This is a genomic window from Micromonospora sp. NPDC023737 (assembly GCF_040639715.1).
Taxonomy (GTDB): domain Bacteria; phylum Actinomycetota; class Actinomycetes; order Mycobacteriales; family Micromonosporaceae; genus Micromonospora.
The window spans coordinates 924938-1154176 of record NZ_JBFAAL010000001.1; the positions used below are offsets into that span (position 1 = coordinate 924938).

206 protein-coding genes, 5 tRNA genes, 1 other RNA gene and 4 pseudogenes (1 of these 216 running past the window's edge) are annotated in these 229239 nt (G+C 71.1%); 86 read left to right on the forward strand and 130 right to left on the reverse strand.

What is annotated here, in order from left to right:
* The 5 genes from amcB to AB0F98_RS04085 form a co-directional block, all read right to left on the reverse strand.
* Nucleotides 1–539: the 5' portion of a cyclophane-forming radical SAM peptide maturase AmcB gene (amcB, locus tag AB0F98_RS04065; protein WP_357728258.1), read on the reverse strand. The gene continues 604 nt to the left of window position 1, outside the view; only the first 539 of its 1143 coding nucleotides appear in the window; it begins with the start codon at nt 537–539; its stop codon lies beyond the left edge, outside the window.
* Complete coding sequence (locus tag AB0F98_RS04070) at nt 536–853, reverse strand: hypothetical protein (RefSeq protein WP_357728261.1); 318 nt, start codon at nt 851–853, stop codon at nt 536–538. Before AB0F98_RS04070 ends, amcB begins: the two co-directional genes overlap by 4 nt.
* Before the next feature lie 11 nt (nt 854–864).
* On the reverse strand, nt 865–1029 hold the full coding sequence (gene amcA, locus AB0F98_RS04075; RefSeq protein WP_357728264.1) for a multiple cyclophane-containing RiPP AmcA: 165 nt from the start codon (nt 1027–1029) through the stop codon (nt 865–867).
* A gap of 447 nt (nt 1030–1476) precedes the next feature.
* Nucleotides 1477–2361, reverse strand: coding sequence for a phosphotransferase (locus tag AB0F98_RS04080; protein ID WP_357728267.1), 885 nt, complete (start codon nt 2359–2361; stop codon nt 1477–1479).
* Between the two features lie 7 nt (nt 2362–2368).
* Complete coding sequence (locus tag AB0F98_RS04085) at nt 2369–3751, reverse strand: hypothetical protein (protein WP_357728270.1); 1383 nt, start codon at nt 3749–3751, stop codon at nt 2369–2371.
* Between the two features lie 768 nt (nt 3752–4519).
* Here AB0F98_RS04085 and AB0F98_RS04090 point away from each other — a divergent pair.
* Nucleotides 4520–5062, forward strand: a complete 543-nt coding sequence (locus AB0F98_RS04090; RefSeq protein WP_255511060.1) for a hypothetical protein — start codon at nt 4520–4522, stop codon at nt 5060–5062.
* Nucleotides 5063–5276: 214 nt separating this feature from the next.
* On the opposite strand, the gene AB0F98_RS04095 is transcribed toward AB0F98_RS04090, so the two are convergent.
* Nucleotides 5277–5352 (reverse strand) — tRNA-Lys (locus tag AB0F98_RS04095).
* 61 nt (nt 5353–5413) lie between these two features.
* Nucleotides 5414–5824: an alcohol dehydrogenase catalytic domain-containing protein gene (locus tag AB0F98_RS04100; protein ID WP_357728274.1), complete on the reverse strand. Its 411-nt coding sequence runs from the start codon at nt 5822–5824 to the stop codon at nt 5414–5416.
* Nucleotides 5825–5993: 169 nt separating this feature from the next.
* Between AB0F98_RS04100 and AB0F98_RS04105 the strand changes: the two genes are divergently transcribed.
* Nucleotides 5994–6704: a hypothetical protein gene (locus tag AB0F98_RS04105; RefSeq protein ID WP_357728277.1), complete on the forward strand. Its 711-nt coding sequence runs from the start codon at nt 5994–5996 to the stop codon at nt 6702–6704.
* A 157-nt stretch (nt 6705–6861) separates the two neighbouring features.
* Here the strand turns inward: AB0F98_RS04105 and AB0F98_RS04110 are convergent.
* Nucleotides 6862–6937, reverse strand: a tRNA-Lys gene (locus AB0F98_RS04110).
* Nucleotides 6938–7123: 186 nt separating this feature from the next.
* Between AB0F98_RS04110 and AB0F98_RS04115 the strand changes: the two genes are divergently transcribed.
* Nucleotides 7124–8386 (forward strand): Ig-like domain-containing protein, encoded by a 1263-nt coding sequence (locus AB0F98_RS04115; protein WP_357728280.1) that lies wholly within the window; start codon nt 7124–7126, stop codon nt 8384–8386.
* 242 nt (nt 8387–8628) lie between these two features.
* Nucleotides 8629–9924 (forward strand): Ig-like domain-containing protein, encoded by a 1296-nt coding sequence (locus AB0F98_RS04120; RefSeq protein ID WP_357728283.1) that lies wholly within the window; start codon nt 8629–8631, stop codon nt 9922–9924.
* A 253-nt stretch (nt 9925–10177) separates the two neighbouring features.
* Here the strand turns inward: AB0F98_RS04120 and AB0F98_RS04125 are convergent.
* Nucleotides 10178–10253: transfer RNA gene (locus tag AB0F98_RS04125), tRNA-His, on the reverse strand.
* 125 nt (nt 10254–10378) lie between these two features.
* Complete coding sequence (gene orn / locus AB0F98_RS04130; RefSeq protein ID WP_357728286.1) at nt 10379–10975, reverse strand: oligoribonuclease; 597 nt, start codon at nt 10973–10975, stop codon at nt 10379–10381.
* A 66-nt stretch (nt 10976–11041) separates the two neighbouring features.
* Between orn and AB0F98_RS04135 the strand changes: the two genes are divergently transcribed.
* Entirely contained in the window at nt 11042–12397 is a 1356-nt protein-coding gene (locus tag AB0F98_RS04135; RefSeq protein ID WP_357728289.1) for a glycosyltransferase family 87 protein, read from the forward strand.
* A 158-nt stretch (nt 12398–12555) separates the two neighbouring features.
* Here the strand turns inward: AB0F98_RS04135 and AB0F98_RS04140 are convergent.
* From AB0F98_RS04140 to AB0F98_RS04150, 3 genes and pseudogenes are all read right to left on the reverse strand, one after another.
* Nucleotides 12556–13107 (reverse strand): annotated as a pseudogene (locus tag AB0F98_RS04140) (hypothetical protein); the annotation flags it as partial.
* 670 nt (nt 13108–13777) lie between these two features.
* The gene (locus AB0F98_RS04145) at nt 13778–14521 is read right to left on the reverse strand and encodes a YcnI family protein (RefSeq protein WP_357728292.1); all 744 of its coding nucleotides are present in this window, start codon (nt 14519–14521) and stop codon (nt 13778–13780) included.
* A 15-nt stretch (nt 14522–14536) separates the two neighbouring features.
* Nucleotides 14537–16198 carry a copper resistance protein CopC gene (locus AB0F98_RS04150; protein ID WP_357728295.1) on the reverse strand — a complete coding sequence of 554 codons (1662 nt, stop codon included), beginning with the start codon at nt 16196–16198 and terminating at the stop codon, nt 14537–14539.
* 247 nt (nt 16199–16445) lie between these two features.
* Here AB0F98_RS04150 and AB0F98_RS04155 point away from each other — a divergent pair, with 247 nt between their 5' ends.
* Genes AB0F98_RS04155 through AB0F98_RS04170 form a run of 4 tightly spaced genes read left to right on the forward strand, consistent with a single transcriptional unit; the run spans nt 16446 to nt 19251 of the window.
* On the forward strand, nt 16446–16769 hold the full coding sequence (locus AB0F98_RS04155) for a sigma factor-like helix-turn-helix DNA-binding protein (protein ID WP_357728298.1): 324 nt from the start codon (nt 16446–16448) through the stop codon (nt 16767–16769).
* A gap of 34 nt (nt 16770–16803) precedes the next feature.
* Nucleotides 16804–17328 (forward strand): MauE/DoxX family redox-associated membrane protein, encoded by a 525-nt coding sequence (locus AB0F98_RS04160; protein WP_357728301.1) that lies wholly within the window; start codon nt 16804–16806, stop codon nt 17326–17328.
* Nucleotides 17321–18037, forward strand: a complete 717-nt coding sequence (locus tag AB0F98_RS04165; RefSeq protein ID WP_357728304.1) for a thioredoxin domain-containing protein — start codon at nt 17321–17323, stop codon at nt 18035–18037. The genes AB0F98_RS04160 and AB0F98_RS04165 overlap by 8 nt, the downstream gene beginning before the upstream one ends.
* Nucleotides 18034–19251 (forward strand): hypothetical protein, encoded by a 1218-nt coding sequence (locus tag AB0F98_RS04170; RefSeq protein ID WP_357728306.1) that lies wholly within the window; start codon nt 18034–18036, stop codon nt 19249–19251. Before AB0F98_RS04165 ends, AB0F98_RS04170 begins: the two co-directional genes overlap by 4 nt.
* Here the strand turns inward: AB0F98_RS04170 and AB0F98_RS04175 are convergent.
* Genes AB0F98_RS04175 through AB0F98_RS04190 form a run of 4 tightly spaced genes read right to left on the reverse strand, consistent with a single transcriptional unit; the run spans nt 19215 to nt 21908 of the window.
* Nucleotides 19215–19988: an ABC transporter ATP-binding protein gene (locus AB0F98_RS04175; RefSeq protein ID WP_357728309.1), complete on the reverse strand. Its 774-nt coding sequence runs from the start codon at nt 19986–19988 to the stop codon at nt 19215–19217. The genes AB0F98_RS04170 and AB0F98_RS04175 overlap by 37 nt on opposite strands.
* Nucleotides 19985–20755, reverse strand: a complete 771-nt coding sequence (cbiQ, locus tag AB0F98_RS04180; RefSeq protein ID WP_357728312.1) for a cobalt ECF transporter T component CbiQ — start codon at nt 20753–20755, stop codon at nt 19985–19987. Before cbiQ ends, AB0F98_RS04175 begins: the two co-directional genes overlap by 4 nt.
* Nucleotides 20756–20760: 5 nt before the next feature.
* Complete coding sequence (locus AB0F98_RS04185; RefSeq protein ID WP_357728315.1) at nt 20761–21195, reverse strand: PDGLE domain-containing protein; 435 nt, start codon at nt 21193–21195, stop codon at nt 20761–20763.
* Nucleotides 21192–21908, reverse strand: a complete 717-nt coding sequence (locus AB0F98_RS04190) for an energy-coupling factor ABC transporter permease (RefSeq protein WP_357728318.1) — start codon at nt 21906–21908, stop codon at nt 21192–21194. Before AB0F98_RS04190 ends, AB0F98_RS04185 begins: the two co-directional genes overlap by 4 nt.
* A 161-nt stretch (nt 21909–22069) precedes the next feature.
* Between AB0F98_RS04190 and bcp the strand changes: the two genes are divergently transcribed.
* The 5 genes from bcp (at nt 22070) to AB0F98_RS04215 (ending at nt 24337) form a co-directional block, all read left to right on the forward strand.
* On the forward strand, nt 22070–22543 hold the full coding sequence (bcp, locus tag AB0F98_RS04195) for a thioredoxin-dependent thiol peroxidase (RefSeq protein ID WP_357728321.1): 474 nt from the start codon (nt 22070–22072) through the stop codon (nt 22541–22543).
* A 30-nt stretch (nt 22544–22573) separates the two neighbouring features.
* On the forward strand, nt 22574–23170 hold the full coding sequence (locus AB0F98_RS04200; RefSeq protein ID WP_357728324.1) for an HNH endonuclease: 597 nt from the start codon (nt 22574–22576) through the stop codon (nt 23168–23170).
* A tRNA-Leu gene (locus AB0F98_RS04205) sits at nt 23161–23235 on the forward strand. Before AB0F98_RS04200 ends, AB0F98_RS04205 begins: the two co-directional genes overlap by 10 nt.
* A 98-nt stretch (nt 23236–23333) precedes the next feature.
* Nucleotides 23334–23879, forward strand: coding sequence for a GNAT family N-acetyltransferase (locus AB0F98_RS04210; RefSeq protein ID WP_357728327.1), 546 nt, complete (start codon nt 23334–23336; stop codon nt 23877–23879).
* A gap of 80 nt (nt 23880–23959) precedes the next feature.
* Entirely contained in the window at nt 23960–24337 is a 378-nt protein-coding gene (locus tag AB0F98_RS04215) for a nuclear transport factor 2 family protein (protein ID WP_357728330.1), read from the forward strand.
* Nucleotides 24338–24390: 53 nt separating this feature from the next.
* On the opposite strand, the gene AB0F98_RS04220 is transcribed toward AB0F98_RS04215, so the two are convergent.
* Entirely contained in the window at nt 24391–25209 is an 819-nt protein-coding gene (locus AB0F98_RS04220) for an MOSC N-terminal beta barrel domain-containing protein (RefSeq protein ID WP_357728333.1), read from the reverse strand.
* A 4-nt stretch (nt 25210–25213) separates the two neighbouring features.
* The gene (locus AB0F98_RS04225; protein WP_357728335.1) at nt 25214–26047 is read right to left on the reverse strand and encodes a class I SAM-dependent methyltransferase; all 834 of its coding nucleotides are present in this window, start codon (nt 26045–26047) and stop codon (nt 25214–25216) included.
* Nucleotides 26048–26256: 209 nt separating this feature from the next.
* Here AB0F98_RS04225 and AB0F98_RS04230 point away from each other — a divergent pair, with 209 nt between their 5' ends.
* Entirely contained in the window at nt 26257–27321 is a 1065-nt protein-coding gene (locus AB0F98_RS04230) for an LCP family protein (protein WP_357728338.1), read from the forward strand.
* A gap of 91 nt (nt 27322–27412) precedes the next feature.
* Here the strand turns inward: AB0F98_RS04230 and AB0F98_RS04235 are convergent, their stop codons facing one another.
* From AB0F98_RS04235 to AB0F98_RS04250, 4 genes are all read right to left on the reverse strand, one after another.
* Entirely contained in the window at nt 27413–28870 is a 1458-nt protein-coding gene (locus tag AB0F98_RS04235; protein WP_357729075.1) for a sugar transferase, read from the reverse strand.
* A gap of 203 nt (nt 28871–29073) precedes the next feature.
* Nucleotides 29074–30225, reverse strand: coding sequence for an endo-1,4-beta-xylanase (locus tag AB0F98_RS04240; protein ID WP_357728341.1), 1152 nt, complete (start codon nt 30223–30225; stop codon nt 29074–29076).
* A 180-nt stretch (nt 30226–30405) separates the two neighbouring features.
* Nucleotides 30406–31245 carry a glycosyltransferase gene (locus AB0F98_RS04245; protein ID WP_357729078.1) on the reverse strand — a complete coding sequence of 280 codons (840 nt, stop codon included), beginning with the start codon at nt 31243–31245 and terminating at the stop codon, nt 30406–30408.
* A 653-nt stretch (nt 31246–31898) separates the two neighbouring features.
* Nucleotides 31899–33833, reverse strand: a complete 1935-nt coding sequence (locus tag AB0F98_RS04250; protein ID WP_357728344.1) for a hypothetical protein — start codon at nt 33831–33833, stop codon at nt 31899–31901.
* A gap of 151 nt (nt 33834–33984) precedes the next feature.
* Here AB0F98_RS04250 and AB0F98_RS04255 point away from each other — a divergent pair, with 151 nt between their 5' ends.
* The 6 genes from AB0F98_RS04255 to hutH all read left to right on the forward strand — a co-directional run bounded on the left by AB0F98_RS04255 (nt 33985) and on the right by hutH (nt 41987).
* A complete protein-coding gene (locus tag AB0F98_RS04255; RefSeq protein ID WP_357728347.1) occupies nt 33985–34836 on the forward strand; it encodes a MurR/RpiR family transcriptional regulator in 852 nt (283 codons plus the stop codon).
* Between the two features lie 13 nt (nt 34837–34849).
* Nucleotides 34850–36505, forward strand: coding sequence for a urocanate hydratase (gene hutU, locus AB0F98_RS04260; protein WP_357728350.1), 1656 nt, complete (start codon nt 34850–34852; stop codon nt 36503–36505).
* On the forward strand, nt 36502–37698 hold the full coding sequence (locus tag AB0F98_RS04265) for an allantoate amidohydrolase (protein WP_357728352.1): 1197 nt from the start codon (nt 36502–36504) through the stop codon (nt 37696–37698). The genes hutU and AB0F98_RS04265 overlap by 4 nt, the downstream gene beginning before the upstream one ends.
* A 127-nt stretch (nt 37699–37825) precedes the next feature.
* Nucleotides 37826–39184 (forward strand): formimidoylglutamate deiminase, encoded by a 1359-nt coding sequence (locus AB0F98_RS04270; protein ID WP_357728355.1) that lies wholly within the window; start codon nt 37826–37828, stop codon nt 39182–39184.
* Nucleotides 39185–39240: 56 nt separating this feature from the next.
* Nucleotides 39241–40455 (forward strand): imidazolonepropionase, encoded by a 1215-nt coding sequence (hutI, locus tag AB0F98_RS04275; RefSeq protein ID WP_357729081.1) that lies wholly within the window; start codon nt 39241–39243, stop codon nt 40453–40455.
* Nucleotides 40452–41987, forward strand: coding sequence for a histidine ammonia-lyase (gene hutH / locus AB0F98_RS04280; protein ID WP_357728358.1), 1536 nt, complete (start codon nt 40452–40454; stop codon nt 41985–41987). The genes hutI and hutH overlap by 4 nt, the downstream gene beginning before the upstream one ends.
* A 62-nt stretch (nt 41988–42049) precedes the next feature.
* Here hutH and AB0F98_RS04285 read toward each other — a convergent pair whose 3' ends face one another.
* The 13 genes from AB0F98_RS04285 to AB0F98_RS04345 form a co-directional block, all read right to left on the reverse strand.
* The gene (locus tag AB0F98_RS04285) at nt 42050–43411 is read right to left on the reverse strand and encodes a polysaccharide biosynthesis C-terminal domain-containing protein (RefSeq protein ID WP_357728361.1); all 1362 of its coding nucleotides are present in this window, start codon (nt 43409–43411) and stop codon (nt 42050–42052) included.
* The gene (locus AB0F98_RS04290; protein WP_357728364.1) at nt 43408–44364 is read right to left on the reverse strand and encodes a glycosyltransferase; all 957 of its coding nucleotides are present in this window, start codon (nt 44362–44364) and stop codon (nt 43408–43410) included. The genes AB0F98_RS04285 and AB0F98_RS04290 overlap by 4 nt, the downstream gene beginning before the upstream one ends.
* A complete protein-coding gene (locus tag AB0F98_RS04295; RefSeq protein WP_357728367.1) occupies nt 44361–45833 on the reverse strand; it encodes a hypothetical protein in 1473 nt (490 codons plus the stop codon). Before AB0F98_RS04295 ends, AB0F98_RS04290 begins: the two co-directional genes overlap by 4 nt.
* A 376-nt stretch (nt 45834–46209) precedes the next feature.
* Nucleotides 46210–48270: an acyltransferase family protein gene (locus AB0F98_RS04300; RefSeq protein WP_357728370.1), complete on the reverse strand. Its 2061-nt coding sequence runs from the start codon at nt 48268–48270 to the stop codon at nt 46210–46212.
* Nucleotides 48271–48479: 209 nt separating this feature from the next.
* Nucleotides 48480–49100 carry an RdgB/HAM1 family non-canonical purine NTP pyrophosphatase gene (rdgB, locus tag AB0F98_RS04305; RefSeq protein WP_357728373.1) on the reverse strand — a complete coding sequence of 207 codons (621 nt, stop codon included), beginning with the start codon at nt 49098–49100 and terminating at the stop codon, nt 48480–48482.
* 52 nt (nt 49101–49152) lie between these two features.
* Nucleotides 49153–49878 (reverse strand): ribonuclease PH, encoded by a 726-nt coding sequence (rph, locus tag AB0F98_RS04310; protein ID WP_357728376.1) that lies wholly within the window; start codon nt 49876–49878, stop codon nt 49153–49155.
* A 156-nt stretch (nt 49879–50034) separates the two neighbouring features.
* Entirely contained in the window at nt 50035–50778 is a 744-nt protein-coding gene (locus AB0F98_RS04315; protein WP_357728379.1) for an MBL fold metallo-hydrolase, read from the reverse strand.
* Nucleotides 50779–51020: 242 nt separating this feature from the next.
* The gene (locus tag AB0F98_RS04320; protein ID WP_357728382.1) at nt 51021–51986 is read right to left on the reverse strand and encodes a cysteine synthase; all 966 of its coding nucleotides are present in this window, start codon (nt 51984–51986) and stop codon (nt 51021–51023) included.
* Between the two features lie 10 nt (nt 51987–51996).
* Nucleotides 51997–52362: a MoaD family protein gene (locus AB0F98_RS04325; RefSeq protein ID WP_357728385.1), complete on the reverse strand. Its 366-nt coding sequence runs from the start codon at nt 52360–52362 to the stop codon at nt 51997–51999.
* 66 nt (nt 52363–52428) lie between these two features.
* Nucleotides 52429–52917, reverse strand: coding sequence for a M67 family metallopeptidase (locus AB0F98_RS04330; protein WP_357728388.1), 489 nt, complete (start codon nt 52915–52917; stop codon nt 52429–52431).
* 49 nt (nt 52918–52966) lie between these two features.
* A complete protein-coding gene (locus tag AB0F98_RS04335) occupies nt 52967–53467 on the reverse strand; it encodes a DUF2017 domain-containing protein (protein ID WP_175649191.1) in 501 nt (166 codons plus the stop codon).
* 61 nt (nt 53468–53528) lie between these two features.
* A complete protein-coding gene (clpS, locus tag AB0F98_RS04340) occupies nt 53529–53819 on the reverse strand; it encodes an ATP-dependent Clp protease adapter ClpS (RefSeq protein WP_355146448.1) in 291 nt (96 codons plus the stop codon).
* A gap of 148 nt (nt 53820–53967) precedes the next feature.
* Nucleotides 53968–55494, reverse strand: coding sequence for a hypothetical protein (locus tag AB0F98_RS04345; RefSeq protein ID WP_357728391.1), 1527 nt, complete (start codon nt 55492–55494; stop codon nt 53968–53970).
* A gap of 234 nt (nt 55495–55728) precedes the next feature.
* Here AB0F98_RS04345 and AB0F98_RS04350 point away from each other — a divergent pair, with 234 nt between their 5' ends.
* Genes AB0F98_RS04350 through AB0F98_RS04365 form a run of 4 tightly spaced genes read left to right on the forward strand, consistent with a single transcriptional unit; the run spans nt 55729 to nt 61615 of the window.
* Nucleotides 55729–58407: a LuxR C-terminal-related transcriptional regulator gene (locus AB0F98_RS04350; protein WP_357728394.1), complete on the forward strand. Its 2679-nt coding sequence runs from the start codon at nt 55729–55731 to the stop codon at nt 58405–58407.
* Between the two features lie 18 nt (nt 58408–58425).
* The gene (locus tag AB0F98_RS04355) at nt 58426–59712 is read left to right on the forward strand and encodes a nicotinate phosphoribosyltransferase (RefSeq protein ID WP_357728397.1); all 1287 of its coding nucleotides are present in this window, start codon (nt 58426–58428) and stop codon (nt 59710–59712) included.
* Between the two features lie 43 nt (nt 59713–59755).
* Nucleotides 59756–60337: a nicotinamidase gene (locus AB0F98_RS04360; protein WP_357728399.1), complete on the forward strand. Its 582-nt coding sequence runs from the start codon at nt 59756–59758 to the stop codon at nt 60335–60337.
* Between the two features lie 39 nt (nt 60338–60376).
* Complete coding sequence (locus tag AB0F98_RS04365) at nt 60377–61615, forward strand: MFS transporter (RefSeq protein WP_357728402.1); 1239 nt, start codon at nt 60377–60379, stop codon at nt 61613–61615.
* A 1004-nt stretch (nt 61616–62619) separates the two neighbouring features.
* On the opposite strand, the gene ctaD is transcribed toward AB0F98_RS04365, so the two are convergent.
* The 5 genes from ctaD to AB0F98_RS04390 form a co-directional block, all read right to left on the reverse strand.
* Complete coding sequence (gene ctaD, locus AB0F98_RS04370; protein ID WP_357728405.1) at nt 62620–64380, reverse strand: cytochrome c oxidase subunit I; 1761 nt, start codon at nt 64378–64380, stop codon at nt 62620–62622.
* Nucleotides 64381–64517: 137 nt separating this feature from the next.
* Nucleotides 64518–65624, reverse strand: coding sequence for an FAD-dependent monooxygenase (locus AB0F98_RS04375; RefSeq protein WP_357728408.1), 1107 nt, complete (start codon nt 65622–65624; stop codon nt 64518–64520).
* Between the two features lie 254 nt (nt 65625–65878).
* A complete protein-coding gene (locus AB0F98_RS04380) occupies nt 65879–66841 on the reverse strand; it encodes an N-acetylmuramoyl-L-alanine amidase (protein WP_357728411.1) in 963 nt (320 codons plus the stop codon).
* Complete coding sequence (locus AB0F98_RS04385) at nt 66841–67026, reverse strand: hypothetical protein (RefSeq protein ID WP_357728414.1); 186 nt, start codon at nt 67024–67026, stop codon at nt 66841–66843. The genes AB0F98_RS04380 and AB0F98_RS04385 overlap by 1 nt, the downstream gene beginning before the upstream one ends.
* 140 nt (nt 67027–67166) lie before the next feature.
* Complete coding sequence (locus AB0F98_RS04390) at nt 67167–67955, reverse strand: aldo/keto reductase (RefSeq protein WP_357729086.1); 789 nt, start codon at nt 67953–67955, stop codon at nt 67167–67169.
* Between the two features lie 95 nt (nt 67956–68050).
* Here AB0F98_RS04390 and AB0F98_RS04395 point away from each other — a divergent pair, with 95 nt between their 5' ends.
* On the forward strand, nt 68051–69112 hold the full coding sequence (locus tag AB0F98_RS04395) for a DNA polymerase ligase N-terminal domain-containing protein (protein WP_357728417.1): 1062 nt from the start codon (nt 68051–68053) through the stop codon (nt 69110–69112).
* A 14-nt stretch (nt 69113–69126) separates the two neighbouring features.
* Nucleotides 69127–70317, forward strand: a complete 1191-nt coding sequence (locus AB0F98_RS04400; RefSeq protein WP_357728420.1) for a threonine synthase — start codon at nt 69127–69129, stop codon at nt 70315–70317.
* Between the two features lie 24 nt (nt 70318–70341).
* Here the strand turns inward: AB0F98_RS04400 and AB0F98_RS04405 are convergent, their stop codons facing one another.
* The 3 genes and pseudogenes from AB0F98_RS04405 to AB0F98_RS04415 form a co-directional block, all read right to left on the reverse strand.
* Nucleotides 70342–72138, reverse strand: a complete 1797-nt coding sequence (locus tag AB0F98_RS04405; RefSeq protein WP_357728423.1) for a glycoside hydrolase family 15 protein — start codon at nt 72136–72138, stop codon at nt 70342–70344.
* 52 nt (nt 72139–72190) lie between these two features.
* Nucleotides 72191–72566 (reverse strand): annotated as a pseudogene (locus AB0F98_RS04410) (cupin domain-containing protein).
* A gap of 268 nt (nt 72567–72834) precedes the next feature.
* Nucleotides 72835–73290, reverse strand: coding sequence for a septum formation initiator (locus tag AB0F98_RS04415; RefSeq protein ID WP_357728426.1), 456 nt, complete (start codon nt 73288–73290; stop codon nt 72835–72837).
* A 102-nt stretch (nt 73291–73392) separates the two neighbouring features.
* Between AB0F98_RS04415 and AB0F98_RS04420 the strand changes: the two genes are divergently transcribed.
* The 3 genes from AB0F98_RS04420 to AB0F98_RS04430 all read left to right on the forward strand — a co-directional run bounded on the left by AB0F98_RS04420 (nt 73393) and on the right by AB0F98_RS04430 (nt 75932).
* Nucleotides 73393–74085, forward strand: a complete 693-nt coding sequence (locus AB0F98_RS04420) for a response regulator transcription factor (protein ID WP_357728429.1) — start codon at nt 73393–73395, stop codon at nt 74083–74085.
* A complete protein-coding gene (locus tag AB0F98_RS04425) occupies nt 74082–75359 on the forward strand; it encodes a HAMP domain-containing sensor histidine kinase (RefSeq protein ID WP_357728432.1) in 1278 nt (425 codons plus the stop codon). The genes AB0F98_RS04420 and AB0F98_RS04425 overlap by 4 nt, the downstream gene beginning before the upstream one ends.
* An 81-nt stretch (nt 75360–75440) precedes the next feature.
* Nucleotides 75441–75932 (forward strand): PepSY domain-containing protein, encoded by a 492-nt coding sequence (locus AB0F98_RS04430; protein WP_357728435.1) that lies wholly within the window; start codon nt 75441–75443, stop codon nt 75930–75932.
* A 139-nt stretch (nt 75933–76071) separates the two neighbouring features.
* Here the strand turns inward: AB0F98_RS04430 and AB0F98_RS04435 are convergent, their stop codons facing one another.
* Both AB0F98_RS04435 and AB0F98_RS04440 read right to left on the reverse strand, forming a co-directional pair.
* Complete coding sequence (locus AB0F98_RS04435) at nt 76072–76353, reverse strand: adhesin (protein ID WP_076470326.1); 282 nt, start codon at nt 76351–76353, stop codon at nt 76072–76074.
* Between the two features lie 188 nt (nt 76354–76541).
* The gene (locus AB0F98_RS04440) at nt 76542–77615 is read right to left on the reverse strand and encodes an NAD(P)-binding domain-containing protein (RefSeq protein ID WP_357728438.1); all 1074 of its coding nucleotides are present in this window, start codon (nt 77613–77615) and stop codon (nt 76542–76544) included.
* 123 nt (nt 77616–77738) lie between these two features.
* On the opposite strand from AB0F98_RS04440, the gene AB0F98_RS04445 reads away from it, so the two are divergent.
* Nucleotides 77739–78455: an aquaporin gene (locus tag AB0F98_RS04445; RefSeq protein WP_357728441.1), complete on the forward strand. Its 717-nt coding sequence runs from the start codon at nt 77739–77741 to the stop codon at nt 78453–78455.
* A gap of 122 nt (nt 78456–78577) precedes the next feature.
* On the forward strand, nt 78578–80161 hold the full coding sequence (dacB, locus tag AB0F98_RS04450) for a D-alanyl-D-alanine carboxypeptidase/D-alanyl-D-alanine-endopeptidase (RefSeq protein WP_357728444.1): 1584 nt from the start codon (nt 78578–78580) through the stop codon (nt 80159–80161).
* Nucleotides 80162–80238: 77 nt separating this feature from the next.
* Here the strand turns inward: dacB and AB0F98_RS04455 are convergent, their stop codons facing one another.
* From AB0F98_RS04455 to AB0F98_RS04465, 3 genes are all read right to left on the reverse strand, one after another.
* Complete coding sequence (locus AB0F98_RS04455) at nt 80239–80565, reverse strand: hypothetical protein (RefSeq protein ID WP_357728447.1); 327 nt, start codon at nt 80563–80565, stop codon at nt 80239–80241.
* Between the two features lie 174 nt (nt 80566–80739).
* Nucleotides 80740–81177: a nitroreductase family deazaflavin-dependent oxidoreductase gene (locus tag AB0F98_RS04460; RefSeq protein ID WP_076470321.1), complete on the reverse strand. Its 438-nt coding sequence runs from the start codon at nt 81175–81177 to the stop codon at nt 80740–80742.
* Nucleotides 81178–81383: 206 nt separating this feature from the next.
* Nucleotides 81384–81977: a pentapeptide repeat-containing protein gene (locus AB0F98_RS04465; RefSeq protein WP_357728450.1), complete on the reverse strand. Its 594-nt coding sequence runs from the start codon at nt 81975–81977 to the stop codon at nt 81384–81386.
* Between the two features lie 81 nt (nt 81978–82058).
* On the opposite strand from AB0F98_RS04465, the gene AB0F98_RS04470 reads away from it, so the two are divergent.
* Together AB0F98_RS04470 and AB0F98_RS04475 are read left to right on the forward strand one after the other, a co-directional pair.
* Nucleotides 82059–83291 carry a serine hydrolase domain-containing protein gene (locus tag AB0F98_RS04470; RefSeq protein ID WP_357728453.1) on the forward strand — a complete coding sequence of 411 codons (1233 nt, stop codon included), beginning with the start codon at nt 82059–82061 and terminating at the stop codon, nt 83289–83291.
* Nucleotides 83292–83380: 89 nt separating this feature from the next.
* A complete protein-coding gene (locus tag AB0F98_RS04475; protein WP_357728456.1) occupies nt 83381–84022 on the forward strand; it encodes an NAD(P)H-binding protein in 642 nt (213 codons plus the stop codon).
* 696 nt (nt 84023–84718) lie between these two features.
* Here AB0F98_RS04475 and AB0F98_RS04480 read toward each other — a convergent pair.
* Both AB0F98_RS04480 and AB0F98_RS04485 read right to left on the reverse strand, forming a co-directional pair.
* Nucleotides 84719–85183, reverse strand: coding sequence for a PPOX class F420-dependent oxidoreductase (locus AB0F98_RS04480; protein ID WP_357728459.1), 465 nt, complete (start codon nt 85181–85183; stop codon nt 84719–84721).
* Nucleotides 85184–85230: 47 nt separating this feature from the next.
* The gene (locus tag AB0F98_RS04485) at nt 85231–85872 is read right to left on the reverse strand and encodes a hypothetical protein (RefSeq protein WP_357728461.1); all 642 of its coding nucleotides are present in this window, start codon (nt 85870–85872) and stop codon (nt 85231–85233) included.
* A gap of 307 nt (nt 85873–86179) precedes the next feature.
* On the opposite strand from AB0F98_RS04485, the gene AB0F98_RS04490 reads away from it, so the two are divergent.
* Nucleotides 86180–86962 (forward strand): M15 family metallopeptidase, encoded by a 783-nt coding sequence (locus tag AB0F98_RS04490; RefSeq protein WP_357728464.1) that lies wholly within the window; start codon nt 86180–86182, stop codon nt 86960–86962.
* A 284-nt stretch (nt 86963–87246) separates the two neighbouring features.
* Here the strand turns inward: AB0F98_RS04490 and AB0F98_RS04495 are convergent, their stop codons facing one another.
* From AB0F98_RS04495 to AB0F98_RS04505, 3 genes are read right to left on the reverse strand one after another with little or no spacing between them, the layout of a single operon-like run.
* Nucleotides 87247–87477 carry a hypothetical protein gene (locus AB0F98_RS04495; RefSeq protein ID WP_357728467.1) on the reverse strand — a complete coding sequence of 77 codons (231 nt, stop codon included), beginning with the start codon at nt 87475–87477 and terminating at the stop codon, nt 87247–87249.
* A gap of 2 nt (nt 87478–87479) precedes the next feature.
* Nucleotides 87480–88193: a response regulator transcription factor gene (locus AB0F98_RS04500; protein ID WP_357729089.1), complete on the reverse strand. Its 714-nt coding sequence runs from the start codon at nt 88191–88193 to the stop codon at nt 87480–87482.
* 44 nt (nt 88194–88237) lie between these two features.
* The gene (locus tag AB0F98_RS04505; protein WP_357728470.1) at nt 88238–89488 is read right to left on the reverse strand and encodes a histidine kinase; all 1251 of its coding nucleotides are present in this window, start codon (nt 89486–89488) and stop codon (nt 88238–88240) included.
* A 132-nt stretch (nt 89489–89620) separates the two neighbouring features.
* Here AB0F98_RS04505 and AB0F98_RS04510 point away from each other — a divergent pair, with 132 nt between their 5' ends.
* From AB0F98_RS04510 to AB0F98_RS04520, 3 genes are read left to right on the forward strand one after another with little or no spacing between them, the layout of a single operon-like run.
* Nucleotides 89621–90511 (forward strand): ATP-binding cassette domain-containing protein, encoded by an 891-nt coding sequence (locus tag AB0F98_RS04510; RefSeq protein ID WP_357728473.1) that lies wholly within the window; start codon nt 89621–89623, stop codon nt 90509–90511.
* A 38-nt stretch (nt 90512–90549) separates the two neighbouring features.
* Nucleotides 90550–91302 carry an ABC transporter permease gene (locus AB0F98_RS04515; RefSeq protein WP_357729092.1) on the forward strand — a complete coding sequence of 251 codons (753 nt, stop codon included), beginning with the start codon at nt 90550–90552 and terminating at the stop codon, nt 91300–91302.
* Nucleotides 91303–91304: 2 nt separating this feature from the next.
* Complete coding sequence (locus tag AB0F98_RS04520; RefSeq protein WP_357728476.1) at nt 91305–92039, forward strand: hypothetical protein; 735 nt, start codon at nt 91305–91307, stop codon at nt 92037–92039.
* A 54-nt stretch (nt 92040–92093) separates the two neighbouring features.
* Here AB0F98_RS04520 and AB0F98_RS04525 read toward each other — a convergent pair whose 3' ends face one another.
* The 3 genes from AB0F98_RS04525 to AB0F98_RS04535 form a co-directional block, all read right to left on the reverse strand.
* Nucleotides 92094–93113, reverse strand: coding sequence for a hypothetical protein (locus AB0F98_RS04525; protein WP_357728479.1), 1020 nt, complete (start codon nt 93111–93113; stop codon nt 92094–92096).
* A gap of 71 nt (nt 93114–93184) precedes the next feature.
* On the reverse strand, nt 93185–95611 hold the full coding sequence (locus AB0F98_RS04530; RefSeq protein ID WP_357728482.1) for an ABC transporter permease: 2427 nt from the start codon (nt 95609–95611) through the stop codon (nt 93185–93187).
* A complete protein-coding gene (locus AB0F98_RS04535) occupies nt 95605–96351 on the reverse strand; it encodes an ABC transporter ATP-binding protein (protein WP_357728485.1) in 747 nt (248 codons plus the stop codon). The genes AB0F98_RS04530 and AB0F98_RS04535 overlap by 7 nt, the downstream gene beginning before the upstream one ends.
* Before the next feature lie 168 nt (nt 96352–96519).
* Between AB0F98_RS04535 and AB0F98_RS04540 the strand changes: the two genes are divergently transcribed.
* The gene (locus tag AB0F98_RS04540) at nt 96520–97680 is read left to right on the forward strand and encodes a sensor histidine kinase (protein ID WP_357728489.1); all 1161 of its coding nucleotides are present in this window, start codon (nt 96520–96522) and stop codon (nt 97678–97680) included.
* Nucleotides 97677–98384 (forward strand): response regulator transcription factor, encoded by a 708-nt coding sequence (locus AB0F98_RS04545; protein WP_357728492.1) that lies wholly within the window; start codon nt 97677–97679, stop codon nt 98382–98384. The genes AB0F98_RS04540 and AB0F98_RS04545 overlap by 4 nt, the downstream gene beginning before the upstream one ends.
* Before the next feature lie 13 nt (nt 98385–98397).
* On the opposite strand, the gene AB0F98_RS04550 is transcribed toward AB0F98_RS04545, so the two are convergent.
* From AB0F98_RS04550 to AB0F98_RS04565, 4 genes are all read right to left on the reverse strand, one after another.
* Nucleotides 98398–98922 carry a hypothetical protein gene (locus AB0F98_RS04550; RefSeq protein ID WP_357728495.1) on the reverse strand — a complete coding sequence of 175 codons (525 nt, stop codon included), beginning with the start codon at nt 98920–98922 and terminating at the stop codon, nt 98398–98400.
* A gap of 89 nt (nt 98923–99011) precedes the next feature.
* Nucleotides 99012–99632 (reverse strand): hypothetical protein, encoded by a 621-nt coding sequence (locus AB0F98_RS04555; protein ID WP_357728498.1) that lies wholly within the window; start codon nt 99630–99632, stop codon nt 99012–99014.
* A 163-nt stretch (nt 99633–99795) separates the two neighbouring features.
* Entirely contained in the window at nt 99796–101292 is a 1497-nt protein-coding gene (locus tag AB0F98_RS04560; protein ID WP_357728501.1) for a serine hydrolase domain-containing protein, read from the reverse strand.
* Between the two features lie 64 nt (nt 101293–101356).
* Nucleotides 101357–101863 (reverse strand): helix-turn-helix domain-containing protein, encoded by a 507-nt coding sequence (locus AB0F98_RS04565; protein ID WP_357728504.1) that lies wholly within the window; start codon nt 101861–101863, stop codon nt 101357–101359.
* A 115-nt stretch (nt 101864–101978) separates the two neighbouring features.
* Here AB0F98_RS04565 and AB0F98_RS04570 point away from each other — a divergent pair, with 115 nt between their 5' ends.
* Nucleotides 101979–102521 carry a DUF1697 domain-containing protein gene (locus tag AB0F98_RS04570; RefSeq protein WP_357728507.1) on the forward strand — a complete coding sequence of 181 codons (543 nt, stop codon included), beginning with the start codon at nt 101979–101981 and terminating at the stop codon, nt 102519–102521.
* A gap of 44 nt (nt 102522–102565) precedes the next feature.
* Here the strand turns inward: AB0F98_RS04570 and AB0F98_RS04575 are convergent, their stop codons facing one another.
* Nucleotides 102566–103540 carry an MBL fold metallo-hydrolase gene (locus tag AB0F98_RS04575; RefSeq protein ID WP_357728510.1) on the reverse strand — a complete coding sequence of 325 codons (975 nt, stop codon included), beginning with the start codon at nt 103538–103540 and terminating at the stop codon, nt 102566–102568.
* Between the two features lie 156 nt (nt 103541–103696).
* Entirely contained in the window at nt 103697–104602 is a 906-nt protein-coding gene (locus AB0F98_RS04580; RefSeq protein ID WP_357728513.1) for a serine hydrolase, read from the reverse strand.
* An 87-nt stretch (nt 104603–104689) separates the two neighbouring features.
* Here AB0F98_RS04580 and AB0F98_RS04585 point away from each other — a divergent pair, with 87 nt between their 5' ends.
* On the forward strand, nt 104690–105649 hold the full coding sequence (locus AB0F98_RS04585; RefSeq protein ID WP_357728516.1) for a LysR family transcriptional regulator: 960 nt from the start codon (nt 104690–104692) through the stop codon (nt 105647–105649).
* Nucleotides 105650–105666: 17 nt separating this feature from the next.
* Here AB0F98_RS04585 and AB0F98_RS04590 read toward each other — a convergent pair whose 3' ends face one another.
* Nucleotides 105667–106554, reverse strand: a complete 888-nt coding sequence (locus AB0F98_RS04590) for an aldo/keto reductase (RefSeq protein ID WP_357728519.1) — start codon at nt 106552–106554, stop codon at nt 105667–105669.
* Nucleotides 106555–106871: 317 nt separating this feature from the next.
* Here AB0F98_RS04590 and AB0F98_RS04595 point away from each other — a divergent pair, with 317 nt between their 5' ends.
* A complete protein-coding gene (locus AB0F98_RS04595) occupies nt 106872–107723 on the forward strand; it encodes an aldo/keto reductase (RefSeq protein WP_357728522.1) in 852 nt (283 codons plus the stop codon).
* Nucleotides 107724–107807: 84 nt separating this feature from the next.
* Entirely contained in the window at nt 107808–108497 is a 690-nt protein-coding gene (locus tag AB0F98_RS04600) for a hypothetical protein (protein WP_357728525.1), read from the forward strand.
* A 55-nt stretch (nt 108498–108552) separates the two neighbouring features.
* Here AB0F98_RS04600 and AB0F98_RS04605 read toward each other — a convergent pair whose 3' ends face one another.
* On the reverse strand, nt 108553–109395 hold the full coding sequence (locus tag AB0F98_RS04605) for a helix-turn-helix transcriptional regulator (RefSeq protein ID WP_357728528.1): 843 nt from the start codon (nt 109393–109395) through the stop codon (nt 108553–108555).
* A gap of 103 nt (nt 109396–109498) precedes the next feature.
* On the opposite strand from AB0F98_RS04605, the gene AB0F98_RS04610 reads away from it, so the two are divergent.
* Nucleotides 109499–110251 carry an SDR family oxidoreductase gene (locus tag AB0F98_RS04610; RefSeq protein ID WP_357728531.1) on the forward strand — a complete coding sequence of 251 codons (753 nt, stop codon included), beginning with the start codon at nt 109499–109501 and terminating at the stop codon, nt 110249–110251.
* A gap of 115 nt (nt 110252–110366) precedes the next feature.
* Here the strand turns inward: AB0F98_RS04610 and AB0F98_RS04615 are convergent, their stop codons facing one another.
* The 4 genes from AB0F98_RS04615 to AB0F98_RS04630 all read right to left on the reverse strand — a co-directional run bounded on the left by AB0F98_RS04615 (nt 110367) and on the right by AB0F98_RS04630 (nt 114311).
* Complete coding sequence (locus tag AB0F98_RS04615) at nt 110367–111848, reverse strand: DUF6297 family protein (RefSeq protein WP_357729095.1); 1482 nt, start codon at nt 111846–111848, stop codon at nt 110367–110369.
* A gap of 102 nt (nt 111849–111950) precedes the next feature.
* Complete coding sequence (locus tag AB0F98_RS04620; RefSeq protein WP_357729098.1) at nt 111951–112601, reverse strand: ABC transporter ATP-binding protein; 651 nt, start codon at nt 112599–112601, stop codon at nt 111951–111953.
* A 327-nt stretch (nt 112602–112928) separates the two neighbouring features.
* Nucleotides 112929–113696, reverse strand: a complete 768-nt coding sequence (locus AB0F98_RS04625; RefSeq protein WP_357728534.1) for a hypothetical protein — start codon at nt 113694–113696, stop codon at nt 112929–112931.
* Nucleotides 113697–113777: 81 nt separating this feature from the next.
* Complete coding sequence (locus AB0F98_RS04630; protein WP_357728537.1) at nt 113778–114311, reverse strand: GNAT family N-acetyltransferase; 534 nt, start codon at nt 114309–114311, stop codon at nt 113778–113780.
* Between the two features lie 233 nt (nt 114312–114544).
* On the opposite strand from AB0F98_RS04630, the pseudogene AB0F98_RS04635 reads away from it, so the two are divergent.
* The 3 genes and pseudogenes from AB0F98_RS04635 to AB0F98_RS04645 all read left to right on the forward strand — a co-directional run.
* Nucleotides 114545–114655, forward strand: a pseudogene (locus AB0F98_RS04635) (NAD(P)H-dependent oxidoreductase); the annotation flags it as partial.
* Nucleotides 114656–114703: 48 nt separating this feature from the next.
* On the forward strand, nt 114704–115717 hold the full coding sequence (locus AB0F98_RS04640) for an ATP-binding cassette domain-containing protein (RefSeq protein ID WP_357728540.1): 1014 nt from the start codon (nt 114704–114706) through the stop codon (nt 115715–115717).
* Nucleotides 115714–116568: an ABC transporter permease gene (locus tag AB0F98_RS04645; protein WP_357728543.1), complete on the forward strand. Its 855-nt coding sequence runs from the start codon at nt 115714–115716 to the stop codon at nt 116566–116568. Before AB0F98_RS04640 ends, AB0F98_RS04645 begins: the two co-directional genes overlap by 4 nt.
* Nucleotides 116569–116667: 99 nt before the next feature.
* Here the strand turns inward: AB0F98_RS04645 and AB0F98_RS04650 are convergent, their stop codons facing one another.
* Both AB0F98_RS04650 and AB0F98_RS04655 read right to left on the reverse strand, forming a co-directional pair.
* Nucleotides 116668–117711, reverse strand: a complete 1044-nt coding sequence (locus AB0F98_RS04650; protein ID WP_357728547.1) for an acyl-CoA desaturase — start codon at nt 117709–117711, stop codon at nt 116668–116670.
* Between the two features lie 80 nt (nt 117712–117791).
* Nucleotides 117792–117965, reverse strand: a complete 174-nt coding sequence (locus AB0F98_RS04655; protein ID WP_357728550.1) for a hypothetical protein — start codon at nt 117963–117965, stop codon at nt 117792–117794.
* A 288-nt stretch (nt 117966–118253) separates the two neighbouring features.
* On the opposite strand from AB0F98_RS04655, the gene AB0F98_RS04660 reads away from it, so the two are divergent.
* Nucleotides 118254–119435 carry a low temperature requirement protein A gene (locus AB0F98_RS04660; protein ID WP_357728553.1) on the forward strand — a complete coding sequence of 394 codons (1182 nt, stop codon included), beginning with the start codon at nt 118254–118256 and terminating at the stop codon, nt 119433–119435.
* A 30-nt stretch (nt 119436–119465) separates the two neighbouring features.
* Here the strand turns inward: AB0F98_RS04660 and AB0F98_RS04665 are convergent, their stop codons facing one another.
* Nucleotides 119466–120188 carry a MerR family transcriptional regulator gene (locus AB0F98_RS04665; protein WP_357728557.1) on the reverse strand — a complete coding sequence of 241 codons (723 nt, stop codon included), beginning with the start codon at nt 120186–120188 and terminating at the stop codon, nt 119466–119468.
* A gap of 62 nt (nt 120189–120250) precedes the next feature.
* On the opposite strand from AB0F98_RS04665, the gene AB0F98_RS04670 reads away from it, so the two are divergent.
* Nucleotides 120251–120748 (forward strand): DUF6194 family protein, encoded by a 498-nt coding sequence (locus AB0F98_RS04670; protein ID WP_357728560.1) that lies wholly within the window; start codon nt 120251–120253, stop codon nt 120746–120748.
* Nucleotides 120749–120759: 11 nt separating this feature from the next.
* On the opposite strand, the gene AB0F98_RS04675 is transcribed toward AB0F98_RS04670, so the two are convergent.
* Nucleotides 120760–120906: a hypothetical protein gene (locus tag AB0F98_RS04675; RefSeq protein ID WP_357728563.1), complete on the reverse strand. Its 147-nt coding sequence runs from the start codon at nt 120904–120906 to the stop codon at nt 120760–120762.
* 118 nt (nt 120907–121024) lie between these two features.
* Here AB0F98_RS04675 and AB0F98_RS04680 point away from each other — a divergent pair, with 118 nt between their 5' ends.
* Together AB0F98_RS04680 and AB0F98_RS04685 are read left to right on the forward strand one after the other, a co-directional pair.
* Complete coding sequence (locus AB0F98_RS04680; RefSeq protein WP_357728566.1) at nt 121025–122116, forward strand: phosphodiester glycosidase family protein; 1092 nt, start codon at nt 121025–121027, stop codon at nt 122114–122116.
* Entirely contained in the window at nt 122116–122283 is a 168-nt protein-coding gene (locus AB0F98_RS04685; RefSeq protein ID WP_357728569.1) for a phosphodiester glycosidase family protein, read from the forward strand. Before AB0F98_RS04680 ends, AB0F98_RS04685 begins: the two co-directional genes overlap by 1 nt.
* Before the next feature lie 196 nt (nt 122284–122479).
* Here AB0F98_RS04685 and AB0F98_RS04690 read toward each other — a convergent pair whose 3' ends face one another.
* A complete protein-coding gene (locus AB0F98_RS04690; protein ID WP_357728572.1) occupies nt 122480–123307 on the reverse strand; it encodes a helix-turn-helix transcriptional regulator in 828 nt (275 codons plus the stop codon).
* A gap of 163 nt (nt 123308–123470) precedes the next feature.
* Between AB0F98_RS04690 and AB0F98_RS04695 the strand changes: the two genes are divergently transcribed.
* On the forward strand, nt 123471–124205 hold the full coding sequence (locus AB0F98_RS04695) for an SDR family oxidoreductase (RefSeq protein WP_357728575.1): 735 nt from the start codon (nt 123471–123473) through the stop codon (nt 124203–124205).
* A gap of 22 nt (nt 124206–124227) precedes the next feature.
* Complete coding sequence (locus tag AB0F98_RS04700; protein WP_357728578.1) at nt 124228–124530, forward strand: hypothetical protein; 303 nt, start codon at nt 124228–124230, stop codon at nt 124528–124530.
* Nucleotides 124531–124584: 54 nt separating this feature from the next.
* On the opposite strand, the gene AB0F98_RS04705 is transcribed toward AB0F98_RS04700, so the two are convergent.
* Nucleotides 124585–125910: an AAA domain-containing protein gene (locus tag AB0F98_RS04705; RefSeq protein ID WP_357728581.1), complete on the reverse strand. Its 1326-nt coding sequence runs from the start codon at nt 125908–125910 to the stop codon at nt 124585–124587.
* A 541-nt stretch (nt 125911–126451) separates the two neighbouring features.
* Between AB0F98_RS04705 and AB0F98_RS04710 the strand changes: the two genes are divergently transcribed.
* From AB0F98_RS04710 to AB0F98_RS04735, 6 genes are all read left to right on the forward strand, one after another.
* Nucleotides 126452–126772, forward strand: a complete 321-nt coding sequence (locus AB0F98_RS04710) for a GYD domain-containing protein (RefSeq protein ID WP_357728584.1) — start codon at nt 126452–126454, stop codon at nt 126770–126772.
* A gap of 217 nt (nt 126773–126989) precedes the next feature.
* A complete protein-coding gene (locus AB0F98_RS04715; protein WP_357728587.1) occupies nt 126990–127529 on the forward strand; it encodes a SigE family RNA polymerase sigma factor in 540 nt (179 codons plus the stop codon).
* Entirely contained in the window at nt 127516–128691 is a 1176-nt protein-coding gene (locus AB0F98_RS04720) for a hypothetical protein (protein ID WP_357728590.1), read from the forward strand. Before AB0F98_RS04715 ends, AB0F98_RS04720 begins: the two co-directional genes overlap by 14 nt.
* 216 nt (nt 128692–128907) lie before the next feature.
* Complete coding sequence (locus AB0F98_RS04725) at nt 128908–131127, forward strand: peptidase M6 immune inhibitor A (RefSeq protein ID WP_357728593.1); 2220 nt, start codon at nt 128908–128910, stop codon at nt 131125–131127.
* Nucleotides 131128–131205: 78 nt separating this feature from the next.
* Nucleotides 131206–131571: a VOC family protein gene (locus AB0F98_RS04730; RefSeq protein WP_357728596.1), complete on the forward strand. Its 366-nt coding sequence runs from the start codon at nt 131206–131208 to the stop codon at nt 131569–131571.
* An 85-nt stretch (nt 131572–131656) separates the two neighbouring features.
* Entirely contained in the window at nt 131657–132487 is an 831-nt protein-coding gene (locus tag AB0F98_RS04735; RefSeq protein ID WP_357728599.1) for an SDR family NAD(P)-dependent oxidoreductase, read from the forward strand.
* Between the two features lie 147 nt (nt 132488–132634).
* Here the strand turns inward: AB0F98_RS04735 and AB0F98_RS04740 are convergent, their stop codons facing one another.
* Complete coding sequence (locus tag AB0F98_RS04740; RefSeq protein WP_357728602.1) at nt 132635–133030, reverse strand: hypothetical protein; 396 nt, start codon at nt 133028–133030, stop codon at nt 132635–132637.
* Between the two features lie 186 nt (nt 133031–133216).
* Here AB0F98_RS04740 and AB0F98_RS04745 point away from each other — a divergent pair, with 186 nt between their 5' ends.
* The gene (locus tag AB0F98_RS04745; RefSeq protein ID WP_357728605.1) at nt 133217–135220 is read left to right on the forward strand and encodes an FG-GAP-like repeat-containing protein; all 2004 of its coding nucleotides are present in this window, start codon (nt 133217–133219) and stop codon (nt 135218–135220) included.
* A gap of 9 nt (nt 135221–135229) precedes the next feature.
* On the opposite strand, the gene AB0F98_RS04750 is transcribed toward AB0F98_RS04745, so the two are convergent.
* The gene (locus AB0F98_RS04750; protein ID WP_357728608.1) at nt 135230–135535 is read right to left on the reverse strand and encodes a hypothetical protein; all 306 of its coding nucleotides are present in this window, start codon (nt 135533–135535) and stop codon (nt 135230–135232) included.
* Nucleotides 135536–135984: 449 nt separating this feature from the next.
* Between AB0F98_RS04750 and AB0F98_RS04755 the strand changes: the two genes are divergently transcribed.
* Nucleotides 135985–136221: a winged helix-turn-helix domain-containing protein gene (locus tag AB0F98_RS04755; protein WP_357728611.1), complete on the forward strand. Its 237-nt coding sequence runs from the start codon at nt 135985–135987 to the stop codon at nt 136219–136221.
* A gap of 814 nt (nt 136222–137035) precedes the next feature.
* Here the strand turns inward: AB0F98_RS04755 and AB0F98_RS04760 are convergent.
* A pseudogene (locus tag AB0F98_RS04760) lies at nt 137036–137277 on the reverse strand (hypothetical protein); the annotation flags it as partial.
* Between the two features lie 56 nt (nt 137278–137333).
* Between AB0F98_RS04760 and AB0F98_RS04765 the strand changes: the two are divergent.
* Complete coding sequence (locus AB0F98_RS04765; RefSeq protein WP_357728614.1) at nt 137334–137762, forward strand: hypothetical protein; 429 nt, start codon at nt 137334–137336, stop codon at nt 137760–137762.
* Nucleotides 137763–137820: 58 nt separating this feature from the next.
* Here the strand turns inward: AB0F98_RS04765 and AB0F98_RS04770 are convergent, their stop codons facing one another.
* From AB0F98_RS04770 to AB0F98_RS04795, 6 genes are all read right to left on the reverse strand, one after another.
* Complete coding sequence (locus tag AB0F98_RS04770; protein WP_357728616.1) at nt 137821–138723, reverse strand: DUF3883 domain-containing protein; 903 nt, start codon at nt 138721–138723, stop codon at nt 137821–137823.
* Complete coding sequence (locus tag AB0F98_RS04775) at nt 138713–140599, reverse strand: SNF2-related protein (RefSeq protein WP_357728619.1); 1887 nt, start codon at nt 140597–140599, stop codon at nt 138713–138715. The genes AB0F98_RS04770 and AB0F98_RS04775 overlap by 11 nt, the downstream gene beginning before the upstream one ends.
* Nucleotides 140596–141924: a ParB N-terminal domain-containing protein gene (locus tag AB0F98_RS04780; protein WP_357728622.1), complete on the reverse strand. Its 1329-nt coding sequence runs from the start codon at nt 141922–141924 to the stop codon at nt 140596–140598. The genes AB0F98_RS04775 and AB0F98_RS04780 overlap by 4 nt, the downstream gene beginning before the upstream one ends.
* A complete protein-coding gene (locus AB0F98_RS04785; RefSeq protein WP_357728625.1) occupies nt 141921–142709 on the reverse strand; it encodes a hypothetical protein in 789 nt (262 codons plus the stop codon). The genes AB0F98_RS04780 and AB0F98_RS04785 overlap by 4 nt, the downstream gene beginning before the upstream one ends.
* Before the next feature lie 87 nt (nt 142710–142796).
* A complete protein-coding gene (locus AB0F98_RS04790; protein ID WP_357728628.1) occupies nt 142797–148217 on the reverse strand; it encodes a DEAD/DEAH box helicase in 5421 nt (1806 codons plus the stop codon).
* A 73-nt stretch (nt 148218–148290) separates the two neighbouring features.
* Entirely contained in the window at nt 148291–151338 is a 3048-nt protein-coding gene (locus tag AB0F98_RS04795; protein ID WP_357728631.1) for a hypothetical protein, read from the reverse strand.
* Nucleotides 151339–151675: 337 nt separating this feature from the next.
* Here AB0F98_RS04795 and AB0F98_RS04800 point away from each other — a divergent pair, with 337 nt between their 5' ends.
* On the forward strand, nt 151676–152806 hold the full coding sequence (locus AB0F98_RS04800; RefSeq protein ID WP_357728634.1) for a DNA cytosine methyltransferase: 1131 nt from the start codon (nt 151676–151678) through the stop codon (nt 152804–152806).
* Nucleotides 152807–152813: 7 nt separating this feature from the next.
* Nucleotides 152814–153248 carry a very short patch repair endonuclease gene (locus AB0F98_RS04805; RefSeq protein ID WP_357728637.1) on the forward strand — a complete coding sequence of 145 codons (435 nt, stop codon included), beginning with the start codon at nt 152814–152816 and terminating at the stop codon, nt 153246–153248.
* Nucleotides 153249–153537: 289 nt separating this feature from the next.
* Here AB0F98_RS04805 and AB0F98_RS04810 read toward each other — a convergent pair whose 3' ends face one another.
* The 3 genes from AB0F98_RS04810 to AB0F98_RS04820 form a co-directional block, all read right to left on the reverse strand.
* Nucleotides 153538–154686: a hypothetical protein gene (locus tag AB0F98_RS04810; RefSeq protein ID WP_357728640.1), complete on the reverse strand. Its 1149-nt coding sequence runs from the start codon at nt 154684–154686 to the stop codon at nt 153538–153540.
* The gene (locus AB0F98_RS04815; RefSeq protein WP_357728643.1) at nt 154683–155195 is read right to left on the reverse strand and encodes a DUF4365 domain-containing protein; all 513 of its coding nucleotides are present in this window, start codon (nt 155193–155195) and stop codon (nt 154683–154685) included. The genes AB0F98_RS04810 and AB0F98_RS04815 overlap by 4 nt, the downstream gene beginning before the upstream one ends.
* Nucleotides 155196–155608: 413 nt before the next feature.
* On the reverse strand, nt 155609–156418 hold the full coding sequence (locus tag AB0F98_RS04820) for an SAM-dependent methyltransferase (RefSeq protein WP_357728646.1): 810 nt from the start codon (nt 156416–156418) through the stop codon (nt 155609–155611).
* Between the two features lie 181 nt (nt 156419–156599).
* Between AB0F98_RS04820 and AB0F98_RS04825 the strand changes: the two genes are divergently transcribed.
* The gene (locus tag AB0F98_RS04825; RefSeq protein WP_357728649.1) at nt 156600–157052 is read left to right on the forward strand and encodes a macro domain-containing protein; all 453 of its coding nucleotides are present in this window, start codon (nt 156600–156602) and stop codon (nt 157050–157052) included.
* 201 nt (nt 157053–157253) lie between these two features.
* Here AB0F98_RS04825 and AB0F98_RS04830 read toward each other — a convergent pair whose 3' ends face one another.
* The 10 genes from AB0F98_RS04830 to AB0F98_RS04875 all read right to left on the reverse strand — a co-directional run bounded on the left by AB0F98_RS04830 (nt 157254) and on the right by AB0F98_RS04875 (nt 169537).
* A complete protein-coding gene (locus AB0F98_RS04830) occupies nt 157254–157553 on the reverse strand; it encodes a helix-turn-helix transcriptional regulator (protein ID WP_357728652.1) in 300 nt (99 codons plus the stop codon).
* Nucleotides 157550–157858 (reverse strand): type II toxin-antitoxin system RelE/ParE family toxin, encoded by a 309-nt coding sequence (locus tag AB0F98_RS04835; RefSeq protein WP_357728655.1) that lies wholly within the window; start codon nt 157856–157858, stop codon nt 157550–157552. Before AB0F98_RS04835 ends, AB0F98_RS04830 begins: the two co-directional genes overlap by 4 nt.
* A gap of 207 nt (nt 157859–158065) precedes the next feature.
* Nucleotides 158066–162274: a LamG-like jellyroll fold domain-containing protein gene (locus AB0F98_RS04840; RefSeq protein ID WP_357728658.1), complete on the reverse strand. Its 4209-nt coding sequence runs from the start codon at nt 162272–162274 to the stop codon at nt 158066–158068.
* Nucleotides 162271–163071, reverse strand: a complete 801-nt coding sequence (locus AB0F98_RS04845; RefSeq protein WP_357728661.1) for a hypothetical protein — start codon at nt 163069–163071, stop codon at nt 162271–162273. Before AB0F98_RS04845 ends, AB0F98_RS04840 begins: the two co-directional genes overlap by 4 nt.
* Nucleotides 163072–163295: 224 nt before the next feature.
* Entirely contained in the window at nt 163296–165494 is a 2199-nt protein-coding gene (locus tag AB0F98_RS04850) for an FtsX-like permease family protein (protein WP_357728664.1), read from the reverse strand.
* Nucleotides 165491–166162, reverse strand: a complete 672-nt coding sequence (locus AB0F98_RS04855) for an ABC transporter ATP-binding protein (protein ID WP_357728667.1) — start codon at nt 166160–166162, stop codon at nt 165491–165493. Before AB0F98_RS04855 ends, AB0F98_RS04850 begins: the two co-directional genes overlap by 4 nt.
* A complete protein-coding gene (locus AB0F98_RS04860) occupies nt 166159–166686 on the reverse strand; it encodes a PadR family transcriptional regulator (protein ID WP_357728670.1) in 528 nt (175 codons plus the stop codon). Before AB0F98_RS04860 ends, AB0F98_RS04855 begins: the two co-directional genes overlap by 4 nt.
* Nucleotides 166687–166801: 115 nt before the next feature.
* Nucleotides 166802–167170 carry a YciI family protein gene (locus AB0F98_RS04865; protein ID WP_357728673.1) on the reverse strand — a complete coding sequence of 123 codons (369 nt, stop codon included), beginning with the start codon at nt 167168–167170 and terminating at the stop codon, nt 166802–166804.
* A 106-nt stretch (nt 167171–167276) separates the two neighbouring features.
* Nucleotides 167277–168554: an RNA polymerase sigma factor gene (locus AB0F98_RS04870; RefSeq protein ID WP_357728676.1), complete on the reverse strand. Its 1278-nt coding sequence runs from the start codon at nt 168552–168554 to the stop codon at nt 167277–167279.
* Between the two features lie 74 nt (nt 168555–168628).
* Nucleotides 168629–169537 (reverse strand): hypothetical protein, encoded by a 909-nt coding sequence (locus AB0F98_RS04875; RefSeq protein ID WP_357728679.1) that lies wholly within the window; start codon nt 169535–169537, stop codon nt 168629–168631.
* A 157-nt stretch (nt 169538–169694) separates the two neighbouring features.
* On the opposite strand from AB0F98_RS04875, the gene AB0F98_RS04880 reads away from it, so the two are divergent.
* On the forward strand, nt 169695–170132 hold the full coding sequence (locus AB0F98_RS04880) for a VOC family protein (protein WP_357728682.1): 438 nt from the start codon (nt 169695–169697) through the stop codon (nt 170130–170132).
* Between the two features lie 83 nt (nt 170133–170215).
* Here the strand turns inward: AB0F98_RS04880 and AB0F98_RS04885 are convergent, their stop codons facing one another.
* Nucleotides 170216–171529: a hypothetical protein gene (locus tag AB0F98_RS04885; protein WP_357728685.1), complete on the reverse strand. Its 1314-nt coding sequence runs from the start codon at nt 171527–171529 to the stop codon at nt 170216–170218.
* A gap of 99 nt (nt 171530–171628) precedes the next feature.
* Nucleotides 171629–172114, reverse strand: a complete 486-nt coding sequence (locus AB0F98_RS04890; RefSeq protein WP_357728688.1) for a hypothetical protein — start codon at nt 172112–172114, stop codon at nt 171629–171631.
* Between the two features lie 177 nt (nt 172115–172291).
* Between AB0F98_RS04890 and AB0F98_RS04895 the strand changes: the two genes are divergently transcribed.
* Complete coding sequence (locus AB0F98_RS04895; RefSeq protein WP_357728691.1) at nt 172292–172885, forward strand: hypothetical protein; 594 nt, start codon at nt 172292–172294, stop codon at nt 172883–172885.
* A 196-nt stretch (nt 172886–173081) separates the two neighbouring features.
* On the opposite strand, the gene AB0F98_RS04900 is transcribed toward AB0F98_RS04895, so the two are convergent.
* Both AB0F98_RS04900 and AB0F98_RS04905 read right to left on the reverse strand, forming a co-directional pair.
* Nucleotides 173082–174245, reverse strand: coding sequence for a hypothetical protein (locus AB0F98_RS04900; RefSeq protein WP_357728694.1), 1164 nt, complete (start codon nt 174243–174245; stop codon nt 173082–173084).
* A 234-nt stretch (nt 174246–174479) separates the two neighbouring features.
* Nucleotides 174480–176858, reverse strand: coding sequence for an acylase (locus AB0F98_RS04905; protein ID WP_357728697.1), 2379 nt, complete (start codon nt 176856–176858; stop codon nt 174480–174482).
* A 221-nt stretch (nt 176859–177079) separates the two neighbouring features.
* Here AB0F98_RS04905 and AB0F98_RS04910 point away from each other — a divergent pair, with 221 nt between their 5' ends.
* Together AB0F98_RS04910 and AB0F98_RS04915 are read left to right on the forward strand one after the other, a co-directional pair.
* A complete protein-coding gene (locus tag AB0F98_RS04910) occupies nt 177080–178633 on the forward strand; it encodes a gluconokinase (protein WP_357728700.1) in 1554 nt (517 codons plus the stop codon).
* A gap of 104 nt (nt 178634–178737) precedes the next feature.
* Nucleotides 178738–180030, forward strand: coding sequence for a serine hydrolase (locus tag AB0F98_RS04915; RefSeq protein ID WP_357728703.1), 1293 nt, complete (start codon nt 178738–178740; stop codon nt 180028–180030).
* 61 nt (nt 180031–180091) lie between these two features.
* Here the strand turns inward: AB0F98_RS04915 and AB0F98_RS04920 are convergent, their stop codons facing one another.
* The 4 genes from AB0F98_RS04920 to AB0F98_RS04935 form a co-directional block, all read right to left on the reverse strand.
* Nucleotides 180092–180850: a MerR family transcriptional regulator gene (locus tag AB0F98_RS04920; protein ID WP_357728706.1), complete on the reverse strand. Its 759-nt coding sequence runs from the start codon at nt 180848–180850 to the stop codon at nt 180092–180094.
* Nucleotides 180851–180888: 38 nt separating this feature from the next.
* A complete protein-coding gene (locus tag AB0F98_RS04925) occupies nt 180889–183249 on the reverse strand; it encodes an EAL domain-containing protein (protein WP_357728709.1) in 2361 nt (786 codons plus the stop codon).
* Between the two features lie 482 nt (nt 183250–183731).
* On the reverse strand, nt 183732–185282 hold the full coding sequence (locus tag AB0F98_RS04930; protein ID WP_357728713.1) for a hypothetical protein: 1551 nt from the start codon (nt 185280–185282) through the stop codon (nt 183732–183734).
* Complete coding sequence (locus AB0F98_RS04935) at nt 185279–186379, reverse strand: hypothetical protein (RefSeq protein WP_357728716.1); 1101 nt, start codon at nt 186377–186379, stop codon at nt 185279–185281. The genes AB0F98_RS04930 and AB0F98_RS04935 overlap by 4 nt, the downstream gene beginning before the upstream one ends.
* Before the next feature lie 303 nt (nt 186380–186682).
* Between AB0F98_RS04935 and AB0F98_RS04940 the strand changes: the two genes are divergently transcribed.
* Together AB0F98_RS04940 and AB0F98_RS04945 are read left to right on the forward strand one after the other, a co-directional pair.
* On the forward strand, nt 186683–187129 hold the full coding sequence (locus AB0F98_RS04940; RefSeq protein WP_357728718.1) for a hypothetical protein: 447 nt from the start codon (nt 186683–186685) through the stop codon (nt 187127–187129).
* Nucleotides 187130–187234: 105 nt separating this feature from the next.
* Nucleotides 187235–189838: a hypothetical protein gene (locus tag AB0F98_RS04945; RefSeq protein ID WP_357728721.1), complete on the forward strand. Its 2604-nt coding sequence runs from the start codon at nt 187235–187237 to the stop codon at nt 189836–189838.
* 61 nt (nt 189839–189899) lie between these two features.
* Here AB0F98_RS04945 and AB0F98_RS04950 read toward each other — a convergent pair whose 3' ends face one another.
* The 4 genes from AB0F98_RS04950 to AB0F98_RS04965 all read right to left on the reverse strand — a co-directional run bounded on the left by AB0F98_RS04950 (nt 189900) and on the right by AB0F98_RS04965 (nt 194158).
* Nucleotides 189900–190772: an SRPBCC family protein gene (locus AB0F98_RS04950; protein ID WP_357728723.1), complete on the reverse strand. Its 873-nt coding sequence runs from the start codon at nt 190770–190772 to the stop codon at nt 189900–189902.
* A complete protein-coding gene (locus tag AB0F98_RS04955) occupies nt 190765–191322 on the reverse strand; it encodes a helix-turn-helix domain-containing protein (RefSeq protein ID WP_357728726.1) in 558 nt (185 codons plus the stop codon). The genes AB0F98_RS04950 and AB0F98_RS04955 overlap by 8 nt, the downstream gene beginning before the upstream one ends.
* Before the next feature lie 95 nt (nt 191323–191417).
* A complete protein-coding gene (locus tag AB0F98_RS04960; protein WP_357728729.1) occupies nt 191418–192761 on the reverse strand; it encodes a class I SAM-dependent methyltransferase in 1344 nt (447 codons plus the stop codon).
* Nucleotides 192758–194158 (reverse strand): FAD-binding oxidoreductase, encoded by a 1401-nt coding sequence (locus AB0F98_RS04965; protein WP_357728732.1) that lies wholly within the window; start codon nt 194156–194158, stop codon nt 192758–192760. The genes AB0F98_RS04960 and AB0F98_RS04965 overlap by 4 nt, the downstream gene beginning before the upstream one ends.
* Before the next feature lie 96 nt (nt 194159–194254).
* Between AB0F98_RS04965 and AB0F98_RS04970 the strand changes: the two genes are divergently transcribed.
* Complete coding sequence (locus tag AB0F98_RS04970) at nt 194255–194725, forward strand: YbaK/EbsC family protein (protein ID WP_357728735.1); 471 nt, start codon at nt 194255–194257, stop codon at nt 194723–194725.
* Nucleotides 194726–194813: 88 nt separating this feature from the next.
* Entirely contained in the window at nt 194814–195098 is a 285-nt protein-coding gene (locus tag AB0F98_RS04975; protein WP_357728737.1) for a DUF427 domain-containing protein, read from the forward strand.
* 74 nt (nt 195099–195172) lie between these two features.
* Here the strand turns inward: AB0F98_RS04975 and AB0F98_RS04980 are convergent, their stop codons facing one another.
* On the reverse strand, nt 195173–196480 hold the full coding sequence (locus tag AB0F98_RS04980; RefSeq protein ID WP_357728739.1) for an MFS transporter: 1308 nt from the start codon (nt 196478–196480) through the stop codon (nt 195173–195175).
* A gap of 52 nt (nt 196481–196532) precedes the next feature.
* Between AB0F98_RS04980 and AB0F98_RS04985 the strand changes: the two genes are divergently transcribed.
* Nucleotides 196533–197546: a DJ-1/PfpI family protein gene (locus AB0F98_RS04985; protein WP_357728742.1), complete on the forward strand. Its 1014-nt coding sequence runs from the start codon at nt 196533–196535 to the stop codon at nt 197544–197546.
* Nucleotides 197547–197569: 23 nt separating this feature from the next.
* On the opposite strand, the gene AB0F98_RS04990 is transcribed toward AB0F98_RS04985, so the two are convergent.
* The 7 genes from AB0F98_RS04990 to AB0F98_RS05020 all read right to left on the reverse strand — a co-directional run bounded on the left by AB0F98_RS04990 (nt 197570) and on the right by AB0F98_RS05020 (nt 205252).
* On the reverse strand, nt 197570–198034 hold the full coding sequence (locus AB0F98_RS04990) for a hypothetical protein (protein ID WP_357728745.1): 465 nt from the start codon (nt 198032–198034) through the stop codon (nt 197570–197572).
* Between the two features lie 108 nt (nt 198035–198142).
* Nucleotides 198143–200095 carry a VWA domain-containing protein gene (locus AB0F98_RS04995; RefSeq protein ID WP_357728748.1) on the reverse strand — a complete coding sequence of 651 codons (1953 nt, stop codon included), beginning with the start codon at nt 200093–200095 and terminating at the stop codon, nt 198143–198145.
* A gap of 2 nt (nt 200096–200097) precedes the next feature.
* Nucleotides 200098–201561, reverse strand: a complete 1464-nt coding sequence (locus AB0F98_RS05000; RefSeq protein WP_357728751.1) for a sigma 54-interacting transcriptional regulator — start codon at nt 201559–201561, stop codon at nt 200098–200100.
* Between the two features lie 61 nt (nt 201562–201622).
* Nucleotides 201623–202693 carry a hypothetical protein gene (locus tag AB0F98_RS05005; RefSeq protein ID WP_357728754.1) on the reverse strand — a complete coding sequence of 357 codons (1071 nt, stop codon included), beginning with the start codon at nt 202691–202693 and terminating at the stop codon, nt 201623–201625.
* Between the two features lie 121 nt (nt 202694–202814).
* Nucleotides 202815–203465 (reverse strand): response regulator transcription factor, encoded by a 651-nt coding sequence (locus AB0F98_RS05010; RefSeq protein ID WP_357728757.1) that lies wholly within the window; start codon nt 203463–203465, stop codon nt 202815–202817.
* Nucleotides 203462–204700, reverse strand: a complete 1239-nt coding sequence (locus AB0F98_RS05015) for a histidine kinase (protein ID WP_357728760.1) — start codon at nt 204698–204700, stop codon at nt 203462–203464. The genes AB0F98_RS05010 and AB0F98_RS05015 overlap by 4 nt, the downstream gene beginning before the upstream one ends.
* 54 nt (nt 204701–204754) lie before the next feature.
* Nucleotides 204755–205252: a hemerythrin domain-containing protein gene (locus AB0F98_RS05020; protein ID WP_357728763.1), complete on the reverse strand. Its 498-nt coding sequence runs from the start codon at nt 205250–205252 to the stop codon at nt 204755–204757.
* A gap of 119 nt (nt 205253–205371) precedes the next feature.
* Between AB0F98_RS05020 and mgrA the strand changes: the two genes are divergently transcribed.
* Together mgrA and AB0F98_RS05030 are read left to right on the forward strand one after the other, a co-directional pair.
* Nucleotides 205372–206367 (forward strand): L-glyceraldehyde 3-phosphate reductase, encoded by a 996-nt coding sequence (gene mgrA / locus AB0F98_RS05025; protein WP_357728766.1) that lies wholly within the window; start codon nt 205372–205374, stop codon nt 206365–206367.
* Between the two features lie 98 nt (nt 206368–206465).
* Nucleotides 206466–206588, forward strand: coding sequence for a 50S ribosomal protein L36 (locus tag AB0F98_RS05030; RefSeq protein WP_132346848.1), 123 nt, complete (start codon nt 206466–206468; stop codon nt 206586–206588).
* A gap of 271 nt (nt 206589–206859) precedes the next feature.
* Here the strand turns inward: AB0F98_RS05030 and AB0F98_RS05035 are convergent, their stop codons facing one another.
* Both AB0F98_RS05035 and AB0F98_RS05040 read right to left on the reverse strand, forming a co-directional pair.
* The gene (locus AB0F98_RS05035; RefSeq protein ID WP_357728769.1) at nt 206860–207621 is read right to left on the reverse strand and encodes an SDR family oxidoreductase; all 762 of its coding nucleotides are present in this window, start codon (nt 207619–207621) and stop codon (nt 206860–206862) included.
* 210 nt (nt 207622–207831) lie between these two features.
* Nucleotides 207832–208413, reverse strand: coding sequence for a TetR/AcrR family transcriptional regulator (locus tag AB0F98_RS05040; protein WP_357728771.1), 582 nt, complete (start codon nt 208411–208413; stop codon nt 207832–207834).
* A gap of 723 nt (nt 208414–209136) precedes the next feature.
* On the opposite strand from AB0F98_RS05040, the gene AB0F98_RS05045 reads away from it, so the two are divergent.
* The 3 genes from AB0F98_RS05045 (at nt 209137) to AB0F98_RS05055 (ending at nt 213016) form a co-directional block, all read left to right on the forward strand.
* The gene (locus tag AB0F98_RS05045) at nt 209137–210444 is read left to right on the forward strand and encodes an MFS transporter (RefSeq protein WP_357728774.1); all 1308 of its coding nucleotides are present in this window, start codon (nt 209137–209139) and stop codon (nt 210442–210444) included.
* Nucleotides 210445–210844: 400 nt separating this feature from the next.
* A complete protein-coding gene (locus AB0F98_RS05050) occupies nt 210845–212053 on the forward strand; it encodes a low temperature requirement protein A (RefSeq protein ID WP_357728777.1) in 1209 nt (402 codons plus the stop codon).
* 210 nt (nt 212054–212263) lie between these two features.
* A complete protein-coding gene (locus AB0F98_RS05055; protein ID WP_357728780.1) occupies nt 212264–213016 on the forward strand; it encodes a DinB family protein in 753 nt (250 codons plus the stop codon).
* Nucleotides 213017–213401: 385 nt separating this feature from the next.
* Here the strand turns inward: AB0F98_RS05055 and AB0F98_RS05060 are convergent, their stop codons facing one another.
* Nucleotides 213402–214253, reverse strand: coding sequence for a hypothetical protein (locus AB0F98_RS05060; protein WP_357728783.1), 852 nt, complete (start codon nt 214251–214253; stop codon nt 213402–213404).
* 229 nt (nt 214254–214482) lie between these two features.
* Here AB0F98_RS05060 and AB0F98_RS05065 point away from each other — a divergent pair, with 229 nt between their 5' ends.
* Genes AB0F98_RS05065 through AB0F98_RS05075 form a run of 3 tightly spaced genes read left to right on the forward strand, consistent with a single transcriptional unit; the run spans nt 214483 to nt 216515 of the window.
* Nucleotides 214483–215655, forward strand: coding sequence for a histidine kinase (locus AB0F98_RS05065; protein ID WP_357728786.1), 1173 nt, complete (start codon nt 214483–214485; stop codon nt 215653–215655).
* Complete coding sequence (locus AB0F98_RS05070; protein WP_357728789.1) at nt 215652–216320, forward strand: response regulator transcription factor; 669 nt, start codon at nt 215652–215654, stop codon at nt 216318–216320. The genes AB0F98_RS05065 and AB0F98_RS05070 overlap by 4 nt, the downstream gene beginning before the upstream one ends.
* A 15-nt stretch (nt 216321–216335) precedes the next feature.
* A complete protein-coding gene (locus tag AB0F98_RS05075) occupies nt 216336–216515 on the forward strand; it encodes a tyrosine-type recombinase/integrase (RefSeq protein WP_357728793.1) in 180 nt (59 codons plus the stop codon).
* An 86-nt stretch (nt 216516–216601) separates the two neighbouring features.
* On the opposite strand, the gene AB0F98_RS05080 is transcribed toward AB0F98_RS05075, so the two are convergent.
* A tRNA-Ala gene (locus AB0F98_RS05080) sits at nt 216602–216674 on the reverse strand.
* Nucleotides 216675–216823: 149 nt separating this feature from the next.
* On the reverse strand, nt 216824–217414 hold the full coding sequence (locus AB0F98_RS05085; RefSeq protein ID WP_350789453.1) for a YqgE/AlgH family protein: 591 nt from the start codon (nt 217412–217414) through the stop codon (nt 216824–216826).
* Nucleotides 217415–217574: 160 nt separating this feature from the next.
* On the opposite strand from AB0F98_RS05085, the gene AB0F98_RS05090 reads away from it, so the two are divergent.
* Together AB0F98_RS05090 and mdlC are read left to right on the forward strand one after the other, a co-directional pair.
* Nucleotides 217575–218378 carry an S-methyl-5'-thioadenosine phosphorylase gene (locus tag AB0F98_RS05090; protein ID WP_357728795.1) on the forward strand — a complete coding sequence of 268 codons (804 nt, stop codon included), beginning with the start codon at nt 217575–217577 and terminating at the stop codon, nt 218376–218378.
* Nucleotides 218379–218604: 226 nt separating this feature from the next.
* Nucleotides 218605–220200, forward strand: coding sequence for a benzoylformate decarboxylase (gene mdlC, locus AB0F98_RS05095; protein WP_357728798.1), 1596 nt, complete (start codon nt 218605–218607; stop codon nt 220198–220200).
* 35 nt (nt 220201–220235) lie between these two features.
* On the opposite strand, the gene AB0F98_RS05100 is transcribed toward mdlC, so the two are convergent.
* The 8 genes from AB0F98_RS05100 to pruA form a co-directional block, all read right to left on the reverse strand.
* Complete coding sequence (locus AB0F98_RS05100) at nt 220236–221192, reverse strand: hypothetical protein (protein WP_357728801.1); 957 nt, start codon at nt 221190–221192, stop codon at nt 220236–220238.
* 90 nt (nt 221193–221282) lie between these two features.
* Nucleotides 221283–221658, reverse strand: a transfer-messenger RNA (tmRNA) gene (gene ssrA / locus AB0F98_RS05105).
* A 107-nt stretch (nt 221659–221765) separates the two neighbouring features.
* The gene (gene smpB / locus AB0F98_RS05110; protein WP_357728804.1) at nt 221766–222245 is read right to left on the reverse strand and encodes an SsrA-binding protein SmpB; all 480 of its coding nucleotides are present in this window, start codon (nt 222243–222245) and stop codon (nt 221766–221768) included.
* Nucleotides 222246–222395: 150 nt separating this feature from the next.
* Nucleotides 222396–223271 (reverse strand): permease-like cell division protein FtsX, encoded by an 876-nt coding sequence (gene ftsX, locus AB0F98_RS05115; protein ID WP_357728807.1) that lies wholly within the window; start codon nt 223269–223271, stop codon nt 222396–222398.
* A 70-nt stretch (nt 223272–223341) separates the two neighbouring features.
* Nucleotides 223342–224022, reverse strand: coding sequence for a cell division ATP-binding protein FtsE (ftsE, locus tag AB0F98_RS05120; protein ID WP_073832794.1), 681 nt, complete (start codon nt 224020–224022; stop codon nt 223342–223344).
* A gap of 119 nt (nt 224023–224141) precedes the next feature.
* Nucleotides 224142–225263, reverse strand: coding sequence for a peptide chain release factor 2 (gene prfB / locus AB0F98_RS05125; RefSeq protein ID WP_357728809.1), 1122 nt, complete (start codon nt 225261–225263; stop codon nt 224142–224144).
* A gap of 119 nt (nt 225264–225382) precedes the next feature.
* Nucleotides 225383–225898: a PadR family transcriptional regulator gene (locus AB0F98_RS05130; RefSeq protein ID WP_357728812.1), complete on the reverse strand. Its 516-nt coding sequence runs from the start codon at nt 225896–225898 to the stop codon at nt 225383–225385.
* A gap of 148 nt (nt 225899–226046) precedes the next feature.
* Nucleotides 226047–227675, reverse strand: coding sequence for an L-glutamate gamma-semialdehyde dehydrogenase (pruA, locus tag AB0F98_RS05135; protein WP_357728815.1), 1629 nt, complete (start codon nt 227673–227675; stop codon nt 226047–226049).
* 352 nt (nt 227676–228027) lie between these two features.
* Between pruA and AB0F98_RS05140 the strand changes: the two genes are divergently transcribed.
* Nucleotides 228028–229188: a hypothetical protein gene (locus AB0F98_RS05140; RefSeq protein ID WP_357728818.1), complete on the forward strand. Its 1161-nt coding sequence runs from the start codon at nt 228028–228030 to the stop codon at nt 229186–229188.
* Nucleotides 229189–229239 lie beyond the last annotated feature (51 nt).

Consider the following 229239-nt stretch of genomic DNA (forward strand, 5'->3'; position numbering starts at 1 on the left):
GTTTCAGGTGTGACGACGCAGATCACCGAGTACGGCAAGCCGGCCTCGGCCAGTGCACGCGCGCCGCGGATCGTGCGGGCCGTCGTCGCATGTCCGGCCCGGTCGATCCGGTTCCGGTTGAGCATGCCGGGTCCGTCGATGCTGACGCCGATCTCAAAGTCGTAGGCGGCGAACAGATCGCACCATCGCTCGTCGATGAGCGTCGCGTTGGTCTGGATCTCGTGGCGCACCCTTCCAGCCCGCCGTAGCTGCTCGAAGGGAGCGAGCAGCTCATTGAATGTGTCGATCGGCGTGGCGGTGGGCTCGCCGCCGTGCCACACCACGCTCACCGGATGAGCGCTGTCCTGGTGCTCGATTGAACGGGCGCAGGCGGTCGCGACAGTAACGGACATGAGCTGACGCGAGCGCCGATCGGGCAGGTAGCAGTAGCTGCAGTCCAGGTTGCAGAAGCTGGTGGGCTGCAGGACCAGGGTGTGGAAGGTCCCGGCGATGGCCGGCTGCCCTGTAGTGGCGATGATCCCGATCTCCCGGACGGTCATGTCTCCTCCGCTTCCTGCGATTCGGCGGTGGACGGGTGGCGGCGGTGCCGGACCGCCCAGCCGAGGAAGCGGTCGAACAGCTTCCTGACGTCGCCGGTGGTGCTCGGGTTGAGTCGGTGCAGGTCGTCGATGGCCTCGTGCAGGCAGCCGGCCAGGTAGAGCAGCAGGTTGAGCCGGCTGCCCTGGTAGCTGGTCAACAGGGCGAGCTTGGCCCGTCCACAGGGCCAGGGCTGCCCACAGACCCGGCACAGCCAGAGCGGACGCAGCGGCAGATGCTCCGACGGCGGTTTCGGGTCGACCTCAGCGGCAGACACTCCGTCGCCGCTCACCGGCGGTCGCTTTCCCGCGTCTGCCGCTCGAACACGATCCGCCAGACGTGTGTCAGCAGTGGCGGATCGGTCGAGCCCCGCCGCGCCGACGCCGCAGCCGCGGCTGCGCGGTCTGTCGTCAGCTCGCCGGTCGCCGCGTACCGCGACACGTACACCGTCATAGCCGACTCGCAGTCGGCGCCGGCGCGTTTGTGCGGTGGGCTTGCCGGCGTACCGGCAAGCCCACCGCCGTCGGCCAGCGGCTGGGAGCAAACCGCCGGTCACCCGCCCACGCAGCCCTGCTGGCGGTACGCGAACGGGGAGTCACCCGTGCGGTCGACGGAGTGCCCGACGCGAGCACTTGCCGGTGCGTCGGGTCGCATTCCGACCTGTCGCGGATCGGCACGTCCATCTGGATCTCCCTGCCGTGACATTGCCGCTGGCCCGTCGGCGCGCCATGGAGGTCAGGATGGTCCTGGACCGTTGCGCCGACGTGTTCCTGACGTCCACGATCGCTGGCGGCACTGGCCGGGAGGCAGACCCAGCGTGGTGGGGCACGGTGGGCCTCACCGTGTCCCACCTGGGCCAATTCGGAGAGAACAGGCGGTGCGCGCCCTACAAGACTCGGCTCAGAGGATGTGCCAGCGGCGGAGTTCCGACGCGTCGTCGACGAGGCCCCGGATCCGGTGGTGCACCTCGTCGGCGGCCTCGGTTCCGGGCCGCGACTTGCGAGCGTTGGTGGCGATCATTTGCAGCTCACGGAGCTGGCACAGCTCTTCGAATCTCGGCCAGGATGTGGCATCCCAGCCGTAGGCGGCGGTGAAGCCGGCGAAGGCATCGGGACCGGGCGGGTCGAACCGGCGGCAGTGGACAGCGACCGTGGCGATGTCCCACTCCCGGGGCCCGAGGGCGGCGCCGTCCCAGTCGGCCAGTACGGGCGTGCCGTCGAAGCGCCGGAGCGCGTTGCGGATCTGCGGATCGGACTGGATCATGCTCGTGCCGCAGGGAAACTGCATCGCCTCCCAGCCGGCGGCCAGCGTCTCGAGCCGGCCCATAAGCAGATCCTGTTCCTTGCCGTTCAGGATCTCCGAACGGGTGACGGCCCGCTCGATGCCGTGGATCGGTCGCAGTGAAGGCAGCGGCACCGGCGGAGCGGGCAAGGCGTGCAGGTCCCGGAGGAGGCTTCCGAGCTCGGAGACGGTGATGGGGTCGTCGTGTGCCGGGTCCAGACGCTGCCAGACCGTAACGGCGTACCCGCCCACCCGCATCGGCTGGGACACGCCCGGATGAAGGCCCACCGTGGGGAAACCTCGGGCCACCAGCCAGTCGACCACGGCCACCATCCCGCGCACCCGTTCCAGGTCGTGGTCGCCCGGGGCGATCTTGACGACCACGTCACCGACTGCGTAAACGGCGTTGGTGTGGTGCCGCAGCAGGATCGCGTTCGAGTCGGGGTAGCCGAGGAGACGACACACCTCGGCGAGCACCGGCCGGGTGCGCGCCTCGACGAACATGGGGCTCCTAGGGACCGAGTGCGGCTGTGGTCCCAAGACTACGGGCGCGCTCGCGGCACGCCCGTAGGTAATCCGTCAAGCTGGCGACCTCGCCGCGCCCGTTTTTCTCGGGGATCGCCGTGGCCACGTCGGTGGCCCTGGTCAGGATGATCTCCGTACGCTGCGTCTCTGGCAGGCCCGCGACGGCATCACGCGCCGTCAGGGCCGCTTCGGTCGCCCGCCGGGCCTGCGCGAGGCACATCGACCGGTCCAGGGCGATGAGCGCCGCGTCGATCGGTACCGCCGGAGCCGCGCCGTAGAGCCGCAATGCCTCGTCCTGGACCCGGTACGCCTCCACCGTGTCACCGAGCCAGGTGTATGCCCCGGAGAGGTAGAACAGCAGCCGCTTCGCCGGAAACCTGAACGCCACGTCGGTGTCCTCGTCGCCAGCCTGATCGAACAGCCGCCGTGCCTGATCGATGGCCGACCGTGCCTGCTCGACGGCGCCGATCCGGGCCAGAGCACGCGCCCGGCCCGCCGCTGCCAGGGCACCCGGCGACGATGCGTTCGACGTCACCGCCAGAGCCGCATCTGCCAGCCCGACGGTTTGGGTGGGGTCCCCGAAGTAGTACGGCAGCATCGCCGCCTGGGCCCGCACGAGCACCCTGAAACGAGCATCCCCGCTGTCGTCCGCCGCGTGGATCGCCGTGCCGTACCACCGTCGAGCCTCGGACACGTCTCCGAGCCTCATCAACGCATCGGCGCACATCGTCGCCAGCAACGCCGCCACCCCGGACAGCCGGGACTGGACTGCCGCCGGCTGCCGCCGAAGCGAAAGCGCCTGGACCTCTCGGCAGTCGGCAGCCAGCAGCGACAGCATGATGTGCGGCGAAGCCGAAGGGTAGACCCTCATATGCTCGCCCGCAGCTTGTTCAATCAGCTCAAGCTGCCGAGGAGCGGCACTCGCCGCCGCCAGAGCCTCGTCCAGTCCCAGTCGGAGTCTGACCAGATTGCTGACCTCGACACGGGCGTCGACACCGGCCGGCGAGCGGTCCGCTCCAACCTCCACGGCCAGGCGGTCGGGGTCGCGAGGCACAACGATGTCCTCGTCGCGCCCGAGTCCCATAGCCGGACGCGGAATGTTCAGACCGGCTGCGATCCGTTCCAAAACCTCGTAGGCCGTGACCTGCCGGACGCCTTTGGCGATTTCAGCAGCACGGTTGGGCGAGACGCCAACGAGAGCCGCGATCCTGCCGTATGACACACCCCGGGCATGAAGGAAGCGGAAGACCGCGGTGATGTCGCGCCGCCGCAGAAACTCAGTGATCGGTCGACCGTTCCAAAGCCCCGAACTCCACCACTCGGGATCCACCTGCGCGGCCACGAGCACCTCCGAACGGACGACGACCATCTGCCAGCACAGCGCATCCGCGCCGTCACATCAAGTCAATGACGGCCGAGTCGACAGCCCATCCAGAGTCGACGCGCGGGGGAAGCATCCGGAAGACCCACGATGAGCCCTCACGGTGTCCTCGTGGGAATCAAGTGCGGGCTCCGGAGTGTCGCCACCTGTCCGGCCTGAGCCTTGGTCGCCGGTCGGGGATCAGAGCAAGTCGAAGTGACTGCAGATGAGCGAAGAGGTGTCTATCAACCATCTGCCATAGCCGAGCAGAAGAAGTAATCTCTGGCTCTCACCAGGCAGAACACCTGAAGAAGCTCGATGCCGAACGTCGAGCCGCCCCGGGGCCCACCGAACGCCCATTGGCATCCATCACTGCCCAACGTAGGGTCACCACCCAGTCACGTTAAGCGCAACGGACCGGGCGGCGGCTTGCGGATGATGACCAACACACACAGAGCCAACTGCGCAAACGCCCAGAGGCCGGGCTGCACATGCTCCGGTTGCGGGGGTTCACAACACGGGTGGAAAGGATGGGCAAGTCTGGCCGCAGACCGGCCAGAGAAGCGCGACGACCGGCGGCGTGAGCTCAAGCAGAGGGTAGAAGGGGACGGGCGATCCGGACGCCAAAAGTTCAACACCCACAACCGGCAAATCTACTTCGACCTCGCACGCCTGGACATCGCCGACTACCTGTGGGCCGCTGACGGCCGAGCCAAGATCAACGGCCGTTTGCCACGCGGTGTCGAACCAACATCGACGTCATCAGACCTTGGTCGAATGGACACCCTGGCCCACCAGGTCATGGAGAACACGTGGCCCGAGATCTCAGCCGGCATAGACAGCCTCGTCCGGAATGAGTCTGACGCCAGGGAGGTCAAGAAGCGCCTGGCCGATCACACGTGGTGCGGTCTGCTGGTGGCGCTGATCCAGTTGATCGAGAGGGTCAACAAGGCCGTCGACTTGCTCACGGGTACCGCCAAGCAGTTCATCACCGGCGCGTTGTCGCGGCTGTTCGATTCGGGACTGCCCCGGCTGGTGACCGACGCCGTCATCAGCCTTGTCGTGGACAAGGTGTGTTCAGCTCTAGCGAGGCTGCTGGAAGCTCACTTTCCCCTTCTGGGAACAGACACCCTGCGCGCCCTCCGGATGCTGGCCATCTTCACCTGCCCCTCGATCGAACACCACCCAGAGGTCTACAAGCACGCCGTCAGGCCGCTCCTGGGCGACGCGAACGAGATCATCACGGACGAGATCAAGACGCAGGTAGTGGCCCTCTTCAGCGCGTGGTGGCGGCGGCGCGCCCCGGAAGCTCTCGCCTGACAGCGACCGGATGCGGACCACACGTCGCCCCATCGAGCCCATACCGGGCAAGAACCAGTGGTGCGCCCTCGCGCGTCCACGAGGCCTGCGCCCAGTCCCGGCAACACCCACCGGTCCAACGGCTCCCGAGCACCCGCCGAGCGACCACTCACCACACGCGTACGCGAAAAAGGCCCCGGCCCGGTGTGAAACACCAGGTCAGGGCCTTGATCGTTGGTGCGCCGCCAGGGACTCGAACCCCGAACCCGCGGATTAAGAGTCCGCTGCTCTGCCAGTTGAGCTAGCGGCGCTCGCTGACAACGGGGAGAGACATTAACAGGGCCGCCGGCGCGGCCGAGCGGGAGGGCCCGGCTACGGGTGGATCACCACCCGCCGGCCGCGCAGCTCACCCTCTTCCAGCATGCGGTGCGCGTCGGCCACGGCCGACAACGGCAGCGGCACGACCGGCACCACGGCCTGCTCGGCGGCGCTGCCCTGCCTCCCGTCGTACCCCAGGCTGTTGCACCAGACCAGGTCTCCGGCGTGGAAGCCGGCAGCGCCCGGTCCCACCTCGGCCACCCGGCCGACGAGGTCGCGGCCGACCACGAGCGGCAGCGGCAGCGGCGTGCGGTAGGCACCGGAGCGTACGAAGGTGTCGACCGGGTTGACGGTGGTGGCGATCACGTCGACGAGGACGTCGGTCGGGCCCGGGTGGGGTGCCGGCAGGTCGCCGAACCGGATGTCGGCGGCCGGTCCGGGACGCTCGATGTACGCGGCTCGCATCGCCTCATTCTGCTCGGCGTTCCCGGCAGGCCGCCCGACGGGGAACTCCGGGTACCGGAGGGCGACCTCGACCACGAGAAGCTGCTGCCCCCGAAGCGGTCAGCCGGTTCATCCGTCGCCTACCGGACAACCTGGTGACTGCCCGCAGGCGGCCGTCCAACATGCACTGATGGCCGAACCCAACCTGCCCCCGACGCCTGACTCCTCCTGGAAGCGCCGGCCAGGTGGCCTCTACGTTCCCCGCGAGAGCCACGTCCCACCAGCCGTCGCGTCCGCAGAGCGGGGCCACAAGCTCACCGACTGGCTACAAGGCATCGGAACGATGGTCGCCGCCGTCATCGCCGCCCTGGCCCTACTCGTCGGAGCACTGACCCTGCAGGACCAGCAGCAGATCAACGAGGTGACACGCGAAAGAGCAGAGCGACGGTACGTGGAACGAGTCGCCTGGTGGATCGAGGAAACCGGCAAGTCGCACGTGATCCACATTCAGAACCGATCACCAGTGCGGCTGCTGGACGTCGAGGCCCTCTACCGCCCGATCGACACGGCGGATGACCGGCTGGGGGTGGCGCAGTTCGAGCAGATGATCTTGCCGTGCACGATGGTCGGTTACGAGCTGGTCCTGCTGGACGGCGATCACCGGGACGAAAAGATCTGGCCAGTCGTGAGTGAGGGTGCCGACGCACGGTTCCTGGTCAATGATCCGCCGTCCGGCTGGACCCTGCGGCTACACGACTCCTACGGGGGGTGGGACTTCCCGTTCGACGGCTCACCCCGGCCCATATCCGGCAACAGGACCCCCTTCCAGATCTACCGGTCGGCCTTGTTGAAGAAACCGAAGTACCAACGCGAGATCGCAGACTGCAGTGAAGGCGGATAGCGCAACGGACACCCGCAGTTGCCCGGGCCGGTACACCGACACAACGCCCGGGCAGCGGGTCGCCCGGCATCCGCGGTCGCTCACCGAGCGACCACCACCGCCGGACCCGAAAAAGGCCCCGACCCGGCGAGAAACGCCAGGTCAGGGCCTTGATTGCTGGTGCGCCGCCAGGGACTCGAACCCCGAACCCGCGGATTAAGAGTCCGCTGCTCTGCCAGTTGAGCTAGCGGCGCTCGCTGGCAACGGGGAGAAGATTAGCACGGGCGCTGAGCGGGGTTCCAATCCGATACCCGGCTCCCCCCTTCGGGCGAGCTTTACGGGCAAATGCATCGAAGACCCCAACTTGATCCCGCAGGGGGCCTGCCGGCGACGCGAGATGCGGCACTATGTCCGCCAGGCACGCGAGAACAGAGGTGGGGATGGTCAGGTTCACGCGGGCCGGGGCGTTGGTGGGCGCCCTGGCTCTGGCGGCTTCGCTGGTACTGACAGGTTGCGGCGACGAGCAGCGGAAACCGTCGTTCGTCGTTGGATCGGCACCGGGCACCGCCCCCGATGCCGCGATCGGCGACTCATCAGCGCCGGCCACTCCCGCCGGCCCGCCGCTGCCGGTCAGCCCGGGGGACGGAGCGAAGAACAAGCCGGTCAGCACCGAGATCAGCGCGGACCTGCCGGACGGCGCCAAGATCAAAGAGGTCACGCTGACCAACGCCGCCGGCGATCGGGTGCCGGGCAAGCTGCGCACCGACGGCTCGTCGTGGGTGCCGAACGCACCGCTGAAGTACGGAACCAGCTACACGGCGACCGTCACCGCGGCCGGCTCCGACGGGGCCACACATCAGGGGACCAGCACCTTCACCACGATGAAGAAGCCGAAGTCGACCATCGGCTCCGGGCTGTACCTCTTCGACGACAAGACGTACGGCGTGGCCATGCCGGTGGTGGCCGAGTTCCATCCGGGGATCCCGAAGAAGGACCGCGCGGCCGTGCAGAAGCGGTTGTTCGTCCGCACCGACCCGCCGCAGCCGGGGGCCTGGCACTGGGTGGACAACGGCACCCAGGCCTACTACCGCGCGCCGGAGTACTGGAAGCCGGGCACGACGCTCGACGTCCGGATCGCGTTGGCCGGCATCCCGTTGAGCAACGGCCGCTACGGCGACGTGGACCGGAAGGCGACCGCCAAGATCGGTCGCTCCTTCGTGATGAAGGTGGACAACACCACCAAGAAGATGACGGTGTACGAGGACGGCAAGGTGACCCGGACCATGCCGGTGAGCCTGGGCAAGAAGAGCACCCCCTCCTCCAGCGGCACGATGGTCGTGATGGAGAAGAAGGAGAAGACCGTCTTCGACACCCGGGACGACCCCGATCCCGCCAACCGCTACGTCACGGACATCGAGTACGCCCAGCGGCTGACCTGGGGCGGTGAGTACATCCACGCCGCACCCTGGTCGGTAGGCGATCAGGGCCGGCGCAACGTGTCGCACGGCTGCGTGAACGTCTCCACCGCCAATGCCCGCTGGCTGTTCGAGAAGACGAGGATCGGCGACCCGATCACCGTCAAGGGCACCGAGCGCAAGCTGGCCGCCGGTAACGGCTGGACCGCCTGGAGTCTGAGCTGGTCGCAGTTCATCAAGGGCAGCGCCCTGCCGGTGCCCGACGGCGGGGCCGGCCCGGCGCTCTGACGTCGCCGTGCGCGCCGGCTCGCGACGTCGAGCCGGCGCGGCGGTACGCGTACGCTGTTGCGTCGATGGGCGGGATCGACACCCGACTCGGATAACCGAACTTCGCTCGTGAACCGCGAATTCTAGCAACAACCGGGCATAAGTTCTCCGGGTGTTTCGTTTCACCCCCTGCAACGGGTACCCGTTCTGACGCGTCTGTAAGAGACGATGGGTTGTGCGGGGATCACGACTGTGAGGGAATCATGCGAGCTGACCAGGACCAGTTGAACAAAGGTCGCGGCGGCCGACCGGTCGGGCGACGCCGCGCTCTCGCCGCGGGGCTGATCGTTGCCGCACTGGCACTGACCTCTGCCTGCACCGGTGGCGGCGACGGGAAACCGTCGTCGTGGCAGGGCGGCACGGAAACCCCCGCGCCGAAGGCGGCCGCCACCATCAGCGAGCCCAAGGCCGACGCCAAGGACGTGCCGGCCGCCACGGCCATCGCCTTCAGCACCACGGAGGCGGTGGAGACGGCGGTCGAGCTCAAGGACTCCGCCGGCGAGACGGTGAAGGGCAAGCTCGCCGCGGACGGCAAGTCCTGGCTCCCGTCCGGCGCGCTCAAGTACGGCGAGACCTACACGGCGACGGTGACCGCGACCGGTGACGACGGTCGGCCCGCCACGGCGACCAGCACCTTCACCACGATGGCCAAGCCCAGTAAGCAGATCCGGGTGAGCAGCTTCCTCGGCGACGGCCAGACGGTCGGTGTCGGTATGCCGCTGATCGTCAAGTTCAGCCGGGCGATTCCCGAGAGCTACCGCGACGACGTGCAGCGCCGGATGACGGTGACCTCGGTGCCGGCGCAGGAGGGCATCTGGCACTGGGTGAGCCCCACCGAGATCCGCTACCGGCCGAAGCAGTTCTGGAAGGCCAACAGCAAGGTCTCGTACCGGGTCCAGGCCGGCGGCCTGCCGATGGGCAGCGGCTGGTACGGGCGCGCCGACCTGACCGTCGACATCAACATCGGCCCCGCGCTGATCATGACGGTGGACAACAAGACCAAGAAGATGACCGTGACCCGCGACGGCAAGACGGTCAAGACGATCCTGGTCAGCCTCGGCAAGAAGAGCACCCCGTCGTCGAGCGGCACCATGGTGGTCATCGAGAAGCTGCGCAAGACGGTCTTCGACACGTTCGAGGAGCTCGGGCCCGAGGAGGGCTACCGCACGAAGATCGACTACGCCCAGCGGCTCACCTGGGGTGGCGAGTTCATCCACGCCGCCCCGTGGTCGGAGGGGCAGCAGGGCAGTGTGAACGTATCCCACGGGTGCGTGAACGTGTCGATGGCCGACGGTGCCTGGCTGTTCACCAACACCCGTATCGGCGATCCGATCACGGTGAAGGGCACCGAGCGCAAGCTCCAGAACGGCAACGGCTGGACCGACTGGAACATGAGCTGGAACGACTACGTCAAGGGCAGCGCCCTGCCGTACGAGCCGCCGACGGAGCCGTCGACCGACGCGACGCCGGACCCGGACGTCACCCCGACCACCGACTGACGTCCCCGAGAGACGACGAAACGCCCCCTCCACGGAGGGGGCGTTTCGCGTCCAAGAACTCCCCCCGACCCCACCCCCGGGGCCCACCCCGCTGATCATGAAGTTGTTGCCGAGCACAACGGCGTGTCGAGGCAATAACTTCATGATCAGCGGCAGCTGCGGCCAGCTGGGGGGCCTGAGGGGTCCCGGGGGGTGGGTGGGGGGGGGTCAGACAGGTCAGGCCCCCTCCGGGGAGGGGGCCTGACCTGTCTGCTGGGGTGACTGATGGGAATTGAACCCACGACAACCGGGACCACAACCCGGTGCTCTGCCAACTGAGCTACAGCCACCATGTCGCCCTGCCCGGTCGAACGCTCCGGGCGGCGCGGAACAATAATAGCCCCCCACCCGGCGACCCCGTCCAGCGGGTTGCACCGGACGTTCGAGCGCCACCGGCGGAGCGCCGGAGCAGAGCTCAGAGCTGCGCAGCGACCGCCTTGGCGCTCTCCACATCGGGGCCGGGCAGCGGCACGAAGATCGTCCGCCGGTAGTACTCCAGTTCCCGGATGCTCTCCCGGATGTCCGCGAGCGCCCGGTGCTCCAGCCCCTTGGCCGGCTGACCGAAGTACACCCGGGGGTACCACCGGCGGCAGAGCTCCTTGATCGACGAGACGTCGATCATCCGGTAGTGCAGGTGGTTGTCGAGCCGGGTCATGTCCCGGGCGATGAAGCCGCGGTCGGTGGCGATCGAGTTGCCGCAGAGCGGGGCGGTACGCGGATCCTTCACGTACGTCGTGACGTAGTCGAGCACCATGTCCTCCGCCTCGGCCATGGTGACCGTCGACCGGCGGACCTCCTCGGTCAGCCCGGACTTCGCGTGCATCGTCCGGACGATCTCCGGCATCGCGTCCAGCGCCGCGTCGTCCGCGTGGATCACGACGTCGACGCCGTCACCCAGGACGTTGAGATCGCGGTCCGTCACCAGCGCCGCCACCTCGATCAGCTTGTCGCTGCGAAGGTCCAGCCCGGTCATCTCACAGTCGATCCAGACGAGGAGATCAGCCACCGGCACAGACTACGCGCAGCCCACGGGCCGCGGATGCGGGCTCCACGGGGACCAGCCCGCTAGGGTTTCCCCGTGCCACCCGAATCCGTCGCACCGCCTGCCGTCACCGATGACGACCCCGGTGGCCGTACGGTCCGCCGTCTCGTCACTGTCGTGGCGCTGGCCGCGGTGCTGCCGGCGCTCTACCTGCCCGGACGGGTACACGACTTCTTCGACCTGAAGATCTACATGCGGGCGATGCGGTGGTGGGCGGCCGGGAACCCGCTCTACGACTACGCCCAGCCGGACCGGGTCCAGGGCGAGCTCTACTTCACCTATCCGCCGTTCAGCGCGCTGCTGCTGCGGCCGTTCGCGCTGATCCCGCTCGGGGCCACGATCGCGATCTTCACGATCCTCACCGTGCTGGGCGTGGTGGTGACCACCCGCTGGCTGGTCCGCCCGGTCATCGCGCGACACAACCTGCCCCGGGCGTTCGTCCTCACGGTGGCGGTGCTGCTGGTGCTGGCCGTGGAGAGTACCCGCGAGACCATCACCTTCGGCCAGATCAACATGCTGCTGGTCGTGCTGATCCTCGCCGACCTGCTCTTCGCCGTACCCCAGGGACGGCGGTGGGCCGGCGTCGGCGTGGGGCTGGCGACGGCGCTCAAGCTCTTTCCCGGCATCTTCATCGTCTACCTGCTCGTCTGCCGCCGCTGGTGGGCGGCGGCGGTGGCCAGCGCGACCGCCGCGGCGGCGACTCTGCTGGCGGCGGCCGTCGCGCCGAACGACTCGTGGCGGTTCTGGACGCATGAACTGTGGGCCACCGACCGGGTGGGGCGCACCGACTACACCGGCAACCAGTCGCTGTTCGGGCTGCTCAGCCGGTTCACCGCACCGGACAAGCCGGACCGGCTGATCTGGCTGCTGCTGGTGGCGGTGGTGACCGCGTACGGGCTGTGGCGTGCGGCCCGGGCCGCACGGGTGGGTGACCACCTCGCCGGCCTGACCCTGACCGGGCTCGTCGGCGGGCTGGTCAGCCCGATCACCTGGACCCACCACCTCTACTGGTTCATCCCGGCCGTGGTGGTGTTCGCCGACGCGGCGCTGCGCACCCGCCCGTCGAGCGCAGCCGCGCCGTCGACCGTCGGCGCTCTGTCCGCCGCCGGTCCGACCGGCGACGACGACCTGGGCCGGCGCCGCAGGCTGGCGGTGCTGGCCGTCGCCACCGCCGCCGTGAGCATCTATGGCGTCGTCACCTTCTACGACTGGGGCGTCGCGCCGGTCAACACCGACAACCCGTGGCAGTTCCTGGTCCGCAACACGTACGTGCTGCTCAGCCTGCTGCTGCTGGTCACCCTGCCGGCCCGGCCGCCCGTGCCGCGACCCGAGTCGTCCCGCCCGACCGCCGAGCCCGAGAAATTGCATCAAATGGACAGAGGGCCCGAGTAGCCATCATCGGCGCTAATCTAGCCTCAACTACCTCAAGGACAACTCGGGTAGCGGCACCGATCCCCCGGTGAGGGTGGCCCTCCACGTCGGCAGCGCGGAGGGCCACTCGCCGTTCGACGGCCCCCTTACCAGCGAACGAACCGGCCCCGCGTGATCGCTCAGGGACGCTGATCGCTGTCGTCCGCCGGCACCCCCGGCCGGCTCCGACCGTCCGCCGGCACCGGTCGAACCGTCTGCTCCGGCTGAACAGGCGGCCAGGCGAGCGTGAGCGTCACCTCCGGCGGGTGCTCCGCGGTCGCCGTCGAGGTCCGGGCCGCCGGGCGGGCGCCGACGTCCGTACCGGAGGGAAGGTCGGTCTCCGCGAGGTCCGCGAGGCTGGCCGGGCGGCGAGCGGGCAGCGCGCCTATCGCGGACCGCTCGGCAGCGCCGGAACCGACCGCCACGAGTTGCCGCTGAACCCTGGTCATCCGGTTGTCGCCGGCGGTCGGCTGAGCGCCCAGACCGCTGAGCGAGGTGACCCCGAGCCGGCCGGCGAGGACCGGCACCTGGTCCGGCTCGACCACGAAGACGACTTCCCGGGGGCGCACCGGGCGGAAGAGCAGGAGCACGGCGAACGTCACCAGCAGCACGCCGCCGGCCAGGAAACCCCACATCGCAGGAGCCGCCCACCCGACGTTCAGCTCGGCGCGCAGGTTCAGGGTCAGGTCCGCGCGGCCGTCCGGGCGCATCACCACCAGGCTCAGCGGGCGGCCCGCGAGATCTTCCGGAGTCCACTCCAGCTCGCCGATGCCCTCACGAATCCAGCCGGGACGGCCCACGGGCGCGGATCCGGCCGGACCGCCGGTGGCCGGCGACGCGCCGGCCGGATCGAGCCGGACCGGCAGCGGGCCGCGGGCCAGCGCCACGCGCCGCACCGTGGCGTGCGGTACGGGTTCCAGCCAGCGCCGGACCTCGTCGGTCGGGGCCAGACCGAGCAACGCGGGACCGTCCGGCGTACTGGCCTCGAGGCGTAGCCGCGCCTGCCCGAACCGGGTGAACGGCGCCTCCTGCCGCAGCAGCCGGTCCAGGTCCGGCACGACCACCGCGTGTCCGGACGTCTGCACGGTCTCGAAGCGGGCCGTGAACGCGCCACTCGGGTCGGCGTGCCGGCCGACCTGCCAGAGCACTCCGCCGGCGAGCAGCGCCGAGAAACCGACGATCAGCAGCACCATTCCGGCGAACGCGCGCACGAACCGCATCCGTTCCGTCCCCCTCCGTAGCCAGACACCCGGTCGACCTTACCGACGCCGACCCGCCGATCAGGGGATATCCACGGCACGCGATCGGGGAAAACGCGCGGGCCCGCCGGATCTCCGGCGGGCCCGCGTGACGGGGTACGGGTCAGGCCTTCGCGGCCGGCTCCCGGCGGCTGCGGCTGAACGCGAGCCCACCGAGCACCAGGCCGGCGAGCCCGGCGACCAGCCCGGCGATGCCGAGCCCGGTGGCGAGACCGTTCCCCTCGGCTTCGTCTCCGTCACCGCCGGCGGCCGAGGCGTTGTTCGCGACCGGAGCCGCCGACGCGGAGGGCGACTCGGCCGCGGCGGCCAGGGTGAGCACCGGCGCCGGGTCCTCCGGCTCCTCCGCGCCCGCCGTCGGCTCCTCGATCCACCGCGAGACGTTGCCGTCCGAGTACGTCTGCAGCGTCTTGAAGACCATCTTGTCGACCTGCGGGAGCGGCCCGAGGGAGACCGGGAACTCCTGGAACTGCCCCGGCTTGATTCCGGCGTCGCCGCTCGCCGTCCAGGTCAGCTTCGACACCGCCTCGCTGATCTGGCTGCCGTGCACCTCGAGCGGCGGGTTCAGCTTCCGCTTCTCCATCGCCACCGTCCAACCCGGCACCGGCATCGTCGAGACCGACCCGACCGGCGCGTTCTCCGGCAGCACCACCTCCAGCTTCACCGTGGAGGCGGTGTCGCTCTCGTTCGGCACCCGGAACGCGATCCGGCCGTAACCGCCCTGGGTCGCCTCCTTCGGGTTCACCGTGACGTGGGCCGACGCGGGCGCGGCGAAGCCGAGCACGGCGGTGGCGACGACACCGACGGCCAGGGCCGCGGCGCCGGCCAGAGAACGGCGGGTACGGGTCATGGGATCGGAACCTCTCTAACGGATCGGCACGGTGGCGGTCACCGTGGCCTGGTCGATGTCGGACGTACGGGCGGTCAGCTTCAGCTGCCAGTCCCCGGACGCGGGCAGGTTGATCTCGCCGGTGGCGTGACTGTCGCTCAACGGCAGCAGCGGGATGTCGATCGGCTCGATCCCGGCCGACGGCAGGGCGGCTGTCGCCTTCCACTCCACCACCGGCTGCGGCCGGCTGTTCTTGTCATACGCGTACAGGTGCACGCTGTTGTTGCCCGGCGCGGCCGGATCCAGCTCGACCTGGATGTCGAGCAGGGAACTGGTGAGCGTGCTGCTGAAGTAGCCGGCTTCGACGCCGGCCGTTTCAGCGGCGGTACGGGCCGGCGGGGTCTGCACCAGCACCGTGGTCACGCCGAGCACCACCACCGTGATCGCGAGCTCCACCCAGACGGCCCGGCGAACCGACCCCGGCCGCTGCTCGGCGATCCGCCGGCGCACCATCTGCCGCGAGTACGCGGCCACCCCCATGACCAGCGCGAACAGCCCGATCTTGACCAGCAGCAGCTGGCCGTAGGTGGTGTTGACCAGGGCGCTCGGCGTGGCCACCTCGATCAGGCCCTGCACCACGCCGGCGAGCAGCAGCGCGGACACGGCCAGTGCCGCCCAACGGGACCAGATCGGCATGATCGCGCCGAGTTCCCGCTCGTCGCCCCGGCGCAGCAGGAAGACGGCGAGCATCAGCAAGCCGCCGAGCCAGACCGCCATGCTGCCCAGGTGCACGGTGTCGACCACCACGGAGACCGCCGGGGCCGGCGAGGCGGCGGGGTGCCCGGCCAGCGGCCAGGTCAGCAGACCGGCCACCCCGAGCACCGCCAGGATGATCCCGTCGGCTCGCCCGGCGGGCCCCGCGAGCAGCGGCCGGAGCAGGAAGGCGGCCGCGGCCAGCAGACCGAGTCGGACCAGGTGCACCGCGCCGAAGGTGCTGCCCAGCACGGTGCCGAGGCCCTCACCGGTGACTTCGAAGAGCCCACCGCCGGCCGTGTACGGCACCTGCAACCACAGGTCGGCGAGGGTGGAGAGGGCGACCAGGCCGAGGCCGACCCAGGCGAGCCGGGCCGGACCACGCCGGCTGAGCCGCCGCGGCCACAGCGCGGCCAGCACCAGCGCCGGCCCGATCAGCAGCACGAGGCCGGCGTAGCCGAGGAACTTGGCGACCTTCACCGCGTTCTCGACGACCGGATTCGCCCGGCTGTTGTCGCCGGTGTCCTGCGGGGGAGGCGACGGAGCCCCGACCGAGTAGGTGAACGCGCCGGAGACCGGGTGGCTGTCGGCTGAGATCACCCGGTAGCTGACGAGGTACGTGCCGCGCTCGCCCGCCGGGTCGACCGGGATCTTCACCACCGCGCCTTGGAAGTCCGGATCGCCACGGTCGGCACGGGAGCCGTCCGGCGCGATGACACGGATCTTGTCGGGCACCTTCTGGACCGACTCGCTGAAGGTGAGCACCACCTCCGACGGCCCGGTCGGCACGACGGCCGACGCGGCAGGGCTGGAGCTGGAGAGCACCGCGTGCGCGCTCGCGGGCGTGGCCGGGGCGATGAGGAGAGCGACGACGGCGACGAGGAGTCCGGCGGCCGCGACGAGCCGACCGAACCAGCGGCGAGGGGAAGAGATCATGCCGGCCATGCTCGCCGACTGCGGCGGTCGACGGCCACCCCGCCTCACCCGCGCCCCGAAGCCAACACGTCCGGCACCGTCGGCTCCGCCCGCGGATCCGCTCCGTCCGGCCGTGCCGACAGCGCCGCCCGTACGTGGTCGCATGTCATGACGAGGTAGTCGGCGGGAACCCGGAGAAAGTTCCCGGCGTGGTGCAGACCATGGATGAGTCCAAGCCTCCCCGCCGCCCGTCACGTGCCGCGTAACCTGGTTTGTCGTGATCCCCGCCCCGCGCGACGCCACCGCCGGCCCTGCCGGACCGGTCGGGGCTGCCCGGGACCCGGTCACCGAGTGGGCGCGGGCGGCGGGCGAGAGCGACCCGGCCGCGCAGGTGGGGGTGTGGCGCTTCGCCGCGGCCCTGGTGGATCCGGACAGCACCGACGATCTGACCCGCGACGCGTTCGTGCTCAGCCAGCTGCTCGGCCTCTCCTACGCCGAGGCCGCCGCCGTGGCGGGGGTGCCCGTGGGCACCATCCGCTCCCGGGTGGCAAGGGCCCGTGACGATCTGGTCGAGGCGGTCGGCGACGCCATGGCCGGTTGACCGGGCGGAACTTCCGGTGGAGGCGGCACGACTAATGACCGTGACAGCACCGAGCACCCGGGCCCTGCGTTGGCCCGCCGTCCGGCTCTGGCTCGGCACGGCCGCCCGCCTCGGCCTGGCCGCCGTGTGGCTGCTCGCCGGCGCGTCCAAGGTCGACGACCTCGCCGCGTCCGGCCGGGCGGTGAACGCCTACCAGGTCCTGCCGTACGACGTGTCGACCGTGGTCGGCGCGGCGCTGCCCTTCGTCGAGCTGGCCCTGGGCGTGCTCCTGCTGCTGGGGCTGGCGACCCGGCTCACCGCGGGAATCTCCGCCGCCCTACTGGTGATCTTCATCACGGGCATCGCGTCGGCCTGGGCCCGTGGGCTCGCCATCGACTGCGGCTGTTTCGGCAGCGGCGGGCAGCTCGCCGAGGGGCAGGCGCCGAGTTACCTCCCGGAGATCCTTCGGGACCTGGGTTTCCTGGTGATGGCGGGATTCCTGCTGATCTGGCCGCGTACGCCCGTCTCGGTGGACGGCTGGCTGACGGGAGAACCCGTCGTGGAGGACGAGGATGAGTAGTCGCAGAGGACAGCAGGGCGCGGCCAAGGTCGTCCGGCAGCAGCTCGCCCGCGAACGTCGACGCCGCCGAACGATCTGGGTCTCGGTGACCGCCGTGGCGGTCGTGCTCATCGCCGGGCTGATCGGCTGGGGTGTCTGGTCCAGCCAGAAGTCGGACGAGTTCACCGCCCCGAAGAACACCGCCGAGGGTGGCACCGGCGTGGTGGTCGGCTCCGGCCCGGTGACCGTGGACATCTACGAGGACTTCCTCTGCCCGGTCTGCAAGCAGTTCCAGGACACCAGCGGCGCCACCGTCGACCAGCTGATCAGCGAGGGCAGGATCAGAGCCGTGTACCACCCGGTCGCGTACCTCAACCGCTTCTCCACCACCGAGTACTCCACCCGTTCCTCCGCCGCCTCAGGGTGCGCGGCCGACGAGGGCAAGTTCGCCGAGTACGCCAAGGCGCTCTACCAACGACAGCCGCCGGAGGGCAGCGCCGGGCTGACCGACGACGAACTGATCGACATCGGCGCGGGCGTGGGCCTGAACCGCGACGACTTCGGCTCCTGCGTCCGCGACAACACCTTCAAGTCCTGGACCGAACACGTCACCGACACGGCGAGCCGCAACAACGTCACCGGCACACCCACCGTGATCATCGACGGTCAGCAGGTCACCGACCGCAGCCCGGACGGAATCCGGGCGGCCGTGGAGGCGGCCGGCAAGTGATCCGTAACCTACTGACGCGGGCCGGGCTGGTCGCTGCCGCCGCGCTCACCGCGACCCTCGCCACCGCCGCACCGGCCGCCGCGCACGGCGCCGACGCCCCCGACGGCACCGACTACCGGACCACCGTGACCGGGATCGCCCCGGCCCGCGACGGGCTGGAGGTCCGAGCGGTCGAAGCGGGCGCCCGGCTCGAACTGACCAACCACACCGGCCGTCCCGTCGAGGTGACCGGCTACTCCGGCGAGCCGTACCTGCGGGTCGGCCCGGACGGCGTGTACGAGAACATCCACTCCCCCGCGACCTACCTCAACCGCACCATCTCCGGGGACACCACGCTGCCGCCGGAGGCCGACCCGGCCGCCGAGCCGTCCTGGCGTCGGGTGGCCGACGGGCCGAGCGTGCGCTGGCACGACCAGCGGGCCCTGTACCAGGAGGCCGCGCCGCCGCCGGCCGCCCTGGCCGCCCCGGATCGGGAACACCGGGTCCGGGACTGGTCGGTGCCGTTGCGCGCCGGATCCGAGCCGATGGAGATCCGCGGCACGCTCGACTGGGTGCCCCCACCCGACTCGTACAGCTGGTGGGCCGTGACGATCGTCGGCCTGCTCGCCGTCGGCGCGCTCGGGCTGCTGCCGGCGGGCTCCGTGCCCGGCGGGCGCGCGCTGGCCGGTGTGGGTGCGCTGCTGGCCGCCGGCGGCGCGGCAGCCGTGGCGTACACCGTCGGACGCGCGCTGGACGCCGGCGCACAGGGGCTGGGCGGAGTACTGCTCGGGCTGCTCACCGGGCAACTCTGGGCGCTGCTCACCGGCCTCGGCGCGATCGCGGCCGGCGTGTACGCCCTGGCCCGCCGTCCCGCCGCCGACTTCACCGTGGCGCTCGCCGGCGCCTGCCTGGCGCTCTTCGCCGGCGTGGCGAACGCCACCGTCTTCACCCGCGCGGTCGCCCCCGCGCCCTGGTCGGCGACGTGGGCCCGGGTGCTCCTCGCGGCCATCCTGATCACCGGCGTGGGAGCCACCGCCGCCGGCGCGCTGCGCCTGCACGCCGCAAGGAACTCCACGCGCCGGCCCACGTCGGCGGCGGGCGCCGGCGCGGAGGCGAAGAACGCCACCGCCGCTGAGCGGGACGACACCGCCGGCCCGGGGCCGGGAGCCGCGACCGAGCCGGCAGCGAACGGCGCCGGTCAGGAGCGGGCAGCCGCGCGGGGATCGAAACCGTAGGGCAGCTCGAGACGGTGCCGCGCCAGCAGGTCGGCGTCGGCGAGCAGGTCGGCGGTGGGGGCGTCGGCCACGATCCGCCCACCGTCGAGGATCACCGAGCGGTCGCAGAGCTCGGCGGCGTACGGCAGGTCGTGGGTCACCATGAGCATCGTCACCGACAGCGTACGGAGAATCTCGGCCAGCTCGCGCCGGGCCGCCGGATCGAGGTTCGACGACGGCTCGTCGAGCACCAGGATCTCCGGACGCATGGCCAGTACGGTGGCCACCGCCACCCGGCGGCGCTGCCCGAACGAGAGGTGGTGCGGCGCGCGGTCCCGATGCTCGGACATGCCCACCGCGGCGAGCGCCTCGTCGACCCGCTCGGCCAACTCCGCCCCCCGCAGCCCCAGGTTGGCCGGGCCGAACGCCACGTCCTCCGCGACGGTGGGCAGGAAGAGCTGATCGTCCGGATCCTGGAAGACGATGCCCACCCGACGCCGTACCTCGGCGAGGGTGGCCCGGTCCGGCGTCACCGTCAGCCCGCCGACGCTCACGCTGCCCTCGGTCGGGGTGAGGATGCCGTTCAGGTGCAGCACCAACGTGGTCTTGCCGGCGCCGTTCGGGCCGAGCAGCGCCACCCGCTCACCGCGCGGCACGGTGAGGTCGACCCCGTGCAGGGCCACATGCCCGTCCGGGTACGCGAAACGGACCCCACGGGCGTCCAGGCTGGGTGTCGTCGGCTGCACGGTGCCGATCATCCCAGCACCAGGGCGGTGGCCGCGATCGAGGCCGCCAGCACCGGCACGGTGGCCGCGACGAGCCACTGCCCGGCGGTGGCCGCGCCCGCACCCTGCCAGACCGCCGGCATCCGCCCCGCGTAGCCGCGGGACAACATCGCCAGGTACACCCGCTCGCCCCGCTCGAACGCGCGCAGGAAGAGCGCGCCGATGCCCGCGGCGAAGCCGCGCAACTGCCAGAGGAACCGCGGATCGTCACCCCGGGAGATCCGGGCCACCCGCATCCGCCGCGCCTCGCCGACCAGCACGTCGAGGTAGCGCAGCATGAAACTGGCGATCTGGGTGAGCAGATGTGGGCAGCGCAGCCGGTCCAGGCCGAGGATCAGGTCCCGAGTGGTGGTGGTCGCGGCGAGCAGCAGCGACGCGAGGACGCCGAGCGTGCCCTTCGCCACGATGTTCCAGCTGCCGTAGAGACCGTCCACGGACAGGTGCAGCCCGGCGACGGCGATCCGCTCGCCCGCGCCGAGGAACGGCAGCGCCACCGCGAAGAGCACGAACGGCAGCTCGATCAGCGCCCGGCTGAGCAGCCAGCGGGGCCCCACCCGGGCCAGTGCCGCGACCGCCGCCACCAGGAGGGCGTACCCGCCGAAGGCCCAGAACGCCTCACGCGGGGTGGCCACCACCGCGACGGTGAAGACCACCATCGCCACGATCTTGACCTCGGGCGGAAGCCGGTGCACCGGCGAAGAGCTCTCGCGGTACAGCACGTGCCCGTGACCGGCCCCCACCGCCATCAGCTCCGGCCGGCCGGGGCCGACGCGGTGCCCTCGGAAGTCGCGTCACCGCCGGTGCCGGGGACGACGGCCGACGTCACGCCGTCGACCGCCGCGCCGGACGAGCGGCGGCGCAGCAGCCAGAAGGCCCCACCCCCGACCGCGAACGTCAGCAGTACGCCGAGCACCCCGGAAAGGCCGGTGGAGAGGAAGCCGTTCTCGATGCCGCGTACCCCGTAGTCGGCCAGCGGGCTGTCGGCCAGTTCGTGATCCTTGGCCTGCTGGGCCGGGCAACTGCCGCCGACGATGTTGTCGTCGGCGTCGACGGTGCAGCCCTTGAGCAGCGAGGAGTCCAGCCCGTCCGGGTGCGACGAGGCGTAGTTGCTGACCACGCCGGCCAGCACCAGGGCGACCAGCAGGCCGCCGACGATGAAAGCCCAGGGACGCTTGTTCACCGGACACCTCCGACGGCCGGGACGGTGGACGCCGCGGCGGGGCGCAGCCCACGCAGCGCGTAGACGAGATCGGGACGCACCTTGGCGACGGTGACCACCGTGGTCGCGGTGATCAGGCCCTCCCCGATGCCGATCAGCAGGTGGGCACCGGCCATCGTGCCGGCCAGACCGGCCAGGTTGCTGCCGAGGTCGGTGGTGCCACCCAGCCAGTACTGCACGACGAAGCCCTGCGACGCGACCACCACGCTGAGCATCGCCGAGACGAAGGCGGTGACCGCCAGGCCGGCCGGCGTGCGGGGCAGCACCCGCAGCAGCAGGGCGATGAGCAGGTACGCCGCGGCGGTGCCGACGAGCGCCATGTTCGTGATGTTCAAACCGAGCATCGCCACCCCGCCGTCACCGAACACCAGTGCCTGCACCACCAGCACGACCGAGACGCAGAGCGCGCCGACCCAGGGGCCGACCAGCATCGCGGCGAGCGCGCCGCCGAGCAGGTGGCCGCTCACACCGGCGGTGAAGATCGGAAAGTTGAGCATCTGCACGGCGAAGATGAACGCGGCGACCAGCCCGGCCATCGGCGCGAGACGGTCATCGAGATCCCGCCGCCCGCGCAGCACGCAGACGGTCAGGGTCGCCAGTGCGAGGGCAGCGAAGATCGCGGCCACCGGGCCGTTGATGATCCCGTTCGAAATGTGCATCGCCAGGGTTTCCACGCGACCTCCCACGCGTCGGCGGGCCCGTCCTCGCCGGCCGGATCAGACTATTTGCCGAACCTTTCTCTTGCAAAGAGATGGCATTAAGCCCCGGTGTTGATCAACAAACGGGCGCGTGCCGGCACCGGCCCGACGCTCACCACCGGCGGTAGGGTCGGGCCATGACCGCTACCCGCCTCTCCCCCGGTGACCCGGCGCCCGAGTTCACCCTGCCCACCGACACCGGCGACACGCTCACCCTGGCCGACCTGCGCGGTCGCCGGGTGATCCTCTACGCCTACCCGGCAGCGATGACCCCCGGCTGCACCAAGCAGGCCTGTGACTTCCGCGACTCGCTCGCCTCCCTGCAGGCCGCCGGCTACGAGGTGGTCGGCATCTCACCGGACAAGCCGGAGAAGCTGGCGAAGTTCCGCGAGCGGGACGCGATCACCTTCCCGCTCGTGTCCGACACCGACAAGAGCGTGCTGACCGCCTACGGCGCGTACGGCGAGAAGCAGCTCTACGGGAAGACCGTGACCGGCGTGATCCGCTCGACCTTCGTCATCGACCCCGACGGCAAGATCGAGCGGGCGCTCTACAACGTCAAGGCCACCGGGCACGTCGCCAAGCTCCGCCGCGACCTCGGCCTCGACTGAAGTGTCGTATCGGACCACTACCGTTCGTGAGTGGTCCGATACAAATACCCGCCGGAAGCGCTCGCCGAGGCCGCAGCCGCCGCGCGCAGCGTCACCGAGGTGCTGCGACTGCTCGGCGTACGGGTCAGTGGAGGCTCGCACGCGCACATCAGCCGGCAGCTCAAACGCTTCGGCATCGACACGTCGCACTTCACTGGGCACGCACACAACAAGGGGCAGCGCGGCCGGCGAAGGCCGGCAACGGAGCTCCTGACGAAGCTGCCCGACGGATCCCGTCGCGTTCCTGGCACCCGGCTCAAGCGAGCGCTGGCGACGATCGGCCTGCCGGAGGAGTGCGAAGCCTGCGGGATCGGGCCGACGTGGCAGGGGGCCAAGCTCACCCTGCATGTGGACCACATCAACGGCGACTTCCTCGACAACCGGCCGCAGAACCTCCGGCTGCTCTGCCCCAACTGCCACAGCCAGACCGCCACGTACGCCGGCCAGCGCCGCCCAGCCCTCGTCGCACCCGACGTGGTCTACGATCCTGAAGCTGTCACTCCAACAGGCTTCCCAATAGGCAGGCGGCTGCCTCGTCGGCCAGAATGGCCATGGACCATGGTGGAGTACCGCATGAAGGGGCCGTAGCCCAACTGGCAGGAGGCACACGGTTTAGGTCCGTGACAGTGCGGGTTCGAATCCCGCCGGCCCTACCCAACGGCCTGGTCGTGTAGCCCACCGCACGACCAGGCACTGTCGTCCGCGTCACGATCCCAGTCGGTCGGGGCAACGGCAGGTGAGGATTGCAGGTGTGAGTCTGCGCTTCGTCCTCGACCCCGAGCTGACCCCTGAGCTGCGCGAACAGATCGTGACGCTGTGGGCGGACGTCAGCAACGCCGGAGGCGCTGTCGGTTTCGTGCCGCCGGTGACCGCCGCCGACGTACGCGCCCTCGCCGAACCGACGTTCGCCGGGATCACCGACGGGCCGGACCGGCTGCTGCTCGGGTACGAGGGCGACCGGCCGGTCGCCGCGCTGATCTTCGCCGACAACCGGTTCGCCCTCAAGGCGCACTGGTGCGTGCTGAAGCGGGTGATGGTCCACCCCGACACCCAGGGCAAGGGGTACGGGTCGGAGCTGATGCGGGAGGCCGAGCGGATCGGCCGGACGCTGGGCTTCGAGGCGCTGCACGTGACCCTGCGGGACGGGCTCGGACTCGACCGCTTCTACGGGCGGCTCGGCTACCGGGAGATCGGCCGGTTGCCCCGCGCGCTGCGGGTGGCGCCCGGCGACGACCGGGACGAGGTCCTCATGTGGCTCGACCTCGTGCCCGTCGCCGCACCGGACGCCGGACGGTAGATCCGCCCCGCCGGGCGCCCGCCTCCTGCCACAATCAGACCCGCCGGACGTCGGCGGATGGCAGGTCAGGAGGCGACACGGTGCCGGACAGCGAACTCGAGGCGGCCCTGCTGGGCGCGGAACGCCGCCTTCAGACCGCCCAGCGGGCCGGGGATGTCGCCGCGCTCGACGAACTGCTCGCCGATCAACTGATCGCCGTCGGCCCTGACGGCGGTAGGTACGGCAAGCAGGACGATCTCGTCGCGTACCACAGCGGGACGTCGGTGATCGACGAGCTCGTCGAGGAGCAGGTGGACCTGCTCGTCGAGGGCACCACCGGTGTGACGTTCTTCGTCGGGCGGGTGGCCGGCACGTTCAACGGCTCACCTTTCGCCGCCCGGCTGCGGTACACGCGGACATGGGCCTACGACGCCGACGACGGCTGGCGGGTGCTCGCGGCTCTCATCACCCCGGCCTGAGTCGCGGCGGCGCCGGCTCGGCCGGGCAGGGCTCGTGGGCACGACGTGCGCGGTCAGGCACCGGGGATGAGCGGGTCGCCGACGTTCAGCGCGCCGGTCCCGGTCGGCACGAGGTGCAGTCCGAAGAGGAGCTTCTGCCGTACGTTCCGGTAGCGGCCGAGCGTGCGCAGCGGCTCCTGGTCGCGTACCCCGGTCTCCTGGTCGATGGTCGTCACCACGCAGCGGTCGCACGGCCCGGCGGCGCGGAACGTCACCTCGCCGATGCGCAGCGGGCGTCCCGCCCAGTCGTCCTCGGCCCAGGCGGGTGCGCCCTCGACGACCAGGTTGGGCCGGAACCGGCTCATCGGTACCGGTTGCTTGCCGGCCTCGGCGAGCCAGTCGTTCAGAGCGGTCAGCGAGGCGGCGTTGGCCAGCAGCAGCGGGTAGGCGTCGGCGAAGCTGACCTGGTCGCCGGTGTCGTGCTCACGCTCGTCGGTGGCGAGGTGCCGGGCGGGCCGGGCCAGGAAGACCAGCCGAACGGGCCGGTCGAGCAGCGCGCTGAGCCAGTCGTCCGCGGCCGGCCCCGCGGGCAGCGCCGGCACGGGCACTTTCCGGCTGCGGAACGTACGCACCGGGACGGGCTCGCCCCCGGCCGGCTCGGGCACGTCCAGGTCGGGTCGCCCGTCCGCCCGTAACAGCAGGCCGCTGTCGCGGGGCGTGGCGTGCAGCCCGACCAGCCGGCGGGTCTCCCGCTGTGTGACGCCGACGCCGTCGGCGTCCACCACCATCCAGCGTCGGTCACCGGCCAGGCCCCACGGCAGTACCTGCGTGCCGTCGTGGTCGAGACGGTGGCAGCCCTTGACGGGGTACGTGTGGATGGTGCTCAGGCGCATCGGCTCACCATGCCACGCCGATACCGTCGCCGGGGTACCAGTGCTCGGCGGGCGTCTCCCGGTAGGCGAGGAAGCGACGGCCGGTGCGTTCGGCGTGTTCGGCGAGGACGTTGGTGGTGGTGACGTTGTCGGTGAGCAGGATGGCGCCGGGGGCGAGCTTGCCTTCCACCGTCTCGAACTCGCGCTTCTCGTGGGTCCGGCTGTGGTCGCTGTCGTGCAGGAAGAGGTCGACGGGCCGGTCCAGCGCGGTGATCGAGGCTATCGAGTCGCCGATCACCAGGTCGACCACTTGGGACCAGGGGTCGGTACAGGCCAGGTAACCGGCTTCGGGGTTGATGTCGAGCGAGGTCAGCCGCCCCGGGTGCCCTTCGTCGGCGTTGAGCAGCAGGGCCGAGGCCAGGACGCAGCTGCCGAGCCCCTTGTCCACCCCGGTCTCGACGACGTGCGCCGGGCGGGTGGCCCGGACGATGGCGTACCAGCCGATGCGCCGGGCGTAGCGGACGTGCTTGTCGGCGAGGCCGCGTCGGGCGGCGCCGGCGGTGGCCTGCTCGATGTGCCGACGCAACACGTCGTCGGACTCGATCTCGGCGAAGTGGCGGCGCACCTGCTCGACGGGGCGGTCGCAGACGACGCTGACGAACCAGGACAGGTGGTGGCGGCTGAGTTCGGTCAGCTCGTACGTGTAGTTGTGGTGCTCTCGTGAGGTGACGAGCCAGCGGGCCGAGGTGCGCAGCACCTTGGCGTCGTGCCGGGCGACCCGGGCCAGCCGCTTGGGAAAGGCGGCGACCGGGGCGAGTGGGGTGCGGGCGATCGCCCGGCGGAGCCTCGTTGCGTCCACGGGAGCGTTCTACCAGGTGATGGTGATCAATTGGCTGGGATGGTCTTCCGGTTGAGCCGATTCACCCGCCGGGGCCGAGCGCGAGCGCGCTCGCCGTGCGGTGACGGGTGGGGACGGGCTCATCGAGTGGGCGGCATCCGACCGGCCGGTGGACCGGATTGGCCGGATGAGGGTGCACGGCTCATTGCCTGAATCAGTAGCATCGCGCCATGCCTCGACATGAACAGACCCCAGATCTCGACGCGGAGCCTTCGGTGGTGACCCCGTCTCCGGAGCCGACCGACGGCTCGGAGCGGCCGCGCCGGCGCCGCCGCTGGCGGCGGGTCGTCCTGATCAGTCTGGCGGTGGTCCTCCTGCTCGGTGGCGGTGCGGTGGTCGCCGGCGGCCTCTACCTGCGCTCCGTGGAGTCCGGCATCGACCGGGTCGACGCGTTCGAGGACGTGCCTGCGGAGTCCCGCCCGGAGCCGGTGGTCGAGGGCGCCATGAACATCATGATTCTGGGCAGCGACTCCCGCGACCCGGAGAGCACCGGCGGCTCCCGCACCGACACCATCATCCTGGCCCACCTGCCGAAGGACCGGTCGAGCGCACAACTCGTCTCGATTCCGCGGGACACCTGGGTATCCGTGCCGAAGTCCAAGGACGGCCACGGCGGCCGCGACGCGAAGATCAACGCGGCGTACGCCTGGGGCGGCGTCCCGCTGATGGTCCAGACGGTGGAGGAGTTCACGAACGTCCGCGTCGACCACGTCGCGATCATCGACTTCGCCGGATTCAAGGAAATCATCGACGCCCTGGGCGGCATCGAGGTCGATGTGGAGAAGAACTTCACCTCGATCCACCCGCCGTTCCGCAGCTTCCACAAGGGGATGCAGGAGATGGACGGGGAGGCGGCGCTGGACTACTCGCGCCAGCGCAAGCAGTTCGCCGACGGTGACTTCGCCCGAATCCGGCATCAGCAGCAGGTCATCAAGGCGATCCTGGACAAGGCGGCCTCCGGTGGTCTGCTCACGAGCCCCGGCAAGCTGAACTCGTTCATCCAGGCCACCTCCAGCTCCGTCTCCGTCGACAAGAACATGTCTCTGCTGGACATGGCGAACCAGATGCGTGGTGTACGCGGCAACAACCTGACCTTCGTCACGAGTCCGACCAAGGGAACCGGCAGGGTCGGTTCGGAGAGCGTGGTCTTCGCCGACACGAAGCGGGTGACGCCGTTCTACGACGCGGTGCGTCGCGACGCGGTGCCGGACATCATCGCGCAGGGCAAGAAGTAGCTGACCGGGCCGCCCGAAGGGCGGGCGGCACAGACACGTGAACGGGCGGTGGCCGTGGCCACCGCCCGTTCGCGTCGCTCGTACGGCTCGATCAGTAGGCGCCGCGGCGGGCCAGCACCACGCTGACCGTCCGCCAGAGGATGCCCAGGTCGTAGACGAGCGACCAGTTGTCCACGTAGTGCAGGTCCAGCCGGACCGCGTCGTCCCAGGTCAGGTCGGAGCGGCCGGAGATCTGCCAGAGGCCGGTGATGCCGGGGCGTACCAGCAGCCGCCGCCGCACGTCGCCTTTGTAGTCGTCGTCCTCGGTGGGCAGCGGGCGCGGACCGACGAGCGACATCTGCCCGAAGAGCACGTTGATCAGCTGGGGCAGCTCGTCCAGCGAGAGCGCCCGCAGGTGCCGGCCGATCGGGGTGACCCGTGGATCATCCTTGATCTTGAAGAGCAGCCCGTCGCTCTCGTTCTGCCCCCGCAACGCCTCCAGCCGCTGCTCGGCGTCGGTGTACATGGTCCGGAACTTCCACACCTTGAACGCGCGGCCCTCGTAGCCGATCCGGGTCTGCCGGAACATCACCGGGCCGGGGTCGGTGACCTTGATGGCGACCGCGATCGCGACCAGGACCGGGCTGAGCAGCAGCATTCCGAACAGCGCGGCGGCCCGGTCGAGCACGCTCTTGGTCAGCAGCGAGAGGCCGGAGATGGTCGGCTCCTCGACGTTGAGCAGCGGCAGCCCCTCGATCGGCCGGACGTGGATACGGGGACCGGTGACGTCGGTGACCTGCGGCACCACCACCAGGTTCAGCCCGGTGCCCTCCATCTGCCAGGCCAGCTTGCGCAGCTCGTAGGACTCCAGGCTGGCCGGGCCGCAGACGGCGATGGTGTCGGCGCCGAGCTGCTGCACCAGCGGGACGAGGTCCCAGCCCACGTAGACCGGCAGCGGAGCGGTCACCCGCTCGCCCGGCCGGGGGTGATTCGGTAGGTGGATGCCGATCGGGTGGAACCCGGCGCCCGGGTTACGGGTCAACACCTCGTGCAGTGCGAGCGCGTCGGAGAGCCGGCCCACCAGCAGCACCTTCTGCGAGGCCCGCCCGCTGCGCCGGATGCGACGCAGCACCACCCGGGCCGCGAACCGGGCCGCCAGGGCGTAGAGGAGCAGGCAGAGGATGATCGCGGCGACGGTCGCCCGGGAGAGGTCCTTCTTGAAGCCGAGGGCCAGGAACGACACGGCAGCGGCCATCGCCACGTTGGCCCGCACCACCCGCTTGAGCTCCTCGGTGCCCCGCCCGAGCGCCCGCCGGTCGTACGCGCCGAGGGCGGCGAGCATGACCAGCCAACCCAACGGCACACCGATGTTCGCCACCAGTGAGAACGAGCTGATGTCGCCGAGGACCCGCTGGTCCCAGAAGCCCGCGTCAGCCTCGTCGAGCGCGACCACGACCGTCCGGCTGGCCGCCAGCGCGGCGAGGGCGTCCAGCAGGACCAGCCAGGCCACGTAGCGTCGACGCCAGACCGCTCGCGGGGCCACCGGACGACCGAACGCCGACCGGGGCATGCCGTTGGATGGTGGTGTGATGACCCCGAAATCCGGGTCGAAGCTCGGCGTCGCCTGCGACGCGACAGCCGTGAGGAACTGGGTGTGCGCGGACACGACCTTCCTTTCCCACATCGCCCCCGACGGGAGATCGCGACGAGCACCCTATGCGCCGGTACGGCGCCCTGCCTAGTGGCGGTTCGGTCGTACCTGACTTGGTCTGATCAGTTCGTCGGTGATCGATGGCGCGACCGAAGTTCCTGCATCAGCGCGTCGTGGGCCGGTTTCGGCCTGAAGTCCCGGTCGTACACGCAGGCGGCCCCGTAGCCCGGGAAGTGGGCGCCGATCCAGCTGCTGCCGTCGGAGAACCCCCAGAGCGTGAACGACTCGCAGGTCGGCACGGCCAGACAAGTCGCGAGCATGTGCTGGTAGAGCAGCGCCTGCGCGACGAGCTTCTCCGGCGTCGCCGGCAGCTTGACCCGGACGTCGAGTTCGGTGATGGCGACCGAGACGCCCAGATCCGCGAAGCGCTGAAGGTTTCCCGCGATGCCGGTGGGCGCCTGATCGGCACGCAGGTGGCTCTGGAAGCCGACACCGTGCACCGGCACGCCGCGCGCCCGAAGCTCACGGACCAGGCTCAGCAGGGCGTCGGCCTTCTTGGACCGGCCCTCCGCCCCGTAGTCGTTGATGAAGAGCCGGGCGTCGGGGTCGGCCTCGTACGCCCAGCGGAACGCGTCGGCGATGTAGCCGGGCCCGAGTTTGCGCAGAAAGATGTTGTCCCGCAGAGTTCCGTCCTCGTTCAGCGCCTCGTTCACCACGTCCCAGGCCCACACCTTGCCCCGGTAGCGGCTGACGACGGTGACGATGTGCTCCCGCATCAGCGCGCGAAGTCGCGCGGCTGACCAGTCGTCGGTCACCCAGGACGGAACGCTGGCGTGCCAGACCAGGGTATGGCCGTAGACGGCCTGACCGTGCGTGTGGGCGAACTCCACGAGCTGGTCGGCGGCGGTCCAGTCGTACTCTCCCTGTCGCGGCTCCAGGCTCGCCCACTTCATCGCGTTCTCGGCGGTCACCGCGTTGAAGTTGGCGGCGAGCGTCTCGCGGTAGCGCTGGTCGGCGTCGAGCCGTCGCCCGTCGACCGCGGAGCCGATCCGCACGGTCGGCGACGCGAGGCTTCGCAGCCCGGACCAGGACGGCGAGGGTGACGGTGATGTGGAAGCAGGCGGCAGCGTCTGCGTTTCGCCCCGCTGTGACTGGGCGATGAGCACCCCGCCGACCACGACGACGGCCACCACGGTCAGGGCGGCCAGCCGGATCAGGCCGTGCTGTCGTCTCCGACGTCGCCGAGCAGCTGCGGGGTCCGCCGCGTCGTCCACCGTCCGTGCCGATTGCCGGCCGACATCCCTGGGATCGGCCGCACGGACGACAGATCCGGCGGGGACAACTCCAGTCATCACGATCCCCAAGCAGCGAGGCCAGCACGAACGAGCCCGACAGTCGCGGTTGGACGGCCTACTCGGCTAGTCACTCCGCCGCCCGGCCGGCTGGCCGACGGATCACCGCCCGACGGCGGTGACCAACCACTTGCCGACTTCGCTAGCCGTGCGCACCGCCACGATACACAGGGCGAGACCCGGAATGCGTGGGCGACTGTACCTCTTGATCATCTTGCGCCAGGCGGCGACGCCGGCGAGGCGCCGTCGGCTGATGTTGCCGCTGTGTCGGTGGAACCGGACGACCGGCTGGTCGAGTCGTTGCAGATGTACGCCATTGCTCAGGGCACGCAGCACCAGCTCGACATCTACTTTGATCGACATCTGCTCGTCGTATCCGCCGAGTTGAATCAGTAGCTGGCGGTCGATCGACATGCCGGAGTGTTTGAAGGGCAGCCGCGGCCGGGTCAGTACGGACCAGAGCATCCGACGTGAGTCGGGATAGGAGGGCAACTTGATCACCCTTGCCGAGTCGCCGACGAACTCCTCGTAGTCGGTGTAGACCCACTGCGCGCCGGTGCGAGACAGGAAGTCGTGAATCCGGGCCAGACCATCGGGGGCCAGTTCGTCGTCCGAGTCGAGCACGGTGACGGTCCTGCCCCGGGCCACCCGCAGGGCCGCGTTGCGTGCGGCACTGATGCCCGTCGGCTCCTGCCGGACGACGAGGATTCGCTGGTCTGCCAGCAGGCCCGCCTCGGCCAGCCCGTCCCGGGCGGGTACGGCCGAGCCGTCGTCCACCACGACGATCTCGAAGTCGCCGAAGCTGTTGGCGAGCACGCTCTGGATGGATTTCACCAGCAGTTGGGGTCGGTCCCGGACGGCGATGCAGACAGATATCGCCGGGGTGACCCGTTCGGCTGACCGCACCATCGGCTCGGTCGACGCGTCGACGGCCGGCATCATCAGCACCGCGGGCTCGTCGATCCCTGACAGCTGAGGCTCCTGTTCGGACGGGAGCGTACTGCCGGCGGAGTCGCGCAGCGAAGGCGTCGAGTATGCGGGGTGGCTCGTCACGGACGGAGGCCGTTTCGCAGCCCGCCTGGGCTACCCGAGCCGCGCGGCAGGGCGGCTCCGCCGGTCGACACGGCTCCGCGATCCAACACGTCCATACCTTCCGCCACCCCCATGAAAGCCACCATTTGCAGCGACATTTTCAGCGACGCGTTCTTAGGAGCGTTCCCTTGATCGGCGACAATGAAGATCCATCACGCAACAACACGGAGTATAACCATCGCTACACCCGCGCACCATCACCTATCAGTCACCACCACGAGGGCTGGAAATCGCTGATGTCGGCGGGGATTCGCTGGTCAGGGTCCTATCGCGACGCCGGTCGGACGCTCCACCCAAGCGGTCGGCGGAACTGGCACCGTCCGGTGGAATCAACATTGACCAAAAATACGATCTTGACGGCGGTACAGGTTGTTCGTGGTGCGCGAAACACGGGTGGAGGCGAACAACCCCGCGGCATCTCGACGCTTACTTTCCCATGTGTCCGATCAGGTGTAATCGTCCGATCACGGGCCGGGGCCCGGCCACTGCGGAGCAACCGGCGATCAGCCGATCGTCGATCGCCGTCGGACGAGTAGCACGGCCATGATGACAAGCCCGATGAGCAGCACGCCGGATCCGACGAGCAGGGGAAGGACCAGCCCCGATCGATCCCCCTGCGCGCTGTCCAACCGCTCGCGCTCGGCAGCGTTCTGCCGGTACGCCTGCGCGAGCACGTTGGCGGGCGCCGCGGTGGCGGCCTTCTCCAGTTGCGTGACGGCGACGGAGAGGTCGCCACCGAAGTAGGCGTCCAGCCCGCTGCGGTAGAGCTTGTCGGTGTCGCCGAGCGTGTTGCCGACCCCGGCCTCGTCGAGAAGCGCGCCGATCGTCGACGCCGGCACCACCGCCCGGTTCGCCTTGTCCGGCAGCGCCTGATCCTGGGCGATCACGCCTGCTACCCGGCCGCTGGGATCGAGGGCGATCCCACCGTGCGACACGGTCCCGAGGTCCCCGTTGATCCGGTGCATCGAGACCGAGCCGAGCCGGCTCGTGCCGGTGACCGTCACCTTCTTCGACTGGGGACGGTACACAGCGTTCCGGAAGACGGTGTCGGTGGTCCGGAAACCGAGGATGAACAGCGAGGCGTCCTGGTCGAGGCTGGCCGACCGGTTGAGTTCCACCGCCGGCAGATTGTCCTGGGCGAGCTTGATCAACGTGGTGCCGCCATCCTCGGCGGGCATGCTCCGGACGACCTCGGCCGGGATGGCCGGCGCCTTCGACACGTTGCCCTTGGCGTTGTTGAGCTGCCCGTACACCTCACTGAGCGGCTCGGTGCCCGGTTCGGCCCCGGTGAACCGCACCTTGGGCAGGGTGGTCCGAATGTAGTTGTCGACCCCACCGCTGGGAAGCTTCTTCTCCTGCACGAGCGACCGGGCGAGCGTGTCGAGAGCGATCCACCGGGCGTGATCCTCGGCCGGCGCGACGCAGGACCCGCTGGTGACGGCATGACCGCTCGAACTCACCAGGAAGCCACTGCAGCGACGGATGAAGGTGACGGGGGTGGGGTGCACCAGAGCGTTCGTGGCGGCGTCGCGAACGTAACCGGTGAAGACCGCCTCGATGAAGACCAGCGAGGGCGCGGCGACCGCGAGGGCGTGCTCCTCCGGGCTGTAGAGGGGAGCCTGCGCCCACGGCTTCAGCCCCGGCTCGACCGGTTCGGCGCTGGGGGCCGCCGTGGCGGCGACCGTCGGCAGGGGGTCCGGATCGGCCTGGTCGTTGCCGCCGATGGCCCAGACGGCGACGCCGCTGCCCACCGCCGCCACCAGCACGAGCGCGGCCACCCCCGCCCAGAGTCCGGTACGCCGCCGGGGCGGCTCCGACGGCTTGATCCGCCGGACCGGGGCGCTGAACGGGTCGTATTGCGGCGGATCCGCCGGCGCGGGTGAGTGAGGCGCGTCGACACCGGGCTGCGGAGTCGGCGCGGGCTGCACGGGCAGCGGGCCCCCGTGCGGCGCCCAGGGCGCGAACGAGGCGCCGGAGGTCGGGGCACCGGAGACGGGCTGCGGCGGCGCGGAAACCTGCTGCGGGGCGCCGGAGACCGGCTGCGGCGGACCGGAAACCTGCCGCGGCACCCCCGACACCGACTGCGGCGGACCGGAAACCTGCTGCGGCGGGCTGTCCTCCTCCGTCGGCACCGGCTGGTATTCCTGGCCGAGCGCGCGGAACAGCTTCTCGGCACCCGGGCCGACCTCCGCCGGGTACGCCACCCACGGCTCCGCGGCAGAGAAGTCGGCGTACGCGAAGGCCTGGCCGTTCGGCGCCTGCGACATGGCGTTGGCGGTTCCGGCGAAGGCTTCCCGCCAGCCCGGCGTGCTCGCGGCCGCGGTGTCCAGCACCGCCACCGTCACTAACCGGCCCTGCCCGTCGATCGCCCCCCAGGCCTTGCCCACGGGGCAGGTGCCCAACAAGTGGGTGAACCGGTACGGGCCAACCGACTGCATGCGCGCACTCCTCTGCTCGACCGCCGTGCGCATCCTACAGAGGGGACCCTCACTCGGTCGTCCGCCGGTCGGCCCGCCGACAGCCCGTGGGCGGACGGTGGCGGACGCGCACGGGTTGCCCCCTGAAAGTTTTCATGCATAGAGTCACGGCGTGAATGAAGGAGCCGTCGCCGTGCCCACGCAGCGCGTGCTCGACCTGTTCCACGGCGTCCGGCTCACCCCCACCCAACGCCGGATCGCACACTGCCTGGTGCAGCACGCCCCGGCCATGGCGTACCTCTCCGCCGCCGAAGTGGCCGAGCTGGCCGGGGTCAGCCAGCCGTCGGTCACCCGGTTCGCCGTCGCGCTCGGGCACGACGGTTACCCCGCGCTGCGCCGCCGGCTGCGCGAGCTGACCGCCGGCACGCCGGACGGCCGAGCCGACGCCGGCAACGAACTCCAGCAGGCCGTACGCGCCGAGATCGGCAACCTGGACCGGCTCGCCGGCGAGCTCGCCGATCGCGACCGCATCGCCGACACCGGAAAGCTGCTCGCCGCCAGCCGGCCGCTTCCGGTCCTGGGCCTGCGAGCCGCCGCGCCGCTGGCCGCGTACTTCGCGTACTTCGCCGCGAAGGTGCACCCGGACGTACGGGTGCTCGACGACGGCGGCAGTCTGCTCACCGACCGCCTGGAGCAGGCCGCCGCAGCCGGGGCGAGCGCCCTGCTCGCCTTCGTGCTCCCCCGGTATCCACGGGAGACACTGGACGCGCTGCGCGAGGCCCGCGAAGCCGGGCTGACCGTCGTGGCCATCACCGACTCGCCGGTCAGCCCGGCCACCGACCACGCCGACGTGCTGCTGCCCGCCGCCGTCGGCGCCGACCTCGTCTTCGACCTGCACACCGCTCCAATGGCCCTGGCCATGGTGCTGCTCCAGGCAATCTGCGACGCCGCCCCGGCCGACACCCAGCGCCGGCTGGAGGCGTTCGAGGCGTCCGCCGCCCGCCGACAGTTGTTCCTCGACTGAGAGGGGATCCGAGATGTCCCACCCCGTCCGCGCCGCCCGTGGCGCCGAGCGCACCGCCCGCGGCTGGCCGCAGGAGGCCGCGCTGCGGATGCTGATGAACAACCTGGACCCGGAGGTCGCCGAGCGCCCCGAGGACCTGGTGGTCTACGGCGGCACCGGCAAGGCCGCCCGGGACTGGCCGTCGTACCACGCGCTGGTGCGTACGCTCACCGACCTGCGCGACGACGAGACGATGCTGGTGCAGTCCGGACGCCCGGTGGGCGTGCTGCGTACGCACGAGTGGGCGCCGCGGGTGCTGCTGGCCAACTCCAACCTCGTCGGTGACTGGGCGAACTGGCCGGAGTTCCGCCGGCTGGAGCAGCTCGGTCTCACCATGTACGGGCAGATGACGGCCGGCTCGTGGATCTACATCGGCACGCAGGGCATCCTGCAGGGCACGTACGAGACGTTCGCGGCGGTCGCGGCCAAGCGGTTCGGCGGCTCGCTCGCCGGCACCTTGACGCTCACCGCCGGCTGCGGCGGGATGGGTGGGGCGCAGCCGCTCGCGGTCACCATGAACGGCGGCGTCTGCCTGATCGTGGACGTGGACCGGTCCCGCCTGGAGCGGCGGGCGCACGACCGCTACCTGGACGAGATCGCCGATTCGCTGGACGACGCGGTGGAGCGGGCGCTCGCCGCGAAGCGTGAGCGCCGGGCGCTCTCGATCGGCGTGGTGGGCAACGCCGCCGTCGTCTTCCCCGAGCTGCTGGTCAAGGGCGTCGAGATCGACATCGTCACCGACCAGACCAGCGCGCACGACCCGCTGTCGTACCTTCCAGTGGGGGTGGAGCTGGCCGACGCCCGCGACTACGCGGCGGCGAAGCCGGCCGAGTTCACCGACCGGGCGCGGTCGTCGATGGCCCGGCATGTGGCGGCGATGGTCGGTTTCCTCGACGCCGGCGCGGAGGTCTTCGACTACGGCAACTCGATCCGGGGCGAGGCGAAGCTCGCCGGCTACGAGCGGGCGTTCGACTTCCCCGGCTTCGTGCCGGCCTACATCCGGCCGCTGTTCTGCGAGGGCAAGGGCCCGTTCCGCTGGGCGGCCCTCTCCGGCGACCCGGCCGACATCGCCGCCACCGACCGGGCCATCCTCGAGTTGTTCCCGGAGAACGAGTCCCTCGCACGGTGGATCCGGCTGGCCGGTGAGCGGGTGGCGTTCCAGGGCCTGCCGGCGCGCATCTGCTGGCTCGGCTACGGCGAGCGGGACAAGGCCGGGGTGCGGTTCAACGAGATGGTGGCCTCGGGGGAGATCTCCGCCCCGGTGGTGATCGGCCGCGACCACCTGGACGCCGGCAGCGTGGCCAGCCCCTACCGGGAGACGGAGGCGATGGCCGACGGCTCCGACGCGATCGCCGACTGGCCACTGCTGAACGCCCTGGTCAACACGGCGAGCGGGGCCTCCTGGGTGTCCATCCACCACGGCGGTGGCGTGGGCATGGGTCGCTCGATCCACGCCGGCCAGGTGTGCGTGGCCGACGGCAGCGCGCTGGCGGGTCAGAAGATCGAGCGGGTGCTGACCAACGACCCCGCGATGGGGGTGATCCGGCACGTGGACGCCGGGTACGACAACGCCCGCGAGGTGGCCGAGCGCACCGGTGTCCGCGTCCCCATGGCGGAGGGCACCGCATGACCGACCTCACCGCGCGGTTCCGCAAGCTCTGGGACGAGATCGCGCCGATCGGCCGGGACGCCGACAGCGGCGGCTACCTCCGGTACGCGCTGACCGAACCCGAACTGCTGCTGCGTGGCTGGTTCCGTGACCAGGCCGAGCAGCGTGGCATGCCGATCGTCGAGGACGGCAACGGCAACCTCTTCGCCTGGTGGGGTGACCCGGACGCGGGCGACGCCGTGCTGACCGGCAGCCACTTCGACTCGGTGCCGCACGGCGGGGCGTACGACGGCCCGCTCGGCATCGTGAGCGCGTTCCTCGCCGTCGACGAGCTGCGGGACTCGGGTGTCACCCCGGCCCGGCCGCTGGTGGTCGGCGCGTTCGTCGAGGAGGAGGGGGCCCGCTTCGGCGTACCGTGCCTGGGGTCGCGGCTGCTCACCGGGGCGCTGCCGGCGGAGCGCGCGGCGGTGCTGCGCGACGCCCACGGGGTGAGCTTCGCCGAAGCGCTGGGCCATGCGCCGGCGGGTGCCCAGCCGGAGCTGCTCGGTCGGTTCCGGTGCTTTGTGGAGCTGCACGTCGAGCAGGGCAAGGCGCTGGCCGACACCGTCGAGCCGGTGGCGGTGGCCAGCGCGATCTGGCCGCACGGCCGCTGGCGATTCGACTTCCGCGGCGAGGGCAACCACGCCGGCACCACCCGGATGGCCGACCGCCGCGACCCGATGCTGACGTACGCGTTCACGGTGCTCGCCGCCAACAAGGAGGCCCGGCTGCGTGGCGCGCACGCCACCGTCGGCCGGGTGTCGGTGGAGCCGAACGCCACCAACGCGATCCCGTCCCGGGTGACCGGCTGGCTGGACGCCCGGGCCGCCGAGCCGGAGATCCTGACCGGTCTGGTGGAGGCCGTGCACGACAAGGCGGTGGAGCGGGCCCGGCGCGACGGCACCGGGGTCACGCTGACCGAGGAGTCGGCCACCCCGCTGGTCGCCTTCGACGGCGGGCTGGCCGACCGGTTGGCCGCCCTGCTGGACGCGCCGGTGCTGCCGACCGGGGCCGGCCACGATGCCGGGGTGCTCGCCGGGCACCTGCCGACCGCCATGCTCTTCGTCCGCAACCCCACCGGGGTGTCGCACTCCCCCGCCGAGTCCGCCGCCGACGCCGACTGCGCCGCCGGTGTGGCCGCGCTGGCTCGGGTGCTGACGGAGCTGACGTGCTGACCAGCACGCCGGGCCGGGCAGCGGGCGCCACCCGCGCCGTCCCGCGTTGCGCGCGGCGGGAGGCGGCCCGGTGCCGTCAGGATCGGGGGATGTCGCAGACGATTCCGCTCGGAAGGGGGCGTGTGGCATGAGCGCTACCCGCTGGCTGGCCGAGTACGCCTGGCTGCCCGAACACGCCGAGCCGATCGCCGATGTGCTGATCGAGGCGGAGGACGGCCGCTTCACGGCGGTGACACCGTTGACCCGCGGCGGCACGCCCACCGCCGGCGTCGAGGTGCTCACCGACGCGGTACGGCTGCCCGGACTGACCCTGCCCGGACTGGCCAACGCGCACTCGCACGCCTTCCATCGGGCGCTGCGCGGGCGCACGCAGGGTGGGCGGGGCGACTTCTGGACCTGGCGGGACCAGATGTACGCGCTCACCGTCCGCCTCGACCCGGACTCGTACCTGGCGCTGGCCCGGGCCACCTTCGCCGAGATGGCGTTGGCCGGGATCACCGGCGTGGGCGAGTTCCACTACCTGCACCACGGTCCGAGCGGCACCCCGTACGACGACCCGAACGCGATGAGCGCGGCGCTGGTCGAGGCCGCCGCCCAGGCCGGCATCCGGATCACCCTGCTGGACACCTGTTACCTGACCGCGTCGGTGGACGGTCAGCCGCTGACCGGGCCGCAGCTGCGCTTCGGTGACGGCGACGCCGTACGGTGGGGCGAGCGGGCGGCGGCGTTCACGCCGGCCGGCGGGCACGCGAAGGTCGGCGCCGCGGTGCACTCGGTGCGGGCCGTACCGGCCGAGCAGCTCGGCACGGTGGCCCGCTGGGCACGCGAGCGGGACGCCCCGCTGCACGTGCATCTGTCGGAGCAGCCGGCGGAGAACGACGCCTGCCGGGCGGTGCACGGCAGCACGCCGACGCGGCTGCTCGCCGACCGGGAGGTGCTCGGCCCGGCCACCACCGCCGTGCACGCCACCCACCCGACGAGCGCCGACCTGAGCCTGCTCGCGGAGACCCGGACCGGTGTCTGCCTCTGCCCCACCACCGAGCGGGACCTGGCGGACGGCATCGGGCCGGCCCGCCGGATGGCCGATACCGGCATACCGCTCAGCCTGGGCAGCGACAGCCACGCGGTGATCGACATCTTCGAGGAGGCGCGTGCGGTGGAGTTGGACGAGCGGCTGCGTACCCGCCGCCGAGGTCACTTCGTCGCGGCCGACCTGGTGACCGCGGCGACCGCCGCCGGGCACGCCGCACTTGGCTGGACCGACGCCGGCCGGATCGCCGTGGGGGCCCGCGCCGACCTGGTCACGGTCCGGCTGGACAGTGCCCGCACCGCCGGGGTACCGGCGGTCGGTGCGTTCTTCGCGGCCACCGCGGCGGACGTCACCACCGTGGTGGTGGACGGGCGGACGGTCGTCGCCGACGGCCGGCATCGCAGCGTCGACGTGCCCACCGAGTTGGGTAGGGCCATCGCGGGGGTGACCTCGTGAGCACCGAGCTGTGGCCGACGCGACCGGTGCGGCCGGGTGACCCGGCACGGCCGATTGTGCGTAGCAGCGGCAGCCTGCTCGTGGACAACATCGGGGAACTGGTGACCAACGCCTTCGGTGACGGCGAGGGCGGGCCGCTGGGCATCCACCGCGACGCCGCCCTACTGGTGGAGGACGGGTTGGTCGCCTGGGTGGGGCCGGCCCGAGGTGCGCCGGCCGCCGACCGGCGGGTCGACGCCGGGGGCGCCGCGGTGCTTCCGGGTTTCGTGGACAGTCACGCGCACCTGGTCTTCGCCGGGGACCGGGCGGCCGAGTTCGCCGCCCGGATGGCGGGCGAGCCGTACACCGGGGGCGGTATCCGCACCACCGTCGGCGCCACCCGCGCCGCCCCCGACAGCGAGCTGCGCGACAACGTACGGCGGCTGCGTGGCGAGGCGCTGCGGCAGGGCACCACCACCATCGAGATCAAGAGCGGGTACGGCCTCACCGTCGCCGACGAGGCCCGCTCGCTGCGGATCGCCGCCGAGTTCAGCGAGGACACCACGTTCCTCGGCGCGCACGTCGTGCCGGCCGAGTACGCCGACCGCCCCGACGACTACGTGGGGATGGTGTGTGGGCCGATGCTCACCGCCGCCGCCCCGTACGCCCGCTGGATCGACGTGTTCTGCGAGCGGGGCGCCTTCGACGTGGACCACGCCCGGGCGATCCTCGCCTGCGGGCAGGCCGCCGGGCTGGGCGTGCGGGTGCACGCCAACCAGCTCGGCCCCGGCCCGGGTGTGCAGCTCGGTGTCGAGCTGGGCGCGGCCAGTGTGGATCACTGCACCCACCTGAGCGACGCCGACATCGACGCGCTCGCGTCGCACCGGATCGGCGGCACGTACCCGGACGGCGGGCACACCACCACCGTCGCGACAGTGCTGCCCGGGGCGGAGTTCTCCACCCGCTCGCCCTACCCGGACGCGCGGCGGCTGCTCGACGCGGGCGTGACCGTGGCGCTGGCGACCGACTGCAACCCCGGCTCGTCGTACACCTCATCGATGCCGTTCTGCATCGCCCTCGCCGTACGCGAGATGCGGATGACCCCGGCGGAGGCGGTCTGGTCGGCGACCGCCGGCGGCGCGCTGGCGCTGCGCCGCGACGACGTCGGTGTTCTGCGCCCCGGCGCCCGGGCCGACCTGATCGTCCTCGACGCCCCCACCCACCTGCACCTGGCCTACCGGCCCGGTGTGCCACTCATCCGCCAGGTCCTGCACAACGGAGTACCACAATGACCGTTTCCATCCAGCCCACCGGCATCACCCCCGCCGACGTCCTCGCCGTGGCCCGCGGCGGCGCCAAGGTCGTGCTCGACCCCGCCGCGACGGAGGCGATGGCGACCAGCCGGGCGATCGTGGACGGCATCGAGGCCGCCGGCCGACCCGTCTACGGCGTCTCCACCGGCTTCGGCGCACTGGCGAACACGTTCGTCGCCCCGGAACGCCGCGCCGAACTCCAGCACGCGCTGATCCGCTCGCACGCCGCCGGCGTGGGTGCGCCCATGCCGCGGGAGGTGGTCCGGGCGATGATGCTGCTGCGGGTCCGCTCACTCGCGCTGGGCCGCTCCGGGGTCCGGCCGCTGGTCGCCGAGGCACTGGTCGACCTGCTCAACCACGAGATCACCCCGTGGGTGCCGGAGCACGGCTCGCTCGGCGCCTCCGGCGACCTCGCCCCGCTGGCGCACTGCGCGCTGGTGCTGCTCGGTGAGGGTTGGGTGCTGGGCCCGGCCGGTGAGCGGATCGACGCGGCCGACGCGCTGCGCGAGGCCGGCCTGGCTCCGATCGAGCTGGCCGCCAAGGAGGGGCTGGCGCTGATCAACGGCACCGACGGCATGCTGGGCATGCTGCTGCTCGCCCTGCACGACGCGGCGCACCTGTTCACCATGGCCGACGTGACCGCCGCGCTCGCCATCGAGGCGATGCTCGGCTCGGAACGGCCGTTCCTGCCTGAGCTGCACAGCATCCGTCCGCACCCCGGTCAGATCACGTCGGCGGCGAACATCCACCGGCTGCTGCAGAACTCGGCGGTGATGGACTCGCACCGGGACGACCTGGCGCACGCGGTCCAGGACGCGTACTCGATGCGCTGCGCGCCGCAGGTTGCCGGCGCGGCCCGCGACACCCTGGACTTCGCCCGTACGGTCGCCGAACGCGAGCTGATCTCGGTGGTGGACAACCCGGTGGTGCTGCCGGACGGGCGGGTCGAGTCGACCGGGAACTTCCACGGCGCGCCGCTCGGCTTCGCCGCCGACTTCCTGGCCATCGCCGCCGCCGAGGTCGGGGCGATCGCCGAGCGGCGGGTCGACCGGCTGCTGGACGTCGCCCGCAACCGGGACCTACCGGCGTTCCTCTCCCCCGACGCCGGGGTCAACTCCGGACTGATGATCGCCCAATACACCGCGGCCGGGATCGTCGCGGAGAACCGTCGGCTGGCCGCGCCCGCCTCGGTGGACTCGCTGCCCACCAGCGGCATGCAGGAGGACCACGTCTCGATGGGCTGGGCGGCGGCCAAGAAGCTGCGGACGGTGCTGGACAATCTGGCCAGCGTGCTCGCGGTCGAGCTGCTGGCCGGGGTACGCGGCCTGCAGCTGCGCGCCCCACTCGTCCCGTCGCCGGCCGGGCGGGCCGCGGTCGCGGCCCTCGGCGGCATCGCCGGCGAGCCGGGCCCGGACACCTTCCTCGCCCCGGTGATGGCCGCGGCCCGCGACGCGCTGACCGGCCCCGACCTGCGCGCCGCCATCGAACGCGAGATCGGCCCGCTGGCCTGACCAGCGGCCAGGACGGCACCGGGGTGGGGTGACTGCACCCATTCCGGTGCCGGCCTGAGGGCTCAGCCTCCGGCGACCGTCCGTCGTATCTCGGCCCACGACGGGAGTTGGGCACCCGCTACGACATTCCGCTTCACTCGGGACCAGAACAGGACCAGAAGTATCGCCTCGGACAACACCGTCGCCCAGGCGGCCCCGGTCACGCCGAACATCGGGATCGCGGTGGCCAGCGCGGCCAGGTAGACGACCGATCCCAGCCCCTGATAGAACACCTTCTGCCGCACCAGGCCGCCGCTCATCAGCAGCGATTCGACACTGGCGGAACCGAAACGGAGTGGGATCGCAAGCGCGAGAATCGCCATCACCGGGACGGACGGGCGGTACTCGGCGCCGAAGATCAAGGGGATGGCGTAGCGGCCGGCCACGGCGACGACGAGGCCGACCAGCAGCCCGAGACCGATCATCCCGACCGTGCCGGCACGGTACGCGATCAGGACCGCGCCGCGGTTGGAGCGGGACCAGCGGTGCAGCTTCGCCAGGAAGTACTGCTGATAGACGATGCGGGGCAGCAGATAGATCGCGGTCAGCAGCGTCATCGGCACGGCGAGCACGGCCGCGGCCTCCGGGCTCAGGAACTCGGCGGAGGTGACGATGCCGAGTTGCATGCCCAGTTGATAGAAGAGGCTGCCGAGCAGGAACAGGCTCGTCCCGCCGACGAGGTGACGCATCCGGGGTGGACGCGCCAGGCGACGAAGCACCTGCGCGTGGCCCTCCAGCGTCGCCCGCGCGTACCAGAACGGTGCGATGACCAGGACGCTGATGACCACTGTTACGACCGCCACGAAGGCGTAGCCCAGCGCCACCATGAGCGCCGACAGCCCGAAGAGGCCGGTCAGCAGGGCCACCAGGAGCCGGCCGACCTGCGGCGCCAGTTGCAGCGCCGCGAGTTGCCCGTAGGCGCCCTGTAGTTGGAGGGCCGACCCGGACAGCGCCATGGCGACGAGCGACAGGATGATCGGGGCGAGCCCGATGCGCAGACCGCCGGTGACGGGGTCGTCCCGGTCGACCAGGCCCCACCCGATGAGCGCCAGTACCAGCAGGCCGGACGTGACGACCACCAGCACGATCGACGGCCGCACCCAGCGGAACGCCCTGGGCCCCTCACGTCCGAACCGCTGCAACCAGAACTCGGCGACCCCGAAGATGGCCAACGGCCCGGCCAGCGTCACCAGCGACATGACCGACATGAAGGCGCCGAAGTCGGCCTTGGGCAGGCTACGCGCGAGCAGCACCTGGGTGAGGAACGCGATCAGGGTGACGCCGGCCTGGCTGATCCCGAGCATTCCCAGCTGACGGAGCCGGCGTGCCATGCCGCCGCCGGATCGGCTGGACGTCGACGTACCGGTCCGCAGCTCGACCATCATCTGGTCGCTCTGGCCGACACATGCGATCTCAACATCTCCAGCTCGGCCTCCGTCCGGCTCATCCAGGCTTCGCGTGCCGCCGCGATCCGCCCGGCCGCGGCCGGGTCGTCTCCGATCGTCTTCCGGACGCCGTCGACCAGCGCCTCGGGCTCGTTGGCGACGAGCGTAGCGAAGCTTCCGAACAGGGCCTCGGTGGTGCGGGTGTGGGACAGGACCAGCGGCCTACCCGCGCTCAGCGCCTCGCACGCCCCGCTGGGCTGGGTGGCGTCCCGGTCGGTCAGCACGACGACCGCGCGCGCGGCGGCGAGCGCCGCCTCGTAGTCGGGCAGATCGAGGAAACCCAGGGTGGTGAAGTTGGGCAGCCGCTCGGCGCGCTCGCGAAGCGGCGGTGGCAGCCGGTGCAGCGGGGCGGTGGTCACGAAGTTGACCTCGGGCATCGCCTCGATCGCCTCGATGAGGACGTCCATGGGCTCGTCCGGGGCGACGGTGGCCACGACGAACACCCAGTCGCGCGGTGCCGCCGGCGGGATCTCCCGGAGTGGATCGTGCACGACGAGGGTGCGCAGGCCCGGGAAGGCCGCGCGGGCGATGACGTCCGCCTCCTGGGTGTGCGTCAGGACCAGCTTCGCCCCGCGCAGCACCGTCGCGGTGCTCGGAACTCGGCGCCACCACGACTGGAACTGCCCGTTGTGCGCGTCGACGACGTAGGGAACCCGACTGAGGTACGGCGCCAGGGCTGCCAGGTGCGGCTGCGCCTGCGCGACCACGAACGACGGCCGCCGCGACCGGAGCAGCTTGAGATCATTCCACGTGTGGGCGAGGTAGTCGAAGGGACGAAGTGCCTTTGGCGTCGCCTTGGCCGGGCGCCACGCCAATTCGGCGCCCAGCGCCTGGGCGAGCACGTCCGAACGACGCTGATAACGCTTCCACGAAATGAAGAGGGGGGCGCTCATTCGCGATCACCACTAGTATCCGTTGCCGGGGTGATCGGCGCGTTCACGCGAGGGTAGAACGCGACAATCAGCATCAGGGAGAGGAAGAACATCCACATGAAGTACGAGTACGAGGTCGGCTTCTGCGTCAGGGCGGAGATGACCGTCACGGCGTAGAGGACCGAAAGCATCCACCGCGCCTCGACCGCGATGGCACGCCTCGTCACCCGCCAGAGGTTGATGAAGATTATCGCCATCAGGATGACCCCGAGCAGCCCCCAGACCACGAAGATCCGCAACGGGTCGCTGTGCGTGTTCCACGGTTCGTAGGCGAGTCCGAGGAGCCAGATATCCAGCGGCGCGTCCCGCCACACCTCCGCCAATCGGAACCAGATCTGCCCGCGCCCGTGCAGGAACTCGTCGTTCGTCGGGTTCAGCGAGCCGATCTGGGTGGCGAGAAAGACCGCGCGGTCGAACAGATAGGCGCCCCAACGTACCGCCGCGAGGACCACCAGCACGACGAGAGCGCCAGCGCCCCACACGGCGGTGCGGAACCGCAGGTTGGAAATCTGACCGAGCAGTTCAGGAAGCCTGCGCAGTTCGAACGCCACAATCACGAACACCACGCAGACGATCGTTATCCGGTGGGTGCTCACGACCGCGGTGGCGGTCAGGAACGCGACGGCGGCGTAGCGGGCCAGCGCGCTGACCCGTAGCCGGTCACCGGCGGCGTAGAGAATGAACACCGCGAAGATCAGGAGCCGACCGAGCGACGCTGGGTGGAAGTAACCACCCGAGGCACGCCCGACCTTGCCGCTCATCAGGTTGAAGAAGTAGGTGTAGGGAACGACGCCGGCCACCTGCAGCCAGGCGATCACGGAGTGCACGACGGCGCCGAGGACCACGAGCAGCAGGACCCAGCGCAACAGGTCGAGGGAGAACCAGCCCGGCTTGATGAACATGACCGCCAGCAGCACGATCGGCGCGAACCCGACCGCAAGCTGGGCGGCCTGCGTGATTATCCCGCTCCTGGGCGCGATGTACGGCCCGAAGATCTCGCGCACATTGGCCGTGGCGAAGACCTGGAAGAAGTCTTCCCGGGCCGGCAGGGCGATCAGGCCGATAACGGAGAACAGGCCGAGGAGCAGCAGCGCCACGATCCCGGGGGTCAGATTGGTCAGGAACCTTCTCGACGCCACTGTCGTGGCGACGAAGGCGCCCACCATGAAAACCGCGCCAATGACCGTCGTCACCATGCCGGAATCGACGGTGTCGGCCGCGACCTTCGCGCCGAAGATGTCGAAGAATGACTTCACGCCAACCACGACCATGGCGAGCACGGTCATTATCCGGGCGGCCGCCCAGAGAAAGCGTCGGGCTGGGGTGTCTCCTGGAGAATTGGGGGCGGTGTCGGCGGAGAACGGCAGGCTCCTGCCCATCAGACGACGGCCACCGCCCACGCTCTCGGTTGCCGCCGGCTTCTGAGGCATTATGTCCATTTCATGATCCTCTCCGCCCTACCTCTCGGGGCACTATACGCGAGGAGCACGACCACCAAAGGCCGCCTCTGCCGCCCCGAAACCCGACGACGACCACCGCCGGCTCGCAGTGTTTTCTCCGCTTTCGCCCATCTCTCGCTGAGCGGCGGCCGGACGCGTGCCGGCAACCACGCGGACCGATCGCCGGTATTGCGCGGAGAACTGGCATTCCCACCGAGCACTCCGACACGTTCAATGGCATGGCAGCAGCAGTAATCGGCGGCGGCGGGCAAGTGCCGGCGCCGTTCTCGGGACGAAACCCGACCGGACCGCCGGGAAGCCCCAACGAGGCGGTCACCGCGACCGATCGGCCGCACCGGGGTTGATGTCACGACGCGGTGCTCGCCGCGATGCGCTCGACGAGGTGGGTGCCGAGAGTGCGGGCGTAGGTCGCGGTGATGTGGTGCGTGTCGCGATACACGATGACGTTGCCGATCACCAACGGACACCGGGTCGCGGTGCAGAACAGGTCGGTCAGGTCGACCACCTGCACCTTGTCGACGGCTCGCCGCGCGGCGTCCTCGAGGGCGTCGCGGGTGCCGAGCGCGGTCCGCCGGTCGACGGAGCACCGGGTCGGATCTCCGCCGTTCGCCCCGTCGTCGACGAGGCAGGCGAGGTCCTCGTCACCGAGCAACGGATTGTCCACCACCACGGCGATCCTGGTCCCCCGCGCGAGCACCGGGCGCCACGCGTCGACATACCTGCGGATCTGGCCGTCCGCGGTGCGGCGATCGGTGCTCGCGCTCCGCCGCCCGCTGACGATGACGAGGTCGTACTTCGGGCCGGCGCCAAGCCGCTGCATCATCGCCTGGCGTCGCGCGTAGCACGGGTCGGCCTGGTCGGCGGGGTCCACGCTCGCCCAGATGCAGCCCCGGGCGACATAGGTGTCGAGCACCCAGTTCCGGGCCTCGAGGTGAGCCTCGAGGGCCGGAATGAGCATCGCCGCGTGCGAGTCCCCGACGATCGCGACCTTCGTCGCGTCGGGCCGCTGGGAGCCGATCCGACACGAACTGAGCTCGGCACCTGGCTCCTGGTCGTAGCACCGGTACGCGGACCCGGTGTCCTTGGTGAGCATCGAGACCTCGGGGAACACCTCCCGGCCCAGAGCGCCCGGTTCGCAGCCCTGAGAGGCGATCATGGCGCCCGCCCCGAGGCACGGCGCCCCCTCGGCCAACAGCTGCTCGAGGCGCGAGTTGCTCGCCTGGCTGCTCTGCTCCAGCAGCCGGTTTCCGGCGACCACGACGGACATCACCATTGCCATCGACATCGCGGCGGCCACGTACTGCGGCCACAGCCGGCGCCGACCGGCGAGCAGACCGAACCGCACCGGGTCCTCGACAAGGCGCTTGGTCAGCGCCGCCAGGACCACCACGCCGGCGATGACGACGAGCTTCACCGGCCAGGTCATCTTGTCGCCGGTCGCCAGCGTGAAGATCGCGATCGCCGGCCAGTGCCAGAGGTAGACGGAGTACGACCAGTCGCCGAATTTCTGCACCGGCGACAACTTCATCAGCGCGAGGGGAGACCACCGGGGGCCGGGAGCGCCGGCCCAGACCGCGCAGAGCGTACCGACGACTGGCAGCGCGGCGGCGTAGCCCGGGAAGGGGGTCCCGCTGTGCAGAACGAATGCGGCCAGGCCGATCAGGAGCAGGCCCAGCCAGGAGACCGCCGAGCGGGTGCGGTCGCCGGCTGACCGGCCGAGCCCGGGCAGCGTCGCGAGCAGCGCTCCGGCCCCGAACTCCCATGCCCGGGTGGGGGTGACGAAGTAGGCGGCGGCGCTGTTCGTGAGCGTCTCGTAGACGGAGTAGGCGAAGGAGGCCACGACGATCACGGCGAGCATGGCCCGGATCGCGCCGGTCGGATCCGGCCGCCGGAGTCGACCCGCGACCACGATCGCGACCACGATCAGCAGGGGCCAGACCAGATAGAACTGCTCCTCCACCGAGAGCGACCAGTAGTGCTGCACCGGCGACTGGACGTTCTCCGCGGCGAGGTAGTCCACAGCGTCGTGCGCGAGCTGCCAGTTCTCGACGTAGATGGTCGCTGCCGCGATCTCACGCAGAACCTGCGGCCAGTAGAGCTGCGGCACCCAGATGAAGACGGCCGCCGCGGTGGCGACAAGCACGAGCAGCGAGGCCGGCAGCAGGCGCCGGATGCGGCGGGCCCAGAAGGCGCCGAGGCGGACCGACCCCGACTTCTGCACCTCCCGTACCAGGTGCGCGGTGATGAGGAAGCCACTGATCACGAAGAAGACGTCCACACCGACGTATCCGCCCGGGATCCGATGTGGCCAGAAATGAAACAGCAGCACCAGGAGCACGGCAAGCGCCCGCAGAGCCTGGATCTCCGGCCGCAGCACACCGCGATCGGTCAGCTTCGAATCATGCACTGTGCCTCGCCACGGCGGTAGGGGTAGGGGTGGCGGCTCGACGGCCACACCGCCACGGAGTGGTGGCGACGGCGAGGCTATACGGCCGGCACCTCTTTTCTCTATCCGGTACGACGCCGGCCACGCTGAAGCAGAGTCGGACCAACCGATGCCGGACCGGCCGCGGTCGGCGGCCGGTCCGGCATCAGGCGAGGTCAGGGTCGGTGGCGTCAGCCGCCGTTCGGGGGCAGCACCTTGGCGACCAGCTTGGCCAGCTCGCGCAGCGCCTTGCCGCGGTGGCTGACCGCGTCCTTCTCCTCGGGCGTCAGCTCGGCGTTGGTCCGGGTCTGCCCGTCGCCCATGAAGATCGGGTCGTAGCCGAAGCCGCCGTCACCACGAGGGGCGCGCAGCAACCGGCCGGACTGCCGGCCGTCGACCAGGTGCTCCTTGCCGCCCGGCAGCACCAGGGCGACGGCGCAGACGAACGAGGCGGAGCGGTGCTCGTCCGGCAGGTCGGCAATCTGGTCGAGCAGCAGCTGGAGGTTCGCCTGGTCGTCACCGTGCCGTCCGGACCAACGGGCGCTGAAGACACCGGGCATCCCGCCCATCGCGTCGACGGCCAGGCCGGAGTCGTCGGCGACGGTGGGCAGGCCGGTACGCCGGAACCCCTCCCGCGCCTTGATCAGAGCGTTCTCACCGAAGGTCAGACCCGTCTCCGGCAGCTCCGGGTACTCCTCGACGTCGTCGAGGCCCAGCAGAGCGATCCGGTGCGCGCCGAGCGACCCGTCGAGGATCCGCTGCAGCTCCACCAGCTTCTTACGGTTACGGGTGGCCAGCAGGATCTTGTTCATTCAATTCCGCCTTTGCTCGCGACTGCGGGGCTCGCGAGCTCACTCCTCGCGCTCATGAAAGAGCCTTCCGCTGGATCTCGGCCAGTTCCGCGCAGCCCGCCACTCCGAGGTCGAGCAGGGCGTCGAGCTGACTGCGGGGAAACACGCCCGCCTCCCCGGTGCCCTGCACCTCGACGAAGTCGCCGGTGCCGGTGCAGACCACGTTCATGTCGACCTCGGCGGCCACGTCCTCGGCGTAGCAGAGGTCGAGGCGTGCCTCGCCGCCGATGACGCCGACGCTGACCGCAGCCACCGACCGGTGCATCACCGTCTCCGGCTTGCCGACCAGCGCCTTGCGGTCGGCGAGCCAGCGGACCGCGTCGTACAACGCCACGTACGCGCCGGTGATGGCCGCCGTCCGGGTGCCGCCGTCGGCCTGGAGCACGTCGCAGTCGAGCACGATCGAGTTCTCGCCGAGCGCCTTCAGGTCGACGCTGGCGCGCAGGCTCCGGCCGATCAGGCGGGAGATCTCATGCGTACGCCCGCCGATCTTCCCTCGGACGCTCTCCCGGTCGGATCGGGTGTTGGTGGCCCGGGGCAGCATCGCGTACTCGGCGGTGACCCAGCCGAGGCCGGAGCCCTTCCGCCAGCGGGGCACCCCCTCGGTCACGCTCGCCGTGCAGAGCACGCGGGTCGCACCGAACTCGACGAGTACGGAGCCCTCCGGATGGGTGCTCCACCCCCGGGTCAGCGTCACCGGTCGAAGTTGGTCGGGCCGTCGCCCGTCGGGTCGTGCCATGCCTGCACCCTATGCGGTTCGCTGATCCGGCCGCGCCGCGGTGTCCCCGACCTGCCCGCCGGCACGCCCGCGGCGGATCGGGACGGGCCGACGACCTCGGGGCGCGGGCACCACGTCGGCACTGGCCGGACACCACGGCAAGAGCGGCCCGGCGGGTCAGATCTCGTAGCTCGCGCCGGGACGGACCACATCGAGCGGCCCGGCGTACGCGGCGGCGGCCGACTCGACGGTGTGCGCCTCACTGCCCCAGGCGGCCACCAGGTGGGTGAGCAGCAGTCGGCCGACGCCCGCCTTGGTCGCCGCCTCGCCGGCCTCTCGGCCGGTCAGGTGCAGGTCCGGCGGGTTCTCCACGCCGTCGAGGTAGCTCGCCTCGCACAGGAACACGTCGGCGTCCTGGGCCAGGCGCAGCAGCGCATCGCACGGGGCCGTGTCGGACGAGTAGCTGAGCACCCGGCCGTCGTGTTCGAGCCGCACCCCGTACGTCTCGACGGGGTGGTTGACCCGGTCGACGGTGACGGTGAGCGGGCCGATCGGGAAGGTGCCGGGTTGCAGGCCGTAGAACTGGTAGACGTCGTCCATGGTGCCGTCGTCGCCGTACGCCGCCATCAGCCGGTCGGGGGCGCCGGAGGGCGCGTACACCGGCAGGGGCGGGTACGGGCCGTCGGGGGCGTAGCGGCGGACGACCACGTACGTCACGGCGTCGAGGACGTGGTCGCAGTGCAGGTGGGTGAGGAGGATCGCGTCCGGGGCGTGCAGGCCCGCGTAGCGCTGGAGGGTGGAGAGCGAACCGGAGCCGAAGTCGATCAGCAGTCGGAACCCGTCGGCCTCTACGAGGTAGGCGGAGCACGGCGACTCCGGTCCGGGGAAACTTCCCGCGCAGCCCAGGACGGTCAGTCGCATCGAGTCGTCTCGCTGTCACTTTGCGTAGTCGCCACGCCGGTCGTCGTTCGGCTCATGATCTCGACCGACCCGTACGCCACGCAGCGCAGCCTACGCTGGCACGCGCGGGCGCAAGAATCATCCGTTGAAAGTTGTCGTCAAGGTGACACCGAGCGCGGGGACGACCGGCATCGCGTGACCGAATTCGAACATCATCGCGACGCCGGCCGTAGCGCTACGTAAGGGCGCGGCACCCCGCCCGGTCAGGCCCAGAGCTGCCCGTCCAGGGCCTCTTCGGCGTCGGCCAACGTGCCGCCGTAGGCCCCGGTGGAGAGGTACTTCCAGCCGCCGTCGGCGACCACGAACGCCACATCGGCCCGCCGGCCCGCCCGCACCGCCTCGTGGGCGACAGCGAGCGCGGCGTGCAGGATCGCCCCGGTGGAGAAGCCCGCGAAGATGCCCTCCACCTCGACGAGCTGCCGCGTACGCAGTACCGCGTCCCGCGTACCGACGGAGAACCGCCGGGACAGCACCGTCGCGTCGTAGAGCTCCGGGACGTACCCCTCGTCGATGTTGCGCAGACCGTAGACCAGCTCGCCGTAGCGCGGCTCGGCCGCGACGACCTGGACGCCCTCGACCTTCTCCCGCAGGTACCGCCCGGTGCCCATGAGCGTGCCCGTGGTGCCCAGGCCGGCCACGAAATGGGTGACGGTCGGCAGGTCGCGCAGCAGCTCCGGCCCGGTCGTCTCGTAGTGCGCCCGGGCGTTCGCCTCGTTGCCGTACTGGTAGAGCATCACCCAGTCGGGGTGCTCGGCGGCGATCTGCTTCGCGGTGGCGACCGCCTGGTTCGACCCGCCGGCCGCCGGCGAGAAGATGATCTCCGCGCCGTACATCCGGAGCAGCTGGACCCGCTCGATCGAGACGTTCTCCGGCATCACGCAGACCAGGCGGTAGCCGCGCAGCTTCGCGACCATGGCCAGCGAGATCCCGGTGTTGCCGCTGGTCGGCTCGAGGATGGTGTCGCCCGGCCGGAGCTGACCGGCCTCCTCGGCCGCACGCACCATGAACAGGGCCGCCCGGTCCTTGACGCTGCCCGTCGGGTTCCGGTCCTCCAGCTTCGCCCAGAGCCGCACCGGCGGCGCCCCCTCGGGCACCGTCGGCGAGAGCCGGGGCAGCCCTACCAGGGGTGTACCGCCGCAGGCGTCGAGCAGGCTTTCGTACCGCGCCATGGCGGCCGCCTCAGCGATCGGCGGCGAAGACGCGCCGGTCGGGCTCCACGGTGGCCGCCAGCTTCTGGTCGCCGATGGCCGCGGTCGCCGCGAAGCCGAACGCGCCGCCGGCGACCGCCGGCAGGATGGTGACGCTGTCACCATCGCTGAGCTTGGCGTCCAGGGCGCCGAGGAAGCGGACGTCCTCGTCGTTGACGTAGACGTTGACGAAGCGGTGCAGCGCGCCGGCCTCGGTGACCAGGCGGCCCCGCAGGCCGCCGTGCCGCGAGTCCAGGTCGACGAGCAGGTCGCCCAGGGTGTCGCCGACGCCTTCGACGACCTTCGCGCCGCCGGTGTAGCTGCGCAGGATGGTGGGGATACGAACCTCGATGGCCATGATGTCGTGCTCCTTCTCGGGTGTGCCTCGGTGACGGGACGTGGATCGGGTGCTACGGCGTCGCGTTCAGCTGCCGGAACACTCGTAGTCGACCGCCGTCGGGCTCTGCCCGAACTTGTAGGACTGCACGGCGTGCGGGTCGACCGCGGCGTCCACGACCCGGACCGGTTCCTCGGTCACCACGCCGTCCACGATCCGGAAGGAACGGATCTCCTCGCCGTCGGCGCCGCGGGTGGAGACGAGCAGGTAGTGCGCGCCGGGTTCACCGGCGAAGGAGACGTCCGTGCGCGACGGGTAGGCCTCGGTCGCGGTGTGCGAGTGGTAGATGACCACGGGCTCCTCGTCCCGCTCGTCCATCTCACGCCAGACCCGCAACTGCTCCATCGAGTCGAACTCGTAGAAGGTCATGGAGCGGGCGGCGTTGTCCATGGGGATGTGCCGGGTCGGGGTGTCGCTGCCGACGGGACCGGCGACGACGCCGCACGCCTCGTCCGGGTGGTCCCGACGCGCGTGGGCCACGATCGCGTCGATGATCGACCGGTCGATGCTCAGCACGCCGACCAGCCTAACGCCTGGTCAGCGCGGGCCGCGAGAGTGGCCGCCGTCACGCCCCGTCGATCAAGGCGTTGAGCAGGGATTCCTGGAGATAGCCGAGATACGCGTAGACCGACAGTTGGAACACGCGGCTGGAGGTCGGGTCCTCGGCGACCGCCTCGTCCAGCTCTTCGCCGAGGTCGGTGCCGTCCTTGATCTCCAACCGGACGCCCATCGCCAGCCGCGCGTCGTTCAACGCGCGCAGCCACGCCTCGGCCGCCTCGGCGTCCAACCGCACCTCGCCGCCGGACTCACCCGGCAACGCCGCGAGGATCGCGCCGGCCTGGTCGATCTTCGCGGTCTTGAGATCGCCCTCCGTGTACCGGCGGAACTCGGCGGTGCTCCTGCGGTCGTCCGGGTAGGCGTCGGGGAAGAGCCGGCCCACCACCGGGTCGGAGTGGTCGAAGCCGTCGGTGAGCAGGCCGACCACCTCGGAGGCGACCTTGCGCAACACCCGTACCTCGTCGGAGGCGAAAGTGGCGACGTAGCGGCCGCTCTGGCGGCGGAACATACTCAAGACGCCATCCCCGTTCGCGGCTGCGGGGCTCGCAGCACCGGCCCGATCCTCACGCTCACGAGCGGTCCACCGTCGCCCAGAGCCCGTACGCGTGCAGCTGCGACGCGTCATGCTCCATCCGCTCCCGGGCGCCGGAGGAGACGACGGCGCGCCCCTTGTGATGCACGTCCAGCATCAACCTCTCGGCCTTCTCCCGGCTGTAGCCGAAGAGCTTCTGGAAGACCCAGGTCACGTACGTCATGAGATTGACCGGGTCGTCCCACACGATCGTCACCCACGGCCGGTCGGAAGCCGGCACCTCTTCGGTGGCCGGCGTCTCGACCGGTGCAACCTGCGGAGCCGCCATGCCCCCCATCGTGCCACCGGTCTCCGGGAACCGAGGAACCGGAACGCCGGACCGGCCCGGATCGCCCGCCAGCGGCAGACCCGACCCGCCGGCGCCGCGCCCGAGGGGTGAGCGGGCGGGCCCGACGGGCCGAGTGCCGGAGCCGCCGTCAGGCGAGCAGGATGCCGTGGTCGACCGCATCGGAAAGCACCGAACCCAGAGCGACACGGACGACCTCGAACCGGCGGGAGACGTCCCGGGCCAGCTCCAGCTCGACCTCCCGCAGCGCCCGCTGGGCCCATGCCCGCGCCTCGTTGGCGTCGTTGTTGCCGGGGCTGCGCCAGTGCTGCCAGCAGCCGCCGGAGAGGGCGACCGCGACCGGTGGGAGGATCTCGGCCCGCGCGGCACCGGGATAGCCGGCGAGGGCGTCGATCGCCCCTTCACCGGCCAGTCCGGCCACGCCGGCGGTGCTCGTGACGAGCAACACCCGGTCGAGTTCCCGGGCCAGCCGGTCCTCGGCGAGGCCGAAGCGGATCGCCTTGACGACCCGCTGGCGTACCCCGTCGGGCAGCGGCGCCCCGAAGACCCGGGCGAGGGCTTCGTCGAGGACGCCGCCCACCGCCCGGTCGCACTGGGCGGTGGCCAGCAGCGAGAGCGCCTCCATCTCGCGGTCGAGCAGCTGCGGCAGCCCGGCGCAGCCGACCCCGAAGACGATCTCCTGAACCACCCGCAGGTGGATGTTGGCCAGTTCGAGTGCGAGGTGCTGACGGATCCGCTGGGCGCAGGAGCGGCTCTGCCGGTCCAGCTGCTCGGACCAGTCGCCCGGGTCGGTCACCACGTTCACCCGAACGTGCTCGCCCGGCAGCACGGGCGGGTCGGAGCTGGCGCGGCGCAACCCTTCGTCGACGGCCCAGCCGACCAGGGCCCGGCGCAGGTCCGCCGCGGCGGCGCCGTGCAGCGCGAACCAGCGCGCCTCGACGAGGCCGGGCACGGCGGAGAGCAGGGCGGCACGGTGTGCTTCCACCGTGACGGCGACGGGGTCGACCATGGGACCGGGCGAGGGGGACCCGGCCCCGGACGGCGGGACGGACGCCCCCGTGTCCTCCGTCGGCGCCGTGCTGTCGGGCCAGGACCAACCGGTCGAGCCCGGAGTGACCACGAAGAAGACCGGCAACCTGGCCCGGGCGGCCTCCGCCAGCAGGTTGAGTTCCGCGGCGGTGCACACCTGGTCGGCGGCGACCACGAAGAGCAGCGCTCCGGCCCGTCCGGCCGCGTCCAGCAGCACCGGCACACCGGCGGCGCCGAGCGTGCCGGTGTCGGCCGTGTCGACCAGATTGAAATGGCGCAGCAGCGGGTCGGGAAGGTGCAGCTCGACCCGACGCGGCGGACGCGCCAACGCGGGGCCGGCGGCCATGCGGTCCGCGCCGTAGGTGTGTGGCTGACGGTAGCCCGGCACGTAGGCCGCCCGTGTCGCCGTGGTGCCGTGGCGCATCACCAGCCAGCTGCCGTCGGGCACACCGAGCAGTGCGGGGTCGAGATCGAGGAGGGTGGCGAGCACGGCGCGGCGGCCGGCTCCACCGGGCCCCACGGCGAGCACGCCGAGCGGTTCGTCCGAGCCGGGCGTGGCCACCCCGACCCGGGTGGGCAGCGGCGCACACCGAGGCACGTCGCCCCACCCGGGCAGGTCGCCAGGCACGTCGACAGAGGGGAGCGGACCCGGCTTCATCAGGGCGGCGACCTCCCGTGGTGGGCGGACCGGCAGCAGCCGGCCGCGTGGAAACTCCGGCGAATCGATCCGGATGCCGGAAGACTACGAGCGACGCGCGCCTCCGGCGGAACAGTTCGGATACTCACCGGTAATCACGAGATTACTCAACTTCGCTGCGTGACGCTCTGCCTGCGGACCGATTGCGATGGATATGCTGCCGGGATGAGTCGGTGGAGTTTCGTCGGCCGAACGGATGAGCTCGACCGTCTGCTGTCGGCAGTGACCAGCACGGAGGGGCGGGGGCTCTTCTACAGCGGCAGTGCGGGCATCGGGAAGAGCCGGCTACTGCGTGAAGGTGTCGCGGCGTTACCCAACGACCGCTACGCGATCTGGTCGATCGCGGCCAGCGCCACCACCGCGAGCCTCCCCTTCGGCGGCCTGGTCCAGGTGCTGCCCGCCGAACAGCCGCAGGGCCTGTCCCCCGCCGGCATCCTGCGCTGGGCGCTGGACGTGCTCCAGCAGCAGGCGGCCGGGCGTCGCATCGTGCTCGCCATCGACGACGCCCACCTGCTCGACCAGCCGTCGGCCGCGCTGGTGCACCTCGTCGCCCGCGCCGACAACGCCACCGTGATCGGCACGCTGCGTGACGGCGAGCAGATCCCGCTGCCGATCCGGGCACTGTGGACGGACGATCTGGTCGACAAGGCCGAGCTCAGCCCGATGGCTCCGGCCGAGACGGCCGGTCTACTCGCCGAGATCCTGGGCGGCCCGGTCGACGCCGGCTCCGCCGACCGGCTCGGACGGCTCTCCGCCGGCAACCCGCTGCTGCTCCGCGAGCTGGTGCACGCCGCCTCGGGTAGCGAAGAACTGACCCGCACGTACGGGATCTGGAAGTGGACCGGCCGGCTCGAGCTGGCCCCGAACCTGACCGACCTGATCGACACCCGGATCGGCCAGCTCACCCCCGGCGTCCGGGCGGTCGTGGAGCTGGTCGCGTTCGGCGAGCCGCTCGGCCTGCAACTGCTCAACCAGGCCGTCGACCAGCAGGACGTGGAGATCGCCGAGGAGCGGGGCCTCATCACGGTCATCCAGCACGACCGGCGCACCAACGTCCGGCTGGCGCACCCGCTCTACGGCGAGATCATGCGCCGCCGTTGTCCGGTCAGCCGTACCCGACGGTTGCAGGCCGACCTCGCCGAGCTGTTGGAGCGGGTGGGTAAGCGGCGCCGCGACGACCTGCTCCGCGTGGCGGTCTGGCGGCTCGACTCCGGCACCGCCCAGGACGCGGCGCTGCTGCTCGAGGCGGCCGGCCAGGCGTTCAGCCGGTACGACGTACCGCTGGCGACCCGGCTGGCCCGCGCGGCGCTCGACGCCGGCGGCGGTTTCGACGCCGCCGAGCTGCTCGCCACCATCCTCATGTTCGCCGACCGGCCGGAGGAGGCGATCGACGTACTCGACGCCGTCTCCCCCGACCCGGCCGAGCCCCAGCGGTACGCCCGCTGGCTGACCGTGCGTGGGATGGTGACCTACTGGGGGCTCAGCCGCGAGTCCACGGTGGACGAGATCGCGGCGCGGGCGGAGAGCCTCACCGACTCCGCCGACCAGGCCCGGGTGCGTGCGTTCGAGGCGATCATGCGGCTGCACCGCCTCGACACCGGCACCGCGCTGCGGCTCAGCCAGAGCGTGCTGGACCGTCCCGCGGCCAGCGTTGCCGCCCGCGAGCTGGCCCGGTCCACCGTCGCCTACCTGCAGGCCGCACAGGGGCAGCTGCGTAGCAGCGGCACGGCCATCGCCCAGGTGCACTCCGAGGCGGCCCGCTGGCGCGCCGACATGCCGTACCTGCAACTCGCCCTGGAGCTGGCCCGGGGCACCCGCCTCACGCTCGCCGGCGACCTGGCCGGCATCGACGCGATCGTGGCCGACGAGTTCGCCGACCTCGCCGGGGCCGGAGACTTCCGGCTCGGCACCGGCTACCTCGCCATCCTCCAGGCCTACGCGGCGCGGCTGCGCGGACAGAGCAACGCGGCGCTGCGGACCAGCCTCGGCGCCTGCGCGGTGCTGGCGACCAGCCGGGTGTACGCCGGGCTGGCGCAGGCCGAGCGCGCCCAGGCGGCCGCCCTGCGTGGCGACGCGACCCAGGCCGCGGAGGCGATGGCCGAGGCGGACCGCACACAGGCACCAGGCATGGCGGTGCTGTACCCGTGGCTGGAGCAGGCGCGCGGGGCGGCGCTGGCCGCGGCCGGCGACCTGCCCGGGGCGGTGAAGCAGCTGACCGACCTGGTCGACCGGCTGCGCGCGGACGGCTTCGCCGGTCACGAGGTCCACGTCCTGTACGACCTGGTCCGGCTGGACCAGGCCGACGCACCGGTCGGTCCCACCTGCTCCGACGGCGGTCGTCGCACCGTCGCGCAGCGCCTCACCGAGCTCTCCGAGCGCGTCGACGGTGACCTGCCGCCGCTGCTGGCCCGGCACGCCCGCGCCGCGGTCTCCGGTTCCCCCGCCGAACTGTTCGCGGTCGCCGACGCCTTCGCGGCGCGCGAGCTGAACCTCTTCGCCGCCGAGGCGACCGCCGCCGTCCTGCACCGGCTGCGTCGGGAGCGGCCCGCCGCCGCCGGCGAGGCCCGGCAACGCCTCGCCGCGCTGCTGAACCGCTGCGACCTCGTACACACCCCGGCGTTGCGCGCCGGCACGCCGACGCTGACCGACCGGGAGTGGGAGGTGGCCCGTCTCGCCGCACAGGGGGCGACCAGCAAGGCCATCGCCGAGAAGCTCTACCTCTCCGCCCGGACCGTGGAGAACCACCTCCAGCGCATCTACGCCAAGCTCGGTGTGACCAGCCGGGCCGAGCTGCACGCGGCGTTGGGGGCGATCCCGGGGCACGAGGGCGGCGACGCCGACTGAACTCTTAGGCTGAGTCCCGTGAGCACCCTTCGCCCCGCCCTGCTGACCGACCACTACGAGCTGACCATGGTCAGCGCGGCGCTGCGCGACGGCACCGCCGACCGCCGCTGCGTCTTCGAGGTCTTCAGCCGCCGCCTGCCGGCCGGACGCCGCTACGGCGTGGTCGCCGGGACCGGGCGTCTCATCGAGCTGATCCGCGAGTTCCGGTTCGACGAGGCCGAGGTGGACTTCCTGCTGCGCACCGGCGTGGTCGACGAACAGGCCGCGGCCTGGCTGCGGGACTACCGCTTCACCGGCGACATCGACGGGTACGCCGAGGGGGAGCTCTTCTTCCCCAACTCCCCCGTCCTCACCGTCTCCGGCGGCTTCGCCGAGTGCGTGGTGCTGGAGACCCTCGTGCTGTCGGTGCTCAACCACGACAGCGCGATAGCGGCCGCCGCCGCCCGGATGGTGACCGCGGCTCGTGGCCGTACCCTCATCGAGATGGGCGCCCGGCGGGCGCACGAGGGGGCCGCGGTGGCCGCCGCCCGGGCCGCGTACCTGGCCGGCTTCAGCTTCACCTCGAACCTGGAGGCGGGCCGGCGCTACGGCATCCCCACCGCCGGCACCGCGGCGCACGCGTTCACCCTGCTGCACGACGACGAGCGGGCGGCGTTCGCCTCGCAGGTCGCCACGCTGGGGAAGAGCACGACGCTGCTCGTCGACACGTACGACATCAGCCAGGGCATCCGCAACGCCATCGCGGTGGCCGGGCCGGACCTGCGGGCGGTCCGGATCGACTCCGGCGATCTCGCGGTGATCGCCCAGCAGTCCCGGGCGCTGCTCGACTCGCTCGGCGCCACCGAGACGAAGATCATCGTCTCGGGTGACCTGGACGAGTACGCGATCGCCGCGCTCGCCGCCGAGCCCGTCGACATGTACGGGGCCGGCACGGCCGTCGTCACCGGCTCCGGGGCACCGACCGTCGGGCTGGTCTACAAGCTGGTCGAGGTCGAGGGACGGCCGGTGGTGAAACGCTCGGAGCACAAGGCCACCATCGGCGGCCGGAAGATCGCGGTACGGCGGCACAAGCCGACCGGTACGGCCACCGAAGAGGTGATCGTCCCGCAGGGGGTGCCCGAGCGGCAGCCCAACGACCGGCTGCTCCAGCGCCAGTTCGTGATCGGCGGCGAGCCGGTCGGGCTGCCCACCCTGGCGGAGTCGCGTGAGCACCTGCGGGAATGCCTGATCTCCATTCCCTGGGAGGGGCTCAAGCTTTCCGGCGGCGACCCGGCCATTCCGGTCAACGTCGTACCGGCGGAGTAGACATGGCCCCGCGGAGGGCCGCGGTCGTCTGGAGGGAGCACCGGTGAGCAACGCGCTGATCATCGTCGACGTGCAGAACGACTTCTGCGAAGGTGGCTCGCTGGCCGTGAACGGCGGTGCGGATGTGGCAGCCGGCATCACCGGGCTGCTCGCCGCCGACCCGGGCCGTTGGGCCCACGTGGTGGCGACGAAGGACTACCACGTCGACCCGGGGGCGCACTTCGGCAATCCCCCGGACTTCGTCGACTCCTGGCCTCGGCACTGCGTGGTCGGCACCCCCGGTTCGGAGTTCCACCCGGCGCTGGAGACCGGCCGGATCGAGGAGATCTTCCACAAGGGCGAGCACGCGGCCGCGTACTCCGGTTTCGAGGGGCACGCCGCGGACGGCGAGTGCCTGGCCGACTGGCTGCGCCGGCACGGCGTGGACTCGGTGGAGCTGGTTGGCATCGCCACCGACCACTGCGTGCGGGCCACCGCGCTGGACGCCGCCCGGGAAGGCTTCACCACCACGGTGCTGCTGGACCTCACGGCGGCCGTCGCCCCGGCCACCACCGACGTGGCGCTGCGGTCCATGAACGGCGCCGGGGTCACGCTACGCGGGGAACCTGTGATCAGGACCGCATGACCGGGTAATCGGTTGGCGACCGCCGTATCTCCGGCGAGGATGACGCCGGAGGTACGGACCGTCGTGAATTTGAAGCCTTACCGGGAAGCACTCGCCCTGCCCGGACTCCGGTCGTTGCTGCTCGTGGCGGTACTGGCCCGCATCCCGCTCACCGCGACCGGAGTGACGCTCACCTTCTACGTCGTCCAGGACCTGGGCCGAGGCTACGGGGCGGCCGGGCTGGTCGGTGCCGCGGTCACGGTCGGTGGCGCGATCGGCGGTCCACTGCTCGGCCGGCTGATCGACCGCCGGGGGCTGCGGCCGGTGCTCGTACTGACCGGGATCGTCGAGGCGGTCTTCTGGTCCACCGCGCCCTCACTGCCCTACCCACTGCTGCTTCCGGCCGCCTTCATCGCCGGCTCGCTCGCCCTGCCGATCTTCTCGGTGGTGCGGCAGTCCGTCGCCGCGCTGGTGCCCGAGGAGCGCCGCAGGCCCGCGTACGCCCTCGACTCGATGTCGGTGGAGCTGTCGTTCATGGTCGGACCGGCGCTGGCGGTGGCCCTCGCCACGACGATCACGGCGCGACACACCCTCTACCTCGTCGGAGCCGGCATCGTCGCCGCCGGGGTGGCGTTCTGGCTGCTGAACCCGCCCACCGCCGACGGCCTCGAGGAGCCCGGTACGCCCCGACGGCAGGTACGCCGACGCGAGTGGGTGACGCCCCGGCTGCTGGCCGTGCTGGCGGTCAGCCTCGCCGCGACCCTGGTGCTCGGCGGCACCGACGTGGCGGTGGTCGCCGTACTGCGGGAGAGCGGCGAGGTCGGCTGGACCGGCGTCGTCCTCGCCATGTGGGCGGTCGCGTCGCTGGTCGGCGGTTTCGCGTACGGGGCGACGCACCGGGCCATCTCGCCGCTGGCACTGATGGCCGCGCTCAGCCTCTGCACCATCCCGGTCGGGCTGGGCGGGTCACACTGGTGGCTGCTCTGCCTGGCGATGATTCCGGCCGGTGCGCTCTGCGCCCCCACCCTCGCGGCGACCGCCGACGCCGTCAGCCGGCTCGCGCCCGCCGAGGTACGCGGCGAGGCGATGGGCGTGCACGGTTCCGCGGTCACCGTCGGACTCGCCGTCGGCGCTCCGCTCGCCGGCGCGGTGATCGACGCTCATGCGCCCTGGTGGGGCTTCGCCGTCACCGGCGTGATCGGCGCGTTGGTGGCGCTCGCGGTGCTTCCGATCGAGTTGCGTCGCCGTCGCGCCGCCCCGGCCCGCACCGAACCCGAGTACGCCTCCGCCGTCCGCTGAGGCTCACCGCCCCGACCCCGCCGCCGATCGGCTCGCCGCGCCGAGTCGGTCAGCGTGCCGGCGTGTCGGATGGTCGGCCCGTCCAGCCGTCCGCGGACCGACCGACCTGCGGACCGACCTGTCGGCCAGCCGACGTGTGGGGCGATCGACCGGTGGGACCGATCGACCGGTGGGGGCGATCGACCGGTGGGGGCCATCGACCCGTGGCACTGACCGACGTGTGGGGCGATTTACCGGTAGGGCGATCGACCGCCGTGGTCAGCCCCGATTTCTCGCCGATCCGGCGGTAGAACGCGGTCGCTGCGTCCCCGTGGCACCGACCGACGCGTGGGGCGACCGATCGGTGGGGCCACCCGACCTGTTGGGTGACCTGATCTGTGGGGTGACCTGATCTGTGGGGTAACCGACCTGTGGCGCGACCGGCTCGCCCGGCGACCGAACGGTGGGACCGATCGACCTGTGGCGCCGACGGACGTGTGGGCCGGCCGACCCGCCCGGCGACCGACCCCTGGGCCGACCTACCCGTGGAGCGACCTACCCGGCTGGCGACCGACCGTGGAGCCGAGCGATCGCCGCGGTGATCGACCGTGGGGCCGGTCGACCCGCGCGGTGATCGACCCGGGGGTTGATCGACTCGTGATCAAGGAAGTCGGGCTGTCCCGGTGGCGATGACGCCCCGACTTCCCTGAAGTCGAGTTGATCAAGTGTCATGGCCGAGCGCGGCACGCCAGGGCACGGCACGGCGGAGCGAGGGCGGCCCGAGCGCGGCACGCCACGGCACGGCACGGCACGGCGGAGCGAGGGCGGCCCGACCGCGGCACGCAAGGGCACGGCACGCCCGAGCGCGGCACGCAAGGGGCAAGGCAGGCCCGGGTGAGGCACGCCAAGGCAAGGCGCGCCAGGGCGGGACAGGCCCGAGCGAGGGCGGGACGGAAACGGCGACGGGCGCCGCTCCCGGGTGGTCCGGGGGCGGCGCCCGTCGTGGGTGCCGTGGATCTGAGCGGTCAGGCCCGGTCGATGTTGGTGGTGGTGTCCTCGGTGTAGCGGGCCCCACCGTCCGACTCGCTGGTCAGCGGCTTGGCACCACCCTCCGGCGGCCCGGCCAGGCTCTGGCCGCCGGCGGCCAGCTCCGGGAACTTCATGTCGAACGCCGGCCGCTCGGAGCGGATTCGCGGCATCCGGTCGAAGTTCCGCAGCGGCGGCGGGGAGCTGGTGGCCCACTCCAACGAGTTGCCGTGACCCCACGGGTCGTTGACCTCGACCACCGGGCCGGTCTTGTACGACTTCCAGCAGTTGTAGATGAACGGAAGCGTCGAGATACCGGTGATGAAGGCACCGATCGTGGAGATCGTGTTGAGCGTGGTGAAGCCGTCGCCGGGCAGGTAGTCGGCGTACCGACGGGGCATGCCCTCGTTACCGAGCCAGTGCTGCACCAGGAACGTGGTGTGGAAGCCGACCAGGGTGAGCCAGAAGTGCACCTTCCCGAGCCGCTCGTCGAGCATCCGGCCGAACATCTTCGGGAACCAGAAGTAGATGCCGGCGAAGACGGCGAACACGATGGTGCCGAAGAGCACGTAGTGGAAGTGCGCCACCACGAAGTACGAGTCGGAGACGTGGTAGTCCAGTGGCGGGCTGGCCAGCAGCACACCGGTGAGGCCACCGAAGAGGAACGTCACCAGGAAGCCGATCGACCAGAGCATCGGGGTCTCGAAGCTCACCTGGCCGCGCCACATGGTGCCGATCCAGTTGAAGAACTTCATACCGGTGGGCACCGCGATCAGGAAGCTCAGGAAGCTGAAGAACGGCAGCAGCACCTGGCCGGTGGCGAACATGTGGTGCGCCCACACGCTCATCGACAGCGCGGCGATGGAGAGGGTCGCGGCCACCAGGCCCTTGTAGCCGAAGATCGGCTTGCGGGAGAAGACCGGGATGATCTCGCTGATGATGCCGAAGAACGGCAGCGCGACGACGTACACCTCGGGGTGGCCGAAGAACCAGAAGAGGTGCTGCCAGAGCATCGGCCCGCCGGTTGCCGGGTCGAACACGTGGGCACCGATCAGCCGGTCCGCGGCGAGCGCGAAGAGCGCGGCGGCGAGCAGCGGGAAGACCAGGATCACCAGGAGGCTGGTGACCAGGATGTTCCACGTGAAGATCGGCATCCGGAACATGGTCATGCCGGGCGCCCGCAGGGTCAGCACCGTGGTGATCATGTTGACCGCGCCGAGGATGGTGCCCAGACCGGAGATGGCCAGACCCATGACCCACATGTTGGCGCCGACGCCCGGGGAGTGCTCCACGCTGCTCAGCGGGGCGTAGGCGAACCAGCCGAAGTCGGCGGCGCCACCCGGGCTGAGGAAGCCGGCGGTCGCGATCGTCCCGCCGAACAGGTACAGCCAGTAGGCGAAGCTGTTCAGCCGCGGGAAGGAGACGTCGGGCGCGCCGATCTGGATCGGCACGATGTAGTTGGCGAAGGCGAACACGATCGGCGTCGCGAAGAACAGCAACATGATCGTGCCGTGCATGGTGAAGAGCTGGTTGTACTGCTCCGGCGACAGGAACTGCAGCCCCGGCCGGGCCAACTCGGCCCGCATGATCAAGGCCATCAGGCCACCGATCATGAAGAACGCGAACGCGGTGACCATGTACATGATCCCGATCTGCTTCGCGTCCGTGGTCCGCAGCAGCCGCGCGATGGCCGACCCCTTGACCGGTTCTCGGACCGGCCAGGGCCGGGTCACGACCGGCTTGGGTGCGACGGTGGTCACGAGTGGCCTCCGGTTCTCGGTTGTCCCGCTCGGCGCGCGCTGAACTGGCGAGCCGTCATCCGCAAGGAGGATAGTCCCCGGCAGGTGGCAGCGCCGCGTGGGGTGGCCAGCTACGATCATCGGCCGCGCCGGACGGCTCAGAGCGGACCCAGCAGCAACCGGTAGTGCTCACCGAAGATTCGGCCACCCCGGCCGCGCAGCAGCGGGTCGCGCAGGGCCGGCGGGACGTCGCGGGTCCGGTTGCGGTCGCGGGTGCGATCCCGCACCCATCGGGTACGCGGGCGCCGGCGACTCTCGTACGCCATCAAGGCTGCCTCGACGTCGCCCGCGGCCGTCAACGACTCGGCGAGCACGACGGCGTCCTCCAGGGCCATCGCGGCTCCCTGGGAGAGCGTCGGCGCGGTGGCGTGCGCGGCGTCGCCGACGAGCAACACCCGTCCGCGGTGCCAGCGCCCGAGTTCCACCTCGTCGGTGACACCCACGTTCACCCACTGCACCGCGTCGAGCACCTCGGACACCGGGCCGCCGTACGAGCCGAAGACCTCCCGTAGCCGGGCCACCGGGTCGGCGGGTGGTTCGGTGCCGGCCTCGTCGGCGTAGCAGTGCAACCGCCCCGCGCCGATCGGCACCATCAGGAAACCGGAGCGCTGTCCGAGCAGCGCGGTCCACTCGGTGATGGGCGGGGCGTCGCGCAGCACCGTGCGGTAGACCACATGACCGGCGAGGCGGGGCGGGCCGCCGAGCGCCGCCAGCGTACGTACCGACGAGCGCGGCCCGTCGGCGCCGATGACGAGGTCGTATTCGGCGCTGGTGCCGTCGGCGAAGGTCACCCCGACCCCGGCGGGCAGCAGGTCGAGGGTCTGCACCTCGGCGCCGTGCCGCACCGCTCCACCGGCGCCGGTGAGCAGCACCCGGTGCAGTTCGGCCCGGGGCAGGGCGCGGCACTCGCCGACCCCGGCCCAGAGCGTGTCGAGGTCGACCTCGCAGAGCGGCTCGCCGGCGGCGTCCAGGAAGCGCTGCCGGTGGACGACGTGTCCGAGCCGCCGCACCGGGTCGTGCAGGTCCAGCCGGCGCAGGGCCCGGGCGGCATTGCCGGGAAGGTAGAGACCCGCTTCGTGGGACTCCCCCGGCGGCAACTTCTCGGTCACGTCGGGGCGGAAGCCTGCCAACCGCAGCGCCCGGGCGACGGCGAGGCCGGCAATGCCCGCGCCGACGACGAGGATGCGCAGGGGAGAGCCACCCATGGTGGTACACGCCTCCGGAGGGGTTCGGCACGCGTTGGAGGCAAGACACTACTCGGCGCAATCGCCGCACACCAGAGTCAATCGGTCCCCTCGATGCGCTCTTCTCCGTTCCCGCCGGTTACCCGGACGACCACCAGTGCGTCCGTCCGGCTCCCGGTCGCGCGATCCGGTTGAGAACGGCGGGCCTTCCGCAGGTTCGGACTGTCCCCCCGGCCCGCGAGGACGCGGGTCAGTACTCGGACGGCCGATCCGGGTCAGACGCGGGTGAGGCGCACGGCGTCGGCGATGACCAGACCGGATGCCGAGCTCCACCGGCTCACCGCCACGCGGTTGGTGTCACCGGCCGGCAGGGCGAACGTCCCGAGGGTCCGCCACTGACCACCGGTGGTGCGCTGGTCGACGGTGACTGTGCGGTTTCCGCTGGCCGTGGCGACGATGTACGGCGCGGCACTGTTGTAGCCGGCGTTGGCCGGCCACCAGGCGTCGACCCGGTAGTTGCCGGCCGCCGGGACGTTGAACCTGTACCAGGCCGGATCGCTCGCGGCGACCGGGTCGGCGTACCGGTAGTCGGCGCCGTAGCGCTGCCCGGAGTACGAGGAGACACCCCAGTTCGCGCTCGCGGTGAACCGTCCGGCGGTCGAGTTGTCCACGATGGACGACCAGGCGGTGCCGCCGGCCATCTTCGCGGCGACGTCGCCGCGCATCACGTTCAGGTCGATGAAGGACGGGTCGATCTTGCCGGTGGTGCTCGTCTCGCGGTGGCCCCGGGCGTAGCTGGCGTCCTTGCCCAGCCGGGTGAGCACGGCGGCGGTCGCGGCGATCGAGGCGCTGTACTGCGCCGCCGTCATCTCCTGGTCGACCCCGTTGTAGTCGATCTCCCACCCGATCATCAGCGTGTTGCCGTCGCCGGCCGGGATCGGCCCGCTGCCCCGGCTGACACCGGCATGGTTGCAGCGGCCGGCGGAGATGACGTGGAAGACGCCGTGGTAGTCGACGAGGGCCTGGCAGAGCGGGCCGGCCAGGTCTGGCCGGCCGTTGATGCAGATGTTCAAAGCCGGGTGCGGGTTGGTGGCGCTGGAGGTGGAGGCGGTGTGGTGCCAGAGCACGCCGATCGGGTCGAAGCTGCCGGGACGCATCCGGTTGAGCCAGTCCCCTTCGACGACGACCTGGACGCCGGCGGACCGGAGCACGTCCACGAGCCAGGGAATGGTTGCCATCAGGCACCGCCGAGCAGGTCGGCGAGGCACTCGGCCTTCGGTGCGGCGGCCGGGGCGGGGGCCGCCGCGGGGGCGGCGGCCGCCGCGCCCGGCCGGGCGACGACCGCGGTGAGCGCGGCGGCCACCAACGCCGGGACGCCGAGCAGGCCGCGGCGCCGCAGACGGAGGGATCGAGACGTGACCATGAGGCTCCTTCAGCTGGTCCGGCGGGCGGAGGGGGTCACAACGCATCGACGTACGTGATGGCGGCACGCTACCGCCCCAGGTACGTACGTGTCGATACCCTTCAATGCCTGCGGTGCGGCTGAAGGAAATTGGCGAGCGATCAGGCCGAACCGAGCGCGTCCAGCTCACGCATCTCCTCGGCGGTGAGCGAGAAACGGAACACGTCGGCGTTGGCCTGGATCCGCTCCGGCGTCACGCTCTTCGGGATCACCACGATCTCGTGGTCGATGTGCCAGCGGAGCACCACCTGCGCCGGCGAGACGTCGTGCGCGGCGGCGATCCGGGCCAACACCGGGTGGGAGAGGTCGCTGGTGTCGAGCGGGCTGTACCCCTCCAGCACGACGCCACGGTCCCGATGCTCGGCGTGCCGCTGCCGGTCGTACAGGAACGGACTCCACCGGATCTGGTTGACCGCCGGGTTCTCCTCGGTGGCCTGGATGAGCTCGTCGATCTGGGAGGTGTTGTAGTTGCTCACCCCGACCGCCCGGACCAGGTTCTCCTCCCTGGCGGCGAGGAGCTCCCGCCAGAGCGGGATGCTGTCGCCGGGCGAGGACGGCGGCCAGTGGATCAGCCACAGGTCCACGTGGTCGGTGCCGAGCGCCCGCAGGCTCGCCTCCAGCGTCTCGCGCTCCCGGCCCACCCGGTCCGGCGGCAGCTTGGTCGTGATGAAGAGGTCCTCCCGGCGCAGGTCGCTCTCCCGCACCGCCTGGCCGACCTCCTTCTCGTTGCCGTACACGGTCGCGGTGTCGATGTGCCGGTAGCCGGCGTCGAGCGCGGCCAGTACGGCGTCGTAGCCGGCCTTCCCGGTGGCCCGCCAGGTGCCGAAGCCGAGCAGGGGCATCCGCACCTCGCCCGGCAGCAGGACGGTGGGCTGGTCGTCGTGGTCCATGACGACCGTTCTACCCGTCATCGCCCCGCCGTGCGAGCGAAACAACGCGCCGCTCCGCCCGGCGGAGACCCCCGGGTTGCCGGAGAATGCGGGATGTGACGGACCGGCTTGACGAGTATCGACGCCGGAGGGACGCGGCCCGCACCCCTGAGCCGGTGCCGGAGAAGAAACCGCGCGGCCGGCGGCGGGGCGACGACGAGACCGGCCGCTTCGTCGTCCAGCAGCACCACGCGCGCAGCCTGCACTGGGACCTACGGCTGGAGCACGACGGAGTGCTCGCGTCCTGGGCGGTACCGCGTGGCCTGCCCCGGGACCCGGGTCGTAACCACCTCGCCGTGCACACCGAGGACCACCCGATGGAGTACCTCGACTTCCACGGGGAGATCCCGGCCGGCGAGTACGGCGGCGGCACGATGACGATCCACGACCGCGGGACCTACCGCCGCGAGAAGTGGCGCGACGACGAGGTCATCGTGGTGCTCGACGGGGAACGGACGTCCGGGCGGTACGCCCTCTTCGCCACCGGAGGCAAGGAGGGCCGGGATTGGATGATCCGGCGGATGGACCCGGCACCGGAGGGCTGGACGAGCATGCCCGAGCTGGTCCGCCCGATGCATCCCACTCCCGCCGCCCGCCTCCCCCGGGACCGGACCGAATGGGGGTACGAGCTGCGTTGGGACGGAACCCGCGCGATCGCCTACGTGTCGGGCGGGCGGCTGCGGTTGCTCTCCGAGACCGACGAGGAGATCACCGGCGGGTACTCCTGGCTGCGCGATCTCGCCGAGGCGATGGCGCCGACCGAGGCGGTGCTGGACGGCCTCCTGGTCCGCATCGACGGCGGCGGCCGGGTGCGCCCGGCCCCGCCCACCTCCGGCAGCCGAGTTCCCGCCGGCGCCCAGTACCTCCTGGTCGACCTGCTCTGGCTGGAGGGCGTGACCTGTCTCGATCTGCCGTACGCCCAACGCCGCGAGCTGCTCGACGGTCTGGCGCTCGCGGGCGCGCACTGGCAGACTCCGCCGTGGTTCCCTGGTACCGGCGCCGAGGCCCTGCGCACCAGCCGAGAGCAGGGGCTCCCCGGGGTGGTGGCGAAGCGACTCGACTCGGGTTACGAGACGGGGCGACGCAGCCGACGCTGGTTGAGCATCGACGCGACCTGACGGCGAGGAGCGACGTGTATCTGACCCACCTGGAGTGCCCGCGCTGCGGCAAGGAGCATCCGGCGGACCGGCCACAGAACCTCTGCGACTGCGGCTCGCCCCTGCTGGCCCGGTACGACCTCGCCGCCGTGGCCCGCGCGGTCACCCCCGAACAGTTCCCGCTGCGTCCCGCCGACCTGTGGCGTTACCGGGAGGTGTTGCCGGTCGCCGACCCGCGGCACGTCACCAGCCTCGGTGAGGGCTGGACACCGCTGCTGCGCGCCCCCAGCTACGGCGCGGAGATCGGCGTCACCGACCTCATCGTCAAGGACGAGGGTCTCATCCCCACCGGCTCGTTCAAGGCCCGCGGCGCTGCGGTCGGTATCAGCCGGGCCCGCGAGCTGGGCGTGCAGCGCATCGCCATGCCTACCAACGGCAACGCCGGCGCGGCCTGGGCCACCTACGCGGCCCGGGCCGGGATGGGCGCGACCATCGTCATGCCACTCGACGCCCCCACCATCTGCCGGCGCGAGTGCGTGGCCGCCGGCGCCGACCTGCGCCTGATCGACGGTCTGATCAGCGACGCCGGCCGCCGGGTGGCGCAGCTCGTCGGCGACTCCGGCGGCGCGATCTTCGACGCCGGCACGCTGCGCGAGCCGTACCGGCTCGAGGGCAAGAAGACCATGGGGTACGAGATCGTCGAGCAGCTCGGCTGGCAGGTGCCCGACGTGATCATCTATCCGACCGGCGGTGGTGTCGGTCTGATCGGCATCCACAAGGCGTTGCACGAGCTGCGCGAGCTGGGCTGGATCTCCGACCGGCTGCCCCGGCTGGTGGCGGTGCAGTCCACCGGCTGCGCGCCCATCGTGCGGGCGTTCGCGGCCGGCGAGGAGCGCGCCGAACCGTGGGCGGACGCGCGAACTGTCGCGTTCGGCATCACGGTGCCGGCACCGCTCGGCGACGAGCTGATCCTGACCGCGCTGCGGGAGAGCTCCGGTACGGCCGTCGCCGTGTCCGACGAGGAGATCCTGACCGACCTGCGGGCCTTCGCCGCCCGCGAAGGGCTGCTCCTCTGCCCGGAGGGTGCAGCCTGCCTGACCGCGGCCCGGCAACTGCGCGCCGGTGGCTGGATCCGGGCGGGCGAGCGGGTGGTGGTGCTGAACACCGGTGCGGGGCTGAAGTACCCGGAGACGGTGGACGTCTCCGGCGTGCCGGTGCTGGCGTGAGGCCGACGAAGGCGTAGGGGCCGGTCAGAACGCGCTCGGGTCGGTCAACCGCCAGGCCGCGTTGATCTGGCCGATGTGCGACAACGCCTGCGGGGTGTTGCCGAGCTGCGCCCCCGTGATCAAGTCGATCTGCTCGCTGAACAGACCGACGTCGTTGGCGTACCCGGAGACACGCTCGAAGAGCTCCTCGGCCCGCCGGTGCTCACCGGTCATCACCAGACACTCGACCAGCCAGAACGAGCAGAGCAGGAAGCCGGCCGGGTCGGTGTTCCAGCGCCGGATCAGGCCGCCCTCGGTGCTCAGGTCGCGCTCGATGACGGAGATGGTCGCCCTCATCCGCGGATCGTTCGCCGGCAGGAAGTGCACCACCGGCAGGAAGAGCGCCGAGGCGTCCAGCTCGGTGGAGCCGAACGCGGCGGTGAACGCTCCGATCCGATCGTCCCAGCCTTCGCGGAGCACGGTGTCGCGGATCTCGTCGCGGATCAAGGCCCAGCGCCGTGGATCTGCCCGGTCCCCGAGCCGGTCGGCCAGTTTCACCGCCCGGTCCATGGCTGCCCAGCAGAGCACCTTCGACGACAGGTAGTGGCGCTCCTCGTCGCGCGTCTCCCACATCCCCCGGTCGGGCAGCCGCCAGGTGGACGCCACCTGCTCGGTCAGGCCCAGCACCATTTCGCACAGTTGCTCGTCGAACGTCTCGCCGAGGTAGTCGCGCAGCCGCCAGACCGCGGTCATGATCTCGCCCGGCACGTCGAGCTGCCGCTGGCACCAGGCGTCGTTTCCGATCCGGACCGGCCCGGCCCCGGCGTAGCCCGTCAGGTGCGGGCACTCGTGCTCGGTGAGGTCACGCTCGCCTTCGAGCCCGAAGACCACCGGCACGGGCTTGTCGCCGATGCGCCCGATCGAGCGGGTCACCCAGGCGAAGAGGCGGGAGGCCTCGTGCGGGCAGGCCGCCACCCAGAGCGCCCGCAGCGTCATGGAGAAGTCGCGCAGCCAGGAGTAGCGGTAGTCGTAGTTGCGCTCGCCGCCCAACTGCTCGGGCAGGGAGGTCGTCGCCGCCGCCGCGACGGCGCCGCTGCGCGCGTACGTGAGACCCGTCAGCACGGTGGCGCTGGGGCGGACCAGCTCCGGGTACCGACCGGGGTACTTGTGCGTCTCCCGGTACGCCTCCCACGCCTGGATCGTCTCGGCGAGGGCCATCAGCGGGTCGAGCCGGACCGGCGGCGTTCCGTAGGCCTCCCCGTACGCCAGGTCGAAGCCGACGACCTGCCCGTCGGAGACCTCGAACTCCTCGTACACCCGGTCCTGTTCGGCCTGCAACGGCAGCCCATTGGTGCCCAGCACCAGCACGACCGGGCCGGCGGTGGCGAGCACGCTGCCGTCCGGTTGGTCGTGCAGGTACGGGGTGAGCAGGCCGTGTGCGGGGCGCGGTACGTACTCCAGCGCCATCCGGACCCGGCCGCTCAACCCCTCGACCACCCGCATCAGCACGGCTGGGGAGTTCATACCGAGCTGATGCGCCCGAGCGCCGATCTCGGCGGCCAGCGCGTCGGTGACCGCGACGCTCCCCTCGGGGGTGTGGTGCACGGTGCGCAGCACCAGCGTGTCGGGGTGGTAGGCCCGCTCGACCCGGTGGCCGGGCCGGCCCGCGCCGACCGGGGCCAGCCGGAAGTGGCCGGCTTGCGGTCCGACCACCCTGGCGAAGACGGCGGAGCCGTCGAAGCGGTCCGGGCACCACCAGTCGACCGAGCCGTCCCGGCTCACCAGTGCGCCCGAGCGGCAGTCGGAGAGGAATCCGTAGTCGGAGATCGCCGGCTGACCCACTCGCCAGGGGTACCCGGATCGAGGGGGATCCAACGAGCCCGTCCCGGCTCCGTCAGTTCGGTGGCTCGTCGTCGCCGGCGGCTTCCGCGGCGTCCGCCTCCTCCTTCGTGCGGTGCACCGCCTGGTCGGCGTGCTCCGGCGGGCCGTAGACGGTGTAGAGCACCAGTGTTGACGAAGTTGTGCTTCGTACCTGCCGGCACGACCACAAGATCGCCCTGCGTCACCTCCCGCTTCTCGCCCGCCACGCGGGCCTCACCGGTACCGCTGACGAAGGTGAGGATCTGGTCGATGCCCTCGTGTACCTCTTCGCCGATCTCACCGCCCGGCGGGATCGTCATGATGACCAGCTGGGTGTGCTCACCGGTCCACAGCACTCGACGGAAGTCGGGGCTCTTCTCGGCGACGGTCGCGATCGTGAAATGCTCCATGTCGACGCCCATACCCGTTCGGTCGTCGTGCCACTCCGGGACTCGCAGATGGTGGAATTCGCCACTTCATCGAGGTTTGGAGTCGCAGCGGCCGGGGATTGAGGTTCCCAGACCGGCGATCCGTCGGTTGAGCCAGGTCCCCGCTGTCGTACCGCCGAACGGCTGCGGTGGTGGGAGACGGCCAGAGCGCGGCGACGTTCCGACCTGGGTCGGGCGGCGCCGTGCGCTCGTCCGCGCCCGATGCGGCCGCCCGGCAGCGCGTCGACTGTCAGTCGTCCTCGGCGGCGACCGGCTCCCGGCCGAGGCAGCGCACCTTCAGCTCGTACTCTCCGGCGCCCCCCTCGAAGCGGACCTCGACGTCGTCGTCCGGCCCGCGGTCGACGTCGCGCACCCGGAAGCCCTGCGCCGGCGCCCAGGAGACCAGCCGCACTCCCTCGGGCGCGCACTCGGCCACCGCGCTGCCGCCGCCCGTGGTGAAGGTGCGCCGGGCCGGCGAATCGCCCGTCGACGGCGCGGACGGCGACGAGGTGGCGGGGGCGCCGGACCGCGGCGGTGCAGGTGGGGCGGAGGCGAGCGCCCGAGCGATCTCGTCCTCGCCGCGCACCCCGCCGGGAGTCCCGGTGAGGCTTTCGCCGACCAGCCGGATCGCGCCGAGGCCGATGAGGGTGGCGAGGGCGGCGGTGGCCAACCACCCGACGGCGACGAGGAGCCAACGGCGACGCATGCTGCGAGTGTGCCCGACCGGAGGTTGGCCGCGGCACGGCGCGACGCTAAGAGACGGTTAACGATCCGTCCCGACGCGACGGCAGCGGCTAGCCTGCCAGACGTGGCCCGCCTGCTGCTCATCGAGGACGACCTCGCCATCCGTACGCCGCTGATCCGGGCGCTGCGGGAGCGCGGGCACGCGGTGGCCGCCGCCTCGACGGCGATGGCCGGGCTGCGCGACGCGCTGGAGGACCGGCCCGACCTCGTCGTGCTCGATCTCGGACTGCCTGATCTGGACGGCCGCGAGCTGCTGCGGATGCTGCGCGCGGTCAGTTCCGTGCCGGTGATCGTGGCCACCGCCCGCGACGACGAGACGGAGATCGTCCGGGTGCTCGACGCCGGTGCCGACGACTACGTGGTCAAGCCGTTCACCGCGGCGCAGTTGGACGCCCGCGCCCGGGCGGTGCTGCGCCGGTCGCCCGGCGGCGGCACAGCCGAACCGGCGCTCGTGGTCGGTGGGCTGCGCGTCGATCCCCGGTCCCGGCAGGTCACCCTGGACGGAACGCCTGTCGAGCTGACCCCACGGGAGTTCGACCTGCTGCACCACCTCGCCGCCCACCCCGGGCAGGTGGTGACCAAGCGTGAACTGCTCACCGAGGTGTGGCAGATCCCGTACGGCGGCGCCGACAAGACCGTCGACGTGCACCTGTCCTGGCTGCGCCGCAAGCTGGGTGAGAGCGCCCAGGAGCCGCGCTACCTGCACACCGTGCGGGGCGTCGGGGTGCGGTTGGAAGCGCCGCGGGCTGCCGGATGAGGGCCCGGCTGGCGCTCATGGTCGCCGCAGTCAGCGTGCTCATCCTGATCGCCTTCCTGGTGCCGCTGGCGCTGCTGGTGCGCACCGTCGCCGAGGACCGCGCGACCGTACGCGCCACCGCCGACGCGCAGAGTCTGGTCCCGGTGGTGGGCACCGCCGACGCGACCACCATCCGGCTGACCGTCGAGCAGTTGGCCGCCGACTCCGGTCGGCCGGTGAGCGTGTACCTGCCCGACGGCACCGTGCTCGGCACGCCTGTGCCTCGTACGCCGGCGGTCGCGCTGGCCGCCCGTGGGCAGAGCCTGACCGGGGAGTCGGCCTCCGGCCGGGAGGTCGTCATCGCCGTGCAGGGCCGGACCGACGGCACCGGGGTGATCCGGGTCGCGGTGCCCCGGGACGAGCTGACCGACGGGGTGACCCGCGCCTGGCTGGTGCTCGCCCTGCTCGGCCTGCTCCTGGTGCTCATCGGGCTGGTGGTCGCGGACCGGCTGGCGCGCACTCTCGTCCGGCCGATCGGGGACCTCTCGGCGGTGTCGCATCGGCTCGCCAACGCCGAACTCGACGCCCGGGTCACCCCGTCCGGACCGCCCGAGTTGCGGGAGGTCGCCGGGGCGCTCAACCATCTGGCCGGCCGGATCCAGGTGCTGCTGTTGCAGGAACGCGAGCAGGTCGCCGACCTGTCGCACCGGCTGCGTACGCCGCTGACCGCGCTACGGCTCGAAGCGGAGTCGCTGCGCGACCCGGACGACGCGTCGCGGATCACCGCCGCGGTGGACGGTCTCGAACGGGCCGTCACCGGACTCATCCGGCAGGCTCGTTGGCGGCGCACCCCGGCGGCCGGCCCGACGGGTTCGGACGCGGCGGCGATCGTCGGCGAGCGGGTGGCGTTCTGGTCGGTGCTCGCGGAGGACACCGGCCGGCCGGTGACGCTCGACCTCGCGCCCGGTCCGCTGCCGGTGGGCGTGCCCGCCGACGAACTGGCGGCCGCGGTGGACGCGCTGCTCGGCAACGTCTTCGCGCACACCCCGGACGGCACGCCTTTCACGGTGCGGCTGGCCGTCGCCGACGGGCAGGTGGTGCTGACCGTGGCCGACGGGGGCCCCGGCCTGCCGGCTGACGCGGCCCGTCGGGGCGCGAGCCCTGCCGGCTCGACGGGACTCGGCCTGGACATCGCTCGCCGGGCCGCGCAGGCCACGGGCGGGCGGCTGGAACTCGGTACGGCGTCGGGCGGCGGGGCCGAGGTGCTGCTCCGGCTGGGTCCGCCGACGGCTTAACCCGGCCTTAGTCTTCCGACAGCGCCGCCCTATCCGCCCCGGACCGATCCTCATTGGTAGGAACCGAGAGAGGTGGAGACGATGAAGCGCAGTTCAATGCTCCTGGCGTCGGCCGGCGGTGCGGCCGTACTCGCGGTGGCCGGTGTGGCGATCGGTGCCACGGTCGCCGACGACCGGCGCGACCGGGACACCACGTTGGCCGCCGCCACCACCGCCCCGACCGCACCGGACGACAGCGCCACCGGCGCCACCCCGGACGACAGCGCCAGCAGCGGCGCGCCGGGCACCACGGCCGGCACGCCGAGCGGCGCCCCGTCCAGCAGCGGCGCTCCGTCGGGGAACACCGGCGGCGACCGGATCGGACCGCAGCGGGCCGGTGAGATCGCGCTGGCGAGGGCCGGCGGCGGTCGGATCACTGAGATCGAGGCCGAGCAGGAGCACGGCCGCCCGGTGTGGAGCGTCGAGATCGTGTCGGGCGACGTCGAACACGACATCGACGTCGACCGGGACAACGGTGCGGTGCTCCGGGCAGAGCAGGAGCAGGCCGACGACGATGACGATGACGATGACTGACCCGGCACCCGCGCGTGCGGGAACCGGGCGGAATCTCGCGGTCGTGGCACCGTACGGGCGCCGCGACCGCCTGATTCACCGGTGGAGGCACGAGGCACCCCGCGAGGCCGTAGGGCCCGCGGGGTGCGACGGCGACGGACTACTGCTTCTCGGTGAAACCGAACTGAACGATGCCCTGGTCGTCGACGGTCGCGTCGACCGAAGCGTCGCCGAGGATCGCCACGGCGTCGGAATCCAGGAAGATCCGGGCCCCCTGGTTGTCGACCACGTGGTCACCCTGCGTGGGCCCGGCGACCAACTCGACGGTGAGCGAGCCCGCCGCGGCGTCGGCGGCGATGCGCACCCCGCCGTCCTCGCCGACGTCCTGTTGGTTGGCGAGATCGCGAATGACCAGGACGGCGTTGTCGGTCATGGTGAGCATGGTGGGAACTCCTCGTGGATTCTCTCGGACCGCGGTCGAAACGGCGCAGACCGGTGATGGGCACGCGTCCGGTGCACGTGGGAGGTGATTGCGCGGCACTCTGTCGCCGCCAACCGCATCGGGGCAGGTGAGAGCCCCGTCACTACCTACGTTGCACGCCGCCGGACGATCCGTCAAATAGACCCTGATCAGTCGAGCGCGGTCGCGGGGCCGAGCAGCGCTCGAATTTCCCGTACGGCGGCACGGCCCGCCCGGTTGGCCCCGATGGTGCTCGCCGAGGGGCCGTACCCGATCAGGTGAATCCGCCCGTCGGCGGCCACCCGGGTCCCGTCCATCACGATTCCACCGCCGGCGCCACGCAGGTGCAGCGGGGCGAGATGCTCGATGGCGGCCCGGAAACCGGTGCACCAGAGGATCATGTCGGCGGCGACGAAGCGTCCGTCCGCCCAGGCGACCCCGTCGGGTGTGATCCGCTCGAACATGGGTAGACGATCGAGCACGCCCTGCTCCCGCAGTCGGCGCACCTCGGGGGTCACGGCCAGTCCGGTCACCCCGACCACGCTGCTCGGCGGGCGGCCGGCCCGCACCCGGGCCTCGACCAGGGCCACCGCGGCCCGGCCGTGCTCGGGGGTGAACTCGATCTCGCGGAAGTCGGGTGGGCGACGACTGACCCAGGTCGTGCTCGCGGCGACCGGGGAGATCTCGCCGAGGAGTTGCACCGCGGAGGTGCCGGCCCCGACCACCACCACCCGCTGGCCGGCGAACTCCGCCGGGCCCCGGTAGTCGGCCGTGTGCAGTTGCCGGCCGCGGAACTCGGCGCGGCCCGGATAGTGCGGCCAGAACGGCCGGCTCCAGGTGCCCGTGGCGTTGATCAGGGCTCGCGCGGTCCAGCGCCCACGGTCCGTACGCACGTCCAGCCGCCCGTCGGGCAGCGAATGCACCGACTCGACCCGGACGGGGCGCTCCACGGGCAGTTCGAACTCCCGCTCGTACGCGGCGAAGTAGTCGCTGACCACCTCGGAGGCCCGGCGGTCCGGTGCGGCGGCGGGGAACGGCATGCCGGGCAGGTCGTGGAAGCCGTGCACCCGGTCCACCGTCAGCGTCGGCCAGCGGTGCCGCCACGCGCCGCCGGGGCCGTCGTCGCCGTCCAGGATCACGAAGCCGGTTCCGGGTGTGAAGCCGGTCCGGTGCAGGTGATATCCGGCGGAGAGGCCGGCCTGGCCGGCACCGATCACCACCACGTCGACCGAGCGCGTGTCCACGCACCGTGCAACGGGAAACGCCCGGCCGCTCTGCCCTCCGCGGTCGTCGTCTCGCTCACATCTGCGGGCCGACCCGCCGGGCGATCGCCACGACATCGGAGTCGGTGCCCATAAACTGCGGATATGACGGACATACGGCGCTACGCCGCGGAGTTCCTCGGCACTCTCCTGCTGGTCTTCTTCGGGGTAGGCAGCGCGGTGGCCGCCCGGGTCCAGGGCGGCGTGGTGGTGGTCGCGCTCGCCTTCGGATTCGTGATGCTGGCCCTCGTCTACACGATCGGTCCGCTCTCGGGCAGCCACGTGAACCCGGCGGTCACCCTCGGGGTACTGCTCTCCGGCAACACATCGGTGATCGGTGCGGTCGCCTACTGGATCGCCCAGTTCGCGGGCGCCACCGTCGGCGCCTTCCTGCTGTGGGTGCTCACCCGGTGGGGTGACATGGTCGACCAGACCGGGGCGCTGGGCAGCAACGGATACGGCGCGCACATCAACCGCTTCGGCGCCGCGCTACTGGAGACCGTGCTGACGTTCCTCTTCGTACTGGTGGTGCTGGTGGTGACCAACCGCTCCGAGCAGACCGTTGTCGCCGGAGTCGCCATCGGGCTGACCCTCGCCCTGGCACACCTGGTCGGCGTCGCCCTCGACGGCACGTCGGTCAACCCGGCCCGATCCTTCGGCCCCGCCGTCTTCGAAGGCGGCGCCGCGCTGCGGCAGTTGTGGGTGTTCATCGTCTTCCCGCTCATCGGCGGAGCCCTGGCCGCGCTCGTGGCACCGCTGTTCGCCAAGCCGGACACCCCGCCGCCCTCGGCCGGGGACGCCGGAGAGCCTCAGCCGGCCTGACGTCCAGCGTCACCGCACGACCCGTCCGGCAGCGCCGTACCGTGCGCCGACCGGACCCGGATCGGCAAAAACCTTCGCCATCGAGCCTTTCCCGGCGATTATCTCCATGACAGCATCGAGGCATGCAACGTCGTCTCTTCCCCCGGACGCTCGCCCTGGTCGCCCTGGTCGCCGCCGCCGCGACCGCCGGCGCCCCCGGTGCGACCGCCGAGTCCCCCGCTCCGTCCGTGACCCGCCTCAACGCGACCATCGACGCGATCCTCGCCGACCCCCGGCTGGCCGGCGCACAGGCATCGGTCGTCGTGGCGGACACCGCGACCGGTCAGACCCTCTACAACCGCAACGGTGACCGCCGGCTGGTACCTGCCTCCAACACCAAGCTGCTCACCTCCACGGCGGCCATGGCGCTGCTCGGCCCGGGCCACCGCTTCACCACCGACGTACACACCAGCGGCAAACGTGTCGCCGGCGTGGTCACCGGCGACCTCTACCTGCGCGGCGGCGGCGACCCGACCATGCTCGCCGCCGACTACGACGCGCTCGCGGCGCAGGTGGCGGCGGCGGGCGTACGCGTCGTGCGGGGCGACCTGGTCGCCGACGACACCCGCTACGACCACAACCGGCTCGGGCCGGACTGGACCTGGGACGACGAGCCCTGGTACTACGCGGCGCAGGTCTCCGCCCTGACCGTCGCACCGGACACCGACTACGACGCGGGCACCGTGATCGTGCACGCCGCACCCGGGAAACAGGCCGGCGCGGCACCGGTGCTCACCACCACCCCGCCGACCGACTACCTGCGGTTCGACAACCGCGCGAAGACGGTGGCCGACGGCGAGACGTCGATCTCGTTCGAGCGCGAGCACGGCAGCAACACCATCGTGGTCACCGGCCAGATCGCGACGGGTGGCGAACCGGCCAGCGACTGGGTGACGGTCTGGGAGCCGACCGGATACGCGGCAGACGTGTTCCGGGCAGCCCTGCAACGGCACGGCGTACAGGTTCAAGGGCGCACGCTGCTCGGGCTGCCCACCCCGACCGCGGCGGCCACCGTCGCCCGCCACGACTCGATGACGCTGGCCGAGCTGATGGTGCCGTTCCTCAAACTCTCCAACAACGGGCACGCCGAGGTGCTCGCCAAGGAGATCGGCCGGGTCGTGGCCGGCTCGGGCACCTGGTCAGCGGGGATCGCCGCCGTCAGCGGGTACGTGTCGAGCGTCGGCATGGACACCGACGCGCTGCGGCAGCGGGACGGCTCCGGCCTCTCCCGTCGCAACATGATCCCGGCCGGCGAGTTCGTCGACCTGCTCGCCGCCGTCCGCACCGAGCCCTGGTTCGACGCCTGGTACGCGGCACTGCCCATCGCCGGGCAGCCCGAGCGCTTCGTCGGCGGCACGCTGCGCAGCCGGATGCAGGGCACACCGGCGGCCGGGAACGTGCACGCCAAGACGGGCAGCCTCACCGGCGCGTCCAGCCTCTCCGGCTACGTCACCGACGCCGACGGCCGGGTGCTGGCGTTCTCGATCCTGCTGAACAACTACCTGGCCTCGTCGGTGAAGGGGCTGGAGGACCAGATCGCCGTCGCGCTCGCGGGCTACAGCGAGAAGAGCGCGGACACGGCGCGCGTCGCGCCGCCCGCGATGCCCGAGGCACCGCAGGTGCCCGAGGGCTGGGAGTGCTCCTGGGTCAAGCCGATCGCCTGCTGAGCGGGACCCGTTCGTCAGGTAACCCGTTCGCGTGGGGCGGTCCGTCGTGCCGGGCCCCGAAACAGGGGCCCGGCACGTCAGGCACTCGGGCGGGGCGGGAGCGGCGCCGCCGGGTCGCCGCGCTCGATGAGCGCGTCGATATCGGCGTCACGCAGCCCGCGCAGCGCCAACACGCGCGCGCCCCAACGGTGCAGGCGGCAGGGGTGTGGATTGGCGTCGTTGCGGCAGATCGTCCCGCCGGACCAGCGCTGGGGTGCGTGCACCACCACCGCCCGGAGGGCGAACTGCACGTCCTCGCCCGTCACGTACGGCGGCAGCGGAATCTCCCGGAGCGTGTCGTCGGACGACTCGGCGGGACCGGCCTGGGCGACCGGACGGACACGGTGGGCGGTACCGATGCTCATCTGCACAATCCTCCACACAGGACGGTCGGACCGGGACAGCAGAAAGTTACGACGCCATCGACCGAGGGCGACGGACAAACTGTCCCGCGTTCTGGGTGGGGGTTTCGATGACCGGTCCGGACGAGGGCCCGGCGCGGACGCCGCAGGCACCCGGCGGCGACCCACGACGGCGGGTCAGACCCGTTCCAGCACCACCACCGGGATCTCCCGGTCCGTCTTGGTCTGGTATTCGTCGTACGCGGGCCAGATCTTCGCCATCGTCGCCCACATGCGGGGCTTCTCCTCGGCGGTGGCGGTCCGCGCCCGGGCAGTGAACCGCTCGGCACCGACCTGCACGTCGACCTGCGGCTCGGCCAGCAGGTTGAGATACCAGGCCGGGTGCTGAGGCGCGCCGCCCTGCGAGGCGACGACCAGGTAGTTCTCGCCGTCGCGCCCGTAGATGAGCGCGGTACGACGCAGCTTGCCGCTGTGCCGGCCCCGGGTGGTCAGCAGCAGCGTGAACACGCCAGGTCGCCACTCGTGCCCGTCGGCCCCGTCGGTCTCGAGATACCGGTGGATGTGGCTGGCGACCCAGCTCGTGGGGCTGTCCAGCACGCCTTCGCTCGCGGTCATGGGCGACTCCTTTCGGATCTTTCGCAGTCGACGCCAACGCTACCGCCGGCCTACGGTCTCGGTCCGATGAAGGAACGGACGACGGTGCGCAGCTCGCCGCTTCCCGCGACGGCCAGTTCGAAGCCGTTCCGCTTCCGGACCGTCGAGTCCGCGCCCCGCAATCCCCGGTGCACCCAGTCCCGCGATGACCAGGTGGTGTCGGAGCTTCAGCGGATCTCGAAGCCGAGCGCCTGAGCGATCACCAGCGACTGCTCGGCGTCGATGATCGCCCCCGCCCGCTCCACCACCAGCGGATCGAGTGCGGTCAGGTCGGTGCCGCGCAGGTCGGCGCCGGAGAGCCGCGCGCTGTTCAACTGCGCGGCGGAGAGGTCGACTCCGGCGATCGTGGCGCCGGTCAGGTTGGCACCGGTGAGGTCGACCTCCCGCATCCGCACGTCGGTGATCCGTACCCCGCGCAGGTCGGCGCGGGGCAGGGCGACGAACGACCAGTCGCCCCCGGAGATCGTCAACGGTCGCAGGTCGCACTGGGCGAAGGTGCTGCCGACCAGCTTGCAGCCGGTGAACTCGGCCTCGAAGAGGTTGCACCGCTGGAAGGCACACCGGGTGAAGGCCGAGTCGGTGTGCCGGGAGCCGTTGAACTTCACGTTGCCGAAGGTGCAGCCGTCGAAGACCGCGCCCCGGCTGACCGCCTCGGTGAGGTCGACCTCGAAGAACGAGCAGCGGACGAAGCGCCGATCGGTCAGTTCCTCGCCGTACCAGTCCTCGTCACGGAAGGTCGCGTCCTCGGTCAGCTCGGGCATCGGGCCAGGCTACCGACGAACACCGACATGTGTGGTCGGCGGCTATTCCCGCCGGGAGCGCCGCCGGGTAGGTTCGGCGAGGTGAGTGTGGTGAAGAGCATCGATCCGGATCAGGTCGGCTTCGACCCGGCGCGGCTGGCGCGGATCGACGAGCACTTCGGCAGGTACGTCGACGACGGCCGGCTCGCCGGCTGGCAGGCGGTCGTCACCCGCCGCGGCGAGGTGGTCCACTCGACCGCGTACGGGCTGCGCGACCGGGAGGCGGGCACCCCGGTCGAGGCGGACACCCTGTGGCGGATCTACTCGATGACCAAACCGATCACCTCGGTCGCCGCGATGATCCTCTGGGAGGAGGGGCGCTTCGAGCTGACCGACGAGATCAGTCGCTGGCTGCCCGAGTTCGCCGACCTGCGGGTCTACGCCAAGGGCTCGACGCTCAAGCCGTACACGGTGCCGGCCGTCGAGCCGATCCGGGTGTGGCACCTGCTCAGCCACACCTCCGGCCTCACGTACGGCTTCATGCAGACCTCGGTGGTCGACGGTCTCTACCGGGCCGCCGGCTACGACCTGTACCCGCCGTCGGACGTCGACCTGGCCGGTGCCTGCGCCGCTTTCGCCCAGCTGCCGCTGCTGTTCCAGCCCGGCACGGCCTGGGGCTACTCGGTCGCCACGGACGTGCTCGGCCGGCTGATCGAGGTGGTCTCCGGGCAGAGCCTCGACGCGTTCTTCACCGACCGGATCTTCCGGCCGCTCGGGATGGCCGACACCCGCTGGTACGTCGAGGGCGAGGAGGCCGGCCGACTCGCCGCGCTGTACGCCCCGGACCCACGCACCGGGCAGGCCATGCGCTACGACCAGCTCGGCGCGCTCGCGTACCAGAAGCCGGCCCTGCTCTCCGGCGGAGGTGGTCTCATCTCCTCCGCCGCCGACTACCACCGCTTCACCCAGATGCTGTTGCGGGGCGGCGAGCTGGACGGGGTACGCCTGCTCGGCCCGCGCACCGTGCGCTTCATGACCCGCAACCACCTCCCCGGTGGCCAGGACCTGGGCACCCTCTCCACCGGCGGGTTCGCCGAGACCACGCTCGACGGGATCGGCTTCGGGCTCGGCTTCGCGGTGGTCGACGACCCGATCCCCAGCCGGGTGCCGAGCAGCGTCGGCGAGTACTACTGGGGTGGCGTGGCGAGCACCGCGTTCTGGGTCGACCCGGCCGAGGAGATCACCGCGCTCTTCCTCACCCAGCTGCTGCCCTCCAGCACGTACCCGATCCGGCCGCAGCTGCGCCAACTCGTCTACTCGGCGCTCGTGGACTGACCCGTCTCGGGTTCTCCCGGTAACGCCACCGGCAGCCGACCCGGTCAATAGCCTTGAGAACCGGAGGTCACGTCCGGCGGGAGGCGGTCATGAGCAGCATCGTGGTGTTCGGCGCGGGTGGCACCGCCGGCTCCCGGGTCACCGCCGAGGCGGTCGGACGCGGACACCGGGTCACCGCCGCGGTACGCCGCCCGGAAGCGGCCTCCTACCTGCCCGCTGGGGTGCAGGTGGTGACCGGGGACGCCACCAGCGAGCGGAGCGTACGGGAGTTGGCCCCGGAGGCCGACGTCATGTTGGTCGCGATCGGCGGAGGCGAGCGCGGGCTCTGGCTCGACGCGGCACGGGCGCTGGTCACCACGCTGCGCGGGCTGCCGGACGCGCCCCGGATCATCCACCTCGGCGGCGGGTCGACGCTGCTCACCCCGAAGGGGACGCCGTACCTGGACGAGCCGGACTTCCCCGAGGCGTACCAGGACTCGGCCCAGGGGCAGGCCGATGCCCTCGACTACTACCGCAGCCAGGCCGACGGGGTGACCTGGACGTACGTCTCGCCGCCGCCGCTGGAGTTCCACCCCGGCGAGCGGACCGGGCACTACCGCACCGGCACCGACGAGCCGGTCACCGACGATCAGGGCCGGTCGGTGCTCACCTACGAGGACCTCGCGGTGGCGATCGTCGACGAGATCGAGAACCCCCGGCACGAGAACATGCGCTTCAGCGTGGCCTACTGAGGTTCCTGCGCGAGCACCCTGACCGGCTGGCAAGCCGTGTCAATCATGGGTGTCGATCACCTGCCGCCGGGCTCCGGGCCGTCACCGGTGCTGTGCCTGTCGCCGGTGCTGTCGAGCTGCCCCATTTCTGAGACAGCGGGAGCCGGGTGCCGCAGGTATGGGGCGCAGACGCCAAATTTGCGGGCACGGCGCGCCGCACGCAGGGCAGGAGCGCACGCGCCGCACGCAGGGCACGAGCGCACGCACCGCACGCACCGCACGCAGGGAAGGAGCGTACGCACCGCACGCGGGGCAAGAGCCACGCCCGCACGCGAGGCAGGAGCCCACGCCCGCACGCGAGGGCACGAGCGCACGCACCGCACGCGAGGGCACGAGCGCACGCACCGCACGCGAGGGCACGAGCGCACGCACCGCACGCGAGGCAGGAGCGCACGCACCGCACGCGGGGCAGGAGCGCAGACGCCGCACGGGCGCAGCCCAGACCCAGGCGCGGCGCGGCCGGCTGCTGGCCCGGGTCGGCGAGAGGAAGAACAGATGCGCCCCATTTCTGGGGCAGCTCGACAGGCTCCGACTGGAACCCCGTCACCGCCAGGCGCACGCCGCCGTGGACGGCGTCCGCCCCCGGACGACGAGCAGCGCGACACCGGTCGCCTTAAGAAAAGGCGCAGACGCCGGCACCCGGCGGGAAGCCGGGCGTCAGTCGGCGAGGCGGGCGGGGAACCCGCCGGTGGCGATCGGGCTCCAGCGCTCGATGGTGACCCGGATCAGGGACTTGCCCTGCTGCACCATGGCCGCGCGGTACTCGTCCCAGTCGGGGTGCTCGCCCGAGATGCAGCGGAAGTACTCCACCAACGGCTCGAGCGCCTCGGGCAGGTCCAGCACCTCGGCCGTGCCGTCGATCTGCACCCAGGGGCCGTTCCAGTCGTCGGAGAGCACACAGGCCGACACTCGCGGGTCGCGGCGGATGTTGGCCGCCTTGACCCGTTCCGGATAGGTGGAGACCACCAGCCGGCCGGCGGTGTCCACGCCCGCGGTGACCGGCGAGGCCTGCGGGCGGCCGTCCGCTCGGGTCGTCATCAGCACCACGCGGTGCCGGGGGCGGAGGAATTCGATCAGGCCGTCGCGGTCGACCTTGGTGTTCGTCGCGATGCTGCGTGCCACGGGTCGTTTCTACCAGGCCCGCCGGCGGGCCGCCGCCGGGTGCCCGTTCAGTCCGGGCGGACGGCGTTGCGCTCCGCGACCTGCTGCGCGGGTACGCGGGGCCGCACCGATGGCCGCCAGGCGCGCCCGTTGGCGTAGATCACCCGGAATCCCAGGTACGAGGCGAGGGGCGCCCAGTGCGCCGAACCCATCCGCAGTTCCGCGGCGTTGTGCCGCTGGCCGTTGGCCAGTACGTCGAGCAGGACGGTTTCGAAGGCCGCCGATTCGACCCAGTCCACGTCCCGGGTGAAACCGCAGATCAGTGCGGCTCCGGTGATCTGGAGGAATTCGCGCAGCGCCGCGTCCGAGGCGCGCAGGACGGAACAGCTGCCGAAGTAGAGCCGCCGCCCTTCGCAACGCCCGGCCATCAGTTCGGCGACGTCGGAGAGTTCGACGGAGTTCCAATCGGTCAGGCGGAGCCGGCTCGGCTCCCCGTGCATCGCGAAGAATCCCACCCGATGGTCGGCGTACTGCTTGAGCAACCAGCGGTCGAGGAAGTAGAACAGCTCGTCGCGGGTCGCCGCGTCCTTGTGGATGAACCGGATCTTGCCCAGCCGCTCGAGCAGTTCGAGCGTGGGCAGCACGGACCCTCGCTCGTTGAGGTCCCGGTGCCACTGACCTTCGACGCAGAAGACGCCTCCCCGGGCCACGTCCACCTCCCCCGCGCGTCGTCCCGGAGGCTGACGTTACCGCTCACCGAGCCTGGGAGAACATCAGCCCCGATGGGGGTATTCCGCAAGTTTCGCCGTCTTTATGCCCACTCGGCGTTGCACAGCAGAAATGGCTGATTCACGGATCAACGACATTTTCGGCGATCGTCCAGCAACCGCAAATCATGAGGACGATTCTCGTTAATCGCCCCCAACTGGCCCGATAGCTGCCAGGGTGGAAATCACGGGACGCCCCGGTCAATGTCCCGAAGCCCACCCCATTCACGTTCCTATCGGGAGGACTTCTGTGCGCGTAAACACCCTGAAGCGGGCTGCCGTCGCTTTCGCCCTGGCTCTGCCAGGCGCCGCGATCGCCGCGGTGGTCGCCGCGCCAGCGGCTCATGCCGACGGCTGCTACACGTGGAACCGCAACCTCTACCAGGGGCGGTCCGGATCCGACGTCCGCGAGTTGCAGATCCGGGTGGCCGGTTGGGCAGGCAACCGGGACATCGTCGAGACCGACGGCATCTTCGGACCGAAGACCCACGCCGCGGTCCGGCGGTTCCAGCAGGCGTACGGGCTGCGGGTCGACGGCATCGCCGGCCCGGAGACGTACGCCAAGCTCTACGAACTCCAGGACAACGACTGCACGCCGCGTCACTTCACCTACAGCGAGCTGGACGGCGGCTGCGGCCAGGGCGGGTACAGCGGGGGCCCGCTGTCGGCCAGCGAGACGCGCGAGAACGCGCTGCGCACGATGTGGAAGCTGGAGGCGCTGCGTCGCAGCCTCGGCGACGAGCCCCTCTACGTGACCAGCGGCTTCCGCAGCAAGTCCTGCAACAACCAGGTGGGCGGCGCGTCGGACAGCCAGCACCTCTACGGCACCGCCGCCGACGTGGTGTCCCGCACCTCGTCGCTCTGCGAGGTCGCCCGCGACGCCCGCACCAAGGGCTTCAGCGGGATCTTCGGGCCCGGCTACCCGGACCACGACGACCACGTGCACGTCGACTCGCGCCGCGAGAACAACGACGACGGCGTCCGAAACAGCACGAGCTGGTCCGCGCCGGACTGTGGGGTCGGCAGCAACTGAGCGACCGCCGGAGCGACACCGGCCCGGTACGGGGATGGGGGGACCTCGCGCCGGGCCGGCGTCCTGCCCTCCAATCGGAGCCACCGGAGGTAAGGATCGGCGACGCTGTACCGGGTCTCCCGGGACGGCCTGGTGGAGAGCGGTGCGGCAACCTCGATCATCCGCTTCTCGGTCAGCAGCCGCAGCGCCCGGGTGAGGGATGCCTGCGGGAGGTCGCCGGCCGCCCTGACGATCAACGAGAACGTCCGTTCACCAGAGCCGATCGCCCGCAGTACCAATCCGGCCTACGACTGTGGCGGGAACTCGGCAGCCAACGCCCGCTCACCGCTGACGACCAACGCCGACGTCGGGTCGGTCACCGCGTCAGCGAGGTAGTCCCCCAGCGTCGCGCCGTCGGGCCACTCGTCGAGAATCAGGGGCAGCCCGCCGGAGACGAGGTAGGCGTCGAACGCATCGGGCGCCGGAAGGGCGAGCATCTCCGCGACGTCGGCGGGGCTCAGCGGCGGAACCCTCAAAATCAGACCAGACCGGCGTCGTGCACGAGCAGGGCCACCTGCACCCGGTTGTTCAGGTCGAGGCGGGACAACAGCCGGGACACGTACGCCTTCACAGTCGCCACGCTCATATAGAGCTGCGCGGCGATCTCGGCATTGGTCCGGCCCTGGCCGAGCGCGACAGCGACCTCCCGCTCCCGCTCGCTGAGCGTGCTCAGCAGCCGCAACGCGCGCTCCCGACGCGGATCCGGCCCGGCCGGGGCTGGCGTGGCGCCGGTGACGTGCGCGATCAGCGCCCGGGTGACCGCCGGGGACAGGGTCGCCTCGCCCGCCGCCACCCGGCGTACCGCCTGCACGATCTCCCCGGGCGGGGTGTCCTTCAGCAGGAAACCGGAAGCGCCGGCGCGCAGCGCCCGGAGCACCTGCTCGTCGGCGTGGAAGGTGGTCAGCACCAGCACCTCGGGCGGGTTCGGCGACGCGCGCAGAGCCTCGGTCGCGGCCAGCCCGTCCAGCCGGGGCATCCGGATGTCCATGAGCACCACGTCCGGCCGACCGGAGTCGACCGCCGCGGGCACCTCGTTACCGTCGGCCGCCTCCCCCACCACCCGCAGGTCCGGCACACCGCCGAGGATCATCGACAGCCCGGCCCGGACCAACGGGTCGTCGTCGACGATCAGCACCCGCACAGGCCCGCCGTCCGACGCCGGGCCTGCGGTATCCGACGCCCCGGCGTCCACGCCGCACGGGTCCGGGTCGTTCGTGCCGGCCCGACCCGGCCCGGTCACGCCGGCCACGGCAGCCACGCCGCCAGGCGGAAGTCGCCCGCCTCGTCCCGCCCGTACTCGAGGCGGCCGCCCGCCAGCGTGACCCGCTCGGCGATGCCGACCAGCCCGGTGCCCGTGCCGGGAATCTCCGCGTCGGCCGATCCGCCGACCGGCCACCGGTTGCGGATGTCGACGCTGAGCCCCGCGCCCGGCGCGCCGGCCACGTCGACGGTGACCACGGTGCCGGGTGCGTGCTTACGGGCGTTGGTCAGACCCTCCTGCACGATCCGGTACGCGCTGCGCCCGACCGCCGCCGGCACCGCGTCCACGGCGGCGACCAGTTGGGTGGCGTTGACCCGTACGCCGGCCGCCCGGGACTCCTCGATCAGTGCCGGGAGGTCCGCCAGGGTGGGTTGGGGACGCTCCGGACCCTCCTCGACCCCGCTCTCCGTACGCAGCACCCCGATCACCTCGCGCAGATCCTGCAACGCGGCGTGCGCGCTGCCCCGAATCACCCCGGCGGCCTTCGCCACCTCGTCCGGCGGCGCGTCGGGGCGGAACTCGAGCGCCCCGGCGTGCAGGCTCAGCAGCGAGATCCGGTGCGCGAGGACGTCGTGCATCTCCCGGGCGATCCGGGTGCGCTCCAACTGGCGGGCCTGCGCCACCCGCAACTGTTGCTCCGCCTCGGCCCGTTCGGCGCGCTCCCGCAGCGACACCACCAACTGCCGGCGGGCCCGCACGAACATCCCCCAGGCCAGCACCGTCGCGCTGATCACCACGCCCCACACGGTGGCCGCCCAGTACGGCAGGTTCGGCTCGGGCCGTAGATAGCCGAAGGCGAAGTTGGTGCAGAGTCCGGCGGCGGTCACGGCCAGCGCGACAGTGGTGCGTCGGTGCACCACCACGGTGAAGTAGATGATCACCAGTGGGAAGGCGCCGGCCATGGAGAACGCGGTCAGCGGCAGGGTCGCCACCGCCAGGCCGAGCGGCCAGCGCCGGCGCACCCACAGCAGCCCGCAGCAGACCAGCCCGATCAGGGCGTCCACGACGATCATCCAGCCGTGGGGCAGCCGGGTGGCGAGCTCGGGAGCCGGGGTGAGGGCGTCCAGCGTGGCGAACAGCACCCACAGCAGGGAGATCACGAAGGCCACGCTGTCGACGATCCAGTCCCGGGTGGTGCGCCGGGGGCGGGAGCGTGCGCGCTCGGTCGGCACGGCGAGCGCCCCGGGCAGCAGCCAGGGGTGATCCGGCACGACGACGCTGGTCACGGGTCAATGCTAGGCAGCGTGGAGACCGGCCAGCCAGCTACCAAAGTCGAGAGCCTCGCGTAGACCAAGGTCGCTGCGATAGGCGACCGTCGGCCGCTGCGGGCGGCCGGGTGGCTCGCGCAGGCTCGACGCATGATCAGCGTGGAGAACCTGAGCAAGCGGTACGGCCGGCATCAGGCCGTCGACGACGTGTCGTTCCGCTGTGAACCGGGCACGGTGACCGGGTTCCTCGGACCGAACGGGGCGGGCAAGTCCACCACCCTGCGGATGATCTGTGGGCTGACCCCGCCGAGCACCGGCCGGGCGACGGTGGGCGGACGCCCGTACCGGGACCTGGAGAACCCGGGGCGGGAGATCGGGGTGCTACTGGACGCCTCGGCCCAGCACGCCGGCCGGACCGGCCGGGAGGCCCTTGGCGTGGCCGCGTACACCATGGGTCTGGACCGGCGGGCGGTCGCGGCCAAGCTGGAGCTGGTCGGGCTCGACGGGGCGGCGGCGAGGCGGCGGGTCCGGGCGTACTCGCTGGGCATGCGGCAGCGACTCGGCCTGGCGCTGGCGCTGCTCGGTGACCCGCGGGTGCTGATCCTCGACGAGCCGGCCAACGGGCTCGACCCCGAGGGGATCTTCTGGATGCGCGGCCTGCTGCGCGACTTCGCGGACCGGGGCGGCACCGTGTTGCTCTCCTCCCACCTGCTGCGCGAGGTGGAGGCGGTCGCGGACCGGCTGGTGGTGATCGGGGGCGGGCGGATCGTGGCCCAGGGCGACAAGACCGAGTTGCTCTCCGGCAACGGCACGCTGGTGCGCGCCCGCGACGCCGAGGCGCTGCGCCGAGCCATGGCCGCCGCCGGGCTCACCGTTCGGGAGACCGGCGACGGGCTGCTGGTCCACGCCGGGACCGAGGCCGTCGGGCAGGCGTCCGCGGACGCCGGGGTGGTGCTGACCGAGCTGCGCCCGGCCGGTGGTGGCCTCGAGCAACTCTTCCTCACCCTCACCGCCGAGTCGACCAAGGAGGCCGGGAAGTGACCACCACGACGACACCCCAGGCAAGCAGCGTCGAGCCCGTGCCGCGTCCCGGCGTCCGGCGGCCGTCGCTGCCGCGGCTCACCGCGGTGGAGCTGCGCAAGCTCGCCGACACCCGGGCCGGACTCTGGCTGCTGATCGTCATCGGGCTGACCACCGCCGTCATCGTCACCCTTCAGCTCATCTTCGCCGACGCCGCGGACCAGACCTTCGTGAACTTCTTCGTGCCGTCGCTGTTGCCGGTCGGGGTGCTCCTGCCTGTGCTGGGCATCCTCTCGATCACGTCTGAGTGGTCACAGCGCACGGCGCTCATCACGTACGCCCTGGTGCCCCGGCGCGAACGGGTGGTCGCCGCGAAGCTGGCCGCGGTGTTGCTGGCCACCCTCGCGTCGGTGGTGACCAGCCTCGCGGTGGCCGCGGTCGGCACGCTGATCGCCGGGGCGACCGGCGCGGCGGGCCGGTGGGAGTTCGACGAGACAGTGCTGCTCAACTCGGTCGTCTTCCAACTCGCCAACGTGCTGATGGGCGTCGGGTTCGGGCTGCTGCTGCTCAACACGCCGCTCGCCATCGTCACCTACCTGTTGCTGCCCACCGTGTGGTCGATCGTCGGCGAGCTGGTGCCGGCGCTGCATGGGCCGGCCGGCTGGCTGGACACCGGCCGCACCATGGAGCCGCTGCTGAGCGGTTCCATGACCGGCGACCAGTGGGCCCGGCTGGGAGTGTCGCTGTTGGTCTGGGTGGTCGTGCCGCTGGCCGCCGGCCTGGTCCGGACGCTGCGCCGCGAGGTGGCCTGACCATGGCCGGCGACGCCCGCACCAGGGTCGGCGGCGGGGCGGCCGAGCTGGTACTGCTGTGGGGCGGCTTCCCGCCGCTCGGCGCCGGGGCCGGCTGGCTGCTCGCCTCCGCGGCGAGTTGGATCGCCGACCTGCCGTGGGTCCCGCTGCAGGGCCTGTTCGAGGCGCTGTCCCGGCTGCCTCAGCCGCAGGTCTCCATCGGCGCGGCGGTGCTCGGGGCGTTGGCCGGTCTGCTGCTCGCCGGTGCCGGCACCGCCGAACGGCTCACCGTGACCGTCGACCGTGAGCGGGTCGCCCTACGCCGGGACGGCAAGCAACAGGAGACGCCACGGCACCAGGTCCGGGTCGTCCTCGTCGACGGCGGCGACCTGGTGCTGCTCGACGGCGACGGCGGCGAACTGCTCCGGGAACGTTCGGAGCTGGATCGGGACCGGCTACGGGCGGCGTTCCGGACGCACGGCTGGCCGTGGGCGGAGGAGGATCCGCACCGGGCCGCGTACCGGCTGTGGGTGCCCGAGCTGCCCGGGCTGCCGGCCGGCGCGGACGCGCTGCTGCGAGCCCGGGAACGCGCGATCGAACGGGATCGCCGCGACGACGCCCGGGAACTGCGCCGGGAACTGGGCCGGCTCGGGGTGGTGGTGCGGGACGAGGAGCGGCGGCAGTACTGGCGGTTGACCGGGCGAGCCGTACTGCCCACCGCCGATCAGCCGACCGAGCCGGAGCCCGATCGCCGGTGAGGTGACCGTGCCCGGTCCCGGTAGCTGCCGGGACCGGGCGGGGCCTGCGACGGCTCAGCTACCGGGTGATACGACCGCGACCGGAGCGGGGCGCTCCGCCAGCAGCGACGGCCATGCGAGCAGGAGCGACACCCCCAGGCCGGAGAGCACCCCGGCGAACGAGAGCAGGAGGTCGGAGTCCGCGGCGTTGATGGCGAGGTTGCCGGCCAGCTCGGTCAACGGCCGGGCGATGGGAAGCATCATCATGATGACGACCGCGCAGAACAGCAGCACGGGCTGGACGATCAGCGCCGCGAGCGCGGCCAGGCCGTGCCGCGACCAGGCCGGCCGGCCGCCCGGCCAGTCCCAGGCCAGCAGCGTCACCCCGGTGAGCAGGACCCCGCCGAGCAGCGAGTACGGCAGCAGCCCGCCGCCCGGCGAGGTGGCGCGGACGAACAGGACGCCGAGCACGCTCACGGCGCCCACCGCCACGGCGAGCCAACCCCGAGCCCGGGTCGGCGCCGGCGCCGCCGTCAGGGCGCAGCTCACGGCCAGCACGAGCAGCAGCGTGGCGGTGCCGAACGCGGCGGGGTGCAGCTCGGGTTCCCGATCCGTCGGCGACTCGATGCCCGCGGCCACCAGTGTCACCGCCGCGGCCACGCTGGCCGCACCCGTCAACGTCCGACGGTGCACGCCCGGCTGGGCCGCGTCGCGCCGGCGGCGTACGGCGAGCGGCGCGGACACGGCGAACGCGGCGACCACCGCGCAGCCGGCGGCGGCGAGCAGCACCGTCGGCCCGGTGCCGGTCGGGTCGGCCCGGTCGACGGCCACGTCGGCGGCGATCCACCCGCCGCCCAGCACCACTGCCGCACGCGTCCACCAGCTGTCGCCGCGCCCGGCGAGCACCAGCCCGAGGACGACCGCGACGATGGTGGCGAACCGCAGGTCACGGGCCCAGTAGGCGTTGTTGCCGGGAAGCGCCTCCGGCCACGGTCCGACCGGCTCGGTCAGGGGCTGCAGGACGGTCATGTTGACCGCCCACAGCGCGGCGGCAACGGCGGCGAGAAGCAGCCCGGCCGGGCGCGCGAATCGCATCCCGGCACGGTAGCCGGTCCGCGTCGCAGGCGCTGTCCCACCCGCGACGCGGCAGCCGGGCGGGCGGCCCGTCATTCCGCGTCCGCAGTGGATTGTCGGCGGAGCAGTCGCCAGGCCGGTATCGCGCTCGACGCCAGCGCGAGCAGGAGGCACAGCCCCACGACCCCACCGACCACCGACCAGGGGACGACGAGGTCGACCGGGGCGCCGACCTGCTCGGCGAGGCCGGCCCGGAGGCTCAGCAGACCGACCAACGCGACCGCCCCGCCGAGCACGGCACCGACCAGTACCACCAGCGCGGACTCCGCGGCCACCAGTCGTACGACCTGTCGGCGGGTCGCCCCGACCAGCCGGATGAGCCGCAGGTCGCGTGCCCGGCCGGCGACCGCCATCAGCAACGTGTTGACCACGGCGATTCCGCCGTAGCCGGCCGTCACCCCGATCAGCAGCAGGGTGGCCAGCCATACCAGCCGGTCCTCGGCCCGATCCACCTCGGCAGCCCAGGTGGGTACGTCGACCACCCGCGCCCCGACCGGCGGGGCGATCGGGGAACTCAGGTACACCGCCTCGGTCAGTGCGGAGGGATCGTGCGCCCGGACTGCGGCCCGGGGCAGGAGCAGATCGCCGGGGAAGGAGTCGTCGGTCACCACGGCCACGATGCGCAGCGGCACGCGTTCCCCGTCGGGTAAGACCACCGGGTACGGCAGGTCGGGCAGCACGGTCGTGCCGGCCAGCGAGGCCTTGACCACCGCCGTGCCGTCGCCTTGCAGGTCGGCCAGGGATCCGGTGAGGACGGTGAGCATCCGATTCGCCGCGGTGAACGCCGCCGGATCGATGCCGAGCGCGGTCAACGGACGGATCCGCTCCGCCGGACTGTCGCCGTCGACGAAAACGGTGGTCGATAACACGGCCGCGCCGGAGGCCGCCTCGACCGCCTGGTCGGTGAGGCCGGGGGCCCGGTCCGGGAGGAGCACCCAGTCGGCATTGACGGCGTTGATCCGGTTCGTCGCGTACACCGGCGTGGACGTACGCACCATTCCCGACACCAGCACCGCGAAGGCCACGGTGAGCAGCACGGGCGCAGCGGTCGCTCCGGACCGCCGGGCGGCGGTCCGCGCTCCGGCGCGCAGCAGCAGCGAGACCGCCCCGCCGCGCCGCCGTACCGTCGGGGCGAAGAGGCCCGCGATCGGACCGACGAACATCGGGGCCAGCACGGCGGCGCCGGCGACCAGGGCCATGACCATGGGCAGGGCACGATCCGCCCCGTCCTGCGCGTCGCCGGCCGCGGCCGTCGCGACTCCGAACGCCACGCCGACCGCGACGAGGAGTCCGCCGATCGTCGCACGCAGCCATCCGAGGGGCCGCTGTTCCACCGCCGCCTCGCGCAGCGCCTCCAGCGGCCGCACCCGCGCGGCACGCCCGGCCGCCGCCCAGACGGCCAGTAGCGCCACCACCGGCCCGGTCGCGAGCGAGACGCCGACCGGCCAAAGGGTGTACCGGACGCGGAAGGTCGACGGTTCGAATCCGACGTCCACCAACAGCCGGCCGACGGCGGGAGCAAGCGCGGCACCGGCCAGCAGACCGACGAGCGCGGCACCGGCGCCCACCGCGAGTGCGTGCCGGTAGAGCAGGCGGCGGACCTGCCGAGGGGTGGCACCGACGGCGCGCAGCAGCGCCAACTCCCGGCGGCGCTGCGCGACGACGTACGCGAAGGTCGCGGCGACCACGAAGACCGTCACGAAGCCGGCGAGGGCGGCGGTGGCAGTGAGCACCTGCATGCCGATCCAGCGGGTACGGGCATCCTCCTGGGGTTCCAGCACGCCCCGGCCGTCGCCGGTGACGACCCGGCCGTCGCCGCCCAGCACACCTTCGGCGGCGGCTGCTACCCGGCCGGGGTCGGCGTCCATGGTCAGCATCAGGCCGATGACGCGGACTCCGGGTGCGAGCGCGGCGGCTACCTCGTCCGCGACGTGCACTCCGGGCGCGTCGAGCAGACCGGTGACGGTGTACGGCTGTGGGCCGGACGCCGTCAACAGGGTGACCGGTGCGCCGGGACGCAGGCCGAGCGCGGCATCGACGACCACCTCACCGGGACGGTGCGGAGGGGCACCGGCCGTCAACGTCAGCCCACCGAGCCGAGCACTGGACCACCCGTGCCCCTCGTGGGCGTCCTGCCGCTGGCCGTGGCCTTGTGCCGGGCGACCGTCCACGAGTGGCTGGGCGTAGAAGGTCCGGTCGGGCACGGCGGCCGCGACGCCGGGCAGGGCGGCGAGCCGTGCGACGAGTTCGGTGGTCCTCGCCGACGACCAGGGCCGCGCGGGCGGGAAGGGATCGGCGGGGCTGTCCGCCTGGGGACTGGTCACGACGATCGCCGCCTGCGCCAACCGGTCCGGCGTCTGCGGACGGCCGGAGGCGAGCAGCAGTGTGGTCGCGGCGACCAGCGCGACTCCGATGGCGACGGCGACGAACGCGCCGGCCGATCGTCGGGCGCTCAACATGACGGCTCCGGGGAGGTCGCGGCCGCGATCCGGGCGGCGACGGAGGAGGGGGTTAGCGAATCCGTCAGCTCGTCGGCGACGCGACCGTCGGCGAGCAGGAGGATGCGGTCGGCGTACGCGGCGGCGGCGGGATCGTGGGTCACCATCACGACGGTCTGCCCGTGGTCGTCGACGAGTCCCCGCAGCAGCCGCAGCACCTGGTGGGACGTGGCACTGTCGAGCGCGCCGGTGGGTTCGTCCGCGAACACCACCGACGGTCGGGTGATCAGCGCCCGGGCGACGGCGACCCGTTGCTGCTCGCCACCAGAGAGCTCGCTCGGGCGGTGCCGGGCCCGGCCGGCGAGCCCGACGGCGGCGAGCGCGGCGGTGACGTCCCGGTCGGCTGGACGTCGGCCGGCCAAGCGCAGCGGCAGTTCGACGTTCTGCGCCGCGGTCAGCGACGAGACCAGGTTGAAAGACTGGAACACGAAGCCGATCCGGTCCCGGCGCAGCCGGGTCAGGTCGTCCTCGGACAGGTGGTTCAGCTGGATCCCGTCGATGGTGACGGTCCCTTCCACCGGCCGGTCCAGCCCCGCGGCGCAGTGCAGCAGAGTGGACTTTCCGGAACCGGAGGGACCCATCACCGCCGTGAACGTGCCGCTGGCGAAGCTGGTCGTCACGCCGTCGAGCGCCGTCACCCGCCGGTTGCCCGAGCCGAACACGGCCCGGAGTCCGATCAGCGTGAGCGTGTCTGTGGTCATGCCGCCACGGTGCCCGCTCGGCGACGCCTGGCGCGTCGCACCGGGGACTGCATTCTCCGATGGTGCTCAGGGCGGAGAGTGGGTGCGGTCGTCGGCGTGCTGTCATCCTGGGGAATGACCTGCCTCGGGTGGACGCGCGAGGTTCGACCGGCGGTTACCGTTGCGCAGGTGAGCACCCACCTGCTTGCCCGGCGGCCTCGGTCGATCGATCTGTACCTGGTGGACGGTGTGCTGGCCGTCGTGCTCGGTGCGGCCCTCTGCGCGTACGCGGCGCTGGAGGCCCCGCAGAACGGCGGCGTGCGCGAACCGGTGTGGGTCTCGGTGGTCACGGGGCTGGTCATCGGATTGCCCGTGGCCGTCCGGCGACGCTGGCCGGCCACGGTGGCCGTCGCGGTCAGCCTGGCCGCCGCTGTCGCGCTGGTGACCGGTCTGATACCGAACTTCGCCGCCGCCGCTCCGGCCGTCGCCATCGGGCTGGCCTTCTACACGCTGGCCGTGGCCGAGCCCGCCCGCCGGTCGTTGGCATACGCCGTGGTCTGCCTGGCGGTGGTGAGCCTCGGGCTCGCGTCGACCGCCGGTGACCTGTGGACCCGCGGCGGCGCGGCCGGCTACGCCACCGTCATGATCGCGCCGGCTTGGTTGCTGGGCTGGTCGATACGGGAACGACGCGCGCTCGCCGCCAGGCAGAGCGAGCAGCTGGTGCGGCAGGCGGCCACCGAGGAGCGGCTGCGGGTCGCTCGCGAGCTGCACGACGTGGTGGCCCACACGATGAGCCTGATCGTGGTGAAGGCGGCGGTGGCCAACCATGTCGCCGACGCCGACCCGGATGAGGCGCGGGACGCGCTGCGGGTCATCGAGCGGACCGGCCGCAGCGCGCTGACCGACATCCGCCGAGTGCTGGGCGCGCTTCGCGAGGGCATCGAGTACGCCCCGGCGCCCGGTATCGGTGAGCTACCGGAACTCGCCGACCGCGCGGCGATCGCCGGCGTGGACGTACGGCTGGACGTGCGGCAGGACGTTCCGGACGTGAGCGCGGTGCCGGAGTCGGTGGGCCTGGCGGCGTACCGGATCGTGCAGGAGGCGGTCACCAACGTGGTCAAGCACGCCGCGCCGGCCGGCTGCCACACCACAGTCGTCGTGCAGCCCGGCGAGGTACGGGTGGAGGTCGTCGACGACGGCCGGCGGCCGGTCCGGATGAGCGGGTACGGCCACGGGCTGACGGGCATGCGCGAGCGGGTGGCGCTGCACGGCGGGGAGTTCTCGGCCGGTCCGCGCCCCGGCGGTGGCTTCGCGGTGTCCGCCCGCCTGCCGTATCGGGAGGTCGGATGATCCGGGTGCTCATCGCCGACGACCAGGCCCTGCTGCGCGGCAGCTTCCGGGTGCTGATCGACCTGGACCCCGGCTGCACCACGGTCGCCGAGGCGGGGAGCGGGGCCGAGGCCGTCGCGCTGGCCGCCCGGCACCGCCCGGACGTGGTGCTGATGGACGTCCGCATGCCCGAGATGGACGGCATCGAGGCGACCCGGCTCATCTGCGCCGACCCGGCGACGGCGGGTACCCGGGTGCTCATCCTGACCACGTTCGACCTGGACGAGTACGTGTACGGCGCCCTGCGGGCCGGGGCGAGCGGCTTCCTGCTCAAGGACACCCCGCCGTCCGATCTGCTGGCTGCCGTTCGGGTGGTGGCGGCGGGCGAGGGACTGCTCGCACCGACGGTCACCCGACGGCTGATCGACGAGTTCGCCCGGCGGCCGGAGCCGGCGCGATCGCTGCCGCGCCGGCTGGACGGGGTGACCGAGCGGGAGAGGGAGGTGCTCACCCTGATCGCCCGCGGTCTGTCCAACGCGGAGCTGGCCGCGCACCTCCAGCTCAGCCTCGCGACGGTGAAGACGCACGTCGGTCGGCTGCTCACCAAGCTGGCGGTGCGGGACCGGGCACAACTGGTCATCGTCGCGTACGAGACGGGACTGGTCGGCCCGGCCACGCCGGAGCGCGATCCCGGTGCTGGGCGGCTGACCCGCCCGCCGGGTTGAATAGGGCATACCTCTACGTCGCGTCCGGCACCGGTGCTGTCTGCCCGCCTGCTTGCGTCTCCGGTCGCCGGGCCGGCGTCTCGACCCGATCGGCGCGAATCACGCGGACGGCGGACCTCAGTTCCTCCGAGTACCACGTCATGTGGTTCTCCAATTGCGATCGGACTGGCGGGCTCGATTCGTAGAGCGATCGGAGCAGCGAAAACCAGGCAGCACGGTTTGCGGTGCTGACATTGCGGCTTTGGGCCGCAATCTCCTGCAAGTAGATGCAGCACAATTCCGCGATGGTGGCGATCCGGCCATACTCGGGATGGTCCGCGGGGACCGGACGGTTTTCGAAGAAATACGGGCGCAGGTGCGGGTGTTCGATGAACACATCCTTCAGGCGAACGCCGATGTTGTAGGTCGCACCTCGCGCGGTCGTCTGCAGACTCCAGGAGAGATGCCGCAGCTGAACTACCACGGCGGTCAACGCGATCACCGATGCCGCAGCGGCGCCGATGGCCGCCCAAGCCTGGGCTGTTTCGGTCCAGGGCATGACAACGACCCCCTGCCACCATCGATGACCTCGTATTCTATCTCGATTCTTCGGCTCGACACCATTCCGTTCAGGAATCACCCGTTCGCCTACGGGTTCCCGTCGCCGGGCGAAACGCCGAGCCACTCTCGGATCTCTGCGACCTCGTCGTCCGAGAGGACGATCTCCGCCTCAGCCCGACTGAGGACGTTACTGACGAATGCCTCGCCGATCTCCGCAGCCGTCGGTGCGGGTTGTCGGTGCAGCGGAGCTCCGCCGAAGGACGTGCCCCGGACTACGAACCCGACGGCGCTGCGGCTGATCGGCAACTCCTGGTCACGGAGGCGATCCCGAGTCCAACTGGTGCACTCCGTCAAGTTGAACCGGTGGGATTGGGCGTAGTCGGACAGGGTCTGGTAGACGGCCGGCCAGGACGACTGCGGCAGCCGCGGCAGGTTGAGCTGGTCGACAACGCGCTCCACGGGTTCCGGAAGCTCGATTCGTTGTGGTGTGGGCACAGCCAGCTCCGGCAGCTTCTGGCGGCTCTCGTCCCAGAGCAGATGTTGCGACATGCGCAGGTTCGGCAGGTTCAGGCGCGCGACCGCCCGGGCGAAGCTGCCAGCCCCGAACCAGCGGCTCTCATCAACCGCGTGGCCCAACTGGGTCCGTACCCGGTGCGCGAGCGAGGCCATGTTCAACGGCTCGCCCGCCTCCTGGTACTCGCGAGTCATCAGCGACCGGAACGCCTCGTACGCCTCGCTCGGATACTCAGCGGTGTCGCCGATGCCAACGACCGCGTCGTTGAGCTCGACGTCTGCCGCGCTGTCCGCATCGTCGTCGAGAGCCCGCTGAACACGTTGTCGAAGTCGAGATAGAGGGCGGCCCGAACATGATTCATGGGCGCAACATATCAACGCCCATCGAGCTCGCGCGGGCCCGTTCGGGCGGTAGCAACTGTTTGATCACACCCCTCAGCAGCGTGCGACGTTTCCCGGCCGGCGGGTCGGCGATCATCGGCAGCGTCGGCCAGTGGCGCGCCGCCACCACCAGCCCGGCGATCGACAGCCCGAACCCCAGCGGCCAGAGCCAACCGGGCACCAGGGACCAGTTGCCGAGCCGGTACCCGAGGCCGAGATAGATCAGGGCCCAGGCGGCGGAGCCGGCGAGGCTGACCCGGTCGGGCATCCGACGTGCCGTGCGCAGCAGGCTCAGCCCGCCGAGGAACGAGAACCCGAGGGCCATCGCGGCCCCGATCCAGCCGGCGAGCGGCACGTCCGGTCCGTCCTCCGTCGAGTCGTCGGGCACGCCGAGCAGGCGCAGGCCGATCCGGTCGACGTCGTGCTCGGTGTTGCCGAGCACCACCACGCCCCGGCCGGTGGCCCGCTCGATCGCCAGGTACGACCGGAACCCGCCGGTGCCGCCGTTGTGCCAGACGACCTCCCGGTCGCCGTGGCGACTGGTGAACCAGCCGTACCCGATCCGGGTGTGGTCGTCTTCGGTGAAGCGGGGGGTGGCGGCGTCGGCCCCGGGTGCGGTGCCGGCGAGCAGCCCGACGAGCAGCCGGGCCAGATCGTCGGCGGTCGACCAGACGCCGATGCCGGCCGGGGCGTACCCGCCGCCCAGCCAGGGGTCGGCGGGGCGGCCGCCCAGCTTCGTGCCGACCGCCCGGTCGGCCGGGAGCCGCCCGGGGTCGGTGGCGACCACGGTCCGGGTCATGCCCAGCGGGCGCAGCAGCTCACGGTCGAGCAGTTCGGGGTAGCCGGTGCCGGCCTGGGCGGCCAACGCCTGCCCGAGCAGCGCCACCCCGAAGTTGGAGTAGTGCACCTCGCCCCGCCCGTCGCCGGGGCTCTCCGCGCTGGCGGCGTCGACGATGCGGTCGACGTCCCAGCGGGCGTACGGGTTGCCTGCGCTGAGGTTCGTCCAGGCGAGTCGCGCCAGGTCCAGCGGGGACATGGCCAGCCGGGGCAGGCCGGAACGGTGGCTGGCCAGCTCGGCGAGGGTGACCTCGCGGGTCGGGCCGCTGACCTGCGGTAGTACGACGGCCAGCGGATCGTCCGGTCGCACCGCGCCGGTGGTGGCGCGGTACGCGAGCAGCATCCCGGTCAGGGTCTTGCCGATCGACCCGATCTCGAACGGAGTGCCAGGCTCGACGGGCGGGCCACCGGGGGCCAGGTCGCCGAGCCCGGCGGTGCGTACCCGGTCGGGCTCGACCAGGGCGACGGCGAGGCCCCGGTAGCCTCGGGCGCCGTCCAGGGCGGCCCGGGTGGCGGCGGCCAGCTCGGCGTCTCCGGTGTGCCGCCCGCCGAGGCTGGGCGCGCCGGGCGCGATGAGGAACCCTGCCGCGGTGGCGACGAGCCCGACGACGATCGTGATTGCGGTCGGCTTACGCATGATGCTCCTTCCGCCGTTCCGGCGGCCCGGGGGCGCCGCCCGGGGTCGGGTAGGGCGGGGTCGCTCAGCGGCGAGCGGCGGTGAGGATGGCCAGCAGCGGGACGACCCGTTCGGCCGGTACGGCGTACCGGCCGCGACCGGTGCTGCGCAGCCATCCGGCGGCGGTGAGCTGCCGCAGGTGGTGGTGTAGCTGGCCGCTGGTGCCGAGCCCCTCGATCTCGGCCAGCTCGGCGGTGCCCTGCCGGCCGCCGAGGATCTCGCGCAACAGGCGGAGCCGGACGGGATGGGCCAGCGCGGCCAGGGTGCCGGCCAGCTCCGCCCAGTCGGCGTCGAGGACGCCGTCGACGGTGAGGCCGTACTGCCAGTCGTAGTGCTCGTCGGCGAGGCGAACGGCGCCGGTGTAGAGCACCGCCCCGCCGCCGCCTTCGGGCAGACGTTGCTTGAGCCCGTCGAGCGCCCAGAAGGCGTCACCGGAAACCTCCGCCGCCGGTTGCCCTCCGGCGGCGAACCGCTCGACGAGGCCGGCGACCTGCGCCTCCAACGCGGCCAGCCGCTGCTCCACATCCGTCATAAGTCGATACTACGAAGTTACGTAGTTTCGTGCAATACAACCTCGCCACCGTCACCCGACGCGCCTAGGCTGTCGACAGCACCGCGCCTGCCAGCCACGGACGAGGAGGTCACCGATGGACCGGTACGTCGCCCTACTGCGCGGGATCAACCTGGGAGCCACCAACCGGATCGGGATGGCCGACCTGCGCCGGCTCGTCAGCGCGCTCGGGCATCACGACGTCCAGACGTACGTGCAGAGCGGCAACGTCGTCTTCGGCAGTGACGCCACGGACGCGAAGCGGCTCGCCGCCGGCATCGAGCAGGTGATCGCCGACGAGCTGGGGCTGAGCGTGCCGGTGCTGGTGCGCAGCGCCCGCGAGCTGGCCGGGGTCGTCGACGGAAACCCGTACGCCGACCGGGAGGCCGATCCCACACGGCTGCTGGTGGCGTTCCTGCGCACCACCCCGAAACCGTCCACCGTGGCTGCTCTCACCGCGCCCGGTGGGGAGAGCGTGGCGTTCACGGTGGTCCGGCGGGAGGCCTACCTCCACTTCCCCGACGGCGGGTACGGCCGGTCGAAGTTCACCAACGCCTACCTGGAGAAGAAGCTCGGCGTGGTGGCCACCACCCGTAACTGGAAGTCGGTGCGGGCGCTGGCCGAGCTGGCCACCGGATGATCCGGCGGGTGGTCGCGTACGCCGCGACCACCCGCACCCTCAGATCAGAAGTGGTACGCCGTGCCGTACTCGGGCACCAGCACCCGGCTACGCGGCGACGACTCCCGCACCGCGGCGATCAGCTGGTCGAGACGGGTACGGTCGCTCGGCGCCACGGTGGGTGGGTTCCGCAGCTCGGTCTCGAAGTTGTCGAAGTGCACCGGCACGACGACGTTCGGGTAGTCCAGCGCCGCCATCAGCCGGGACACGTAGTCGGCGGTCACCGTGGTGCTGTTCAACGCCACCATGGCCACGTCCGGCGCGATGCCGGCCAGGTTGCGCGCCACGAAGTCGCTGGCGCCCATGAAGAACACCGTCGGCCCACCGGCGACCCGCAGGACGTAGTTCAGCGTGTCGCCCTCGGGCAGATCGGCGATGGTGGCCGGCTTCGCCGGCGGGTTCACCCGCACTCCGGGGAACGCCACCGCGTACGACGCGTTGCGGCTGTGCAGCGAGGCGACCACCTCGACGGTGTAGTCCCCGAAGTCCATCACCTCGCCACCCTTCACCGCGCTGAGCTGCCCGGACGGCACGCCGTACGCGAGCCCGAGGTGGTACGCGGTCAGCGTCCCGAAGACGCGGGCGCCGGTGCGGCCGGCGATGTACGGCACGTCCATGAAGTGATCCCAGTGGGTGTGCGTCACCAGCACCGTCTCGGCCCGGTCGACGTACGTGTCGACCACACCGGTGCGAACAGTCAGCGGGGTGGACTCGGAGAAGGCGCCGGTGAACAGCCCGGTGTCGATCCGGCTGAGGAACGGGTCGACCAGGACGGTCCGGTCACCGATGTCGATGCGCCATCCGGCGGTGCCCCACCAGCGGAAACCCGCCGGAGCGGGGCGGCGCCGGGTCGCGGTGGTGGGCGTCGACGCGGCCTGGGCCGGAGTGCCGAGCGCGGTCGAGGCGAGCCCACCGGCGGCGACCAGGGCGGTGGAGGCGGCGGCGTCGCGTAGGAACCGGCGGCGGTCAAGACTGGACATACGGATTCGCTCCCTGTGAACTGGGCGATCGGTCGGTGCAGAGCCAACCAACGCCGGTGCCCGCACGTCCAAGATGACCCAGCCGTACCGTCGATATGTCATCGCGTATCGGACCTGGTCAGGCCCGGCGACCAAGGCGATTCCGCCGCCGAAAACTCATTTACCGCGCAGCGCCTCGACCGCCGTACGGGCGGCGTCACCCATCGCCAGGTCGACGTCGATGCGCCGGGTGGCGAGTTGAGCGGTGCGGGCGAAGACGGCGATCGCGTACCGGCCCCCGTCGGGGTACTCGGCGACGCCGGCTTCCAGGTGCAGACCGGGCAACGTGCCGGTCTTGCCGGACACCCGCACCCCCGGCGGGAAGCCGGCCGCCAGCCGGGTCCAGAAGAGCTGACGTGCCATCCAGCCACGAACCATGGCGCAGGCCGCGGCGGGGCCCGCCTCGTCCCGCCAGATCAGGCCGAGCAGCCGGGTGATGTCCCGCGCGGTGCTGGACGTGGTCCGCTCCGGGTCGAAGACCCGCATGGCGCGGACCCGTTCGGCACTCAGCGTGGGGAAGATCCGCGCGAACTCCGCCTCGGTGCGCGCCCCGACATCGGCGAGCATCACCTCGACGAGCTGCCGTGGCCCACCGAGAATCCGGGTCCGGCCCAAGCCCAGCTCGGCGGCGAGCATCGGCAGCAGGTCCGGACCGACCCGGCGCAGCAGCAGGTCGGCAGCGGTGTTGTCGCTGACCGACATGGCGAAGTAGGCGAGGTCGCGCAGCGACACCTCGGCATCGTCGTCGCAGCCGGCCAGCCCCCAGCCGCCGAGCCGGTCGGCGGCGGTGACCAGCACCCGTTCGGTCGGGTCGAGCTGGCCGTCGGTGACCTGCCGGGCGAACTCCAGCACCAGCAGGATCTTGAAGATCGAGGCGATCACGACCTGCTCGTCCGCCCCGACGGCGATCTCCCGGCCACCGGCCCCGGTCGCCGCAGCGGGGTCGTCGAGATCCACCACGTGCAGGTTTCCGGTCACCCCGGCCCGGGTGAAGATGCCCTCGACGCGCTCTACCGTTGCCACCCCAGCACGGTATCCAGGTGGGACGGCGGCCCACGGCCGGGACGACGACCAGCCGATTGCCCACTGCGCTGGCGTATGGTCCGGCCCGTGGACCTGCTCCGACACCTGCGGCATTTCGTGCTGGTCGCCCGTGAGCTGCACTTCGGGCGGGCCGCCGAGCTGCTCGGCATGGCCCAGCCGCCGCTGAGCCAGTCCATCCAGCGGCTCGAGCGGGAGCTGGAGGTCGAGCTCTTCGACCGGTCCCGCCGCCAGGTACGCCTCACCACCGCCGGTGAGCTGCTGCTCGGCGAGGCGGAGGAGCTCCTCGCCGCCGAGGGGCGGCTGCGCAACCTGATGCACCAGGTGCGCGCGGGCGCGCTCGGCGTGCTGCGCGCCGGGGTCCCGCCGGACACACCGGCCGTACGACTGCACACGCTGCTGGACCGGCTCGCCGACCGGGCGCCCGGGCTCGACGTGGAGCTGCACGAGCTGACCAGCGGCGAGCAGTTGCGGATGCTCGCCGAGCGGCGGCTCGACGTGGGGCTGGTGCACCACCCGATCGAGGCGGAGGGGCTGCGCTTCGGCGCGCCGGTCGACGTACCCCTGGGGGTGTTGTTGCCGCGCACCTCCCCGCTGGCCCGGCAGCGGGAGGTGGAGTTGGCGGCGCTGGCCGGGTTGGATCTGGTGACGGCGCCACGCGCCACCGCGCCGGGCTGGCACGACCACCTGCTGGAGGTGTGCCGACGGCACGACTTCGCTCCCGGCCGGGTCCGGCCGGCCCACAACCCGGAGTTCCTCTTCGGGCTGGTGCTGGCCGGTGGCGCGGTGGCCGTCGAGCCGGCCACGACGGCGCGGCGGGAGCCGCGGATCGCGTGGCGGCCGATCGCCGGTACCCCCTTGGTGAAGCGCATCTCGGCGGCCTGGCCGGAGCGCTCCGCGCATCCGGCGGCGCTGATGTTCGCGCAGGTCGCCGCCGAGGTGTTGGCCGACGCCGAGCCGGCGGCCGGCGCGCCGCCGCAGGCGCCGACGCAGCGTCCGTGGCCGGTGCTCTTCGACGCCGCCGGCTGACTCGCCCGGCGCTTCGGTCAGCGGGTTGTCTCGGGAACGAGGGCGGTCAGCTCGGTGACTTCGGCGTCGCTCAGCGCGATCCGTGCCGCCGCGAGGTTCTCCCGCAGATGGGTCAGGCTCGTGGTGCCGGGGATGGGCAGCATCGCCGGGGATCGGTGGAGCAGCCAGGCCAGGGCGATCTGCTGGGGCGTGGCCGCGTGCCGGGCGGCGATCGGCGCGAGGGCGGCGGCGACCTGGTCGGCGTTGTCCCCGCCGTCGCGCAGGCTGACCGGGTGCCAGGGTGAGAACACCGCGCCGGCCCGCTCCGCGGCCGCGAGCAGGTCCGCACCGGTGCGGTTGCCGATGTTGTACAGGGCGGTCACCGCAGCGATCTCCGCGATCGACCGGGCGAGTTCGAACTGCGCCACGGTGACGTTGGACAGCCCGATGTGCCGGATCCAGCCCTCGTCCTGCAGCTTCCGAAGCTCGCCCACCTGCTCCTCGAACGGGGCGTCGGTCGCGTACCCGCTGTGCAGGTAGTAGAGGTCGAACCGATCCAGACCGAGGCGGCGCAGGCTGAGCATGGCCGACTGCCGCAGGTACTTCGGGTTGCCCACCCAGCCCAGGGTCGAGTAGTCGTGGCCGCCCCGGACGAAGCCGCCCTTGCTCGCCACCACCAGGCCCGCCGGGTAGGGGTGCAGCGCCTCGCGGATCAGCAGCTCGTTGGTGTGCGGCCCGTAGACATCGGCGGTGTCGATGAAGGTGACGCCCTCCGCCACCACCGCGCGCAGCAGCGCCAGCCCGTGCTCGTGATCGGGGTACGGGCCCCAGACCTGGTCGCCGGTGAGCTGCATCGCCCCGAAGCCGACCCGCCCGACCGGAAGGTCGCCGCCAATGGCGATCGTGGACGGGAAGCTGGACGTCATGGTCATCTCGATTCTGGATCGCCGGGGGCCCGTCGCCAGCGCGGCGCGCAACTAGGCGGGAGATCGGTACTCTCGACCATAACTGATCGAACCAGGAGGGAACGGTCGGCCTGGTCGGGTCCGACGCTCTCCCGCAGGCGTTGTCGCAGCTCATCGGGGCAAGGGGTGGCCGGCGCGGATCGGGCCCGGAACCTGGTGATTTCGGCGGATCGCGAGTGAGGCGGCGACCCCATCGGGTATGGGACTTGATTGGTAGGTTCGGCCGGGCAGCGCGCCCCACGGCCGGACGTTTCCGAACGACATGTGAAGGAGCCGCAGTGGCGAACACGATTCCCGCCATCAGCCTCAACGACGGCAACACCATCCCGCAGCTCGGCTTCGGGGTCTTCCAGGTCAAGCCGGGAGAGACCGCGCAGGCGGTCGCGAAGGCGCTGGAGGTCGGCTACCGGCACATCGACACCGCGGAGATGTACCGCAACGAGGCCGAGGTCGGCCAGGCGATCCACGCTTCCGGGCTGGACCGCCGCGATGTCTTCGTGACCAGCAAGCTGAGCAACGCCGCGCACCGGCCGGACGACGCCCGCCGCGCGTTCGACGCGACGCTCACGGCACTGGGCATGGACTACATCGACCTGTTCCTCATCCACTGGCCGCTGCCCACGCTCTACGACGGCGACTTCGTGTCGACCTGGAAGACGCTGGAGGAGTTCCAGCGGGACGGGCGCGCCCGCTCGATCGGCGTGTCGAACTTCCAGGTGCCGCACCTGGAGCGGCTGGCCACCGAGGCCCAGGTGGTACCGGCGGTCAACCAGATCGAGGTGCACCCGTACTTCACCAACGACGAGGTGCGCGAGTACGGCCAGAAGCACAATATCCTCACCGAGGGCTGGTCGCCGATCGCCCAGGGCAAGGTGCTCGACGATCCGACGATCACCGATATCGCGGAACTGGTGGGCCGTACGCCGGCGCAGGTGGTGCTCCGCTGGCACGTGCAGCGCGGCGACATCATCTTCCCGAAGTCGACGACGCCGGCCCGGATCGAGGAGAACTTCCGCATCTTCGACTTCGAACTGGACGACACCGCGATGGAGCGGATCACCTCCCTCGATCGGGGCGAGGCCGGACGGCAGGGCGCCCACCCCGACACGTTCGACTGGGTGCCGGCCTGACGTAACACCCGGCAGGGCCGTGGCGCACACAGGAGGGGGCCGGTCAGGCCCCCTCCTCGCGTACGAAAGGATCGCGCCGCCGCGATGTCGCTCCGCCGTGCCACGCTCCCCCTGCTGTCCTCGCTCCTCCTGCTCGGTCTCACCGCCTGCGGCCCGAGTTCGGCCGCCGGAACGCCCCGCTGGGCCGCACCGGAGTCCCCGGCCCCGCCACCGCCCCCACCGGCACCGACCTCCACGGCGGAGGTGCGTACCAGCGTGAAGACCGCGATGTTGGACCTGGATGAGAAGTTCAACCCGGAGACGGCGGCGTTCACCGAGGAGAACAGCGACGCCTGGAAGCTGATCTCGCTGTGCAAGGACAGCCTTCCGTCGGACCGCAAGCGGACGGCCTACCGGGAGCGGGTCTGGGACGGCGACACGGTGTGGATCCGGCAGTACGTGGTCGGCTACCTGAAGGTGCCCGGGCGCAAGCTCGCCGACGAACTGCGGTCGGTGCTGAAGAACTGCACGCAGTACGAGGTGCCGAACGACGGCCGCATCTCCACGATCGTGCGTCCCTCGCCGCCCCCGGTCCCGAACGGGCCGGACGTGATCACCTTCTGCGAGCGCCTGAAGGGCAACTCGACCCGGCACCAGTGCACGCTCTTCATCACGCGCGGCAACTTCGTGATGGAGTTGGACGTGTCGGGTGAGAACGGTGACCTCGCCGCCGCGACCGAGCTGCTCACCAAGATCGCCCCGCTCGCCACGACCGCGCTCGGAAAGATCGCCTGAGCAGCCCCGGGCGGGCGCGCCGGACGCGCCCGCCCGGGATGTCGCGTCGCCCGGATCAGGGGGCGACGCGCTCGGCGAGCCGCCGGAAGATCGCCTGGGTGGGCGAGCCGGGCTCGGGGACGTACGTGATCAGCCGCTGGTCGGTCTCCGGCACGTACAACACCCGGCACTCGAACTCCAACGGCCCGTGCTCCGGGTGCGCCACCCGTTTGACGACCGGGCGGCGTTCGGCCACGTCGTGTTCGGCCCACAGCCGCGCGAACCGGGGCGAGGTGCCGAGCAACTCGGTGACCAGCTGCCGGATGCTCGGGTCGTTCGGGTAGCGGCCGTAGGCGGCGCGCAGGTCGGCCACCGAGGTACGGACGAAGCTCACGACGTCCCGGTCGCTCCAGTGGGCGTCGTCGTCGCGTTGGCGGAACGTCCAGCGGATGGTGTTCCGCTCGGCCGGCGGCACAGTCGACAGATCCCCGATGAAGTGGCGGGCCAGCCGGTTCCACGCGAGCACCTGATAGCTGGCGTCGACGAGGTACGCCGGGGTCTCCGTCATCGCGTCGATCAGGTGCTGCAAGCCGGGGCTCACCTCCCGGCTCGGTCCCGTCGACGGGGGCGGGCTCTCCCCCGCCACCCGGAACAGGTACGCCCGCTCATCCCGGCTGAGCAGCAGCGCCCGGGCCAGCGCGGCGAGTACCTGCCGGGACGGGTGCGGGCCGCGCCCCTGCTCCAGCCGGATGTAGTAGTCGACCGACATGCCGGCGAGCTGGGCGACCTCCTGCCGGCGCAGGCCGGGCGTGCGGCGGCGTGCCCCCTCGGGGAGGCCCACCTCGGCGGGGCGCAACCGGGCGCGGCGGGTACGCAGGAACGCCGCCAGTTCGTCGCGGCGCAGGCCGGTGCTCGTCACGCAGCCAAGCATGCCCCGGTTGCCGGTCGGCTGGGTGGTACGGCCGAAACCAGCATCGCCGGGTCTCTCCCGCGCGTAGCGGCGGGGCGGCAGCGTCGGGGGCATGACGACGAACATGATCGCCCTGGTCACCGGGGCCAACAAGGGAATCGGGTACGCCACGGCCCGCCAGCTCGGCGAACGTGGGATGACCGTGCTGGTCGGCGCGCGGGACGCGGCGCGGGGCCGGGAGGCGGAAGAGAAGTTGCGCGGCGACGGGGTGGACGCCCGCTTCGTGGCCTTGGACGTCACCGACGAGGCGTCCTGCGCCGCCGCGGCCGAGCTGGTCGAGCGGGAGTACGGCCACCTGGACGTCCTGGTCAACAACGCCGGCATCGTCCGGGCGGACGGGTCGGCGCTGCCCAGCGAGACCACCGTCGACACGTTGCGCGAGGTGTACGAGACGAACGTGTTCGGGGTGGTGGCGGTGACGAACGCGTTCCTGCCGCTGCTGCGCAACGCTCCGGCCGCCCGGATCGTTAACGTCTCCAGCGAGGTGGGCTCGATCGCCGTGATGACCGACCCGCAGGGAGCCCTGTTCGCGCTGACCTCGGTGCCGTATCCCTCATCGAAGACGGCGTTGAACATGACCACCGCCATGTACGCCAAGGAGCTGCGGGACACTCCGATCAAGGTGAACGCCGCCAACCCGGGCTACTGCGCCACCGACTTCAACCACAACAGCGGCTTCCGCACGGCGGAGCAGGGCGCGGAGGTCAGCGTGCACCTGGCGACCCTGCCGGCCGATGGACCCAGCGGACTGCTCTGGGGATTCCAGATGGATGCCGGCGGCGGCTACGGCGTCCTGCCCTGGTGACGTTCCGGGCGCGGGTGAGCCGGACCGCCCGACTTCAGCGAAGCCGGGCGGTCCGGCTCGCCCGGTTACCCCGACTTCCTTGGACGCGGCGCCATTTCCGCGCCGGCGGGGCCACCTAGACCCCGACGGTGCGGGCGGTGGCGCGACGCACCAGCACGAGGCACCCGGCGATCGACAGCGCCGCCTGCACGATCACCGTCGACCCGTCGAGCTGTTCCGGGGCCGGCACGCTCACGAGGGCGATCACCGCCGGCAGCATCAGCACGGCCAGGACGTCCAGGCCGTTGACCAGCCAGAGCAGCAGACCGCTGGGGAACCCGCCCAGCGGCGTGTCGATGAAAACGTGGCCGATACTGCTGGCGCTGACTCTCGCACGGTGGAGGGCGGCGACGGCGGCTGCCGGGCCGGCCGCGAGGCCGAGTGCCCACCAGGGTCCGGAGAACGACCCCGTCGCCTGCACGGTGCCCAGGGCGAGCGCGCCCCACAGGGCGGCGATGACGGCGGGGACCACGAGCCGCTGCGCGTAGACCTGCCGGAACGTGAGGCCGAGCAGCCGCAACGCGGCGGGATTCGAGGCGTCGGTGTGCGTCGCCTCGCTGGTGACGCTGGCAGCGGCCAGCGCGCCCACCAGGACGACGCCGATCAGCAACCAGACCGGCCCATCGGCGACGACGGCGGGAGCCAGGGCGGTGCCCACCAGCCAGGGCAGCCGCCCCGGCTTGCGCCGGGCCTGGAGCAGATCCTGGGCCGTCAGCGGCGGCAGTCGGCGGCCCCGCAGCAGCTGCGAGGTGCGGATGCCGGTCCGGTTCCGCCAATACCGGCGGCTGCTCTGCTCGGAGAGGAACGACGGCTCGATCGCATAGGCCGCGTCGGCGTACGAGCCGGCCGCGGCGGACGCCTCGGCGATCCGGTGGGTGGGCCAGCTGCCCAACTGCCACCACAACCTGGCGAGGGCGAGAACGGCGAGCACGAACACCACGACCGCCACCACCAGCATCGCCGACGCCGACGGCAGGACGTCACGCGGTGGGGCGTACCCACCGGCCAGACGCTCGCCGACCGCGGCCGCGACGAGCGCCGCGGCGACCACGCCGGCGGTCACGTCCACGGCCCGGCCGGTACGCGGCGCGTTCTGGGCGCGCACCGCGAGCAACGCCAGCAGGAGGCCGACGGCCGCGCCCCCGGCGAGCCCCGCGAGGACGACGCTCGACGTCGCGGGTCGTTCGGCGACGCGGCCGGCGACGGCCAGCCCGACCAACCCTCCCGCGACAGTCGCCGAGAACGCGGTGAGCAGCAGCGCGGGAGTGAGCAGCGCACGCCGGGGCACGGGCGCGGGCAGCAGCCAGGTGGCGTCCGCACGGGTGACGACCACCGGGCCGAGCCGGCGGAGCGCACCGAGGAAGGCCAGCAGCACCAGGGCGGCACCGACCAGCGCCGGCACCGACGGACCGGTGGCCTCGGCCGGCCAGACGACGACGCCGAGCGGCCGCCCGAACAGCACCACGGCCATCACGATCGCGAGCAGCACGCAGTAGACGCTGCTCGGATCGACTCGGCCGACGGCGGCGATCCGCATCCGCCGGACGCGGCGGCGCATGTCGACCGGAGCAGCCGGGGTGGGAGCCGGCAGGCCGGTGGTGGTCACCGGCTCAGCCGCCGGGCGGGCATGCTCGCTCGTACGGGGGTGGTGGTCACCGGCTCAGCCCTCCGCCCTGTGCAGGCCGACCTCGTCCGCGCCGACGTCGTGCCAGAACTGCTCGTCGTGGCTGGCCATCAGCAGCGTCCCGCCGGTGGCCAGGTAGTCGCGCAGGTGGGCGGCGAGGGCGCGCTTCGCCGCGGTGTCGAGGCGCTGCTCCGGTTCGTCGAGCACCAGCAGCCGGCTCGGGCGGACGAACGTCGCGGCGAGCAGGAACCGCTGACGCTGACCGGAGGAGAGGGTGATCGGCAGGCTGTCGGCCAGGCCGGCGATGCCCAGCAACGCGCACACCTCGTCGATACGCCCGTCGGCCGGATCCTCCCCGTTGGCGACCCGCACCAGATCCAGATGTTCCCGCACGGTCAGGCCGTGGTACCAGGTCGGCGACTCGACGGTGGTCGCCACCTGCCGCCAGAATCCGGGACCGCTCTCGGGCGGCGCACCGAAGACGGCGACCGAGCCACCGGAGGGTTTCTGCAGACCGGTGACGCAGCGCAGCAGGGTGGACTTGCCGACCCCGTTCTCGCCGGTGAGCGCGACCACGGCCCCGGTCGGCACCTGGAGATCCACCTGGTCGAGCACGGTCGTCGACCCGTACGTGACGGTCAGGCCGGTGACCTCGACGGCGTTCCCACCCGGCGCGTTGCCGCTCATCTCGCGGTCGCGCGTGGCGCTGACCTGACCGTCTGACATCCGCCCACTCTAACGGCGGTCGGCTGCTCGCCGATCGTGTCGGGGCCCGGCCTGGCCTGATGGGGCGTTGATCGCCCCTTGTCCGGTCGTTGCCGGCGCGCTTCCGGCCTTCGTGCGCGGGCGAGCCAGCCTTTCAGCACGGGCCAAGCCGGCCCGCCAGCACGAGCGAAGCCGGCCCGCCAGCGCGGGCGAAGCGGGCCCGCCAGCACGGGCGAAGCCGGCCGACGACGGCCGGAAGGGGCCTGGCAGGTCCCTTCGGCCACGTCACAGGCGCAGCGAGGCCGGCCGTCAGGACACCTGCTCGATCTCGGCACGCAGTCCGGGGAACTCCGCCCGGAACTTCTGCTGGCTCTGCAGCGCGTGGACCAGCGCGCCGGTGCTTCCACCGTCGGACCAGACGCAGACCGCGGCCGGCACACCGTTGATGTTGCCGTCTCCGCAGAAGGCCTGCCCACCGAGCGGGCCCGGGTCGGCCTCGGTGAAGTTGCCGACGCTGAGTGCCTTGGTGACCCCGGAGATGAACAGCGAGAGGCGGCTCTCCCGGGTGGCGCCCGTCGACGCCACCGCGTTGACGATGACGATGTCCTGTTTCGCGATGTCGCCGTAGAGACCCTGCGCCTTGGCGGTCACCTCCGGCACCCCGGAATCCTCGGGGAGCCCGACCTCCTCGGTCACCCCGCCGTCCTCGGACCCGAGGTCGATCTTCGGGCGACCCCCGAGGGCCTGCGGTGCGGCGATGGTCACCACCCGACCGGGCACGTCCGGGTCCGCCCCGGCGGACTGCGACGGCACCGGGCTCCCGGTGCCGGTGGCCGTCCCGGCCGTGTCCCCGGAGGCGCTGTCGACCTCGGCGGGGCTGGCGATGACCATACCCACGAAGACCGCGGCGATGAGCACGACGACCGCGCCGACCGCGATCAGCATCTTCTGGAGGAACGTGGTCCTGGCCGGCGGCCGCGACGGGGGGCCGTAAGTGATGGGCGCGGGCGGCGGTCCGGACGGTGCGGGCGGGTAGCTCGGGTAGGGGTTCTGCGACGGGTCGGCCGGCTGCGACATCGGTTACTCCAGTTAGCGGAACAGGGTCACCACCGGCACGGATGACGCGGCCAACCGGTTCACCGTGGACCGCCGACCGGGTCAGGTCCGCTCGACCGCCGTGGTCAGGTCGAGGCGCCAGTCGTTGGAGCGCATGAGTTCCCCGGGCGGGTACTCGAAGTCGATCTCCCCGAGCAGCGTGAACCCCGCCTTGCGGCAGACCGCGTTCGAGGCGGGATTGCCGACCGACGGGTAGGCGTGCGCAAACCGGCGGGTACGCCGGTCCCGCGCCGCCGCCGCGACCGCGCGCACCGCCGCAGTCGCCAGACCCCGCCCCTGGTGCTCGGGCAGCACCGCCCAGCCCATCTCGTAGACCTGCTCACCGCGCCACTCCCGGTCCCAGTAGCCGACGCTGCCGACCTTCGCACCGTCCGGCAGCACCACAGTGAACATGCAGCCCTTGCCCGTTCCGGCGAATTGTACGTAACGCTCGTGCCGGGACAGAACCTGCTCGTCGGTCTCCGAGCCACCGGTGTGCGCCCGGACCTCCGGCGCATTGAGCCTTCGCAGCAGAGCCAGGTCGTCCTCGCTCCACGGCGTGATCCGCACCTGCGCCATGCCCACCCCTCTCGTCATCGGCCGGCAGTCAACCGCATGCCACCGACAACGCGGCGACGCCCCTCGACGATGCGGTCGGACTTCCGCTAGAACGATCTGGCGGCCGTCTCAAGCCACCAAAGTGGAGCACCCGAGAGGCCGGGAGGGGGCGCATCGACATCGGTGCGGCCCGACGTGATCATCAGCAACACCGACGAAGGGCGTGCGGGGCCAGCAGATCGCCCGCTGCTTCGCCGAGCAGGCCAACTGCCGGGACGACATGCGCGTTCGGGGTGGTCCCGCCCGAGTACAACCACAGCTTTCCGGCCTCGTTGAAACAGGCGACCGACTTCGCGTACGACGAGTGGCAGGCCAAGCCGGTTGCGGCGCGCCCCTATGTCTCGTGAACGCAACCAAGGAAGGTTCGGATGATGAGTGAGCGCACGACCGGCCTGGCCGTCGAGGCCGAGGGCCTGACCCGCTCGTTCGGGCAGACCCGGGCGTTGGCCGGGATGGATCTCCAGGTGCCGGCCGGCACCGTCTACGGCCTGCTCGGCCCGAACGGGGCCGGCAAGACCACGGCGGTGCGGGTGCTGGCGACGTTGCTGCGGCCGGACGGCGGCCGGGCGCGGATCTTCGGGCACGACGTGGTCACCCAGGCCGACAAGGTTCGCGCCCGGGTCAGCCTGACCGGCCAGTACGCCTCGATCGACGAGGACCTGACCGGCGTCGAGAACCTGGTGCTGCTCGGCCGGCTGCTCGGGCTGCGCAAACCGGCTGCCCGGGGGCGGGCGGACCAGTTGCTGGCCGCGTTCGGGCTGACCGAGGCGGGTGCCCGGCAGGTGAAGAAGTACTCCGGAGGCATGCGGCGGCGCATCGACATCGCGGCGAGCATCCTGAACACCCCGGACCTGCTCTTTCTCGACGAGCCGACGACCGGCCTGGACCCGCGCAGCCGCAACCAGGTATGGGAGATCGTCCGGGCGGTGGTGGCGCACGGCACGACCGTGCTGCTGACCACGCAGTACCTGGACGAGGCCGACCAGTTGGCCGGGCGGATCGCGGTGGTGGACCACGGCCGGGTGATCGCGGAGGGCACCCCGGGCGAGTTGAAGTCGTCGGTCGGCTCCGGCACCGTCCACCTGCGACTGCGGGACGCGGCGCAGCGACCCGAGGCCGAGAAGGTGCTCCAGGTGGCGCTCGGCGTACCGGTGCAGCTGGAAGCCGATCCGCTCGCGCTCACCGCCCGGGTGGGCGGCGAGGGCAACGACCTGGCCGCGAGTGAGCAGGCGGCTCGTGCGCTGGCGGACCTGGCCCGCGCCGGCATCGTCGTCGACGACTTCTCCCTCGGCCAGCCCAGCCTGGACGAGGTCTTCCTGGCCCTGACCGACCACCCCGCCGTCCCGGCCGACGAGCGGGACGAGCAGCTGGAGGCAGCACGATGAGCAACGCGGCGACCACGAGCGGCCGCGCGCCGTCCGTCTACGTACCGTCCGCCGAGGCGCTGGCGACCGTCCTCGCACCAGGAGAGCGGCCGGCGAGACCGAGCGCGTTGGCCGCGTCGCTGACCTTCGGCTGGCGTGCGCTGCTGAAGATCAAGCACGTGCCGGAGCAGCTGTTCGACGTGACGGCCTTCCCGATCATCATGGTGCTGATGTTCACGTACCTGTTCGGCGGGGCGCTCGCCGACAGTCCGCGTGACTACCTGCAGTTCTTCCTGCCCGGCATCATGGTGACCAGCGTCGTCATGATCACCATGTACACCGGGGTCGGGCTCAACACCGACATCGAGAAGGGCATCTTCGACCGCTTCCGTACGCTGCCGGTCTGGCGGCCGGCGGCGCTGGTCGGCATGATCTTCGGGGACGTGCTCCGGTACGTCCTGGCGGCCGTGGTGATCCTCAGCGTCGGGTTGGTGCTCGGCTTCCGCCCGGACGGCGGTGTGCTGGGCGTGGCCGCCGGGATCGGCCTGCTGGTGGTCTTCTCGTTCGCGTTCTCCTGGGTCTGGACCTTCTTCGGCCTGGTGCTGCGCAGCGAGAAGTCGGTGATGGGGGTGAGCATGATGGTGCTCTTCCCGCTGACCTTCCTCAGCAACGTCTTCGTCGAGCCGAGCACCATGCCGGGCTGGCTCCAGGCGTTCGTGAAGGCCAACCCGATCACCCACCTGGTGGCCGCGGTACGTGCGGCGATGGCCGGCGAGTCGGATCCGACGAACATGATGTGGCTGCTGTTGTGGAGCGCCGGTTTCGTGGTGGTGTTCGGCACGCTCACCATGTACCGCTACAACCGCCGCTGACCACTGATGGACGGGCGTCGCCACCGCCGTGGCGGCGCCGGCTGACGACCGGATGGGCCAGTAGCGGGAGCTTCGCTCCTGCTCGGGATGAATGGCAGCTCAGCGCGGGGCGACGTCGGTCGGAGACGCGAGGGACCGGACGTTGTGCAGGTGGCGCAGCGCCTCGGCCCAGGAGCGACCCAGCGTGGTTTCGTGGTAGTCGATGCCGCGCTCGGCGCAGAATCGCCGGATCAATGGCCGGGCGCGGCGCAGGTTGGAGCACGGCATGCTCGGGAACAGGTGGTGTTCGATCTGGTAGTTCAGGCCGCCGAGCACGATGTCGAGGAGAACTCCACCGCGAACGTTGCGGGAGGTGAGGACTTGGCGCCGTAGGTAGTCGAGGTTGTCGTCGGCGCCGAGGATCGGCATGCCCTTGTGGTTCGGGGCGAACGAGCAGCCGAGGTAGAGGCCGAGCAGGCCCTGATTGACGAGAATGAACGCGACCGCCTGCGCGGGGGTCAGGAGCAGGAAAACGGCGGTGAGGTAGCCGCCCAGGTGCAGGGCCAGCAGTCCGGCTTCGCCGGGCCGGCGGGCGATACGACGCGGGCCGAGGACCGCCTTGACGCTGTTGGCATGCAAATGCAGGCCTTCCAGCAGGAGCAACGGAAAGAACAGATAGGCCTGGTAACGCACGACCAGTGCACCGAGGCCGTGTTGTCGCCGGGCCTGGTCGGTGGTGAACGACAGGGGCTCGAAACCTATGTCGGGGTCCTTGCCTTCAGTGTTGGGATGGGCGTGGTGCCGGTTGTGCTTGTCCACCCACCAGCCGTAGCTGATCCCGGTCAGGAGGTTGCCGTGCACGAGGCCGATCAGGTCGTTCACCCGCCGCGAGCGGGTGATCTGCCGGTGCCCCGCGTCGTGCCCGATGAACCCGGCCTGGGCGAAGACCACGGCGAGGGCCACCGCGACGCCGAGCTGCCACCACGATTCACCCAGCCTGACGAACAGGACGCATAGTCCGGTGAAGGAAGCGACGACAAGGCCGATGCGCAGCGCGTAGTAGCCGTGCCGTCGCCCGAGTAGACCCGCTGCGCGGACCAGCCGGGACAGGTCCGCGTAGTCGCTCCCCCGCTGCCGGTCTGTGCCGAGGCTGGTATCGCTCACGATGACTGCTCCCGCTGATCTACTCCGTCGGCTTGTCTCAGCTACGGCAGCTCGCCAGCCCGGACCGAGCAGAGCATCCCTCACGCTGGCGGCGGGTCGACGAGATCGGCTGGATCGAGATGCAAGGTGGCGAGCAGCCCGGCGTGGTCGTCGGGGTCCACCCAATCGGGTAGCTCGCGCTCGACCCAATCGGCCCTGACCTGCTGGCCACGTTGGCGAAGAATGCTGACGATCCGCTGCCTGGCGATCCTCATCCGATGCTCCCATGGGAAGCCGCCTGGAAGGGTCCTGTTCACGGACGGCGGTGCGGACGCGCTACGGGAGCCCGAGCGCCAAGCTCACCGTACGCCTCACGGCAGGTTCTCGGGCCATCTGGAGGTAGTCAGCCCATGTGAGCCGATAGGGACAAATCCCGTGTTCACGGCAGCCCGCGTGATACGACCGAAATTCTTGAGGCTTTGCCACCCGACTCGGCCGGTTCCCGCCTGCCGTAGGCCGCTCTCCAGTCTCTACGGGACCCGGAGCGAATAGACGGGAAACTGATGACGATCGACCAAGCAGTAGGGCTGGCCTGGAAGGGTGAGGGGCCTCAGCGGGCAACGCTGCTGGAGCTCTTTCTCGACCTGGTGTTCGTCGCCGCGCTCGCTCTGACGTCACGAACCCTGGCGCTGAATCTCAGCTGGGCCGGTGCCTTCCAGACCGTGGTGCTGCTGATGGCGATCTGGTGGGTCTGGTCCGTCACCGCACTGGCGACCGACCTCTACCACGCGCAGCGGCCCCCCATCTTCGTCATGACGCTCTGGGTCATGCTCGGAACGATCCTGATGGCTGGCACACTGCCCACCGCCTTCTCCGACCACGCGCTCGTCTTCGCGGGCTCATACGTGGCGATTCAGGTGGGGCGTGGCATCTTCCTGGTCGCCGCCCTGCACGGGCGCACTGTCCGACTGCACGCGAGCCGGTTCATCTTCTGGTTCGTCGTGTCCGCAGTGCCGTGGCTCGCCGGCGCGCTCGTGGCAGGCTCGCCGCGGGGCCTGCTGTGGGCCGCGGCGCTCGCCATCGACTACGGGGCGGCCTTGCTCCGTTATCCCACGCCCCGGCTCGGTCGGGTGCCGCTGTCCCAGTACAGGGTGGCAGCCGACCACCTGGCGGAGCGCTACCAGCAATTCTTCACTCTCGCCCTCGGCGATCTCATCCTCCTCACCACTCTGACCTACGCCGAGCACGGGGTGACGGCCGGCCGTACGGCGGCGCTCGCGGTCGCGTTCGGCACCACCGTGCTGCTGTGGCAGATCTACGTCCACCGCGCCGGGGCCCTGCTACAAGCCACCATCGAATCCTCCCGGGATCCGGGCGGCTTCGTGCGGTCCGCGCCCAACACCCACCTGATCATGGTGGCCGGCGTGGTCGTCGCCTCCGCAGGTTTCGAAGTCGTCATCGCTCACCCCGCCGAGCGCGCTACGCCCTGGCTGGCCGCCATCATGGTCGGCGGTCCCGCACTGTTCCTGGTCGGACGAGCCCGATTCGAATACGAGGTGTTCAGTCGGGTGTCACCGTCCCGACTGGTCGCGCTGCTGGTGCTGATCGTCACCGGGCCCGCCCTGATGCTCGCACCCGCATTGGTGGCCGGCCTCACCGCCACCCTCGTCCTGCTGGGCGTCGCCATCGCAGACGGCATCCGAGCCCGCGGAGGCCCACCCGAGCAACCAGCCCCTTCCCTGTAGCCGGAGGCCGACGACCACGCGGCAGAGCCGTCAGTGCCCGGACGCCGCCAGGTACTCGCCGAGGCGGGCGGCGGCGGCCAGCATGGCTCGGCCCCGGGAGGTGAGTCGCTGCCGCCACCCGTCGAGGGACGCGGCCAGCGGTTCGGGGCCGTCGGCCGCGCGTACCTGCCGCATGACGGTGGCGATGTGGTCGAGCAGGTAGCCGCCCCGGCGCAGCAGGTGGGCCAGTTCGGCGTCGCGTACGTCATCGGGGCTGTAGTGGCGTTGCCGGGTGACGCGGTCGCGGGCCGGGATGAGGACGCCCGCCCGCTCCCACTTGCGCAGCGTCGCGGGGGTCACACCGAGCCGGTGCGCGAGAGCGCCGACGGGTAGCGGCCGCTCGGGCCGGTCACCGGTCGGCGCGGCGGTGAGCAGGCCCACGGTCGTCTCGACGGCGTCGAGGGTTTCCCGGTCCCGTAGCAGCTGCGCGTGGCCGTGATCCACGGCGCGCAGCGCGGCATCGACGTCGCCCCGGTTCGCCGCGCGCATGATCTCGGCGCCGACGGCGTAGCCGTACGCCGGGATGAGCGCCAGGTAGGCGCGGAGCGCAGCGGCGTGCAGTTCGGTGTACGCGCGGTAGCCGGTCGGGCTGCGCCGGGCGGCGGGGATGACGCCGTCGCGTTCGTAGTTGCGTACGGCCTGCGTGGAGATGCCGTGCTCCCGGGCCAGGTCCACCGGTCGGTAGGAGTGTCCAGCGGTTTGAAGGTTCGGCACGCTACTCCTGGCTACTCGTCGTGAGAAGTTTCAAAAGCAAGTTCAACGATACGGTTGAGGTCATGACTGCTGAACCATCCGGGCTCGGATCCGGCCCCAACGCCGACGAGATCGCCGAGCGGATCCTCGCCCTGCCCGGTGTCGAACTGCTCGTGGCCACCGAGGAGTCGGGCGCACCCGAGGTGGCGTGGGGCTGGCGCTTCTTCTACGTGGGTCCGGACCGCCGTCGTCCGTTCGCCACCATCGGTGAGCGTGACATGGCGGGCTTCGACGAGGAATCGCGGCTGGACCGTCCCGGCGTCTTCCGGCTCAACCTGGACCTCGGCCGGCGCGAGTTCGAACGCCTCTTCGGCTACCCGCCGGCGGAGTCCGACGACCGGCGGGCGTCGATCGACTCGAGCGCCCTCGACGAGGTGCTGCCTCATCCGGTCTACGGCACGGCCGGCTGGGCGTGCGTGCTCAACCCGGGCCCACGCAGCCTCGCCGAGGTCGAGCGACTGATCGCGTACGCCCACGACCGGGCGACCGAACGCGACCGCCGGACGCATCGCACGCCCTGACCTCCCGGCCATCAAACGTCGGGTCCTGCACCTCGCCATCGCCCGCACACCCCGCCCCGGATCGCGTCTCCGAACCAAAACACCACGCCGCTGCGGTACCGCAGTTCGGCGTCGTCGGGCACGCCGACGAACCGGCACGCGCGGTTCAGCTTGATCATCTCGCCCGTTCACCCGCACGTGATCGGCTCATCGGGACGTTTCCGCTGGTCCGGCCACCGGCCGGACCGGCCCGAACTTCCGGGCACCGGCCCGGACCCGAGAATGAGAGGAGCGGCGATGAGGTCATCGACCCTCGTACGCCCCGGTCTGGCGCTGCTGCTCGCGGCGGGACTGGGCGCACTCACGCCGACCGGCGCCGCCCAGGCCGAGACGATCAGGGCCGCCGCGTCCACTGCGGACGCCCCGATCACGTTCACCTCGACCGAGCAGCTCGCCCCGGGCGTGACCTACAGCCCCTTCCAGGTGGACACGCCGCGCGGCGTCACCGTCGGCTACCTGCTCACCGCCGACCTGCGGAAGAACAAGGTCTCGCTGGACCTGCTGCACCCCGACGCCGTCGCGCAGCGCCAGGTCGTCTCGGCGATGACCAACCATCAGGGTGCCGTCGCCGGCGTGAACGGCGACTTCTTCAACATCAGCGAGACCCACACCGGTGTCGCGCCGACCGGCTCGGCGTCCGGCCCGGAGATCGCCGACGGCGAGGACCTGAAGTTCGCCGTACCGACCGCGCAGCGCTTCGGCCCGGGCCTCGCCCCCGGCACCTCGACCCGCGACGTGTTCGGTGTGGGTGTGAACGGCAAGGCGCGCGTCGACACGCTCAGCCTGGCCGGTGAGGTACGCAGCGACAAGGGCACGATCGCGCTCGACGGCCTCAACCAGTACGCGCTGCCGGTCGGTGGCGTCGGCGTCTTCACCTCCGAGTGGGGCACCGCGAACCGGGTCCGGGCGACCTGCGGCAGCGACACCAGCCGCCTCGACCCGTGCAGCACCCACACCTACGAGGTGACCGTGCGCGACGGCGTCGTGACCGCGGTGAGCAGCACGCCCGGCACGGGCGCGATCCCCAGCGACACCGAGGTGCTGGTCGGCCGCGAGGCCGGCGCGGACGCGCTCGACGACCTGATCGTCGGCGACCGGGTGGAGGTGGACGAGAAGCTCGTCTCCGCCGGCAAGCCGAAGCTGACGTTCGCGGTCGGCGGCGCCCCGATCCTGCGTGCCGGGCAGCCCCTCGCCGGGCTGGACACCAAGACCGCCGCCGTGCGCAGCGCGGCCGGTGTCAGCGCCGACGGCAGGACCGTGTACCTGGTCGCGCTGGCCGGCCGCGCGCCCGCCAGCGCGGCTTCACGATCGCCGAACTGGCCGACCTGATGCGCACGCTCGGCGCGGACGCCGCCGTGAACCTCGACGGCGGCGGCTCCACCACCGTCGCCGTGAAGGAGCCGGGCCAGACTGCCGCCACGGCCCGCAACAACCCCTCCGACGGTACGGAGCGCGCGGTCGCCAACGGCATCGGCATCTTCATCGGCCGCCACTGACGGAACGGATCGCGCCCGGAGGTGTTCGGGCCCGATCAGCCTCGGGAGGTACCTCGGCCGGTCAGCCCCGGCCGGGGCACCGTCCCGCGACGGGGCCGCATGCCCGGCGGCGCGGACTGGCCGTCGATGCGGAACCTTCCCGTCGATGCGGGCATGAGACGGCCGCCGACGAAAGGCCTCCCGTCGTTGCCGCCGGTCAGACCGGAGCGTGCATGGCCCCCAGATAGGCGAGGGCTTCCGCGCTCCGGCTGCCGGCGTCCGGGGTGCCGACGAGCAGCTGCTGGCCGGGGGCGTCCCGGACGTCGAACGTCTGGTAGGTCAGTTCGATCCGGCCCACCACCGGGTGGTTGAAGATCTTGAACTGGCGGGTGAGGCCACGCACGGTCTGGTCGGCCCAGAGGGACCGGAACTCGGGTGACGCGTCGCGGAGTTCGGCCACGAGTGACCGGATCCGTTGATCGTCCGGGTGTTGGCCGGCGTTGAGGCGGAGCGCGTGCACGACGTTCCCGGTAAGCGTCGGCCACTCCACGAAGACGTCGCGCGCCTGGGAGTGGAGGAACAGCACCCGCACCATGTTGGTCATCTCGCCGAACGGTGCGAGCAGCGCGGCCGCGACACCGTTGGTCGCCAGCACGTCGAAGGCGGGGTTGAGCACGTAGGCCGCCGAGGTGGGGAACGCGTCCAGCAGCTGTAGCAGCGCCGGGTGGACCCGGTCCCGTGCACGGTCGGGGGTCAGACCGGGGTTCAGCCCGGCGAGTCGGAAGGCGTGCCCGCGCGCGTCGAGGTCGAGCCGGAGGGCCCGGCCGATCGCCTCGAGGACCTGCGGGGACGGGCTGCGTTCGCGGCCCTGCTCCAGCCGGGCGTAGTAGTCGACGCTCACTCCGGCCAGCACGGCGACCTCTTCCCGTCGCAGTCCGGCGACCCGTCGGTCCCCGCCGCCGCGCAACCCGACGTCGGTCGGGTCGACCCGGGCGCGGTGCGCGCGCAGGAACTCCCCGAGCTTGCTGGTGGCGGCCTTGGACACGCGCACCAGCGTAGGTCGGGGGCAGGTGCGCTGCCAGGGTGCCGCGCACCCAGGAAGTCACGGCCTTCTCCGGCCGGCCGAACCGCCGCAGTCTGGACCCACCGGCCCGATGGTCCTTACCGCCGGCATCTGCCGTGAGCACACTTTTCCGCCAGGAGCATCCATGACAAGCACTTCGTCCAAGATCGTCCTGATCACCGGGGCGAGCAGCGGCATCGGCGAGGCGACCGCCCGCCGGCTCGCCGCTGACGGCCACCACGTCGTCCTCGGTGCCCGCCGCGTCCACCGGCTCGCCGCCCTGGTGGCCGAGCTGCAGACGGCCGGCGGCTCAGCCGAGTACCGCGAACTCGACGTGACCAGCATCGACAGCGTGCGCGGCTTCGTCGAGGCCGCCCAAACGCGCCACGGGCGGGTGGACGTGCTGGTCAACAACGCCGGGGTGATGCCCCTGTCGACGATCGACACGCTGCGTGTCGACGAGTGGAACCAGATGATCGATGTGAACCTGCGCGGCACGTTGTACGGCATCGCCGCCGTCCTGCCTCTCATGCAGGCACGGCGCGAGGGGCACATCGTCAACATCGCCTCGACTGCCGCGTACCGGGTCGACCGGACCGCGGCCGTCTACTGCGCCACCAAGTACGCCGTCCGGGCACTCTCGGAGGGACTGCGGCAGGAGAACCAGGATGTCCGGGTCACCGTCGTCAGCCCCGGGTACACGCAGTCCGAACTCACCGACCACGGCGGTGACCCGCAGGTGCAGGCGGCGGTCCGAGCCGCCGCCGAGCGGCTCGCGATCCCGGCCGCCGCGGTGGCCGATGCCATCGGGTACGCGATCGCGCAGCCCCGCAACGTCGACGTGAACGAACTCGTCGTCCGCCCCACCGCGCAGCAATGACCACCGGACAAGGAGTACGACGATGAGCGAAGCGCTCGAAATCACCACGTTCCGGCTGGCGCCCGGACTCACCGGAGCCGACTTCGTGGCCGCGAACGAAGACATCGACGCCTACCTGCGCCATCAGCCCGGCTTCCGCTGGCGACGCATCACCGAGGCCGACGACGGCACGATCATCGACGTCGTCGCGTGGGACTCCGCCGCGGACGGCCGGCGCAGCGCCGCCGGCATCATGACGGAGATGGCAGGCTCACTGGTGCACGACACGATCGACCAGAGCACTGTCGAGTTCCGGATCGCCCCGGTACTGCACCACACGCCCTGACCACTCGCCCCACCTTCGGGTCGGCAGCCGCCGGTAGGCAGGGTGGGCGGGGACTCAGCGCCGCCGGCCGTACGTCTTCAAGTAGTTGATCATCGAGTGGTTCGCCTCCCAGCCGTCCGGAAACTTGACCGGCACGTCGAGATGCATGGGCTCGGTCGACGGGTGGGCGTCGAGCAGGTCGGCGATGCCGTCACGGGCCACCACGATGCAGGCGTGCCGATGCCGGGACGCCAGCACACAGAGCCGCCCCGACTCCAGGTGGAACGCGGTGGCGTCGCGCCGGCCGGAGAGCGGGTGCAGCACGATCGTCACGTCGTACTCCCGGCCCTGCAGCCGATTGGCGGTGTCGACGGTGATGCCCTCGCCCGCCGCGCCGAGCTGCGCGCGGATGACCGCCGCCTGGTCGCGGTGCGCCGCCCCGACGGCGATCCGGTCGGCGGTCACCGGCGCGCCCGCCGGGTGGTGCTCGGAGACCGCGACCGCGCCCCGTTCCAGCAGCCGCACCGCGAGCGTCGCGCACGCCGCGGCGGCCTCCACGTCGGTACGCAGGCTCTGCCGCTCGGGCAGCTCGTACAGCCCCCAACCGGAAGCCGCGGCCACCTCGATCGTGCTGTCGACAGCGTCCCCCGGCCCCGCCTTCGTCAGCGACAGCGCCCGGTCGTCGGGACCGGTGCCGGCGCGGAATCCGGTGAACGGGTAGAACGCCCGGGCGACCACCGGCGCGGCCGACGACGGCAGCCGCCAAGAGACCGGCAGCCGGTGCACGGGAAGCTCGGGGTTGTGTCGCAGCAGCACGGCCACCGCGGACTGCATCGGATCCCAGCTCAGGCCGGTCCAACGCGCGGTGTCCACGGTGGAGAACGGGTCGAGCTGGCCGGGGTCGCCCACGAACAGTGCCCGCTCGAACCGGCCGGCCACGCGCAGCAGCGCGTCCGAACGCATCTGGTACGCCTCGTCCACGATCGCCCACGGCCAGCAGCCCTCGCTGACCGTGGCCCACTTGGCGGCCGTACCGACGATGACGGCCGGGCCGCCGAGGTCCGTGACCTTCGCGGCCACCCGCACCGTCGCGTGCCCCCGCACCCGTTCCGAGGGCTGGTAGTCGGCGGCGGAGAGGCGGCCGATCCGCAGCTCGGGGGCCTTGCGGGCGAGGCGGTCGATGAGGTCGTCGACCTGCTCGTTGGTCTGCGCCACGATGATCAGGCCTTCGCCGGCCTCGGCCAGCTCGACGGCGGCCCGGACGACCAGCGTCGACTTCCCGGCGCCGGGTGGCGAGTCGACGACCACCCCGCGGTGCTCGCCGGAGCGCAGATCGGCCAGGACCGCCCCGATGACCCGTTCCGCCTCCACCGCGGGCGGCAACGTCAGCCCAGCCAGCACGCGCCCTCACCCCCACTCGCCGCTGCCGGAACCCTACCGCCCGGCACCGCCAGCCGAGCTGAGCCGTCGCCGTCAGCGCGCTCGGGCACGCCCTGACGCCCGTGCTCTTCCACGGCGTCGTCCCACGGGTGCGCGCCGCCCGCCCCGGCGGGCGACAGCACATCGACGTCGACAACGCTCCTCGGCTCAGTCCGCAGCGGCGGAGGACTAGCCGCCGACGGAGCGGGTACGCGCCGGCCATGGGTAGCCAAAAGCCGAACAAGCACGATCCTGGCGGCGAGTCGGCGCGCGGCCGGCGTCATCCGGGCAGCGGGGCTCGGGGCCGGCAAGGCTCGGAGGTGGAGCGCTCGCCGGAGCGCCGGCACCTGCGCGCAGCCACCGGCACCTCCGGCTCGGAACGGGACCACGGGCGGGCCAAGGTCGAGGGCAGCGAACGGGTGCAGCGCCAGGGAGGCTGACCGCAGTCGTGGTACGCCGCAGAGCGCGGCCCGGAGCCGGCGCGCCCGTGCGGCGCACCGACGCGTGGAGAGGTGACGTCGAGATGGCGAAGTTCCTGCTCAAGTCGACCTACACCCTTGACGGGATCAAGGGGCTGCTCATGGACGGCGGCAGCAAGCGGGCCGAGGCCGCCACCAAGGCGATCGAAGGGCTCGGCGGACGGGTCGAGTCGCTCTGCTTCGGTCTCGGGGCGCACGACACGTACGTGGTGTGCGAACTGCCCGACCACAAGACGGCGGCCGCGCTGGCCATCGCCATCCGGGCGGCCGGCGGCGTCGATACCCGGGTCACTCCGCTGTTGACGCCGGAAGAGGTCGACGAGGCCACCCGCCAGCAGCTCAAGTACCAGCCGCCGGGCGCCTGACAGCGCGGTGGCCGATGGGTCACGTTGAGGGGTGCGACCGGTGCCACGACCGGTCGCACCCCTCACGCTGCTGACCCCGTAGCCACATCCCTGACCACAGCCGGCATTTCGGGGAATCGTGTCGTAAGGAGGGGGATCCGGGCGGCCCGCGGGAGGCGGAGCAGGAAACTTCCTCACACCCGGCAACATTCGTCGACACCCCCACCGTCCTACCCGCGTGAGAGCCGAGGACGAGGACCGTTTCCGGGAGTTCGTCGCCGCCCAACTGCCGGTGCTGCGGAAACTCGCGTACGTCACCTGTGGTGACTGGCACACGGCGGAGGACGCGGTGGCGACCGCGCTGGCGAAGCTGTACCCGCGGTGGCCGCGGCTGGAGCGACCCGACCTGTACGTGAGGACGATGGTGGTACGTGCCGCCATCGACGAGAAGCGCCGTCCGTGGCGGCGGGAACGCGCAGCCGGCGATGCCCTTCCCGACGTGACCCGGCGCGACGAACTGACGATTGTCGACGACCGGCTGCGGGTCTGGGCCGCCCTGCGGGCCATCTCGCCCGGGCAGCGTGCCGCTGTGCTCTGCCGGCACTACCTCGGTATGAGCCTGGAGGAGACGGCCGACGCGCTCGGCTGCCACATCGGTACCGCCAAGAGCCAGACCTCCCGCGGCCTCGCCCGCCTGCGCGAGGTGCTGGGCGCCGAACGGATCGACCTCGACGAAACCATGAGACCAGAACGGGAGAAGACCAGTGCACGTGCATGAGCTGGTGGAGACGGCGGCGTCGGACGCGCCGCCGCCCCGGTACACCGTCGACGACATCGTGGCCGCCGGCCGGACGGTGCAGAGGCGTCGCCGCACGGGGTGGACCGTGGCCTCTGCCGCGCTCGCCGTCACCGGCGTGCTCGCGGCGATCAGCATCGGCCCGCCCGGCACCGCGTCCCGTCCGCCCGCCGGTGAACTGCCCGCCGCGGACACGTCCCTGGCGGCGACGGCCTCGCCACTCACCCCGGCCGCCGACTGGGAGTTCCCGAAGGACCCGTTCAGCTACGTCTTCCAGCGGTTCGACGTGGGCAAGCTCCACGTGCAGGACCCGGTCGTCGTGTCGCGGGCGTACCAGATCGCCGCGCTGCACATCGACGGTCTGGTCACCCACGACCGCGCCGTCGACTCCGCGACGATCCCGCAGCCGGACGAGGGCGAGGGGAGCCTCTACGCGTACCTGACCGTGTACCGCCCGGGCGCCTTCGACCCGCAGAAGTTCAGCGGGAGCCGGGTCACCATCGAGGGGCATCAGGCGATCGAGCGGGAGGGGCCGTCCTACGGTCAGAACCTGCGCCGCGCGCTCGCCTGGGAGTACACCGACGATGCCTGGGCGGTCGCGGAGACCTTCGCGGACCCGTCGGATGTCGGCTTCGCCGACCTGCGTGGCCTGGTGGGCGGGCTACGGCCCAGCGTGCCGACGCCGGCCCGGGTGCCGTTCAACGTCGGGTACGTGCCCGCCGGCTACCACGCCGCCGCGGTCGGCGAGCACGCCTTCGCCAGCCTGAACGGCATCGCCAGCGCCGGCGACGGCAACTACGGTGGGGCCGTTTTCGCCGCCCCGGCCCTGCCCACCACCGGGCTCACCGAACCGTACGGCGGTCCCGAGGGCGAGGACCCGCCCGGCAGCTTCCAGATCCTCGTCCTGCCCAACGCCAGGTCCAACCAGTCACTGAGGGACGGTGAGCAGCCGCCGCCCGAGCCGAGGTGCGGAAACGGCGCCTGCACCGGGTGGACCTCCGACGGCAGGACCACCATCCAGGTGGCCAGCGACGGCCGGCTCCCCGACGCGGAGATGATCAGAATTCTGAAGGGGATCGACCTGGCCGACGTCACCGACGAAGGCACCTGGCCGCCGGCCGCCACCGCTCTCCGGGCCGGCTGATCGGCCTGTCAGCGCGGGTCACTGACCCGCAGGCCGCACGGCGGGCCGGGCCCAGCGTTGCAGCCGGGCCCGGCCCGCCTCTGTGGACGGTGCTGTGGATCATGCGGGTAGATCATTGCCAAGAGCAACGATCTGGCGGTACGAACATGAGCGATATCCCGGTGGCCTGCAACGGAGCGTCGGCCACCGAACCTCAGCCAACCCAAAGGGGGGCTAATGGCACGCACCCGGATAGCCGGTGCCGCAGCCATCGCACTCGTCCTACCGCTGTTGGGCGTCCTTCCCGCGTCCGGCGCGGCGGCCGCTCCCGCCCAACCGACGGCGAAGAACGACCGGCCCAGCGACGACACCCGCGAACTCGCCCGCAAGACGTACAAGGTCGACGGCCACGAGGTCACGACGCCGAGCCGCTACCAGCCGCGCGCCCAGGCGCGTTCGGGGGCCAAGGCCGCGGCGCAGACGCCGGCGGTCGGCACGGTCCGCCAGTGGCTCGGGCTCGACGACATCCAGGGCACCTACTACCGCAAGGACTACACGCTGCGGGGTGTCGGCGACAACATCGAGGTGTGGGTCGCCAACGACGTCTCGTTCCCGGCGAACGACTGCCGCAACCAGGTGGCCTCGACGACGCAGATCACCGACGAGCAGGTGCAGAACTTCGTCCACGAGTTCGACACCAACATGTACCCCAAGGAGACGGCGGCGTTCAGCCGGCCGCCGGACCGGGACGGCACGAACGCCCAGGTCGGGCCGGACGCCGACGGCAACGGTGGTGACTACACCGGGGCCGGCAACAAGACGGTCACGCTGGTCGACAACGTCCGGGACGACAACTACTACGACTTCCCGGCAGCGCCGACCTACATCGCCGGCTTCTTCTCGGCGCAGCTCAACGAGCTGTTCGACCGCAACGTGATGACCATCGACGCGTTCGACTGGCTGCACCGTACCGGGGCGAACCCGCCGAACGAGCCGACCGACGGCCTGTGCACCAGCCGCCCGGCCCGCCCGTTCAGCTACGAGGGCACCTTCGCCCACGAGTGGCAGCACCTGGCGCAGTACTACACCGACCCGTTCGAGGGCGTCTGGCTCAACGAGGGCCTGTCCGACTTCGCCCAGACGATCACCGGGTACGTCAACACCAAGGCGACCGTGTTCGACCCGGGCGCCGACGGTCACCTCTTCTGCTACCAGGGCTTCGGCACGGTGCAGACGCCGTACAACGCGAACCCGCGCGACTGCGGCGGCCCGGAGAACTCGCTGAACCTGTGGGACGAAAGCCCCAACGCGAACGCGGTGCTGGCCGACTACGGCAACGCCTACGCGTTCATCCAGTTCCTCTACGACCGGTACGGCAACGACATCGTCCACCGCCTGCACAACGACGGTGACCGGCAGGGCCTGGCGAGCCTGAAGGAGGCGCTCAAGGCCGAGGGCGCCAAGGACATGTACCAGGTCCTCCACGACTACCAGACGATGACGCTGGTCGACAAGATCGTCGGGGACTCGAGCCGCGGGACCATGCTCGGCGTGCCGAAGAGCCGGGTGACCAGCGAGAGCCTGCGCTCCACGGTCAACCTGGACAACCCGGCCGCGTACGCCACCCCGGGCGCGGCCCCGAACGGCGCCGACTACGTGCCGCTGCAGAAGGCCAACGGCAAGCTGCTGCGCGGTAGTGACCTGAAGACGCTGTCGTTCCAGGGCGCCAAGACCCTGCCGGCGCAGCCACTGGCCTGGACCGTGGTCGACAACGACGCCGACCGTGCCGGCAACCCCGTGCTGTTCTCCGGCAACGGCAACAACACCGACGCGGCCGCCGTCACCCAGGTGACCGTGCCGACGGCCGACCCGACGCTGCGTTTCGTCGCCAAGTACGGCGCGGAGCTCGGATTCGACTACGGCTACGTCACGGTCTCCACCGACGGTGGCGCGACCTACACCGCCATCGCGGGTGACAAGACCGTCGACGGGCCGCTCGGCCCGGGCGTCAACGGCACCACCAACGGGTTCGAGGCACACAGCTACGACCTGTCCGCGTACGCCGGCAAGTCCGTGCTGCTCGGCTTCCGCTACCTCAGCGACGGCGGCGTCAACGAGGGCGGCTGGCTGATCGACGACGTCACCGTCGGCGGCACCACGGTCAGCGACGGCAGCAGCCTCGCCCCGTTCGACTCGCCCACCGAGATCAAGCCGGTCGCCGTCGACAACTGGAACCTGCGCCTCATCGGCATCGACGAGAAGCACTCCCGTGCCTCGCAGTTCGAGTTCGACGGCAAGTCCGACCTCACCCTCAACCGGGCGCAGCTGGCGAAGCTGAGCAAGTTCCCGAAGGTCGTCGCCGTGGTCGCCTACGACGAGCCGACCGAGCAGGTCACCCAGTACGCGCCGTACACCTTGAAGGTCAACGGCGTCGTCCAGCCGGGCGGCACCGCCTGATCTGAGCTGTCCGCGTCCAGGGCGCCTGTCACCGATCCGGTGGCAGGCGCCCTTTCCATCGGGGCTAGGTTCGCAACCATGAGCGTGCACGTCCGCGTCGTCGCCGACGACTTCCCCGCCACCCTGCGCTTCTACACCGACCTGCTCGGCGAGCCGGAGAAGGTCGTACCGGACTTCGAGTACGCCAGCTTCGACCAGGGCGGCGAGACCGTCCTCGCGATCCTCGGCCGCAGGGCCGCGGAAGCGGCCACTCCGGTGGGCCGGGGTGACGGTGGCGTGCTCGTGGTGGTCCCCGTACCGAACGTCGATGCGACAGTCGCCGCCCTCCCGGCGGAGGTGGTGGTGGCCGAGGCCGCCGACCGGCCGGGGTGGGGCGTACGTTCGGCATACCTGCGCGACCCCGAGGGCAACCTCGTCGAGGTGCAGACCTGGACGCCCTCCTGAACCACGGGCCCTCTCGCACTCAAGGAATCTCCTACCATGAGCCGTCGTCTCATTGGTGAGGATGGATTCCGTGAACGATCGGCCCATGGCAGGCAGGACCGTCGTGATCACCGGGGCCAGCGCGGGCCTCGGCGCCGAGGCGGCCCGCCGGCTGGCCCGGCTGGGCGCGACCGTGGCGGTGGTCGGCCGGTCACCGGAGAAGACCGCCGCCGTCGCCCGCGAGGTCGGCGCCGAGCCGCTGGTCGCCGACTTCGCCCGGCTGACCGACGTACGCGAGCTCGCCGGCACCCTCCTGGACCGCTACCCCCGCATCGACGTCCTCGCCAACAACGCCGGTGTCGTACTGACCAGGCGCAGCCGCACCGAGGACGGCCACGACACGATGTTCCAGGTCAACCACCTGGCCCCGTTCCTGCTCACCAACCTGCTGCTGGACCGGCTCACCAGCGCCGGACGGGCCCGGGTCATCGCCACCTCCAGCAAGGCCAACCGGTCCGCCGGCATCGACCTCGACGACCTGGAAGGCGCACGCCAACGATCCGAGATGCTCCGGTACGGGATCACGAAACTGCAGAACATCATGTTCACCCGCGAGCTGGCCCGCCGTACGCAGGGCACCGGGCTGACCGCGGCGGCGTTCCACCCGGGCGTGGTGCTCGGCACCGAGCTCAACCGGAGCAGTCCCCTGATCGCCGCGCTGGCCCGCTACCGCCTGCTGGGCCGGGTGGCCACCGTCGCGGAAGGTGCCGCGCCGCTGGTCCACCTAGCCACGATGCCGGACCCGGAAACGGCCAACGGCGGCTACTACCACGGCCTCAAGCCCAACGGCCCGGTGCACCCGCATGCCAAGGACGGCCAGCTGGCGGCCCGGCTGTGGGACCGCACGGCAGAACTTCTCGGCCTGCGAACCATGTGAGGCAGTGGAGCCGACCGTGCGTCGCGGTGCCCCAACTGCCGCATCCCGGTACCGGCCGAAAGCATCCTCACGACGCCCTCGGCCCTCAGCGCGGGCCCCGGCGGGGGCGGTCCGTGCTACCCGAGGGTCCGCCGACCGCCCGAACCGTCAGGCGAGCCGGCGCGGCTTGGGGACCTGCCGGTTGAAGCAGGGCATGAGGGCCAGGACCAGCGCGTCCTTCGTACCCTCCGGGTTGTCGGTCTCCTGCCAGCGGACCTCGCGCCGGCCCAGCCAGCCGGCGATGTCCTCGGCGGTCGCCGCCCGGGTCGGGGTGTCGAGGAGCTGACCGACCTGCTCGTGCAGCACCGACGAATCGCGGCTGCCCGTCAGGTGCTGCCGCAGCCGCCGACGCAGATTCGCTGTCCAGCCGACGTAGACGACTGTGCCCCCGTCGAGGACCACGTGCACGCCGCGCGCCGCCGGGGCGCTGGCGGCGGAAGCTGCGGTGTACGGCTGTGCGGGCGTGAAACCGTTCAACAGGTCGTCGATCAATGCGGCGGGCATCCCCGGAGGCTACTACTCCGCGATCCGGCACGGTCCGCCGTGCTCGGCGCGCCGCCGGCAACGCCCGCCGCCGTCGAGCCAGGCGTCACACCAGAGGCTTGATCCGCCCGGCGGTCTATGTGACGCGGTACGACGGCGAGACGCCGTACTCACGGAATGATCATCACGGGGACCGGAGGACGCCCGATGGCGCACACACCCACCCGCTTACGACGGCTCGGCATCGCCCTGGTGGCGGCGCTCGTCGCCGTGACCCAACTGACCGCGGCGCCCGCCCAGGCCGGGCCGGCGATCTCCCCACCGCCGGCGACCAGCGCGACGGCACTCTCGTCCACCCAGATCCGGGTGAACTGGCAGGCGGCGCCGCAGGCCTCCGCCTACCGGGTATCGCGCTCGACCGGGTCGAGTGGCCCGTACACCCAGGTCGGCAGCAGCACCAGCCTGGAATTCCTCGACTCCGGGCTCGCCCCGGCCACCACCTACTACTACGTGGTGCAGGCCGAGTACCGGAACAAGCTCTCCGGCCAGTCACCCCAGGCCAGCGCCACCACCCTGCCGGTGCTGGCAGCACCGAGCGGCCTGCGGCTCACCGGCACCCCATCCACCATGGAACTGACCTGGGCGGCGGTGCCCGGCGCGGCCCGCTACGAGGTGTACCGGCACCACCCGATCGACGGGGACAGCCTGATCGCCACGACCACCGAGCCGTCGTTCCGCGAGACCGGACGCTCGGACGGCTACTACTACCAGTACAAGGTGCGCGCCCTGGCCGCGAACGGCGCGGCCGGCCCGTTCACGTCCGGGGCCGCGTACACCGGCCTGGCGACCACCACCACGATCGCCGTCGACCCGACCCGCTCCGAGCAGGGCCAATTGGTGGCGCTGTCCGCGCGGGTCCGCACCGCCGACGGGTCCGAGCCGTGGGGCAAGGTGGTTTTCGTCGCCGGCAGCGAGGTCATCGGCCAGGCCACCCTCTGGCACGGGTACGCCGCGACGGTGATCACCCCGACGGCCAGCTCGGTGACCTACTACGCCCGCTTCGAGGGCTACGGCACCAATCCGAACAACGGTGGCAGCTCCTCGGCTGACCTGCCGTTGCAGGTCGACCCGGCGTACGGCGAGGTGTCCTTCGGCCCGTCCGAGGCGGCCCGGGCGGGCTCGACCGAAACGGCCATCGCCGCCGGCGACCTCACCGGCGACGGGCTCACCGACGTGGTGCTCACCACCGGCATCGAGGCCGACGCCGGGGACCTCAACCACTCGGCGTTCCTCTACGTCCAGCTGCCGGAGCACCGGCTCGCTTCGCCCGTCCGCTACGCCACGTCGGTGCCGACCGGCGGCAGCATGGTCCCGGTCATCGCCGACATCGACGGCGACGGCCGCAACGAGCTGCTGGTCGCCTCCGGCAACGGGCTGGACCTGTACCGGCAGTCCGCCGGCGGGCTCGCCGCGCCGGTGGCGCTGCCGTTCGGCGCGGCCCTCGGCGACGTACACGTCATCGACCTCGACCAGGACGGCAAGCTGGACCTGGTGGCGACCACCAACGAGTCGGTGCTCGTGCGCTACGGCACCGGCCCGGGCGAGTTCGCCGCGCCGGTTGCCGTGACCACGCCGCTTTCCGGTCCGGTCCTGGGAGTCGCCGACGTGACCGGCGGTCCCGGCCTGGACCTGGTACGCCTCGACGGCCGGAAGGTCATCGTCGTGGAGCAGACCTCCGCGCGCACCTTCGCCGCTCCGGCCGGCATTCCCGTGCCGGAGGGGCAGGAGATCGACGCGCACTCGTTCGCGACCGGCGACGTCACCGGCGATGGCCGGGCCGACGTGGTCGTCACCGTCACCGGCAACATGCCCGACCCGCGGATCTCCGTGCTGACGCACAACTCCTCCGGGGCGCTCGGCGCGTGGCAGGTCTACGTCGCGTCCGACATGCCCGAACCGGTCGTCCTCGAGGACATGGACGGCGACTCGCGGCTGGACGTGGTGGTCGCCCACGGCGGCTGGTACCAGGTGGGCGTCATGCTCCAGCGCCCCGACGGCCGCTTGGGCCGGGAGCAGCTGGGCTACAACGCGTACTACGCCTCCCACTACGAGCACCGCGGTCTCGCGGTCGGCGACATCAACAGCGACGGCCACAAGGACGTGCTGCTGGCCGACTACAACAACGGTCTCGTGGTGATCCCCGGCGCGTAGCGAAATACGTCAGACGACGGGTGGCGCCGCCTCGGTGCCACCCGTCGCTGCTATCGGGGGCAGCTCCTCGTCGGCGAGGCCGCACGGCCCGGCATGCCCGTCGCGCCGCCGGCAGCGGCCGGCGCCGTCGAGTCGGGCGTCACACCAGATTCGGGTACGCAGGAACTGACTGTCCTCCTCGCTGAGAGTGGTCTCGCCGAAGTCGATGGCGGTCACGTGACCGAGTGAGTCGCGCAGCGCCGTCGCAAGGATCACGGCGCCATCGAGGCTGGTCAGCGTGGTCGGCAGATGAATGATCCAGCGCGGCGCGGTCATCGGTGACACGAGTTGTCGGCCATACTTGGCTGCCGGGGTCGGCCGTCAGCGTGGCAGTACATGGGGCCCTCCTCTGCTGGTCGATGTCGAGGTTCAAGTACGGCGCCGAGGCGGGCGGGGGCGGCAGGCACGGCCGCGCGTCCTTACCAGCCGGAGCCCGGCACCCGCCCCGGGCCTGTCTCGCTCAAGGCCAGGCTGTCTCCGGGCTTCCGACAACAGCGCTTGTAGAAGCAGGTAGGGGCGTCGGAGCAGCACGCCGTTCAGGCGGGCTCGGGGAAGGCCGTCTGGCGACGTCGGGATGCTGCTCCGCCGAAGGTCCACCACAGTGCCTAGCTGGGGTGTTTCCTCGTCAACAAACCTTACCGGCATTACTGGTAAAGTCAACGTTGCCCTTGAAGTTCTCCCGGCGCCCGTGATCAGATGTGTGGGCCTAGCTGGGAGTCCTTCGCATGCCCGCACGACAGTTCGAACCGCACTACCGACGGATCATCGCCGACATCCGGGCGCGTATCGCCTCAGGCGAGTGGCCACCCGGCCACAAGCTGCCGTCAACCAAGGCGCTGGCCGAGATGTACGAGGTCGGCAGCGCAACGACGGTGCGCCAAGCCATCACGATCCTCATCGAGACCGGCGAACTGTACGGCCACCAGGGGCTAGGCGTCTTCGTGGCCGACCGGGACGGCTGAGCCAGAGGGGCAACGAGGGGCAGACGGCCACCTACCTCGAACTGTCACCGCCGAGGCTTTGATGCCTACGGGCGACGGGGCCGCCGCAGTGCTGCACCTGCTCGAGGCCGAACGAGTCGCTGCCGAGTCGGTCCACGTCACCGTTAAGGCATGTCGACTGCTGCTCCACCTCCTGCCCAGGAACCGACGAGCGGCGACATCCGGCCTGACGCCCTGGCGGGACGCGCTTGGGCTGCTGATATGACCCAGCGAGGCTCTGTTCCTCTGGCCCCCGGTGCGGCGGGGCGACCGGTGTCGCCTCAGCTCAGGTGTTCGAGGGACTGGGGAGCTCGCCCCAAGCTGCGTCCGTCAGCGTTGTGCAGGGTCGGTTGGGTTCAGGACCTTGTCCTACTCGCGTTGCTGCAGAGATCATGAGTTCTGGCCTGTGATTCGTGCTGACGTCGAGGAGGAATCTGTGGCACGTGTACGTTCGTTCGGGCCGTCCCAGCAGCGAGTCAAGGCACATCCGACAGAGGTGGACTGTGAACACGCCGTAATCGACGACGGCTCGGGACGCCTACTTCATCTGAGCACCTTCGGAAGCGACGACCGTGCCAGCGAGCGCAAGTCGAGTCAGAGTATCCAGCTGGACTTGGAGTCCGCCCGTCGGCTCGTTCAGATCATCGAAGATGCCTTCCCGGAGCTCCGTCACCGATGACTGGTTGAATAGTGCCTGGCAGCGCCACGAGCCACCGAGGGTGGTTCTCAAGTAACAACCGGCAAGGAAAAGTCGACCGATGCCGCAGCTGGTGAATCCCCGGGGTAGCGGAATACGTCAGACGACGGGTGGTGCCTCCTCCGCGCCACCCGTCGCTGCTATCGGGGACAGCTCCTCGTCAGCGGGGCCGCACGGCCCGACATGCCCGTCGCGCCGCCGGCAGCGGCCGGCACCGTCGAGCCGGGCGTCACACCACACCACACTCGGGTACGCAGGAACTGACTGTCCTCCTCGCTGAGAGTGGTCTCCCCGAAGTCAATGGCCGTGACGTGACTGAGCGAGTCACGCACCGCGATGGCGCAAGGATGACTGCGCCCTACTCCGGCCACCGGTTCGGATCAGCGAGGTCGAGGCGGTGACCGACGCGAGCATCGAACACCTGGCGCGGCTGTGTTCATCACCCAGCCCGAACCTCATCTCCGCGCAGGGCGCGCTCCTGCTCCTCGCCGCCATCATCGCGGCACGACGGGGTAACGCGAAGCAGGCCGGGCGTCACCCCGAACAGGCGCAGACGGTCGCCGCGGACCTCGGATCCGACCAGAACCGGCTGTGGACCGTGTCCGGCCCGACCAACGTCGCCATCGATACGGTGTCCGCGGCCGGGGCGGCTGGCAACGCCGAACGCGCCATCGAGATCGGGGCCCGGTTGGACACGTCCCGGCTGCCGATTGCCCTGGTCGGCCGGCTGGCACAAGTTCACCTCGACCTGGCAGAGGGAAGCGCGACGGGCAGCGACTGCAGCGCGATTAAGGCGATGCGAGGGGGCAGGAGAAAATGCTACTAGCGACACAGCGTCGCTGGCGTGCCCTTGGCAGCAAGCGCGGGATCGTGGGTGAATGCCGCTAGCGTGCCAAGCCCGGCAGGATAACGTCGGCGACAGCGTACGGTGCGGGCCGCCAGGCTTCGGGCGGCAGGTTGATCACCGCCGAGTCGGTCCAAGCGAACTCGCTGGTGTCTGGCGGTATGGCCGACGCAATCTCGCGGGCGCTGACCTCGAAGATGCCGGTAATGTGCACTGGCTCGAGCCGCGGCACGACAAAGGCAATGTTGGCGAAGACAACCTGGGTCAGCAGCCATTCGTCGCCGTAAAACCGGCTCTTGTCATACTCGTTGCGGCTTAGGTGAAAAGTGCCGCGGCTGTTCGCGCTACACCCCTTGACCTCAATGCGGAGCCTAGGGGGACCGGCGAGCTCGAGGTCATAGCCGAACGCGTCGGAGATTGACGCGACATGGGTAGGATGCCGGCCGTCGGCTCGCAGCGCCGCCAGGACCACCGCCTCGGCGGCGTCGCCAATACGTTTACGGACTTCGGTGTCGTGAGGGCGGCTCACCGCGCGACACACGTCGACGAGCATGTCGTCCAGCTCGGGGTCGAGCCATTCCAGCGCGCGCAAATCGGCCGTGGGGATGTACTGGCGGGCGACCCCTTGGGGCGACACCGCGATGCGTAGCCAGGGCGGCGGGTCGGCGGTTAGCAGCACTCGCGCAATGTGGCGCAGCGTCGCGCCGTCGGCGATGTCGGCGATCCCGGCCAACTGGGGAGCCAGCACGATGGTCTCGGCCTGCTCAGCGAGCCCGGAGGCCAGAAGGTGCTCGGCCGGGGTGGTCAGGTCGGTGGCGGCCGCGACGAAGGCGCCGTGGGCGCGGGCGGCGTGGACCCAGTCGGCGACGTCCTGGCGTGCCGCAAGGCGGACGGCATGGCAGAGCAGCAGAACAGCGTGCGCCGTGCCGCGGCTAGGCACCATCGAGTCGTGCCTTGATATGTGAGACGACGGCCTGCATATCGTCTGATACCGCCGGCTGTTCGGGCGTGCCCTCGTCAGGCTCGGGAAGAGCGACGCGCACCAAACCTCGGTCGTTCATCAGCGCGGACAACGCGACGATTTTCTCGCGTAGCCGGGAGTTGACGGACTCGTCAATGCTCTCCTCGCTGAGCAGCAGCGTGAAGCGGGTTGTCACGTCGTCGCCGAGCCCGAGCCGGTGGATGCGGTCTTGGCTCTGCAGGAAGTGGCCGGCGTTGAACGTCCGGTCGAGGTAGATGGCGTGGTGGCACCAGTGGTGCAGGCTGACGCCCTCGCCGCAAGCAGCCGGGTTGGCAAGCAGGACGTGACAGTGCGGGTCGCGTCGAAAGCGATCCAGCTCGGCCTCGCGGGTCAGCGCCCCGGCCGGCGCGCTGTCCTGCGTCGGCACCCCCCCGTGCACGATGGCTGGCTGGAAGCCGTTTAAGTAGGTGGCGAGCGACCGGATGTTGCGAACGAAGGTGGACCAGACGATGACTTTCTCGCCGCGGTCGCGCGCCTGCTCGGCCATCGCCTTGATGTGCTCGTATTTCCAAGGCGTCTCGTAGTCGCGATAGCGGCTCAGTAGCTCGGCGAGTGGCTCGCTGCCGTTCAGGGCGAGCGGCGGGTGCAAGAACCCGCGCTCGTCGGCGTGGTCGGAGCCGGCGACCAGCAGCATGGGATTGGTCGCGGCCTCCAGCAGGTACATGACGACCCGGCCGAGCCGGTCGAATTGTCGGCGGGCCGGGCGGTCCAGCTCAAAGTCGCCGCGGTAGCGGCCCAGCAGAGCGTCGTAAATGGCCTGCTGGATCGGGCTCATCGACCGGGTGACCACGTCGAAGGTGGTGCCGGGCAGCCCGAGGCGCGACTTGGGCGTGCGGACGAAGTACCGCTTGATTGCCGTGCTGGTCTCACTCAGCACGTCGTCGTCGCGGCCAGCGCGCTCGTTGTAGGCGCTGGCCGGCAGAATTTTCTGGTCCTGTCCTGGGTAGAGGAAGCGCATGAGGGCGATCAGGTCGAAGGCGCCCTGGGGCGCGGGGGTGCCGGTCAGGATGTCGCGGCGCCGGGCGGCGTAGGCGAGGTCGAGCACCGCGCGGCCGTGTACACCCTGCGCGCCGCGTTTGACCCGGTGCGCCTCGTCGAGGATGAGGTGGGTGGGGCGGCGGCCAACGTACTCTCGGATGCGGTCGTAGTCGGAGGCGACGCGGTTGTAGTTGGTGAGCAGCACCTCGACGTCGCTGTCGATCGACGCGGTGCCGGCGTGAACGGTGATGGCCGGCGGGCGCTCGAAGCAGGCAGCGGCGTCCTCCCGCCACGCCTCAAAGGCGGCGAGGGGCGCGATGACGAGGAGCTGCTCAACCTCACCGCGGGCGCGGGCCAGGGTGTGGTTCGCCAGCGCGACCGTGGTCTTGCCGGCACCCGGCACGGAGAAGTCGGCACCGTGCGGCAGCTGCTGGATCAGCGCGAGGTTCTCCAGCTGGAAGCCGCGCAGCTCGCGGCGGAAGCCGGCGGCGGCGAGCTCGGCCGCGAGCGCTTCGGAAGTTATCCGGACACCGGCGGCGACGTCCTCGCGGCGCTTCTGGTCGCCGATGAGCGAGCGGACCTGTTGCTGCAGCATCGGGCCGAGCTGGATTTGCTCGTGGAAGATGGTCCGGACCTCGCGCAGCGCCGGCAGCTCGGCGAGGAACACATCGACGCGCACGTCAATGCGGTGGGGAGAGCCGCCGACGATGCCGCGGGACATGGCGGCCTGGAGACGGGCCCAGGCACCGGCGACGGCCGGTGCCTGCCGAGTGACGACGACGAGCGGGCGGCCCTGCTGGTAGAGCTCGGCGACGATCACGCCCGGCGGCCCCCGGCCTCGTCCAGCAGCCCCTCGATCTCGGTGATCTTGAGGGCGAAGGCGCGCTCGTCCCACTCGGACTGGGCCCGTGCCTTGGGGAGGTCCTTGCGGATCCGCTTCAAGCTGTTGATCACCTTGTCGGCCTGGACAAGCGGCGCCTTGGCAGCAGACTGGTCCGCGGCCTCGTCGGCGGCCTCGTCGGCGACGGCGGTGATTGCACTGCGCAGCGAGCTGAGCACTTGGCGGGCGGAGACCTTGTCGCCGTCGCCGAGCGGCAGGCTCTCATCAGGCGTTCGGGCCGCGACCAGGCCCAGCAGCTCGTTCAGCGGCTGCGCGGGAGGGTCCTCGCCGAGGAGGTCGTCCAGCAGGTCGTCGCTCGAAGTGGGAGCCGGGGCGGACTGGGCGACGTCGAGCACTGGCTTGAGCGCCGGGTCACGCTCAATCTCCCGTTGAATGAGCTCGGCCGCATCGGCGCGTTGCAGGTGCCGCAGCTTGCGGTACTCCACGTTGGCCAAGGTGCCGAGAAAGTACGCCGACCGTACGCTGTCGGCCTCGGCCGGCGGCTTGTTCCGAATGTGCCGGGCGAGCTCGGCGAAGGCCGACTCGTTCTCGGTGAAGTCGACGTGCAGGCGGGCGCCCTTCGCCAGGTCGACCAGCTGGTGCACCTGCTGGAGCTTCTCGTGCAGATCCCGCACCTTCGCGACTTCGCTGTGCATGCGCCGGGCCACGCGTCCGAAGTCCTTGCCCTCGCGGTCGTAGAGCTCCTCGATGAGGAACGCTTCGTTGATCCAGGAGTACCCCTGCTTGAAGTCGCGCGCGATCTGCAGCTCCGCCTCAAGGTCGACCAGCTCGTCGGGCTGGGCATCGTCCGGCAGGACCAGGCACTGGACGTAGCGCGCCTTAAGCCAGTCGTCGTCCTGATAGAGCGAGCGGAGGGCGGCGGTGCGTCGGTTGCCGTTGATCAGGACGCCCTCGGCGGTGATGATGGCTGGGTCCTGCTGGCCTCGGTCCCGCAGGTCTTCCTTGAGCTCCTTGAAGCCCTCCTGCCCAGTGAGGATGCGGTACTGCGCGTCCTGGGCGGCCGGGCCCAGCGGGTCAGCAGTGAACAGGTTGGGCTGGGCAGCCAGGTGGATTTCGCGGCGCTGTTCGGCCTGGGTGCGATGGTTGAGCGTGGAGAAGCGCACCCAGGTGACCTCGACCTCGACCTGCGGGAGATCCTTCTGCTCGCGTGGCCAGGCCGGAACCAGCACGTGCCGGACGGGTTTGCGGGCATGCAGCATCGCCACACGGTCCTGGTCCAGCATCGGGTTGGGCAAGCGGATCATCTCCTGTACATAGTGGAACGGCCGACGCCGAATCTAGCCGATATGGTGGTGTGGACTTCGCCGCTCTTGCGCTGGAATCCGACGTGTCCGACGTACGCCGGCAGGGCCTGCTCGTCGATGCCGAAGAGGCTGAGCAGGATGCCGGGGAAGATGCGTTGCTGCCTGCCGTGCCAGTTCAAGTCGGTCGCCTGAGTATCGCTGTCGGGCGTGAGGTAGACGCAGGGCGGGGGCACCAGTTGCGTGCCGATTTCCACGGCTCGGTCCTGTTTCGGACAGAGGCGCTTAGGCGTGCCACAGAGGTGGTTGTGGAAGATAACGCCATCCACCGTACGATCGGCTGGGTCGAGGAGGCGGCTACGCATGCGCTGGATGCCCTTGGCGACATGCTCGCCGGGCTCGGCCTTCATGCTGTCGCACAGCCACCAGAGGTAAGTCTCGCGCGCCCAGTCTGGCACCGACCAGCGGATGCTGCTGTGTGTCCCGTCCGGGCAGCCCTTCTGAATGATCGCCACGGGACCGAATCCGGGGACCGAGAGCCGATACACGGTGTCGTCGCCGTAATGCGGCTTGGTGACGCTGTCCACCAGGCCCGCCTGCTGTAACGCCTCCAGGATGTTAAGCAGGAACCGGCGGCGGCCAGCGTTGCTCGCGCTCGTTCTCCCGCGCATCGCTTCGATCGTCGCAGGCAGGGCATCGCGATATTCCTCGGCGGTCAACCCGTACCGGGCTAGGATCTCGGTCTCGGCGACGAGCTGTTGTATTAGGTCGTCCACCTTGTGCACCACGGCGGGCGGAGGTGCCCCCGCGTGTCGACATGGCGCAGCGTCTTCCGGCAACACTGTCTCCAGCCCTCCCCTCGCGTGTGGTCCCGGTCAGTCCATCATCAGCCGCTGGGCGATCCGCATCGGATTGCGGTCCAGTTCGAACAGGTCACCCTGCTCGATCCGGTAGCCGAGCTCATTGGTGACCCAGGTTGCTACGCGCTCGTGGCGCGGCGTCCGCAACTCCGGCTCGGGACGCCAAAGCGGGTGTCGCAGGATTACGGCTTTGCGGCTGCCCGAGTGGGCGAGCACAGCGATGCCCTCAACCTCATGGTGCTGGATGCCCACGGGGGTGAAGGAGCTCATAAAGCCGGCGACCAGTGGCCCGGTGCGACTCAACCACCGCTCCCAGTCGATTGGCCGGCCCAGCCCCAGCTCGGCCATGTCCAGAGCCAGCCGCCAGTCCAGGGCACCGTGGATGCGCTGGTTATCGAAGGAGCGTAGGCAATCCGGGCACGACGCGGTGCACTCCTCGGCGTGGCGCCGGCTCCGCCACATCGCGCCCAGGTCGTCGATGGCGCTTGCCAGCACCTTGGAGAAGAACTGGGGATCGCCGAGCAGGGTCGCGTACCCGGCACCGTTCTCGAGGGTGTCGGCCAGGAAGACCCGGTGCACCTGGTCGTCGCCGATCCGGGCCGGGTGCAGGCCCGCCGACAGCTCGTTAGGGTCGATGTCCAGCTCGGCTTGCACGCCCCGGCGCAGCACCTCTGCGAACGACCACATCGCCGGCAGGCCGGCGGGCAGCACGGCCGGATCGGTCGGCACGATGCTGCCGGGAATGTCCAGGTGATCGGCGGTCACGACCAGCACGTCGGTCTTGCGAACCTCGCCGATCGCGGCGTCGATACGGTGCCCCTGGGTGTTGGGAAGCTTGACGTCGTTGCCGTAAAGCGAGCTGTCCCGGACGACGATCGACCGGCCGGCCGCCTCCTCCATCGCGAACAGCCGGCCCAGATTGTCGTTGATGCGCAGGATGTCGGCCAGCTCGTACACGTCGACGCGCAGGCCCTCCACCGTGCCGGAGCGGTCGGGGTTCGAGGCGACGCCCAGCTCCGGGAAACCCATAACGGCCACAGTCTCGCCGTCGACGTCGTAGTCGCGAGCGTGGTAGTCAGTGCGGAAGCCGAGCGGCTGGAACATCACGAATGTGGTGAGCTCCCCCTGGCAGGCCGGGCAGGCCCCGGCGTGCACCCCGACCGACGTACGGCCGCAGTTCTGGCACTTGGTGATGTCGATGGGCTTGCCAAGCGGGTCGACGGGCAACACCCGCGGCCCCTTGACCTCGTACGCGGCGAAGCCCACGGCCGTGTGGATCTCCCCATCGCGGACGACCTCCGCGCCGGGCACGAAGCTGGCCACCGCCATGTCCAGGGACCTGTCGGACACGGCCAAGTCGGTGAGGTCGCGCTTGTCCTTCGGATAGTCCTTATAGAGGTTGCGGACGCGGGTGGGGAAGCCGAACATCGGCAGGACGCCGGCGTTAGCGAGCACCTCGCTCAGCTCATTCTGCTGGTAGAACGGGTTGTCGAGGGCGGCGTCGATGTCGGTCACGAGGTCGTGGCGGGCCCACCGTTCCAGCTCCGCGGTTTCCGCCGCGGTCATGCCAGTGCGCACGGTCAGCGCGGCGATGGCCTCCGGCACGTCGGGCGCTTGGTCGAGCCACAGCTCGATCTGCGGCCGGTAGGTGTCGGCCCACTGGTCGCGGAGGCCGAAGATGCCGTGGATACTTTCGCGGGTGCGTACCGGCCTGGGCAGGCACAAGCCGAAGGCTCGGCGCAGTAGCTCGGCCGCCACTACGCGACGGGCGATGCGGGTACGTTGCAGGTCGAGGAACGGTTGCGGCGGGACGTCGCCGGTCATCCGTTCGGTGGCGTTGAAGTAGTAGTCGTCGTGGGTGCGGGAGCGGGCGACAGTGAGCGCGTACGAGTACGGCTGTCCCTGACGCCCGGCCCGGCCGACGCGCTGCTGGTAGTTGAACCGCTGCGGCGGCACGTTAGCCATGACCGTCGAGCGCAGCGATCCGATGTCGACGCCGACTTCCATCGTGGTGGTGACGCTGAGCACGTCCAGCGGCGTCGTTAGCCGGTTCTCCAGCGGTTCCTTGAGCAGTGCCTCCTTAAACCAGCGTTGGCGCTGCCGCTGGACCGCCAGGGGCTTCGTCTGGCCGGTTAGCTCGGCAACGGCCATGCGGCGCGGCTCGAGCTCGGCGAGCCACGCGTAGTAGTCCTGTTCCTGGTCGTCAGCTTTGCGCCGCTCAAGATCGGGGTGGTGGCAGCCTCGGGCGGCGCATACCCCGGCCGAGGCGTGCAGGTGTCGGTAGCTGCACCGGCGACAGCCCCAGACCTCCGCGCCGGCCTTGGTCAGTAGGAACGGCGCTTCCACACTGTCGACGCGCAGCCCCCACTCCGGGGCGACCCGCCCGCCAATCTCGCGCGTCACCCAGGTCTCCAGGATGCCGGAGCCGGCTAGCCCGTGCCGTTCGGCGACCGCTTTCAGGTAGCCCTTTACCGAAGCCGGCATGTCGAACGCCGGTGAGAAATACCTATTGCCGGCGTAGCGCCCCTGAATGCCGAGGATTCTGATCACCGACCGAAGGATCTGCAGCGCGATGTCCTCGGCTACGCCGGCGTCGTCCAGCCGCGGGTTGCGCGGATCGACCACCACTAGGCCGGTGGACTCCAGGTCGCGGGCGGCGCGGTCGAACACCGCCTCGGCCATCGTCGTGGCCAACTCCCGGCGGTAGCGCTCATAGCCCTTCATCTGGATCTCGGGGTGCAGTGGCGTCCAGAGGCCTGGCTGCGGCGGGTCGTACACCCGGTACCAGGGCTCCCCCTGCCATTTCTGCATCGAAGTGCCGGGGCCGGCGGGGTGGATGCCGCGCTGCAACATGGCCTTCTCGAGCCGGGTGGCCGCGACCGACCACGGCAGCTGGGCCAGTGCCTTGCTCGCCCGATACGCCCGGATCAGCGCTTCGGTCTCTGGTGGGGCTACGCCCAGCGCCGCCTTTGTAATCAGCGCCTGGAACAGCTCGGGATGTTCGCTCTGCATGGTGACGAACGCCGCCTGCCCCTCCGGCGTCGGCGCTCCGGTGAGCATCCCCAGCACGGCGTCGACCGCGTCGGCCTCGGGCTGCTCCAGCTCGTGCCGGATGAGCTGGCGCACGAGGTCGCGGTGGTGGTTCTTGGCGACGCCGGCCGCGGTGCGGGCGGCGTCATCGCGGCTGTCGGTGAACAGGATGGTGCGCGACTCAGCGGCGGTCGTGCCCATGCTGCGGAACAGCTGAGCGAGGTAGAGCTGGATCGACTGCGACTGCCCGGAGCGGTGTCCCCGGATCGGCGACCGCACGATGCCGCGCCAGAACTTCTGCAGGTCGTTGTTGACGTTTTGGGCACCGCATCGCGGACACTTCTCCGGCAACGCGGGTGCCTTGGCCCTGGTCTCTCCCATCGGGCTGACCCGCAGGACGTACCCGGTCGGTTCCTGGTCGTCCTCTACGATCAGCCCCGAGGTGGGGTCCAGCCGCGCCTGGGCGAACGAAAAGCTGATTTGGCGTCCCTTGGCATCCGGACCCTCCAGCTTGTGGTTCCACGGCTTGCCCGCGGATGGCTTCTCCGGCTCTGGCCAGTACCAGATGTACTCGCCGTGCGAGCGGCGGTTGACCGGGCGGGTCTGGTCCGAGGGGATCTTGTCGGCCAGCGAGCCGAGGGCGACTATCGGCGGGACGCTGTCGGGGACGCGGTCGATGACGTAGCCGCCGAGGTTGACCTCGCCGCAGTCGAAGCAGTACAGCAGCTCGAGAACCCGCCCGCCGCAAGCGCACGTCGTGGCCGGCCGACTGTACAACCGGCCAATCTTCCGATTCGCGTACGCGTGCTCCGGCCGCACCTCAGTGCAGGCCCAGTTGGCGCAGGCCCACAGCCCGCTTGCCGTGCGGACAAACATGTGGGCGCGCAGCGGGATCGTGGCCGGATCGCTCCAAGCTTCCGCTCCGGCTTCCAGCACGAGGTCGAACGCCTCGCTTGTGACGCCGTCGGCGGTGGCCGGCGGCTCGTCGAAGAGGCGCCGCTCAATGTCGGGCAGCCGGCTCGCGCGCATCGGCGCGCCGGCGTCGGCGCGGCACGCGGCGGCGACGGCTTCGGAGAGCCGGTGCTCGGCGGCTAGGGCGCTAAGCGCGGCCGCGCGGTCGGCCCCGCCCGCGGGCAGAGTCTTGGCGTGCGCCTCGAACGCGGCACGCGACAGCGGCCTGCGATCGGGGATGGCACGGGGCGTGCCGGCGGTGACGAAGAAGCTCGACCGGTCGACGCCGAAGAACTCCTCCAGGTAGCCGCGGCCATTGTCGTCGTCGGTGAGCGAGGCGCTGGTGGCCAGGCAGCGCAGCTGCGGGGAGTCCCCGTCCAGGCCCAGCCGCGACAGCAGGTTGCGGACCACCATCGCGACCTCGCTGCCCTGCGTGCCGCGGTAGAGGTGCATCTCGTCGATGACGATGGTGAATCTATTGTTCTCGTCGGCGGCGAGCCAATGCGCGGTGGCATCGAACAGCGGCTGTTCGATGTCGCGCATCAGCATCGCGTTGAGCATGGAGTAGTTGGTGACCATCAGGTCGGGCGGCGACGCAACCATGTCCCATCGGGTCGTCATCTCAGCGTGCTGAGGATCGGCGAACTGGGCGAGCATCTGCTCCACGGCGCGGCGGTCGGGGCCGTCCTCGTACGCCTTGGCCAGCTGCTGGAAGTCCTGGGCGGCGCTGTTGATCTCGGCGGCAGCCTCGCGCACCTTGTCCTTGTCCTTAGGTCCGGGTAGCTCGCCTGATCCTGGCGTGGCGCCCGTGTAGCGGCCGAACCACAGCGGCGGCACCTCGCTGGTGTCCGCGATCCGGCGCAGCGCGCGGCGCAGTCGGGAGACCTGGTCCTCGACCAGCGCGTTCGTGGGGTAAAGCACGACGGTGCGCAGGGCCGCCGGCCGGGTCTCCGGGGCGCGCAACGGCCGCCAGCTTGGGACGTTGCCTTCCCACCAGCGGTCCGGCTCCGGCTGCTTGGTCCAGGTGAGCGCCTCCTGTACCAGCCGGGCGAGCACGGGCAGCAGGAAGGTCTCGGTCTTACCCGAGCCCGTGCCAGAGGTGACGACCACGTTGCGGGGTTCGCCATCAGCGGCGCTAAGCGACCGGATGAGCGCCTCGGCCTGGTGGCGGCGCAGCATTATCTGCTGTCCCGGCTCTACGAAATCGCCGAACAGCGCCTCGCCGACGATGCGTGCAGCGACCGGGTCCAGGCCGGCCTGCTGCGCTGCCTCCGCCAGCGGGTAATCGGCGTCGTAGGGGACCACCGGTTCGAGCAGCACGTCTGTGAACAGCAGCCCGGGCGCCTCCAGCAGCTGCCGGCGCTCGTCGCGCAGCGGCTTGTCGCGCAGCCAGTACGCCGTGTCGAAGTATCGCAGGTACGCGTCCCGCAGCTCCCGGTAGACCTGCGTCGGCATCGGGAAACGCGGCCTCGACGTGGCGGTGCCGTGTGGCGACATGACGGTCCTCATCTCGGTGCGGTTTCGTGGCTCAGCTGGTGAGGCGGGCGGTCAGCATCTCGGCGATCTCGGCGGGCACGCCGGAATAGCGCAGCACCCGCCGTGGGCCGTACGCGGACGGCGGGCGGCCGCTACAGAGCACCGCGGCCCGGCCGTACAGCCCCGGCAGCTCGGCGCCCAGCGGCACGTCGAGGGCACGTTCCTCGGCGCGGTACGCCAACAGCGGGCGGCTCACCTGCAGGGCGGCAAGGTGCTTGACCAGGTTCGCAGCACCGATGCGTGCGGTGCCGGCGCCGACGTCCTCAGCGTCGCGGAATACGTACGTCTTGCCGAAGGACTCCAGCGCGTATGCGCCAGGCTCGTCCGGCCGGGGCTGCGTCACCCAGGCAGCCGAGCCGAGGTGGAACTGCTGTACGGTGCGCGCCCCCGGCATGCTCACCCGAGGCAGCGCGGCCAGCACCTCGCTGAGCCCCGGCGTCGCGCCGAGGATCGCCGCCGCCGGCCGGGCCGCGACCGTGACCCCGAGTTCGGCGGCCAGCTCGTGGACCCGTTCGGCGGTCAGCCCGCGTAGCACCCGCCGGCTCGGGCCTTCCGGGTCAGGTTCCACGTCGAGGCGGCCCGGCGTGCCGGCGATCGCGTCCTTGACCTCGGCGACGTACCCGGCGGGCCAGTAGCCGACCAGCAGGTACGAGCCATCGACGAGCTCGGCCAACGCGGACGGGGCAATCTCCCAGTCGAGCGGCTCGAGGGTCCGCGGGTCCCGGCGGATCTGCACGTGGCCGAGGGATTCCAGAGTACGGGCGAAGATGTGGGTGAACAGCAGCGAGCCCTCGATCTGCAAGGCGATCCGCTCGAAGGAGGAGTATCCGCCGCCACCGGCGTGCATCAGCGCATCCAAGCCGATGTCCCAGGTCAGCTTGCTCGGCTGCACGGGAGCGACCCGGTGAACATCCACGTGGTAGGAAGATTCGAGCTGGGCGCGCGCCTTCTTCTTGGCCTCGGCCGCCCACGGGGTGTTTAGGAAGCGCTTGACCAGGCCGCAGTGACGGCAGGTGCCCTCGACGGCCAGCACCTTGTCCCCGGCGTACGGCAGGTCCCAGTGGTGTGCCCGGGTGACCAGGCACGAGTTCGGGTCGGGCGCGGTCAGCGTCGTCGCGGGCAGAGCCGCGCCGGGCTGCGGACGCGGCTCCGTCCACCAGACGACCTGCGGCGCCGGCCGGCGCGGCGCGGCCTCTTCCCCAAGGACGATGACGCCGTCGACCACCCCCACCGGCTCCTCGGTGTACGCGTCGGCGCTGAGCACGCCCCGCCCGCGCTGGGACCCGGGCAGGTAGGCGAGCCGGGTCGCGCGCGCCCACATAGCCAGGTCGACGTAGTCGCCGGAGCGCAGGAAGAAGGGCAGCCGCTGGGTGGCGTCCTTCGAACGATTGACCAATAGCAGGGCCTCGTAGTCGCCCTCGGCGAGGTCGACGTCGGCGAGCGGGAACACCAGGGCAGCGTCGTCCGACTCGCGAGCGGCGATCACCTGGTCGAGCGCGATCGGCGTGGCATCGTCGAGGGCACCGAGTGCCCCAGTGTCCTTGCGGATGATCTCTAGCTTGATGTGCTCCGCGGCCACGGCCACGGCGCGCAGCTCCGGGGGCGCCTGGACGGCGTACTTGCGCATCCGGCCGGGCAGCTTCATCCCTTCGGCGAGGGTGAGTTGCGACGAGACCAAGGGCTGCAGCACGTTGAGGTCGTCACGCAGCTTGGCGCGGGCTTCCGGCGGAAGCACCCCCAGCACCTGAACGTCGGCGAACAATGTCCAATGCGGAGGCACACCTTCCTGGCCCCCTGGGACACGCCGGTAGCCAGGGCGAGCGACCTGAGCGAGCACGTCGTCAACCTCGTCTGCCAGCCCGTCGAAGGCGAAGACGATGCCGTCGCCGGCGAGCTGAAGCCGTTCGGCTTCGAGAAATTGTCCGAGCACTTCGTCCTTGAGCATCGGCAGCACCTGGCGAGGACGGCGCACGGCGGGCGCTCCGCCGTCTATGTCGATCAGGCGCAGGACGCCGTCGAGGATGGAGGTCTGGGCCAGGTCTGCCGGGCGGTGCAGGCGATGCCAGCCGTTGACGCCGGGCATGAAGTCGAGGACCGGTTGCTGGTCACCGACCGCGCTGGCGATCTGCAGGCGCCGCGGCCCGTCGTGGCCGGGCAGCTTGACCACCAGGCTGAACTCGACCTTGCGGCCGAACAGGTTGGAGCGGATGAGTGCGACCAGCCGGGCTTCGCGGCCGCGTGCGCCCGCCGCCTGCGATCTGGGCGCGGCGTCCCGGTCGTTGCCGTCCCAGGTCTGCAGCTCGAGCGCGACGACGCTGGCGATCCGCTCGCGGGCGGCGGGCTGTCGGGCCCAGAGGGTGGCCAGGTTCCGGCTGATCGGCGACGGCGTGCGCTTCATCCAGTCGTCGAGGTACGGCTCGATCTCGCGCGGCGTGACCTCTCGGCCGGGTTCTAGGCCGTACGTGGCGAAGAACCGGGGCAGCTTGCCGCGGTCGTGCTCGCGCACCAGGGCCTGCGACATCGACAGCCCGACGTAGCGGTGCGACAAGGCCACCGCAGAGGGCAGCCCAAGCATGCCGTCCAAGCCGGTCAGCCACAGCCCGAGCACATTCCAGAACAGCTCGACGTTCTGCCGGTACTGGGTGGCCAGGCGCTCCTTCTGTTGGGGGTCCTCCAGCCGTAGCAGCCGAGAGAGGGGGCCGAAGTAGTTGCTCGCCGCCATCGTGACGTCGCCGCCCATGCGCTCCGCGGCCATGCTGAAGACCGCGAGGAGAGTCAGCACAGGGGGAGGCGGCAGGTCCATCCGCTCGCCGCGTGGGGTCTGCTGCCACCGGCGCAACCATTCGCGGGTGCGCTGCAAGGGCAGGCCGAAGATGTCGCTGTAGCGCGTGCGCAGCGACAGCACGCCGATGACCGAGCGTGCCAGGGAGTCCCACACCTTGTCGGTGGGCAGTTTCAGTCGATGCCCGATGCGGGCGAGGGTGTCCTCGTCGAAATCGAGGTAGACCGGAAGTCCCGCCGCGTCCTGGGTAAAGAACACGTCCGCGATGGCCCTGTTGAAGGCGCTATAGATCTTCCATCGATCTACCGGCTGAGGTTGCATGTGCTGACCAGCTGCGCTTCCGTATCGGCGGAACCAGGTCTTGAGGTGTAATGGAAGGGTCACGCTCCGAACGGTGACGGGTCGCGACGACGCGGACACCGAGAAGTATCAGCGGTGTGATGAGCTGACATGAATACCCGATTCGGGTCGACACCTCCGCCGCCTAGGCGACCTGGCTCGGCAGAACGGATGACCGACCTCCAGACGGGGTGTCGCGCATCGTCGAGCGCGTACCCCTATAGGCTGCCCAGCGACGATCGACCGAGGAGGACGCGTGGAAGGTACGGCCATCCGGGCGGCGGAATTTTTCGCTGGCATCGGGCTGGTGCGAACCGCCCTCGAGCCGCTGGGCATCAAGATCGTCTGGGCCAACGACATCAAACAGGCCAAGTTCAACACCTATCAGGAGAACTACCCGGACGCCGACAAGCACTTCAAGGTTATTGACATCCGCAAGGTCGAATCAACGGATCTACCACCCAAAATAGAATTGGCCACAAGCAGCTTTCCTTGCATCGACCTGTCGCTCGCGGGAAATCGACGCGGCCTGGATGGCGCCCAATCTGGAATGTTCTTCGAGTTCGCGCGGATTCTAGAGGGAATGCCACAGCGCCCGTCGGTTGTGCTGCTTGAAAACGTGCACGGATTCGCCACCAGCCACGGCGGCAAGGATATTGAACGCGCCTTCGAAAAGCTCTCCCAGTTGGACTACTCCCTCGACGTGCTCGCTATCGACGCAAAGCACTTCGTCCCACAGTCACGGCCACGCATGTTCATTGTCGGAATTTCCAAAGACAAGTTGCCGAAGAACTCCCACGTCGGCATCCCGGCCCCCTCCGATGTGCGCCCGACCTGGGTGACCGCCCTGCACGAGCGGCATAGCAGCACCTACAATATGCATTACCTGGATCTACCGCCACTCCCGGACGGCCCCAAGGACCTCAACGGGATAGTTGACCATGACGTCCCGGCGAGCGCGTGGTGGGATGCAAACCGTGTGAGGGCCTTCGTCGAATCGCTCAGCGATGGGCAACGCATCCGATTCGAGGCGCTGCGCGACGCCGAGACCATTTCTTACCGGTCCGCATATCGCCGCACCCGGCAAGGTATCTCTATGTGGGAGCTGCGCCGCGACGCCATCGCGGGTTGTCTGCGCACGACCGGCGGAGGCTCCAGCAAACAGGCGCTCGTCGAGGTCGGCATGCGTCGCGAGCCCCGGGTGCGCTGGATGACACCCAAGGAGTACGCGCGGCTCATGGGTGCCGGCAACTACAAATTAGTGGCGGGTACTCCCAATCAGCAGCTGTTCGGCTTCGGTGACGCGGTCGTGGTCGATGTTGTTCGGTGGATCGGACAGCATTACCTAATTCCGGTCCTCAAACCCGAGACGACCGACGAAGGTTAATTTCCCGGTGCCGCTACCGCCTACCCCACCGCCGTCGTCCGCCACCAAGACGATGAAGGCGAACCGCAGCACCGGAACCAAGCCGGAACTCGCGCTGCGCCGGGCGCTGTTCGCGGAAGGCCTCCGATATCGCGTGAATTTGAAGGTGCGGGTGCCGGGCCGGACTGTCCGGCCAGACATCGTCTTCACTCGAACACGCGTGGCCGTCTTCCTCGACGGTTGTTTCTGGCACGGATGCTCCGAGCACGGGCGCATGCCGAGCGATCCAAGCGGCTACTGGCATCAGAAGATTGCCCGGAATCAACTGCGGGACAGCGCGGTTGATCAGGCGCTACAAGAGTCCGGCTGGCAAGTGATCCGACTCTGGGAGCACACCCCCACTAAGGAAGCGTCGAAGCTGGTACTCGCCGCTATCACCGAGCGATGCATCGCGCAAGGGTAATGCAATGGGGTGGGACAGGTCGGGGGCGGAGCCCGCGAGGACCTAACCGCTTGGCCTTCCGTCGTCCGGTGCCGACCAACGCGGGCGCGAGAACTCAGGGGAGATCCGAACATCCGCCCTACCGGGAAACCTCACACCGACGATTCCCAGTTACCCTCGGGCTGCGGCCGCACGTGCCTACGCAGGCCATCCACCCGCATAGACGGCTATTGCCAGTATAAAACAAGTGTATGCCAGCGTGGGCCGCGTCCTAACCGCACCGCAGGACGTAATCGACCGGAATCTAGTCTCACCGACGGTGGTCATCGGGGTCGCGCGCCATCACTTCGACGTGCCGGACGACCGCAACCCTCCCTTGCCGGGCCTCGCCAGTCACTCGGACGTGCCGACGCGACCGGTACGCCTCGATGGCGAGCTCGTGTTGGGTAGCGGTGAGTGGCACCTTAACGTTTTGCTCGGCCTCGCCGTACCGGGTATGGACGAGACCCGAGATCACCGCCATACCCGCCTGGGTGCCCTCACGGCTAAGCCGTGCCACCGGACCGGTTATCTCAACCGGCCCCTCGGGCATCGAATTGCGCAGCTCCTCGCCGGCGGACCGGATCGTTCTGATCACCTGGGAGTCAAAGCGGAAGCGTCCCGCTCCGATTGACGACGGCAGCCGCTGCGCCCATTCGAACCGCACCTCAAATGGGGTGTTATCTCGACCGAGACTCGCGAGAGCGTCACAGACGTTCGCCGATACGCCCTCCTTGGCGCGCCGCAAGAAGGGTTCTAAGGAGTTACCTCGCAGCGCCTCCCCGGCGGCGGCAAATGTCGCCCTTACCCCGCGATGCACCTGCAGGGAAACTCGTCGGGCGAATGGTTGACTTCCGTTCGCGCCGGGGCCCAGGTCCGCCTCAGGAATTGCCACTTCCGCGGCAATTACCCAACTTCCCGCCCGCGGGGTACCCAGCCGGACCTCGCGCGCAAAGTCCCACACGATGGCTGGGCGCTTGCCTTGCACTAGCAACGGCCGATCGAGGGTGCTGGCGTACGTGGATGCTATAACAATTTCCCGCACGCCGCGCAGTGCCTCGGTCCCGTTAAGGAGCGGAATTGTGCCCGGCGGCCCGGACGGCAGCAGCCGGAAGATCATTCGGTCGGAGCCGGTGTTCATCAGCTCGGAAATGACGGCCGAGAGTGGCCGGTCTTCGATCACGGCTAGCGTGCGCAACACGTCATACATTCGCAGTGAGAAGTCACGCATGCGCCGGTCAGTGGGGACCATGATCTCGAACTCATCGGCACCTTCAGTCAGGGTCCACAGACTGGCTTCGCGGGCGGCGGTGCGCGCCCGCCACCCCTCGCTAGCCAGGTGAGCATCGACGGCCTCTGGCGAGAGCTGCTGGATCGCCTTCAGTTGCTCGGCACTCGGTCCGGACCACGGCTCGCTCATCGCGTCGCCCGCTGAGCCGGGATAGGCATCATCAGGTCCCGTAGAGCTTGCACTGTGAGCAAGTTTCGCTTCGGCACTCGGACTGTTACCCTGCGCCGCCGGGACGAGTCGATCGGCGGCCGGTCGGCCAGCGAAACCCAGTAGCCGCAGTGGTGAAGCCGGAGCACATCGGCGTCAGCATCGGTATATCGCTCGATGTCGTCAGGTACAACGATCAGAAAGAGGTACCGCGGTATGTGGTAGTCGCGGCCTGCAAGGTTGTTGAAGTGAGCAACTTCCATCTCGTAGTGCCAGGCATCCAACGAACCGACCGCACGCGACCAGGACTTGACCTGAACGTCGATCTTTGGAAATCGTGTCGTCCCTCGACTGCCCGGAAAGTCGAAGGTGAAGTCCACCCCAGTGACATCCAGATCGTGTTTGCTTGCGACCAACCCCGCTGCACTGGCCAGGACGCGCACGAAAGACTCACCAAAGTATCCCTGCAGGTTGAAGCGCCCGTACCCCATTCGCCGCCTTCAAGGTCCTACTTGATCGATGCCAAGGTGCTACCTGCACGATACGAGCAGAATGGCACCTAGGGAAAGGCGTTGTCTGGCTGGTGCGGACGGCCATCCTGGGCGCGCCGCTGACCGGAGTGGAGGTGCTCGCGTCTTTTCGACGCGGGTACCCTGGCTTGACTTCACCGCCCGGCGCGCCAACCATGTCTCGCACACTGAGTGCTCCACCGTCAGCGCCTCGCATTTCCATTTGCTCGGACCGAGCGATGATCGACATCATTTCTCAACGACCGTGCCGGCGCGAGCGCCAACTGGCACGTCGCTGTACGAGCTGCGTGACGGGCAATCCGCTAGGCCAGGGCGACGGGTTGTCGCCATAGCGAGGTCGCCTAGCGCACGCCACGGACATGAAAGGCCTGCTATCAGGGCTTGCGGCCGACAGCGGCGTACCCGTCCACGGCGGCAGGGGCCCCGTCGCCCTCGGGTCGCCACTGGGTGAAGGGCACCAGGCCAGGCTCGACCAGCTCCAGCTCGTCGAAGAACCGCGCGATCTGCTCGGGGCTGCGCAGGTGGTACGGCATGGCGCCGCTCTCGTTGTACTGCCGGTGTGACTCGACGACCGCCTCGCTGGTGTCGGTGCCGTCGGACATCGCGAGGTAGCTGCCGGAGGGTACGGCAGCGAGCAGCGTACGGATGATGGAGACGACCTGTTCGTCGTCGCCGATGTGGCCCATGACGCCGAACAGCAGCACGGCGACGGGCTGCGTGAAGTCGAGGTGCTCGGCGGCCTGGCGCAGCACCGCGTCGGGGTCGCGGAGGTCGGCGTGGAGGTACTTCGTCTGGCCCTCGGGCGCGCCGACGAGCAGTGCACGGGCGTGGGCGAGCACCATCGGGTCGTTGTCGACGTAGACGATGCGGCTCTCGGGTCGGACCCGTTGGGCCACCTGGTGGGTGTTGTCCGCGGTGGGCAGGCCCGTACCGAGGTCGAGGAACTGCCGGATGCCGGCTTCGCCGGCGAGGAAGCGTACGGCGCGGGTCAGGAACGCCCGCGATTGCCGGGCGGTCTCGACCATCGCCGGGAAGATGGCGCGGACCTGGTCGCCGGCCATCCGGTCGGCCTCGAAGTTGTCCTTGCCACCCAGCCAGTAGTTCCAGATGCGTGCGGAGTGCGGCACGCTGGTGTCGATCGTCGTGATCTGATCGGTGACGGCGGGCGGGGCGGTGTCTGCCACGAAGCTGTCTCCCAGCGGGATCGGAACCGTGCACAACGGACGGACCATGGTCCCACAACCCACGCAGTCGCCGTGGTCCCTAATCCGCCGCGATGCCCAGCTGCGGCCAGGCTGCCGCGAACCGGTTCGTCGTCGCCGCCGAGGGCAAGAGCATGTCGGACCCGGCTGATACCACGAGGCCGTGATCACGATCCGGCATGGGAACCTGCTCGATGCGGACGCTGAGGCCCTCGTCAACGCCGTCAACACCGTCGGAGTGATGGGCAAAGGCATCGCGTTGGCGTTCAAGCGGGCGTACCCCGCGAACTACGCTGCCTACCGCACCGGCTGCGCTGCCGGCGCCGTCCGCCTCGGGCAGATGTTCGTGTACGACTCGGGCGTGCCCGGCCCCCACCGCTACGTGATCAACTTCCCGACGAAGCGCCACTGGCGCTCGCGGTCGCAGCTGGCCGACGTCACCGCGGGCCTTGCCGACCTGGTGCGCGTCCTCTGCGAGCACCGCATCACCTCGGTGGCGGTGCCGGCGCTGAGCTGCGGCAACGGCGGCCTCAACTGGGCCGCCGTCCACCCCCTCATCGAGGCCGCGCTCGCCGACCTGCCCGAGGTGCGAGTACTCCTGTATCCGCCGACCTGACCGGCTCGTCCTCGGCACCCACCGCGACAGGCTTTTTGTCGCTCGTAACCAGTGCTGTGGCTCAGGGCGTGGCGAGGCGGCGCGGGAGATTGTGTCGTTCGACGGTGGCGCGGTACCTGTGTCGTACATAGGTCCGCTGTTCGGCGGCCAGCATCCCGTCCGTCGCCCCGGCGCGACCCAACAGCGACACCTACCATCGAGTCAGGCAGCCTCGGAACGAGGCGAGAACCGCACATCCAGCTTTCGGTCCAAAGCTCGAGCCAGTCGTTCGAGAACAGCCAAGGTGGGAACGGTGCCGCCGGCCTCGAACCGGGCGATCGCAGACTGCGTCATGCCCGCGGCACGCGCCAACTGGCTCTGGCTCCACCGGTTGTGCTCCCGCAGGTGACGCACCTCCTGACCCAGCTCAAAGGCGATGCGTGTCGCTTCGTACGCCTCGGCGACGCCCGGCTCGGCCATCCGACGTTCCCGCAGGTCGTTCCAGTCAACGCGGTCACTCATCGCTCTGCCCCCTCGATCACGGTATGCCGCTCGGCGATGCACCGCTCCAACGCCCGGCGAGCCCGTTCGATCTCGCGGTTCTCCCGAGCCCGGGTTTTCCGGAACACCGTCAGCAAGATGATCCTCCGGTCGGAGGCTATCCAGTACGTCACACGCACCGGATCGCGCTCCAGGTAGAACCGCAGTTCTCGCAGCTTCCCATCGAGCTGCTTGGTGTACGGCTCGTCGAGCAAGACGCCGCGGCCGGCAAGCAGATCGATGTAGAAGGCGGCCCGCGCGAAATGCTCGCCCGGCAACCCCTCCAACCAATCTCGGACCTCTGGTTCCAGCTCAACCCTACCCCAGCCCATAGCATCAATGCTATGGGCTTCGCGATCACTAGGCTCGCTTATCCACGGCGTGTCGGAACGGCAGCACGTCACAACACCCGGTATCCGCCGGCCTGAAACCTGACAACGAGAAGCGGGGCCGGCCCGTCCGGACCGGCCCCGCTCAGGGGGTTCAGCGCTCGATCAGTTCCGGCGCTCGACCACCTTCAGGGTGAATTCGGTGTACGACGCCGCGTGCTTCTTGTCGCCGCCGTAGACCACCCGGACCTTGTGGGTGCCGGGGCTGGGCAGCCGGTCGACGGTGCAGGTGGCGACGCCCCTCTTCAGCTTGGCCTCGCACAGCACGTCCTCACCGATGAGGAACTGCACGGGGCCGGTCGCCGAGCTGGGCTTGACGGTGGCGGTCAGCTTGGCGTTCTTGCGCCAGGTGGCCGTCACGTCGTCGGCGCGTACCGTCGTCTGGATCCGGGTGTCGACCGGGGCCTTCGTCACGGTGACCACGCGGTTGGCGACCGCCTGGTTGCCGTTGGTGTCGGAGACCAGGTAGGTCAGCGGGTAGCTGCCCGGGGTGTTGGTGTCGACGGTGCCGACGACCTGGATCCGGTCGGTGACGTCGCCGTCGGTGTTGTCCACGGCCTTGACCCCAGCGAGCGGATCGAAGGTCTTGCCCTGCTCGACGGAGGTCGAGGCGGGGACGGTCAGCACCGGCGGGGTGACGTCGGTGCCGGCCGCGGTGGCGAGGAAGACACCGCCGAACTGGTCGGCGGAGCCGACCTGGTCACCGTCGCCGGTGCGGCTGGTGCTGGTCCAGGCGTACAGCTCGCCCTCGGTGAGGCCCTTCCACTCGACGCTGGCCGGCCAGCCCGACTTCGCGGTGGCCGAACCGATGACGGTGTCGGTCGGGGTGACGACGACCAGGCTGTCCGTGCCGAAGCTGGTGGTCCGGCTGGACAGGTCGATCGGCAGCACCATGTTGTCCTCGGCGCCGTTGTAGCGCTTGCGGTCGTCGTACTCGGTGGCGCCGAAGTTGTTGAGCATCGGCGAGTAGGTGTCGATGCTCATCTCGGCCCGGTCGACGTCGATCTGCAACAGCCGCAGGAAGCTGGCGCCGAACTGGAGCAGGTCGGTCGACTTGTGGTCGACGGTGCCGTCGCCGTTGAGGTCGAGGTTGCCGTTGGCGTCGACCTTCTCCGGCCACAGCTCACCCGCGGTCATCTTGTAGAACTGGTAGTCCGCGAGCAGCTCGACCACGTCGTGCGCCACCGTCACGCCGACACCGGTCTTGAGGTTGGTACCGACGCCGTGCTCGTGGCCGGCGAGGACCAGGAACACGTTCGGGTTGGACTGGACGATGGCCGAGAAGGCCCGGGAGCCGTCGGTGGAGAAGTTCGCGCCGCGGCCGTCCGGCGTCGTGGACGGGGCCAGGTAGGCGTGGGTCAGCAGGATGCCGTTGCGGTCGTGGTACCGCTGGAAGATCGAGCTGGCCCAGTCGGCCTCGGCCTGGGTGACGCCGTACGACAGGCCCACCGCCACGAAGTCGAGCCCGCCGGCGGAGAACAGGACGTAGTTGTTCTGGTTGTCCTTGCCCTGGGTGACCGTGTTGCCCGCCGCGTCGGTGGTCTCGTCCCACGCGTGGTACGACGCCTTCGTAACGGCCGGCCACTTCTGTGCGCCCTCGTAGTACCGCTCCGGCCCGTAGTACTGGTTGAAGCGGGACGTCGGGCCGGTCTCGTTGCCGCCCTGGTTGTCGTGGTTACCGGCGATCACCTGGTTGACCAGCCCGGCCTCGTCGAGCGTCCGCTGCGCCTCGGAGGTGAACTGGAACTCGCGGGTCACCTGCTCGTCCAGGCCCGGGTAGAGCAGGTTGCCGCTGGAGTCCTTGGCGAGCGGGTCGGAGTAGTCGTTCTCGATGACGTCACCGGTGTGCGCGGTGTACGCGATCTTCTTGCCGGAGGTGTTGTCGGCCAGCCACTTCGTGGTGTCCTGGTACGACTTCTGCCACAGCGCCCGCTCCTCCATGGTCATCTTGTCGGTGGGCTCGTCGACGCCGTCGAAGTCGTCGTACGTGCCGCCGGCGGCACCCTCGGCGAGGTACTGGGTGTCCGTGAAGTGGGCCAGCGAGAAGTCGTACTTCGACGGGTCGTCGAAGTGGTCCCGGTTCGCCGGGTCGTCGGCGGAGCCGTCACGGGGCCCGAGGTCGTCGGCGAACGGGTCCTCACCGACCACCAGGACATGGACGGCACCGTTGTCGACCAGCTCGGGCCGCACGGCGGCCTTCACCGAGGTGTCGCCTTCGGCCTGACCACGCGCGGTGGCCAGCTCGGTCCACGCCTGCGTGGTCGGGTTCCACGCGTACAGGGCGACCGCCCGCTCGGGGTCGACGACGCCGCTCCACAGGATCTGGCGAGCCGCGCCGGAGGCCGGCACCTGGACGTCGTACCGCTGGAACGGGATGTTGCCGGTGGACGGGCTGTTCGCCAGGTTGCCGTCGGGCCGCGGGGCCGCGCCGACCTGGCCGCCCTCGGTGTACGAGAAGTCCAGCGTGGCGGGCATGACCGGGACGACGCCCTGGAAGCCGCCGGCCGGGACGCTGGGGGTGGCCTGCTTGAAGGTGGTGGTCACCTCACCGCCGTCGGGGTTGTGGGCGATCGCCGACAGGGTGACCCGGCCCTTGCCCTGACCGACGTCGGTGCCGCCGCCGGTCGGGATGGCGTCGGAGGTGAACCGGACCGTCTTGCCGACGGGCTTGCCGAACACGTCGGTAGCCGAGATCGTCAGGGTGTGGTCGCCGGACCTCAGGCCCGCGCCGACCTCCTGGCCGACCTGGACCGGCACACCGTCGAGCAGGTAGGTCCAGCCGGTGGCGTTGCCCTGGTTGGTGACGGTCACCTGCAGCTCGGTCGGGCGGCTGAGGTGGCCACCCTCGGCGGGCACGGTCGAGGTGATCGTGACGCCCGCGTCCCGGACGTCGCCGAGCGCGGCGGCGTTGAGGGTCTGCACCTCGTCCAGGGTGAGTACCCGGGAGAAGATGCGGGCGTTGCGCACGGTGGCCGGCGTCCAGAACTGGTTGACCGAGTCGGCGCCGACGTAGAAGGAGTTGCGGGCGGCGCCGCTGGGCAGGCCGAGCGGCGCCGGCGCGGCGACGGAGGCGGCCAGCGCGCCGTCGACGTACAGGCGGGCGGTGGCGCCGTCCCAGGTGCCGACTGCGTGGTACCAGCGGCCGGAGGAGATCTGGACCTGGGCGTTGCGGTACGCGCCGTTGGCGTACACGGCGAAGGTCAGTTTGTCGCCGTAGACGACGATCGAGTATCCGCCGCTCTCCTTCTCGGAGCAGATCGAGTGCTCACCGGAGTTGGGCAGGGTGCCGTTGTCCTTGAAGGTGCACTCAATCGTGACCTGGTCGCGGATCTTCGCCCACTGCGCGTCGCCCATCGCGTAGGCGTACGCGTCGTTGGCGCCGTCGAAGGAGGCGACCGGCACCTTCACGGCCGGGTCCTCGGCGATGACCGGCTCGCCGACGGTAGTGACGGCGAGGCTCTGCGCGTCGTCCTTCGGCGTGCCGTCGGCGAAGTCGACGTCGAGGATGTCGGCGACCGGTACCGGTGGCTTGAGGCCGTACGCCGACGCCAGTTCGGCGGCCTGGGCGGCGTCCAGCGCCTGGCTCCAGACCTTGCCGCCGGCGAAGGAGGACGGCGGGGCGACCTGCCCGATGCCGGTGGGTGCCGCGTCGGCACCGATCACGAACCGGCGGGCGGTCGCGGCCGGCGGGGTGAGCGCACCACTGGCGGCGGTGGAGCCGGCGAGCCGGCCGTTGAGGTAGAGGCGCAGCGTCTGGCCGTCCCAGACCGAGACGGCGTGGTACCAGCGGTTGCCGGTGATCGGGGTCAGCACGGACTTGTAGCCGCCGCCGACGTGGGCCATCGTGCCGAGGTTGCCGCCGTTGACGTAGACCGAGAAGCCGCCGCCCTCCTTGTCGGAGCAGAGGTCCTTCTCGCCGCTGACGGGCATGGTGGTGTCGACCCGGAACACGCACTCGATGGTGAAGCCGGTGGAGATTTTGCCCCACTGGTCGGCGAAGTCGAAGGAGACGGCGTCGTCGACGCCGTCCACCTTCAGGGTGTCGTGACCGACTGTCGCGTCGGTGGCGTAGCTGGGCGCGCCCCAGGTGGTGGGGGTGAGGTTCTGGGCCCGATCGGTGGTGGTGCCGCCGGTGAACTCGGCGTCCAGCACGTCGGGAGCCGGCACCGTGACGGCGTTCGCCACCGGGCTGGTTGCCGAGGTCACGGCGTCCCGGGCGGGCAGCAGCAGTGCGCTGCCGGCCACCACGAGCCCGAGGGCGGTGGCGCTGATACGGCGCCACCCTCGGGCGGTCGGATGGAGTCGCGTGGTCACGACATCTCCTTCGGTTGGGGGTGTTTTCGTTGTGCCGGGTCGGCACCGGAGGTGGCTGAGGTCAGGTCCCGCAAGTCCCGGCGCGGACGTCGACGCCGGCGGTACCAGAAGGTGGCGGCCACGGCGGTGACCGCGGCCAGCAGGACGGCCCCGATGACCAGGAGTTGTCGGGCGCTACGCGCCACGCCCACCGCCGGGACGGTCCGGGTCGAGGCGGGGCCGAGGCCGGTGGCGGTGCTGATGTGCCAGTCGGCCGACTCGTGCGCGCCGTCGTAGACCGCCCGTTGCCCGTCGGGGCCACTGGCGAAGGTCCGGTACGCCTCGTGCAGGTCGGTGAGCATCCGGGACGTCACGGTCACCGTACTGACCGGTGCGGGGCAGGTGAACAGCAACGCGGCTCCGCCGGCCGCGAGATCGTCGGCCACGTCGACCCGGCCCGCGCAGGGTGTCCCGTCCTGCGTCACCGCGATCCGCTCGGTCAGGTACCTGGCGAATTCGGGGGCCCCGGCCAGCGCCTCGGCGTCGGCGGGCTCGTAGGTGACGGCGCCGTCGAGCAGCACCCGGTCCTCGCCGAGTACGCCGAGGGCGATGCCGAGCATGCTCAGGTCGTCCGTTCCGCCGACGACCCAGCGGACCCGCACACCGTGGTCTCCCTCGCCCGCCACCTCGATCCGCTGTGGAGCGCCGAAGGGGTGAGCTGAGGCGGGGTCGGGGACGAACACTCCGGTGAGCACCAGGGGCAGGACCACCCAGGACCATCGCCGGGCCCGGTGGAAGGCACCGTCCAGGGCAGACACCAACAGAACCTCACTCGCTCAGGAGAGATCGACCGAAACGCAGTGATGCTTTCGGTCGGAGGTGACGAGCGAGGTCGCGCGAATTGAGCGAGGGTTGACGCGGAGATTGCTGAACCGAGAAGTCTGGTGGCACCGATCCATCCGCTGCCCGGCCGCCGATGCTGTGAGCACCTCGGCGGGCGGGGAGGGCACGACGAGGTCGCCGTGCCCTCCCCTCGACGAACTCAGTCGTTGCGGGCGGTCTCCGGGCCGGTGATGCGGCGCAGCAGGGGCAGCGTCGACGCGACGATGGCCAGCGACAGCGCCAGCCCGCCGGCCACCATCAGGTAGAACGACGGCTTCGGTGCGAGCAGCGTGTAGTCCAGCTGGGCCCGCAGGAACAGGTACGCGGCGAGGAAACCCATTCCGATCGCCACCACCGCGACGGTCAGCAGCGGCACGACGGTCTCCAGCCCCACGACCCGGCGCAGCGTACGCAGCTGCACCCCGGTGAGCCGCAGCATGCTGAAGGGCCGTTTCCGATCGCTGAGCCCACCGGCGACGCTCACCGCCAGGCTGCACCCGGCGATCGGCAGGCTGGCCAGCATGACCACATTGGCCAGTTGCTGGAACTGCACCAGTTGCCGTGCCGAATTGGCTTCCCACTCGCCGTCGCTCGCGGGGAAGCGCCCGAGCGGGAACGCGTTGGTCAGTGTCGTCCGGGCCTGTTCGAATCCGGATCGGCTGGTGGTGTCGACGACCACCGACAGGATCGGCTGCCGGTCGGCTTCCCCCGGGGTCAGCCCGGAGGGTTCCCAGACGTGTCGGCCGCCGGCGAGGTCGTCGGCTTCGGGGCCGATCAGGTCGACGGGCACCTGCGCGACCTGCGCCCCGGCGGGGCAACTGCCGAACACGTCGAGGCGGTCCAGTTCGGCGCAGCTGACCAGGCCCTGCCAGCCGTTCTCGTCCGGGTTGGCGCGTACCACGGTCACGCTGCGTACGCCGGGGATCGTGGCGAGGTCGGCCGGGATCTGGTCGGCGGTCGGTGCGGGGCCGTCCTCGGGCCAAAATATCTTCGACAGTGACGTGACGGCCACCGAGGCGGTGCTCGGCGCGCTGCGGTTGGCGACGAACGTGGTGATGGTGCCGGTCGCCACGCTCGTCACGAACAGGGCCACGATCAACCCGCTGACGGATCGGAAGCCGGCCTTCGGGTTGTCGGCGAGGCGCCGTCCGGCGATGAGCGCCGCCGGTCGGCTCGCCCGGCCGGCCATCACCCGGGCACCCATCATGGTCAGCCAGGGTCCCGCCAGCACCAACCCGATGAGGATCAGCAAGAACCCCGAGAGGTACGCGGTGAGCTGTCCGTTGGTGGTGACGGGCCGCCGGCCGATGAAGTACGCCAGCTCGGCGAGCCCGGCGACCAGCGGGATGAGCCGCCAGGCGCGCGGCGGCTTCGGCGTGACGCGGCGGCTAACGCCCAGCGGTGAGATCTGCACCCGGCGCAGCGCCAGCCAGGACGCCACGATCGCGCCGAGCGGGATGCCGAGCGCCACCAGCAGGACGTCGACGATGGTGAGCGAGAGGTCGGCGGCGAAGAACCGGTCGCCGGTGAACGGGATGGTCGCGACGGCCGGCCGGAGAGCGAAGAACAGGACGTACCCGATGACGGTGCCGACGGCGGCGGCGACTGTGGACTCCACGGCCGAGATGACGGAGATCTGCCGTGGCGTGGCGCCGACCAGCCGCATCGCGGCGAAGCGCTGCTCGCGGCGGGTAGCGGCCAGCCGGGTGGCGGTGCCGATGAAGATGAGCACCGGGAAGAGCAGCGCGGCGGCGACGACCGACAGCACGAGTGCCATGGCGTTCTTGTTGAAGCCGATGTAGCAGCCGTCGGGGCAGCCACTCGGCGAGGTGGTCATGATCTGGGTGACCTGTTGGCCGCCCAGTTGTTCGACCTCCCCTGGGGTGCGGCCGATGACGACCAGCAGGGAGTCGGGGGAGGGCAGCGCCGCCCGGCCGATCGTGCCGATCCGGTGGCCGGGGAACCGGTCCGCGAGCTGCGCGGCCGGGGTCGTCCGCAGCAGTTCGGCGAGGGCGGGTGAGGCGTAGTACTCGCCTGGTCCGGGTAGGCGCGGGATGCCCGGTGGGACGGGCGAGTCCGGGCCCGACGCGGCCACGTCGACCCGGCCGATGGAGTCGCCGTGGTAGTAGTCCTCCCGGATCAGCCACCACATCGGGTCCACGGACGCGTCGGCGGAGGGCGGGGCGACGGCGGTGTTGAGCCAGGCGTACCGCTGGTTCTGCGCGCCGACCGCGTTCATCCCGGCGAGCGTGGTGAGGAGCATGCCGACGCCGAGCGCCACGGCCGTGGCGATGATGACGAGCCGGGCGGCGGCTTCCCGCCCGCCGGCCAGCGACAGCCGCAGCGCGAAGCGGATCATGAGAGCACCAGCGCGTTCACCTTGCCGTCGCGGACGATGACCTGCCGGTCGGCGTACGCGGCGACGCGGGCGTCGTGGGTGACGAGGACGACCGTCGTGCCCTGCTCGCGGGCCGAGGAGACCAGCTGGTCCATGACCTGCTCGCCGGTCAGCGAGTCGAGCGCCCCGGTCGGCTCGTCGGCGAACAGCACGCCGGGCCGGGCGACCAGCCCGCGGGCCAGCGCGACGCGTTGTGCCTGCCCGCCGGAGAGCTCACCGGATCGGCGCCGTTCCAGCCCGGCCAGGCCGAGCCGATCGAACCAGGGCCGGGCCTCCTTGAGCGCGGCGGCCCGCTTGATGCCGTTCAACAGCAGGGGAAGGGCGACGTTCTCCTCGGCGGTCAGCTCCGGAACCAGCTGGCCGAACTGGAACACGAATCCGAACTGGTGCCGGCGCAGGAGGCTGCGCTCGTTCTCGCTGAGAGTGTCGATCCGGTGACCGTCGAAGTGGATCTCGCCGCCGTCGGGCACCAGGATCCCGGCCAGACAGTGCAGCAGGGTCGACTTACCGGAGCCGCTCGGGCCCATGACGGCGACGATCTCGCCCGGGGCCACGGAGACGCTGGCGCCGCGCAGCGCCGGGGTCTCGCCGAAGGACAGGACGACGTCTCGCGCCTCGATCGACTTCATCGCCGCACCACCGTCTCCCGCAGGGCGTCCAACCGGGCGACCGTGGTGTCGATCCAGTGCAGGTCGGCCTCCAGGTGGAACAGGCCGTGGTCGGCCAACATGGTGTCGACCAGGTTGCCGGCGCGCTTGATCTCGGTGAGTTCCTTCATCCGGCGCAGGTGCGTGGCGCGCTGGACGTCGAGGTACTCCTCGGCGGGACGGCCGAGCATGAGCGCCAGCACGACCTTGGTGAACAGCACGGTCTGCAGGTTGGGTTCGGCCTCGACCGGCTCGGTCAGCCACGACTCGACGTCGGTCGCGCCCCGCTCGGTGATGACGTAGCGCTTGCGTTCGGGACCCACGCCCGGCTCGACCTCGCCGACCACGATCTTGCCGTCGCGGACGAGGCGGCTGAGGGTCGCGTAGACCTGGCCGAACGGCAGCGGCTTGCCGCGGCTGAAGAAGGTGTCGTAGTCACGCTTCAGGTCGTAGCCGTGGCTGGGCTCGCGTTCTAGCAGGCCGAGAAGAGTCATGGGAACGCTCATGCCGCTCACCATACGCCGGGTGTATACCTCGCGTATATACCTCGGGCGTATATCCGGGACGACTTGGGGGCGCGGACCGTTGCGTCCGCGCCCCCGACAAGTACCGGGCCCGACGTCAGTCGACCGGGCCCTCGTTGACGCGGCGTACGTCGACCTCGACGTCGATCCCGTCGGCGATGAAGAGGTCGACGAACCGCTTCGCCCACTCCATCGCCTCGTCCTTGGAACGCACCTCCAGCAGCGCGAACCCGGCGATGAGCTCCTTGGTCTCGGTGAACGGGCCGTCGATGACCGTGGTCTTGCCCTTTTCGACGGTGATGCGGCCCGACTCCTTGCTGCTCTTCAGCAACCCCTCGCCCGCGAGCAGCACGCCGGCCTGCGCCGCCTCGCCGACGAAGGCACCCATCCGCTCGATGAACTCCGGGCTCGGGTCGAAGGTGCCGGGCTGGTCCTCGTCGAGCTTGTGCATGAGCATGTAACGCATCTGAAGGTCTTCCTCTCAAACGGCGAGTCTTGGTGGCTCTCACCGACGCGTCGATCACGTCGGCCGCGATCCGACATCAAAGCCCAAGGTTTTCCTGTGACGGCCGTCACACATCGATCGAAGGGGCGGACGCGGACGAATCGGCGCAGGCGGCAGCCCGTCCGAGCAGCAGTTCCCGCTCGCGCGCATTGCCGGTGAGGGCCGCCGCCCGCTCGAACTCGTGCCGGGCCTCGTCGTGGCGACCGAGCTTCGCGAGCAGATCGCCGAGCACGCTGGGCAGCAGGTGGTACTGCGCGAGCGCCGGCTCGTCGGACAGCGCCCGAGCCACCTCCAGGCCGGCAGCGGGGCCACGGGCCTGGGCGACCGCGACGGCCCGGTTCAGTTCCACGACGGGCGAGGGTACGAGCCGGGCCAACTCCGCGTAGAGCGCGGCGATCCGCTCCCAGTCCGTCTCCTCGGGCGTGCGTGCCCGCGCGTGGCACGCGGCGATCTCGGCCTGGAGGGCGTACGGGCCGGGGTGCTCGGTCGCCGCCCGGTCGAGGGCGGCGAGCCCGCGGCGGATGAGCAGCCGGTCCCAGCGGGTCCGGTCCTGGTCGTTGAGGAGGATGGGTTCCCCGCCGGGACCGGTACGGGCCCGCAGCCGCGACGCCTGGATCTCCAGCAGTGCGGCGAGGCCGTGCACCTCGGGTTCGCCGGGCATGAGGCCCTGCAGTTGCCGGGCCAGACGCAGCGCCTCCTGGCACAGGGCGGGGCGCATCCAGTCGTCGCCCGCGGTGGCCGCGTAACCCTCGTTGAAGATCAGGTAGAGGACCTCCAGGACCGAGCCGAGGCGCGCGGCGCGCTCGGCCGGGTCGGGCACCTCGAACGGCACCCGGGCATCGGCGAGGGTCTGCTTGGCGCGGGTGATCCGCTGCCCGACGGTGGACTCGGTGGTGAGGAAGGCGCGGGCGATCTCGCCGGTGGTGAGGCCACCGACCAGGCGCAGGGTCAGAGCGGCCCGCGCGATCGGCGACAGCACCGGGTGACAGGCCACGAAGATCAGCCGGAGCAGGTCGTCCTCGATCCGGTCCTCGACGGCGGCGTCGAAGTCGACGGTGACCTGCTCGTCGAGGTCACGGCCGATCGCCTCCACCACTCGCTCACCGGTCTGCTGGCGGCGTACCAGGTCGACCGCCCGCCGTTTGCCCACGGTCGTCAGCCACGCGCCGGGGTTGGCCGGTACGCCGTCGCGCGGCCACTGTTCCAGGGCGGCGACCAGCGCGTCCTGCGCCAACTCCTCGGCGCGCCCGACGTCGCGGACGATCCCGGCGATGGCGGCGACGATCCGCCCGGCCTCCATGCGCCACACCGTGTCGACGGTGCGCCGCACCTCTGACTCCTCCACGGGCTACATGACAGCACGCCGCCGGCGCTCCGGCTCGCGGGAGGTCGGCACGGTGCGCCGGCTGGCGCAGCGAGCTACCCGGTGATCGTCACCTCGACCGGCGTGCCCTGCTGCGTCTCGAGCACCGCCCGCTGCCCGAGTGGCCGGTCGAGCCGCACCGTCTCCGTACGCCACGCCGCGATCGCCGGACACATCTCAGCGGTTCCGCGAGCACGGCCCGTGACGATGACGGCCACCGCTTCGGCCGACTCGACCGCCTCCGTGGCGTAGTCCGCCCCGCACGGCTCACTCGCCGGACCCGGAGAGCCGTAGAACGTGACGGCGAGCTCCCGCCCGTCCCGGGTGGTGGAGGCGGACTGGACCGCGTGCGCGCCCAGCGCCTTGCTCGGATCCCACGGCGGCGGGTCCACCGTGACCACGGCCTGGTCGGCGACGGCCAACCGGGTCAGCCGGACCTTCGAGCCCTCGACGGGGTACTCCCAGATCGGCACGGTCGCCGGGCCGAGCATCGTGAGGATCCGCGCGGTGGTCAGGCGCGCGCCGGTGACCTTCAGCGGTACGCAGCCCGGACAGTCCCCGGTGCCGGTGGCCTTCAACCGGTCCAGTGCCGCATCCGCCGAAAGCAGCGGAACCTCGCGCGTCCGCCCGTCCTCGAAGGCCACCGTGCCCGTCGGCTCCGGAGCCCCGGGCAGCGGCCCGGCGGCGACGAGGCTGCCGGTGCTGAGCTTCAACTTGTTGTCGCCGTTGTGCGGTTCCCAGTCGCCGAGCTGGCCGCTGAGCCCCCCGATCGGCGCGAACCTCGGCTCACCCCCGGCGTCCTGGATCGCCTCGTGGTACCGGGCCAGCGCCTCCCGCGCCTGCTGCCGCAGCGGCTCCATGCTCGCCGGTTTCGCGACGCCAGGGTCGCCACCGGAAGGGCCGGGCGCCGGCCCGCAGCCGGCCATCAGCACCATCGCCACGCCACCCAGCAGAAATCCGTGCACGAGCCTCCCACGCATACTGCTTGGACGTACGTCAGGCGGGCCCGGTTTCCATCCCGGCCGGGGTTTCCGCGTGCCGCCTGCGGATCCACCGGCTGTTGTCACAGCCAGGGCCTAACGTGAGGGCCGTCGGAGCCGTCTGCCACAAGCCGGAGTGACCATGGAGCAGCGGATCAGTCTCGTCACCCTCGGCGTCGCCGACCTGCCGCGGGCCCGGGCCTTCTATGAGCGGCTGGGCTGGCGTGGCCAGGAGGTCGAGCAGACGGTCTTCTTCCAGGCCGGCGGCTCGGCGCTGGTGCTCTGGGACCGCGCCAAGCTGGCCGCCGACGCAGGCGTCAACGATCCCGGTGGCAGCGGGTTCGGCGGGATGACCCTCGCCCAGAACGTCCGGTCGCGTGCCGAGGTCGACGAGGTGATGGCCGCCGCGGCCGCAGCCGGAGCGGAAGTGACACAGCCAGCCCGCGAGACGTTCTACGGCGGTTACGCGGGTTGCTTCGCCGACCCGGACGGGCACGTCTGGGAGATCGCCTGGAACCCCGGATTCCCGCTCGCGCCGGACGGCACCCTCACCGTCCCCGACTTCGGCGCCATGGGGTGAGGACGGCGACCAGGCCACCCCTGGCCATCCCTGACCTCGGCGCCAGCGGGTGACCCGGAGTCAGGAACGGCGATTCCCCCGCGTCAGTTGTCGCGCGGGCAGAGCAGCGGATCCAGCAGCGGCAGCCTGAGCGGGTCGAGGCAGACGGTCAGCAGGCGGTTGTCCGCGTCGGGTGCCGCGGTGCTGGGCTCGGGCTCGGGCGAGGACGTCGCCGGCGGGGGCGGGGGCGGGCTGCTGGTCGGCGGCTTGCTCGGTGCCGGCGCCGGGCTCGACGGTGCTGCCGTGCTGGGCGAGGCGGGGGGTCGGGCGGTGGGCGTCGCGGCGGGGGCCGCGGGCACCGCGTCCGGACGCGAGCCTCCACCGGTGCCCCCGGCCGCCGGACGGTCGGTCGAGCCGGAGCCCGCCGATCGCGCCGGGCCGGTCGGGTCGTCCTCCGGCGCACCACCGGAGGTGCCTCCGGGCGCCGGGCTCGTGGGCGCGACCGCCCCACCGCCGGGTGAGCCGGGCACCGGGGCGAGGGTCGGGATGACCGCGCCGATCCCCAGCGGCGGGTCGAGGTCGCTCCTGACATCGGCCTCGGCCCGGTACTGCGGGGTGCTCTCCCCCGACCCGTACGCGCCGGCGGTCAGCGTCCCGAATGCGGCGGCGGCGACGGCGACGGCTGCGACGGCCGCAGCGCGGCGGTCGGGTCGCCGCGCGGTCAGCGGCGCCTGGCACGGCTCGACCGGCACCGGCGGCATCGGCCGGTTGCGGTGGTGGGTGGCCAGCAGAGCGTCGAGTTCCGCGACGACGGCGGCGCGCTCGTTCCGGGCGGAGGCGAGGGCCAGGGCGAGGTAGAAGCGGGTGTTCGCGACGACGACCGCCGGCACCCGCAGGCCGGCGAGCCGACCGGGCCGCCTCGGGTGCAGGAGGGTGAGCGGCACGTCCGGGTGGTGGGCGGGCGCGTCGAGGTCCTCGTACCACCACTCGCGACGGACATCGCGGCCGGCGAACGCGATGCGGTGGCTGGTGACGATGGCGACGCCGGTGTCCGCGACCCGCAGGCCCTTCGGCAGCGTACGGCCCGACGGGTCGTGCGGTCCGACGCTGAGCACGGGCTGCGGCAGCCCGGGTAGGTGTCGGGCCACCACCTCGATCAGCTCCGCGGTGGGGATGATCCGGAAGACGAGTTCGTACGGGCCGAGTTCCACGGGCAGTCCGGTGCGGGGTTCGGTGCAGCCGAGGAAGGTGGCCGCCTCGATCCGCTGCCGGGTCAACTCGTCGGCGCGGTGGCGCCACATCTCGAGGTCGGCGTGGTGGGCGCGGCGGCGTCGGTCGTTCTCGCGGTCGGCCCAGGCGACCCGCCAGGTCGGCAGCGCGGTCGCCGGTACAAGGGTGCCGGGTGATGTGGTGGTCACGGGCGGTACAACCGCTCGCGCAGGCGACAGGAAACGCGCCAGGAATCGATGCTTCCCTTTGTTCCGGTAAGAGAGATTTGGCCTGCACGCCGCAATGTGTCAGGAGATGACCCGTTGTGGGTACGCCGCAACCTCCCGCGTCCACTGCTCGGCCGCCACGGCGAGAGCGTCGGCCGAGACGGTCAGCGGAAGCGGGTACACCGCGGTCAGCGGGCGGCGCATCCACGGCGGCAGCGACTCGTAGGAGAACTCGACGGTCAACTCCATCCGCCGACGGCGGATGACGCGGGTGCGGAACGCGAGGTTGGGCTCGGCGAACCGCAGCAGCGCGGGCAGCGCGGTGGGTGAGGTGCCCAGCTCGGCCTGCAGGCGCAGCCAGTCGGCGAGGATCCCCGCCTCGGCCACCGTCAGGCACGGATCGCAGTGGGACCAGGCCTGGCCGTCCGCGGTACGGGCATCCGCCTCGATGAGGAGCCAGTCGTCCCAGTCCTCCGCCTGCTCGACATCGACCGGCGGCTCGACGCCCGGCTGGTAGCCGACCGGCCGGATCCTCAGCCGCGCACCATCGTCGGAGCGTATCTCCATAACACTATCATCTCGGACAGAAGCCCTGGCAAGCACGAAAACGGGCACATGATCAGCTGCACCCATCTCGCAGCGCCGATCCCCGACGGCCCCGAGCAGGGTCGGGGATGCCGACTCCGGGCTGGTTCCGGGGAGATCCCGATGGTCCGCCGAACGCCGTCCGGGCAGGCTGGAAGAATGACCGTCGCCAATACGCGCGTCACCCTACGGCCCGTGCCCCGGCTGCGGCTGGCCGCCGTCACCGCGCCGCTCCTGCTCCTGCTCTACGGGGTCTGCCGCCTGGCAGACGGCCTGGACGGCGATCGGGGACCCGGCCGGGCCTGGAACATCGGCCACACCAGCTTCCTCATCTCGATCGTCGTCTTCGCCGTACTGGCCGTGGAACTGCGCCGCATGCTGCTGGCGGGCACGCCGCAGCTGCGTACGCTCACCGACACCGCCGCCGGGGTGACGCTGCTCGGCGCCGCGAGCTTTATCTGGGTGATCCTCGGCGACCTCTTCGCCGGGTTCGCCGACGCAGCGCCCCTACCGGATCCCCTGTACATCGCGGGGCCACTGCTGTTCCAACTCGGACTGCTGACGCTGCTCGTCCAGGCCGCCACCCTCCGGCCGCGCCGCCTGCCACGGTGGGCTCCGCCGCTGGTCCTGGTCGGCTTCCTGGCGCTCGCTGCGAACCTCGACCTGCTGCCGGTCGGCGCCGCGCTCATCTTCGCCGGCCTGCTGCCGCTGCGCGCACACGTCGACCCGCACAGCACGCCCGATCGCGACTAGATGGCACCGACGCTGGGGGCCTCTCGCGTGCGACCTCCTTGGCGGTTCGCTACCCGAACGACCTGCGGCGACTACGACCGACAGCCTGATACCTCTGAGGCATATTTATGACTCAGAGGTATCAAGCTTGAATTCGCCTACTGTCCGGGCCTCCTGCGCGGCCTGCCGCGACCGCCTGCCGGCCTGGAGAGCCTGGTCAGGTCCAGACCGTACGGCGCACCCCGCGATGTTCGGCGCACGCGTTCCGGTAGCCGCCGGTCAGGCTCACCACACCGTCGCGGCACTGCACCAGGTAGCCCCGGCCGGCCCAGAACTCCTGGGCGCAGTCGAAGTGGTCGCAGATCTCGACGGCGGGCTTGCGGATCCGGTTGCCGCCGCAGAAGTCGTACCCCATCGGGTTCCGCGGGGCGCCGCAGAGCCGCTCCCGCCGGGGTGTCGGTGACGGGCTGGTGCGCTTGGGCCGGGGCGTCGCCGAGGCCGGCACCGAGGCCGCCGTCTCGGCCTTGACCGGCGCGGGTGCCGCCGCACGGACCGGCGGCGCGACGTTGGGAGTGGCGACAGGGGTGGCGGCGATCGCGACCTCCGCACCCGGGTCGGACGGCCCCGTCTCGATGAGCGCGGCGGGCACCAGCACGGCGATCGCAGCGGCGACCGCGACCGTACGCCGGCCACCGGGCACCAGTCCGGAGAGCCGAGCCTGCGCGGGCGTGGCGACGGCCGGCCGTATCGGTTTGAGTTCCGCATGCTCGGCGATCAGGTCGTCGAGCTGGCTGATCACCGCGTCGCGCTGCTCGATCGCGTCGGCGAACGCCAGCGTCAGCTTGAACCGGAAGTCGCCTGCCGCCTCGACGGGCAGCAGCACGCCGCAGGTGCGGCGGCGGTCGAGCGTCTGGATCAGAGTGACCGGTGCCGCCGGGTCGTGCGCGAGGCCGGTCATCTTCCCGTACGCCCAGTCGCGCCGGCCGCGCCCGCCGAGCAGCACCAGGCGGCGACTGGTGATGACGGCCATCCCGGCGTCGGCGACCCGCACCCCGTCCGGGCGGCGGGACCGGAGCGGCGTCACCTCGGCTCGGACGGCCAGGTCCGGCGCGGGCAGCACGCCGGTGTGCCGCACCTCGGCCAGCTGCACGGCGGGCCACACCCAGAGGACCACCTCGTCGGGTGCGAGTTCGAGCGGCAGGCCGCCCCCGGCGGCCGCGGTGCCCTGGAAATCGGCGGCGAGCGCGCGCAGCCGGCGCAGTTCGTCGTCCCGCCGCCGCCAGTCGGCCTCGGCGCTGCGGTACGTCCGGTGCCGGCGCTCGTTCTGCCGGTGCGCCCATCGGTACCGCCAAGTGGAACCCGTCGAATCAGTTCTTGCCATGCCGACTCCTTCGCCGTGCAGGCCACCAACCGGGGTGTCACAGGTGTCAACTCCGGCGGCGATCGGCCCGCATTCGTCGACGTGGACGAAATGTCCGATCGGCGGAGCAACATGGACGATAGGGCGGTTTTGTCGCAGTAGTTCGTCCGGTTCGGGCGTGTCGGGCGACACCGGCCCCAGACGCGCCACGCCCGCCGGCCCGAGGCGGGTCCGGCGGGCGCGTCGGTCGGCGGGTCAGTGGCCGCGGCCCTCCCCCACCCGGTACGTGCGCAGGTTCGGGTCGGCCTTGATCTGCGCCTCGGTGAACTTGATGGTGTCCCAGCCCTTCTGCGAGTAGAGCTCGGTCTGGTCCGCGTACCAGGGCGAGTTCGGGTTGGTCGACTGCGAGTAGGTGAGGATCTGCCGCCCCGACGGGCCGTTCGGGCCCAGCTCGACGGCCATCACGAACGAGGAGCCGTGCACCACCTTCGGATAGCCGACGCCCGGCACCCGGTTGTTGACGATCATGTTGAAGATGCCGGCCTCGGCTCGTCCGCCGTGGATCGGGATACGCCGGTCACCGCGCGGTTCGGTCTGGACATCACCCAGCCGCGCGTCGAGCGCGATGCCGTCGAGGCGGCGCACGGCGTCGGCGAGCGCCGCCAGCACCCTCGGGTCGGCGGTGGCCAGCCGACTCGGCGTACGTACGGGATCGGCGGCGTTGAAGGCGTCGGCGAACCGCAGGCCGCCCGCGAGGACGAACTCGGTGAACAGGTGCGCGCCTCGGCTGTTCAAGTCGGCGTGCAGATCCCACCGCCTCAGTGCGGTGCACGCGGCGCGCAGGTCCACGGTCGTGCCGTCGGCGGCGGTCGCGGCGGGCTGGGCGGTGCAGAGCGCCACCAGGTCGTCGCGGACCAGTTCACCGCCGTACACCCGGTTGCCGAAGACCGTCTGCCACAGCCGCTCGGCGGTGAACCCGCGCCCGGGCAGCCCATCCGTACCGGCCAGCCGCTGCTGCACCTGGTCCAGACCGAGCCGGGTACGCAGGCTGCGCGGAGTGCCCTCGTCACCGATGATCCGCGGATAGCCCTCGAGCGGCGCCTTCGGGTTCGCCAACCAGTAACTGTCGTTGGAGTTGGTCACGTAGTCGCTGCGGAAGCGGACCGGAAGGCGCGACGGGCCGAGGATGCCGGGCACGGCGGCGTCCCGGTCGGAGCCGAGCGCGCACGCCGACCGCGAGCCGTCGAGCACGGCCTGGCCGCTGCTGGCGTACATCGGTTGGAACGCGGCCGGGATGCAGGCGGCGGCCAGCGCGTCGGTGACCCGGGGGATCACCGAGTGGTCGGCGTAGAGCGCCTCGCCACGCGCGTCGGCGGCGATCACATTCACCCACGGCAGGAACTGGTAGCGGTCGAGCACCCGCTTCAGCTCCCGTACGTTCGAGGCCCGGCCCATCTGGAGCCAGCCGTCGAAGGCCCGGTTGTTGGTGGCGTTGACGTCGGTGATGGCGTACGCGGTGCTCGTCGTCCAGTCGAAGGTGCCGGGCACCACCACGACCGGCCCGTAGTGGGTGTCGTGGAAGGTCCGGCTGACCGGGACGAGCCGGCCGTCCGGGCCGGGCACCTGGGCGGTGACCGTGCGGGTGGTCATCTTCCGCGGCTTGCCGTCGAGGTAGTACGAGGTCGGGTCGCCGGGGACGAGCGCGAGCCGGTGCCAGACGAAGCGGCGGGCCGTCGAGACGGTGTGGCTCCAGGCGAGGCTGCGGTTGTGTCCGATCTCGATGATCGGGTCGCCGATCAGCCCCGCGCCCTCCACGTCGTACCGGCCGGGCACCTTGAGGTGCATCCGGTAGAAGCGGTCCGGACCGTCCCACGGGAAGTGCGGGTTGGCGAGCACCATCCCGCCCCGGTTGGCGGTGGCCGCCTCACCCAGCCCGTACGCGTTGCTTCCGATGCCGGCGGTCGTGCCGTCGGCGGCGGCGAGCACCGCTGCCGCGCCCGGCGCGTCCTGCACGGCCGCCGGCCCGGTGGCGCCCGGCGGGGCCGCCGCCACGATCCCGTCCAGCATCGCCGCCGAACCGGCCCGGACCATGCTGGCCCAGCTGGTACGCCAGACGTCCAGCTCGGTGAGGGGGCGTACCCACGCCCGGCCCCGGCACGCCGGATCCGTCAGCTTCCCCACGCCGACCTTGCGCAGGTAGGAGTTGTAGCCGGCGGCGAAGCCACGAACCAGGTCGCGGATGTCGTCGGTGGGCGCGTGCACCCCGTCGCGGCGGCCGTCGAGCATCCGCTCGACCGTCCGGTCCGCGATCGCCTTGCGGTAGAACAGGTCGCTGCGCACGTTGGCGTCGGTGGGGCCGCTCGCCCCGAACCACCGGGACCGTTCCCCGTTGACCGTCACCGCCGTCTCGGCGATCACGCAGATGTTGTCCTCGGCCTGCACGTGGCCGACACCGAAGCCGAGGCTGGCGAAGTTCGCCGCGGTGATGTGCGGCACCCCGTACGACGCGCGGCGGATCTCGGCCGAGTAGCCGCGATCTCGCTGGTGCGCACCGGCCGGGGCGGTACCGAGCCCGGTGACGATCAGCCCCAGGGCGGCCACCGCCGCGCCGAGGCGTACTGAGGGACGTGTCATCCGAATCCTCCCCCGTGGCGAACCCCCGCACCTCACTGTCCGAGGGACATTCACGATGATCGCTCATTCTGGTCGCCGACGGCGGGCTCGTACAGCCCCACGGCGTCGAACGGTCGGCCACCACCGGCCGACGCCCGACGCGACCAGCGGTGATCGCCCTCCGTGACGGCTTGCGCCTCGGTAACGTCAGCCACAGCCGGCGCAGGAGGGAGTTGACGTCGATGGCCGGGTCGGGCGGCGCGCCGCCGGTGGTGCTCGGCGTGGACATCGGCACCACCAGCACCAAGGCCGTCGCCTACGACACGACCGGGCGGCAGCTCGCCGGCAACTCGGCCGGCTACCCGTTGAGTGAACCGCAGCCCGGGTACGCCGAGCAGGACCCGCAGCGCATCCTGGACGCGGTCGTCACGTCGGTGCGCGCCACGGTGGCCGAGCTGGACCGCCCACCGGCCTGCCTGTCGTTCGGCACCGCGATGCACAGCCTGATCGGGCTGGACGGTGACGGCGCCCTGCTCACCCCGTCGATCACCTGGGCCGACTCGCGCGCCAGCCGGCAGGCCGAGCGGCTACGCGCCGTACCGTCCGGGCTCGCCCTGCACCGGCGAACCGGCACACCGATCCATCCGATGGCCCCGCTGCCGAAGCTGCTCTGGTTCGCCGAGCAGCAGCCGGCGCTCTTCCAACGGGTCGCCCACTGGGTGGGGATCAAGGACTGGGTGCTGCTGCGGCTCTGCGGGATGCTGGTCACCGACCATTCGGTCGCCTCCGGCACCGGCCTGATGGACATCCACCGGCTGGACTGGGACACCGAGGCGCTCGCGATCGCCGGAATAACCGCGGAGAAGCTGCCCCAACTGGTCTCCACCACCGCCGTGCTGCCCCGGCTCACGGCCGAGGCGGCGGCCGCCACCGGCCTGCCCGAGCGCACCCCGGTCGTGGTCGGCGCCGGCGACGGGCCGCTGGCCAACCTGGGGCTCGGCGCGGTGCGCCCCGGCATGGTGGCCTGCTCCATCGGCACCAGCGGCGCGATGCGGGTCATGGTGGAACACCCGGGCGTCGATCCGCTCGGCGGAGTGTTCTGCTACGCGCTCACCGAGAACCGCTGGACGGTCGGCGGCGCGATCAACAACGGTGGGATCGTGCTGAGCTGGGCCGGCGACGCGCTCGCCCCGGAACTGGGCGCGCACGCCGAGGACGAGCTGGTCGCCCTGGCCGCCCGCGCGCCCGTCGGCTCCGGCGGGCTCATCATGCTGCCGTACCTGCTCAGCGAGCGCGCGCCGCACTGGAGCGCGCTGCCCCGCGGCGCGTACGTGGGCCTGACCCACGGGCACCGCCGGGAGCATCTCGTCCGGTCCGCGATGGAGGGCGTCTGCCAGCAGCTCGCGCTGGTGCTCGCCTCGGTACGTTCCGCCGGCAACGAGGTACGCGAGGTCCGGGCCAGCGGCGGGTTCGCCCGCAGCGGGCTGTGGCGGCAGATCCTCGCCGACGCGCTCGGCGTCTCGGTGAGCTTCCCGGCGGGGCACGAGGGATCGAGCTTCGGCGCGGCGCTGCTCGGCATGCAGGCGCTCGGGCTGATCCCCTCCATCGACGTGGCGGCCGACCTGGTCCGGATCGAGGAGATCGTCCGACCCGACCCGGCCGCCGCCGCCACGTACGCGACGCTGTTGCCGCTCTTCGCCGAGCTGTACGACGCGCTGGTGCCGACGTTCACCTCGCTGCGCCGGCTGGCGCCCAGCCTGCCCCCGGAACCCGTCCCCACCCCACCCCCGATGTGACCGGCGGGCCTTCGACCGGCCGGCCGTCGCATGGTTCGCCGCCCGGACGGGTGACCCGGGCCGCGTCGACGCCATCCGTCCAATGGGCTTCATATCGTACGAACGTGAAGAAAACCGACAAGAAGGTCTCATCTTCCCGACGGCTCGCCTGGCGCGTACGCCTCACGAAGCTGACCGCCACGGGCGTCGTCCTCGCTCTGCTGCCCACCGGACCGGCCGTGGCCGACGGCGGCGGACCGGCCCCGACACCGGGACCGCCGGACCGGCGACCACCGGTCAGCACCCTCGCCTGGCTGGCCTTCCCGGGCGGAGTCTTCTCCGTCGACAGCGAGACGCGCACCGTGCGCTACCGGGCCTGCGACGGCGACACCGGCCGGATCGCCGACCCGGACATGCGGGTACGCGGCCGGGTGGCCAGCGGCGAGGTCACAGTGGACGGAACCACCTACGCGTACGACGTGCCGCTGGTCGGCCGCAGCCGGGGCATCGTCGTGGTGACCCGACCCGAGGCCGGGCCGGACGGGCTGGTCGGTGAGGTCGTCACCGAGCCGCAGCCGCCCAGCGACCCGGCCGCCGGTCGCCGGCTGCTTCCACTCACCGGGCAGCTCCAGCAGGTCGTCGACGCCTCCACCGCCAACCCGGCGGGGGTCACCGTGCGGGACCTCTCCGGCCGGTACGGCGACCAGCAGATCGCGGTCAACGGCACGTTCCGCCCGAAGGCCGCCAGCGTGATCAAACTGTGGATCCTGGTGGAGCTGCTGCGCCGGGTCGACTGCGGCCAGGTCTCCCTCGACGACGGTGTGCTGGTCACCCCGGCCCAGGTCGTCGACGGCACCGGCGAACTACAGCACGAGACCTTCCCCCAGGTGGTGACCCTGCACCGGCTCGCCGAATACATGATCAAGTACAGCGACAACACGGCCGCGAACGTGCTGATCGACTACTTCGGCGGCTTCGCGCCGGTCAACGATCTGATCGACTCGATGAACCAGCGGGAGACGATCCTGGCCCGCAAGATGCTGGACACCGAGGCCGCCATGCGCGGCGAGGAGAACTACACCAGCCCCGACGACGTGGTCGCGCTCCTCGGCGCCGTCTGGGACGCGCAGATCCTCACCCCGGCCTCCCGCGACCTGATGATCGCGTTCATGGCCGAACAGACCCTGAACACCAAGATCCCGGCCGCGCTGCCACCCGGGGTCCCCGTCGCGCACAAGACCGGCGACCTGCCGGACGCCTCGCACGACGTCGGCTACTACCTCATCCCCGGCTCGCAGGTCGCTGTCGCATTCCTCACCTCCGGCCCGATGGCCGGCGGCGACGAGACCGTACGGCGGCTGGCCCGCACCGTCTACGACTACCTCGTCGAACCGCAGGCCGGCACCTTCGGGCCGTGATCCGGGCGTCCCGGCCCGGCGCACACCCTCCTCGGGTACGCCGGGCCGGAACGGTCCGCGCTCAGGCGCGGCTGATCGCGTTGGCGTGGATCGCCTCACCCAGGTACGCGGTCAGGCCGGGCGCGATGCTCTCGTAGTGCGCGGTGAACCGCTCGTCGGCCAGGTACATGTCGGCCAGGCCGGTGTGGATCTCGTACGAGCACTCGTAGAACCAGCGGCCGATGATCTGCCGGTGTTCCTCGGCCAACTCCATCGCCTCGGGGCCGTCCGCCGGCGCGCCGGAGGACATCACCGCCACGATCCGCCGCGCCCAGTCCTCGTTCTCCTGCCTGATCCGCAGCCAGTCGTCCCTGCCGTACCGGGAAACCCGCCGGTTCGACTCCGCGTACGCCTCGCTGCCGCCCCACCGCCGCTCCGCCTCGTCGGCGTGCGCCTCCGGCTCGAAGTCCCCGAACACCTCGAACCGCTCCTCCGGGGTCAGCCGGATGTTCAACTTCCTCGCCTCCAACGCGAACTCGATCGCCGAGACCATCTCCTGCAACCGTTTGATCCGTACCGTCAGAAGCTCGTGTTGACGGCGCAGGTGCGCGGCCGGATCGGCCGCCGGATCGTCGAGGATCCCGGTGATCTGCTCCAAGGGGAACCCGAGCTCGCGGTAGTGACGGATGAGCTGCAACCGTTCCAGGTCCGCGTCGTCGTACCGGCGGTAGCCGGTCGAGCTGCGCCCGCTCGGCGAGAGCAGCCCGATCTCGTCGTAGTGGTGCAGCGTCCGCACCGTCACGCCGGCGACCTTCGCCACCTGACCCACCGTGTACGCCATGGTCCCCTCCCTTCCGGAAACCAGGCTGCCGCCTGCCGTTACGTGAGGGTCAAGCCTGATTCTGCCCGAGCGAGCAGCGAATTCAGCTGCACCAGGCCACCGGGGCGGCCGTACCGGTAACCCTGACCGTGCAGGCAGCCGATCGCGGCGACCGCCGCGTGCTGCCGTTCCGTCTCGACCCCTTCGGCCACCACCGACAGGTCGAACGCGTTGGCGAGTCGGGTCACCATCTCCACCGTGGCGTACGCCCGGTCGTCGTCGAGGTCGAGTCGGGCCACGAACGAGCGGTCGATCTTCAGCTCGGTGGCCGGGATGCGGTGCAGGTAACTCAACGACGAGTAGCCCGTGCCGAAGTCGTCGATGGCGATCCGGATGCCCAGCTCACGCAGCTGACGCAGCCGCTCCAGCACCGCCTCGCTGCCGTCGATCAGCGCCGACTCGGTCAGCTCCAGGGTGAGCGTCCGGGGCGCCAGCCCGGCGGCAGCGGTGGCCGCGGTGACCGTGGCGATCAGGTCCGGCCGGCGCAGGTGCGCGGCGGCGATGTTCACCGCCACGGTGGCCTCGGTCGGCCGGTCCCGCCAGGTCGCCGCCGACCGGCACGCCTCGTGGATCACCCACCGGTCGATCTGCACGATCAGCCCGGTCTCCTCGGCCAGCGGCAGGAACCGCGCCGGGCTGAGCAGTCCGAGCCGGGGGTGCCGCCAGCGGACCAGCGCCTCCGCGCTGCGTACCGCCCCGGTTGCGAGATCGACGATCGGCTGGAACTCCAGGTGCAACTGGCCCTCGTCGACCGCCCGGCGCAGGTCGGCGATCAACTCCGCCCGGGACACCGCCGCCTCGCGCAGCTCCGGCGTGCACACCCGGTACGCCGACTTCCCCGCCGCCTTGGCCGCGTACATGGCGATGTCGGCGTCGCGCAGCAGATCGGTGTGGGAGGTGTGCTGCGGGCCGTACTCGGCGATGCCGATGCTCGCCGACGGATGCACCCCCGCGTGTTCCTCACCGTCGGAGGGTTGCAACGCGTCGAGCAGCCGCTCGGCCAGCCGCTCCGGCGATGCCGACCGTTCACCGTCGACCAGTACGGCGAACTCGTCCCCGCCGAGCCGGGCGATGGTGCCGTCGCCGTCCACGGCGCTGCGCATCCGCGCCGCCAGGCGGGTCAGCAGGGTGTCCCCGGTGGCGTGACCGAACCGGTCGTTGACCTGCTTGAACCCGTCCAGGTCGAGCATCAGCACCGCCACCGGACCCTCGACGCGCAGCGCCCGCCGCAGTTGGCGGGTGAACATCAGCCGGTTCGGCAGCCCGGTCAGCTGGTCGGTGTAGGCGAGCGTGCGCAGCCGGGCCACCAGCCACAGGTTCTGTTTGGCGGCCAGGCTCTGGCGTACGGCCAGGGCGGCGAGCAGCGCCAGCATGCCCACGAACACCAGGTGCGGGGTCTGGCCGGTCGGCTTCCGGGCCAGCATCACCGCGACGATCGCTCCACCGACCAGCAGGTACGGCAGAGCCACCTGCCACCACGGCGGCAGCGGAGCGTCGGCGGTGTCGTCGGGATCGGTGCAGGCCGGCGGAGGCGGATACCAGGTGGCGGCGACGATCAGCAGGTAGCTCACCGCCCAGCACACGTCCAGGAGGTGGCCGGCGAAGTAGTCGCCCCGCGCGGCGAGCGCGACGTACGCCGTGTCGGCCAACGCCCGCGTCGCCAGGCTGCCGGCGATCATGGTCAGCGGCCGCCACACCGGACGCGTCGTGCCGGCCGCCGCCACCAGGACGGTCAGCTGCACCAGGTCGAGCATCGGGAAGAACAGCCCGAGGGTGCGGACCGGATCGGCCAGTTCCGCCGCGTCGACGTCGCGGAACACCACCACCCAGACGATCGGCACCAGGGCGAGCCCGACGATCACCCCGTCCAGCAGGACGCGAGCCCGGCCGACCGCGCTGCGCGGCGCGGTGAGCACGCAGAGCAACGCGACGGTGCCGGCGATGATCCCGGTGAGGTAGACCGCCGCGACGAGCGCGATGTGCGGCAACTCGCCGCCGGTGAGTCGCTGTGCCGCCCAGAGCGCCCGGCCGACCGCGGCGAGCCCCGTGCTGGCGGCCAGCAGCGTCCAGAACCGACGCAGTGGAGCCGGCTGCCGGCGCGCCGCGCCCACGCAGGCCGTCACGGCCCAGCCGGACACCAGCAGGGAACCGAGGTCGCTGGCCAGGGCCGCGCCCGGCAACGCCGCCACCAACCAGATCGCCAACAGCAGCACGCCACTCAGCGCGACCAGCAGCCCGACCCGGCGCGGGCGGGCCGAGCCGGACGACACGCGGCCGGTCCGGCGACGGTCGGGCGACCCGCGGTCGGCGGACGCCGGGCGGGCACAGGCGGGTGCCTGCTCCAGGTCCTGCGGCGGCACGCTCGCTCCGGCTCCCTCCCGTGCGGGCACCCCTACGGCGCGGACCGCCCCGGCCAAACGCGAAAAGCCTAGCCAGCGTTCGGGTTGCCCCGCCAGGGGCCAACCGGCTGGTTCCCGATATACGGAGCGTCACCCTTGCGCGACGGCGGCGGCCGTTGCGGCCTTCCGCGCTGTCGCCGCCCCGTCCCGGTCGACCGCGTTGACGCGCATCCGGACGCACCCGCGCCGCTGCACGGACCGGCGGCGCCGCAATCACGGACCGTGGTCACGACCGCGGTGTCGCAACTGGACCAGCGGTCTGTCAGACCACCACCTGGCCGCCCTGCCGGGGTGGGGTGAGGCGATCGGCATCCCGCGCCCGCCGGTGTCGAGCTGCCCCGGATCCGGGACAGCTCGACAGCGTTCGCGCCGACCCACCCGGACTTCTGGCGAGCGTGACGGGAGGGCCCGCACGACTGCTGGGCGTCAGGTTGGCCGCCCGGTCAGGCCCACTCCTCCCCGGGGTCACCGTCCGAGCCGGGCAGCTCGCCGGAGGCGTCGGGCAGCCCGTCGGAGGCAGCAGCACCGGCCACGGAACCCGGCGGGCCGCCGTGGGTCCACGGCGTCTCCTCCGGTGCGGGGAACGCCCCGGACGGCAGGTACGCATCGGCCAGAGTGGTGTAACAGAGCCGCTCCCCCACCTCCGGCACGCTGCCCGGCGGCGCGGTCAGCCCGCGCCCCATCCCGCCGGAGAGCTCCAACACCACCTCGGTCTTGCCGTCCGCGCCCGGGGTCACGAAGACCACCCGGGCCTTCTGGGACGGCCGAGCCGGGCAGTACAACGTCGCTCCGACCGGCACGAGCACCGGCTCGGTGGTGATCAGCTGGATCCGGGGACGTAGCACCGGCCGCTTCCCGCTGTCGTCGACCCGCTTCGGATCGGCCAGCGTCACGTCACCGACGAACGCCTCACCGGTCAGCCGGTGCTCCGCCATCACCAGCGGATCGTCGTAGGCGCGCTGCACCGCGTACGAGGTGAGCGCCCGCTCCAGCCGGTGCAGCCGTACCGCCGCGGCCACCGCGCCGTCCCGGCGGGGCTGCGGGCCACCGCCGGAATCCACATGCTCCGCGTGCGCGGTGACCGCGTCCCGGTCGCCGGCCCAGCGCCCCTCGACCCGGGCGCCGGGCGCCAGCCCACGCAGCAGCCCGACGCCGCGCCACATCAGCTCCCAGGTGGGCGCGAGCTGGTCGCGCAGCAGCGCTTCGAGCTCCGCGTACGCCTCGGCGCGCGCCTTCGGGTCCTTCTCCGCCTCGGCGTACGCCTCGATGGCCGGGGCGAGCCGGCGGTTGTCGAAGTCCGGATCGGTGGCCGGGCCGGCCGGCGGGTGCGTCGACGGGCCCTCGGCCCGGGCGGCCGCCTCGGCGCCGGTAAGCCCGGCCGGCGGCTCGATCCAGCCGAACAGCGCCGGCAGGTGCAGGTCCTCGACCGCGCTCTGCCCGGTCGCCCAGTGCAGGGTCAGGGCGTCGGTCATCGCCAGCAGCGCCGACGAGCCGGGATGTTCGGCCCGCTCGGCGAAGAACGTCAGCCAGCGCCCGAGCAGCGGCACCGACGGATGCACCGGATAGTCCCCGTCCGGGCGGCGGAACCGCGTCGACCGGCCGAGCAGCCGCAGGAAGGTGATCCCGGCCGGGTTGGGCACCAGCAGTTGCGGCGCGTCCACGTACCGGTAGCGGACGTCCCGCCCCCGGTCGACCGCCACCGCCTCGCTCACCCCCCGGTACGCGTCCAGGTGGGGCAGCACGACCGAGGCCAGCTCGGCGGCGAACGCAAAGCGTTGGTTCCGGTTACGGGGCTGCGGCACGATCAGCAGCTTCGCCTCGTCCGGCGCCGCACCGACCAGGGCGGCCAGCGGGGCGTTCGCCTCGCCGGCCAGGGCGAGCGGCACCAGCACCAGTGGGCGTTCGTGCAGGTGGACGTGGCGCACGGTAGCCACCGGTTGGGCCACCCCGGCGGCGACGGCCTGCGCCTTCGCGAGCGCGCGCAGCGTACTCATGCCGGAGCGCCGAGGGCGTCGGCACGCAACCGGGCGGCGGCGCGCAGCAGAGCGGCGGCCTCGACCTGCTCCGGCTCGGGGGTGCGTTCGCCGGAGGCGAGCGCCATCACCTCCGCCACCGAGGCGACCCCGCCGAGCGCCTCCCGGACCGGCCGCCCCATCGCCCCGCTCTGGCCACGCGCCTCGTGCCGGCAGAAGTAGGACAACTCGCAGCTGGCCAGGCACTCCGGCGCGTACCGGGCCTCGACGCGGGCCAGCGCAGTGGTCAGCGTCGCCGGGTCGGCCGTCAGGTCGGCGGTGAAGTCCGCGGGCACCGCGGCCAGCAGGTCGTCGAGGCGATCCATCCGGGTCAGCTGACGGCGCAGCACCAGCAGCTGCTTTCGTACGTCGAGCAGGCTCGCCACCGGCTGGTTCGCGAAGTCCCGCGGGCAGATCAGCACCACATCGTGTGACACCAGCTCGGGATCGTGCCCGGCCGCGGCGAGCAGTTCGCGCAGCGCCAGCACGTACACCGCGGACTGGGTCGCGGCGGCCGACACCTTCGCCGGATCGGCCTGCCCGTCGATCACCGGAAAAGACTTGATCTCCACGACGTGGAACCGGCCGGCCAGTCGGGCGGCGACCAGATCCGGTTCGAGGTGCACGCGCCGCCCGGCGACCTCCAGGCTGAGCAGCGGGTGATCGAAGAGCGCGGCCGGCTGGCGCGGACCGGTGGGCACGGCGGCCGTCAGCAGCTCGCGCGACCGGGTGTGCCGCGCGGGCAGGTCGTCGGCGGCGCCGAGATCCGTCCAGTCGGCCCGGTCGCCGGGCTCGACGCCGAGCCGATCGGCGACCAGGCGGAGCAGTTCCACACCGCCGTCGGCCTTGAGCTGTGCCTCGAAGGTGTTGCCGCGGGTGATGGCGAACCTGGACTGGCCGAAGCGGGCGGGAAAGCCGATCCGCTCAGCCAGCCCGGTCTTGTCGACCCCGGCGCCGTCCAACACCGCCCGCCGGGTGCAGCCCGGGTTGCCGGTCAGCGCGGCGATCGTCCGGGCGTTGTGTCGGCGCGGCGGCACGCCGCCCCGGATGGCGGCCAGTCGCTGCTCGCTGCTCGTCATGATCCGCCAGGATAGGCCGCGATCGCACCAGCCACGGGCACAGCCACGCCGTCGTGCCGCACGCACCGGCGGGTACGTCAAAGACGATCGCGCTGTCAGCTTGCCGACTACGCATCCAAAAATGTCCGCTCCCACTTACCGCATCGACGGAACTCCACCCGTGACTCACTGCACCGACGACGCAAGGCCGTGAAAGTCCACCGGGGAGTAGCCGATCGGTCATGTGCCGTAATAGGCGACCCTAGTAGCGTTTGACGCCCGAGCCATCCATTGACTGGTCTCACATTCCACTCAGGAGTTCCGATGGCGTTTCTGGATCACCGGCGGACCTGGCAGTTCACGGTCCAAGCGACACCCCAGGACTGCGTCGAGGCGTTCATCACCGGACTGACGACCAACAAGCTGCTGCGGCTGCTCGGCTCGAAATGGGACGTACGCCGGAAGGTCGTCGCGGGCTTGCCGTCGGCGGCGGGCCTCTACCGCGGCCGCACGGGCGCCGGCGCGGCGGCGGCGATCCTGTCCCGCCGCTCCGACGAGGAGCGGCAGGCGGCCCTGGGATCCGAGTTGAGCTTCCGGATCACCGGCCACGACGCGGAGAGCGGTCGGACCCGCTGCGCGATGGCCCTCACACGGTCGACCCAGGTGATGTTCTTCTTCATCGCGGACGCACGATTCCTACGGGCCGCGATGAATCGAGTCGCCGCCCAATTGCGATCGGTCGACCCGACCATGACCATCACCAAAGTGTGACAGCGGTCGAGCGAAGGAAAGCCGGAATCCGTGTCGCGGAATCAACGGGGGAATCGCATGTTCGTCGGCCGTGACCGTCAAGCCGAAGTTCACCAGCTGGAAGATTTGTTCGATCAGGTCCGGGCGACCTCGCGGCCCCACCTCACGGTCTTCTCCGCGCCGCCCGGCTGGGGCAAGACGCGGGTCGTGCAGGAGTTCTACCGCGCTCTCGCGGCACGCCAACCTGATCCTCGGTACTGGCCGCCGGCCCTGGTGCCGCGCGCCGACGAGTCGGCGAACGGCTTCGTCGCCCTCACCGCGGAACGGAAGACCGTCCGGCATCGGCAGTTGGAGATACCGGCCGAGGCGCAGATCCCCTGGTTGTGGCTGGCACCCGCGTCCGGGCGGCTCGGCGACGGATCACCGGCGCCGATACTCGACAACCTCACGAACCAGATCACCCGGCATCTGCCGCACCTGCTCAACCGGCTCGAACGTAGGAAGTTGCTCGCTCGCTCCACGTACCGCCTCATCGCCGCCGTACTCCCCCTGCCCGACATCCTCGAACTCGCCGAGACGGTCGCGGACGTCGGCGACGAGCTGATTCAGGCGCACGCCGAGTGGCGCCGTGAGCGGCGGGCCGGCCAGGGGCCACGACGGGTCGACTACGGGGACGAGATCGACCGCGGCGCGCAGGTGTACCAGCTGCTCCGGACGTTGATCGATTCGAGCGGCGAGGAGGACCGGCTGCCGATCGTGCTGGTCTTGGACGACGCCCACAACCTCGACCCGGCGGCGGTCTCCCTGGTCGCCAACGCGCTCACCGGTGACCTGCCGTTGATGGCCATCGCCACGACCTGGCCCGAGCGGCTCGCCGGCTCCGACGAGCCCTTTCCCCGCTACCTCGCGGGGGCCAGCACTTCCCTGCAGATCCGGACGGTGCAGCTGGGCCGGTTGACCGACGACGACCTGATCTCGTACGTGTTGGCCGGTCACCCGTCGACCGACCCGCAGATCGCCGCCCGGCTGGCCGAACGCGCGGACGGCAACCCGTACGCGCTGCGTCTGCTCCTCGACGCGCCCCGGCTGCGCGCCGTCACCCGGGGCGGCCGCATCGCGCTGCACGCCCAGGACGTGGCCCAGCTCGATGGCGGCCTCAACAGCCTGCTCGCCCAGCACTGGGCGGAGCTGTCCCTGGGGGTACGGCAGGTGCTCGTGGCCGCCGCCCTGCTCGGCGAGTCGTTCCTCGACCACGTACTCGTCGCCGGGCTCGGACGCGTCCGGTCGTCCGAAGGGCTGGACGCCGCGATCGCCTCCTCCTGGATCAGACCGACCGACAGCACGACGGGCACGCTGGAGTTCGTCGAGCGGCTGCGGTTCCGGGTCGCGAAGGACAACGTGGAGGACACGCTCTCACCGGAGGAGCGAACGAAGATCCTCGGCGGCGCGCTCTCCGCCGTCCACGCGCTGCTCGCCGACGACGACCCCTCCGACGCCCGGCGGGTGCTGCTCACCCTGCACGTGACGCTCGCCCTCGCCGGCGTGGAGAACGATCTGCAGAAGGCGGCGGCGAGCGCCTACGAGATCGCCGACGGCATGCGCAGCCAGCACCGCCGCGCGGACGCGATCAGGTACCTCCAGCACGCCGTGAGCTGGCTCGAGGACTCGGGGCACACGGGCAGCCGCGAGCACATCCGCTGCCTGCTCGCGCTGAGCGCGGTGGAGCGGATCGAGTATGACCGGGCACGTGGTGAGGCGTCGGCGGAACGCGCGTTGAAGCTCGCGGACACCCACTCGGCACCCGACGACGAGCAACGGATCAGCGCCCGCTGCGTGCTGGCGTGGGCGCGCCGCCGTCGCGCGGAACCGACGGTGTACGCGTCCAGCGGGGCCCTCATCGACGAGGCCAACCGCATGCTGGAGGAGCTGCCGGCGCCGTCACCCGGTCTGATCCGCGAAGTCGCGGCGGCGCGCGCGGCCCTGGCGGCCAGCGACGGCGACCACGAGCGGGCGCTCGCGCTCCAGCGCGTCGTGTTGGCCCGGTGCGAAAACGACTTCGGGCGGTTGCACCGCTACACCCTCGGCGCACTGGAGGACGTCGCCTTCCAGTCGTTGCGAGTGGGTGCCGTCGACGACGCGATCGCCGCCCGCCGGCAGGTGCTGGCCCGGCGCACCGAGCTGATCGGCCGGATGGGGCAGTTGCAGACGGCCTCGGCCCGCAACAACCTCGCCTTCACGCTGCTTCAGCTGGACGACGACCGGTCGCTCGCAGAAGCCGATCAGCTCGCCAACGAGGCGTACGAGATGTGGTGCCGGGCATACGGCACCGACGGCATTCCCACCCAGCGGGCCCGGTTGGTGCGGTCACGGGCGTGGATCCGGCAGGGTCTGCTCCGGGAGACGCGCGGTGATGAGGCCGCCGCGGAGGAGCTCTTCTCCCGGGCGCTGGTGGAGACCACCGCCGTCGTCGCCCTCCGGCGGGACCGGGGACCCGAGTCCCTGGCGATCGCGCTCCAGCGGCACGGGATGGCCCTGGCCGCAAAGCGGGACCCGGCCGCCATCGGCCAGTTTGAGGCCGCGCTCGACCTGCACAGCCGGCAGCTACGGCGGGACCGGAGCTTCTGGCTCGTCCGCCAGTGCGCGGTGGACCTGCACCGCGCCCACGTGCGACTCGGTCGCCGCGCCGAGGCGCAGGCCGTGGCCCGGCTGTACCGGCTGCCGCAGGGCTGAATGGACGAACGAGGTGGCGGTGTCCCGACGGCTCGGGACACCGCCACCTCGGCGGAGCGGGTCAGCCGGCGGCGGTCACCGTCTCAGGCTCGGCGCTCGGCTCCTCGGTGAGCCACATCGGCTGCCAGTCCGTCATCTCGTTGTAGCGGCGCAGCTCGTACAGGCCGCTCAACGACCCGGCCCAGCCCGCGTACGGCGGCTGCGCCTCGTCGAAGCCGCTCTGCACGAAGGTGAGCTTGGTCTTCCCGTGGGACTCGGCCAGCTCCCAGGTGGTGACGCCGCCGGGACCCCAGTCGACGGAGATCTTCCGGCCCGGGTCCAGGTCGACGACCTTCGCGGCGTGACCCGACTCGAACCCACCCATGGCGTAGCGGCCGCCGACCCACGGCTCGATGCCGATCGGGTGGCCGAACCAGGCGCTGGCCTGCTCGGAGTCGGTCAGCGACGTGAACACCTTGGCCATCGGCGCGTCGATGACGATCTCGCCGCGCATCTCGGTGGAGGTGAAGTCGACCTTCGGCAGCAGCGGCCGGCCGTCCAGGTGCAGGGCGAGGTTGGCGGTGGAGAGGCACCAGTACGTCTGCAACACCCCGCGGATCCCGCCGCTGATCACGTCGGCGAAGTCCCAGTGGCTCTGGCTCACGCTGAGGAACGTCGAGTCGGCGCTCTCGGCCCGCAGCCGGAACTCGGTGGTGGTCTCCACCCCGTCGAGCGTCCACGCGAAGCGCAGCGTCTCGTCGTCGACGTGCAGCGGGCGCTGGTGCGGCGCGTCACCCTCGGGCGTGTAGCGGCCCCAGAACTCGTACCGCTGGGGCAGCTCGACCTCGGCGTGCTCGGCCAGCCAGACGCGCAGCTCGGCGGCGTCGGTCAGGGCCCGGCGAACGGCCTCGACGGGGGCGGCGAGGCGGGCGTGCAGCTTCATCGGTTCACTCACGGTCTTTCCCCTTCGGGTAGCAGGCCACGGCGAGCTTGAACGCATCTCCCTCGGCGCCGCCGTAGCGGGTGAAAAGGTCCTGCAGAGTGGTCTGCAGGTCGTGCAGGAACTGCTGGCGTTGCTCGGCCGGCACGCGGATCTCGCCCGACACGCCGACCGAGGGCAGCTCGGGCGCGGCCCGATCGAGGGCGGCGATGTCGGACTGGACCTCCTCCATGAGGTCGAGGAGGTAGCCCAGGCTGAGCTCGTCGCGAGCCCGGCGCAGCCCGATGCGACCCACCAGCCGGGGTGAGAGCCAGTAGGACCGGGCGGCGGCCTGGTAGATGCCCTCGGTGATGCCGCGGACCTTGCGCTCGGCGACCAGGTCGACGAGGCCGGCCGCAACCAACTGCTTGACGTGGTAGTAGACGCGTTGCGGCGTCTGCTCCAGCCGGGCGGCCACCTCGGTGCAGGTGCGCGGCTCGGCCAGCTGCCGCAACACCTCCACGCGCTGCGGCTTGAGCAGAGTCTCGGCCTGCTCGATCTGTTCCAGGTACAGGACATCTCTCATGGCAAAATCAGTTTGTACGTACAAAACTTGTTTGTCAATCGGTTCGACGAAAGGCCGCGCGTGTCGCGCGGCCTTTCGTGCGGATCAGGCGCCGGTCACGGCAGCCAGTCCGGACGCAGCGGATAGCCGTTGCTCCCGTCCGGGTTGTTGCGGGTGGCCAGCACCTGGTGCAGCTGGATGTTGTTGCGCTCGAACGCGAGCCGCGACCCGGCCATGTAGAGCCCCCACACGCGCGCGGTCCCAACGCCCACCTCGGAGACGCAGAAGTCCCAGTGCTCGACGAGGTTGCGACACCAGCCCGCCAACGTCAGCGCGTAGTGCTGCCGCAGGTTCTCCTCGTGGTGCACCTCCAGCCCGGCGTCGTGCACCTCGCTGATCAACCGGCCCGGCCCGGCCAATTCACCGTCCGGGAAGACGTACCGGTCGATGAACGCGCCGGACCGGTGCGGAGCCCGGTTGTCCGCCCGGGTGATGCAGTGGTTCAGCAGCCGCCCGCCCGGACGCAGCCGGTCGCGCAGCGCCCCGAAGTAGGCCGGGTAGTTTCGCACCCCGATGTGTTCGGTCAGCCCGATCGACGAGATCGCGTCGAACTCCTCGGATGGCGCGTCCCGGTAGTCCATGTGCCGCACCTCGGCCAGCTCGCTCAGGCCTTCCCGCTCGATCGCCGCCTGCGCCCACTCGGCCTGCGCCTTCGACAGCGTCACACCGAGCGCCTTGACGCCGTACTCGCGAGCCGCGTGCCGGACCATCCCGCCCCAGCCGCAGCCCACGTCGAGCAGCCGCATCCCCGGCTTGAGCGCCAGCTTCGCGGCGACCAGGTCGTACTTCGACGCCTGGGCCTGCTCCAGCGTGTCGTCCGGAGAGCGGAAGACCGCGCAGGTGTACGTCATCGACGGGCCGAGCACCCGCTCGTAGAACGCGTTCGAGACGTCGTAGTGGTGCGAGATCGCGGAGCTGTCGCGGGAACGGGAGTGCCGCAGCCCGCTCATCACCCGCTTCCAACGCGGCTGTGCCTCCTGCGGCGGGGCGGGCGGCGGCCGCAGCCGCTCCCAGCCCAGCCCGCGTACCAGCGTCAGCGCCTCGCTCAACGCCGGCAGGCGCAGCCGCACATCGTCTCTGAGCACCCGGAACGCCTCGTACGGGTCGCCCGGATGCACCCCCTCCAGCCCCAGGTCGCCGCTGACGTACGCGCGGGCCATACCCAGGTCACCCGGAGCGGTGAGCAGGTAGGACAGCCCCCGCTCGGAGCGGACGGCCAGCGTGATCCCGGCGTCGGCCGGGCCGACGGCGCTGCCGTCGTAGCCGGTTATCCGTATCGGCAGGTCGCCGATGGTCACCGCGCGGACCACGTCCGCCACGGTCGTACGCGACCGCCGGCCCCCCGCCGGCGGCGTGTCGGGGACGCTGGTGGCCCCCTGGTCACGATCGGTCAGGCTCATGCTCTCGCCACCGCCTTCTCGTACAGTCCGGTGAGCCGGTGCTCCGGGTCGTAGCGGTCCCGGACGGTGCGCCACGTCGCGCCGCCGTAGAGCCGCTCGAAGGAGTCCCGGTCGTAGTACGCGTCGGAGTAGAGCGACTTGTGCCCGCCCATCTCCGACACCACGCGTTCGATCAACCGGTTGACGTCACCGTCGGTGGCGCCCTCGGCGATCGGCACGCTCCCCCAGAAACCGATGTTGACGTAGTCCTGGCCCGGCCGCAGCGGATACAGCGGCCAGGACCGGGTCGAGCCGGGACCCGCCGGCTCACGGAGTCGCAACGGGCAGAGCCAGACCGGGGTCATCCCGACCGCGCCCGCGAACCAGCGCAGGAAGTCGGCCGTCCGCTCCAATGGGATCTCCACGTCCTGCACCACCCGTTCGCGGGCGGGCCGGCCGCGTAGCCGCTCGATCCGGGCGGCGACACCGTGGCGGTGCTCGAGCCGGACCAGGCGGTGGTAGACGTCGCTGCGCCGGTAGCGCGCGGGCCAGAGCCGGCGCACCACGGGGTGCTGCACGCCGAACGCCGAGGAACACCAGAACCAGTCGGTGTCCCAGCGCCAGAGATAGTCGTACGTGGTGAGCGTGTCCCGGACGCGCCGGCGCAGCGACCGGTAGTAGATGTCCTGCCCGGTGTAGTCGCTGGGCCGCTCGCTCTCGTCGGTGAAGGTGCCGAACACCAGGTACGCCTCGCCGGGGCTGAACATCACCCCGTCCATCGCGTCCACCGGCACCCCGTCCCAGGATCGGGTGGCGGTCACCTCGGCGACCGCGTCGGTGAGCGCCTCCAGCCGGGTGAACCGTACGTTGCGCAACGCCACGTACCGCCGCACCGGCTGGAGTTCGATGCGCAGCCGGGTGGCGTAGCCGAGGCTGCCCATCGAGTTCGGGAAGGCCGCGAAGAGGTCGGCGTGCTCGCCGTCGGGGCGAGCGGTGACGATCTCGCCGGAGCCGGTGAGCACGTCCAACTCGGTGACCGACTCGTGTGGCAGGCCGTTGCGGAACGACGTCGACTCGATGCCCAGCCCGGTGACCGCGCCGCCCAGCGTGATGGTGCGCAGCTGCGGCACTACCAGCGGCATCAGCCCGTGCGGGAGGGTCGCGTCGACCAGGTTCTCGTAGGTGCACATGCCCTGCACGTCGGCCGTGCGGGCGGTCGGATCGACCGAGATGACCCCGGTCAACCCGCTCACGTCGAGCCCCGGCGTCCGCACCTCGGTACGCGGCCGGAACAGGTTCGAGGTGCGTTTGGCGAGCCGGATCGGCTCGCCGGACGGCACCGCCGCGTACGAGCGTCGCAGCGTCGTCACCGCACTGTCATGGTCGACCGATTGAAGATCCACACGGACCGCGCCCATGTGATCACTCTACGCCCGATGACGGCAACGGCACCGGATGTCCACGTTGGCCTTTTCACACTTCCCACCAGCCCGCCACGAGTTACGGTGCACCACATGCCGTCACCCGCGCTCGCCGCCCTCGACGCCGCCGGCCTGCCGTACCGGGTGATCCGGCACGGGGCGGTGGCCAGCCTCGCGGAGGCCGCCGCCGTACGCGGGGTCGAGGTCCCCGACGTGGTGAAGACGATCGTGGTGCGCCGTGGCCCGGACGATTACCTCTTCGTGCTCACCCCCGGCGGCCGTGTCATCTCCTGGCCGAAGCTGCGCACCCTGCTCGGCGTCAACCGCATCTCCATGCCGGACGCGGCGACCGCCAAGGCCGTCACCGGCTACGAGCGCGGCACCATCACCCCGTTCGGCGCGACCACGGCCTGGGCGGTGATCGCCGACGAACGGGTACGCGGCAGGACCATCACCCTCGGCGCGGGCGAGCACGGGGTGGCCGTGGCGGTGGACGCCGACGCGGCGCTCGACGTGCTGGGCGCCACCGTCGCCGACGTCACCGACCCGGAGCCCACCCGCTGACCCGATCCCGGCCGGCACCCCGGGTACGCCTCGGGGCGCGGGCAAGATCAGTGGTCGCGAGCGGGCCGGGCGACATAGCGTGGAACGCATGCCGAAAGCCGTCTGGAACGACCTGGTCATCGCCGAGAGCGACGACACCGTCGTGGTCGAGGGAAACCACTACTTCCCCCGCTCCGCGCTGCGCGACGACGTGATCCGCGAGTCCGACACCCACACGGTCTGCCCGTGGAAGGGCACCGCGTCGTACTACTCCCTGGAGCACGACGGGCGCAAGAGCGCCGACGCGGTCTGGTACTACCCGGACCCGAAGCCGGATGCCGAGATGGTCCGCGACCGGGTGGCCTTCTGGAAGGACGTCCGAGTCGTCGAGTGACCGTCCGTGCGGCGCGGGGTCACCGTTCGTCGGCGACCCCGCGCCGCTTCCGGCACCACCGCCGGAAACCCCGGTCAGCCCCGGTAGCGCCACACCCTGGGTGCGGCCGGTCCGGCGGTGACCAGCGCCGCGGCGGGCACGACCCCACCCGGGCGGCGGCGCAGCGACAGCGACAGCGCCGCCGCGCCGATGGCCAGCGCCCCGGCGACGTACCAGGCGAGCGTGTAGTCCCCGAGCCGGTCACGCACCACCCCCGCCGCGCTGGCGGCGAGTGCCGCGCCGAGCTGGTGGGAGGCGAAGACCCAGCCGAAGACGACCGGCGCGGCGGCGCCGAAGTACTCGCGGCAGAGCGCGACGGTCGGCGGCACGGTGGCCACCCAGTCCAGCCCGTAGAAGACGATGAAGACGAGCATGCTCGGCTCGGTCGAGCCGCCGAAGAGACTCGGCAGCAGGAGCAGCGACACGCCGCGCAGCGCGTAGTAGACGCCGAGCAGCAGCCGGCTGTCGACCCGGTCGGTGAGCCAGCCGGAGAGAATCGTGCCGACGATGTCGAAGAGCCCGACGAGCGCCAGCAGGCTGGCCGCCGTGGTCTCCGACATGCCGTGGTCGTGCGCGGCCGGCACGAAGTGCGTACCGACCAGGCCGTTGGTGGTCGCGCCGCAGATCCCGAACCCGCCGGCCAGCAGCCAGAACGGCCGTGTCCGGACGGCCTGGGTGAGGGCGCCGACCGCGCGGGCGGCGGCCCCGCCGGTCGTGGGCGGAGGCGGGGTGACCTCGGTCGCACCGTAGGCGGGCAGACCGAGATCCGCCGGGTGCTCCCGTAACAGCCAGACCACCAGCGGTACGACCGCCAGCGCGGCCCCGGCCACGACGAGCGCCGCCACGCGCCAACCGTGGTCGCGCACGAGCACGGCGAGGATCGGCAGGAAGACCAGCTGCCCGGCCGCGCCGCCGGCGGTGAGCACCCCGGTGACGAGGCCGCGATGCCTGACGAACCAGCGCCCGGTCACGGTGGCCGCGAAGGCCAGCGCCATCGAACCGGTGCCGAGCCCGACCAGGACCCCCCAGCAGAGGACGAGCTGCCAGCTCGCGGTCATGAAAACGGTGAGGCCGCTGCCCGCGGTGACCAGCAGCAGAGCGACGGCGACCACCCGCCGGATGCCGAAGCGCTCCATCAACGCGGCGGCGAACGGCGCGGTGAGCCCGTAGAGCAGCAGGTTGACCGAGACGGCGGCGGAAATGGTGGCGAGCGGCCAACGGAACTCGGCGTGCAGCGGGTGCAGCAGCACCGACGGGGTGGCGCGGAAGCCGGCCGCGCCGACCAGGGCGACGAAGGCGACGGCGGCGACGATCCAGGCGGGATGTGGGCGGCGTGTGGTCACGCAATGAGTCTCGGCAGCGGCCACCCCGGCGGCGAGTGGCCGGAAAGCCATCATGCGCAATAATCGGGCCATGACCACTTCCCGGCACCGGATCGCCGTGCTCGCCCTCGATCACGTCGTCGGTCTCGACCTCGGCACCCCCGCCCAGGTCTTCGGGACCGCCCGCGACGCCGACGGGCGACGCGCCTACTCCGTCGAGGTCTGCACCCCGGGCCGCCGTCCGGTCCGTGCCACCCCCGGCTTCCAGGTGCTCCCCGAGTACGGCCTGGAACTGCTGGAGACCGCCGACACGGTGATCGTGCCCGGCATCCACGCCGGACCGGCCGTGACCGACGGCACGATCGAAACCGAGGTGTCCACGGCACTGCGCGGCGCGTACGAGCGGGGAGCCCGCATCATGTCGATCTGCACCGGCGCCTTCGTGCTCGCCGCCGCCGGGCTGCTCGACGGCCGCCGGGCCACGACCCACTGGGCGCACGCCGAAGAGTTCCGCCGGCTCCACCCGGACGTCGACCTCGACCCCGAGGTGCTGTTCGTCGACGACGACCGGGTCCTCACCTCGGCCGGGGTCGCCGCCGGGATCGACCTCTGCCTGCACGTCATCCGCACCGACCACGGCAGCGAGGTGGCCAACCGGGCGGCCCGCAGCTGTGTGGTCCCGCCGTGGCGGGAGGGCGGCCAGGCCCAGTACATCGAACGGCCGGTGCCGAAGGTGGCCGACAGCAGCACCGCCGCCGCCCGCGAGTGGGCCCGGCAGCGACTTCACGAGCCGGTCAGCCTGCGCGAGATGGCCGAACGGTCCCGGATGAGTGTGCGTACCTTCACCCGGCGGTTCCGCTCCGAGACCGGGCTCAGCCCGGCACAGTGGCTGCTCCAGCAGCGCACCGACCACGCCAGGCTGCTGCTGGAGACCACCGACCTGGGCATCGACCAGGTGGCCCGCCGCGCCGGCTTCGGCACCGCCGCCGCCCTGCGCCAGCAACTGCACCAACGCCTCGGCGTGGCCCCGTCCACATACCGCCGCACCTTCCGCCAGCCGGCACCGGCCGAACCGACGCCCGCCTGAGCACGGGAAGCCGGCGGGTGCGGTCAGCCGGCGCGCAGCATGCGCAGCTGCGCGAGATGCTTCGGAAGGTGCACGGTGGTGTGCAGGTCGAGAGTCCTGCCCCAGGGCAGGACGTCGTCGACCCGCAGGTCGAAGCCCTCGCGCAGGTGGGTCTCGACCGGGGTCTCCGCAGCCAGCCCGAGCCGGTCGGTGAGCGCGCAGAGCTTCCCGCTGGTGGCGCGGAGCAGGGTGGCCAGTCCGTTCAAGCCATCATGCTCCGCGACCAGGGCGTCCACCTGCGGGCGGTGGATGGTCTCCAGGTCGTAGTAGGCGAACGGCGAGCCGGCCAGCACCGCCTCGGTCGCCTCGACCATCAACTCGTCGTTGGCGGCCAGGTGCGCCACGATCTGCTCGGCGCTCAGCTGACCGGCGGGCGGCGCACCGAAACCGCCCGCGTCGACCTCGGCGAGCACCGCCTCGTACGCGCCCCGCAGCCGCCCGCTCTCCACCAAAACAGTCAACCCCGCGCCGCCCCGCCGAGCACACGATTGTGGTGGCCGGTTCACCCGGACGGGCGCCCCCGCCACCCCAACTCGCGTGATCGACGACGTGCGGCGTCAGCGGCGGCGCTGGCGTGAGCGCAGGTAGTCGGAGACGACGTACTCGCCGAGATCGTCCGGATCGGGAGTGAACATCCGGCCCTTCGAACGGCGGGCCACCGCGTCGACGAAGCGGCGCAGCCCCGGGTCGTCGCCCAGCATGAACAGGTTCAGCGTCGCCCGGTACCGGGCCAGGCGGTCCACCTCGCGGATCGTCGCCTCGATCGTCTCCGGCAACGGTGGCCAGTGGAAGTACGCCTCCCCGTCGTCCGGGTCCAGGTGTGCGGTCGGCTCCCCGTCGGTCACCACCAACACCACCGGCTCGGCGTCCGGGTGCCGGCGCAGGTGCCGGCCCGCCAGCCGGAGGGCATGCTGGAGATTGGTCCCCTGCTCCATGTCCGGCTCGACCGCCGCGAGCTCCTGCTGGGTCAGCGGCATCGCCTCCCGGCCGAACCCGATGATCTGAAGCGCGTCCTGCGGGAACCGGGTCGCCATCAGGTGCGACAGGGCCAGAGCGGTCTGCTTCATCGGCCCCCAGCGCCCCTGCGAGATCATCGAGTACGACAGGTCGACGCAGAGCGCCACCGCCGCCGAGGCGCGCCGCTCGGTCTCCACCACCTCGAAGTCCTCGACCGCGAGCTGCACGGGCACCGACGGACCAGCCCGGCGTACCGCCCGGGTGAGGGTGCGCACCACGTCCAGCGGCTGCTCGTCGCCGTACTCCCAGGGCCGGGAGGCGCCACTCACCTCGCCGGCGGCGCCCGCCGAGCGCAGGTCGTGCTGACCCCGTGGCCCGGCCGTCAGGTCGGCGAAGACCCGCCGCAGCGCGGTACCGCCGAGCCGGCGCAGCGCCTTCGGGCTCAGCGTCAGGCCCTCGGCGTCGCGGGTCACCCAGCCCTGCCGGCGCAGCTCCCGCTCCAGCTCCCGCAGCCGGCGTACGTCGTCGGCCGCGTCCCGCCCGAGGGTACGGGCGACCGCCTCCACGTCGACGTCGTCCAGCGTCGCCCCGGGATGCTCCTGGTCGAGCTGGTCGAGCAGGTCGTCCAGCTCGGCGATCTCGTCGAGCACCCCGGTCGCCTCGCCGTAGCCGAGCGGCTGCTCTCCCCGGACCCGCTCGCCCCGTCCCCAGCCCAGGTCGGGCCGTAGCGCCCGCAGGTGCGCGTCGAGCTGCGACATCTCCCCCGCCAGCTGCTCGCCGAGCGACTGCTGCATCAGCCCGGCCAGCTCCTCGCGCTGCCGGTCCGACAGGGAGCGCATCAGCCGTTCCCCGGCGGCCGCCCGGCGGGCCAGTGCGTCGATCAGCTCGTCGACGTCCTTCGGCTGCTCCGGGAAGAACTCGCCGTGCCGGCGCATGAACTCGGCGAACGCGTCGCCGGTGTCCTCCGACCGGGCGTGCCGGGCCAGCAGGTCGTTCAGGTCGTGCATCATCTCGCCGAGCCGCTGCTGGGCCTCCGGGTCCGCGGTCGCGCGGACCGCGTCCCGCAGGCCGGCGAACCGCTGCCCGAGCACGTCGTCGCGAAGCCCGTCGAGGATCTGCTGGTACGACCGGCGGGCCTCCTCGCTGGCCCACTGGTAGCCGGACAGCTCCTGCACCGCCCGGGCCGTGGAGCGGGGCAGGTTGTCCAGCACCGTCTCGGCGAACCGCGCGGCGTCGTCGTCCCGGCCGCGCAGCTCGTCCCGCTCGGCCGCGAGTGCCTGGTCGAGCAGGGCCTGTGACCGGGTCACCGCCCCGTCCAGGTCGCCCCGGCGCAGCGCCTGCCGGCGCATCCGCCGCGCCCGGGCGGCCAACTCGTCCAGGCCGCGCCGCCCGTTGGGGCCCCGGCGCAGCAGGTCACGCAGCGTCTCCCGCAGGCTGCCGCCGGCCAGCACCTCGGCGCCGACGGCATCGACAGCCTCACGTACGTCGTACGGGGGCGCGAGCGGATCCGGTCCGCCGCGCCACTGCCCGTACCGGAACCGGTTGCCGGCCACGCTCAGCTCCGGCCGCCGTAGACGGTGCGGCCGGACTCCGTCACGTCCTTGCCCAGCCGGCGGGTCAGGTGCAGCCCCTCCAGCACGAACTCGACGCCGGCGGCAGCCTCCGCCGGGATGGGCGCATCGCCCATCCCGAGCCGGTCCAGCACCTTCGCGAGCCCCGGCACGGTGCCCACCTGCCGCAGCAGGCTGGCGGAACCGACCAGCTCGCCGGTCTCGATCACGGTGCCCTCGGCGACCAGATCGGTGAAGCCGGAGAGGTCCAGCCCGGCCAGCCGGGCCCGGAACGTCTCCGCGGTCGCGGTACGCAGCAGGTGGGCCAGGATCTCGATCTCCCGCCCCTCCTCGCCGCTCTCGAACTCGACCTTCCCGCGCAGCGTGGACGTCACCGAGACGGCGTCGCCGATCCGCGCCACCGGGGCCTCGGGGCGTGCCGCCTCGTCATCCGGTCCGGGGGCGAGCAGGGACGCCCGGCGTAGCGCGGCGGCAGCCACGGTCTCGGCGGCGGCGATCGCGAACCGGGCGGACACACCGGAACGCGGGTCCACCGACGGCGACTCGCGCACCGCGCGGGCGAACCGGGCCAGCACCTCCAGCACGTGCTCCGGCACCTCGGCGACCAGGTCGGCCTCCTGCCGGATGAGGGCCAGCTCCAGCTCCAGGTCGACCGGGTAGTGGGTGCGGATCTCCGCGCCGAAGCGGTCCTTGAGCGGCGTGATGATCCGGCCGCGGTTCGTGTAGTCCTCCGGGTTGGCGCTGGCCACCAGGAGCAGGTCCAGCGGCAGCCGCAGCTGGTAGCCACGCACCTGGATGTCGCGCTCCTCCAGCACGTTGAGCAGCGCCACCTGGATCCGCTCGGCCAGGTCGGGCAGCTCGTTGACGGCGAAGATGCCACGGTTCGTCCGCGGCACCAGGCCGAAGTGGATCGTCTCGGGGTCACCGAGGGTCCGGCCCTCGGCGATCCGGATCGGGTCGACGTCGCCGATCAGGTCGCCCACGCTGGTGTCCGGCGTGGCGAGCTTCTCGCCGTACCGCATCGATCGGTGCAGCCAGCCGACCGGAAGGTCGTCGCCGGCCTCGGCGACCTGGGCACGGGACGCCGGGGTGAGCGGGTGCATGGGGTGCTCGTTGAGCACCGAGCCCGCGATGACCGGGGTCCACTCGTCGAGCAGCGCGCCGAGGGAGCGGATCAGTCGGGTCTTGCCCTGGCCGCGCTCGCCGAGGAGCACTAGGTCATGCCCGGCGAGCAGGGCCCGCTCGACCTCGGGCAGGACGGTGTCCTCGTAGCCGACGATGCCGGGGAACCGGTCGGCGCCGGTACGCATCCGGGCGATCAGGTTGTCGCGGAGTTCCTGCTTGACGGTGCGGTATCGGTGACCGGCCGCCCGCAGCTCGCCGAGCGTACGGGGCAGGTCGACCGGTGGAACCGGGATTACCGGGTTGGGCGCAGTCACCCGACCCACGCTAGCGCGGTGCGGCTGGGGGCGCCCGCGCGTTGCCGGGTACCCCCACTCCCACCCTGGCTCAGCCGCGACCGCAGCGCCGGCAGGCTTCCCGGCGGCGCAGGTGGTACGCGTACGTGGCCGCGCCGAGCGCCACGCCCCACACCGGCCACAGCAGGGCCGGCGCGCTGGCCAGTTTGAAGCCCTCGTTCATCGGCCAGAACTGCGGGTCGCTCATGAGTCCGAGTGTGGCCGCGGTCACCGCCACCGACACGACGGCCGCCGGAATCACGGCGAGCTTCACGGGCACCCGCCGGCCGGCCAGGCCGAGCATCCAGCGGGGGAACCGTTCGCCCCAGCGCTGGACCAGGCCGAGGGTGAGCACCGCCCCGACGGTGGCGAAGGCACCAAGCCCGAACCCGGCCCAGACCAGTCCGGTCTCCCGCATCTCGGTGAGGAACTCGCGGGAGATCCCGAGCGGGACGCCGGCGGCCCAGGCGAAGCGGGTCGAGGCGTACGCCAGCGGGATGGCCGCCGCGATGCCGACCGCCCACCGCCCCCAGCGGGCGGCGGCGCTCGGAGTGGTCCAGCCCCGCTCGCCGCGGCCACGACCGCAGGCCACGCACACCCCGGCGGTGCGGCGCTGCCAGACCAGCACGGCGCCGGCGAGCAGCAACCCGCCGATCGCGGCGGCGAAGCGGGCGAAGAGCGCCCAGCTGAAGATCTCCGCGTAGTCGACCGGCGGCCAGCCGAACGGCGCGCCGATGATCAGCATGGGGGCGTAGCCGAGGATGACCAGGATGCGGGCGTCCGGGACGACGAGGGCCAGGACGGCCGCCGCCGCCCAGCCGTAGCCGGCGAGCAGTATCCGCAGCGGGCGGGACGGACGCCCGGTCGGGCGGCTCATGGCCAGCGCGGCGACCGCCGCGGTGAGCAGGAGAGCGGCGAACAGCGGCGGTCCGAAGCGGACGGGGACCAGCCGCAGCAGATTCACGTCGCCGTGCGGGTCGTTCGCACCGAACGGGTAGCCGGCGCCGGTGATCGTGCCGAGCAGGGCCAGGAGACCCCAAAGGCCCAGCCAGCCGGCCGCCAGCGGGGCGAGCCGGTCGGGCCGGCGGGTGCCCGGGTGAGGCGGTGCATCGAGGATTGTCATGTCCTCAGCGTCGGCTCGCGCGGCCCGGGGACCCTCCCGTGCCCCGGGGAACCTGTTCCCCCTCCCGGGGGAGCCGGAACTCCCCCGGACCTCGGTGTCCTCGTGGAACCCGTCGCACCGGTCAGCCGGCCGGGGTGACGAAACCGGACTCGTACGCGGCGATGACGGCCTGGGTACGGTCCCGCACCGCCAGTTTGGCCAGCACGTTGCCGACGTGGGTCTTCACCGTCTCCACCCCGACCACGAGGCGCGCGGCGATCTCCGGATTGGACAGTCCGGCGACCATCAACCGCAGCACCTCGGCCTCCCGCTCGGTCAGCCGGGCCGCGCGTAGCCCGTCCCCACCCTGCCCGCCGTACGCGCCCACGAGCCGCCGGATCGCCGCCGGGAACAGCAGGGACTCGCCGGCGGCGACCACCCGCACCGCCTCCACCACCTCGGCCGGTCGCGCCCGCTTCAGCAGGAACCCGCTGGCGCCGGCACGCAGCGCGTCGTAGACGTACTCGTCGTTGGCGAAGGTGGTGACGACCAGCACCCGGGGTGGCTCGGTGGAGGCAGCCAGCAGATGCCGGGTGGCCTGAATGCCGTCGATGCCCGGCATACGGACGTCCATCAACACCACCGCGGGCCGGTGCCGGGCGACCAGCGGCAGCACCTCGGCACCGTCCGCGGCCTCGGCGAGCACCCGCAGGTCGGGCTGGGCGTCGATGATCGCGCGCAGCCCGACCCGGATCAGCTCGTCGTCGTCGACGATCAGCACTCCGATGCTCACGGCGCCTCCCGGTACGGCAGTCGCACACCGATGCGCCACCGGCCACCCGCCGGTCCGGCGGCGAGCTGGCCGCCGAGCAGCAGCACCCGTTCCCGCATGCCGTCCAGGCCACGGCCACCCCCACCCTGGTCGGGGCGGCGCGGCGCGGGCAGCAGCTCGTTGACCAGCTCCAGCTCCAGCGCGTCCGGCCCGACGTGGAGCCGCAGCTCGACCGGCCCCCGGGCGTAGCGCGCCGCGTTGGTCAGCGCCTCCTGCACGATCCGGTACCCCTCCCGGGAGACCGCCGCCGGCACGGCCGCCGGGTCGCCGGTACGGCGCTCGTCCACCGGCAGGCCCGCCGCACGGGTGTCCGCCACCAGCCGGTCCAGGTCGACGAGCGTACGCTGCGGCACCGGTGCGGGCCGACCGTGTTCGGGCTCCCGCAGCACCCCGAGCACGTGGTCGAGGTCGTCCATGGCGGCCCGGCCGGCCTCCTCGATGGCGGCCAACGCCCGGCGGACGAACTCCGGGTCGGTGTCCAGCACCGATCGAGCAGCCCCGGCTTGCAGGGTCGCCACGGTGAGCGCGTGGCCGACGGAGTCGTGCAGTTCCCTCGCCAGTCGGTTGCGCTCGGCGAGCCGGGTAGCGCGGGCCTCCAGCGCGGCGATCCGCTCGGCCTGCGCCGGCCCGAGCAGCACCGGCGCCATCGTCGCGGCCAGCGCGCCGAGCCCGGCGACCGCGTAGCCGAGGCCGACGAGCAGCAGCACGCCGGTGAGGGTGAGCCAGCCCGTGTCCCGCCCGTCGAGCGGGCCGAACCGTTCCTCCCGCAGCAGTTCCCCGCCGATGCCGAACTGCTGGGCGATGAACGCCAGCGCCATCGGCACCGCCATGAGCAGGGCGACGATCAGCAGTCCACCGACCACCAGGTGGGTGGCGATCCAGAGGGCGGCGCGCAGCCGGGTCTCCCGGTCGGCCCCTTGGGTGGGCGCGGGTTCCGGCAGGTCCACGCCGAGCAGTGCCCGGGCCGCCGCGATCTCCAACGCGCGGCTCCCGTCGAGCAGCAGCGGCACTCCGGCGATCAGCGCGGCGACCAGGAGCAGGCCGAGCGTCAGTGGCCAGGGGGTCGGCGTCCCGGTGAAGACCTGCCGGAACGCGACCACGAGCAGCACGTACGGCAGCACGAGCACGCCGCCGAGCAGCAGGAACACGCCGCGCCGCCAGGTGCTGGCGGCGACCAGCGGTGCCAGGGGCCTCATCGACTCATTCTCAGGCCGGCGCACCGCGCGGCGACTCCCCCGCGCCGGGGAGATCTATCGGTGCTCGCGCACGTACCCCTGGGGGTCCTTGTCGTGGAAGACCAGGTTGCGGCCGTTCTTGTGCTCGCCGTAGAAGGTCAACCATCGGTGGCCCAGTTCGGCCCGCAGCTCGGCGCCGGCGTGTCGGCGGAAGTCGGGCAGCGCCTCGTCCTCCTCTTCAGCGAGGTGCTCGCTGTTCTCCCGGCGGGCCCGCCAGACCGCCGCCCACCACTCGTCGGAGCCCACCGGGTGCAGCTTGGACTCCGCGATCGCGTCCCGGATCTTGTTGTGGTCGCCCACCGCGTCGACCGTCTCGGCCTCGCCGTCGTCACCGTGCCGCACGAGGTGCGGGTAGAGGATCGCCTCCTCGGCCTCGGCATGGATGTCGAGGTGCAGGGCGAGCGCCTCCCAGATGCCCAGCAACTCCTGCTCGTCCCGCGCGTCGTCCAGCCGCGCGAACCCACGCCGGAACGCGGCGTGGTCATCCATGATCATGGCGGTGATGTCGTCCATCTGGCTCCCCGTTCTCTTGCCGGCGTGGTGGTCAACTCCGCGCCGGCCGGGCGGGTGACGCCGGCCGCCGCGACCTGGTCAGCGCCGCTCGGCAGCTCGCCGCCACCCGGCATAGGCTCATGATCGTGAACTATCTCGCCGCGGACGACCGCTACCACACCATGACCTACCGGAGAAGCGGCCGCAGCGGCCTGCGGCTGCCCGCCATCTCCCTCGGCCTGTGGCACAACTTCGGCCCCGACCGCCCGTACGAGCGGCAGCGAGACATCGTCCGCCGCGCGTTCGACCTCGGAGTCACCCACTTCGATCTGGCCAACAACTACGGCCCGCCGCCCGGCACCGCCGAGGAGAACTTCGGCCGCATGCTGGCCACCGATCTCAAGCCGTACCGCGACGAGCTGGTCATCTCCAGCAAGGCCGGCTACCTCATGTGGCCCGGCCCGTACGGGGAGTGGGGCTCCCGCAAATACCTGATCTCGTCGCTCGACCAGTCGCTGCGCCGGATGGGTCTGGAGTACGTCGACATCTTCTACTCGCACCGGTTCGACCCGGACACTCCACTGGAGGAGACGATGGGCGCGCTGGACGCCATCGTCCGCTCCGGCAAGGCGCTCTACGTCGGCATCTCCAACTACAACTCCGAGCAGACCGCCCGCGCCGCCGCGATCCTGCGCGACCTGGGTACGCCGCTGCTGATCAACCAGCCGTCGTACTCGATGCTCAACCGGTGGACCGAGACCGACGGCCTGCTGGACACACTGGAGGAGGCCGGGGCCGGCTGCATCGCGTACAGCCCGCTGGCGCAGGGCCTGCTCACCGACCGCTACCTGGGCGGCATCCCGTCCGACTCCCGGGTACGCACCAGCGTCTTCCTCAATGAGAGCGACCTCGATGAGAAGCGGATGGCGACCGTCCGAGCGCTCGGCGCGATCGCCGAGCGACGCGGCCAGTCGCTGGCCCAGCTCGCCCTCGCCTGGGCGCTGCGCGACCCGCGGATGACCAGCCTGATCATCGGGGCGAGCAGCGTGCCGCAGTTGGAGGCCAACGTCGCCGCGCTGAACAACCTCGACTTCAGCGCCGAGGAGCTGGCCGAGATCGACCGCCACCTCGGCTGAGCGGACCCAGGGGTGTCGGTAGGGGGCGGGGAATCTGGGGCCGAGCCCCGGCGTTGATACCGGCGGAACCGAAGACCCCACCCCGAGGAGGGTCCGAGATGAAGGTACGTAGCTCCCTGCGCTCGCTGAAGCAGAAGCCGGGTTCGACCGTGGTGCGCCGGCACGGCCGGGTGGTCGTGGTGAACCGCGCGAACCCGCAGTGGAAGGGCCGCCAGGGCTGAATTGACGCAAACGGCGCCGTCGCGAGCAGCGACGGCGCCGTTGTCGTATCCCCCGTCACCGCATCGGCGCCGTCGTGAGCAGCGACGGCGCCGTTGTCGTATCCCCCGTCACCGCATTGGCGCCGTCGTGAGCAGCGACGGCGCCAATGTCGTCTTCGGGCCCCGAATCCTCCCGAGAGGGTGCATAGGTGACGTCGCGGCACGCCGCCCCCAGAGGTGGCGTCCGGGCGAGGCGTGGCGCGGCTGGAGCGGGACGCGCCGGCTGCGCGACTCAGGCGGTGGCACCGCCATCGACGACCAGGTCATGCCCAACGACGAAGCTGGCGTCCTCCGACGCTAGCCAGACAACGGTGGCGGCCACTTCGGCGGGGTCGCTGACACGTCCAGCGGGCACAGCGGATTTGATACGGGCGTCGCGGTCGGCCTGACCTTCGCCGGGCCGGTACGACATGGGGGTGTCGCTCGCGCCGGGGCTGATGGCGTTGATCCGGATGCCGTCGGCGATGTGATCGCGTGCTGCGGTCCGAGTCAGCACGCTGACGGCAGCCTTGGAAGCGGCGTAGGCGGCGAGGCCAGGGCGGCGTCCGTGGGCGCCGATGTTGGAGGCCATGTTGACGATGACGCCACCACCGTTGCCCCGCATGTGGGCGATCTCATGCTTCATCGTCAGGAAGACCCCGGTCAGGTTGGTGTCCAGCACCGCCCGCCAGGTGTCCTCGTCGAGATCGGCTACCGGAGCGCTCGTGCCGAAGATGCCGGCGCTGTTGAACGCGACGTGCAGTCCGCCATGCCGGCGTACGACCTCGGCGATCATTGCCGCAACCTGGTCGCTGTCGGTGACGTCGGCCGTGACCCAGTCGACCTTGCCCCTGCGGGCATCGATCCGGGCGGCGGTTTCAGCCAACTTGCCCGCATTGCGCCCGACGAGCACCACGCTGGCACCAAGGCCGGCGAAGGCCTGTGCGGTGGCCCCGGCGATGACTCCGGCTCCGCCGGTGATCAGGACGACCTTGCCGTCGAATCGTGCGCTCATGATCAAGTGCTCTCCTCATTACTGGCCGGATTCGTAGCCGCGGTACTGATGGCGCGACCCACGGCGATAGCGGTACGCCGAACGACCCCTGGCCCGCGGCGCCGTCACCAGGGCCCGCTGCCCCCGTTCAGGTGCCGGAGATGCCAGATGACATTCGAGACCGATCGGTCCGGATACCGTGCCACTGTCGAGCCGGGCCCGTGGAGCGCGTCAGCCGAGCACTGAGACGGCGATCCGGGCCGCATCACGCAGTCGCACACCGGCGTCGGGCGCCCGCCCGAGCACCCGTACTCCCTGGAAGAAGACCAGCAGGAACCGCGCCAGCGCCCGAGGGTCGGCCTCGGGCGGCACCTCGCCCTGCGCTCTGGCCCGCAGCAACGCCGAGGTCAGCGCCGTCTCCAGATGGGCCCAGCTGGCCTCCACCAGCCGCGCCACCCGCTCCTCCCGGCCGGCGAGTTCGACCGCGCTGTTGACGACCATGCAGCCCAGCTGCCGCTCGTCCTCGGCCGCCTCCGTCACATACCGGTCCACCAGCGCCCGAACCGCCGGCAACACGGGCCCCGGCTGCGACAGCTCCGTCATGATCTTCGGATCGGTGGCGTCCAGATACCGCCGCAGCGCCAGGGCGTAGAAGTCCTGCTTACTGCCGAAGGTCGCGTAGATGCTCGCCCTGGCGATGCCCAGATGTTCGACCAGATCCGTCATCGACGTCGCCTCGTATCCGCGCTCCCAGAACAGCTCGAGCGCCCGCTGCAACACCGCGTCCGGATCGAACGCCTTCCTCCTCGCCACCTGCGGGACCTTACCCTATCCAGAATGATCGGTCTAAAACGGCGTCCTGCTCCGCCACCCGATGCTGGCCGGCGATCACTGCGAGGAGCTGTCCGGCAGCTACGTGACCGCGGGCCTGCGCTACCGGATCCGGGGCCGACCCTCACGGTCGGCGAGCGCGTGCCGGGCCACGGCCAGATCGCCGGCGACAGCCCCGGCGAGGCGTGGCCGGGACGGTATCCGGCCCAGCAGGACCACCTCCGGCAGAGGTCTTCCACGCCGGTCGCCGCTCGCTCAGTGACCGCCGCGATCCCCTGCGCCGGCGCGCACTGCCGTAGCGCAGCGCCAACGTCGTCGAGCAGCACCCGCCCAGGATCGGCCGGGTCAGCGCGGCCGGGCCGGCCCCGCCGCTACGCCCGGCTCGGCGGAACGCGGCAGCCGCGACGGGCTCGACTTACGAGAGGTATTTCCAAAGCGACCGGCATCGGTTATAGCGGCGATAAGTGGGGGTGATCGCCGCATCGGAATGAGCCGTTTCAACGGCTACTTGATGCTTCTGCGACCTGGTACGACGCTCCCCGGCGCATTCCTGCCGGGGCCCGATTTGACAACCGTGAGGCGTCAGCCAGGGCATTCAGTACCACCTGAATCCGCTCAGGTAACGAGCGTCACCATATCTAAGAAGAGGTCATGTCGAGTCATAGCACATCCCACCGCTCACCCCAGCGGTCCAAGAACTTGTTGTTGGCCGTCGTACTCCTCTCCGTGTTCGTGATGCCGATCAGCATCTCGGGCACAGCGATCGCGATTCCGGCGATCTCGCAGGATCTGGGGAGTTCGGCCACCGGGCTGCAATGGGTTGTCAACGGCTTCAACGCGGCGTTCGCCGTCTTCACTCTGCTCTGGGGCGTACTGTCCGACCGAATCGGTTACCGGGCGACCTTCCTCGCGGGGCTCGTAATCATCCTCGCGGCGTCGATCGTCAGCGCCGTGTCCGGAAACCTGCTGATCCTCGATGTCGGTCGAATCCTCGCCGGAGCCGGTGGCGCCGCCGTCTTCACGGGCGCGGCGGCACTGCTGTCCAACGCTTTCGACGGCCCACAGCGGGCGCGGGCCTTCGCCCTGTTCGGGACCACCATCGGCCTCGGGCTGGCTCTCGGCCCCACGATCTCCGGAGGGCTCGTCGCCGGTATCGGCTGGCGTGGGGTCTTCGGACTCTTCGCCGTCGTCATGATCGTCGCCCTTCTCGGGTCTCCGACGATCCCGCACCTTCGGCACGAACGTGAAGCGGGCCAGAAGGCCATCGACTTCTCGCTGCTGGGCAACAAGAAGTTCCTGTCGATGGTCCTGGTCCCCGTCGCGGCCGCCATCGGATACGTGACGGTGCTCAGCTACCTGCCGGTCGCGCTGAGCGCGGTTCACGGCATGTCGGCGGGAACCGCGGGCCTGTTCATGCTTCCGATGACCGTCCCGGTCCTCCTCGGCCCCATGATCGCGTCTTTCCTGGTCTCACGCTTCAAGCGCATCGGCCCCATGACGATGATCAACGTGGCTCTCGTCGCCCTGGTGTTGGGAGATCTCGGGCTGCTGCTGCTCGGCGCCGACTCCTCGCCGCAGCTGCTCATCGCTCCCATGATCCTGCTCGGCTTCGGCTTCGGCTTCCCCATCGGCCTGGTCGATGGAGAGGCGCTGCTCGCCATCCCGGCGCGGAGCAGCGGTACGGCCGCCGGTGTCCTCAACTTCATGCGGCTCGGCAGCGAAGCGGTCGTGGTGGGTGCCTACGCGGCCGTCCTGGCGGCCCTGTTGCGATCCCACATCGCCGATCCGGCCGTCGCTGAGACGACCGCGGCCGGCGCCCCGGGACACGGTGCGACGTACGCCTCGCAATTCCACCTCATCGTGATCGCGATGGCGATCCTCACGGCCGTCTTCACCGTCGTCATCAACCTGCTGCACAAGGCCCACGGTCGGGCCGGCGCCGCCCAGGAAGAACTCGGTGGACCCGTGGTCGTCGAGGAGACCCGGGACCAGCGGGTCGAGCGGCTCGCCTGACGAGCCGCCGGCACCGTGCCAGGTCATTTGATCAACGCCTGACCTGGCACGGAGCCGGTACACATCGACCCTGAAAGATCAGAGATGACAAACGCCCTGGTGCGGGATACCTCCCGCACCAGGGCGTTTCGCAAGAGTGGACCCGATGTGGCAGCACCCGAACCGCATTCCAGCGGCTCAAGGCCCAGCCGTCATGGTTGTACCGGTGCGTCAGCGGTTTCGCCGCGGGGTCAGCGCAGCAGCAGTGCCCAGTACAGCGCCCAGGGCAGGAACACCGCGCCGCTGGTGAACAGCGCGCCCATCCGCACCCGGTCGGCATCCGCGCGATGGCTCTGGACCGCTGGTGGGCCGGCACCATGTTAGGCGTCCGAGTTCTCCGAATGAGTAGGAAGATGCGTCTATGGCGCATATCTTGGGAATTCGGCGACCAGTGCCGATTGGCGAGGCCCAACGCACCACCCCTTTCGAGATCTTCTTCGACCTGGTGTTCGCGTTCGCCTTCATCCGCGTGGCCACGTTCATGGCAGGGTCACCGACGCCGCTCGTCCTGGCGCAGGGCTTGATATTCCTGATGCTGCTGTGGTGGCCCTTCACTACCTTCGCCTGGCTGGCCAACCAGGTCCGCGCCGACGTGGGCCTGGTCCGCGCCGGGCTGGTCGTGGTGATGGCCGCAATGTTCGTGGCCGGCTTGGTCATCCCGTTCGCGTGGAGGCACGGCGGGTGGACGGTGTCCGAGGCGCTGACGGTGGCGGTGGCGTACATCGTGATCCGGACCGTGTTTTACCTACTCAACTGGCACATGGCCGCCAGTAACCCGCGAATCCCGGCGCCCGGCTTCCGCTATGCCATCCCGATCGCGGCGGGCTGGATTCCGCTGCTGCTCGGGGCGGTGCTCGGCGGCGCCACCCAAACGCTGTTGTGGGCCGCAGCGTTCCTCATCGACTGCCTCGGCACCACATGCGTCTCGGTGTACAGCCCAGAACGATTTCAGTTGCGCAGTGCGAGCCACCTGTGCGACCGGCATGGCCTGTTGCTGATTATCGCCCTGGGCGAGTCGCTGATCGCGGTGGGCGCCGGAGCCGGATCGGCGGTCACCCGCGGGCCGGTCCTGATCGCCGCACTGCTCGCCGTGGCGAATGCCACGGCCCTGTGGTGGCTGTACTTCGAGAACGCCGCCGCACCGGCCGGACAGGCCCTGGCGCGCCGCACCGGCCATGACCGCGTGCGGCCTGCCGTCAACGCCTACAGCCTGGCCCACTTCCCACTCATCGCCGGGATCATCTACCTGGCCCTGGGCATCGAACTCGTCCTCGAGCACCTGGCCCACCACCCGTCGCAGCATCCTGCCGGGGCGCCGCTGGATTGGACCTCCACAGCAACCCTGTTCGGCGGGCCGCTCGTCTACCTCATCGGCCGGGGCCTGTTCCTCCGTTCCACCGTCGGACACACCCCACGCGCCCAAATCGTCGCGGCCGGCGCCATGCTCGCGCTGCTTCCCGTCGCTCGGATCCTGCCCGCCCTCGGAGCCTTCGGCCTGATCACCGCCGTCCTCGCCGCGCTCGTCTGCTACGAACGCATCAGGTGGCAGCCGACCGCAGGTGCGAGATGATCACCCACCCACACCCCTCTACGGCAAGCGGCCCGGTCAGGCGCACTGAGCGGCAGCACCCAGCCGCGAAAGGCTTCCCGATTCCCCTCTGCTCCCCCGCCCTGCCAGGGCTCTCGCGGATCTGGCCCGGCCGACCCGACGTACCGCCGCAGCACCCTCACGCTGTGCTACCCATTGACGCAGGCGGGACGGAATCGGGAAGCTGTCTCGATGCCTGCTGCGTACGCCGAGAGTGACCAGTTCCGTGGTGCCCGCATCCACCTATGCGATCTTTCCGGCCTTGAGATTCGCGATTGCGAGGTCAGCGGCCTGAAAGTCGTGGACTGCTACGGGGGCGAGGTCTACCTGGGTGGCGCCTTCGAGCGTGTCGTCGTCAACGACGTCGACGTGACCGCCTACGTCGAGGCCGAGCTCGACCGGCAGCATCCCACGCGGGTGCTGGCGCGTGACGCCGCGTCCCCCGTCGACTACCGGGCTGCTTGGGATGCCATTGAAACGCAATGGCAGGCGACGCTCGACCGCGCCAGGCTCCTGCCCGAGGCCAAGCTGCACGAGCAGGTCGACGGCGAGTGGTCGTTCGTCGAGACTCAACGGCATCTGCTGATGGCCAGCGACGCCTGGCTCGGTAATGCGGTGCTCGAGGAGGAAGCCCCGTATCACCCGTTGGGCCTTCCGCACGGCGGGATGCCGCCCGAGGCGGCGGCGAAGCTCGGGTTCACCCTCGAAGCCACCCCGACGCTCGACGAGGTACTCGCGCCGCGGCTCGCTCGCATGGCCACGATGCGGCGTGTCGTCGACGGGCTCACCGAGGCCGAGCTCGATCGGGTGTGTGGCCGCAAGCCGGCGGACCCATATCCAGACCGGGAGTACGTCGTGCGCCGCTGCCTCAAGGTGGTGCTCAAGGAAGAGGCCGAGCATCACCGTTACGCGGTACGCGACCTCGCCGTGCTCGAGGCCGCCTGAACCGGGTGGAGACGTCCACCGGCAGGAGCGCTGACCGGTCGGGCGACTTCCAGCCGCAGCGCTGCTGCTACCGAGATCCGTCTCCGCCGGATCTGACATGCGGCGGAGTGGATGGAACTCAAACGACGAACGCCCTGGTGCGGGATCCCCGCGGGTCCCCGCCCACCCCGACAAAAAATGTGCGACGGCGGCGCCAGGAATGTAGACCGCAGGAAGCTCGGAGCCTCGCCCCGTCGAGGCCGGCAAGCGTCCCACGGAGGGCTACCACTCGGGGATCGGGGTGCGGGCTCGGACCACGCTGATCCCGACCGTCGGGCCTGTGGCGATCTGGCCAGCTCCGACAGTGGCTGCTGGGTGATCAGTTCTCCGTGATCGCTCACGACTTTCAGTGGCCGAGACTCTTGCTCAGCGCCCCGGCGACCGGGCCGTCGGCGATCGGCCGAACGGTCGCCACCGTTACGGCGGTCTCCGAGGATCGCCCTTGTGTGTTCCCCCTACGCCCCCAACGCGTCTTACCGCCGGGTTTGAAGACGGAGAGGATTGTCGCGGTCCAGAGCAGGACGACGAACAACGCCATGGCGCCGACCAGCAGGATCCCGGTACCGCCGGGTTCGGCAGCAGGGTCCTCGCTGCGCGCCGCCAGTTCGTCGATCCACGGGCCCTCGAATGTGGCGAGGACCGGAAGGCTGAGCGCGATGATCAACTTGGCGAGTACCCAGCGGTGTTTGATCAGTCCCCAGGGGGTGCCGAGCGATACCACCACACCGGTGATGATCGCCAGGAAGACGCTCGGGATCGCCAGAGCGATGTTGAACGTGTCCATGAGCACGTAGGCGCCTTGCCGCACTTCGTGCCTGTCCGTGGTAACCCCTACGACGGACAGAGCGAGCATCGCGAGGGAGATGCCCAGCCAGCCGACGCCGATGCCGATGTGTAGCGTCAGCCACACCTTGCGCGACATCCGCCCGAGCCGCGGGAAGCGCGGCTTCAGCCCGATCGTGATCATTGTCGACATCAGCATGCCGAGCCACGGCATCTGGTGGGCGAGCAGGAACAGGAACTGCGCGGGAATGAAGAGCAGATGGAAGACGATCAGGATCCGCCGGACGCGCATGACGCTCGCTACGCGGCCGAGTGCGAACCAGCTCCCGAACGAGAGCACCGCGGCAACTGCGTACCCCACTGTCCCGGCAGCCTGGAACAGGGGATGGTGAGCATCCTGCCGCAGCGCGATCAAGGTCCCCGCGAGGACTGCGAAGACCCCGAAGGCGAGCTGCAGGGTTCTGGGGCTGAGCCATCGGCCGAGCCGTTCTTGAATGACCATGGGACCAGCGTTGCCGGAGGTACCACGCCGGAGCGTCGGCCGATCCGGGAAAGCGGATCATTGGATCGGCCACGATTCCCCGGTGTTGTGTACAACTTTCCGCTGACGCGCACATCGGTCACGGCGCCTAGCCTGGAGCACGATGAATGCGCGCGACCTGCACCCGACGACACCCCGGTCCGGCCGCCGCCCCGTGACTGATACGGCAGTGGCGCTCGTCGTCGCGGTGTTCACGGCGACAGGCGAGTTCGGTACCGACTTCTTCGGGCCAACCCTCGCCGGACTCGGCGACCGCGTCCCGCCACTGTGGCTCGGCGTCCCGCTCGCCGTGGGAGTCGGGCTGCTGACCAGGTGGCGGCGCAGCCTTCCGGTGATCGTGCTGGCGGGATCACTGCTGGCGAATGCTCTCGTGCCGGCCCATGTGGCCGTCGCGGTCGCGCTGTACACGCTGGCCGAGCGCACCACCGCATGGCCCGAACTCACCGCCGGCACGCTGGCATCCACTGTCCTGGTGGGCATCCCGATCTGGGGGTTCGCCGGAGCCGACGGCGCGATTCCCGTCAGCATGGCGGTGTGCGTCGCACCGGCGCTGCTGGGAATGTATGTCGGCACCCGGCAGGAGCTGATGGAACGCATCCGCGAGCGGACCGAACGCATCGAACGTGAGCAGCAGCAGCGCGTCGCCCGGGCCCGAAGCGACGAACGGGCTCAGATCGCCCGTGACATGCACGACCTGGTCACTCACCGGGTCTCACTGATGGTGCTGCAGGCCACGGCCCTGGAGGTGTCCAAGGGCGAGGAAGCAATCACCATCGGAAAACAGATCGGGGCGACCGGGCGCGAGGCACTCGCCGAACTCCGCTCCTTGGTGGCGGTCTTGCGCAACGACGACGACGCCCCGCTCACTCCGCAGCCGGGGCTGGCCGATCTGGACGTCCTGATCGAGGAGTCCCGACGGATCGGTATCCCCGTCACCCTCCACCTGGCGAACCACACACGGGAACGGACCCCGCTACTCGTGGAGCACACGGCCTACCGATTCGTACAGGAGGCGCTGACCAACGTGCACAAACACGCACCGGGAGCGCGGACCCGGGTGTGCATCCAGCAGACCCCGCAACTGCTGCGACTGTCGGTCAGCAACGGCAGGGGGCGGCGGGTCGCCGATGCTTCACTGCCGGTCGGCGGCCACGGGCTGCTCGGGCTCGCGGAGCGGGTGCGGCTGATCGGCGGCGAGCTCACTGCGGGCCCTACCTCCGACGACGGCTTCGAGGTGATCGCCGAGGTACCGATCTTCCGGGAGGCGGAACGATGACCTTTCCGGTCGGTCCGATCACGACCCTGATCGTCGACGACGAGTGGATGGTGCGTTCGATGCTGCGCACGATCATGGAGGCGGCGCCTGACATCACGGTAACGGGCGAGGCGTCCGACGGCGTCGAGGCCGTCAACCTCGCCTGGACACTGCAGCCCGACGTCGTACTCATGGACATCCGGATGCCACGAGGCGACGGGCTGACGGCGACCGAGCGGATGGCACGGCTCGACCGGCCGCCGTGCGTCGTCGTGCTCACCACGTTCGACCTCGACGAGTACGTGCACACCGCGCTCCGCAACGGCGCCGTCGGGTTCCTGCTGAAGGACGCATCGGCCGACGACATGCTCGCCGCGGTGCGCAGCGCAGCGCGCGGCGACGCGGTGATCTCCCCACGCATCACCCGCAGGCTGCTCCGGAGATTTGCCGAGCCGGCGCCCGAACGGCACAGCGATGCCGAGCAGCGGCTCGCAGTGCTCACAGACAAGGAACGAGAAGTGCTCGTCGCTGTCGGCGGCGGTCTGTCGAACACCGAGATCGCAGCCACGCTCTACATGAGCGAGGCGACGGCGAAGACCCACGTCAGCCGGATCCTCGCGAAGCTGGACCTCACGAACCGGGTGCAGGCGGCAATCCTCGCTCACCAAGCCGGCTTGCTCGACTGATCCCTGCCTCACCGCGTGCGGCACACGGCTGCCACGCTGCTGCCGGCTCAGGGTGTGCCGGCCCGAGTGCTCATGGAACTCCTGGGCCACTCGCAGATCGGCGTCACCATCGACATCTACAGCCACGTCATGCCCACACAGCTCGTTCAGGCCGCCGACGCGATGAAGAACGTCTTGTGGGACGAGGGGCAGTAGCGTGGCTACTCGCTTGGCTACTTTTGGCGTCCGAAATGACAAAGGGCGTCCGTCTTGTCCGACGAACGCCCTTTAATCACGAAGGGTGGAGCCGAGGGGACTCGAACCCCTGACCCCCACACTGCCAGTGTGGTGCGCTACCAGCTGCGCCACGGCCCCTTGCTGCTGTCCCGGTCGCCCGGGCACTGGCGAAACTATACACATCCCGGCTGCCGGGGTCATCTCGCGGGGTCCCCGGTCGCCTAGCGAGCGGCCGCACCCCGACGCCCGACGCGGTGGGCGATCCCGGCCCCGAGCGGGGCCGCGCGTCAGTTCAGCGCCACGTCCGGCGGGAAGTGGGCCACCGCGGCCATCATCCCGCCCTGCCGGCGCAGCACCATCGGCCACAGGTCGTCGGGGCGGTCGACGAAGGCGTCACCGGGCAGGGCGTCCAGCACGAACCAGGACCCCTCCTCGATCTCCTGCTCCAGCTGCCCCGCGCCCCATCCCGAGTAACCGGCGAAGACCCGGATGCTGCCGATGTGCTCCCGCAGCCGCTCCGGGTCGACCGAGAGGTCGATCGTGCCGACCGCCCCGGAGATCTGATGGAAGCCCTTGACCCGCCTGATGGGGTGCCGCAACCGGGCCAGGCAGATCGCGCTGTCCGGCTGCACGGGGCCGCCCTCGAACAGCACGGCGGGGTGGCGGGCCAGATCGTTCCAGCCGCCGAGCACGTCGGCGACCGGCACCTCGGTGGCCCGATTGAGCACCACACCGAGCGCCCCGCCCGGCTCGTGCGCCACCAGAAGCACCACCGTGCGGTCGAAATTCGGGTCCTTCAGCGCCGGCGTCGCGACCAGCAGCCGCCCGGTCATCGACTCCATCGCCCGCCCGCCGATCGCCTGGCCCTCTCCGTGCATCTCCACACCCGTCACCTGTGCACCGCGGCGCAGGAATCGTCGCCACTCACGCCGGTCGGCTCCCGCGCTGTCAACGCCATGCCTGGCACCATAGCCTGCGGCCGGGGTGGTGGCTAAGGTCTGAGCGGGCGGTGATCGCGCGCTGGAGAGGATGCGACAGATGGGCCCTACGGCCGAACTCGCGGTGATCGGCGGCTCCGGTCTGTACAGCCTTCTGGACGGGGCCACCGAGCACGAGGTGGAGACGCCGTACGGGCTGCCGTCGGACAGGATCACGATCGCCGAGGTGGGCGGCCGACGGGTGGCGTTCCTGCCCCGGCACGGCCGGGATCACCGGCACCCGCCGCATCTGATCCCGTACCGGGCGAATCTCTGGGCGCTGCGGTCACTCGGGGTGCGCCAGGTGCTCGCGCCGTGCGCCGTGGGCAGTCTGCGCCCGGAGTTCGGCCCCGGCACGTTCGTCGTGCCCGATCAACTCGTCGATCGCACCAGCGGGCGGCCCCAGACGTACTACGACAGCGGTGCGGTGCACGTCCCCTTCGCCGACCCGTACTGCCCGAACGGCCGCCGTACGCTGCTCGCTGCCGCCGCGGGCCGGCAAGTGGCGGCGGTGGACGGGGGCACGGTCGTGGTGGTCGAAGGGCCACGGTTCTCCACCCGCGCCGAGTCGCGGTGGTACGCCTCCCTCGGCGGAACGGTGGTCAACATGACCGGCCATCCGGAAGCGGTGCTCGCCCGCGAGTTGGAACTCTGCTACACGTCCATCGCGCTGGTCACGGACCTGGACGCTGGGCTGGTCGCCGGCGAGTCGGTGACCCAGGCCGAGGTGTTCCGGGTCTTCGGTGAGAACACCGACCGGCTGCGGGAGGTGCTGCTGGACGCGCTCGCGGCGCTCCCGCGCGAGCGGGACTGCCCGTGCGGGCACGCGTTGGCCGGGATCAAGCTGCCCATCGCACTGCCCTGAGGGCCTCGCGGCCCACGCCCTGCCGACCGGGCCCGCGGGACGCGCCGACGCCGACCACCGTGCGGGCGAACGGAGAGCGGCCCGAACGCGACGGCGGAGACCAAAACCACAGCGCCGACGAAACGCCCGAATCGCCTGCCCTGTGCCGATAGATTCGAGGAGGTCGGGGGCAGCCAGCCAACTCCGGCGAGCCGCAGCACGCGCCGCGACACGGAGGCAGGTGGCGATGGCAACGGTCCGGGACACTACGTACGACCTGTTGCGCGACCTCGGGATGACCACCGTCTTCGGCAACCCCGGCTCCACCGAGGAGCCGTTCCTGCAGGAGTTCCCCGCCGACTTCCACTACGTGCTCGCGCTGCACGAGGCGTCCGCGGTCGGTATGGCCGACGGGTACGCCCAGGCCACCGGCCGCCCGGCGCACATCAACCTGCACACCGCCCCGGGCACCGGCAACGGCATGGGCAACCTGGTCACCGCCTGGCACAACAAGACGCCGCTGATCGTCACCGCCGGCCAGCAGACCCGGGAGATGCTGCTGCTCGAACCCCGGCTGACGAACCGGCGCGCCGCGGAACTCACCCAGCCGTACGTCAAGTGGGCCTACGAGCCGGTCCGTGCCCAGGACATCCCGGCCGCGCTGCTGCGGGCGTACGCGACCGCGGTGCAGCCACCCGCCGGCCCGGTCTTCCTCTCACTGCCGCTCGACGACTGGGCGCAGCCCGCCGACCCGCCTCCGCCGCTGCGCTCGGTGGCCACCCGGTACGCCCCCGACCCCGAACAGCTGGGACACTTCGCCGCCGTGCTGGCCGCGAGCCGCGCCCCGGCGCTGGTGTTCGGCGCGGCCGTGGATCGGGCCGACGGCTGGGCCCTGGCGAGCGCGCTGGCCGAGCGGCTGGCCGCCCCGGCCTGGTCGGCCCCGGCACCCGAACGGGCCGGCTTCCCCGAGGACCATCCGCACTACCGGGGTGTGCTGCCGTTCGCCATCGGTCCGCTCGCCGAGGCGATCAAGGGACACGACACCGTACTGGTGGTCGGCGCTCCGGTCTTCCGCTACTACCCGTACGTCCCGGGGTCCTACCTGCCCGACGGGGCCCGGCTGCTGCACGTCACGGACGACCCGGACGAAGCCGCCCGAGCACCGGTCGGGGACAGCCTGCTGGCCGATTCCGGACTGGCCCTGGCCGCACTGGTCGACCTGCTGCCGGCGGCGGACCGCCCGCCCCCGGAGCCCCGACCGACGCCGACGCCGCCCGAGGTCACCCGCCCGCTCAGCGCGGACGCGCTCTTCGCGGCGTTGGCCCGGTACTGGCCCGAGGACGGGGTGCTGGTCCAGGAGACACCGTCGAACCTGCCCGCGTTGCGCCGCCATCTGCGGATCACCCGACCGGCGTCGTACTTCACCATGGCCAGCGGCGGACTGGGCTACGGGTTGCCGGCCGCGGTGGGAGTGGCCCTGGCGGAGCGGGACACCGGACGCGAACGGCCGGTGGTCGCGGTCATCGGCGATGGTTCCTTCCACTACTCCGTACAGGCACTCTGGACCGCCGCGCGACTACGCCTGCCGCTCGTCGTCGTGGTGCCGGTCAACCAGCAGTACGCGATCCTCAAGGCGTTCGCGGAACTCAAGGACGCCCCAGGGGTGCCCGGCCTGGACCTGCCCGGCCTGGACATCACGGCGGTCGCCAGCGGGTACGGCTGCGCCACCGCGGTGGTGGAGACACCGGAACAGTTGGCCGACGCGCTCGCCACCGCGTTGCGGCACGACGGCCCCACGGTGCTTCCGGTGCCGATCACCACCGACCTGCCCCGGATCATCTGATCCGGCGACCGTCCGGCGGGCCACCGTCCGGCACGTCAGCGCGGTCCGATGCGCAGCGGCGTACCGGTGAACACGTCCAACACCGGCCGCGCGCCCAGCGGCGATTCGAGGGTGACCTCGACCGGCTGAAGCTTGAGCTGATCGGTGCAGACACCGGGGCTGCGGGTGACGCCGCCACCGACGACCACCACGTCGTCGCGCTCGTACACGAACGGGGTGATGTCTGTGTCGCAGGCACCGACCCCCAACTGGTACGAGATCCGGTTGCCCGCCACCGTCTGGAGGTGCTGTGCCCCGACGACCCCGTCCGGGGCGGCTCGGGGCAGGAGGATCGGCTCCGGCACGTCGGTGACCGCGTCCGGGGCGACCGCCAGCCGGGCCACCGGACTGGTCAACTCCTCGACGGTGAAGAGCCAGGCGGGCACCTGCGCCTCGCCGCGGCTGGTCCAGACGGGTGCGGTGCCGAGCCGTACGGCCGTGACGGTCAACGGGGTGCAGGCCGCCTGTGGCGCACTGGTGGTCCAGCCGTCCGGTCCGGGTTCGATGGTCGGCCCACCCTTGGTACGCGGTGGCGCCGCCGGCCGGCCCGGGCAGGGCGGCGGGTCGCCCTGGTCCAGTTCGCGGTACGCCTCGGCCGCGCTGACCAACGGAACGTCCAGAGTGCCGTCCGGGAAGCTGATGGTGGCGTCGGCCGGGCGGGCGGTGGGCATTGCGATCTGGTCCCGGTACCAGCCGTTGCGGAACGCCGTCTCGGTGTCGCTGGTGAAACCCGGATCGCCGGTCAACAGGGTCGGCCCCTGTAGCGGCACGTACCCCTGCGTCCACTCCGGGATGGGCTGCCAGGCGTCGGCGACCTCGGCCGCCTGCTGCTCGAAGCCCGGGCTGGTGCCGGGCACGTAGCCGGTCGGGGCGGAGACGCGCAGGGCGTCAGCGGGCGCACAACCGCCCATCAGCAGCAACGGCAGACCCAACAGGAGCACTGAACGACGCATACCCGGTTCGACGTTGCGACGGGCCTGTCGGTTCCGGGGCCGGATACGACTGTGCGCCCCGGTCCGGGTGGACGGGGCGCACAGCTCATCTGGTGGAGGTGCCGGGAATCGAACCCGGGTCCTTCGCCGGTTTGTCAGGGCTTCTCCGAGCGCAGCTCGCTATGCCTCTACTCGGCCCCACCGCTCACGCGAGCAAGTTGGTGTGACGGGCCCAGTCGCTGATTGATCTCGCCGCACGGACCCCGCGACCGGGTCCGGTTGGCCAGCCTTCTAGCTGATGCCGGCAAACTGGGACGAAGGCGTTCCCAGGCCGACAGACTCGCTACTCGCCTCAGGCGGCGAGAGCGAAGTCAGCGCGATTGTTCTTGGCGCTTATAAGTTTCCGACGACCGATTCTCGAGACGACGTCGGCTTCCTCGGCTCGCTTCCCCTGTCGCTGCGTACGAAGTCGAAACCAGTCACCCCCTCGACGGGCCACCGTTGTTGGCGGCACCGACAAGCCTAACGCCTGCCGCAACGGGTTTCATCCCCGAGCCTCCACCCGGCGAGTTCGACCCGTGCAAAGCAGACAAATCACTCAGACATTCCCTTACCGCGCCGGCCGCTCACCCGGGCGATCTCCCGGTCCGCGTCCCGCTTGGCGAGATCCTGCCGCTTGTCGTACGACTTCTTACCCTTGGCCAAGCCGATCTCCACCTTGGCCCAGCCGTCGGAGAAGTAGACCTGCAACGGCACCAGCGTCAGACCGGACTCCCGGGTCTTCCCGATCAACCGGTCGATCTCCAACCGCTTCAGCAGCAACTTCCGCGTACGCCGAGGCTCATGGTTGGTCCAGGTGCCCTGCGTGTACTCCGGGATGTGCATGCCGTGCAGGTAGAGCTCGCCGTTGCGCTCCTGCGCGAACGCGTCCACCAGCGAGGCACGCCCCGCCCGCAGCGACTTGACCTCGGTGCCGGTCAACGCCATGCCCGCCTCGTACGTGTCGAGGATGGCGTAGTCGTGCCGTGCCTTGCGATTGGAGGCGACGACCTTCCGTCCCTGTTCCCGTGGCATCGGCGCCACCTCCCTTCCGGACGTGCCGACGACCGGGGGCGGCCCGGCCGACAGCGGAGATCATGCTACCTAACCACAAGGGCCCTCCCACGCCGAATATTCCGGCGCGGGAGGGCCCTGGCGACGATGCCGGGACGACCCGTACGGCAGCTAGACCCGCAGGTAGAAGCGGAGCGTGACCCACGCGGTGACGGCGCTGACCAGACCACCGACGCCGGCCATCAGCGGGAAGATCAGGAAGATCTCGCTCCAGGACACCGGCGTGATCAGGCCTTCCAGGGCCGCCAGCGAACTGCCGGCAGCCGTGACCTTCACGACGGCCAAGGCCACCAGGCCGAGGATCGAGCCGAGCAGACCCGCGACCACGGCCTCCAGCACGAACGGCGCCTGGATGAACCAGTTGGAGGCACCGACCAGCTTCATGACCGCGACCTCGCGCCGCTTGCTGTAGGCGGCCACCTGGATCGTGTTGGCGACCAGCAGCAGGGCGGCTATCGCCATCACGATCGCGATGGCGAGCGCGCCGTTCTGGAACCCGGTCAGTACGCCGAAGACCTTGTCGAGCAGCTTGCTCTGGTCGACGATCTCGTCGACGCCCTCGCTCTCCTTGTACTGGTCGTAGATGCTCTTGTACTGCTCCGGGTTGTTGAGCTTGAGCCGGAACGACTCGGGCAGCTGGTCCGGCTTGACCGCGTTGACCAGGTCCGGAGCGTCGGCGTACATCTGCTGGAAGCGCTCGTACGCCTGCTGCTTGTCGACGTACAGGACTTCCTTGACCATCGGGTCGCTCTTCAGCTTGCTGTCCAGGTCAGCACGCTGCTGCTCGGTCACTTCCTGGGTCAGGAAGATGGAGACCTCGACGTTCTCGTAGTAGAGGTCCTTCATGTCGCCGACCTTCTGGTAGAGAAGGCCGCTACCGCCGAGCATGAACAGCGACACCGCCATCGTGATGATCATCGCGATGGTCATGGTCACGTTGCGCCACAGTCCGACCAGTACCTCGGACAGGACGTATTTCATCCGCATCGGGAATTCCTCCGGGTCTCCGGCATGAGGTGTTCGTCGTCAGGTCGTACGGCGGGGTGGGAGCGGGGGCTCACCCGTAGACGCCGCGGGCCTGGTCACGCACGATGCGGCCGCTCTCGATCTCGATGACCCGGCGCCGCATCTGGTTCACGATGTTGGAGTCGTGCGTGACCATCACGACTGTCGTGCCGGTGCGGTTGATCCGGTCCAGCAGACGCATGATCTCGATCGAGGTGTCCGGGTCCAGGTTTCCCGTCGGCTCGTCGGCGAGCAGGATCAGCGGGCGGTTCACGAAGGCCCGCGCGACGGCGACCCGCTGCTGCTCACCACCGGAGAGCTCGTGCGGGTAGCGGTGCTCCTTGCCACCGAGCCCGACCAGCTCGAGCACCTCCGGCACGACCCGGCGGGCGACCGCCTTGGTCTTGCCGATGACCTCGAGAGCGAACGCCACGTTCTCGTACGCGGTGCGGTTCGGCAGCAGCCGGAAGTCCTGGAAGACGCAGCCGATGGACCGTCGGAAGTGCGGTCGCTTCCACGAGCGCATCGACGTGACGTCCTTGCCGTTCACGACGACCCGACCCTTGTTGGGCGTGACCTCGTGCAGCAGCATCTTGATGATCGTGGACTTGCCGGAGCCGGATGGGCCGATGAAGAAGACGAACTCGCCCTTCTCAATGGAGACGGACACGTTGTCGAGCGAAGGCCGGGACGCCTTCGGGTACGTCTTCGTCACTTGCTCAAGCTGAATCACGGGTGGTGAGTCTACGCGGTGTAACCGCAGAGCCAAGTCCCACGCCCCGCAGATGCGGAGCGCGTCATCGATTTAGACTGTTGTGCCGGAGATCGACGACGCGTTGAGCCCGCAGACCGTCACGCATTGTCGCCGGCAAGCTCCCGCTGCTTGCGCCAACGGATCCCGGCCTCGATGAACTCGTCCAGGTCCCCGTCGAAGACCGAGCTCGGATTGCCGGTCTCCTGCTCGGTTCGGAGATCCTTCACCATCTGATAAGGATGCAGGACGTACGAGCGCATCTGGTCGCCCCACGAGCCGGCCGCGTCGGTCTTCAGCCCCTGAAGCTTGGCCTGCTCCTCCTGCCGCTTACGCTCCAGCAGCCGGGCCTGGAGCACCCGCAGCGCGGACGCCTTGTTCTGCAGCTGGGACTTCTCGTTCTGGCAGGTCACCACGATGCCGGTGGGAATGTGGGTGATGCGCACCGCCGAGTCGGTGGTGTTGACGCTCTGCCCACCCGGGCCGGAGGACCGGTAGACGTCGATCCGCATCTCGTTCTCGGGGATGTCGATGTGGTCGGTCTGCTCCACGACCGGCAGCACCTCGACACCGGCGAAGCTGGTCTGCCGGCGACCCTGGTTGTCGAAGGGACTGATCCGGACCAGCCGGTGCGTGCCCGACTCGACACTGAGCGTGCCGTACGCGTACGGAACCTTGACCGTGAACGTCGCCGACTTGAGGCCGGCCTCCTCGGCGTACGAGGTCTCGTAGACCTCGGTCGGGTAGCCGTGCCGTTCCGCCCAGCGCAGGTACATCCGCAGCAGCATCTCGGCGAAGTCGGCGGCGTCCACCCCGCCGGCGCCCGCCCGGATGGCGACCAGCGCCTCCCGGGAGTCGTACTCGCCGGAGAGCAGGGTGCGGACCTCCATCTCCTGGATGGCCTTGGTCAACCCGGTGATCTCGCTCTCCACCTCGCCGAGCACACTCGGGTCGGACTCCGCCTCCGCCAGCTCCAGCAGGACCTGAGCGTCGTCGAGCCGGGAGCGGAGACTGGAGAGCTTGCTGATCTCGCCGTTGACGTACGACAGCTGCGAGGTCACATGCTGCGCCTTGGCCTGGTCGTCCCACAGGTCCGGCGCGGAGGCCTCCTGCTCGAGTCGGGCCTTGTCCTCGCGCAGCCGGTCGAGGTCGAGCACTGCCTCGATGTTGCGCAGGGTGGCGTCGAGTTCCTTGAGCTGTTCGGCGTAGTCGGCAGCGGTCACGACTGACAAGCGTACTGCGAAGGATGCGGACTCAGCCTGCGAGCCCCGCGGTCACCGGCAAAAACCTGCCGGTGTCGCGCGCCGCACAGCTCACGCCCCGGAGCGAACCCGCCCGCGACTCACCCGGCCGGGGCGCTCTTCAGCCAGGACAGCGCAGCCCGGTGGTAGGCGACAGCGAACTCCAGGGCGCTCGCGTCGTACGTCTCGCCCTCCTTCTTGGCGTTCTTGACCTGCTCCCGGACCTGCGCCAGGGCCTCGGTGTGGTACTCGTTCGCCTGGGCGTAGAGGTTCTTGAGCTGGCTGGCCGAGTGCAGGCTGCCGAAGGCCATCCGCAGCGCGACCGGGTTACGGATGGTGTCCCGGCCGGGGTTTTCGGCCAACCACTTCGCGAATGTCCGCTTTCCGGCCGCGGTGATCGCGTACGGCTGGCTCAACCGCGGCCCCGGCTTGCCCAGCCGCACCATGCCTCGCTCGGCCAACACGGGCAACTCCCGGTAGACCTGACTGCGGGTCATCGACCAGTACGGCGCCAGACGGCGCTCAGCGGCGGCCATCAGTTGACCGCCTGTCATCGGGCCCTCGTGCAGCAGGCCGAGCAGGGCCGCCGCCGTGGGGTTGACTCCGGAATCCGCCATGGGCATTACGCTGCCACTTTGCCGACGCGCCGTCCAGGATTTGACGGTTTGCCACCCAACAGGTCTTCCAATGTGCACTGTCGGCCGACGACAGTCCGTTAAGGCGCTGAGGGCCCCCTACCGGAGCAGGGGGCCCTCAGACGTCCGCTCAGCCCATGTGCGGGTAGGTGTGGTCCGTCGGCGGCACGAACGTCTCCTTGATCGTCCGCGGCGACATCCAGCGGACCAGGTTGTGCCAGGAGCCCGCCTTGTCGTTGGTGCCGCTCGCCCGCGCACCACCGAACGGCTGCTGCCCGACCACCGCGCCGGTCGGCTTGTCGTTGATGTAGAAGTTGCCGGCCGCGTACCGCATCTTCTCCGCCACCCGGTCGACCACCTCGCGGTCCGTCGCGAAGATCGACCCGGTGAGGGCGTACGGCGCGATCGACTCGGCCTGCGCCACCACCTCGTCGAAGCGGGCGTCGTCGAAGACGTGCACGCCGAGGATCGGCCCGAAGTACTCGGTGGTGAACGTCTCGTGGGCGGCGTCGCTGCACTCGAAGAGGGTCGGCCGGACGAAGTACCCGACCGAATCGTCCGCGGTGCCGCCGGCCAGGATCCGGCAGGTGTCGTCGCCGGAGATCAGCTCCAGCGCGGCGGTGTGCCGGGCGAACGCCTTGTCGTCGATCACCGCGCCACCGAAGTTGCTGAAGTCCGTGACGTCGCCGTACGCCAGCCCGTCCGCCGTGGCGGCGAGCCGGTCACGCAGGCCGCCCTCCCAGATGGAGCGGGGGATGTACGCACGGGACGCGGCCGAGCACTTCTGGCCCTGGTACTCGTAGGCGCCGCGGATCAGCGCGGTGTGCAGCGCGTCGACGTCGGCGCTGGTGTGCGCCACGACGAAGTCCTTGCCACCGGTCTCGCCGACCAGGCGCGGGTAGCCCCGGTAGCGGGAGATGTTCTCGCCCACCGTCCGCCACAGGTGCTGGAAGACCTTCGTGGAGCCCGTGAAGTGGATGCCGGCCAGGTCCGGGTCGGCGAGCACCACGTCGGAGACCTCTTCGCCGCGACCGGTGACCATGTTGATCACACCGGGCGGGAGGCCCGCCGCCTCGAACAGGCGCATGGTGAAGTGCGCGGCGAACTGCTGGGTCGGGCCCGGCTTCCAGACCACCGTGTTGCCCAGCAGCGCCGGCGCCGACGGCAGGTTGCCGGCGATGGCGGTGAAGTTGAACGGGGTCACCGCGTAGATGAAGCCCTCGAGCGGGCGGTGGTCGAACCGGTTCCACGTGCCGGCCGAGGAGAGCGGCTGCTCGGCGAGGAGGCGGCGGGCGAAGTGGACGTTGAACCGAAGGAAGTCGATGAACTCGCAGGCCGCGTCGATCTCCGCCTGCACGACCGTCTTCGACTGGCCGAGCATGGTGGCCGCGTTCAGGGTGTCCCGCCACGGGCCGGAGAGCAGCTCGGCCGCGCGCAGGAAGATCGCCGCACGCTCCTCGAACGGCAGCGCCCGCCACATCGGGGCGGCGGCCTTCGCGGCCTTGACGGCGGCGCGGGCGTCGTCGTGCGTGGCGTGGGCGGTGACGCCGAGCACGTGCGCGCGCTTGTGCGGCTGAACCACGTCGATCGACGCGCCGCCCGCCATCCGCTGCTCACCAGCGATGGTCATCGGCAGGTCGATGCGCTCGGCGGCGAGCTGGGTGAGCCGCCGCTGGAGCCGCTCCCGGTCGGCACTGCCCGGCTCGTAGGTGCGTACCGGCTCATTGCGCGGTTCGGGGACGGAGAACACGGCGTCCATGAAGGCTCCTGGCGATCTCGACAGCGGTGGCGGAACCGGACCCGCGGGCACCGACCGGACGGCCGGGCCGCACGACGCACCGGGTTGACCGGCCACGACGGCGGGACCTGGGGAGATTGTTTCACGGGCAGGTGACCGTCGTGCTTCCCCGTCGCCACGCTCGGACGAGCGCCCGATGATCGGGTGATCGCCCTCGATCGCGCACATGTTCGCGGACCCACTTCAGGGCGCGGACGCCGCGCGACGGGCAGGTGGCGGGCGCGGGACGGGCAGGTGGCGGGCGCGCGGGGCGGGCACCGGAGGCGGCTACCCTGGATGGTCGGTGACCTGCCGACCCCGTGAAGGGAAGACCATGACCAAGCAGCCCGGCGGCTCCGACGCCGCGCAGCCGGACCAGGACGCGGTCGGCGACACACCGGAGACCACGGCCGGTGCGGCCGGCCCGGCGCCGGTCATCGACCCCGCCAGCGACGAGCCGGCCGCACACCAGGCCGAGGCGGCGGTGGACCACGACCCGGCCGGCGACCGGACGGACGTCGAGGACGCGGTCGACGGCGAGGACTCCGCTCGGATCACCGGCCCCGTGCCGGCGCCCGCCGCGGCCCTGCTCGCGCTGGTGTCGCTGGGCTGGCTGGCCGCGATGCTCTGGTCGACCCGCGAGGCGATCCACTCGGCCGAGGCCGGCGTCACCGTGATCAGCCTCTCCGCCTTCGCGCTGCCCGGAGTGATCTCGGCCGCGCTGGTGGCCGGCGCCGCGGTCGCCCTCGCCGGCGGCAATGCCCTGGGCCGCCGGTACGGCGGCGGAATCACCCTGCGCTTCGTGGGCGCGATCGGCGCCGGCATGCTGGTCGGGCTGGTCGCCGCGCTGGCCATCAACCTCACCTACGCCGACAACGCCACCACCAACGTCATCGCCGGCACGACCGCCGCCGCGGCGATCATCGGCGGCGCGGTGGCCGGCGCCCGCAACGCCCCGGTCGTCGGCGCGGTGTCCGCCTCGGCGCTCGGCGCACTGATCTTCGTGGTCGCGTTCAGCCGGGTCCGGGATCCGCTCTTCGACCTCTTCGGCGCGGGCGAAACCCAGGAGTCGCTGGTGAACGCCGCCAAGTGGGTGTCGCGCACCGAGTCCCTGCTCGCCGGACTGGTGGCGGGGCTGCTGGCCTTCGCGTACCTGACCTGGGCGAAGCGTCGCACGATCCGCCGCGATCCGGCCGCGACGCTGCCCCGCTGGCCGGCGTACCTGCTGGCCGGCGCCGGGCCGGGGCTGTTCCTGCTGCTGGCCGAGGTGATCATCCGGGTCGGCGGGCGCTCCCTGCTCGACCTGGCCGGCGCGCTCAGTGAGGCGGACTCCGTCGCGCAGACCATGCTCGGCACCTCCCGCGTGGACAACGGCATCTGGGTGCTCTTCGTGGGGGCGCTGACCGCGCTCATCGCGTTCGGGCGCACGCTCGGCTCGACGCAGACCGAGGACGACCCGGCCGAGGACCCGGTGGCGGCCGGCGCCGGCCGCTGACCGGACGAGCCCGGTCGCAGCGGACGGGCGGCGGTCTCCCAGCCGACCTCC

Bases quoted from the DNA above. Each gene is read 5' to 3' on its own strand.
- amcA (WP_357728264.1), bottom strand. From the start codon at position 1,029: ATGACGGTGTACGTGTCGCGGTACGCGGCGACCGGCGAGCTGACGACA.
- AB0F98_RS04080 (WP_357728267.1), bottom strand. From the start codon at position 2,361: ATGTTCGTCGAGGCGCGCACCCGGCCGGTGCTCGCCGAGGTGTGTCGT.
- AB0F98_RS04085 (WP_357728270.1), bottom strand. From the start codon at position 3,751: ATGGTCGTCGTCCGTTCGGAGGTGCTCGTGGCCGCGCAGGTGGATCCC.
- AB0F98_RS04090 (WP_255511060.1), top strand. From the start codon at position 4,520: ATGGACACCCTGGCCCACCAGGTCATGGAGAACACGTGGCCCGAGATC.
- AB0F98_RS04100 (WP_357728274.1), bottom strand. From the start codon at position 5,824: ATGCGAGCCGCGTACATCGAGCGTCCCGGACCGGCCGCCGACATCCGG.
- AB0F98_RS04105 (WP_357728277.1), top strand. From the start codon at position 5,994: ATGGCCGAACCCAACCTGCCCCCGACGCCTGACTCCTCCTGGAAGCGC.
- AB0F98_RS04115 (WP_357728280.1), top strand. From the start codon at position 7,124: ATGGTCAGGTTCACGCGGGCCGGGGCGTTGGTGGGCGCCCTGGCTCTG.
- AB0F98_RS04120 (WP_357728283.1), top strand. From the start codon at position 8,629: ATGCGAGCTGACCAGGACCAGTTGAACAAAGGTCGCGGCGGCCGACCG.
- AB0F98_RS04145 (WP_357728292.1), bottom strand. From the start codon at position 14,521: ATGACCCGTACCCGCCGTTCTCTGGCCGGCGCCGCGGCCCTGGCCGTC.
- AB0F98_RS04150 (WP_357728295.1), bottom strand. From the start codon at position 16,198: ATGGCCGGCATGATCTCTTCCCCTCGCCGCTGGTTCGGTCGGCTCGTC.
- AB0F98_RS04160 (WP_357728301.1), top strand. From the start codon at position 16,804: ATGACCGTGACAGCACCGAGCACCCGGGCCCTGCGTTGGCCCGCCGTC.
- AB0F98_RS04165 (WP_357728304.1), top strand. From the start codon at position 17,321: ATGAGTAGTCGCAGAGGACAGCAGGGCGCGGCCAAGGTCGTCCGGCAG.
- AB0F98_RS04175 (WP_357728309.1), bottom strand. From the start codon at position 19,988: ATGATCGGCACCGTGCAGCCGACGACACCCAGCCTGGACGCCCGTGGG.
- bcp (WP_357728321.1), top strand. From the start codon at position 22,070: ATGACCGCTACCCGCCTCTCCCCCGGTGACCCGGCGCCCGAGTTCACC.
- AB0F98_RS04220 (WP_357728333.1), bottom strand. From the start codon at position 25,209: ATGCGCCTGAGCACCATCCACACGTACCCCGTCAAGGGCTGCCACCGT.
- AB0F98_RS04230 (WP_357728338.1), top strand. From the start codon at position 26,257: ATGCCTCGACATGAACAGACCCCAGATCTCGACGCGGAGCCTTCGGTG.
- AB0F98_RS04235 (WP_357729075.1), bottom strand. From the start codon at position 28,870: ATGCCCCGGTCGGCGTTCGGTCGTCCGGTGGCCCCGCGAGCGGTCTGG.
- AB0F98_RS04245 (WP_357729078.1), bottom strand. From the start codon at position 31,245: ATGATGCCGGCCGTCGACGCGTCGACCGAGCCGATGGTGCGGTCAGCC.
- AB0F98_RS04250 (WP_357728344.1), bottom strand. From the start codon at position 33,833: ATGCAGTCGGTTGGCCCGTACCGGTTCACCCACTTGTTGGGCACCTGC.
- hutU (WP_357728350.1), top strand. From the start codon at position 34,850: ATGTCCCACCCCGTCCGCGCCGCCCGTGGCGCCGAGCGCACCGCCCGC.
- AB0F98_RS04265 (WP_357728352.1), top strand. From the start codon at position 36,502: ATGACCGACCTCACCGCGCGGTTCCGCAAGCTCTGGGACGAGATCGCG.
- AB0F98_RS04270 (WP_357728355.1), top strand. From the start codon at position 37,826: ATGAGCGCTACCCGCTGGCTGGCCGAGTACGCCTGGCTGCCCGAACAC.
- hutH (WP_357728358.1), top strand. From the start codon at position 40,452: ATGACCGTTTCCATCCAGCCCACCGGCATCACCCCCGCCGACGTCCTC.
- AB0F98_RS04285 (WP_357728361.1), bottom strand. From the start codon at position 43,411: ATGATGGTCGAGCTGCGGACCGGTACGTCGACGTCCAGCCGATCCGGC.
- AB0F98_RS04290 (WP_357728364.1), bottom strand. From the start codon at position 44,364: ATGAGCGCCCCCCTCTTCATTTCGTGGAAGCGTTATCAGCGTCGTTCG.
- AB0F98_RS04295 (WP_357728367.1), bottom strand. From the start codon at position 45,833: ATGCCTCAGAAGCCGGCGGCAACCGAGAGCGTGGGCGGTGGCCGTCGT.
- rdgB (WP_357728373.1), bottom strand. From the start codon at position 49,100: ATGAACAAGATCCTGCTGGCCACCCGTAACCGTAAGAAGCTGGTGGAG.
- rph (WP_357728376.1), bottom strand. From the start codon at position 49,878: ATGGCACGACCCGACGGGCGACGGCCCGACCAACTTCGACCGGTGACG.
- AB0F98_RS04315 (WP_357728379.1), bottom strand. From the start codon at position 50,778: ATGCGACTGACCGTCCTGGGCTGCGCGGGAAGTTTCCCCGGACCGGAG.
- AB0F98_RS04320 (WP_357728382.1), bottom strand. From the start codon at position 51,986: ATGGCGCGGTACGAAAGCCTGCTCGACGCCTGCGGCGGTACACCCCTG.
- AB0F98_RS04325 (WP_357728385.1), bottom strand. From the start codon at position 52,362: ATGGCCATCGAGGTTCGTATCCCCACCATCCTGCGCAGCTACACCGGC.
- AB0F98_RS04335 (WP_175649191.1), bottom strand. From the start codon at position 53,467: ATGTTCCGCCGCCAGAGCGGCCGCTACGTCGCCACTTTCGCCTCCGAC.
- clpS (WP_355146448.1), bottom strand. From the start codon at position 53,819: ATGGCGGCTCCGCAGGTTGCACCGGTCGAGACGCCGGCCACCGAAGAG.
- AB0F98_RS04350 (WP_357728394.1), top strand. From the start codon at position 55,729: ATGAGTCGGTGGAGTTTCGTCGGCCGAACGGATGAGCTCGACCGTCTG.
- AB0F98_RS04365 (WP_357728402.1), top strand. From the start codon at position 60,377: ATGACGCCGGAGGTACGGACCGTCGTGAATTTGAAGCCTTACCGGGAA.
- AB0F98_RS04375 (WP_357728408.1), bottom strand. From the start codon at position 65,624: ATGGGTGGCTCTCCCCTGCGCATCCTCGTCGTCGGCGCGGGCATTGCC.
- AB0F98_RS04380 (WP_357728411.1), bottom strand. From the start codon at position 66,841: ATGGCAACCATTCCCTGGCTCGTGGACGTGCTCCGGTCCGCCGGCGTC.
- AB0F98_RS04385 (WP_357728414.1), bottom strand. From the start codon at position 67,026: ATGGTCACGTCTCGATCCCTCCGTCTGCGGCGCCGCGGCCTGCTCGGC.
- AB0F98_RS04390 (WP_357729086.1), bottom strand. From the start codon at position 67,955: ATGGACCACGACGACCAGCCCACCGTCCTGCTGCCGGGCGAGGTGCGG.
- AB0F98_RS04415 (WP_357728426.1), bottom strand. From the start codon at position 73,290: ATGCGTCGCCGTTGGCTCCTCGTCGCCGTCGGGTGGTTGGCCACCGCC.
- AB0F98_RS04425 (WP_357728432.1), top strand. From the start codon at position 74,082: ATGAGGGCCCGGCTGGCGCTCATGGTCGCCGCAGTCAGCGTGCTCATC.
- AB0F98_RS04430 (WP_357728435.1), top strand. From the start codon at position 75,441: ATGAAGCGCAGTTCAATGCTCCTGGCGTCGGCCGGCGGTGCGGCCGTA.
- AB0F98_RS04435 (WP_076470326.1), bottom strand. From the start codon at position 76,353: ATGCTCACCATGACCGACAACGCCGTCCTGGTCATTCGCGATCTCGCC.
- AB0F98_RS04445 (WP_357728441.1), top strand. From the start codon at position 77,739: ATGACGGACATACGGCGCTACGCCGCGGAGTTCCTCGGCACTCTCCTG.
- dacB (WP_357728444.1), top strand. From the start codon at position 78,578: ATGCAACGTCGTCTCTTCCCCCGGACGCTCGCCCTGGTCGCCCTGGTC.
- AB0F98_RS04455 (WP_357728447.1), bottom strand. From the start codon at position 80,565: ATGAGCATCGGTACCGCCCACCGTGTCCGTCCGGTCGCCCAGGCCGGT.
- AB0F98_RS04460 (WP_076470321.1), bottom strand. From the start codon at position 81,177: ATGACCGCGAGCGAAGGCGTGCTGGACAGCCCCACGAGCTGGGTCGCC.
- AB0F98_RS04465 (WP_357728450.1), bottom strand. From the start codon at position 81,977: ATGCCCGAGCTGACCGAGGACGCGACCTTCCGTGACGAGGACTGGTAC.
- AB0F98_RS04475 (WP_357728456.1), top strand. From the start codon at position 83,381: ATGAGCAGCATCGTGGTGTTCGGCGCGGGTGGCACCGCCGGCTCCCGG.
- AB0F98_RS04510 (WP_357728473.1), top strand. From the start codon at position 89,621: ATGATCAGCGTGGAGAACCTGAGCAAGCGGTACGGCCGGCATCAGGCC.
- AB0F98_RS04520 (WP_357728476.1), top strand. From the start codon at position 91,305: ATGGCCGGCGACGCCCGCACCAGGGTCGGCGGCGGGGCGGCCGAGCTG.
- AB0F98_RS04525 (WP_357728479.1), bottom strand. From the start codon at position 93,113: ATGCGATTCGCGCGCCCGGCCGGGCTGCTTCTCGCCGCCGTTGCCGCC.
- AB0F98_RS04530 (WP_357728482.1), bottom strand. From the start codon at position 95,611: ATGTTGAGCGCCCGACGATCGGCCGGCGCGTTCGTCGCCGTCGCCATC.
- AB0F98_RS04535 (WP_357728485.1), bottom strand. From the start codon at position 96,351: ATGACCACAGACACGCTCACGCTGATCGGACTCCGGGCCGTGTTCGGC.
- AB0F98_RS04545 (WP_357728492.1), top strand. From the start codon at position 97,677: ATGATCCGGGTGCTCATCGCCGACGACCAGGCCCTGCTGCGCGGCAGC.
- AB0F98_RS04550 (WP_357728495.1), bottom strand. From the start codon at position 98,922: ATGCCCTGGACCGAAACAGCCCAGGCTTGGGCGGCCATCGGCGCCGCT.
- AB0F98_RS04555 (WP_357728498.1), bottom strand. From the start codon at position 99,632: ATGACTCGCGAGTACCAGGAGGCGGGCGAGCCGTTGAACATGGCCTCG.
- AB0F98_RS04560 (WP_357728501.1), bottom strand. From the start codon at position 101,292: ATGCGTAAGCCGACCGCAATCACGATCGTCGTCGGGCTCGTCGCCACC.
- AB0F98_RS04565 (WP_357728504.1), bottom strand. From the start codon at position 101,863: ATGACGGATGTGGAGCAGCGGCTGGCCGCGTTGGAGGCGCAGGTCGCC.
- AB0F98_RS04570 (WP_357728507.1), top strand. From the start codon at position 101,979: ATGGACCGGTACGTCGCCCTACTGCGCGGGATCAACCTGGGAGCCACC.
- AB0F98_RS04575 (WP_357728510.1), bottom strand. From the start codon at position 103,540: ATGTCCAGTCTTGACCGCCGCCGGTTCCTACGCGACGCCGCCGCCTCC.
- AB0F98_RS04590 (WP_357728519.1), bottom strand. From the start codon at position 106,554: ATGACGTCCAGCTTCCCGTCCACGATCGCCATTGGCGGCGACCTTCCG.
- AB0F98_RS04600 (WP_357728525.1), top strand. From the start codon at position 107,808: ATGTCGCTCCGCCGTGCCACGCTCCCCCTGCTGTCCTCGCTCCTCCTG.
- AB0F98_RS04610 (WP_357728531.1), top strand. From the start codon at position 109,499: ATGACGACGAACATGATCGCCCTGGTCACCGGGGCCAACAAGGGAATC.
- AB0F98_RS04615 (WP_357729095.1), bottom strand. From the start codon at position 111,848: ATGCGCCGCCGCGTCCGGCGGATGCGGATCGCCGCCGTCGGCCGAGTC.
- AB0F98_RS04620 (WP_357729098.1), bottom strand. From the start codon at position 112,601: ATGAGCGGCAACGCGCCGGGTGGGAACGCCGTCGAGGTCACCGGCCTG.
- AB0F98_RS04625 (WP_357728534.1), bottom strand. From the start codon at position 113,696: ATGTCGCAGCCGGCCGACCCGTCGCAGAACCCCTACCCGAGCTACCCG.
- AB0F98_RS04630 (WP_357728537.1), bottom strand. From the start codon at position 114,311: ATGACGAGAGGGGTGGGCATGGCGCAGGTGCGGATCACGCCGTGGAGC.
- AB0F98_RS04640 (WP_357728540.1), top strand. From the start codon at position 114,704: ATGAGTGAGCGCACGACCGGCCTGGCCGTCGAGGCCGAGGGCCTGACC.
- AB0F98_RS04645 (WP_357728543.1), top strand. From the start codon at position 115,714: ATGAGCAACGCGGCGACCACGAGCGGCCGCGCGCCGTCCGTCTACGTA.
- AB0F98_RS04655 (WP_357728550.1), bottom strand. From the start codon at position 117,965: ATGAGGATCGCCAGGCAGCGGATCGTCAGCATTCTTCGCCAACGTGGC.
- AB0F98_RS04660 (WP_357728553.1), top strand. From the start codon at position 118,254: ATGACGATCGACCAAGCAGTAGGGCTGGCCTGGAAGGGTGAGGGGCCT.
- AB0F98_RS04670 (WP_357728560.1), top strand. From the start codon at position 120,251: ATGACTGCTGAACCATCCGGGCTCGGATCCGGCCCCAACGCCGACGAG.
- AB0F98_RS04675 (WP_357728563.1), bottom strand. From the start codon at position 120,906: ATGATCAAGCTGAACCGCGCGTGCCGGTTCGTCGGCGTGCCCGACGAC.
- AB0F98_RS04680 (WP_357728566.1), top strand. From the start codon at position 121,025: ATGAGGTCATCGACCCTCGTACGCCCCGGTCTGGCGCTGCTGCTCGCG.
- AB0F98_RS04685 (WP_357728569.1), top strand. From the start codon at position 122,116: ATGCGCACGCTCGGCGCGGACGCCGCCGTGAACCTCGACGGCGGCGGC.
- AB0F98_RS04695 (WP_357728575.1), top strand. From the start codon at position 123,471: ATGACAAGCACTTCGTCCAAGATCGTCCTGATCACCGGGGCGAGCAGC.
- AB0F98_RS04700 (WP_357728578.1), top strand. From the start codon at position 124,228: ATGAGCGAAGCGCTCGAAATCACCACGTTCCGGCTGGCGCCCGGACTC.
- AB0F98_RS04710 (WP_357728584.1), top strand. From the start codon at position 126,452: ATGGCGAAGTTCCTGCTCAAGTCGACCTACACCCTTGACGGGATCAAG.
- AB0F98_RS04725 (WP_357728593.1), top strand. From the start codon at position 128,908: ATGGCACGCACCCGGATAGCCGGTGCCGCAGCCATCGCACTCGTCCTA.
- AB0F98_RS04730 (WP_357728596.1), top strand. From the start codon at position 131,206: ATGAGCGTGCACGTCCGCGTCGTCGCCGACGACTTCCCCGCCACCCTG.
- AB0F98_RS04735 (WP_357728599.1), top strand. From the start codon at position 131,657: ATGGCAGGCAGGACCGTCGTGATCACCGGGGCCAGCGCGGGCCTCGGC.
- AB0F98_RS04740 (WP_357728602.1), bottom strand. From the start codon at position 133,030: ATGCCCGCCGCATTGATCGACGACCTGTTGAACGGTTTCACGCCCGCA.
- AB0F98_RS04745 (WP_357728605.1), top strand. From the start codon at position 133,217: ATGGCGCACACACCCACCCGCTTACGACGGCTCGGCATCGCCCTGGTG.
- AB0F98_RS04750 (WP_357728608.1), bottom strand. From the start codon at position 135,535: ATGACCGCGCCGCGCTGGATCATTCATCTGCCGACCACGCTGACCAGC.
- AB0F98_RS04755 (WP_357728611.1), top strand. From the start codon at position 135,985: ATGCCCGCACGACAGTTCGAACCGCACTACCGACGGATCATCGCCGAC.
- AB0F98_RS04770 (WP_357728616.1), bottom strand. From the start codon at position 138,723: ATGGTGCCTAGCCGCGGCACGGCGCACGCTGTTCTGCTGCTCTGCCAT.
- AB0F98_RS04780 (WP_357728622.1), bottom strand. From the start codon at position 141,924: ATGATCCGCTTGCCCAACCCGATGCTGGACCAGGACCGTGTGGCGATG.
- AB0F98_RS04790 (WP_357728628.1), bottom strand. From the start codon at position 148,217: ATGCCGACGCAGGTCTACCGGGAGCTGCGGGACGCGTACCTGCGATAC.
- AB0F98_RS04810 (WP_357728640.1), bottom strand. From the start codon at position 154,686: ATGAGCGAGCCGTGGTCCGGACCGAGTGCCGAGCAACTGAAGGCGATC.
- AB0F98_RS04815 (WP_357728643.1), bottom strand. From the start codon at position 155,195: ATGGGGTACGGGCGCTTCAACCTGCAGGGATACTTTGGTGAGTCTTTC.
- AB0F98_RS04830 (WP_357728652.1), bottom strand. From the start codon at position 157,553: ATGAGTGACCGCGTTGACTGGAACGACCTGCGGGAACGTCGGATGGCC.
- AB0F98_RS04850 (WP_357728664.1), bottom strand. From the start codon at position 165,494: ATGATCCGCTTCGCGCTGCGGCTGTCGCTGGCCGGCGGGCGGGAAGCC.
- AB0F98_RS04855 (WP_357728667.1), bottom strand. From the start codon at position 166,162: ATGAAGTCGATCGAGGCGCGAGACGTCGTCCTGTCCTTCGGCGAGACC.
- AB0F98_RS04860 (WP_357728670.1), bottom strand. From the start codon at position 166,686: ATGAGCGTTCCCATGACTCTTCTCGGCCTGCTAGAACGCGAGCCCAGC.
- AB0F98_RS04865 (WP_357728673.1), bottom strand. From the start codon at position 167,170: ATGCGTTACATGCTCATGCACAAGCTCGACGAGGACCAGCCCGGCACC.
- AB0F98_RS04880 (WP_357728682.1), top strand. From the start codon at position 169,695: ATGGAGCAGCGGATCAGTCTCGTCACCCTCGGCGTCGCCGACCTGCCG.
- AB0F98_RS04890 (WP_357728688.1), bottom strand. From the start codon at position 172,114: ATGGAGATACGCTCCGACGATGGTGCGCGGCTGAGGATCCGGCCGGTC.
- AB0F98_RS04895 (WP_357728691.1), top strand. From the start codon at position 172,292: ATGACCGTCGCCAATACGCGCGTCACCCTACGGCCCGTGCCCCGGCTG.
- AB0F98_RS04900 (WP_357728694.1), bottom strand. From the start codon at position 174,245: ATGGCAAGAACTGATTCGACGGGTTCCACTTGGCGGTACCGATGGGCG.
- AB0F98_RS04905 (WP_357728697.1), bottom strand. From the start codon at position 176,858: ATGACACGTCCCTCAGTACGCCTCGGCGCGGCGGTGGCCGCCCTGGGG.
- AB0F98_RS04910 (WP_357728700.1), top strand. From the start codon at position 177,080: ATGGCCGGGTCGGGCGGCGCGCCGCCGGTGGTGCTCGGCGTGGACATC.
- AB0F98_RS04920 (WP_357728706.1), bottom strand. From the start codon at position 180,850: ATGGCGTACACGGTGGGTCAGGTGGCGAAGGTCGCCGGCGTGACGGTG.
- AB0F98_RS04930 (WP_357728713.1), bottom strand. From the start codon at position 185,282: ATGAGTACGCTGCGCGCGCTCGCGAAGGCGCAGGCCGTCGCCGCCGGG.
- AB0F98_RS04935 (WP_357728716.1), bottom strand. From the start codon at position 186,379: ATGACGAGCAGCGAGCAGCGACTGGCCGCCATCCGGGGCGGCGTGCCG.
- AB0F98_RS04940 (WP_357728718.1), top strand. From the start codon at position 186,683: ATGGCGTTTCTGGATCACCGGCGGACCTGGCAGTTCACGGTCCAAGCG.
- AB0F98_RS04955 (WP_357728726.1), bottom strand. From the start codon at position 191,322: ATGAGAGATGTCCTGTACCTGGAACAGATCGAGCAGGCCGAGACTCTG.
- AB0F98_RS04960 (WP_357728729.1), bottom strand. From the start codon at position 192,761: ATGAGCCTGACCGATCGTGACCAGGGGGCCACCAGCGTCCCCGACACG.
- AB0F98_RS04965 (WP_357728732.1), bottom strand. From the start codon at position 194,158: ATGGGCGCGGTCCGTGTGGATCTTCAATCGGTCGACCATGACAGTGCG.
- AB0F98_RS04970 (WP_357728735.1), top strand. From the start codon at position 194,255: ATGCCGTCACCCGCGCTCGCCGCCCTCGACGCCGCCGGCCTGCCGTAC.
- AB0F98_RS04975 (WP_357728737.1), top strand. From the start codon at position 194,814: ATGCCGAAAGCCGTCTGGAACGACCTGGTCATCGCCGAGAGCGACGAC.
- AB0F98_RS04985 (WP_357728742.1), top strand. From the start codon at position 196,533: ATGCGCAATAATCGGGCCATGACCACTTCCCGGCACCGGATCGCCGTG.
- AB0F98_RS05005 (WP_357728754.1), bottom strand. From the start codon at position 202,693: ATGACAATCCTCGATGCACCGCCTCACCCGGGCACCCGCCGGCCCGAC.
- AB0F98_RS05015 (WP_357728760.1), bottom strand. From the start codon at position 204,700: ATGAGGCCCCTGGCACCGCTGGTCGCCGCCAGCACCTGGCGGCGCGGC.
- AB0F98_RS05020 (WP_357728763.1), bottom strand. From the start codon at position 205,252: ATGGACGACATCACCGCCATGATCATGGATGACCACGCCGCGTTCCGG.
- mgrA (WP_357728766.1), top strand. From the start codon at position 205,372: ATGATCGTGAACTATCTCGCCGCGGACGACCGCTACCACACCATGACC.
- AB0F98_RS05030 (WP_132346848.1), top strand. From the start codon at position 206,466: ATGAAGGTACGTAGCTCCCTGCGCTCGCTGAAGCAGAAGCCGGGTTCG.
- AB0F98_RS05035 (WP_357728769.1), bottom strand. From the start codon at position 207,621: ATGAGCGCACGATTCGACGGCAAGGTCGTCCTGATCACCGGCGGAGCC.
- AB0F98_RS05050 (WP_357728777.1), top strand. From the start codon at position 210,845: ATGGCGCATATCTTGGGAATTCGGCGACCAGTGCCGATTGGCGAGGCC.
- AB0F98_RS05055 (WP_357728780.1), top strand. From the start codon at position 212,264: ATGCCTGCTGCGTACGCCGAGAGTGACCAGTTCCGTGGTGCCCGCATC.
- AB0F98_RS05065 (WP_357728786.1), top strand. From the start codon at position 214,483: ATGAATGCGCGCGACCTGCACCCGACGACACCCCGGTCCGGCCGCCGC.
- AB0F98_RS05070 (WP_357728789.1), top strand. From the start codon at position 215,652: ATGACCTTTCCGGTCGGTCCGATCACGACCCTGATCGTCGACGACGAG.
- AB0F98_RS05085 (WP_350789453.1), bottom strand. From the start codon at position 217,414: ATGCACGGAGAGGGCCAGGCGATCGGCGGGCGGGCGATGGAGTCGATG.
- AB0F98_RS05090 (WP_357728795.1), top strand. From the start codon at position 217,575: ATGGGCCCTACGGCCGAACTCGCGGTGATCGGCGGCTCCGGTCTGTAC.
- mdlC (WP_357728798.1), top strand. From the start codon at position 218,605: ATGGCAACGGTCCGGGACACTACGTACGACCTGTTGCGCGACCTCGGG.
- AB0F98_RS05100 (WP_357728801.1), bottom strand. From the start codon at position 221,192: ATGCGTCGTTCAGTGCTCCTGTTGGGTCTGCCGTTGCTGCTGATGGGC.
- smpB (WP_357728804.1), bottom strand. From the start codon at position 222,245: ATGCCACGGGAACAGGGACGGAAGGTCGTCGCCTCCAATCGCAAGGCA.
- ftsX (WP_357728807.1), bottom strand. From the start codon at position 223,271: ATGCGGATGAAATACGTCCTGTCCGAGGTACTGGTCGGACTGTGGCGC.
- AB0F98_RS05130 (WP_357728812.1), bottom strand. From the start codon at position 225,898: ATGGCGGATTCCGGAGTCAACCCCACGGCGGCGGCCCTGCTCGGCCTG.
- pruA (WP_357728815.1), bottom strand. From the start codon at position 227,675: ATGGACGCCGTGTTCTCCGTCCCCGAACCGCGCAATGAGCCGGTACGC.
- AB0F98_RS05140 (WP_357728818.1), top strand. From the start codon at position 228,028: ATGACCAAGCAGCCCGGCGGCTCCGACGCCGCGCAGCCGGACCAGGAC.